The 226,878-nt window shown below is 65.9% G+C and carries 201 protein-coding genes and 2 pseudogenes (2 of these 203 running past the window's edge); 101 read left to right on the top strand and 102 right to left on the bottom strand.

Going from position 1 to position 226,878, the window contains the following annotated elements; genetic code table 11:
- From BVH73_RS05550 to dcd, 10 genes are all read left to right on the top strand, one after another.
- On the top strand, positions 1-671 hold the 3' portion of the coding sequence (locus tag BVH73_RS05550; RefSeq protein ID WP_079416827.1) for a cytochrome C assembly family protein. It extends 169 nt beyond the left edge of the window; only the last 671 of its 840 coding nucleotides appear in the window; its start codon lies beyond the left edge, outside the window; its stop codon occupies positions 669-671.
- Entirely contained in the window at positions 668-892 is a 225-nt protein-coding gene (locus BVH73_RS05545; protein ID WP_079416825.1) for a PP0621 family protein, read from the top strand. The genes BVH73_RS05550 and BVH73_RS05545 overlap by 4 nt, the downstream gene beginning before the upstream one ends.
- A gap of 43 nt (positions 893-935) precedes the next feature.
- Positions 936-2,606, top strand: a complete 1,671-nt coding sequence (locus BVH73_RS05540) for a sensor histidine kinase (protein WP_079416823.1) — start codon at positions 936-938, stop codon at positions 2,604-2,606.
- Positions 2,603-4,096 carry a sigma-54-dependent transcriptional regulator gene (locus BVH73_RS05535; RefSeq protein ID WP_079416821.1) on the top strand — a complete coding sequence of 498 codons (1,494 nt, stop codon included), beginning with the start codon at positions 2,603-2,605 and terminating at the stop codon, positions 4,094-4,096. The genes BVH73_RS05540 and BVH73_RS05535 overlap by 4 nt, the downstream gene beginning before the upstream one ends.
- Before the next feature lie 2 nt (positions 4,097-4,098).
- A complete protein-coding gene (gene ampD / locus BVH73_RS05530) occupies positions 4,099-4,686 on the top strand; it encodes a 1,6-anhydro-N-acetylmuramyl-L-alanine amidase AmpD (RefSeq protein ID WP_079416819.1) in 588 nt (195 codons plus the stop codon).
- A gap of 281 nt (positions 4,687-4,967) precedes the next feature.
- Positions 4,968-7,892 (top strand): ribonucleoside-diphosphate reductase subunit alpha, encoded by a 2,925-nt coding sequence (locus tag BVH73_RS05525; protein WP_154048430.1) that lies wholly within the window; start codon positions 4,968-4,970, stop codon positions 7,890-7,892.
- 165 nt (positions 7,893-8,057) lie between these two features.
- The gene (locus BVH73_RS05520) at positions 8,058-9,287 is read left to right on the top strand and encodes a ribonucleotide-diphosphate reductase subunit beta (RefSeq protein WP_079416817.1); all 1,230 of its coding nucleotides are present in this window, start codon (positions 8,058-8,060) and stop codon (positions 9,285-9,287) included.
- A 543-nt stretch (positions 9,288-9,830) separates the two neighbouring features.
- Positions 9,831-10,373, top strand: a complete 543-nt coding sequence (locus BVH73_RS05515) for a histone (RefSeq protein WP_079416815.1) — start codon at positions 9,831-9,833, stop codon at positions 10,371-10,373.
- 67 nt (positions 10,374-10,440) lie between these two features.
- The gene (locus tag BVH73_RS05510; protein WP_079420372.1) at positions 10,441-10,755 is read left to right on the top strand and encodes a DUF167 domain-containing protein; all 315 of its coding nucleotides are present in this window, start codon (positions 10,441-10,443) and stop codon (positions 10,753-10,755) included.
- A gap of 19 nt (positions 10,756-10,774) precedes the next feature.
- Complete coding sequence (gene dcd, locus BVH73_RS05505) at positions 10,775-11,341, top strand: dCTP deaminase (protein WP_079416813.1); 567 nt, start codon at positions 10,775-10,777, stop codon at positions 11,339-11,341.
- A gap of 48 nt (positions 11,342-11,389) precedes the next feature.
- Here the strand turns inward: dcd and argH are convergent, their stop codons facing one another.
- Complete coding sequence (argH, locus tag BVH73_RS05500; protein WP_079416811.1) at positions 11,390-12,790, bottom strand: argininosuccinate lyase; 1,401 nt, start codon at positions 12,788-12,790, stop codon at positions 11,390-11,392.
- Between the two features lie 88 nt (positions 12,791-12,878).
- On the opposite strand from argH, the gene BVH73_RS05495 reads away from it, so the two are divergent.
- Both BVH73_RS05495 and BVH73_RS05490 read left to right on the top strand, forming a co-directional pair.
- A complete protein-coding gene (locus BVH73_RS05495) occupies positions 12,879-13,913 on the top strand; it encodes a sensor histidine kinase (RefSeq protein ID WP_245800427.1) in 1,035 nt (344 codons plus the stop codon).
- Positions 13,910-14,719: a LytR/AlgR family response regulator transcription factor gene (locus BVH73_RS05490; RefSeq protein ID WP_079416807.1), complete on the top strand. Its 810-nt coding sequence runs from the start codon at positions 13,910-13,912 to the stop codon at positions 14,717-14,719. The genes BVH73_RS05495 and BVH73_RS05490 overlap by 4 nt, the downstream gene beginning before the upstream one ends.
- Here the strand turns inward: BVH73_RS05490 and BVH73_RS05485 are convergent.
- Positions 14,705-15,526 (bottom strand): undecaprenyl-diphosphate phosphatase, encoded by an 822-nt coding sequence (locus BVH73_RS05485; RefSeq protein ID WP_079416805.1) that lies wholly within the window; start codon positions 15,524-15,526, stop codon positions 14,705-14,707. The genes BVH73_RS05490 and BVH73_RS05485 overlap by 15 nt on opposite strands.
- 283 nt (positions 15,527-15,809) lie before the next feature.
- On the opposite strand from BVH73_RS05485, the gene BVH73_RS16050 reads away from it, so the two are divergent.
- A complete protein-coding gene (locus tag BVH73_RS16050; protein ID WP_245800478.1) occupies positions 15,810-16,172 on the top strand; it encodes a c-type cytochrome in 363 nt (120 codons plus the stop codon).
- Positions 16,173-16,190: 18 nt separating this feature from the next.
- Complete coding sequence (locus BVH73_RS16045; RefSeq protein WP_245800426.1) at positions 16,191-16,547, top strand: c-type cytochrome; 357 nt, start codon at positions 16,191-16,193, stop codon at positions 16,545-16,547.
- Positions 16,548-16,650: 103 nt separating this feature from the next.
- Here BVH73_RS16045 and BVH73_RS05475 read toward each other — a convergent pair whose 3' ends face one another.
- The 4 genes from BVH73_RS05475 to tsaB all read right to left on the bottom strand — a co-directional run bounded on the left by BVH73_RS05475 (position 16,651) and on the right by tsaB (position 19,393).
- Complete coding sequence (locus BVH73_RS05475; protein ID WP_079416803.1) at positions 16,651-16,950, bottom strand: hypothetical protein; 300 nt, start codon at positions 16,948-16,950, stop codon at positions 16,651-16,653.
- 177 nt (positions 16,951-17,127) lie between these two features.
- Positions 17,128-18,012, bottom strand: a complete 885-nt coding sequence (locus BVH73_RS05470) for a uracil-DNA glycosylase (protein WP_079416801.1) — start codon at positions 18,010-18,012, stop codon at positions 17,128-17,130.
- Positions 18,013-18,023: 11 nt separating this feature from the next.
- Positions 18,024-18,569: a ribosomal protein S18-alanine N-acetyltransferase gene (gene rimI / locus BVH73_RS05465; RefSeq protein WP_079416798.1), complete on the bottom strand. Its 546-nt coding sequence runs from the start codon at positions 18,567-18,569 to the stop codon at positions 18,024-18,026.
- A complete protein-coding gene (gene tsaB, locus BVH73_RS05460) occupies positions 18,566-19,393 on the bottom strand; it encodes a tRNA (adenosine(37)-N6)-threonylcarbamoyltransferase complex dimerization subunit type 1 TsaB (RefSeq protein ID WP_079416796.1) in 828 nt (275 codons plus the stop codon). Before tsaB ends, rimI begins: the two co-directional genes overlap by 4 nt.
- A 287-nt stretch (positions 19,394-19,680) precedes the next feature.
- Here tsaB and proC point away from each other — a divergent pair, with 287 nt between their 5' ends.
- Positions 19,681-20,538, top strand: coding sequence for a pyrroline-5-carboxylate reductase (gene proC / locus BVH73_RS05455; RefSeq protein ID WP_079416794.1), 858 nt, complete (start codon positions 19,681-19,683; stop codon positions 20,536-20,538).
- A gap of 95 nt (positions 20,539-20,633) precedes the next feature.
- On the opposite strand, the gene BVH73_RS05450 is transcribed toward proC, so the two are convergent.
- The 6 genes from BVH73_RS05450 to argB all read right to left on the bottom strand — a co-directional run bounded on the left by BVH73_RS05450 (position 20,634) and on the right by argB (position 26,626).
- Positions 20,634-21,353: a pyrimidine 5'-nucleotidase gene (locus BVH73_RS05450; protein WP_079416792.1), complete on the bottom strand. Its 720-nt coding sequence runs from the start codon at positions 21,351-21,353 to the stop codon at positions 20,634-20,636.
- A gap of 78 nt (positions 21,354-21,431) precedes the next feature.
- A complete protein-coding gene (locus BVH73_RS05445) occupies positions 21,432-22,292 on the bottom strand; it encodes a glycine betaine ABC transporter substrate-binding protein (protein WP_079416790.1) in 861 nt (286 codons plus the stop codon).
- Positions 22,292-23,152 carry an ABC transporter permease gene (locus BVH73_RS05440; protein ID WP_079416788.1) on the bottom strand — a complete coding sequence of 287 codons (861 nt, stop codon included), beginning with the start codon at positions 23,150-23,152 and terminating at the stop codon, positions 22,292-22,294. The genes BVH73_RS05445 and BVH73_RS05440 overlap by 1 nt, the downstream gene beginning before the upstream one ends.
- 114 nt (positions 23,153-23,266) lie before the next feature.
- Entirely contained in the window at positions 23,267-24,142 is an 876-nt protein-coding gene (locus BVH73_RS05435; protein ID WP_079416785.1) for a glycine betaine ABC transporter substrate-binding protein, read from the bottom strand.
- Positions 24,126-25,445 (bottom strand): quaternary amine ABC transporter ATP-binding protein, encoded by a 1,320-nt coding sequence (locus BVH73_RS05430; RefSeq protein ID WP_079416783.1) that lies wholly within the window; start codon positions 25,443-25,445, stop codon positions 24,126-24,128. The genes BVH73_RS05435 and BVH73_RS05430 overlap by 17 nt, the downstream gene beginning before the upstream one ends.
- Positions 25,446-25,711: 266 nt before the next feature.
- A complete protein-coding gene (argB, locus tag BVH73_RS05425) occupies positions 25,712-26,626 on the bottom strand; it encodes an acetylglutamate kinase (protein WP_079416781.1) in 915 nt (304 codons plus the stop codon).
- A gap of 167 nt (positions 26,627-26,793) precedes the next feature.
- On the opposite strand from argB, the gene BVH73_RS05420 reads away from it, so the two are divergent.
- Together BVH73_RS05420 and purT are read left to right on the top strand one after the other, a co-directional pair.
- A complete protein-coding gene (locus BVH73_RS05420) occupies positions 26,794-27,441 on the top strand; it encodes a DUF1345 domain-containing protein (protein WP_079416779.1) in 648 nt (215 codons plus the stop codon).
- 31 nt (positions 27,442-27,472) lie between these two features.
- Positions 27,473-28,678: a formate-dependent phosphoribosylglycinamide formyltransferase gene (purT, locus tag BVH73_RS05415; protein WP_079416777.1), complete on the top strand. Its 1,206-nt coding sequence runs from the start codon at positions 27,473-27,475 to the stop codon at positions 28,676-28,678.
- A 177-nt stretch (positions 28,679-28,855) separates the two neighbouring features.
- On the opposite strand, the gene BVH73_RS05410 is transcribed toward purT, so the two are convergent.
- Complete coding sequence (locus BVH73_RS05410) at positions 28,856-31,264, bottom strand: putative bifunctional diguanylate cyclase/phosphodiesterase (RefSeq protein ID WP_245800424.1); 2,409 nt, start codon at positions 31,262-31,264, stop codon at positions 28,856-28,858.
- Between the two features lie 54 nt (positions 31,265-31,318).
- Positions 31,319-33,700 carry a putative bifunctional diguanylate cyclase/phosphodiesterase gene (locus BVH73_RS05405; RefSeq protein WP_079416775.1) on the bottom strand — a complete coding sequence of 794 codons (2,382 nt, stop codon included), beginning with the start codon at positions 33,698-33,700 and terminating at the stop codon, positions 31,319-31,321.
- A gap of 212 nt (positions 33,701-33,912) precedes the next feature.
- On the opposite strand from BVH73_RS05405, the gene BVH73_RS05400 reads away from it, so the two are divergent.
- The 5 genes from BVH73_RS05400 to BVH73_RS05380 are packed head-to-tail and all read left to right on the top strand — an operon-like array spanning position 33,913 to position 38,003.
- Positions 33,913-34,356: a MarR family winged helix-turn-helix transcriptional regulator gene (locus BVH73_RS05400; protein WP_079416773.1), complete on the top strand. Its 444-nt coding sequence runs from the start codon at positions 33,913-33,915 to the stop codon at positions 34,354-34,356.
- 47 nt (positions 34,357-34,403) lie between these two features.
- A complete protein-coding gene (locus BVH73_RS05395) occupies positions 34,404-34,973 on the top strand; it encodes an isochorismatase family protein (RefSeq protein WP_079416771.1) in 570 nt (189 codons plus the stop codon).
- A 10-nt stretch (positions 34,974-34,983) separates the two neighbouring features.
- A complete protein-coding gene (locus BVH73_RS05390; protein WP_079416769.1) occupies positions 34,984-36,417 on the top strand; it encodes an MDR family MFS transporter in 1,434 nt (477 codons plus the stop codon).
- A gap of 45 nt (positions 36,418-36,462) precedes the next feature.
- Positions 36,463-37,005 carry a YaeQ family protein gene (locus BVH73_RS05385; RefSeq protein WP_079416767.1) on the top strand — a complete coding sequence of 181 codons (543 nt, stop codon included), beginning with the start codon at positions 36,463-36,465 and terminating at the stop codon, positions 37,003-37,005.
- Between the two features lie 14 nt (positions 37,006-37,019).
- A complete protein-coding gene (locus tag BVH73_RS05380; protein ID WP_169836756.1) occupies positions 37,020-38,003 on the top strand; it encodes a serine/threonine protein kinase in 984 nt (327 codons plus the stop codon).
- A 151-nt stretch (positions 38,004-38,154) separates the two neighbouring features.
- Here BVH73_RS05380 and BVH73_RS05375 read toward each other — a convergent pair whose 3' ends face one another.
- The 6 genes and pseudogenes from BVH73_RS05375 to BVH73_RS05350 form a co-directional block, all read right to left on the bottom strand.
- The gene (locus tag BVH73_RS05375) at positions 38,155-38,532 is read right to left on the bottom strand and encodes a copper-binding protein (RefSeq protein ID WP_079416763.1); all 378 of its coding nucleotides are present in this window, start codon (positions 38,530-38,532) and stop codon (positions 38,155-38,157) included.
- A gap of 64 nt (positions 38,533-38,596) precedes the next feature.
- Complete coding sequence (locus BVH73_RS05370; protein WP_079416760.1) at positions 38,597-40,003, bottom strand: multicopper oxidase family protein; 1,407 nt, start codon at positions 40,001-40,003, stop codon at positions 38,597-38,599.
- 35 nt (positions 40,004-40,038) lie between these two features.
- Positions 40,039-41,481 (bottom strand): TolC family protein, encoded by a 1,443-nt coding sequence (locus BVH73_RS05365; protein WP_245800423.1) that lies wholly within the window; start codon positions 41,479-41,481, stop codon positions 40,039-40,041.
- A gap of 93 nt (positions 41,482-41,574) precedes the next feature.
- Positions 41,575-41,940, bottom strand: coding sequence for a hypothetical protein (locus BVH73_RS05360; protein ID WP_245800422.1), 366 nt, complete (start codon positions 41,938-41,940; stop codon positions 41,575-41,577).
- Positions 41,941-42,042: 102 nt separating this feature from the next.
- Positions 42,043-42,420: pseudogene (locus BVH73_RS05355) on the bottom strand (VOC family protein).
- Entirely contained in the window at positions 42,413-43,357 is a 945-nt protein-coding gene (locus tag BVH73_RS05350; RefSeq protein ID WP_245800421.1) for a LysR family transcriptional regulator, read from the bottom strand. The pseudogene BVH73_RS05355 and the gene BVH73_RS05350 overlap by 8 nt, the downstream one beginning before the upstream one ends.
- Before the next feature lie 103 nt (positions 43,358-43,460).
- On the opposite strand from BVH73_RS05350, the gene BVH73_RS05345 reads away from it, so the two are divergent.
- The 4 genes from BVH73_RS05345 (at position 43,461) to BVH73_RS05335 (ending at position 48,631) form a co-directional block, all read left to right on the top strand.
- Positions 43,461-44,888, top strand: coding sequence for an MFS transporter (locus tag BVH73_RS05345; RefSeq protein WP_079416758.1), 1,428 nt, complete (start codon positions 43,461-43,463; stop codon positions 44,886-44,888).
- Between the two features lie 392 nt (positions 44,889-45,280).
- Positions 45,281-45,934, top strand: a complete 654-nt coding sequence (locus BVH73_RS15710; protein ID WP_154048429.1) for a hypothetical protein — start codon at positions 45,281-45,283, stop codon at positions 45,932-45,934.
- Between the two features lie 215 nt (positions 45,935-46,149).
- Positions 46,150-46,803: a LuxR C-terminal-related transcriptional regulator gene (locus BVH73_RS05340; RefSeq protein WP_245800420.1), complete on the top strand. Its 654-nt coding sequence runs from the start codon at positions 46,150-46,152 to the stop codon at positions 46,801-46,803.
- Complete coding sequence (locus BVH73_RS05335) at positions 46,796-48,631, top strand: ATP-binding response regulator (RefSeq protein ID WP_079416756.1); 1,836 nt, start codon at positions 46,796-46,798, stop codon at positions 48,629-48,631. Before BVH73_RS05340 ends, BVH73_RS05335 begins: the two co-directional genes overlap by 8 nt.
- Before the next feature lie 125 nt (positions 48,632-48,756).
- Here the strand turns inward: BVH73_RS05335 and BVH73_RS05330 are convergent, their stop codons facing one another.
- Positions 48,757-49,101 (bottom strand): hypothetical protein, encoded by a 345-nt coding sequence (locus BVH73_RS05330; RefSeq protein ID WP_154048428.1) that lies wholly within the window; start codon positions 49,099-49,101, stop codon positions 48,757-48,759.
- A 175-nt stretch (positions 49,102-49,276) separates the two neighbouring features.
- Between BVH73_RS05330 and BVH73_RS05325 the strand changes: the two genes are divergently transcribed.
- Positions 49,277-50,494, top strand: coding sequence for a hypothetical protein (locus tag BVH73_RS05325; RefSeq protein ID WP_154048427.1), 1,218 nt, complete (start codon positions 49,277-49,279; stop codon positions 50,492-50,494).
- A gap of 66 nt (positions 50,495-50,560) precedes the next feature.
- A complete protein-coding gene (locus BVH73_RS05320) occupies positions 50,561-51,274 on the top strand; it encodes a hypothetical protein (protein ID WP_154048426.1) in 714 nt (237 codons plus the stop codon).
- 153 nt (positions 51,275-51,427) lie between these two features.
- Here BVH73_RS05320 and BVH73_RS05315 read toward each other — a convergent pair whose 3' ends face one another.
- The 7 genes from BVH73_RS05315 to BVH73_RS05285 form a co-directional block, all read right to left on the bottom strand.
- Complete coding sequence (locus BVH73_RS05315; protein ID WP_079416750.1) at positions 51,428-51,730, bottom strand: MoaD/ThiS family protein; 303 nt, start codon at positions 51,728-51,730, stop codon at positions 51,428-51,430.
- Between the two features lie 16 nt (positions 51,731-51,746).
- Positions 51,747-52,859, bottom strand: a complete 1,113-nt coding sequence (locus BVH73_RS05310; RefSeq protein WP_079416748.1) for a WD40/YVTN/BNR-like repeat-containing protein — start codon at positions 52,857-52,859, stop codon at positions 51,747-51,749.
- Between the two features lie 35 nt (positions 52,860-52,894).
- Positions 52,895-53,524, bottom strand: coding sequence for a dihydrofolate reductase family protein (locus tag BVH73_RS05305; RefSeq protein ID WP_079416746.1), 630 nt, complete (start codon positions 53,522-53,524; stop codon positions 52,895-52,897).
- Between the two features lie 63 nt (positions 53,525-53,587).
- Entirely contained in the window at positions 53,588-53,944 is a 357-nt protein-coding gene (locus BVH73_RS05300; protein WP_079416744.1) for a YciI family protein, read from the bottom strand.
- Between the two features lie 135 nt (positions 53,945-54,079).
- On the bottom strand, positions 54,080-54,553 hold the full coding sequence (locus BVH73_RS05295; RefSeq protein ID WP_079416742.1) for a VOC family protein: 474 nt from the start codon (positions 54,551-54,553) through the stop codon (positions 54,080-54,082).
- Positions 54,554-54,646: 93 nt separating this feature from the next.
- On the bottom strand, positions 54,647-55,051 hold the full coding sequence (locus BVH73_RS05290) for a YciI family protein (RefSeq protein WP_079416740.1): 405 nt from the start codon (positions 55,049-55,051) through the stop codon (positions 54,647-54,649).
- Between the two features lie 116 nt (positions 55,052-55,167).
- Positions 55,168-56,460: an RNA polymerase sigma factor gene (locus tag BVH73_RS05285; RefSeq protein ID WP_079416738.1), complete on the bottom strand. Its 1,293-nt coding sequence runs from the start codon at positions 56,458-56,460 to the stop codon at positions 55,168-55,170.
- A 243-nt stretch (positions 56,461-56,703) separates the two neighbouring features.
- Here BVH73_RS05285 and panD point away from each other — a divergent pair, with 243 nt between their 5' ends.
- The 3 genes from panD (at position 56,704) to BVH73_RS05270 (ending at position 58,472) form a co-directional block, all read left to right on the top strand.
- On the top strand, positions 56,704-57,090 hold the full coding sequence (gene panD / locus BVH73_RS05280) for an aspartate 1-decarboxylase (RefSeq protein ID WP_169836755.1): 387 nt from the start codon (positions 56,704-56,706) through the stop codon (positions 57,088-57,090).
- Between the two features lie 714 nt (positions 57,091-57,804).
- On the top strand, positions 57,805-58,101 hold the full coding sequence (locus BVH73_RS05275; protein ID WP_079416734.1) for a toxin-antitoxin system TumE family protein: 297 nt from the start codon (positions 57,805-57,807) through the stop codon (positions 58,099-58,101).
- Positions 58,098-58,472, top strand: coding sequence for an HVO_A0114 family putative DNA-binding protein (locus tag BVH73_RS05270; RefSeq protein ID WP_079416732.1), 375 nt, complete (start codon positions 58,098-58,100; stop codon positions 58,470-58,472). Before BVH73_RS05275 ends, BVH73_RS05270 begins: the two co-directional genes overlap by 4 nt.
- A 287-nt stretch (positions 58,473-58,759) precedes the next feature.
- Here BVH73_RS05270 and glmS read toward each other — a convergent pair whose 3' ends face one another.
- Entirely contained in the window at positions 58,760-60,595 is a 1,836-nt protein-coding gene (gene glmS, locus BVH73_RS05265) for a glutamine--fructose-6-phosphate transaminase (isomerizing) (protein WP_079416730.1), read from the bottom strand.
- A 147-nt stretch (positions 60,596-60,742) separates the two neighbouring features.
- Between glmS and BVH73_RS05260 the strand changes: the two genes are divergently transcribed.
- Entirely contained in the window at positions 60,743-61,216 is a 474-nt protein-coding gene (locus BVH73_RS05260; RefSeq protein WP_079416728.1) for an Lrp/AsnC family transcriptional regulator, read from the top strand.
- A gap of 389 nt (positions 61,217-61,605) precedes the next feature.
- On the opposite strand, the gene glmU is transcribed toward BVH73_RS05260, so the two are convergent.
- Together glmU and BVH73_RS05250 are read right to left on the bottom strand one after the other, a co-directional pair.
- Positions 61,606-63,006 (bottom strand): bifunctional UDP-N-acetylglucosamine diphosphorylase/glucosamine-1-phosphate N-acetyltransferase GlmU, encoded by a 1,401-nt coding sequence (gene glmU, locus BVH73_RS05255; protein WP_245800419.1) that lies wholly within the window; start codon positions 63,004-63,006, stop codon positions 61,606-61,608.
- A gap of 96 nt (positions 63,007-63,102) precedes the next feature.
- The gene (locus BVH73_RS05250) at positions 63,103-63,894 is read right to left on the bottom strand and encodes a hypothetical protein (protein ID WP_079416724.1); all 792 of its coding nucleotides are present in this window, start codon (positions 63,892-63,894) and stop codon (positions 63,103-63,105) included.
- Between the two features lie 266 nt (positions 63,895-64,160).
- On the opposite strand from BVH73_RS05250, the gene BVH73_RS05245 reads away from it, so the two are divergent.
- Both BVH73_RS05245 and BVH73_RS05240 read left to right on the top strand, forming a co-directional pair.
- Positions 64,161-65,519 (top strand): chloride channel protein, encoded by a 1,359-nt coding sequence (locus BVH73_RS05245; RefSeq protein WP_245800418.1) that lies wholly within the window; start codon positions 64,161-64,163, stop codon positions 65,517-65,519.
- 97 nt (positions 65,520-65,616) lie between these two features.
- Positions 65,617-66,912, top strand: coding sequence for an MFS transporter (locus BVH73_RS05240; protein ID WP_079416722.1), 1,296 nt, complete (start codon positions 65,617-65,619; stop codon positions 66,910-66,912).
- A gap of 64 nt (positions 66,913-66,976) precedes the next feature.
- Here BVH73_RS05240 and BVH73_RS05235 read toward each other — a convergent pair whose 3' ends face one another.
- Complete coding sequence (locus BVH73_RS05235) at positions 66,977-67,456, bottom strand: Lrp/AsnC ligand binding domain-containing protein (protein WP_079416720.1); 480 nt, start codon at positions 67,454-67,456, stop codon at positions 66,977-66,979.
- A gap of 378 nt (positions 67,457-67,834) precedes the next feature.
- Entirely contained in the window at positions 67,835-68,578 is a 744-nt protein-coding gene (locus tag BVH73_RS05230; protein WP_079416718.1) for an acetoacetate decarboxylase, read from the bottom strand.
- Between the two features lie 620 nt (positions 68,579-69,198).
- Between BVH73_RS05230 and BVH73_RS15705 the strand changes: the two genes are divergently transcribed.
- The 3 genes from BVH73_RS15705 (at position 69,199) to tatA (ending at position 71,326) form a co-directional block, all read left to right on the top strand.
- Positions 69,199-69,366 (top strand): DUF6726 family protein, encoded by a 168-nt coding sequence (locus BVH73_RS15705; RefSeq protein WP_179947961.1) that lies wholly within the window; start codon positions 69,199-69,201, stop codon positions 69,364-69,366.
- Positions 69,367-69,376: 10 nt separating this feature from the next.
- Positions 69,377-70,879, top strand: a complete 1,503-nt coding sequence (gene glpK, locus BVH73_RS05220) for a glycerol kinase GlpK (RefSeq protein ID WP_079416714.1) — start codon at positions 69,377-69,379, stop codon at positions 70,877-70,879.
- A gap of 174 nt (positions 70,880-71,053) precedes the next feature.
- Positions 71,054-71,326, top strand: a complete 273-nt coding sequence (gene tatA / locus BVH73_RS05215) for a Sec-independent protein translocase subunit TatA (RefSeq protein ID WP_079416712.1) — start codon at positions 71,054-71,056, stop codon at positions 71,324-71,326.
- Between the two features lie 320 nt (positions 71,327-71,646).
- On the opposite strand, the gene BVH73_RS05210 is transcribed toward tatA, so the two are convergent.
- The 5 genes from BVH73_RS05210 to BVH73_RS05195 all read right to left on the bottom strand — a co-directional run bounded on the left by BVH73_RS05210 (position 71,647) and on the right by BVH73_RS05195 (position 75,654).
- A complete protein-coding gene (locus BVH73_RS05210) occupies positions 71,647-72,942 on the bottom strand; it encodes a THUMP domain-containing class I SAM-dependent RNA methyltransferase (protein ID WP_079416710.1) in 1,296 nt (431 codons plus the stop codon).
- A gap of 330 nt (positions 72,943-73,272) precedes the next feature.
- Complete coding sequence (locus BVH73_RS05205) at positions 73,273-74,157, bottom strand: GIDE domain-containing protein (RefSeq protein ID WP_079416708.1); 885 nt, start codon at positions 74,155-74,157, stop codon at positions 73,273-73,275.
- On the bottom strand, positions 74,157-74,732 hold the full coding sequence (locus BVH73_RS05200) for a LemA family protein (RefSeq protein ID WP_079416705.1): 576 nt from the start codon (positions 74,730-74,732) through the stop codon (positions 74,157-74,159). The genes BVH73_RS05205 and BVH73_RS05200 overlap by 1 nt, the downstream gene beginning before the upstream one ends.
- A 123-nt stretch (positions 74,733-74,855) precedes the next feature.
- Positions 74,856-75,026 carry a hypothetical protein gene (locus BVH73_RS15920; RefSeq protein WP_169836754.1) on the bottom strand — a complete coding sequence of 57 codons (171 nt, stop codon included), beginning with the start codon at positions 75,024-75,026 and terminating at the stop codon, positions 74,856-74,858.
- 46 nt (positions 75,027-75,072) lie between these two features.
- Positions 75,073-75,654, bottom strand: a complete 582-nt coding sequence (locus BVH73_RS05195; RefSeq protein WP_079416703.1) for a Uma2 family endonuclease — start codon at positions 75,652-75,654, stop codon at positions 75,073-75,075.
- Positions 75,655-75,974: 320 nt separating this feature from the next.
- Here BVH73_RS05195 and BVH73_RS05190 point away from each other — a divergent pair, with 320 nt between their 5' ends.
- The 4 genes from BVH73_RS05190 to BVH73_RS05175 all read left to right on the top strand — a co-directional run bounded on the left by BVH73_RS05190 (position 75,975) and on the right by BVH73_RS05175 (position 79,820).
- Positions 75,975-76,544: a Uma2 family endonuclease gene (locus BVH73_RS05190; protein WP_079420356.1), complete on the top strand. Its 570-nt coding sequence runs from the start codon at positions 75,975-75,977 to the stop codon at positions 76,542-76,544.
- Between the two features lie 79 nt (positions 76,545-76,623).
- Positions 76,624-77,880: a lipopolysaccharide biosynthesis protein gene (locus tag BVH73_RS05185; protein ID WP_079416701.1), complete on the top strand. Its 1,257-nt coding sequence runs from the start codon at positions 76,624-76,626 to the stop codon at positions 77,878-77,880.
- Entirely contained in the window at positions 77,870-78,757 is an 888-nt protein-coding gene (locus BVH73_RS05180) for an FkbM family methyltransferase (protein ID WP_079416699.1), read from the top strand. Before BVH73_RS05185 ends, BVH73_RS05180 begins: the two co-directional genes overlap by 11 nt.
- A gap of 136 nt (positions 78,758-78,893) precedes the next feature.
- Positions 78,894-79,820, top strand: a complete 927-nt coding sequence (locus tag BVH73_RS05175; protein WP_218919049.1) for a class I SAM-dependent methyltransferase — start codon at positions 78,894-78,896, stop codon at positions 79,818-79,820.
- Here BVH73_RS05175 and BVH73_RS05170 read toward each other — a convergent pair.
- The 10 genes from BVH73_RS05170 to BVH73_RS05120 all read right to left on the bottom strand — a co-directional run bounded on the left by BVH73_RS05170 (position 79,789) and on the right by BVH73_RS05120 (position 91,462).
- Positions 79,789-80,937, bottom strand: a complete 1,149-nt coding sequence (locus BVH73_RS05170) for a glycosyltransferase (protein WP_079416695.1) — start codon at positions 80,935-80,937, stop codon at positions 79,789-79,791. The genes BVH73_RS05175 and BVH73_RS05170 overlap by 32 nt on opposite strands.
- Positions 80,938-80,957: 20 nt before the next feature.
- Entirely contained in the window at positions 80,958-82,091 is a 1,134-nt protein-coding gene (locus BVH73_RS05165; protein WP_079416693.1) for a glycosyltransferase, read from the bottom strand.
- A complete protein-coding gene (locus BVH73_RS05160) occupies positions 82,091-83,230 on the bottom strand; it encodes a glycosyltransferase family 4 protein (protein ID WP_079416691.1) in 1,140 nt (379 codons plus the stop codon). Before BVH73_RS05160 ends, BVH73_RS05165 begins: the two co-directional genes overlap by 1 nt.
- A 102-nt stretch (positions 83,231-83,332) precedes the next feature.
- Positions 83,333-83,737 (bottom strand): type II toxin-antitoxin system VapC family toxin, encoded by a 405-nt coding sequence (locus tag BVH73_RS05155; protein ID WP_079416689.1) that lies wholly within the window; start codon positions 83,735-83,737, stop codon positions 83,333-83,335.
- Entirely contained in the window at positions 83,737-83,991 is a 255-nt protein-coding gene (locus BVH73_RS05150; RefSeq protein ID WP_079416687.1) for a type II toxin-antitoxin system Phd/YefM family antitoxin, read from the bottom strand. Before BVH73_RS05150 ends, BVH73_RS05155 begins: the two co-directional genes overlap by 1 nt.
- 42 nt (positions 83,992-84,033) lie before the next feature.
- Positions 84,034-84,900 (bottom strand): glycosyltransferase family 2 protein, encoded by an 867-nt coding sequence (locus BVH73_RS05145; RefSeq protein ID WP_079416685.1) that lies wholly within the window; start codon positions 84,898-84,900, stop codon positions 84,034-84,036.
- A gap of 29 nt (positions 84,901-84,929) precedes the next feature.
- Positions 84,930-86,975 carry a hypothetical protein gene (locus BVH73_RS05140; RefSeq protein WP_154048424.1) on the bottom strand — a complete coding sequence of 682 codons (2,046 nt, stop codon included), beginning with the start codon at positions 86,973-86,975 and terminating at the stop codon, positions 84,930-84,932.
- Positions 86,976-86,998: 23 nt separating this feature from the next.
- Complete coding sequence (locus tag BVH73_RS05135) at positions 86,999-89,398, bottom strand: tetratricopeptide repeat protein (RefSeq protein WP_079416681.1); 2,400 nt, start codon at positions 89,396-89,398, stop codon at positions 86,999-87,001.
- A gap of 793 nt (positions 89,399-90,191) precedes the next feature.
- Positions 90,192-90,641: a pilin gene (locus BVH73_RS05125; RefSeq protein WP_154048523.1), complete on the bottom strand. Its 450-nt coding sequence runs from the start codon at positions 90,639-90,641 to the stop codon at positions 90,192-90,194.
- Between the two features lie 380 nt (positions 90,642-91,021).
- Positions 91,022-91,462 (bottom strand): pilin, encoded by a 441-nt coding sequence (locus BVH73_RS05120; protein WP_079416679.1) that lies wholly within the window; start codon positions 91,460-91,462, stop codon positions 91,022-91,024.
- A 375-nt stretch (positions 91,463-91,837) separates the two neighbouring features.
- Between BVH73_RS05120 and BVH73_RS05115 the strand changes: the two genes are divergently transcribed.
- Entirely contained in the window at positions 91,838-93,049 is a 1,212-nt protein-coding gene (locus BVH73_RS05115; RefSeq protein WP_079416677.1) for a M20 aminoacylase family protein, read from the top strand.
- Positions 93,050-93,403: 354 nt separating this feature from the next.
- Here the strand turns inward: BVH73_RS05115 and BVH73_RS05110 are convergent, their stop codons facing one another.
- The 4 genes from BVH73_RS05110 to BVH73_RS05090 all read right to left on the bottom strand — a co-directional run bounded on the left by BVH73_RS05110 (position 93,404) and on the right by BVH73_RS05090 (position 97,125).
- Positions 93,404-94,036, bottom strand: a complete 633-nt coding sequence (locus BVH73_RS05110) for a Uma2 family endonuclease (RefSeq protein ID WP_079416675.1) — start codon at positions 94,034-94,036, stop codon at positions 93,404-93,406.
- A gap of 27 nt (positions 94,037-94,063) precedes the next feature.
- Positions 94,064-94,831 (bottom strand): SPOR domain-containing protein, encoded by a 768-nt coding sequence (locus BVH73_RS05105; protein WP_079416673.1) that lies wholly within the window; start codon positions 94,829-94,831, stop codon positions 94,064-94,066.
- A gap of 82 nt (positions 94,832-94,913) precedes the next feature.
- Positions 94,914-96,476, bottom strand: a complete 1,563-nt coding sequence (locus tag BVH73_RS16040) for a biotin--[acetyl-CoA-carboxylase] ligase (protein ID WP_245800417.1) — start codon at positions 96,474-96,476, stop codon at positions 94,914-94,916.
- Positions 96,477-96,579: 103 nt separating this feature from the next.
- Positions 96,580-97,125: an SET domain-containing protein gene (locus BVH73_RS05090; protein ID WP_245800416.1), complete on the bottom strand. Its 546-nt coding sequence runs from the start codon at positions 97,123-97,125 to the stop codon at positions 96,580-96,582.
- A 146-nt stretch (positions 97,126-97,271) separates the two neighbouring features.
- Here BVH73_RS05090 and BVH73_RS05085 point away from each other — a divergent pair, with 146 nt between their 5' ends.
- The 3 genes from BVH73_RS05085 to BVH73_RS05075 all read left to right on the top strand — a co-directional run bounded on the left by BVH73_RS05085 (position 97,272) and on the right by BVH73_RS05075 (position 101,212).
- Positions 97,272-97,823 carry a TlpA disulfide reductase family protein gene (locus tag BVH73_RS05085; RefSeq protein WP_079416671.1) on the top strand — a complete coding sequence of 184 codons (552 nt, stop codon included), beginning with the start codon at positions 97,272-97,274 and terminating at the stop codon, positions 97,821-97,823.
- Between the two features lie 15 nt (positions 97,824-97,838).
- Positions 97,839-100,388, top strand: a complete 2,550-nt coding sequence (locus tag BVH73_RS05080) for a DNA topoisomerase III (protein WP_079416669.1) — start codon at positions 97,839-97,841, stop codon at positions 100,386-100,388.
- Positions 100,389-100,456: 68 nt separating this feature from the next.
- Positions 100,457-101,212, top strand: coding sequence for a glycerophosphodiester phosphodiesterase family protein (locus tag BVH73_RS05075; RefSeq protein ID WP_079416667.1), 756 nt, complete (start codon positions 100,457-100,459; stop codon positions 101,210-101,212).
- Positions 101,213-101,224: 12 nt separating this feature from the next.
- On the opposite strand, the gene BVH73_RS05070 is transcribed toward BVH73_RS05075, so the two are convergent.
- Entirely contained in the window at positions 101,225-101,989 is a 765-nt protein-coding gene (locus tag BVH73_RS05070; RefSeq protein ID WP_079416665.1) for a 5'-methylthioadenosine/adenosylhomocysteine nucleosidase, read from the bottom strand.
- A 126-nt stretch (positions 101,990-102,115) separates the two neighbouring features.
- Between BVH73_RS05070 and BVH73_RS05065 the strand changes: the two genes are divergently transcribed.
- The 4 genes from BVH73_RS05065 to BVH73_RS05050 all read left to right on the top strand — a co-directional run bounded on the left by BVH73_RS05065 (position 102,116) and on the right by BVH73_RS05050 (position 105,487).
- Entirely contained in the window at positions 102,116-102,310 is a 195-nt protein-coding gene (locus BVH73_RS05065; protein WP_079416663.1) for a DUF3149 domain-containing protein, read from the top strand.
- 174 nt (positions 102,311-102,484) lie between these two features.
- Complete coding sequence (locus tag BVH73_RS05060; RefSeq protein WP_079416661.1) at positions 102,485-103,501, top strand: TRAP transporter substrate-binding protein; 1,017 nt, start codon at positions 102,485-102,487, stop codon at positions 103,499-103,501.
- A gap of 79 nt (positions 103,502-103,580) precedes the next feature.
- Complete coding sequence (locus tag BVH73_RS05055) at positions 103,581-104,204, top strand: TRAP transporter small permease (RefSeq protein ID WP_079416659.1); 624 nt, start codon at positions 103,581-103,583, stop codon at positions 104,202-104,204.
- On the top strand, positions 104,201-105,487 hold the full coding sequence (locus tag BVH73_RS05050) for a TRAP transporter large permease (RefSeq protein ID WP_079416657.1): 1,287 nt from the start codon (positions 104,201-104,203) through the stop codon (positions 105,485-105,487). Before BVH73_RS05055 ends, BVH73_RS05050 begins: the two co-directional genes overlap by 4 nt.
- 340 nt (positions 105,488-105,827) lie before the next feature.
- Here BVH73_RS05050 and BVH73_RS05045 read toward each other — a convergent pair whose 3' ends face one another.
- Complete coding sequence (locus BVH73_RS05045; RefSeq protein ID WP_079416655.1) at positions 105,828-106,106, bottom strand: hypothetical protein; 279 nt, start codon at positions 106,104-106,106, stop codon at positions 105,828-105,830.
- A gap of 110 nt (positions 106,107-106,216) precedes the next feature.
- Complete coding sequence (locus BVH73_RS05040; protein ID WP_079416653.1) at positions 106,217-106,486, bottom strand: acyl-CoA-binding protein; 270 nt, start codon at positions 106,484-106,486, stop codon at positions 106,217-106,219.
- 206 nt (positions 106,487-106,692) lie between these two features.
- Between BVH73_RS05040 and BVH73_RS05035 the strand changes: the two genes are divergently transcribed.
- Positions 106,693-108,552, top strand: a complete 1,860-nt coding sequence (locus BVH73_RS05035; protein ID WP_079416651.1) for an ABC transporter ATP-binding protein/permease — start codon at positions 106,693-106,695, stop codon at positions 108,550-108,552.
- Between the two features lie 84 nt (positions 108,553-108,636).
- Entirely contained in the window at positions 108,637-109,017 is a 381-nt protein-coding gene (locus BVH73_RS05030) for a YXWGXW repeat-containing protein (protein WP_079416649.1), read from the top strand.
- 437 nt (positions 109,018-109,454) lie between these two features.
- On the opposite strand, the gene BVH73_RS05025 is transcribed toward BVH73_RS05030, so the two are convergent.
- The gene (locus tag BVH73_RS05025) at positions 109,455-109,859 is read right to left on the bottom strand and encodes a desulfoferrodoxin family protein (RefSeq protein WP_079416647.1); all 405 of its coding nucleotides are present in this window, start codon (positions 109,857-109,859) and stop codon (positions 109,455-109,457) included.
- Positions 109,860-110,038: 179 nt separating this feature from the next.
- On the opposite strand from BVH73_RS05025, the gene BVH73_RS05020 reads away from it, so the two are divergent.
- Both BVH73_RS05020 and eutC read left to right on the top strand, forming a co-directional pair.
- Positions 110,039-111,421, top strand: a complete 1,383-nt coding sequence (locus BVH73_RS05020) for an ethanolamine ammonia-lyase subunit EutB (protein ID WP_079416645.1) — start codon at positions 110,039-110,041, stop codon at positions 111,419-111,421.
- Positions 111,422-111,429: 8 nt separating this feature from the next.
- Positions 111,430-112,308, top strand: a complete 879-nt coding sequence (gene eutC, locus BVH73_RS05015) for an ethanolamine ammonia-lyase subunit EutC (RefSeq protein WP_079420348.1) — start codon at positions 111,430-111,432, stop codon at positions 112,306-112,308.
- Here eutC and BVH73_RS05010 read toward each other — a convergent pair.
- The 3 genes from BVH73_RS05010 to alr all read right to left on the bottom strand — a co-directional run bounded on the left by BVH73_RS05010 (position 112,302) and on the right by alr (position 116,356).
- The gene (locus BVH73_RS05010) at positions 112,302-113,264 is read right to left on the bottom strand and encodes a cupin-like domain-containing protein (protein WP_079416643.1); all 963 of its coding nucleotides are present in this window, start codon (positions 113,262-113,264) and stop codon (positions 112,302-112,304) included. The genes eutC and BVH73_RS05010 overlap by 7 nt on opposite strands.
- 162 nt (positions 113,265-113,426) lie before the next feature.
- Positions 113,427-115,070 carry a DNA repair protein RadA gene (gene radA / locus BVH73_RS05005; protein ID WP_079416641.1) on the bottom strand — a complete coding sequence of 548 codons (1,644 nt, stop codon included), beginning with the start codon at positions 115,068-115,070 and terminating at the stop codon, positions 113,427-113,429.
- Positions 115,071-115,252: 182 nt separating this feature from the next.
- Entirely contained in the window at positions 115,253-116,356 is a 1,104-nt protein-coding gene (gene alr / locus BVH73_RS05000; RefSeq protein ID WP_079420346.1) for an alanine racemase, read from the bottom strand.
- Positions 116,357-116,598: 242 nt separating this feature from the next.
- Between alr and lplT the strand changes: the two genes are divergently transcribed.
- The 3 genes from lplT to BVH73_RS04985 all read left to right on the top strand — a co-directional run bounded on the left by lplT (position 116,599) and on the right by BVH73_RS04985 (position 119,679).
- Positions 116,599-117,930, top strand: a complete 1,332-nt coding sequence (gene lplT, locus BVH73_RS04995; protein WP_079416639.1) for a lysophospholipid transporter LplT — start codon at positions 116,599-116,601, stop codon at positions 117,928-117,930.
- Between the two features lie 74 nt (positions 117,931-118,004).
- Positions 118,005-118,820, top strand: coding sequence for a mechanosensitive ion channel family protein (locus tag BVH73_RS04990; RefSeq protein WP_079416637.1), 816 nt, complete (start codon positions 118,005-118,007; stop codon positions 118,818-118,820).
- 55 nt (positions 118,821-118,875) lie between these two features.
- Positions 118,876-119,679 (top strand): TlpA family protein disulfide reductase, encoded by an 804-nt coding sequence (locus BVH73_RS04985; protein WP_079416635.1) that lies wholly within the window; start codon positions 118,876-118,878, stop codon positions 119,677-119,679.
- Between the two features lie 332 nt (positions 119,680-120,011).
- Here BVH73_RS04985 and BVH73_RS04980 read toward each other — a convergent pair whose 3' ends face one another.
- Complete coding sequence (locus BVH73_RS04980) at positions 120,012-123,371, bottom strand: EAL domain-containing protein (RefSeq protein ID WP_079416634.1); 3,360 nt, start codon at positions 123,369-123,371, stop codon at positions 120,012-120,014.
- Between the two features lie 351 nt (positions 123,372-123,722).
- On the opposite strand from BVH73_RS04980, the gene BVH73_RS04975 reads away from it, so the two are divergent.
- Positions 123,723-124,619, top strand: coding sequence for a DMT family transporter (locus BVH73_RS04975; RefSeq protein WP_079416632.1), 897 nt, complete (start codon positions 123,723-123,725; stop codon positions 124,617-124,619).
- A gap of 24 nt (positions 124,620-124,643) precedes the next feature.
- Positions 124,644-125,153: a glutathione peroxidase gene (locus tag BVH73_RS04970; protein ID WP_079416630.1), complete on the top strand. Its 510-nt coding sequence runs from the start codon at positions 124,644-124,646 to the stop codon at positions 125,151-125,153.
- A 25-nt stretch (positions 125,154-125,178) separates the two neighbouring features.
- Here BVH73_RS04970 and glcF read toward each other — a convergent pair whose 3' ends face one another.
- Genes glcF through BVH73_RS04955 form a run of 3 tightly spaced genes read right to left on the bottom strand, consistent with a single transcriptional unit; the run spans position 125,179 to position 129,101 of the window.
- Positions 125,179-126,411 carry a glycolate oxidase subunit GlcF gene (gene glcF, locus BVH73_RS04965; RefSeq protein ID WP_079416628.1) on the bottom strand — a complete coding sequence of 411 codons (1,233 nt, stop codon included), beginning with the start codon at positions 126,409-126,411 and terminating at the stop codon, positions 125,179-125,181.
- A 5-nt stretch (positions 126,412-126,416) separates the two neighbouring features.
- Positions 126,417-127,547 (bottom strand): glycolate oxidase subunit GlcE, encoded by a 1,131-nt coding sequence (glcE, locus tag BVH73_RS04960; protein WP_079416626.1) that lies wholly within the window; start codon positions 127,545-127,547, stop codon positions 126,417-126,419.
- Between the two features lie 60 nt (positions 127,548-127,607).
- Entirely contained in the window at positions 127,608-129,101 is a 1,494-nt protein-coding gene (locus tag BVH73_RS04955) for an FAD-linked oxidase C-terminal domain-containing protein (RefSeq protein WP_079416624.1), read from the bottom strand.
- Positions 129,102-129,335: 234 nt separating this feature from the next.
- Between BVH73_RS04955 and BVH73_RS04950 the strand changes: the two genes are divergently transcribed.
- Genes BVH73_RS04950 through BVH73_RS04940 form a run of 3 tightly spaced genes read left to right on the top strand, consistent with a single transcriptional unit; the run spans position 129,336 to position 132,208 of the window.
- On the top strand, positions 129,336-130,790 hold the full coding sequence (locus tag BVH73_RS04950) for an AlkA N-terminal domain-containing protein (RefSeq protein WP_079416622.1): 1,455 nt from the start codon (positions 129,336-129,338) through the stop codon (positions 130,788-130,790).
- Positions 130,787-131,296 (top strand): methylated-DNA--[protein]-cysteine S-methyltransferase, encoded by a 510-nt coding sequence (locus BVH73_RS04945; protein WP_079416620.1) that lies wholly within the window; start codon positions 130,787-130,789, stop codon positions 131,294-131,296. The genes BVH73_RS04950 and BVH73_RS04945 overlap by 4 nt, the downstream gene beginning before the upstream one ends.
- A 39-nt stretch (positions 131,297-131,335) precedes the next feature.
- Positions 131,336-132,208 carry a DMT family transporter gene (locus BVH73_RS04940; RefSeq protein ID WP_079420344.1) on the top strand — a complete coding sequence of 291 codons (873 nt, stop codon included), beginning with the start codon at positions 131,336-131,338 and terminating at the stop codon, positions 132,206-132,208.
- Positions 132,209-132,243: 35 nt separating this feature from the next.
- Here the strand turns inward: BVH73_RS04940 and BVH73_RS04935 are convergent, their stop codons facing one another.
- Positions 132,244-133,899 carry a Na/Pi cotransporter family protein gene (locus BVH73_RS04935; RefSeq protein ID WP_079416618.1) on the bottom strand — a complete coding sequence of 552 codons (1,656 nt, stop codon included), beginning with the start codon at positions 133,897-133,899 and terminating at the stop codon, positions 132,244-132,246.
- Positions 133,900-134,519: 620 nt separating this feature from the next.
- Here BVH73_RS04935 and BVH73_RS04925 point away from each other — a divergent pair.
- Together BVH73_RS04925 and BVH73_RS04920 are read left to right on the top strand one after the other, a co-directional pair.
- The gene (locus BVH73_RS04925) at positions 134,520-135,767 is read left to right on the top strand and encodes a Y-family DNA polymerase (protein WP_079416614.1); all 1,248 of its coding nucleotides are present in this window, start codon (positions 134,520-134,522) and stop codon (positions 135,765-135,767) included.
- An 84-nt stretch (positions 135,768-135,851) separates the two neighbouring features.
- The gene (locus tag BVH73_RS04920) at positions 135,852-136,529 is read left to right on the top strand and encodes a histidine phosphatase family protein (RefSeq protein WP_079416612.1); all 678 of its coding nucleotides are present in this window, start codon (positions 135,852-135,854) and stop codon (positions 136,527-136,529) included.
- A gap of 36 nt (positions 136,530-136,565) precedes the next feature.
- On the opposite strand, the gene BVH73_RS04915 is transcribed toward BVH73_RS04920, so the two are convergent.
- The 15 genes from BVH73_RS04915 to BVH73_RS04845 form a co-directional block, all read right to left on the bottom strand.
- A complete protein-coding gene (locus BVH73_RS04915; RefSeq protein WP_079416611.1) occupies positions 136,566-138,374 on the bottom strand; it encodes a cation:proton antiporter domain-containing protein in 1,809 nt (602 codons plus the stop codon).
- A gap of 337 nt (positions 138,375-138,711) precedes the next feature.
- Positions 138,712-139,191: a DUF2325 domain-containing protein gene (locus tag BVH73_RS04910; protein ID WP_079416609.1), complete on the bottom strand. Its 480-nt coding sequence runs from the start codon at positions 139,189-139,191 to the stop codon at positions 138,712-138,714.
- 84 nt (positions 139,192-139,275) lie between these two features.
- Positions 139,276-139,719: an ExbD/TolR family protein gene (locus BVH73_RS04905; protein WP_079416607.1), complete on the bottom strand. Its 444-nt coding sequence runs from the start codon at positions 139,717-139,719 to the stop codon at positions 139,276-139,278.
- Positions 139,719-140,438, bottom strand: coding sequence for a MotA/TolQ/ExbB proton channel family protein (locus BVH73_RS04900; protein WP_079416605.1), 720 nt, complete (start codon positions 140,436-140,438; stop codon positions 139,719-139,721). Before BVH73_RS04900 ends, BVH73_RS04905 begins: the two co-directional genes overlap by 1 nt.
- A 13-nt stretch (positions 140,439-140,451) precedes the next feature.
- Positions 140,452-141,282: a TonB family protein gene (locus BVH73_RS04895; protein ID WP_169836752.1), complete on the bottom strand. Its 831-nt coding sequence runs from the start codon at positions 141,280-141,282 to the stop codon at positions 140,452-140,454.
- The gene (locus BVH73_RS04890) at positions 141,279-142,115 is read right to left on the bottom strand and encodes an ABC transporter ATP-binding protein (protein WP_079416603.1); all 837 of its coding nucleotides are present in this window, start codon (positions 142,113-142,115) and stop codon (positions 141,279-141,281) included. The genes BVH73_RS04895 and BVH73_RS04890 overlap by 4 nt, the downstream gene beginning before the upstream one ends.
- Before the next feature lie 6 nt (positions 142,116-142,121).
- Positions 142,122-143,189 (bottom strand): FecCD family ABC transporter permease, encoded by a 1,068-nt coding sequence (locus tag BVH73_RS04885; RefSeq protein ID WP_079416601.1) that lies wholly within the window; start codon positions 143,187-143,189, stop codon positions 142,122-142,124.
- 20 nt (positions 143,190-143,209) lie between these two features.
- The gene (locus tag BVH73_RS04880; protein ID WP_245800415.1) at positions 143,210-144,304 is read right to left on the bottom strand and encodes a heme/hemin ABC transporter substrate-binding protein; all 1,095 of its coding nucleotides are present in this window, start codon (positions 144,302-144,304) and stop codon (positions 143,210-143,212) included.
- Positions 144,292-145,392: a hemin-degrading factor gene (locus BVH73_RS04875; RefSeq protein ID WP_079416599.1), complete on the bottom strand. Its 1,101-nt coding sequence runs from the start codon at positions 145,390-145,392 to the stop codon at positions 144,292-144,294. The genes BVH73_RS04880 and BVH73_RS04875 overlap by 13 nt, the downstream gene beginning before the upstream one ends.
- A 19-nt stretch (positions 145,393-145,411) precedes the next feature.
- Positions 145,412-147,643 (bottom strand): TonB-dependent hemoglobin/transferrin/lactoferrin family receptor, encoded by a 2,232-nt coding sequence (locus BVH73_RS04870; protein WP_079416597.1) that lies wholly within the window; start codon positions 147,641-147,643, stop codon positions 145,412-145,414.
- A gap of 518 nt (positions 147,644-148,161) precedes the next feature.
- The gene (locus tag BVH73_RS04865) at positions 148,162-149,613 is read right to left on the bottom strand and encodes an efflux transporter outer membrane subunit (RefSeq protein ID WP_079416595.1); all 1,452 of its coding nucleotides are present in this window, start codon (positions 149,611-149,613) and stop codon (positions 148,162-148,164) included.
- Between the two features lie 5 nt (positions 149,614-149,618).
- On the bottom strand, positions 149,619-152,723 hold the full coding sequence (locus tag BVH73_RS04860) for an efflux RND transporter permease subunit (RefSeq protein WP_079416593.1): 3,105 nt from the start codon (positions 152,721-152,723) through the stop codon (positions 149,619-149,621).
- Complete coding sequence (locus BVH73_RS04855) at positions 152,720-155,932, bottom strand: efflux RND transporter permease subunit (protein WP_245800477.1); 3,213 nt, start codon at positions 155,930-155,932, stop codon at positions 152,720-152,722. The genes BVH73_RS04860 and BVH73_RS04855 overlap by 4 nt, the downstream gene beginning before the upstream one ends.
- A gap of 170 nt (positions 155,933-156,102) precedes the next feature.
- A complete protein-coding gene (locus BVH73_RS04850; RefSeq protein WP_079416589.1) occupies positions 156,103-157,410 on the bottom strand; it encodes an efflux RND transporter periplasmic adaptor subunit in 1,308 nt (435 codons plus the stop codon).
- A 162-nt stretch (positions 157,411-157,572) separates the two neighbouring features.
- Entirely contained in the window at positions 157,573-158,166 is a 594-nt protein-coding gene (locus BVH73_RS04845) for a cob(I)yrinic acid a,c-diamide adenosyltransferase (RefSeq protein ID WP_079416587.1), read from the bottom strand.
- Positions 158,167-158,240: 74 nt separating this feature from the next.
- On the opposite strand from BVH73_RS04845, the gene BVH73_RS04840 reads away from it, so the two are divergent.
- From BVH73_RS04840 to BVH73_RS04825, 3 genes are all read left to right on the top strand, one after another.
- Positions 158,241-159,647, top strand: a complete 1,407-nt coding sequence (locus BVH73_RS04840) for an FAD-binding oxidoreductase (RefSeq protein WP_079416585.1) — start codon at positions 158,241-158,243, stop codon at positions 159,645-159,647.
- Between the two features lie 320 nt (positions 159,648-159,967).
- A complete protein-coding gene (locus tag BVH73_RS04830; protein WP_079416583.1) occupies positions 159,968-160,261 on the top strand; it encodes a hypothetical protein in 294 nt (97 codons plus the stop codon).
- 8 nt (positions 160,262-160,269) lie between these two features.
- Positions 160,270-160,677 (top strand): VOC family protein, encoded by a 408-nt coding sequence (locus BVH73_RS04825; protein ID WP_079420340.1) that lies wholly within the window; start codon positions 160,270-160,272, stop codon positions 160,675-160,677.
- A 12-nt stretch (positions 160,678-160,689) separates the two neighbouring features.
- Here BVH73_RS04825 and BVH73_RS04820 read toward each other — a convergent pair whose 3' ends face one another.
- On the bottom strand, positions 160,690-161,652 hold the full coding sequence (locus BVH73_RS04820) for a DMT family transporter (RefSeq protein ID WP_079416581.1): 963 nt from the start codon (positions 161,650-161,652) through the stop codon (positions 160,690-160,692).
- 109 nt (positions 161,653-161,761) lie between these two features.
- Between BVH73_RS04820 and BVH73_RS04815 the strand changes: the two genes are divergently transcribed.
- The 4 genes from BVH73_RS04815 to BVH73_RS04800 all read left to right on the top strand — a co-directional run bounded on the left by BVH73_RS04815 (position 161,762) and on the right by BVH73_RS04800 (position 164,985).
- Positions 161,762-162,652 (top strand): LysR family transcriptional regulator, encoded by an 891-nt coding sequence (locus BVH73_RS04815; RefSeq protein ID WP_079416579.1) that lies wholly within the window; start codon positions 161,762-161,764, stop codon positions 162,650-162,652.
- A 19-nt stretch (positions 162,653-162,671) separates the two neighbouring features.
- Positions 162,672-163,166: an SRPBCC family protein gene (locus tag BVH73_RS04810; RefSeq protein WP_079416577.1), complete on the top strand. Its 495-nt coding sequence runs from the start codon at positions 162,672-162,674 to the stop codon at positions 163,164-163,166.
- A gap of 17 nt (positions 163,167-163,183) precedes the next feature.
- Positions 163,184-164,080, top strand: a complete 897-nt coding sequence (locus BVH73_RS04805) for a sterol desaturase family protein (RefSeq protein WP_425444131.1) — start codon at positions 163,184-163,186, stop codon at positions 164,078-164,080.
- Positions 164,081-164,142: 62 nt separating this feature from the next.
- Positions 164,143-164,985: a TIGR04325 family methyltransferase gene (locus BVH73_RS04800; RefSeq protein WP_079416575.1), complete on the top strand. Its 843-nt coding sequence runs from the start codon at positions 164,143-164,145 to the stop codon at positions 164,983-164,985.
- Between the two features lie 324 nt (positions 164,986-165,309).
- On the opposite strand, the gene BVH73_RS04795 is transcribed toward BVH73_RS04800, so the two are convergent.
- The 7 genes from BVH73_RS04795 to BVH73_RS04765 form a co-directional block, all read right to left on the bottom strand.
- The gene (locus tag BVH73_RS04795; RefSeq protein WP_079416573.1) at positions 165,310-165,786 is read right to left on the bottom strand and encodes a type IV pilin protein; all 477 of its coding nucleotides are present in this window, start codon (positions 165,784-165,786) and stop codon (positions 165,310-165,312) included.
- A gap of 131 nt (positions 165,787-165,917) precedes the next feature.
- Positions 165,918-169,367, bottom strand: a complete 3,450-nt coding sequence (locus BVH73_RS04790) for a pilus assembly protein (protein ID WP_169836751.1) — start codon at positions 169,365-169,367, stop codon at positions 165,918-165,920.
- A 70-nt stretch (positions 169,368-169,437) separates the two neighbouring features.
- Positions 169,438-170,082, bottom strand: coding sequence for a hypothetical protein (locus tag BVH73_RS04785; protein ID WP_079416569.1), 645 nt, complete (start codon positions 170,080-170,082; stop codon positions 169,438-169,440).
- A complete protein-coding gene (locus BVH73_RS04780) occupies positions 170,079-171,413 on the bottom strand; it encodes a PilW family protein (protein ID WP_079416567.1) in 1,335 nt (444 codons plus the stop codon). Before BVH73_RS04780 ends, BVH73_RS04785 begins: the two co-directional genes overlap by 4 nt.
- A gap of 1 nt (position 171,414) precedes the next feature.
- Positions 171,415-171,912 carry a type IV pilus modification PilV family protein gene (locus BVH73_RS04775; RefSeq protein ID WP_079416565.1) on the bottom strand — a complete coding sequence of 166 codons (498 nt, stop codon included), beginning with the start codon at positions 171,910-171,912 and terminating at the stop codon, positions 171,415-171,417.
- The gene (locus tag BVH73_RS04770; protein ID WP_079416563.1) at positions 171,909-172,418 is read right to left on the bottom strand and encodes a GspH/FimT family pseudopilin; all 510 of its coding nucleotides are present in this window, start codon (positions 172,416-172,418) and stop codon (positions 171,909-171,911) included. The genes BVH73_RS04775 and BVH73_RS04770 overlap by 4 nt, the downstream gene beginning before the upstream one ends.
- Before the next feature lies 1 nt (position 172,419).
- Positions 172,420-172,869, bottom strand: a complete 450-nt coding sequence (locus BVH73_RS04765; protein WP_079416561.1) for a type IV pilin protein — start codon at positions 172,867-172,869, stop codon at positions 172,420-172,422.
- Positions 172,870-173,276: 407 nt separating this feature from the next.
- On the opposite strand from BVH73_RS04765, the gene BVH73_RS04760 reads away from it, so the two are divergent.
- The 5 genes from BVH73_RS04760 (at position 173,277) to BVH73_RS04740 (ending at position 180,175) form a co-directional block, all read left to right on the top strand.
- Entirely contained in the window at positions 173,277-173,567 is a 291-nt protein-coding gene (locus tag BVH73_RS04760) for a co-chaperone GroES (protein WP_013104897.1), read from the top strand.
- 62 nt (positions 173,568-173,629) lie between these two features.
- Positions 173,630-175,270: a chaperonin GroEL gene (gene groL / locus BVH73_RS04755; protein WP_079416559.1), complete on the top strand. Its 1,641-nt coding sequence runs from the start codon at positions 173,630-173,632 to the stop codon at positions 175,268-175,270.
- Positions 175,271-175,449: 179 nt separating this feature from the next.
- On the top strand, positions 175,450-176,673 hold the full coding sequence (locus tag BVH73_RS04750; RefSeq protein ID WP_079416557.1) for a zinc ribbon domain-containing protein: 1,224 nt from the start codon (positions 175,450-175,452) through the stop codon (positions 176,671-176,673).
- A gap of 54 nt (positions 176,674-176,727) precedes the next feature.
- Positions 176,728-177,831: a zinc ribbon domain-containing protein gene (locus tag BVH73_RS04745; RefSeq protein ID WP_079416555.1), complete on the top strand. Its 1,104-nt coding sequence runs from the start codon at positions 176,728-176,730 to the stop codon at positions 177,829-177,831.
- Positions 177,832-177,886: 55 nt separating this feature from the next.
- Positions 177,887-180,175, top strand: coding sequence for a patatin-like phospholipase family protein (locus BVH73_RS04740; protein WP_079416553.1), 2,289 nt, complete (start codon positions 177,887-177,889; stop codon positions 180,173-180,175).
- On the opposite strand, the gene yihA is transcribed toward BVH73_RS04740, so the two are convergent.
- Positions 180,156-180,824, bottom strand: a complete 669-nt coding sequence (gene yihA, locus BVH73_RS04735) for a ribosome biogenesis GTP-binding protein YihA/YsxC (RefSeq protein ID WP_425444137.1) — start codon at positions 180,822-180,824, stop codon at positions 180,156-180,158. The two genes, BVH73_RS04740 and yihA, sit on opposite strands and share 20 nt — an antisense overlap.
- Positions 180,825-181,030: 206 nt before the next feature.
- Between yihA and BVH73_RS04730 the strand changes: the two genes are divergently transcribed.
- From BVH73_RS04730 to BVH73_RS04710, 5 genes are all read left to right on the top strand, one after another.
- Entirely contained in the window at positions 181,031-181,747 is a 717-nt protein-coding gene (locus BVH73_RS04730; RefSeq protein ID WP_079416549.1) for a c-type cytochrome, read from the top strand.
- Positions 181,748-182,119: 372 nt separating this feature from the next.
- Positions 182,120-184,342, top strand: coding sequence for a cytochrome c biogenesis protein ResB (locus tag BVH73_RS04725; protein WP_079416547.1), 2,223 nt, complete (start codon positions 182,120-182,122; stop codon positions 184,340-184,342).
- Between the two features lie 13 nt (positions 184,343-184,355).
- Positions 184,356-185,816, top strand: coding sequence for a c-type cytochrome biogenesis protein CcsB (ccsB, locus tag BVH73_RS04720; protein ID WP_079416545.1), 1,461 nt, complete (start codon positions 184,356-184,358; stop codon positions 185,814-185,816).
- Positions 185,817-186,029: 213 nt separating this feature from the next.
- The gene (msrP, locus tag BVH73_RS04715) at positions 186,030-187,040 is read left to right on the top strand and encodes a protein-methionine-sulfoxide reductase catalytic subunit MsrP (RefSeq protein WP_079416543.1); all 1,011 of its coding nucleotides are present in this window, start codon (positions 186,030-186,032) and stop codon (positions 187,038-187,040) included.
- 2 nt (positions 187,041-187,042) lie between these two features.
- Positions 187,043-187,738, top strand: a complete 696-nt coding sequence (locus tag BVH73_RS04710; RefSeq protein ID WP_079416541.1) for a protein-methionine-sulfoxide reductase heme-binding subunit MsrQ — start codon at positions 187,043-187,045, stop codon at positions 187,736-187,738.
- On the opposite strand, the gene lysA is transcribed toward BVH73_RS04710, so the two are convergent.
- Both lysA and lptM read right to left on the bottom strand, forming a co-directional pair.
- Positions 187,711-189,003, bottom strand: a complete 1,293-nt coding sequence (gene lysA / locus BVH73_RS04705; protein ID WP_079416539.1) for a diaminopimelate decarboxylase — start codon at positions 189,001-189,003, stop codon at positions 187,711-187,713. The two genes, BVH73_RS04710 and lysA, sit on opposite strands and share 28 nt — an antisense overlap.
- A gap of 28 nt (positions 189,004-189,031) precedes the next feature.
- On the bottom strand, positions 189,032-189,139 hold the full coding sequence (gene lptM / locus BVH73_RS04700) for an LPS translocon maturation chaperone LptM (RefSeq protein WP_245800476.1): 108 nt from the start codon (positions 189,137-189,139) through the stop codon (positions 189,032-189,034).
- Positions 189,140-189,215: 76 nt separating this feature from the next.
- On the opposite strand from lptM, the gene cyaY reads away from it, so the two are divergent.
- Positions 189,216-189,542, top strand: a complete 327-nt coding sequence (cyaY, locus tag BVH73_RS04695; protein WP_079416535.1) for an iron donor protein CyaY — start codon at positions 189,216-189,218, stop codon at positions 189,540-189,542.
- 79 nt (positions 189,543-189,621) lie between these two features.
- Here the strand turns inward: cyaY and BVH73_RS04690 are convergent, their stop codons facing one another.
- The gene (locus tag BVH73_RS04690; protein WP_079416533.1) at positions 189,622-191,991 is read right to left on the bottom strand and encodes a penicillin-binding protein 1A; all 2,370 of its coding nucleotides are present in this window, start codon (positions 191,989-191,991) and stop codon (positions 189,622-189,624) included.
- A gap of 386 nt (positions 191,992-192,377) precedes the next feature.
- On the opposite strand from BVH73_RS04690, the pseudogene BVH73_RS04685 reads away from it, so the two are divergent.
- From BVH73_RS04685 to BVH73_RS04640, 11 genes and pseudogenes are all read left to right on the top strand, one after another.
- Positions 192,378-193,457: pseudogene (locus tag BVH73_RS04685) on the top strand (pilus assembly protein PilM).
- A 19-nt stretch (positions 193,458-193,476) separates the two neighbouring features.
- Positions 193,477-194,097 carry a PilN domain-containing protein gene (locus BVH73_RS04680; RefSeq protein WP_079416531.1) on the top strand — a complete coding sequence of 207 codons (621 nt, stop codon included), beginning with the start codon at positions 193,477-193,479 and terminating at the stop codon, positions 194,095-194,097.
- Between the two features lie 8 nt (positions 194,098-194,105).
- Positions 194,106-194,789: a type IV pilus inner membrane component PilO gene (locus BVH73_RS04675; protein WP_079416529.1), complete on the top strand. Its 684-nt coding sequence runs from the start codon at positions 194,106-194,108 to the stop codon at positions 194,787-194,789.
- The gene (locus BVH73_RS04670) at positions 194,786-195,352 is read left to right on the top strand and encodes a pilus assembly protein PilP (RefSeq protein ID WP_079416527.1); all 567 of its coding nucleotides are present in this window, start codon (positions 194,786-194,788) and stop codon (positions 195,350-195,352) included. Before BVH73_RS04675 ends, BVH73_RS04670 begins: the two co-directional genes overlap by 4 nt.
- On the top strand, positions 195,349-197,595 hold the full coding sequence (locus BVH73_RS04665; RefSeq protein WP_079416525.1) for a type IV pilus secretin PilQ: 2,247 nt from the start codon (positions 195,349-195,351) through the stop codon (positions 197,593-197,595). Before BVH73_RS04670 ends, BVH73_RS04665 begins: the two co-directional genes overlap by 4 nt.
- 27 nt (positions 197,596-197,622) lie before the next feature.
- Positions 197,623-198,504: a hypothetical protein gene (locus BVH73_RS15700; protein ID WP_154048423.1), complete on the top strand. Its 882-nt coding sequence runs from the start codon at positions 197,623-197,625 to the stop codon at positions 198,502-198,504.
- A 79-nt stretch (positions 198,505-198,583) separates the two neighbouring features.
- The gene (locus tag BVH73_RS04660; RefSeq protein ID WP_079416523.1) at positions 198,584-199,096 is read left to right on the top strand and encodes a shikimate kinase; all 513 of its coding nucleotides are present in this window, start codon (positions 198,584-198,586) and stop codon (positions 199,094-199,096) included.
- Between the two features lie 297 nt (positions 199,097-199,393).
- Positions 199,394-200,512 (top strand): 3-dehydroquinate synthase, encoded by a 1,119-nt coding sequence (gene aroB / locus BVH73_RS04655; RefSeq protein ID WP_079416521.1) that lies wholly within the window; start codon positions 199,394-199,396, stop codon positions 200,510-200,512.
- Positions 200,509-201,678 carry a deoxyguanosinetriphosphate triphosphohydrolase gene (locus tag BVH73_RS04650; RefSeq protein WP_079416519.1) on the top strand — a complete coding sequence of 390 codons (1,170 nt, stop codon included), beginning with the start codon at positions 200,509-200,511 and terminating at the stop codon, positions 201,676-201,678. The genes aroB and BVH73_RS04650 overlap by 4 nt, the downstream gene beginning before the upstream one ends.
- A 10-nt stretch (positions 201,679-201,688) precedes the next feature.
- A complete protein-coding gene (gene recG, locus BVH73_RS04645; RefSeq protein ID WP_169836750.1) occupies positions 201,689-203,800 on the top strand; it encodes an ATP-dependent DNA helicase RecG in 2,112 nt (703 codons plus the stop codon).
- An 84-nt stretch (positions 203,801-203,884) separates the two neighbouring features.
- On the top strand, positions 203,885-204,832 hold the full coding sequence (locus BVH73_RS04640) for a hydrogen peroxide-inducible genes activator (protein ID WP_079416515.1): 948 nt from the start codon (positions 203,885-203,887) through the stop codon (positions 204,830-204,832).
- Between the two features lie 33 nt (positions 204,833-204,865).
- Here the strand turns inward: BVH73_RS04640 and BVH73_RS04635 are convergent, their stop codons facing one another.
- From BVH73_RS04635 to BVH73_RS04620, 4 genes are all read right to left on the bottom strand, one after another.
- Entirely contained in the window at positions 204,866-206,068 is a 1,203-nt protein-coding gene (locus BVH73_RS04635; RefSeq protein ID WP_079416513.1) for a patatin-like phospholipase family protein, read from the bottom strand.
- Positions 206,069-206,078: 10 nt separating this feature from the next.
- Complete coding sequence (locus BVH73_RS04630; protein WP_079416511.1) at positions 206,079-206,870, bottom strand: 3-hydroxybutyrate dehydrogenase; 792 nt, start codon at positions 206,868-206,870, stop codon at positions 206,079-206,081.
- A 364-nt stretch (positions 206,871-207,234) separates the two neighbouring features.
- A complete protein-coding gene (locus BVH73_RS04625) occupies positions 207,235-208,605 on the bottom strand; it encodes an ATP-binding protein (protein WP_079416509.1) in 1,371 nt (456 codons plus the stop codon).
- Positions 208,602-209,312: a response regulator gene (locus BVH73_RS04620; protein ID WP_079416507.1), complete on the bottom strand. Its 711-nt coding sequence runs from the start codon at positions 209,310-209,312 to the stop codon at positions 208,602-208,604. Before BVH73_RS04620 ends, BVH73_RS04625 begins: the two co-directional genes overlap by 4 nt.
- Before the next feature lie 459 nt (positions 209,313-209,771).
- On the opposite strand from BVH73_RS04620, the gene BVH73_RS04615 reads away from it, so the two are divergent.
- The 4 genes from BVH73_RS04615 to BVH73_RS04600 all read left to right on the top strand — a co-directional run bounded on the left by BVH73_RS04615 (position 209,772) and on the right by BVH73_RS04600 (position 214,161).
- The gene (locus tag BVH73_RS04615) at positions 209,772-210,986 is read left to right on the top strand and encodes an MFS transporter (RefSeq protein ID WP_079416505.1); all 1,215 of its coding nucleotides are present in this window, start codon (positions 209,772-209,774) and stop codon (positions 210,984-210,986) included.
- A 10-nt stretch (positions 210,987-210,996) separates the two neighbouring features.
- The gene (locus tag BVH73_RS04610) at positions 210,997-211,980 is read left to right on the top strand and encodes a quinone oxidoreductase family protein (protein WP_079416503.1); all 984 of its coding nucleotides are present in this window, start codon (positions 210,997-210,999) and stop codon (positions 211,978-211,980) included.
- 322 nt (positions 211,981-212,302) lie between these two features.
- Positions 212,303-213,601: an ATP-binding protein gene (locus tag BVH73_RS04605; RefSeq protein WP_079416501.1), complete on the top strand. Its 1,299-nt coding sequence runs from the start codon at positions 212,303-212,305 to the stop codon at positions 213,599-213,601.
- A gap of 11 nt (positions 213,602-213,612) precedes the next feature.
- Positions 213,613-214,161: a response regulator transcription factor gene (locus BVH73_RS04600; RefSeq protein ID WP_079416499.1), complete on the top strand. Its 549-nt coding sequence runs from the start codon at positions 213,613-213,615 to the stop codon at positions 214,159-214,161.
- Positions 214,162-214,172: 11 nt separating this feature from the next.
- Here BVH73_RS04600 and egtD read toward each other — a convergent pair whose 3' ends face one another.
- The 6 genes from egtD to BVH73_RS04570 form a co-directional block, all read right to left on the bottom strand.
- Complete coding sequence (gene egtD, locus BVH73_RS04595; protein WP_079416497.1) at positions 214,173-215,165, bottom strand: L-histidine N(alpha)-methyltransferase; 993 nt, start codon at positions 215,163-215,165, stop codon at positions 214,173-214,175.
- Positions 215,166-215,224: 59 nt separating this feature from the next.
- Positions 215,225-216,541, bottom strand: a complete 1,317-nt coding sequence (egtB, locus tag BVH73_RS04590) for an ergothioneine biosynthesis protein EgtB (RefSeq protein ID WP_079420338.1) — start codon at positions 216,539-216,541, stop codon at positions 215,225-215,227.
- Between the two features lie 66 nt (positions 216,542-216,607).
- On the bottom strand, positions 216,608-217,465 hold the full coding sequence (locus BVH73_RS04585; RefSeq protein ID WP_079416495.1) for a fumarylacetoacetate hydrolase family protein: 858 nt from the start codon (positions 217,463-217,465) through the stop codon (positions 216,608-216,610).
- A 24-nt stretch (positions 217,466-217,489) separates the two neighbouring features.
- Positions 217,490-218,182 (bottom strand): glutathione S-transferase N-terminal domain-containing protein, encoded by a 693-nt coding sequence (locus tag BVH73_RS04580; RefSeq protein WP_079416493.1) that lies wholly within the window; start codon positions 218,180-218,182, stop codon positions 217,490-217,492.
- Between the two features lie 166 nt (positions 218,183-218,348).
- Entirely contained in the window at positions 218,349-219,566 is a 1,218-nt protein-coding gene (locus BVH73_RS04575; protein WP_079416491.1) for an acyl-CoA dehydrogenase family protein, read from the bottom strand.
- Positions 219,567-219,652: 86 nt separating this feature from the next.
- A complete protein-coding gene (locus BVH73_RS04570; RefSeq protein WP_079416489.1) occupies positions 219,653-220,318 on the bottom strand; it encodes an enoyl-CoA hydratase-related protein in 666 nt (221 codons plus the stop codon).
- Positions 220,319-220,595: 277 nt separating this feature from the next.
- Here BVH73_RS04570 and BVH73_RS04565 point away from each other — a divergent pair, with 277 nt between their 5' ends.
- Positions 220,596-222,590 carry a hypothetical protein gene (locus BVH73_RS04565; protein WP_245800413.1) on the top strand — a complete coding sequence of 665 codons (1,995 nt, stop codon included), beginning with the start codon at positions 220,596-220,598 and terminating at the stop codon, positions 222,588-222,590.
- 42 nt (positions 222,591-222,632) lie between these two features.
- Here BVH73_RS04565 and BVH73_RS04560 read toward each other — a convergent pair whose 3' ends face one another.
- The gene (locus BVH73_RS04560; RefSeq protein ID WP_079416487.1) at positions 222,633-224,105 is read right to left on the bottom strand and encodes a DEAD/DEAH box helicase; all 1,473 of its coding nucleotides are present in this window, start codon (positions 224,103-224,105) and stop codon (positions 222,633-222,635) included.
- A gap of 336 nt (positions 224,106-224,441) precedes the next feature.
- On the opposite strand from BVH73_RS04560, the gene BVH73_RS04555 reads away from it, so the two are divergent.
- From BVH73_RS04555 to BVH73_RS04540, 4 genes are all read left to right on the top strand, one after another.
- Entirely contained in the window at positions 224,442-225,410 is a 969-nt protein-coding gene (locus BVH73_RS04555) for a DnaJ C-terminal domain-containing protein (RefSeq protein ID WP_079420335.1), read from the top strand.
- Entirely contained in the window at positions 225,407-225,721 is a 315-nt protein-coding gene (locus BVH73_RS04550) for a chaperone modulator CbpM (protein WP_079416485.1), read from the top strand. Before BVH73_RS04555 ends, BVH73_RS04550 begins: the two co-directional genes overlap by 4 nt.
- A gap of 170 nt (positions 225,722-225,891) precedes the next feature.
- A complete protein-coding gene (locus tag BVH73_RS04545; RefSeq protein WP_079416483.1) occupies positions 225,892-226,614 on the top strand; it encodes a hypothetical protein in 723 nt (240 codons plus the stop codon).
- Positions 226,615-226,771: 157 nt separating this feature from the next.
- Positions 226,772-226,878, top strand: the 5' portion of a protein-coding gene (locus BVH73_RS04540; protein ID WP_079416481.1) for a glutamate synthase-related protein. The gene runs 4,645 nt beyond the window's last position; only the first 107 of its 4,752 coding nucleotides appear in the window; its start codon is at positions 226,772-226,774; the stop codon falls past the right edge of the window.

The following is a 226,878-nucleotide window of genomic DNA, read 5'->3' as shown; positions in this document are numbered from 1 at the left end:
AGACCATCACGTTCGCCATGGTGCTGCATGGCGAGTTGCAGCCGCATTTCGGCTTCGCTCAGGCGCTCTCGGTCACCTTCTGGTTGGTCGCGGCGGTCTATTGGGTGGAAAGCCTCTATTACCCCTTGCAGATGCTCAGGAGCTGGATCTGCCTGCTGGCGGCCATGTCCATCCTGTTGAGCTGGGTGTTTCCGGGCACCTTTACGCCGCCTTACGGCGCCGGCCCCACCTTCGCCTTGCACTGGGCGATGGGCATCGCGGCCTACGGACTGTTTGGTGCCGCGGTGCTGCATGGCATCTTGCTATGGACTGCCGAACGCTCGCTGCACCGGCGCAAGGGCGCGGTGTCTGGGGTCTCACGCAGCCTTCCTCTGCTCACCCTGGAAAAGCTCACTTACCGGCTCGCGGGTGTGGGCTTCGCCCTGCTGACGGCGTCGCTCGTGTTTGCTGCCACGTTCAGCGAGAAGCTGTTCGGCAAGCCCTTCGAGTTCAATCATCAGGCGGTGTTCGGCATCGCCGCCTGGCTCATTTTCGCCGTGCTGATGATGGGCCGGGTATTTCTGGGTTGGCGCGGCACGCGGGCCCTGGGCTGGCTGTTCGGCGGCACTGTGTTGCTGTTGCTCACCTATGTCGGCTCGCGCTTTGTGCTGCAGGTGATTTTGCAACGATGAAGTACCTCGTTCTGTTCGTGGTGGTGATCGTCGGGCTGATGCTCATCAAGAGGGCCCAGCAACCCCGTACCGTCCGCCCCCCTCAACCGACCCCCAAGCCACAGATTCCGGAAGCGATGCTCCCCTGCGCGCACTGTGGGGTGCACTCTCCCGCCAGCCGCTGTGTCTGGCGCGATGGCAAGCCGTTCTGCTGCGACGAGCATGCCCGTCTGGGGTCGTAAATCGCAGGCGGCGGTCGCCGCTGAAAGTGCCTTCGCGCGGTCCATGTTCGCGCCGACAGCCACGTCGTCCGGCACGGCTTTCGTGCCTTCGTCCCGCCTCGGCCGTGAACGTCTGCGGACCTACCGTGTATTGGCCGCGGCACGGGTGCTCATGGCGTTAATGCTGCTGGGTTGGCTGGTATTGCTGCCCATGCTGCAGGCCAGACCGCACGATGTAGGCGAGCCCACCCACGATCTCGGGTATTGGGTCGCGCTGCTCTACGTGGTGTTGACCGCCTTGAGTCTGTGGTGGAGTTTCTTCCGCGCGGACGGCCTGGCCTGGCAGGTGCTGATTGCGATTGCCGTCGATCTGCTGGCGTTCAGCACCCTTCAATTCACCGCAGGCTATCCAGCGCGCGAGTTTTCTCTGATCTATGCCTTGCCGGTCTTGGCCGCGGGGATCTACGGCACCTTGTCGCTCACCCTGTTCGTCGCGGCTCTGGTCACGCTGATCCTGCTGAGCGGTGCCGCATGGGCCATGATGGGCGGGGTGGCGGCGGCCGAACAGCGCATGCTCAACGCCGCCTTTGTCGGCATAGCCTACTTCGCCGTGGCGGTGTTGACCTGGCAGTTGTCGCAACGTCTCGCACGCCAGGAGGCGAGAGCGGCGGCCAGCGAATCCATCGCGCGGCGCCAGATGGCGCTGAACCAGCGGGTCATCGAGGCGCAGCGCGACGGGGTCATGGTCGTCGATCAGAACATGGTGCTGGAGGCGCTCAATCCGGCGGCGCAGCATCTGCTCGATCTGCCTTGGAGCGATGCGGTCACCGCGCGCTGGCTGGGGGGGCGCAAGGCGCTGCGCGATCTGCCGGCCGCCGAGATCGTGCGCAAAGAGGTGGAGCGCATGGCCATCGACGGCGAGGATGAGCTGGAGGTCCAGGTGCGCACGCCGTCGGAGCGCAAGCTGCTGCTGCGTTTGTCGAAGCTGGAAGATCTGCCGGGCGGCGCGGGCTACCTCATCGTGCTGCAGGATCTGCGCGAGATCGATGCACGCATTCAGCAGGAGAAGCTGGCTGCGATGGGTCGGCTGGTGGCCAGCGTGGCGCATGAGATCCGCAATCCGCTGGGTGCAATCGGTCAGGCCAACCAGCTGGCCCGCGAGTACGCGGCCGACCCGGTGCAGCTCGAGCGACTGCATCATCTCATCGGTCAGAACGTGGAACGCATCAACCGGACCGTGGAGGACGTACTGGAGCTCGGGCGCACCGCACCGCGCGACATCGGCCTGATGCACTGCGCCCCGTTGATGCGCGAACTCCATGCCGAATTCGACCAGCCGGACCAAGGGCGCGTGGGCCTGTTCATTCAGGACGATGCCGCGCAGATCCGCTTCGACGCCCTGCATCTGCGCCGGGTTCTGGTCAATCTGTTGAGCAATGCTCGGCGCTACGCCAGCAACCAGCCGCGATCGATCGAGATCCGGCAACTGGGTGCCGGGCGGGTGCGTGAAATCCAGGTTTCCAATGATGGCCCGCTGATCGACGCGGAACTGCGCGCGCAGTTGTTCGAGCCGTTTCGCACCACCAGCAGCCGGGGCGTGGGGCTGGGCTTGTATATTTCTCACGAACTGTGTCTGCGCAATGGCGCGCGCCTGGTCTATCGCATCGAGCGCGAAGGCACGCCCCAGGCGCGCGGCGCCTTTGTCATTCAGATCGCACCGGGCCCCGAAGCATGAATTCAGCGGATGTGCGCATTCTCATCGTCGACGACGAACCCGACTTGCGCGAGCTCTACACCTTGAGCCTGGTGCACGAGGGCTGGCAGATCGATGTGGCGGCGAGCATTGCTCAGGCGCGAGATCACCTGTCGCGGCGGCAGTACGCGCTCATGCTCACCGATATGCGTCTTCCCGATGGCGAGGGCCTGGAGTTGCTGCGCTGGCTGGAGACCCAGCCCGATCGGCACGAGAAGTCCATCGTCATCACCGCCTACGGCAGTGCCGGAAACGCGGTGGCCGCGCTCAAGGCGGGGGCGTTCGAGTATCTGAGCAAGCCGGTCGATCTGGCCGCGCTGCGCCGCACCGTGCATGCGGCCATCGCCGCGGCTGATGGGGAAGTCCAGGCGCCGACCAGCAGCGCGCTGCAGCGCATGGTGGGCGGTTCCGGCGTGATGCTTGCGCTCAAACAGACACTGCAGCGCGTGGCGCGCAGCATGGCGCCGGTGTTGATTCACGGCGAGTCGGGCACGGGCAAGGAGCTGGCCGCGCGGGCCGTGCACGAGTGCAGTGCCCGTGCCGGCGGCCCCTTCGTTCCGGTGAACTGCAGCGCCATTCCCGAACAGTTGCTGGAGGCCGAGTTTTTTGGCTATCGCAAAGGTGCCTTCACCGGGGCGATGGGCGACCATGCCGGCTTTTTCGCCGCGGCGCAGGGGGGCACGCTGTTTCTCGATGAGATCGGTGAGCTGCCGCTGGCCATGCAGGCCAAGCTGCTTCGTGCCGTGCAGGAGCGGCGAGTGCGCCCAGTGGGCGAGACCGCCGAAGTCGCCGTGGATGTGCGGCTGGTCAGCGCCACCCACCGTCATCTCGAACGGATGGTCGAGCAGGGCCAATTCCGGCAGGATTTGTTTTATCGTCTCAACGTCATTGCCGTGGCGCTGCCCCCGTTGCGCGAGCGTCTGGACGATCTTCCGGTCCTGGTCGAGGCCCTGCTGGCCGACATCCGCCGCGACAACGCCCGGCCTGGCTTGCGACTGAGCCCCGCGGCGCTGCAGCACCTGCGTCAGCATCGCTTCTCGGGCAATGTCCGTGAGCTCGAGAACCTGCTGCATCGCGCTGCGGCCCTGGCGGCGCAGGATCTGCTGGGTCCGGGCGATCTCGAATTGCAGAGCGGCGGCGGCTCCATCGGCATAGCGCCTCTCGCTTCGGCGAGCCTCGATGCGACCTTGTCGACCGTAGCGGCGCCTTCGATCCCGAAGCCCGATGCGACAGCTCACAACAGCGCGCAGGCAACGCAGATTCCGATGGCGCAGTTCGTTGCCCAGACACCACTGCCCCCCGATCTGGGCGACTACCTCGATCAGGTCGAGCGCAGCATTCTTTGCGAGGCACTGCGGCGCACGCGTTTCAATCGCACCGCGGCCGCGCAATTGCTGGGTCTGAATCTTCGCCAGATCCGCTACCGCATGGAACGTCTGGACATTCGCGATCCGGCGGATGGCCTCGTCTGATCATGTCGGTCGCCCCTGATGCCGACGCGGTGAGACAAGGCTGGATGCGCCACGCTCGTCATGTGCCGTCGCCCAACCAGGATGATCGACCTCCCGGCATGCCGATCGATTTGCTGGTGATCCATTGCATCGCGCTCCCACCGCGCCAGTATGGTGGCGATGCGATCGAGCGCCTGTTTTGCAATCGTCTCGATCCTGGGGCGCATCCAGCCTTTGCCGCACTCGAAGGTCTCAAGGTGTCGGCGCATTTCGTGGTTCAGCGCGATGGGGTGCTGACGCAGTATGTGTCTTGCGCCCAGCGGGCCTGGCATGCCGGCGTCTCGCACTTCGCCGGACGCGACCGTTGCAATGACTTCAGCATCGGCATCGAGATCGAAGGCAGCGATGACGAACCGTTCGAGCCCGAGCAGTACGAGACCCTGATGGCCCTGGGCTCCGAACTGTTCGCACGCTATCCCCTGCGCGCCGTCGCGGGCCACAGCGACATTGCGCCCGGGCGCAAGACCGACCCCGGCACAGGCTTCGACTGGCGGCGCCTGAAAGACGGCCTGGCCTTGCCTGTACGAGCCTTTCCTTTCCAGGCGTTTTGAGAGCCTTCCGGGTCTTCCCGGAGACGTCTCTGTGCATGAACCTGTGCATAAGCTGTGGGTGGGCTGTCAATTTCCTCGACACTATAAATAGTGGTTGAATTTCAAACGAGCACTAGATATAGTGTCCTGAGGCTTGGAAATGCGCAGCCGGTCAGTGCCTGAACCTGGCCTTGCCGCGAGCCACTTTCCGACTCAGCCTATCGCTCATCCGTGCCGAGTCCGTGCGCCTTCATGCGTCGCCGGATTTGAAGCGCGGGACCATCTGCCCCGAGGAGTACCCGATGTCCCAGACAGCCACCACGACCGAACCAATCCCTGCCGCGCAACACCTCTCCCATCTCGACGTGGACACGCAGAAGCAGGCCGCATTGGGTGATTTTTCGGATTACAAAATCATTCGGCGCAATGGCGCGGTCGTGGGGTTCGAGCCTGGCAAGATTGCCGTGGCGATGACCAAGGCCTTCCTCGCTGTGCAAGGGGGACAGGGGGCGGCCTCGGCGAGCATGCGCGAGACTGTGAATGCGCTGACCGAAAACGTCGTGCGCGCGCTGTTGCGTAGCCGACCCAGTGGCGGCACTTTTCATATCGAGGACATTCAGGACCAGGTTGAGTTGTCGCTGATGCGCACCGGTCAGCATGAGGTGGCGCGAGCCTATGTGCTGTACCGCGAGCGTCGCGCCCAGGAGCGCGCCAAACAGAAGGCGACAGCCGTCGAGCAAACCGCGGCGCCCGTGTTGCATGTCATCGACGACGGCGTGCGCAAACCCCTCGATCAAGCCGCGCTGGTCGCGCTGATCGAGTCGGCCTGCGCCAACCTGAGTGGGGATGTGAAGGCGGCGCCCATCGTGGCGGAAACCCTGCGCAATCTGTACGACGGCGTGCCGATGATCGAGGTCTACAAGGCCTCCATCCTGGCTTCGCGCACCCTGATCGAGCGCGACCCCGATTACTCCAAGGTCACGGCGCGTCTGCTGCTGCACACCATGCGCCGCGAAACGCTGAAGGAGGATGTCGCGCCTTCACAGATGGCACAGCGCTATGCAGACTATTTTCCGCTGTGCATCAAGGAGGGCGTTGAACTTGAGCTGCTCGACGAGCGGCTCGGGCAGTTCGATCTCGTCCGCCTCGGTGCCGCCATCAAGGCCGAGCGCGATCTGCAGTTCGATTACCTCGGTCTGCAAACCCTGTACGACCGCTACTTCCTTGCCAATCGTGCCGACACCCGGGTTAACAAGGATGGGCGCCGCATCGAGCTGCCGCAGGCTTTTTTCATGCGCGTGGCGATGGGCTTGTCGCTGGGCGAGATCGACCGCGAGGCGCGCGCCATCGAGTTCTACGAGCTGCTATCGAGCTTCGACTTCATGTCGAGCACGCCCACGCTGTTCAACGCAGGTACCCGTCGCTCGCAACTGTCGAGCTGCTACCTCACCACCGTGGCCGACGATCTGGACGGCATCTACGAGGCCATCAAGGAGAACGCGCTGTTGTCCAAGTTCGCCGGCGGTCTGGGCAACGACTGGACGCGCGTGCGCGCCCTGGGCAGCCACATCAAAGGCACCAATGGCAAGAGCCAGGGCGTCGTGCCCTTCCTCAAGGTGGTCAACGATACCGCGGTGGCGGTGAACCAGGGCGGCAAGCGCAAGGGCGCGGTCTGCGCCTATCTGGAGACCTGGCATCTGGATATCGAAGAGTTTCTGGAACTGCGCAAGAACACCGGCGACGATCGCCGCCGCACGCACGACATGAACACCGCGAACTGGGTGCCCGATCTGTTCATGAAGCGGGTGATGGAAGGCGGAGACTGGACGCTGTTCAGTCCCTCCGACACGCCGGATCTGCACGACAAGTTCGGCCAGGATTTCGAACAGGCCTACACCCGCTACGAACAGAAGGCCGCATTGGGCGAACTCAAGCTGTTCAAGACCGTGCCCGCGGTGCAGCTGTGGCGCAAGATGTTGTCGATGCTGTTCGAAACCGGCCATCCCTGGATCACCTTCAAGGACGCGTGCAATGTGCGCAGCCCGCAGCAGCATGTGGGCGTGGTGCACTCGAGCAACCTCTGCACCGAGATCACGCTCAATACCAACGAGAACGAGATCGCGGTGTGCAACCTCGGATCAGTCAACCTGGTCGCGCATCTCAAGGAGGGGGAAAGCGGCACCAAGGTCATCGACCAGGCCAAGCTCAAGCGCACCGTGCAGATCGCGATGCGCATGCTCGACAACGTCATCGACATCAACTACTACGCCGTGGCCAAGGCGCGCAATGCCAACATGAAGCACCGGCCGGTGGGGCTGGGCATCATGGGTTTTCAGGACTGTCTGTATCAACTTCGCATTCCCTACGGTTCGCAAGAGGCCGTGGCGTTTGCCGACCAATCCATGGAGGCCGTCTGCTTCGAGGCCTATTGGGCATCGAGCGAGTTGGCACGCGAACGTGGTCGTTACAGCAGCTATGGCGGCTCGCTGTGGGACCAGGGCATCCTGCCCATGGACAGCCTGAAGCTGCTGGCCGAGCAACGTGGGGGCTATGTCGAAGCCGACACCTCCAGCACCCTCGACTGGAACGCCTTGCGCGCCCAGATCGCACAGCACGGCATGCGCAACTCCAACTGCGTGGCCATTGCGCCGACGGCCACCATTTCGAACATCGTCGGCGTGGACGCGTGCATCGAGCCGACCTTCCAGAACCTGTACGTCAAGTCGAATCTGTCGGGTGAGTTCACCGTCATCAACCAATATCTGGTGCGAGACCTCAAGGCGCGCGGGTTGTGGGATGCGGTGATGGTGGCCGATCTCAAATATTTCGACGGCAGCACGCAGCGCATCGATCGCATCCCGGCAGACCTCAAGGCGCTGTATGCCACCGCCTTCGAGACCGACACCAAGTGGATCATCGAAGCCGCAGCACGCCGCCAGAAGTGGATCGACCAGGCGCAGTCACTCAACATCTACATGGCCAATGCCTCGGGCAAGTTGCTGGACGAGACGTACAAGCTGGCCTGGCTGCGCGGCCTCAAGACCACGTACTACCTGCGCACCATCGGCGCCACGCATGCCGAGAAATCGACGGTCAAGGCCGGCCAGCTCAATGCGGTGCCCCATGCGCCAAGCGAGGCTGCAGCAGCGTCGGCGCAAGCCGTGGTGCAGTCCGGCGACATCCGCTTCTGCGCCATCGACAACCCTGAATGCGAAGCCTGCCAGTAAGGCCGGGCTTGTCATGCATGCCATCGCAGTGTGATCGTTGGAGGTCTTCGAAGGCCTTCAACGATGCGCCTGCACAACACGCGCACGGCAAACCCTGCATCACCACTTCATCTGTGTTGAGCGTTTGTGCTGAACACTTGATAATTCACGGAAGGTAACGACCATATGCTGACCTGGGACGATCCACAACCGACCTCTGCAAACCCCGCGCAAGCTGCGCTGGCGGAGCGCTCATTCTCAGCCGCGCATCCATCGATGGAAGCCTCGGCCGGGGCGCATCAGGCGTCTGCCTCTCCTCCTCCTCACTCCCCCGCTTCGGCGTTGGGACTTGCGGCAGAGGTCTACAGCCAGCGTGCCGCATCCAACGAGCGTGTGCGTGCCGAAGACAAGCGCATCATCAACTGTCGCGCCGACGTCAACCAACTCGTGCCGTTCAAGTACAAGTGGGCCTGGGACAAGTACCTGGCTTCCTGTGCCAATCACTGGATGCCGCAGGAAGTGAACATGTCGCGCGACATCGCGATGTGGAAGGATCCCCATGGCCTGACCGATGACGAGCGGCTCATCATCAAGCGCAATCTCGGCTTCTTCACCACGGCCGATTCGCTGGCCGCCAACAACATCGTGCTGGGCACCTATCGTCACATCACCAACCCCGAGTGCCGCCAGTACCTGTTGCGCCAGGCCTTCGAGGAGGCCATTCACACCCACGCCTATCAGTACATCGTGGAAAGCATCGGCCTCGATGAAAGCGAGATCTTCAACTCGTATCACGAGATCGCCTCCATCCGCGAGAAGGACGAGTTCCTCATTCCCTTTATTGACACGCTGACCAACCCCGAATTCCGTACCTCGGCCTTCGGCGGATCGGAGCGCAACGATCAGGAATTGCTGCGCTCCATCATCGTGTTCGCCTGCCTCATGGAAGGGTTGTTCTTCTATGTCGGCTTCACGCAGATCCTGTCGATGGGGCGGCAGAACAAGATGACCGGCGCGGCCGAGCAGTACCAGTACATCCTGCGCGACGAGTCCATGCACACCAACTTCGGCATCGATCTGGTCAACCAGATCAAGCTGGAGAATCCGCACCTCTGGACGCCCGAGTTCAAGCGCGAGCTCACCGGCCTGTTCCATCAGGCGGTCGAGCTCGAGTACCGCTACGCCGAAGACACCATGCCGCGCGGCGTTCTGGGTCTGAACGCATCGATGTTCAAGGGCTATCTGCGTTTCATCGCCAACCGCCGTGCCGTACAGATTGGCCTCGATGCCATCTTCCCCAACGAAGAGAATCCCTTCCCCTGGATGAGCGAGATGATCGACTTGAAGAAAGAGCGCAACTTCTTCGAGACCCGTGTGATCGAGTACCAATCTGGCGGAGCGTTGTCCTGGGAATGATCCTCGAATGAGGTGACCCCTTCGCGCACAACGCCATGCCCTAACGACCCATAGCCCCACAGAGTGAGCGTTCAACGAGTCCAATCCACCCCGTCAGATCCGGCCGAGCAGGGCCGGCGGGTGGTGTCTCCTTCGCATTTTCTCGAGCGCGCAGGGTCGGGGTTCCCGCAAGGCAGGGGCTCGGCTTTGCGGCCTGCCTTGGTTGGCAAGAACGGGGTGGGCATGGCGTGGTCTCAAGAGGCATCCATGGTGATGTCCAACTCCCTGTTCCCTTCATTTCGGCGTGTCTGCAAACGTCTCGAGTTCGGGATGTCCCGGGCCGGGGCGAAGGCATGCCCTCACGCATTCCTTCCCGTAGAGGCTTTGTCGCCGACGGAAGTGAATCCCCTGCACGGATCAGCGCTGAGCCGATCGCAGGTGGTGCCGGCTGAACGCCGTGCCGATGTCCCGTACAGGAAACCGCCGGGAGGCGGGGCCGTGAGGCGCTCGGACGCGATTTGGCGACCGGCTCAACTTCAAAAGACTTGATCAAGGAGAATCACCATGGCAACTGCGAAAAAAGCTGCACCGGCAAAGAAAGCCGCAGCTCCTGCGAAGAAGGCCGCCCCGGCGAAGAAGGCCGCCCCGGCGAAGAAGGCCGCCCCGGCGAAGAAAGCCGCCCCGGCGAAGAAAGCCGCCCCGGCGAAGAAAGCCGCCCCGGCGAAGAAGGCCGCTCCGGCGAAGAAAGCCGCTCCGGCGAAGAAGGCCGCTCCGGCGAAGAAGGCCGCCCCGGCGAAGAAAGCCGCTCCGGCGAAGAAAGCCGCTCCGGCGGAGAAGGCCGCCCCGGCGAAGAAGGCCGCCCCGGCGAAGAAGGCCGCCCCGGCGAAGAAAGCCGCTCCGGCGAAGAAGGCTGCTCCGGCGAAGAAGGCTGCTCCGGCGAAGAAGGCCGCTCCGGCGAAGAAGGCCGCTCCGGCGAAGAAGGCTGCTCCGGCGAAGAAGGCCGCACCGGCGAAGAAGGCTGCGCCTGCGCCCGCCAAAAAGGCCGCGCCCGCGCAAACCAAGTTGAATCCGCAGGCAGCCTGGCCGTTTCCGACCAGCAAGCCCTGAGTTTTCAAAGCGTTCGAGCCCGGGCCGGTGGCCCGGGTTTTTTATGGCCGCTTCGTACATCACCTTGATGGAACCCTATCCCGACTGGCTTCGACAAGAGGATGGGTTCGCATTGCTCGTGGTGCGTGTCGTGCCCCATGCGCGCCGTACCGAACTCGATGGCGTGCAGGACGGGATGCTCCGCGTGCGGCTGGCCGCGCCGCCGGTGGAGGGCCAGGCCAACCGGGCATTGACCGACTACCTGGCAGCGTGCTGCGATCTGCCGCGTCGCGCCGTGAAGATCAAGCGGGGACAGTCCTCGCGGTGCAAGCAGGTGCAGGCCGATGCGCCTGCCGATGCGGTATGGTTGCGCCTATCTGCCCTATTGCAGCGGCCTGCTTGAGCCAGCCCGCGCCGACATCATGAGTATCAAATCCGATCAATGGATCCGCCGCATGGCCCAAAGCACGGCGATGATCGAACCCTTCGAGCCTGCGCAGGTGCGCGAGGTCGATGGGCACCGCATCATCAGCTATGGCACGTCGAGCTATGGCTACGACATCCGTTGCGCCAACGAATTCAAGATCTTCACCAACATCAACAGCACCATCGTCGATCCGAAGAACTTCGATGAGAAGTCCTTCGTCGATTTTCGCGGCGACGTGTGCATCATTCCGCCCAACAGCTTCGCGCTGGCGCGCACGATGGAATACTTCCGCATCCCGCGCAACGTGCTCACCATCTGCCTGGGCAAGAGCACTTATGCGCGCTGCGGCATCATCGTCAACGTCACGCCGTTCGAGCCCGAGTGGGAGGGCTATGTGACCCTGGAGTTCTCCAACACGACCCCGCTGCCCGCGAAGATCTACGCGGGCGAGGGCTGCGCGCAGGTGCTGTTCTTCGAGAGCGACGAGGTCTGCGAAGTCAGCTACAAGGATCGTGGCGGCAAGTATCAGGGCCAGCACGGCGTCACGCTGCCGCGCGCCTGATCGCGGCGGTCGGCAGGTCGGGGGATGCGGCGCCCCGGACGCGCCGGGTCACGCCGCGTCGAGCGCGGCCTGCCACCGCGCCACCTGGGCGCGCACCTGGTTGGGCGCGGTACCGCCGAGATGATCGCGGGCGGCCAATGAGCCCTGCAGCTTGAGCGCCTCGGGCGCGTCTTCTCCGATGCGCGACGAGAACCGGCGCAGATCGTTCAGGCCGATGTCTTCGAGTCCAACGCCACGCTCCACGGCGAATCGCACCGCCTGGGCAACCGCCTCGTGCGCGTCGCGGAAGGGCAGACCTTTCTTCACCAGATAGTCAGCCAGGTCGGTCGCGGTGGAGTAGCCCTGGAGCGCGGTGCGCTCCATCGCCTCGGCCTTGACGCGGATGCCACCCACCATGTCGGTGAAGATGCGCAGGGTGTCGATCACCGTATCGGCGGTATCGAACAGCGGCTCCTTGTCTTCCTGGTTGTCCTTGTTGTAGGCCAGGGGCTGCCCCTTCATCAACATCAGCAGACTCATCAGATGGCCAGCGACCCGTCCGGTCTTGCCGCGCGCGAGTTCGGGGACATCGGGATTTTTCTTCTGCGGCATGATGCTCGATCCGGTGCAGAAGCGGTCGGCCAGGTCGATGAAGCCGAACGCCGGGCTCATCCACAGCACCAGCTCTTCGCTGAAGCGGCTGATGTGCACCATGATCAGGGCCGCGGCGGCGTTGTATTCGATGGCAAAGTCGCGGTCGCTCACGGCGTCGAGCGAGTTCTGGCACACGTCGTCGAAACCCAGCAGTTGGGCCACGCGCAGACGGTTGATCGGAAAGGTGGTGCCGGCCAGCGCGGCGGCGCCCAAGGGCAGGCGATTCACGCGGGCACGGCAGTCGCGCAGGCGTTCGGCATCGCGGCCGAACATTTCCACATAGGCCAGCAGATGGTGGCCGAAGCTCACTGGCTGAGCCACCTGCAGATGGGTGAAGCCCGGCATGATGGTGTCGGCATGCTGCGAGGCGAGTTGCACCAGGGCCCGTTGCAGCGCGCGCAACTGCGTGAGGGTCTGGTCGATGCTGTCCCGCAGCCACAGGCGGATGTCGGTGGCCACCTGATCGTTGCGGCTGCGCCCCGTGTGCAATCGCTTGCCGGCATCGCCCACGAGTTGGGTCAGACGGGCTTCGATGTTGAGGTGGACGTCTTCCAGTTCGAGTTTCCAGTCGAATGCGCCGGACTCGATCTCGCCACGGATCTGCGCCATGCCGCGCTCGATGGCCGCGAGGTCGTCCGCGCTGAGGATGCCCTGTTCGCTCAGCATGGTGGCATGTGCGATCGATCCGGCGATGTCGAACAGCGCCAGCCGCTGGTCGAAATCGACCGAGGCGGTATAGCGCTGCACCAGAGCACTGACTGGCTCGGAAAAACGCGCGGACCAGGCTTGCTGCTTGTGTTCGAATTGATCGTGCATGGGTTGATCTCGCGGGACGGCGTTGCGGCGCCAAGGTGGAAACCCTCAATTTTAGAGAAGCCTTCAGGAACAAGCGCCGAGCATGCCAATGTCGGGAGAACCGGTCACCGCCAACGAAGCCGCCGTGCGCCTCGATATCTGCGGCGCGGGCAGTCTGGTGCGTGCGCTTGTCGCACTCAACCTGCTGCTGGCCCTGATCGTTTTGTTGCAATGGCCCGAAGGCGAGGGACGCATCGGCGCCTTGTTGCTGCTTTCCTGGGTCGAACCGGCTGCGCTGCTCTGGCTTGCGCTGATGTGCATGACCCAGAGGCTGTGGCGACTGCGTGCTGCGGCTGCCGTGCTTGCCGTGGCGCTGGTGCTGGGTGGCCTCTCGGCCCTGGGGCTGAACCTGCTGGTGCAACCGCTCTTCGACGCCCTCGCGCCCCACAGTGCGCAGCGGCCGTGGCAGGCGATGCTGGCAGGCGCCGCGCTGGCGCTGGTCTTCGTGCACTATCTGCAGCTCCGCGCCCGGGCCTTCACGCCGATCGACATGCAGGCACGGCTCAATGAGCTGCAATCGCGCATCCGTCCTCACTTTTTGTTCAACACCCTCAACGCCGCCAGCGCCCTGGTGCGCGAACAGCCCGAGCGCGCCGAGGCGGTGCTCGACGATCTGGCCGAACTGTTCCGCGCCAGTGTGGGCAAGCCGGGCACGCTGGTCACGCTGGAGCAGGAAATGGATCTGGCCCGGCGCTATCTCGACATCGAGTCGGTGCGTTTCGGCGAGCGCATGCGGGTGCAATGGCATGTCGATGAAACCCTGCTGCAGATCCGCATTCCCGCATTGACCCTGCAGCCGCTGGTGGAGAACGCGGTGCGGCACGGGGTGGAGCGCAGCAGCCGCACGGTGCAGATCGACATCGACGTGGCGCGCAGGCTGGGCCAGATCGAAGTGAGCGTGCGCAACGATCTGCCCGCCCTGAGCGATACGCCGCCGCAACGTCGGCACGGCACGGGCACGGCGCTGCGCAATATCCGCCAGCGTCTGCATCTCTTGTACGACATCGCCGCCGAGGTGGACCAGGGCGAGGTGGTCGAAGAAGGGACGGCCCGCTGGCGGGCGCGGTTACGCTTGCCGCTATGAACGTGCTCATCGTTGACGACGAACCGCTGGCCCGCAGTCGATTGCGGCGTCTGCTCGCCGAACTGCCCGAGACCACGCAGGCCGTGGTGGACGAGGCGGCCGACGCTGCCGAGGCCTGGGCGCTGCTGCGCAGACTGCGTGTCGACGTGCTGCTGCTCGACATCCAGATGCCGGGGCAGACGGGCATGGACCTGGCCAGGCGACTGGCGGGCGATCCCGGCGTTCACCATCCGGCCATCGTGTTCGTGACGGCGCATGAGGAACACGCCCTCGACGCGTTCGGTGTTTCTGCCGTGGACTATCTCACCAAGCCGGTACGCCGTGAGCGCCTGGCACTGGCCATGGGCAAGGCCACCCTGTGGCTGCGCGCCCAGGGCGCCGTGGCGTCAACCCCGACGGGGGTGGAGACCGTCTATCTCACCGTGCAGGATCGCGGCGCCCTCAAGCGCCTGCCCCTTGCCGACATTCTGTATTGCCGCGCCGACACCAAATACACCACGCTGCGCACCCTGCATCAGCACTATCTCGTCGATACCTCGCTGGTCGATCTGGAGCAGCGCTACGCCGAGCACTTCGTTCGCATCCACCGCAGCGCCCTGGTCGCGGCCCAGGCCATCCGCAGCCTGGAGCGGCCGGCATCGGCCGTGGAGGGTCTCGCGCTGGAGCAAGAGTCTGCAAGCGCCGATGCCGACAGCGGCGCCTGGACGCTGCATCTGCACGGTGTGCCTGATACCCTGCCCGTCAGCCGACGGCGGGTGGCTGCCGTTCAGGCCCTGATGCGCACGCCACCCTCACCCCAGAAGTAGCGCCACGGCACCCAGCAGCAGACAATAGATGCCGAAAGGCCGTAGCGCCTTCATCTCGTGGTCGGAAAACCAGCGCATCAGGAACCAGGTGGACAGCCAGGCGAAAACACCCGCCAAAAGCCCGGCCGCCGCGATCGTTCCCAGCAGCGCATGGGGGACGCCCGCATGCAGCAGCTTGGGCACTTCCAGCAAACCCGCTGCGGCGATGATGGGCGTGGCAAGCAGAAAAGAGAAGCGGGCCGAATCGGCATAGCTCAGCCCCAGGCCCAGACCGGCGACCAGCGTGGCTCCCGAGCGGGAGAATCCGGGGATCAAGGCCAGCGCCTGCGCCAGCCCGATCAGAAAGGCGCGCATCCAGCCGAGCCGGGGCAGGGCGATGAGGCCGCGCCGCTGCTTCAACGCATCTCCGCCCAGCAGCAACAGTCCGTTGAGCATCAATGCGATGGCGGCGAAGGCAAAACCGCCGAAGAGTGCCTTGATCTTGTGCGACAGCAGCAGTCCCAGAAGTCCTGCCGGTATCGTGCCGACCACAATCAGCCAGAGCAGCCGGGCATCGGCGTTGGAGGCCTTGCCGCCCGCGCGCAGCCAGCCGCCGATCAGGCGTGCCCAGTCGCGCCAGAAATAGATCAGCAGCGCGGTGGCCGTGCCCAGATGGAGCACCACGATGAAAGGCAGGAACCAGTCCGCCGTGCGGTCGATGGGCCAATGAAACAGCGCGGGAATGAGAATGCTGTGACCCAGGCTGGAGATGGGGAACAGTTCGGTCACGCCTTGAAGGGCGGCGATGGCCAGGAGGTAGAGGTGCATGAGGGTGGTGGTGTCGTTTTGATTTTTGCGGCGAAGATTCTGACAGACCGCGGCTTAGTTTCTGCTGAGTCGCCACGTTTTGTTGCGCTTTTTTACCCTTGCCGCGGCCCTCGGCGGAGCGGGGCGCCAGCCGTCCACATGCGGTGGGCCAACGCAGTAAAGTTACATTTTGATTCAAAAACATGGAGTCTGCGTTTTGTCAATTCAGGAACGCGTTAAGTCTTGACTGCGACAAAATGACGCGATGAAGCGTGGTGTCTCCCTATAATGGGGCGCTTGTTTGATGGCTCTCAAGACTCTCGCGCCTGCAATGAAAAAAGTCCTCTTTCTCGCTTCCCTGATGCTTGCGGCCTCCGCCCACGCGCAGGACGTGGTTGGCAATGCCGCTGTAGGCGCCAAGCTGGTGGCCACCTGCCAAGGTTGCCACAACATGGGAGGTGGCTACCGCTCCTCCTTCCCCGAAATGTTTGCCGTGCCCATGATCAACGGCCAGAGCGCGCAATACATCGTCGATGCGCTGAAGGAATACAAGAACGGCAACCGCCGCTTTCCTACCATGCGCGCCGTCGCCGCGTCGCTGACCGACCAGCAGATGGCCGACATCGCGGCCTATTACGCCGTGCCTAAAGGCCAGCCGATCAAATAACAAGCGCGGAGATCCCCGATGAAAAAATTCGTTCTGCTGGCAGTGGCCAGCCTGACCCTGGCGCAGTTTGCTCACGCAGCCGACATCAAGAAGGGTGAAGATCTGGTCAACAAGGGTGGCTGTATTGCCTGCCACGGTGCCGGGATGGACAAGCCCATCGCCCCCAACTACCCCAAGCTGGCGGGTCAATACCAGAGCTATCTGTTCCACGCCCTGCAGCAATACCAGGCCAAGCACCAGACGCCGCTGTATGGCCGCAACAATGCCATCATGAGCGGTATGGTGGCGCAGTACAACACGCAGGATCTGCAGGACATCGCTGCCTACATCGCCAGCCTCAAGGGCGATCTGTACATCCGCGACGAAATGCATTGATGGCGTGAACCACGGTGCATGGCGGCAAGGTGCCGACCGATGCATGCAGCAAAAAGCCCGGTGCGCACACCGGGCTTTTTTGTGGGCGCCAAGGCCGTGGCGATCAGGCCGAGAGTTCCGCGATGATGCGGTACAGCAGACGAACGGTCAGGATCACGTACACCGCACCGAACAGGAAGATCAGCGACACGATGATGCGGATGGAGTCTTCCGGCAGGCTGCTGAAGAAGGGCGAGACGAGGTAGCCCAGGGTGAACAGCGCGATCAGGATGGTCAGCGCCTTCCAGGCCTTGCCCACCTGCCCGCCAGGAATCTTGCTGCGTAGAAGCAGCACATCGACCAGTCCGTAAATCATGATGGCAATGCCCACGGCATTGATGAAAAAAGCGGTGTCGATCTGCATGTCTCTCTCCTGGTTTGTGGGCTAGGCGTGCCATACCCCCTGTATGGTCGTGCGGTGCAAAACGCTGCTCTGCGCCCTTTGGGACATGTTTTACATTGTTCGGAACTGCGGCGGATTCGGCGCTCAGGGTCAACCCCCATGCTGCGCCACGCAGCCACCCCATTCGTGAAAAAAGTCTCAGTTCGGGTGGGTTGCCGCAGCGGCGGCGGGTATCGCGTCCCTCTCTGCGAAAGTCTCGCGGGCGAAACACAAATCCCGCCAGACCCGTGCCTTGTCGGCCGGGTTGCGCAGCAGGTAGGCCGGGTGATAGCTCACGATGACCGGAATGCCACCGAAAGCATGGACCTGGCCGCGAAGCTGGCTGATGGGGGCCTGACTGCCCAATAGGCTGTGTGCGGCGAATCGCCCCAGGGCCAGAATGAGTGTCGGACGCAGCAGGGCGACCTGGCGCTGCAGCCACGGTACGCACTGGGCCACCTCTTCCGGCTGTGGGTTGCGGTTGCCTGGCGGTCGACACTTGAGCACATTGGCAACGTACACCGCGCGCCGCGGATCGTCGGTCTGGCGGTCGAGTCCGATGGACTGCAGCATGGCGTCGAGCAACTGGCCGGCAGCGCCGACGAAGGGCTGGCCTTGCCGGTCTTCTTCCGCACCTGGGGCTTCGCCGACGATCATCCAGCGGGCTTGGGTGGAGCCGCCGTCGAACACGGCCTGGTGCCGACTGTTGCCGAGTTTGCAGGCCCGGCAGGCCTGGGCGCCAGCTTCCAGCTCCGCCCAGTTCATGTGGGCGATTGCCTGATCCCGAGGGGTGCTCGGCAAAGCGACAGGTGCGTCGACCCGGGTGGCTGCGCGCGGGTGGCGCTCCGTGGCTCCGGGGAGATCAGCCGGTTGTGCTCCTGGCGATGTCGTGGCGGCAGCCAGGGAGGGCGACGGCTCCGGGCTATCGGAGACGGCGGGCGTTTGCAGCGCATCCCGGCGCACATACAGCGGCCCCAGACCGAGCGCCTGCATCCAGCTCAGCATCTGCGGCGTGAGGGGGGTGGTGTCTTTGGAGGCTGTCATGGTGGGGCTGATCAGGCTGGGCGCAGGCCACGGCGCGCCAGGAGATCGCCCACTTGCGCCGACATCACCAGAGCATCTTCGCGGCAGGGGCGGCCCTGGGCATCGGCCGCGGGGTAGTAGTCGCGTCGGCGTGTGATGGGATAGAAGCCGTAGCGTTCGTAGATGCGCACCGCATGGACATTGCTCGGACGCACCTCCAGCCACAGCAGTAGCGCACTGTCGGCCCGGCTGAGCAGGGCCACGGCATCAAGCATCAGCAGGCTCAACCCCTGGCCCTGAACCGGCGGGGCCACCGAGATATTGAGCAGGTGCATCTCCTCGACACCGGGCATCGCCACGAAATAGCCGCAGACCGTATCGGCGGCATCGGTGAGGACTTGCGCGTGGTACTGCGCGGTCAGTGAATCGGCGAAATTGCCCCGGCTCCAGGGGAAGTCGTAGATGGCGTTCTCGATCCGCTCCACGGCGTCGAGATCGGCTGCGGTCATCGGCCGCAGGGCATAGGCAAGTTGACCGGCCGGTGTCGCCATGTCGTCTGGGCGCAGGCGGGCGTTCATGGGGCGGCGCGTGCCAGTTCGCGCTCCGCCGTGGTCAGGGCCACCTTGTCTCGCACATAGATGGGCTGCGCATGCGCTGCAGACACGCTCAGCCCTGCGGCATGCTGCTGCAGGGCCAGCCGGGCCACCGCGGCGGCCGACGGAGTGCACGCCACCGCGCGCAGCATCGCCCGCCGCAGTGCCGCCAGGCGAGGATTGTCACCGGCATGGCTGGCAAAGACTGCTGACAGAGCGTTGGCGTGTTCGCTCCAGGCATTGCCACAGGCCAACAGCCTGGGGAGTGCGCCGGAATCGAGCTGTTCGGGGAGGTCGGCCAGCACTTCGGCCCAGGCCAGCACCGCGTGTTCGGGCCTTTGCACGGCCGGCGGGTGCAGGCTCTGCCAACCCGCTGGCTGCGCGCGGAACAACTCCCAGTACAACTCGCCCATGCGGGCATCGTTCGCCACCAGAACCACAGTGCCGGATTCGGCCTCCATCGGGTCGGCCAGTACCGAGCCCAGGCCATCGTGAAGGGCGAAGGCGGTTTCTGCCTGGGCTTGGAGCGTATCGACCCGGGCCACCGGAATGGCCAGGGCATAGGCCAGACCCTGCGCGGCCGAGGCCGCGGTGCGCAGGCCGGTGAAGGCCCCCGGTCCCGCGCCCATGCCGATCAGGTGAAGATCGGAGAACTGAAGCCCGGCGGCCTGCAGCAGTTCGGCGCACAAGGGCAGCAGGCGCTGCGAGGCGCGGGGGCCACCGGCTTCATCGATGGTGCGGCAGTGGCCGTCCACGCTGAGCGCGACGCTCAGGGCTTCGGTGCTGGTGTCGAGGGCAAGGACGCGCATGGAGCCGGAATTATCGGTGAATTGCGGGCATCGGCTTGTGGGCATCGCTCCAGGCTGTGCATCGGGGGGAGGAAGCATGGCGTGCGGATCGAGCATCCCCCTCCCGGCCTCCCCCACGGGGTGGGGGAGGTGAGATCACTCCCTCTCCACTCGTGGGGAGGGTTGGGGTGGGCATTCCCTCCCGGCCTCCCCCGCGGGGTGGGGGAGGTGAGATCACTCCCTCCCCACTCGTGGGGAGGGTTGGGGTGGGGATGGGGACTTGTCCGACAAGCTGGGACAATGTGCGCATGAACACGACTCAGACTCTCCCGGCCGAACCTTCCGCTTCCCTGCCCGTCGTCGCCTTCATTGGCGGGGGCAATATGAGCAGCGCCCTCTTGGGCGGACTGCTGGCTTCGGGCGCGGCGCCCGCAAACCTGCGTGTGGTCGAGCCCTTTGCCGAGCAGCGTGCGCGTCTGCAGCAGCGCTTCCCCGGCGTCCGCGTGCTGGAGGCGCCCTCCGCCGAGCTGCATGACGCGCAGGCCGTGGTCTGGGCCGTGAAACCGCAGCAATTCGCGCAGGCCGCAGCCGAATGCCGGCCCCATCTCGCCGATGCGCTGCACGTCAGCATCATGGCCGGGGTGCGGTGCAGCGCGCTGGCGCGCCAGACCGCAGCGCAGCGACTGGTGCGCACCATGCCCAACACGCCGGCGTTGATCGGCCAGGGCATCACAGGGCTGTTTGCCAGCGCCCAGGCCACCGAGGCCGACCGCGCTCTGGCCGATGCCTTGCTGGCCCCTGCGGGTCGGCGGGTTTGGGTGGCGCGTGAAGACTTGCTCGACGCCGTCACGGCCGTCTCGGGGTCTGGCCCGGCCTATGCGTTCTACCTGGCTGAAGCCATGACCCGCGCCGGGGCCGAGCTCGGCCTGACTGAAGATCAGGCGCGCGAGCTTGCCCTGGCCACCTTGGCGGGTGCGGCCGCGTTGGCACAGGGCAGCAGCGAGTCCTTGGGGACGCTGCGGGCCAATGTGACCAGCAAGGGCGGCACGACGGCAGCGGCGCTGGCCGTGTTCGATGCGGCCGAGATGCAGACCACGATCGTGCGTGCCCTGCACGCGGCCGACCAGCGCGCCAAGGAGCTGGGCGACGCGCTGGACGCGAGCTGATCGCCCCCAGGCCCGCGCTTTGCCCAGCCCGTCTCCCGATGGGAATGAGAAAATCCGGGGCGGCTCGGCATTTGCCTGAGCGCTTGGGCGCTGTCTCAGACCAGCCGCCCCAGCTCATTCAGGCTGCGGATGCGCGCGGCGACGAAATCGGGCCTGCCGTGCAGGCCGGTGCGCTCCATGGGCAGATCGCGTCGGCGTTGCGCGGCGCGCCTGGCGTAGCGCACCATCCAGGCGCCGCGCAGGCCGATGCGGCGGGCGGCCTTCAGATGCCCGGGCGTGTCTTCGACGAACACGCATTGCGCGGGGCGCAGCCGCTGACGTGAGAGGACATGGCGCAGCATGCGCGCGTCAGGCTTGGGGCGCAGTTTGCGGAACATCCACATATCTTCGACGGCGAGCAGGCCATCGATCAGCGGCCAGAGCTTCAGAGCCTTCAGCACGCGCCGGGCGTAATCGCGCGGGGCGTTGGTGAGCACGATCTTGCGGCCCGGCAGACGGGCCAGGGCCGCGCGCTCGCTGCCGTCGCAGCGCAGCATGCGCGACAGATGGGGAAAGTCATGGGTTTCGCGCAGAAACTGGGCGACGTTCACACCATGCTCCTGCATCAGCCCGAGCAGCGTGGCGCCGTAGCGCTGCCAGAACCGGGCGCGGATGCGGTTGGCCTCTTCGCGGTCCACGCCCAGATGCCGTTCGATGAAGGCCGTCATCTCCGCGTTCATCAGTGGAAACACGCGCCAGGACGCATCGTGCAGGGTGTTGTCGAGATCGAGCAGCCAGACGGTCTGCGGGCGTGACGGAGGCGTGAGAGAGGGCATGGGCGAGCAGCACGAAAAAACCGCCGCGAGGGCGCGGCGGTTTGCATTGGAACCGATCGTGACGGATCGAGGAGAGGATCAGGCCTGGGTCCAGGTGTTGACCTGGGTCTGATGGTCGGCGATCCATTTTGCGGTGACGTCGGGCAGGCTCTTGCCACTGTTGAGCTCGACCATCATGGCCTGAATATCGTCGAGCGGCAGCTTGAAGTCGCGCAGGAACTGCACCACGCGAGGCGCGCTCTTCTCCAGCTTGGGGTTGACGATGGCATCGATATGGCCGCTCACGCCGTAGACGTGCTGGGGATCGTCGAGCGCCTTGAGCGGGAACTGGGCCCAGATGCCCAGGGGCTTCCAGGCCGTGACCACGATCCAGTCCTTGCGGGCCACCGCGCGCTTGAGCTGGGCCTCCATGGCGGCGGTGGAACTGGTCAGCAGCTCCATGTCCTTGAGGTCGTAGGCCTTGATGGCCTTGCGCGTGTTGAGCATGATGCCCGCACCCGCTTCGATGCCGGTGATGCGGTTCTTGAACTGGGCATGGTGGGCTTCGAGTTCGGCGATGGTGTTCACCGGCACATAGGTCGGCACGGCCAGGCCCAGCCAGGTGCCATCGGTCACGGCGCCCAGATCGACCACGTCCTTCTTGTATTTGTCCCAGTACACCTGATGCGTGGTGGGGAGCCAGGCCGTCAGCATGGCGTCGGACCGGCCGGAGGCCACCGAGGCCCACATCGGGCCGGCATCGGTGGAGGTCAGATGCGTGGCATGCCCCAGCTTTTTCTCGATGATGCTCGCGGCAATATGGGTGGTGAGGTTGCTGCTCGGCCAGGCGGCCACATAGGTCATGCGGATCGGGGCCTTGTCGGCCGCGAAAGCGGGCATGCCCGTAACGGCCGTGGCGGCAGCGACTGCGCCGAGGGAGAGGAATTGACGTCGTTGCATTAGTGTTTCTCCTTGTTGAGACGACCCAGGGACTGGGTCAGGCGATCGAGGATGATCGCCAGAATCACCACGCACAGACCGCCGACAAAACCCTTGCCGACGTCGAGTTGCGTGATGCCTTCGAGCACCACATTGCCCAGGCCGCCGGCACCGATCATCGCGGAGATGACCACCATCGAAAGCCCGAGCATGATGCTTTGATTGACCCCGGCCATGATGGAGGGCAGGGCCGAGGGGATCTGAACCTTGGTCAGCAGTTGCCACCATGTGGCGCCGAAAGACTGGGTGGCTTCGACCAACTCGTGCGGAACCTGCCGGATGCCCAGCGTGGTCAGGCGGATGAGGGGCGGCAGCGCGAAGATGGTGGTGGAGATCACCCCGGGCACCAGGCCCAGACCGAAGAAAATGACGGCGGGCACCAGGTACACGAAGGCCGGCATGGTCTGCATGATGTCGAGCACGGGCCGCAGCGTCTTTTCGAGCAGCCGGCTCTTGGCGCTCAGGATGCCGGTGGGCACGCCGATGAGGATGACCAGCACCTCGGCGGCCAGGACCAGCGCCAGGGTCTTGATCAGATCGTCCCAGTAGCCGAGGTTCCACACCAGACCCAGTCCCAGGATGCTGAAGATCGCCAGAGACCAGCCGCCCGGACGTTTCCATCCCATGGCCACCAGGGCGAGTACGGCCACCAGCGCGATGAAGACCGGCACGGGAATCCAGGCCAGTCCAGTCTGCAGTCCGGCGATGAGAAAGTGGACGGCGTGGGTGATGGAGTCGAAGGCGGCCGCGTAACGGTCGGTCAGAGTATTGACCCCGTTGCTGACCCAGTCCCCAATGGGTATCGGTTGTCCAATTGACATGAAAGCGTTCTCCTAGAAAAGGTTGTTCGAGACAAGGCTTCGCCTCGCCGCACGACGGCGCATGGCCGGCTCAGGCGCCGGGCAGCAGGGCCCGAAGACCCGAAGTGGGCCGGCTCAGGCCGTGCGGGTCTCAGGCTGGCGGGCCAGCCACTGCGCCGCGATCTGATCCACCGTCATGCCGTTCGAGAGTTGCAGCAGCATGCTGGCCAGCTCGGCCTGCGATAGGTGAAAGGTGCGCAGCCAGTCCACGACCTGAGGCGCGCGGCGTTGCAGTTGCGGGTTGATCACCGTGTCCATGTGGCCGATGCCGCCGAAGACCGCCGACGGATCTTCCAGGAAGTGCAGCTTGAAACCAGCCCAGATCCACAGCGGCTGCCAGCCCGTGACGACGATCCAGTCCTTGCGCTGGATGGCGCGCTTGAGCTGCACCGTCATCGCCGCCGTCGAGCTGGTGACCAGCGACATCGGCGCAAGGTGGTAGGTCTTGATCGCCTGGTTGGCCATCATGTTGACCACGGACCCAGACTCGACGCCGTAGATCTTGTCTTGAAAGCGGGCGTGATGCGCCTGGAGTTCGGTGATGCTTTTCAGCGGCACATAGTCCGGTACGGTCAGACCCAGTCGCGTGCCTTGGTAATAAGCGCCCAGATGCACGAGCTTGCTTCTCAGCTTGCGGTAATACACCTCGCTGGTGCCGGGTAGCCAGACCGTGAGGGTGAGATCGGTGCGTCCGCTGGCCACGGCTTCCCACATCGGCCCCGGCTCGCTCGACACCAGTTCCACAGGGAGGCCAAAACGCTTGCGCACATAGGCCGCCACCAGGTGCGAGGGAATGTTGCTGCTGGGCCAGGCCTTCACATAACCCAGACGCAGGGGCTCGGGCGCGGCCTGGGCCAGCGTCCATGGCAGCAGCAGACTGCCTGCAGCGAGTTGCGCCGCGCGGCGGCGAGTCACATCGGGCGCAGGACCACGTTCAGGTTTGAGCGGCATCGGCGGCCTCCTTGGTCGGGCTGGCTGGCGTCTCTGCGTCGGTCCGTTCGGCGGGCGTGGTGGGCGCCGACGGTGCCGCGTCGCCCGGTGCGCCGCTTTCCGTGCCCAGATCGCCCTGCGCCAGCGCTGCGATCAGGCTGCTCTTGTCCACCACGCCGATCACGCGGTTGCGCGCATCGACGATGCACAGCGGAGAGCCTTCGGTATTGACGCGCTGAATCAGATCGGCCAGCTTGGCGTCGGGTGTCGCGGTGGGCAGCGGGCGCACCTGCGCCAGGCTGATGCGTTCGGCGTCACGCTGGGCCGTGACCTGGGCCAGTTCGATAAAGCCCTTGAGGTTGCGCGCGCTGTCGATCACGATGAGTCCGCTGAAGCCGCTGCGTTCCATCTTGCGCAGCACGGTGCGGGCCGAGTCACGGGTGTTGGCCGCCACGCGCAGGGGCTGCATGATCTGCTCCGCGGTGAGCACCTTGGTGCGGTCTGCGCCTTCGACGAAGGCCGAGACATAGTCGTCGGCGGGGGCCGACAGGATTTCCTGTGGCGTGCCGATCTGCACGAGGCGGCCGTCCCGCAGAATGGCAATTCGTGTGCCGATCTTGATGGCCTCGTCCAGATCATGCGAGACGAAGACGATGGTCTTGCCCAGCCGCTCCTGAATCTCGAGCAGATCATCCTGAAGCTGGCTGCGGATCAGCGGGTCGAGCGCGCTGAAGGCCTCGTCCATCAGCAGGATCTCCGGGTCGGCCGCCAGCGCGCGGGCCAAACCGACACGCTGTTGCATGCCACCGGACAACTCCGAGGCGTAGCGGTTCTCGTAGCTTTTCAGACCGACGGTCTCGATGACCTGCATGGCGCGCTCCTGCCGCTGCGCCTTGGGCAGGCCCTGGATTTCCAGGCCGAACTCCACATTGCCCAGCACGGTGCGATGGGGCAACAGGGCGAAGCTCTGGAACACCATGCCGAACTTCTGGCGCCGCAGCGCGCGCAGGGCCTGGGTGTTCATGGCCGTGGCGTCTTCGCCGTCCACCAGAATTCGGCCCGTCGTCGGGTCCTGGAGGCGATTGATGAGTCGAAGCAGGGTGGATTTCCCGCTTCCTGACAAGCCCATGATCACGAAGATTTCACCGGGATAGATCTCCAGGCTGACATCATGAACACCCACAACCACCCCGGTTTCCGACTGAACTCTGGATTTTCCAAGGCCACCCTGGAGGAGATCGATGGCCTTATTGGCATGTTTGCCAAAGATTTTGCTGACGGATTGAATGCTTATTTTAGGATGGGTTTGTGGATTATCTGTCATCTTTATAATTTTCCCTGTAAAAGATGTTATATTATATATAAATATGACAGATTAATCAATAAATCATTAACCAAATAATCGATGCACTTTAGAACAATCGACCAAATGACTCGGAAATACAGGTCGATGTGCCTAAATTTGTAAATTCGATCGATTCTAGGCGGCCTGAAACGAAAAAAGCCGCAAAGAATGCGGCCTTTTTGCAGGAAGGAAAGATAGTCTGTGGACGGCTCGGGGACCCTCCCGGTGCCTGCGCCCGCAGGGCTTCAGTGCGACCGGATCATGGTGCCGAAGGCCTGCTCGGTCAACACTTCCAGCAGGATGGCGTGCGGAATGCGTCCATCGACGATGTGCACCGAGTTGACGCCTGACTTCGCGGCGTCGAGCGCCGAGGAAATCTTGGGCAGCATGCCACCTGAAATGGTGCCGTCGGCGAACATCTCGTCGATTTCATGCGCGGTGAGATCGGTGAGCAACTCACCCTTTTTGTTCATCACGCCGGGGATATTGGTGAGAAGCAGCAGCTTTTCGGCGCACAGCACTTCGGCCAGTTTGCCGGCCACCACATCGGCGTTGATGTTGAACGACGCGTTGTCCTCGCCGAAGCCGATGGGAGAAATGACCGGGATGAACTGATCGTCCTGCAGCGCCTTGACCACGGACGGGTCGATCGACGCCACTTCACCCACCTGGCCGACGTCGATTTCGGTGTCGGGATTTTCCCGGTCGCGCATGCGCAGCTTCCGCGCCCGAATGAGGCCGCCGTCGCGCCCGGTGAGGCCCACGGCCTTGCCCCCCGCGTGGTTGATCAGACCGACGATGTCCTGCTGCACCTGGCCGGCCAGTACCCACTCCACCACTTCCATGGTCTCGTCATCGGTGACGCGCATGCCCTGCACAAACGTGCCCTTCTTGCCCACGCGGTTCAACGCCTCGTCGATCTGCGGACCGCCGCCATGTACCACGACTGGGTTCATGCCCACGAGTTTGAGCAGGACCACGTCTTCGGCGAAATCCTGTTGCAGGGCCGGATCGGTCATGGCGTTGCCGCCGTACTTGATGACCAGGGTCTTGCCGTGGAACTTGCGGATATAGGGCAGGGCCTGAGCGAGGATTTCGGCCTGCTCACGGGGGGCGATGTGCGACAGGTCGGGAGGGGCGAGAGGGGTGTCGGCGCTCATGGATGTCGGTTCAAAGGGGTGGCATGGAAGCGGAGGTTGTGCTGCGCCGCGCAATTCTAGGAGTCTGTCGCGCCTGCGGGTGCGCGGGCCACCGGAGCCATGGGTTTGGCCTCATGTGCCGGGCGGGTCCGAAAGCCGGGCACATCATCGCCCTAAAATTCGGGGCCATGGTCAATCCGCTCACCAGCCTCTATCGCACGCTGCGCAACCGACCCCGGTTGAGTGCCGCTCTGGGGCTGGGGGTGGTGTTGTGGTGGGCCGTGCGCCTGAGTCAGCCGTCGGCCGTCGCCCTGCTGTGGGCCTTCAACGCCAGTGTGCTGATGTTTCTAGCCAGTACGGCGTGGATGATGGTGCATGCCACGAACGAAACCCTCAAGCGCCGTACCGAACTGGAAACCGAGGGCCGCTGGACGGTGCTGCTGTTCAGCCTCGCGCTCTCGGGCACCGTGTTCGCGGCCCTGTCGGTCGAGCTGCATTCGGTGCGCGGCCACCCGGGTGAACTGGCGCTGGCCGGGAGCAGCATCGTGCTGGCCTGGCTGTTCTTTTCGGTCATTTTCGCGCTGCAGTATGCCCACAGCGACTACGCCGCCCGCTGCGCGGGCCACCCGGCGCTGCAGTTTCCGGGCGATCAGGTGCCGGATTATTGGGACTATCTCTATTTCTCCGTGGTGCTGAGCATGACCTTTCAGACCTCGGACGTGAACATCACCGGGCGGCATGTGCGCCGCCTGGTTCTGCTGCACAGCGTGGCAGCGTTCTTTTTCAATGTGGTCATTCTGGCGTTGACGGTCAACGCCCTGGCCAGCGCCTTTTAGCCTTCTGGATAGAGATAGGGAGATTTCTGAGATGACGACGATCGGCACCCCGCTTTCCCGCGCGGCCACCCGCGTGCTGCTGCTGGGCGCGGGCGAACTGGGCAAGGAAGTGCTCATCGCGCTGCAGCGCCTGGGCGTGGAAACCATCGCCGTGGATCGCTACGACCACGCGCCGGGGCAGCAGGTAGCCCATCACGCCCGCACCCTCAGCATGACCGACCCCGAGGCCTTGCGCGCGCTCATCCTTCAGGAGAAGCCGCACCTGGTGGTGCCGGAGATCGAGGCCATCGCCACGCCGGTACTCGAAGAGCTGGAGGCCGCGGGCGTGGTGACGGTCATTCCGACCGCGCGCGCGGCGCGATTGACGATGAACCGAGAAGGCATCCGCCGACTGGCCGCCGAAGAACTGGGCCTGGCCACTTCACCCTACGCCTTCGCCGATTCGCTGGAGGAGCTGCAGGCCGCCATCGACGGCGGCATCGGCTATCCCTGCGTGGTCAAGCCGGTGATGAGTTCTTCGGGCAAGGGGCAGAGCAAACTCGACGGACCCGCCGACGTGCGCCCGGCCTGGGAGGCGGCGATGTCGGGCGGCCGCGTGGCGCAGAGCCGCGTGATCGTCGAGGGTTTCATCAACTTCGACTATGAAATCACCCAGCTCACGGTGAGAAGCGTGGGGGGCGACGGCGCTGTGCGCACCGACTTCTGCGAGCCCATCGGGCATGTGCAGGTGGCCGGTGACTATGTGGAGAGCTGGCAGCCGCATCCCATGCATCCGGTGGCGCTGCAGCGCAGCCGCGACATGGCTCGCCGCATCACCGAAGCGCTGGGTGGACGCGGCATTTTCGGCGTGGAACTCTTCGTGAAGGGGGATCAGGTCTGGTTCAGCGAGGTCAGCCCGCGCCCGCACGACACCGGACTGGTCACCCTCATGACCCAGTGGCAGAGCGAGTTCGAGCTGCACGCCAGGGCCATTCTCGGACTGCCGGTGGACCCGTCGCTCAAGACCGCGGGCGCCAGCGCCGTGATCTACGGCGGCGTCGAGGCGCGGGGCGTGCGCTATGAAGGCGTGGAAGCCGCTTTGGCCATTCCGGGCACCGATCTTCGCCTGTTCGGCAAGCCCGAGAGCTTCGTCAAGCGCCGCATGGGCGTGGCGCTGGCCCGTGCCGAATCGACCGACGACGCGCGGCAGAAGGCCAAACGCGCGGCGCAGCTGGTGCGGGTGGTGGCGGCCGATTGATCCGGCATGGAGAAATATGAACGGGTCATGGGCCCCGCCATGCAAGGGCCTCCCCCTCCCAGCCTCCCCCACTCCGTGGGGGAGGAGTGTTTGCTCCCTCTCCACTTGTGGGGAGGGTCGGGGTGGGGAGGTGCCGTTTCAAACTTCAACGTGCCGGATCAATAGGGCAATAGGGCCTCATTCCGGCACGGTGGGCCGCTGCGAGGCCGTGTCGCCATGCTCTGGCGTGGTGGGATCGGCGGATCGCCCATCGCTGGCTGCCACCGATGGAATGCTCACCAACACCAGATTCCAGAACTGATGCCGCACGACCCGGCTATGCGCCTTGAGTTGCGCGGCCTGGGCGGGGTCGATGGGGGACTTGGTCGACAGCTGTTCGCGCAGGCGGGTGTGAAAAATGTGCAGCTCGCGGATCAGTCGCAGGAAGGCGGGACGGTCGCCGTACAAGGATTGGTGCGCCTGGCACCACAATCCGAGTTCGCTATGCAGCGCGGCGTTGGGCTTGAGCAGCAGTTGCCGCTCGCTGTCGCTCAGAGTGTCTTGCTGCGCGCGCAGGGCCACGGCGTTGTGCCAGACCAGGGCCTGAATCGCCTCGGCCGGCAGTGAGGGCTGTTGACCGATCGAGGCAGTCCAGGGTATGAGCTCGGGCCAATGCGCGAGCCAGATCTCGAAATCGGAAAGCGACAGCGGCGGCGAGATGGCATAGCCCTGAAAGCGGCGGCATCCCATGGAGGCCAGCGCCAGCGCGTGCTGCGCCGAGCTCACGCCCTCGCCGATCACCTCCAGCGCCATCAGCTCGGCGATGCGCAGCAGGCCATAGGAAATGCTCAAGCCCGCACCGCTGGTGAACAGGTCGTGGGTGAAGCTGCGGTCGATCTTCACCGAGGTGATTTCGAGCTGCTGCAGGTGGATGAGGCTGGCGCTGCCGGTGCCGAAATCGTCGAGGATGACCTGCACGCCAAGCTGGCGGCATTGCGCGACCATGAAGCGCGCCATCGCGCCGTCGAGCTCCGAGCCATGCTCGGTCAGCTCCAGGGCGAGCAGCTTGGGCGGGCACTGCGGGTGCTGGGCGAGCACGCTGCGCAGGTCGGAGAGGAACTGTGGATCGAGGAAGTGCCGCGGGCTGATGTTCACGCTGATCTGCAGCGGCCGCCCCGCGCCGAACCAGGCATCGGCCTGGCGCATGGCCGTCGCGAGCACGAAGCGCCCGACGGCGACGCTGAGCGTGTCGTCGTCGAGCACGGCCTCGAAGGTGGCCGCACGGTGCAGGCCCGCGCTATCGCGCAGGCGCAGCAGCGCTTCGGCGCCGTCGATCCGCACCGCGCCCGATCCGAAGGAGAGGATGGGCTGGTACTGCAGCTCCAGCCGGTTGTCGCGCAGCGCGGCCTGCACCCACTGCAGTTTGCGGTGCCGCTCCTGCATGGCATCTTCCATCTGCTGGTCGAAGAGGCGGTATTGCTGCCGCCCGTTCTTCTTCGCCGCGTACATGGCCATGTCGGCGCGCCGTACCAGGGTTTCGGCGTCGACGGGAGCGTCGTGCTGTTGCACCACCAGACCGAGCGACAGGCCGATCTGCAGACTGTTGCCCTGGATGTGGAACGGCTCCTCGATGCAGTCGACCAGCCGCTTGGCGATGAAACTGAGCTGCTGCTCGGTGCTGTAGCCGGGCAGCAGCACCACGAACTCGTCGCCACCGAAGCGTGCGAGCAGGTCGCCTTCGCGCAGCACGCCGCGCAGGCGCTGGCCCACGGCGATGAGCAGCTGGTCGCCGATCACGTGGCCGAGACGATCGTTGACCGACTTGAAACGGTCGAGGTCCATCAGGCCGATGCTCAAGGCCTGGCCGGGGTGGCGCCGCATCAGGTCGTTGAGGTGATCGAGAAAGATGCGGCGATTGGCCAGCCCGGTGAGCTCGTCGCGCAGGGCGTAGCGGCGCAGGGCCTTGAAGGCTTTGCTCAGCCGCAGGTTGTCCTGGATCAGCAGGCGGTTGAAGCCCTCGATGGTCATCATCAGCGTGGCGCCGAAGGCCAGCGCCGCCAGCAGGGCCGCCCACGCCAGGGCACGCTGCGCGTCGCCGTCCATGGGCAATTCGATGTGGCCGGGCGTCAGCATGATGGCTGCGCCGGTGAGACCCAACATCAGCAGCAGGCTCGCGGCAATCTGCATGCGCCGCACATGCAGCGCGGCCACCGGCACCAGCGCGATCAAAGGCAGCACGAACAGGCCCCCCACCCGCGGCAGCAAAGCGAAGAACAGCGCTTGAAGCCCCACGTTGAGCAAGAGGTAGAGCGTGGCCGGAAAGGCATCGGCGCCGCTGCGACCCCGGGGGAAGTAGAGCATCCCGTTGAGTAGGGCCAGATTCACCGTCGCGCCGAGCAGGCCGTAGCCGACCGCGGCCAGCCAGGGCAGCAGCCCCATTCCCGCATAGGCGAGCAGCAGCCCTGTGTACAGCACATAGCCTGCAAGGGTGCGCGTGAGCAGGGAGGTTGGCGGTGCGGAAGCAGGATCGGGTGCGGGATCGGGGGCGCGCTGTGTCATGTTCGGCCTGGGCGGCATGGCGCCGCCGCGGGAGCGTCTTGTCGGCACGAAGTGTCCATGTTGCGCCGTTTGTTTGCAAGCGGCCGGGCCTGGGGGCCGGTCTCAGCGCACCAAGGTGAGGGCCGTCGGACCGGAGGCCGTCTCGCCGGATTCGGTCGGCGTGGGGTCGAAGGCGCTGTCGAAGGCCGTCGCGGCGTCGGCTGCGGCATCGACGCCCAGAAGAATGAGGTTCCAGAACTGGTGGCGGATGAGGCGGCTCTGTTCGCCCAGGGTCTTGATCTTGACCGGCTCGGCGTCCGGGCCGGCGTCGGCCAGTTCTTCGCGCAGCCGGGTGTGGAACACGTGATGCTCGCGCACCAGGCGCAGAAAGCCGGGGCGGTTGCTGTACTGGCCGGCGCTGTGATGGCACCAGCGGCCCAGTGCGCACAGGGCCTGGGCGTCGGTCATCATCAGCTGGCGGCGTTCGGCGGTGTTGAGGGTGCCGCGTTCGGCGTGCAGCGCGGTGTTGTTGTGCTGCACCAGGGCGTGGATGGCGTCGGGCGAGAGCTGCGCCTGCTGGCCCAGCAGCTCGGCCCAGGGCAGATGGCGGCGCCAATCGGCAAGCCAGGCTTCCATCGCCTCGGCCGTCATCGGGCGGGCGATGGCATAGCCCTGAAAGCGCCGGCACGACATGGAGGCCAGCGCCAGGGCGTGCTGCGGGGTGCTCACGCCCTCGGCGACGACGCTCAGCCCCATCAGCGCGGCGGTGCGCAGCAGGCCGTAGGTGATGCTCAGGCCCGCGCCGCTGGTGAACAGGTCGCGGGTGAAGCTGCGGTCGATCTTCACGGCCGAGACTTCGAGTTGCTGCAGATGTGTGAGGCTGGCGCTGCCCGTGCCGAAGTCGTCGAGCGCCACCCGCACGCCCAGATGGCGGCAGCGGCTGACGACAAAGCCGGCCATGCGGCTGTCGAGCTCTGAGCCGTGCTCGGTGACTTCGAGAATCAGCCGGTCGGGCGGACACTGCGGGTGCCGCTCCAGCGCCGAGCGCAGGTCCGACAGAAATTGCGGATCGAGAAAATGCCGCGGACTGATGTTGATGCTGATCGGGATGTCGCGGCCCTGCGCATGCCAGCGCTGCGCCTGCTCCAGGGCTGCCGACAGCACGAAGCGCCCGACCGGCACGCCGATCAACTCGTCGTCGAGCACGGATTCGAAGGCGGCGGCGCTGTGCACGCCGTTCTCGTCTCGCAGGCGCAGCAGGGCTTCGGCGCCACGAATGCCGACATCGTCCGGCGCTGAACGGTGCTCGAACGAGAGTATGGGCTGATAGTGCAGCTCCAGGCGCCTGTCGCGCAGCGCCTCGAGCACCCAGTTCAGCTTGCGATCGCGCTCCTGCAGCGCGTCTTCCATGTGCTGATCGAAGAAGCGGAACTGCTGGCGGCCGTTTTCCTTGGCGGCGTACATGGCGAGGTCGGCGCGCCGCATCAAGGTCAGCGCGTCCACCGGCTGCGCCTGCTGCTGAATGACGATGCCCAGCGACAGCCCGATCTGCAGCGCATGGCCCTGCACCACGAACTCCTGCTCCATGCTCTTGACCAGCCGGTCGGCCACGGTGCGGAGCTGGTCGAGCGAGGTGTAGTGCGTGAGCATCACCACGAACTCGTCGCCGCCCAGTCGGGCCAACAAGTCGTGCTGCCGCAACACGCCGCGCAGGCGCTTGCCGACTTCGGCCAGCAGCTGATCGCCCACCGCATGCCCCAGCCGGTCGTTGACGATCTTGAAGCGGTCGAGGTCGATCATGCCCACGGCCAGCGCCTGGCTCGGATGCCTGACCAGCGTGGCGGCGAGTTGCTGCATGAAAGCGCGGCGATTGGCCAGCCCGGTGAGATCGTCTCGAAACGCGATGGTGCGGAAGGTCTTGAACTCGTCGCGAATCTTCTCGGTGTGCTGCACGAGCTTGCGGCTGTAGCGCTCCTTGACGATCTGCGTCGCCAGGCTGAAGGCCAGCGCCTCGGTGAAGGCCACCCAGAGCAGCGCCTTCTGGGGCCAGCCCTCGCTCGGAATGCTCCAGCGCCCGTCGCTGAGCAGCAGGGCGATCAGCGTCATCACCGCGATCAGGCCATACATGAATGCAATCTGGCGGCGACGGAAGCGCAGCACCTCGATGGGCACGATGCCGATCAGGATCAGCATGGCGAAGAAGGCGATCTGCGGCTGCCAGACCGCGAAGCCCAGCTGCACGCCGACATTGAGCAACAGAAAGACGTAGGTGGGAAAGCTCTTGGCGCGAACCGCTTCGTCGCTCAGGCGCTGAATCCAGGCATACAGCCCGATGTTGACCAGCGCCCCGATGCCGAAATACGCCGCGGCGACGATGGGCTGCAACAGGCCGATCCAGGCGTAACCCAGAATCGTGAGCGCGCCCACACCGTAGCCCGCCAGATTCAGCGCCAAGATCGCTTTCTGCGGTCGACGCGATTGATTGGAGGGATGGGCTTGATCCATGGGGGGCGATGCTGGCCTGCGCGCGGGGCGAAGAAAAACGCCAAAGAGTGTAGGGACTCGGCCTGGTGCGCACTGTAAATTCGGCTGAAACATCAGGGTCTTGTGGCTGTTTTTCAGGGTCGGGCCCGGCGCAGGCGTCATGTCCCCGCATCAGTCGGGTGATATTGAAAGTCAAACTGGCAAGTTTTCCATTTTAGATTTACATTTACGCCATGGATTCACCTCCCGTCCCCCCGCCCGATCTCGACGCCACCGTCGACGACCTGACCCTGGCCGTCGGCCAGCTGGTGCGGCGTCTGCGCGCGCAAGGCAATCCCAATGCGCTATCGCTTTCGCAGCTCAGTGCGCTCGCGCGGCTGGAGCAGCAGGGCGCGATGACCACGGCCGATCTGGCGCGGGCCGATTCCATGAAGCCGCAATCCATGGGGGCCGTGCTCGCCAGTCTGGAGCAGGAGGGTCTGGTCGAACGCCGTCCCCATCCAACCGACGGCCGGCAGATTCTGTTTGCGCTCACTCCCCACGGCCTCGACGAACGCCGTCAGCGCGGTCTGGCCAAACGCGCCTGGCTGCTGGCGGCGATGACACGGCTGTCACCTCAGGAGCGCTCGGCGCTGGTGGCCGCCATTCCCCTGATCCGCCAACTGAGCGAAGGCTGACACCGCCTTTGCGCGTCACCCCCCCCATACCTCGAAGGATGCCTCCCATGCCCGCCACCTGTCTCGATCCCCGCACCGCCCTCGTCGTCATCGACCTGCAGCACGGCATCGCCGCGATGCCCGCCGCCCACCCCATGACGGACGTGGTTCGCCAGTCCAGACAGCTTGCCGAGGCCTTTCGGGCCCGGGGGCTGCCGGTCGTGTTCGTCAACGTGAACGGCTTCGCCCCAGGGCGAACCGAGCAGCCCGGACGCTCCGGCGCCTTGCCGGCCGACTGGGCCGCGCTGCTGCCGGAGCTGGGGGTTCAGCCCACCGATCTGCGTGTGACCAAGCGCACCTGGGGCGCTTTCGCCCACACCGATCTCGAAAAGCAGTTGCGCGCGGCCCAGGTGACCCAGGTCGTGCTCGCCGGTGTGGCGACCAGCATCGGCGTCGAATCCACCGCGCGCCAGGCCTATGAGCTGGGCTTCAACGTCACGCTTGCGGTCGACGCCATGACCGACCGCCACGCCCAGGCCCACGACAACAGCATCGCGCACATCTTCCCCCGCCTGGGCGAGACCGACCGCACGCAATCCATCATCGCCCTGCTGCGCGCCGAACCCGAACCCGTCTGAGCCGCCACGCGTGCGCGCCGCGCCCTCTTCTTCCACGCCCGACGAGACGCCTGTGCAGGGGCGGCCCCTGGTGGCGATCATCGTGGCGATCGCCTTCCTGATGGAGCAGCTCGACGCCACCATCGTCACCACCGCGATTCCCGACATGGCGCGCTCGCTGCAGGCGAGCGTGGTGCAGATGAGCCTGGCGGTGAGCGCCTATGTGCTGACCCTGGCGGTCTTCATCCCGCTCAGCGGCTGGTGCGCCGACCGCTTCGGTGGCCGCCGCGTGTTCGTCGCCGCGCTCGGTCTGTTCACCGCCGGTTCGGTGCTGTGCGGCGTGGCCGACAGCTTTCCGATGCTCGTGGCCATGCGGGTGCTGCAGGGTCTGGGCGGGGCGATGATGACGCCGGTCGGCCGCCTCATCCTGCTGCGCAGCTTTCCGCGTTCGCAGCTGGTTCGTGCCATGACCTATGCAACCCTGCCCGCGATCATCGGCCCGGTCATCGGGCCCTTACTTGGCGGCTATCTCACGACCTCGCTGTCGTGGCGCTGGATTTTCTACGTCAACCTGCCCTTCGGGCTGCTGGGCATGGTGCTGGCCGCGCGTTACCTCCAGGAGGATGAAACCGCGCCGCCGCCGACCTTCGATCTGCGCGGCTTCGTGCTGTTCGGCCTGGCCGTCGGTCTGCTGCAATTCACCATGGAGGGCGCCGCCCACCTGCCCGGAGCCTTCCTGGCCGCGCTGGTGCTCGGTGCGGTGGCGCTGCTGGCCCTGTTTTCGCGGCACAGCCGCTCACGGGAGCACCCGGCTGTCGATCTGAGCCTGCTGCGCGAACGCGCCTTCGGCATTGCCACGCTCGGCGGCGGTTTGTGCCGCGTTGCGATGAACGGGCCGGTCTATTTGCTGCCGCTCATGCTGCAGCTCGGACTGGGGATGAGCCCGGTGCAATCCGGTGCGCTCACCTTTCTGTCGGCCGTGGCCTCGCCGGTCGTTCGGGTGTTCGTGGGCGGAGCGTTGCGGCGCCTGGGGTTTCGCAAGCTGCTGCTGATCAGCGCCCTGGCCTGCACCGCCACGCTGTCGAGTTTCGCGCTCATCGGACCCGACACCGCCCACTCCTGGATCGCCGCGGCCATCGTGTTTTACGGACTGGTGCGATCGACCCAGTTCATGACCTCCAACACCCTGGCCTATGCCGACATCTCCGCGCCGCGCCTGAGCCGGGCCACCAGTCTCGGCGGGCTGCTGCAGCAACTCACCGTGAGCTTCGGCGTGTCCATGGGGGCCGCCTGGCTGGGCCTGCTCACGCCCCATCATGCCGTGCCGACGCTGCAGACCTTTCACCTCACTTTCGTGCTGCTGGCAGTCCTGCCCGTGCTCGCCTTGCCGGCTTTCGTTCGCCTGCAGGTCGGCGATGGCGCCATCGTGAGCGGGCATGCGGCGACGCCCCGGCGGAACGAGTGAGGGGCAGCGCACAATGCCGGGTTTACCTCTTGAGTGATTCACGTCATGGCGTTGAAAGCGACGATTTACAAAGCCGACCTGCAGGTGGCCGACATGGACCGGCATTACTACGCCGACCATGCCCTGACCCTGGCCTGCCACCCCTCCGAGACCGAAGAGCGCATGATGGTGCGGGTGCTGCTCTATGCGCTGTACGCGCAGGAGGGCATCGCCCTGACCAAGGGCCTGTTCGACGTGGACGAACCCGACATCTGGGTGAAGGACCTGACCGGCGCGATCAAGCTGTGGATCGACATCGGCCAACCCGATGAAAGCCGTGTGCGCAAAGCCTGCGGGCGCGCGGAGCAGGTCGTCGTGGTCTGCCATGCCAGCAGCTGCCCGGTGTGGTGGAAGCAGAACGCGGGCAAGCTCGCCCGGCTGAAGAACCTGAGCGTGCTGCGGCTGCCGCCCGAGACCAGCCAGGCGATGGCCGGTCTCACCGAGCGCACCATGCAACTGCAGTGTCTGGTGCAGGATGGCGCGGTGTCGCTCAGCAGCGCCGCCGCCAGCGTGGCGATCGAACTCGAACCGCTGCAAACCGCCGCGTGAACGAGGCCGCCAGCGTGAACGCCCCCGCCCCATCCACCTACGCCGACCTCAGCCCCGACGGCGTGCTCGACGCCATCGACAGCCTGGGCCTGCGCTGCGACGGCACGCTGCTGCAGCTCAACAGTTACGAGAACCGGGTTTTTCAGGTGGGGCTGGAAGACGGCAGCCAGCGCATCGCCAAGTTCTACCGCCCGGGCCGCTGGAGCGATGCGGCCATTCTGGAAGAGCACGCCTTCACCCTGGAACTCGCCGAGCGCGAGGTGCCGGTCGTGCCGCCCATGCTCTTGGGCGACCGCACCCTTCATGCCGTCGTCGGGCACCGCCTGGCCCTGTTCGCGCGCCAGGGCGGGCGCACCCCCGAGATCGAGCAGGAGCAGACGCTGGAATGGCTGGGTCGCTATCTCGGCAGGCTCCATGCCGTCGGCGCCGCGCGTGTCTACCAGGCCCGCCCCACGCTGGATGTGCAGACCTTCGGCGTGGCGTCGCGCACCTTCCTGCTCGACGGCGAATGGCTGCCCCCGGATCTGCGAGACGCCTGGATTGCCATCGTCGATCAGGCGCTCGACGCCGTGCGCCAGGCCTATGCGCGGGCCGGGGAGGTGGCGCTGATCCGGCTGCATGGCGATTGCCACCCGGGCAATCTGCTCTGGACCGACGGCGGTCCGCACTTCGTCGACTTCGACGACAGCCGCAGCGGGCCTGCGATTCAGGATCTGTGGATGCTGCTCTCCGGCGACGAGGCCGACATGCGACGCCAGTTCGCCGCGCTGCTACGCGGCTACGAGATGTTCCGCGAGTTCGATGATCGCGAGAAGCACCTTGTCGAAGCCCTGCGCACCCTGCGCCTGCTGCATCACAGCGCCTGGATCGCCAGCCGCTGGACCGACCCCGCGTTTCCCGCAGCGTTTCCCTGGTTCGGCAGCATGCGTTACTGGCAGGACCGCATTCTCGAACTGCGCGAGCAAGTCGCGTTGATGCAGGAACCGCCGCGCATTTGAGCGTCGGCGGTCGTCAGAGTTTGTGAATTTTTCGGGCCTGTCCGAAAGGCGCGTCAATTCACCTATAGCGCGGGCTATGGCGAGCCTTTGCTTGAATTCGCGGGGACGTTTTGGCGTGCAAGGCGGGCATGGCTGAAATGTTCACAGGCTCTCAAGGTTTGCGCGACAGGCTGGTGACGGTGTAGGCACCGTCGATTTTCTCGGCGCTGAACAACACCGTGTCGCCGACCTTGAGCCCGTCGAACAGCGCCGGGTCTTTCACGCGGTAGTTCATGGTCATCGCGCCCATGTCGGCCGTGGCGCCGTGGCGCAGGGTGATCTTGCCGTTGGCCAGATCGATCTTGCGCACCAGACCTTGCGATTGATGAGTGCCGCTTGCCGCCTGATGGCTTTGCATCATTTGCATGTGCTGCGCCATGCCCGACGCGGTGGAGTGATCGTGGTCGGCATGGCTGTCGGCGGCGAAGGCCGGGGCGGCGAGGGCGAGGCTGAGAGCAAGGGCGGCGAGGGGTTGGTGAAGGGTGTTCATCAGAGGCTCCTGTGGGTTGAAAGAGAGTTGAAAAGGAAACGGGGAGTGGCTGGAACGCAGCGGTTCAGTGGCCGTGCTGATGCATCGGCTTCTGCACCTGCAGGGTCTGCGTCGTAGCGGCTGCATCCGGCTTTGGCGCCCGCGGGTCGCACGGGGCGGGCAGGTCGGCGGGCAACTCGACGGCCTGAGTCTGGGTGCCGGCTGGGTGACTGGCCCAGCCGAAGGCATCGAGCCCGGCCCAGGCGAGTTGTTCGGGGCGGGCGTCGGGGAGTCGGTCGCGCACCTTGAGCACACTGAACATGCCGCCCATTTCCACCGAGCCGTAGGGGCCGCGGCCGGTCATCATCGGCAGGGTGTTGTCGGGCAGGGGCATGTCCATTTCGCTCATTTCGGCCATGCCGCTTGAGCCCATGGCCATGTAGTCGGGCAGCAGCTTTTGCAGCGCGGGGGTGAGGTCGTCCTGCTGTACGCCGATCATGGTGGGCACGGCGTGGCCCATGGCGTTCATGGTGTGGTGCGCCTTGTGGCAGTGGAAGGCCCAGTCGCCGGGGTTGTCGGCGATGAACTCGATGGCGCGCATCTGCCCGACGGCCACGTCCACCGTCACTTCGGGCCAGCGCGCGGCCTTGGGCACCCAGCCGCCATCGGTGCCGACCACCTCGAACACATGGCCGTGCAGGTGGATGGGATGGTTGGTCATGGTGAGGTTGCCGAAGCGGATGCGTACGCGCTCGCCGGTCTGGGCCACCAGCGGAGCGATGCCGGGGAAGGCGCGGCTGTTCCAGGTCCAGAGGTTGAAATCGAGCATGGTGTTGACCTTGGGCCTGCTTGCCCCAGGGTCGATGTCGTAGGCGTTGATGAGGAAGGCGTAGTCGCGGTCGGCGGCGTGCTGGCGCGGGTTCTTCGGGTGGACGATGAACAGGCCCATCGCACCCATGGCCATCTGCACCATTTCGTCGGCGTGGGGGTGGTACATGAAGGTACCGCTCTGGTGCAGCACGAACTCGTAGACGTAGGTCTGCCCGGGCTTGATTTGCGGCTGGGTGAGGCCGCCCACGCCGTCCATGCCGTTGGGAAGCACGATGCCGTGCCAGTGCACCGTGGTGTGTTCGGGCAGTTTGTTGGTGACGAAGATGCGCACGCGGTCACCTTCCACCGCTTCGATGGTGGGGCCGGGGCTGGAGCCGTTGTAGCCCCACAGCTTGGCGGTCATGCCGGGCGAGATTTCGCGCAGCACCGGCTCGGCGACGAGGTGGAATTCCTTCACCCCGCCTTTCATGCGGAAAGGCAGGCTCCAGCCGTTCAAGGTGATGACGGGGTTGTAGGGGCGGCCAGCGCCGGGGTGCAGCAGCGGCGCGGTGTCGGCGCTGGTGTGGTGGTGCGGCTCGGGGGCGGTGGCCAGGGCGTTGCGGCTGGCCGTACCGGCGGCGAGTAGACCGGCGGCGGCGAGGAAGTTGCGGCGGGTGTTCATAGGGTGTCCTTGGAATATTCCGTACGGGGCGGCGCTCAATGGCCGGCGGCGGAAGGAGTGGAGGCCGTGGCGCTGCCGTCGGGCGTTGGCGTAGAGCTGCCCGCACCCACACCGAGTTGCGCGGCTTGCCAGGCGGCGTCGGCCAGCCAGTAGTCGCGCTGCGCAGCAATCGCGGCACGCACGACCTGCGCCTGGGTCTGAGCCGTGGCGACCAGCTCGAAGGTGCCGATGAGCATGCCGTTGTAGCGAAGCTGGCTTTCGTCGAGCACGGTCTGCGCCAGCGGCAGCACTTGGGTGCGGCTCAAGTGCTGCTGCTGCCAGGCGCTGCGGCGCAGGGCGTCGGCTTCGCGCAGTTGCGAGGCGGCTTCCTGTGCGGTGGCCAGGGCGCGGGCGCGGGCGGCTAGCACGCGGTCGGCAGCAGCGCTGCGGGTGGCGTCGCCAAAGTTGAACAGCGGCAGCGGCAGGCTGAGGTCGAAGCCGTTTTGCGGCGGTGCGTCGCTATAGGTCTTGCGCACCCCGCCCAGCTCCACATGCTCGATCACGCTGGTGTTGCGCGCCAGCCCGGCGGCCTGCGCCTGCTCGTCGAGGTCGGCGCGGGCGAGCTGCACGTCGAGTCGCTGGGTCAGCGCGGCCTGCAGCGGCGCGGCGCTGGCGGCGGGAGGCTGCGGCGGCGCAGCGGGCAGTTGCGCGGGGAGGGAAAGCGCGATGGCTTGCGCGGCGCTCAGGCCCAGCACGCGCACCAATGCTTCGTGGCTTTGTGCGGCGGCCAGCGCGGCACGCTGCAGGCGCAACTGGCTGTCGGCGGCGAACAGGCCCTGGCGCGCGGCGTCGAGCTTGGTGAAGTTGCCTGCGGCCTGCATGCGCGCGGCCAGCGTGGCGGTGGCTTGCGCGGCGTCCACCACGTCGCGGTCGTAGGCGGCGGCTTGCTGCGCCGCGACGGCGCGCAGCCAGGCCATGCGTGCCTGTGCCGCAGTGCGCAGCACCTCGCGCGCCAGGTTCAGGCGCAGCCGCTGCTGGCGGGCGTCGTCCAGCCGCGAGCGGACGGGCAGGGTGAGCAGATCGAGCAGGCCGATGCTCAGGCTGCGGGTGATTTCCACCCCGCCGCCGCCAATGAGCAGGCGCTCGAAGCTGAATTGCGGATTACTTAGCCGCGCGCTCTGGGTGGACGCAGCTGAGTCGGCCTGCGCCTGCGCGATCAGCGCCTGCAGCGCCGGGCTGCCGAGCAGCGCCACGCGCACGGCGTCATCGGCCGACAGCGGCTGGCGTAGCAGCGCGTCGATCTGCGTTTGCGCTTGCTGCTGCTCGGCGGCGTCGCGCAGCAGTTGCACCGGCTGGCCGGTGTGGGGTTGGACGAGGGCATTGGTGGCCTGCAACGATTGCCGGGTTTGCAGCGGGGCGCAGGCGGCGAGCAGCGCAGCGGCCAGCGGCGCGAGCGGTGCCAGACGCCAGCGCCGCCGGGTCTTGAAAACGATGTTCACGGGACATTCCTCATTCGAGCCGCGCCGAGACGCGGCCATGCACACAACAGCGCCGCCCTTGCGGGAGCGCTGCATCAGGGCTTCAAACGAGGGTCAGGCTCTGGGAGGGCGCTGGAGAAGGTGCGGGTCTGCGTCGTGCCAGGCGAGATGGGTGGCCAGCGGGCAGGCGTGCGGCACGGCTTGGGTCAGCCGCAGCACGAAGGTGGCGGGTTGGCCAACGGCGAGTTGGCAAATGACACAATGGAGGTGGCCGGAGCCGGTACATTCGCCGTCCGTCGGGGTGTGGCAGGCGTCCATCGACATCGAGTCGTCGTGCTGCGGCGCTTGAACCCGCTCCGCTGTGGCCACCGGCTCGTGGCAATCGGCCACCGTCATGTTCGCCTGCGCCCAGCCGCGCAAGGGCAGCAGCACGAGCAGAAGAATCAGAACGGGACGCAGCACGGAGAACATGCGGAGCATTTTAGGGCGCGTCGGCCGAAGCGCAGTGCATGGGCCTATTCGCACGGCGTGCGAGCGAGTCGGGCTGTCTGGCGGGATGCTGCTGCAGGGTAAGAGCCGGGTTCATGCCGCCTCGGCAAGCTTGATGAGATTGAAGTCGGGGTCGCGCGCATAGACCGAGCGGATCGGCTGCGTCGCCCCGGGCCTTCGACGATGGGCCAGCCCGCCTGGTCCAGCCGCTCGATCACCGTCTCCAGCGGAACCGAGGCCAGGAAGCACAGGTCCAGCGCGCCGGGCACGGGCAGGTGCGCCTTCGGCTCGAACTCCGCGCCCTGCACATGCACGTTGATTTTCTGGTGGCCAAAGCGAAAGGCGAGGCGTTCGACGGGCGGCGTGCCGCCGATGAAACGTTCCAGCTGCAGGCCAAGCACCCGGGTGTAGAAGTCGATGCAGGCCTGCGGGCGCGCTGTGGTGAGGGCGGGGGGCGAGGTGATCAATCATGGAGCGGCTCCTGATGGCAGATCTCGCGGGTCAGCGCGCGCAGCCAGCGATGGGCGGGATCGGCGTCCTGGCTTGGATGCCACATCTGCGAGATGGTGATGGCCGGGGTTTCCACGGGGAGGGCGAAGGTCTGCACGCCAGCGATGGCCTGGGCGCCAACCCCCGTCGACCCGCGCAGAAACGACTTCGGCACCAGCGCGACCAGATCCGAATCGCGCGCGATGCCCAGCGCCGCGAGGAAACCGGGCACCATCACCTGGATGTTGCGCTGCAGACCGAGGCTGGCAAGCGCCGCATCGACGGGCCCTTGCGCCCGTCCGCGCCGCGAGGCTACGACATGGCCAAAGGCCACATAGCGCTGCGGCGTGACCGGACCCGCCAACAGCGGATGGCCGGTGCGCACCACGCCGACGAAGCGGTCGCGAAAGAGCGCCTGGACCCGCACCTCGGGCCCGGCGTCGCGGCCCATCACGCCGATCTCCAGATCGGCGACACCTTCGCGCAGATGGTGCGCCTCCTTGTCGGCCTTGAGCATGAAGCGCACCCGCGCCTGCGGCGCCCGCAGCGCCAGGGCCGCGGCGAGCGGGCCGCCGAACACGTCGATGAACCCGTCGTTGGCGCGCAGCGTGAAAGCGCGGTCGAGTCGAGCCAGATCGAGCGTGTGCGGCGCGGGTCTGAGCAGGCCCTCGATCTGGCGGGCCAGCCCGGGTACCTGGGCGCGCAGCCGTTCGCCATGGGGTGTGAGCACCAGACCGCGCCCGGCCCGCACCAGCAGGGGGTCGCCCGTGAGCGTGCGCAGGCGTGTGAGTGCCCGACTCATGGCCGAGGGGCTGAGGTTTAGCCGCCGCGCGGCCGCCGTCACGCTGCATTCACTCAGCAGCGCATCGAGCACGGGGAGCAGGTTGAGGTCCATCGGGGCGGGCGGCAGGTCGCGCATCTATGGCGTTTCATGCAACTATAACTTGCAGGCGTTGCGCCTTCCGCCATGGATTCCCGACTGATAGAGTGCTCTGCATCTCAGCGGCATCCCCAGACCTTTCATGCAACCTTCTTCTTCCCCCAAACCGACGCGGCCTCGCAGCGACGCAGCGCCTCAAGCACAGACTGGCGCCAGCGACTCCCTCGAACCGGGGCAGCTCTGGGCCCTGGTCGGCGTGCTTCTCGCGACGGTGCTGGTCGTGCTCGACGGCACCATCGTCAATGTTGCCCTGCCCACCATCTCCACCGAGTTGCGGGTCAGCGCCTCGCAGGCGATCTGGGTGGTCACGGCGTACCAGATGGCCCTGGTGATGGCCCTGTTTCCCTGCGCGGCCATTGGCGACAAGGTCGGACACCGCGCGCTATATGGAGGCGGTGTGGCGCTGTTCACCCTGGCTTCAGCCTTGTGCGTCATGGCGCCGAGCTTCGACTGGCTGGTGACCGCGCGCTTCATCCAGGGCCTGGGTGGCGCCTGCATCATGGCGCTCAACGCGGCTCTCCTGCGGGCCATAGTGCCTCAGCGCATGCTGGGCCGAGCCATCGGCTGGAGCGCGTTGACCGTGGCCCTGTCCTCGGCGGCCGGGCCCACCCTCGGCGCCGTGATTCTTTCGCTGGCCGACTGGCGCTGGCTGTTTGCCGTCAACCTTCCCGTCGGCCTGGTCACGCTGCTGGCGCTGAGGCGACTGCCGCAGGGCACGCCCACGCAGCGCCCCCTCGATCTGCCCAGCATGGGTTTGAACGCCCTGGGCTTCGCCACGCTCGTGCTCGGGGTCGACCGGCTTGCGGCCGCGCCCGCTCAGGGCGTCGTGCTGATGGCGGTGGCAGCTGCGGCGTTCGTCGCGCTGGTCGTGCGCGAATGGCGGGTCGAGGCACCGCTCATCCCGCTCGATCTCTTGCGTGTGCCCGCGTTCCGGCTGTCGGTGCTTGCCTCGATCTGCTGCTTCGGGGCGCAGATCGCCGGCATCGTCGCCCTGGTTTTCGACTTCCAGAACCGCCTTGGCGAAAGCGCCCTGGTCACCGGACTGGCCTTGACTCCGTGGCCCTTGACGGTCGCGGTGGCCGCACCGCTCGCCGGTCGGCTTGCCGATCGCGTGTCCACTGCGGCCCTGTGCACCTTCGGCGCCGTCTGCCTGGCCGCGGGCCTCCTGCTGGCCGCCTGGATGACGCAGGAGCAGCGCCTGTTGCCCCTCGTGGCCAGTACCGTGCTGTGCGGCCTGGGCTTCGGTTTCTTCCAGGTGCCGAACAACCGCAACATGTTGCTGGCCGCCCCCCGTGCACGCAGCGCGGCGGCCGGCGGCATGCAGGCCACCGCGCGGCTCTCAGGCCAGACCGCCGGCGCGGTGGCCAGCTCGCTGGTGTTTCATCTGGCGGCCGGGGCCCATGCGCCTCAGGCGGGTCTGATCGTGGCCACCAGCATGGCGGCACTGGGCGCGCTGTTCAGCGTGATGCGGGTGGCGAGGAACTCCATTCCGGTGCGTGGCGCTTACTGAACCGTTTCACAATTGACGCGAGACTCCTCTATCTATCCTTGGCGGCAGTCGCTTCAAAGGGCTGCCATGTCCTGTCGCCGCAGACTCGATCCTTGAGAAGCTGCATCGACTTTGCTCACGTATCAGTGGGACAAAACACTCCCCAACCCTGCCAAGGTCGTAACCCGACGAAGGTAGGGTTCCCCGAACTTCAGGCAGGGCCCAGAATTCTGCCAAGTACAGCGGCAATCAACGGAGGAGCCATGCGCGTGTATCGGGTAGTGAAAGGTCTGAGTGGTGGCGTATTCGTCGCAGTTTTGATGTCAGCTTGTGGAGGAGGAGGTGGAGGGGGTGGGACGGGCGCATACGCGATCGGGGGTTCAGTCTCGGGCCTTGGCTCTGGTGCCGCCGTAGTGCTGCAACAAAACGACGGCGATGATGTGTCGATCAGTTCAAACGGATCATTCCGTTTTGCGACTCCTGTGCCCGGTGGCTCGAACTATCGGGTGACCGTGAAGACACAGCCAAACGGACAAACCTGTAGCGTCACCAATGGAAGCGGTACGGTGACAGGCGAAGTGGCCGATGTCAACGTTTCCTGCGCTTCAGGCTCAGGGCAACCGCCAACGACACCATCGACGCCAACGATGGGCGTGGATGGCTTGGTGGGGGAGTGGCTCCAAAGCCTGTGCGTACAGGCATCAAGCGGAACAGGAAATCGCCTGTGGATGCGAGTCACGAAGACAGGAGATGCGAGTATCTCGTTCGATCGCGGGGTCATGACCTATGCAGCCACGGACTGCTCGGGGACCGGAGCGCCTTTGGATACGCCAACGCCCATGGGCGATGTGACCCTTTTTCGAACGGAAGCCACATCAACGCTCGCAGCAAACTGGGGCCTCTGGACTTACCCGAGCGGGCAGGCTTATTCAGTATGGGCGAAGAAGGGCGAAACCATCCTTTGCCTCTTCGCTGATACGAATCCCAGCGCTTTCCCGACAGTCGCCGATGTTGAAGGGCATGCCGATCTGGTCAACCAGGGTCATGGCTGTTACTTCAAGAAATGATGTCCAGAAGTCGGCGCATTGCTGGTCGTGCGCCGACAAACCACCTCAGCCCAGCCGACCGCTGCTCAGGCCAAGCCAGTCTGGGCGATTTTTTGGCGAGGTGGGATGGAAAAATTTCTGCGATGAAAGGGGGGTATGTCGAATGAATCGTTTGATAATCTCGCGACGAAGCGTCTCTAGAAACAAAACATTTCCAAATATGACGATCTGTCGTGATGATCATGATCAACGAGCGCTCAGCCCTGGTTGTCGATGACCATCCACTGGTCGCGCGCGGCATTGCGGATTTTCTGCGCACGCACTGCGAGTTTGCGCGTACCGATGCGATTTGCCGGGTTGCCGACCTTTGGATGCACATCGCCCAATTCGGGGCGCCGACACTGGCTCTGATCGATTTTTGGCTGCCGGAGGGTACGGCGCTGTCGATGCTGGGACGGTTTCGGGACGATTATCCAGCCACTCGACTGCTGGTCATCAGCGGGGACGGCGATCCCATGATCCGTGACAAGGTACGCCGCTTGGCCGCCGATGGTTTTGTGCTGAAACATGCGGATCCGGCTGTTTTTGCCCTGGCCGTCGCTGCGGTACTGCGTGGCGATGCATGGTTCGACGATACGTCGGTTGCCGCCCCGGCAGCCAACGAAGCGCGCGGTCTGCCGTTGAGCCACGCCGAGCTCGGCTTGACGCCGCGCCAAGGAGAGGTTCTCGCCCTGATGCTCAAGGGCTTGCCCAACAAGCGGGTTGCGCAACAGCTTTCGCTGACCGAACAAACCGTCAAGGAACATGTGAGCGGTATCTTGGAACGGCTTGGGGCACGCAGTCGTGTCGAGTTGATTGCCCGGCTACTCGGAAGGCGGAGCGATGTCTGATCAAGACAAAGCGCAGCTGGCCGACGTTGGCAAGGAACTCGGTTACGACGATATAAGCCCGTCTGGCAGGGTGGGGCTGCTCGACGTGGCTTTCGCCCGGATCAACTACGGCTTCGGGGCGATGGTCGTTGTCAGCCTACCCTTCATAGCCTGGTATATCCATCTCGGCCAGAATCCACTCGGGCTCGTGCTGTGGTCGGTTTGGTATTTCATCGGGCTTCTGGTGGTTCGCTGGCAGTATCGGCGCTACCACCTCGAGCGCGCCGAAGGCGAGCCCGAGGCGATCCTGCGCCGCTGGTCGCCGCGAATTCACGGCATGGCACTGGTTTACGGCAGCAGCATGGCCGTTCCTCCGTTACTGACGGCCCATCACGCCACGTTCGAATTCCAACTGCTCTATCTGGTGACTGTTGCAGCCATCGTCGCTGGCAATTCCGTGCATTCATCGCCGGTGTTATCGGTATTCCGCAGCTTTTTCCTGACGGGTTGGGGCGGCGTGACGCTGCTGGTGCCTTACAGCTTTCCGGGTTACTGGTATTACGTGATGCCGCTGACCCTGATCTATATCCGCACGATGCTCAAGCACTCAGCCATATCGCATCGCTTCTTCGTGCAAAACATCGTGCTGCAGGAAAAAGGCGCGCGACTGGCCGAGAACTTCCGCCGGGCCAAGGAAGAGGCGGAAAAGGCCCTGTACGACAAGAACCTGTTTCTGACCACGGCCAGCCACGACCTGCGCCAGCCGGTGCATGCCATGGGCTTCCTGGTCGAGTCGATTTTGCGAAGCAATCGCGACCCGGCGCTCGACGCCGCCCTAGCCGATCTGCGGGAAAGCGTGCGTTCGGCCACGCAGATGTTCAACGCGCTGCTCGACCTGTCCCGGATCGAGAGCGGCCGGGTTCAAATCAAGACCGAAGCCGTCGATCTGACCGAGATGATCGCCAACGTCGCGACCATCTTCCGCGAGGAGGCGCGCAATCGGGGACTGGTCTTGCGCGTCCATCTACCGGCGGACGGGGCGATGGCCGTCGCCGACAGGACGCTACTGCGCCAGTCGCTGAGCAACCTGCTGCACAACGCCCTGCGCTATACGCGCCAAGGAGGCATTCTGCTGGCCGTTCGCCGACGAGGCGAGGGCTGGCAATGCGAAGTCTGGGACACCGGTATCGGAATCGCAACGCGCGACGGCGCCGAGATCTTTTCGCCGTTTTTCCGCAACGAGCATGCCTGGGATATCGACAGTGCCGGCCACGGACTGGGGCTGGCCGTCGTCGCCCGCTGCTGCGCCATGATGGGTGCGACGCACGGATTCCGCTCCCGCGAGGGCAAGGGTTCGTGCTTCTGGCTTCGTCTCGATGCGGCGAAGGAAGTGGGGCATCCCGCCCTCGCTGGACCGGCCGCCTCGACCTTGCCCCAGACGGTGCCGCATTGGTCGGGTGCTTGCCTCGTGGTCGATGACGACCCGTTGGTACGTAGTGCTTGGCAAACCATGATGCAAACCTGGGGTCTGCAGGTCGCCTGCGTCGAATCGGGTGGACAGGCGATGCGCCTTCTTAAATCCGGCTTCAAACCGGATGTCGTATTCTGCGACCAGCGGCTGCGCTCGGGCGAGAGCGGTTTCGAGCTGTTGTGTGAATTGCTTGAACGCCTGCCCGATGCGAGCGGAGCCATGATCAGCGGCGAACTGGATTCCCCGGAACTGGCGGAGGCTGAAGAGCAAGGCTATCTCGTGCTGCGCAAACCGGTGGAGCCAACGGAACTGCAGGCCGTGCTTGGACACTGGTTATTGTCTCAAGATGGGTCGCGCCTATGCCCTTTTCCTTCCTGAGGTCGACCCGAATCGGGTGGTGACCGAGCGCAAGACTTGTCGGGGCGACCGCCTCAAGGGCGGTCTCAACGTTGACCTCTTTATGAGCAATCAATCTTTGCACGATGGCTCGGAAGCGCCCAGCCTCAGCACTTGCCCGCCGCCTTCAGCAGTGCATTGCACGACCCACCCGCTGTAGGCTTGCTGCCCTTGCCGATCTCGGAGCAAATCGCATCGGACACGGCGCGCCCGAACTGTGATACCGAGCCGGTGACGTAGCAGGCGAATTGCTTGCCGGTGTTGGTCTTGACCATGTAGCTCGCTTTTACGCCGTCATCGACGCGATCGGCGATGGTGAATGAGCCTTTGGCCAGGCCGAGGGCCTGGGCAGTGTTTCGCTCGATGGCCTCATTGCTGACAGCAAATGAAGCGCAGCCCGAGCTCAAGGCAACGAATCCGGCTACCGCGGCCAGCACAAGCGTCTTCTTCATGGGTGCGTTCCTTTTTAGGGTTGCTGATGGGTAGTGGGAATGTCCCAAAACTGCCGCGATCTTTCAACCCTACTTCGGTAGGGCTGCGCCGGCTGGTGCTATCGCCAGATAATCCGAAGAGTGAGTCCCTACACGAGGGGTTCGTTATGGAGTTCAAAATTCTTGGGTATACCCAATGTCTACGCTACAGCGGCTTTTAATGGTGTGCGCGGGATCCCTCCTCTTGCCTGTAGAGGCTTTTGCCTTTGGCGCGATCCTGCAATATGAAGGCGATGTCGATGATCGGGTGGCTTACTTTGCCGATGTCAGAACGATTGCCAATCGAACCCCGCCAGACCAGATCATGGGACCGACGGAAATCCGCGAGATCGACGTGACCGCCGTCTACGAAAACGCGAACAAGCCGGAGTTCGTCCGTATGAAACTGCAGTTCCAATGTTCGAATACTTTTTCGATGGACATGACGAACCGCAAGATCACCGAAAACAAGACCAAGGGCCGGGCTGGCGATGCCGTTACTTTTCGCATCGGACCGGGCAGCTACAAGTTAAGGCGTTCCGACCTGAAAACCGAACCCGTGGCGGTCAGCGACTGGAAAACGTCGAATGCGCCGATGCTTTCGAAGGCCGGGACGATCGCCTGCAACGACATCGAATTCGATAAGGCCTTGCACGCTGCCATCAAGGGCAACACCTTCGATTTCGACGGCTTCGGCAAGCGCATCGGCAAGCTGGGCTTGCCCGAGGATATGCCGCTGATCGGCGCAACGCTGCCGTCGGAGTTTCTGGACTTCGCCTGGGAGAACTTCTGGTGGGACAAGGTTCTGGCCGGAAAACGCCCCGACCCCAGCGGGAAATGGGCCCAGCCGCTTTCCGAAGCCGATAGGCAGGCGGCGATAGAAAAGCTGAAGCGGAAGCAGCAGGAACTGGAGTCCGGCACCGCATCGATTCGAGCTGGTCTTCTGGAGCGCATCAAGAAGACCAATGCGGAAATGAAGGCCGATCTGGAAGTGGCCAAGAATGCCGGCAAGCATCCGGATGGATCGAAGATGAACAAGCGCGAGGCCAAGCTCATGGCCGTGTTCGGCGGCCGGCCCGAGCGGGAAGTGATCGCGACCATGGGCAACCCCGATGATTTCAACCAGACCGCCGACGCGCGCTTCCTGCGCTACAGCGCCTGGTGGGAACAGCAGGGCGTCACGGTTTACGGTGCGCAGGGCGTCATCGGCGGGGACCCGGGCGGTTATGCCGAATGCTTCGCCGAATTCAGCGTGCGGCCCGACGCCAGCGGCGAATGGCGGGTGGACGATATCGTCGTCCGTGGCGACTACGAGGGAACGGGGTCGCGCGAAATCCGGCTCGTTTGCGACGACGCCATCAGGCCCAAGCACTGATACAACCCAACACCATGTGGTCCCGGATGCAGTGACCATCCATGCCAGTCACTGCAGTTTCGAAAAATGAAAGGTAACTGGAAAATGATGAAAACAGTGATTCTGGCTACCACGCTCATGGTTGCGACCGTTCCCTGCCACGCCAAGACCGAAGTCCAGGGGGAATCTTTCGATGTGCTCGCCTCCGTGATGGAGACCAATGCGAAGGAGATCGATGCCGGGGACATCCTGACGTCTAACAAGGAGGCGGCGATCCGGTACCGCGAGAAAATCATCGCTGGCTGGTGGGAGTTCATGCAGGCCAATTCGAAAGCCAGGCCGGGCGAGTACTGTGCGGCGACGTTCCTGCGCGCCAAGCGCGTCAAACACGAAAGGGGGGATGGCATTTCCGACGGCATGATGGTCACCCTGTTCGGTCCCGGGGGGAATTATCGAGGCGCGCTCCTCGGGTTCTCGCCACTGGGCAAGGACCACGCCTTCCCGAAATTAAAGAACCGGCAGCCGGTCAAGGTCACCTTGAAACAAGGCGATGTCGCCCCGGTGACGCTGAATGCGATCTACATGGAAGTGAGCCCCAGCGCGCCGCCGCTGATCGTCTTCGCCGTGCCGAGCATCGAGGCGCTGATGGGGGGCATGGAAGATCAATGGAGTTTCGAGGTCAGTTACGAAGGCCAATCGATCGCCAATATCGAATGGCATGATGGTCTTAAAGCCCGAGACGAGCTGAAGAAATGCCTTGCCGGGCGGCCGTTCAACAATGAGCGTCAGTGGAAAGACTGAGATCAGTGGAGGGAGCGACCTGCCCCATTGCCGGGCGGTATCGGCAAGGCGGCGTCTCTTGGTCCAGAAAGGGCCGGTCAAGCAGGGCCGGTCAAGCGAAGGTCTCGATCGGCGCAGATCAGGCCGATGAACGGCGCGGCGTCTCGTTGAGGTTCAGCCGCCCGCAATGGCGCCGACCACGAGCAGCGGCTCGCGTCCGCGGGTGACTTCGTCGGGCAGCGGTGCGTCCAGCGCGGTGTTGGAGAGGTCGGTCTGGCAGGCGTAGAAGCGGATCAGCGGTCGGCGCTGCCGTGTGGCGCGGTCCCGTATGAGGCCGACGAGGTCGGGATGCGCGGCGTCGATGGCATCGAGCACCGCGGCGAGCGTGGCGGGCCCCTGAATGTCGAGCGCGAGTTCTCGCGTGCAGCGCGCGAGGCTGTAGAGGTGGTGGGGCAGCTGGACGCGTATCGCGGGCATGAGCGCTAAGCCTCCGTCACCTCAGGGTCTGCACCGAGATCGAGAGCACGGGCGGCAGGTCGCGCACGATGGCCTGCCAGTGGTTGCCGCTATCCGCCGAGACATAGACCTGGCCGCCAGTGGTGCCGAAATACACGCCGCACTCGGGCAGGCGATCGACCGCCATGGCGCCGCGCAGGATGTTGACGTAGCAGTGCTCCTGCGGCAGGCCGTGGGTCAGCGCCTCCCACGCGCCGCCGCCGTCCTTGCTGCGGTACACGCGCAGTTTGCCTTCGGGCGGGTAGTGCTCGGAGTCGCTCAGGATCGGCACCACATACACCGTGTCCGGGTCGTGCGCATGCACCGCCATGGCAAAGCCGAAATCGCTGGGCAGATTGCCGCTCACTTCGCGCCAGTGGCCGCCGGCGTCGTCGCTGCGCATCACGTCCCAGTGCTTCTGCATGAACAGCGTGTCGGGCCGAGCCGGGTGCATGGCGATGCGGTGCACGCAGTGGCCGATCTCGGCCTCCGGGTCGGGGATGTACGGCGAGTGCAGGCCGCGGTTGATCGGCCGCCACGAGGCGCCGCCGTCGTCGCTGCGGAACGCGCCGGCCGCCGAGATCGCCGCGTACATGCGCTGCGGATTCGTCGGATCGAGCAGGATGGTGTGCAGGCACAGGCCGCCTGCGCCCGGCATCCATTGCGCGCCCTGCTGTTCGCGCAGCGCCGGGAGTTCGCTCCACGTCTGGCCGCCGTCGGTGGAGCGGAACAGCGCGGCATCTTCCACCCCGGCGTAAACCGTATCCGCGTCGGTCGGAGAGGGCTCGAGATGCCACACCCGCTTGAAGGCCCAGGGCTTGGACGTGCCGTCGTAATACAGATGCGTGCCCGCATCGCCGCTGTAGGTGAAGTCGTTGCCGACGGCGTTCCAGCTTGCACCACCGTCGTCGGAGCGCTGGATCACCTGGCCGAACCAGTCCGACGACTGCGAGGCGTAGAGCCGGTCCGGATGGGCCTGCGAACCGGCGATGTGATAGACCTCCCAGCCGCCGAAGAACGGCCCGGCGACCTGCCAGTCGCGCCGCGCGGCTTGAGAGGTGAGGATGAACGCGCCTTTGCGCGTGCCGACGAGAACCCTGACGCCATTCATCTTGTGTCTCCTTGCGCTATTGGCCGAAGCCATGCTCATTGGCGAACGTAGCGCAGATGCGTTGCGCCGGGGCTATCGAGAACCCTGTCGATGCGGAACTGCGGCAAGGGCTCGCTCAGATGGTCGAAGAGCCGCCTGCCGCCGCCGAACAACACCGGGGCCAGGGCGATCTCCAGTTCATCGACGAGGCCGAGGTTCAGGTATTGCTGGATCACATCGGCCCCGCCCGCGATTCGCACGTCGCGGCCTCCCGCGGCCTCCCGCGCCAAGGCCAGGGCGTGTTCGGGGCCGTCATGGATGAAATGGAAGGTCGTGCCGCCCGGGCGCACCCAGGGCTCGCGCTTCTCGTTGGTCAGGACGTAGACGGGGGTGTGAAACGGGGCCTCTTCCGGCCAAGCCTGCTCGCCCTGGTCGAACATGCGTTTGCCCATGATGTTGGCGCCGATGCGCTCGCTTGTGTGGCGTACCAGATCGTTCACCGCGCCGGTCTCGCCGCCGGTGCCGAAATGATGCGCCTCGCGGAAGGACTGCTGATTCAGCAGCCAGCCCATCAGCTTTCCCCATTTGACGCCCCAGTTTCTGTACCCTGGATTGGCCATGGTCATGCCGTCGGGGGCCAGATAGCCGTCGAGACTAAGGCCGATATTGACGAAGACTTTGCTCATGTTTTTCCTTGGAAGGGAGAGAAGGACTAGCCGCACGCGAGCCGACGCGACCGCGCGTCTGCATCACGGCACGTAGCAGGGCGCGCACTCGCGGACTTCAACCGTGGCGAAACGGGCGGCCGGGCAGGTTTCGGCGAGGCGCACCGCCTCGTCTCGGCTCGGACATTCGATGAGGAAAAAGCCGCCGACCATTTCGCGGGTTTCGGCGAACGGGCCGTCGGTCAGCGTGGACTTGTCGCCGCGGCGCTGCACGCGCACGGCATGGCTGTCCGGACGCAGCGATTCAGTCGCCACCAGCTGACCCTGCGCCGCAAGATCCTGGCCGAAGGCGATCATCTCGGCGTACAGCGCGCGGCCTTCGTCCTCCGACCGGGTGGTGCGCTGACCGCGCGGTTCGAGAATCATCAGCATGTAACGCATTCAAGGCTCCTGGTTCGTTCTCTCAAGGAAACGCCCGGCCGCCCCAAGTTCCCTTGACCCCCACGGGGGGCGGGCTGGGCGCAGCCCGGCACTGGGGGCGCTCACTAGGCGTTGACGGCATTCGTGCACGGACGATCAGTTCGAGCTGCCGCAGTCTTGTTTCGAGGCGGCGATGATCTCTTCCGGGCGCATATCGCGGATATGCGTCGCCACCGACCAAAGATGGCCGAACGGGTCGCGCACCTGGCCGTAGCGGTCGCCCCAGAACATGTCGGCCGCCGGCAGCACCATGGTCGCGCCAGCTTGCACCGCCTGCGCCATGGTGGCGTCGACGTCCTCCACATAGAGGTGGACGATGACCGGCGTGCCGTTCAAGCCGAGCGGACTCTGCATGCCCCACTGCGGACTTTCTTCAACAAGCATCAGCGCCGAGTCGCCGATGAACATCATGCCGTGCATGAGCTTGCCGTCCGGGCTGAGCAGGCGGCCGCTGTCGCGCGCACCAAAGGCGTTGATATAGAAGTCCATCGCCGCAGGGGCGTTGCGGCAGACGAGATGGGGCGTGAGGCTGTGCATGCCGGGCGGAATGGCGGGGACGTTGGGGTTCATGAGAATCTCCTCGGTGGGGTGGCCCTTGAAGGGTTGATATCGATACGACGCGCGAAGGCGGCTGGAATCGACATTGGTGTGAGCGTCACAACCTTACGCCGTGCCTGGCCGGGACGGCAACCCGGGGTCGCCGAACGCTCTGAGAAGCCTGACCTCGGCCACAGCGGGCTGACCGTCGGCCGCCAGATTCGGCAGGCGACGCGACCATTCAAGGGCTTCCGCACGCGAGGCAACCTGAATCAGGATGTAGCGCGCAGCGAGCGTGCTGGCATCGGGGAAGGGGCCGCTCACGATGTGGCGCCCGCCATGGGCTCCGAAATGCACGCGCCAGCCGTCGCAACTGGGTCTGAGTGTGCCGGCGTCGAGCAGCACCCCGGCCTGCGCCAGTTCCTGGTGAAAGACCGCCATGGTCGCCGCCCGGTCGAGCCATGGCTCAGTCACCGAGCCGGTTTCTGCTTCGCACGCCGGGCTGGATGGGATGAAGAAAAGGTAACGCATCGAGGTCTCCCGGGGTCGTCAAGACAGCCCAAGCTATCTGCACGACGCGCCAGCGCGTGGGATTTCGACCCAAGGCGCCGGTGCCGAGGCTTATGGGGCCGGACCTTCGCGCCCCATTACGACAACTTCGTCGGTCCGCAGCGTGCGGCGCGCTCGCGCATCAGCCCGCGTTCGGCCTCGTTGCCCGCGAGCTCGGCGGCGCGCGTGAAGGCGGCGTGGGCCTCAGTCCTCTGGCCAAGCCTGTCGAGCAGGTCGCCGCGTGCCGCGTGAAGCAGCGGGTAGTCGAGCAATTCGCGAACGTCGCTCAGGGTTTCGACCAGCGCCAGCCCGGCCGCCGGGCCTTCGGCCATGCCTACGGCAACCGCGCGGTTGAGCGCCACGACGGGCGAAGGCGCAACGCGCAACAACGCGCCGTAGAGCGACGCGATGCGGCTCCAGTCGGTGTCGGCAAAGCGGGGCGCGCGGGCATGGCAGGCGGCGATGGCGGCCTGAAGGGTGTAGAAGCCACGCGCGCCGTCGGCGGCTTCGGCGCGGGCCAATGCGGCGATGCCGCGGTGAATCAGCAACGCATCCCAAAGCCTGCGATCCTGCTCGGCAAGCAGGATCGGTCTGCCTGCGTCGTCCACGCGTGCGTCCAGACGCGAGGTCTGCAATTCCATCAAGGCCGTAAGGCCATGCACCTCGGGCTCGTGCGGCAGCAGACCGGCGAGCACCCGCGCCAAGCGCAGCGCTTCTTCGCACAGCGCCGGGCGCGTCCAGTGCGCACCGGCGCTGGCGGCGTAACCTTCGTTGAACATCAGGTAGAGCACTTCGAGCACCACGGGAAGACGCTCGGCCAGTTCGGTGCCACGTGGCACTGCGAAGGGCAGATGCGCCTCGGCGAGCAGGCGCTTGGCGCGCACGATGCGCTGCGCGATGGTCGGCTCGGACTTGAGGTAGGCGCGCGCAATCTCGGCCACTGACAGACCGCCAACCACCTTGAGGGTGAGCGCGGCGCGGGCCTCGGGAGGCAGGCGGGGATGGACGGCGGTGAAGACCAGGGCCAGCATCTCGTCGCCAATGTCGTCGTCGATCGCGCGGTCCACCGCATCGGCGTGATCGGCCTCGCGAATGGCGTGTTGAAGGTCGGTCTCCGCGCCTAGCCTGGCGTGCAGCGGCGCCGCCGTGGCCGTGTGCCGCAGGCGGTCGAGGGCGTGGCGGCGTGCGGCGGTCAGCAACCAGGCGCCGGGCTTTTCGGGCATGCCGTCGCGGGGCCAGGTCTGCAGCGCCGCAAGCAACGCGTCCTGCGCGCAGTCTTCCGCCAGGGCGAGATCGCGGGTGATGCGCGCCACCTGCGCCACGATCTTCGCCGACTCGATGTGCCATAGGGCATCGAGCGTGGGGGCGAGATCGGAGGCAGGGCGGCTCATGGGGCGACGAGGGGGCTGGGGTGCGGTGGAGCGGGTGATCGCGAGGGCGTCCGTCCGGTCCCCAAGAGTATCGGAATATCCGTGCCTTCGGCGCTCGCAACGGGCGCCGAAGGCACGGGAGCTGCAGATCAGGGGCCGTGCAGCGGGCCGCTCGCCGCGAGCATGGCCGGAAGCGCCGCCATGGTCGCGATAAAGTAAGCGGCTCTACGAATCTTGCATGCCCAGAGAACCTGGGCCGAAACCATGTCAAAGACTTCCGACACGCGGCCTGCAGACCGCATCATGTTGCGCGCCAAACTGCACCGCGCCACGCTGACGGGCGCCGACCTGCATTACGAGGGGTCGTGCGGAATCGATCAAGCCTTGCTGGAGGCCTGCGACATTCTGCCGGGTGAGCAGATCGAGATCTACAACGTGACCAACGGGGCGCGACTGAGCACCTACGCCATCGTCGAGCCGCATGGCAGCGGTCGCATCACACTCAACGGCTCCGCTGCACGTCATGCGGCCCTGGGCGATTTGCTCATCATTTGCACCTATGCACCGATGGACGACGCCACGGCGCGCACCTTTCGTCCTCGCATCGCGCTCCTGGACGCCCACAATCGAATAGCGTCGATGAAGCCGTAGAGCTGGGCTTTTCCTGGCAAATAGAGTCGAAAACGCCGGGCCTTCGTGACGCGGACCGGCGCCACACCGTTGCAGCCGCGGTCCGTTCCGAAGTCGAAGACAGACGCCGCTCAAAGGCAACGTGCCGAGCAAAACGCATCAATAAAGTCGCGAACGGATTCGTCCAACGCCAACGGTTCGCCGGACGCATCGCTGGAAATCCACATGGGGGAGGCAGCCTGACGAAATCTGCTTGCCCCGATCCCCAACGTCGCGCCCGCTCATCAAGGGCTTGGACGCCCGGTCGGCGGTATCAACAGAACGCCTTTATTCGACCGATTTAGCATTATTTACGGTCACATCGGATCTGTTTCTGATGACGGACTTGGCCAGCCAAAGGGCGAGCTTTGCGGCGACGCGCGCAATGCACCTCGTACCTTCAAGTGCGGCAACGCGTAGGCCGCTCCTGATGCTGCTGGTGCGGGTGCTCATCCACAACGAGCGGGTGCAATGCGGGCCCTGCAGGGCCTGCTGTTCGACCGACTTGATGCGTAGAGCATGGGGCCGATCCGATCGATGTCAGTGCCGTAGCGCGCCCGGTTCTCGTCACTGATTGCCTCGCTGTTCAATGCCACCGGTACTCCCTTTTGAGCAGACTTCCGCATGGGTGGAGGCTTGCGCGCAGCGCACTTCCGGGCGTACCCCGTCGTGATCTCAGCAGTGATAAAATATGTCATGGCTGATCAAAAGCGGTACGACGAAACGCACAAGATTTCCGACAAGCGTGGCAATGGATTGCTGCGCCGGGAAATCTGGGTCGATGCCAACGGTCGCATCACACGCTACAACCTGGCCTACATCAACCATACGCTCCACAGAGGAGACAACGGTCGCGTCATCGGCTACGACAATGCGCACGATGGTCACCACAGGCATTCCTTCGGGCGCGTTGAGCCGGTGGCTTTCGTATCGTTCGAGGACATCGAAGCACGTTTCGAACAGGACTGGACAGCATTGAGGAAGGCACCATGACCAAGCTCATCATCACCACGGGCAACGACGCAGACTTTTTCAAGCGGGGGCGGCGCGTTGCCCAGGCGGCCGACCAAGGCGAGACGATGGCGGATGAACACGTCTTGAGCTTTGAGGACCCATCGGACATGATGCGGCTCATCACAGAAGCACGTCTGGCTCTGTTCCGTGCCGTGAAAGACGAACCTGGCTCGATCACCGCCATCGCCGAACGGCTGCACAGGGATCGCAGCGCAGTCAAGCGCGACGTGGACATCCTGCAGGCCGCAGGCATGGTGACCGTGGACGAGAAAGTCCTGCCCGGACATGGCCGCATGCGGGAGGTCCGCGCGACAGCACAACGCCTGAGCCTGCAGGCCGAAGTGGCTTAGGGCAACGCTGAACAGGCTCTCGTGATGGCGCGGGACGGCGTTTAACTGAAATTCCACTGGCACCACTTGCCCTCAGTGCATGGGCGAGCTACGCACGACCCCACCAAGGCAGGCTACCCCCTGTGCGGTGGCCATGCCACCAGGCCGCCACACTGACGAGACCCCAATCTTGGCCAGAAGTTTCTGACCTTCAGATCGTTTTCGACTTTATTGCCGCGTTTTCGACTTTAATAATCTGTTTTCGACTATTTTTATCGGGAACAAAATTCATCGCCTGCCGCCCAGCCTCACTCCACCGTCACACTTTTGGCTAGATTGCGGGGTTTGTCGACATCGGTGCCGCGGGCGGTGGCGGTGTGGTAGGCGAGGAGCTGCAGGGGGGCGACGTGGAGGATGGGGGAGAGCGCACCGTAGTGTTCGGGCAGGCGGATGAGGTGCACGCCGTCGCTGGCTTCGATCTGGCCGTCGGCGTCGGCGAAGACGTAGAGCTCGCCGCCGCGGGCGCGCACTTCCTGCAGATTGCTCTTGAGCTTGTCGAGCAGGGCGTCGTTGGGGGCGACCGCCACCACGGGCATGGCTTCGGTCACCAGGGCCAGCGGGCCGTGTTTGAGCTCGCCCGCGGGGTAAGCCTCGGCGTGGATGTAGGTGATTTCCTTGAGCTTGAGCGCGCCTTCGAGCGCGATGGGGTAGTGCAGGCCGCGGCCGAGGAACAGGGCGTTTTCGCGGCGGGCGAACTGCTCGGCCCAGGCGATGATCTGCGGCTCAAGGGCCAGCACGCTCTGCACGGCGGCGGGCAGGTGGCGCAGGTCGGCCAGCATCGTGGCCTCCGCTTCGTCGCTGAGCCTGCCTTTGGCGCGCGCAAGTGCGCCGGCCAGCAGGTAGAGCGCGACGAGCTGGGTGGTGAAGGCCTTGGTCGAGGCCACGCCGATTTCGGCGCCGGCGCGGGTGAAGAACTGCATGGCGGTTTCGCGCGCCATGGCGCTGGTGGCGACGTTGACGACGGCCAGGGTGTGGGTATGGCCCAGGCGCTTGGCGTGTTTGAGCGCGGCCAGGGTGTCGGCGGTTTCGCCCGACTGCGAGATGACGACGACCAGCGCGCTCGGGTCGGGCACCGAGTCGCGGTAGCGGTATTCGCTGGCGACCTCCACTTCGACGGGCACGCGGGCGATCGATTCGATCCAGTACTTGGCGGTGAGCCCGGCGTAGAAGCTGGTGCCGCAGGCCAGGATGCGCACGCCGCTGATGGCCGGCATGACCTCGGCGGCCTGCGCGCCGAACAGTGCGGGGGTGATGGACTGGATGCCGTCGAGCGTGTCGGCGATGGCGCGCGGCTGCTCGAAGATCTCTTTCTGCATGAAGTGGCGGTAGGGGCCGAGCTCCACGGCGGCGGTGTAGGCGGTGATGGTGCGCACCTCGCGTTCGACCGGCTTGCCGTCGCGGTCGGTCACCCAGACCTTGCCGAGCTGCAGATCGGCCACGTCGCCGTCTTCGAGGTAAATGAACTGGTCGGTGGTGCCGGCCAGCGCCAGGGCGTCCGAGGCGAGGAAGTTCTCGTTCTGCCCCAGGCCGACGACCAGCGGCGAGCCGTCGCGCGCGCCGACGATGCGGTGCGGCTCCTCGCGGCTGAACACGGCGATGGCGTAGGCCCCGTGCAACTGCCGCGTGGCGGCCTGCACCGCCTCGAGCAGATCGCCGGCGTAGAGGTGGTCGATCAGGTGGGCGATGACCTCGGTATCGGTCTGGCTCTCGAACTGGTAGCCGTCCGACTGCAGCATGGCGCGCAGCGCCTCGTAGTTCTCGATGATGCCGTTGTGCACCACGGCGATGTGCGCCGACTGCGCCTTGCTGTTCGGGCCGCCGGAGAAATGCGGGTGCGCGTTGCTCGTGGTGGGCGCGCCGTGCGTGGCCCAGCGGGTGTGGGCGATGCCGGTGAAGGCCTGGAGCGACTGCGTCTGCGCGTCGAGCTCGGCCACGCGCGACACGCTGCGGGCGCGCTGCAACTGGCCGTCGGCATAGACGGCGACGCCGCAAGAGTCATAGCCGCGATATTCGAGACGGCGCAGGCCCTCGATCAGGATGGGAACGATATTGCGTTGAGCCACGGCGCCGACGATGCCACACATGAACAGACTCCTACGGTTGGATTGGGCGCCATGATAGGCAGGCGGGCATGAAATGGGCTGGCAATATTTCACGAAAAATGAAGATGGATTCCATGTCATTGGCATGTCGGAATAAAATTCCAAAACCAAACAATTTATGGAATCAGGATGGATGCCATTGAACTGGACGAGGCTGATCGCCGCCTGCTGGAGGTGCTGCAACAAGATTGCTCTCTGAGCAATCAGGAGCTGGCCCAGCGCGCCCACCTCACGCCGCCCACGTGTTTGCGGCGGGTGCGCCGTCTGGTCGACTCGGGCGTGATCGAGCGGCGCATCGCGGTGCTCAATGCCGAGCGCGTCGGCGCGGGGCTGACCGCGATTGTCGAAATCACGCTGGCCGAACAGGCCGCCGAGCGCATGACGGCGTTCGAGACCCTGGTGGCCGACGTGCCCGAAGTGCAGCAGTGCTACCGCGTTTCACCCGGCCCCGATTTCGTGCTGATGCTGTTGGTGGCCGACATGCCCGCCTACCACGCCCTGGTGCACCGGCTGTTCACCGCGGCCCATCAGGTGCGCAATGTGCGGGCCTTTTTTTCGGTGCATCGCAGCAAGTTCGTGCCGCGGGTGCCTCTGCCCGATTGAGGTTGCCCTGGCGATTCCAGGCCTGATGGGGTCGGAATGCTGGCGGTTGAAACGGCTCCCCACCCCGGCCCTCCCCACAAGTGGAGAGGGAGTGACCACGATTCCCCACAGAGTGGGGAGGCTGGGATGGGATTACGCAGATTGCGCGCCGCGCTGCTTTCTCCTCCCCCACAGCGTGGAGAAGGCTGGGAGGGCTTACGCAGATCGCGCGTAGCGCAGTCTTCTCCTCCCCCACAGCGTGGGGGAGGCTGGGAGGGCTTACGCAGATCGCGCGCAGCGCAGTCTTCTCCTCCCCCACAGCGTGGGGGAGGCTGGGAGGGGGAGTCCGTCGCAGGGCGTGGCCCACGACTCGCCCGTGGGTCTCCAGTCTGGGCCCCTAGTGTCTTTCCTTATTTATTCTTCTCCGGGCGTGTCCAGCCCTGCAGGGTCACGGCGCGGGCGCGGGCCACGGTGAGGGCGCCGGCGGGTACCGCCTTGGTGACAGTGGAGCCCGCCCCTACGGTGGCGCCTGCGCCGACCGTGATGGGGGCGACCAGCACGGAGTTGGAACCGGTGTGCGCGTCGTCCTCGATGACGGTGCGGTGCTTGTTGGCGCCGTCGTAATTGGCCACGATGGTGCCCGCGCCGATGTTGACCCGCGCGCCCACCGTGGCGTCGCCCACATAGCTGAGGTGATTGGCCTTGGAGCCCTGGCCCAACGTGCCGTTCTTCACTTCGACGAAGTTGCCGATGTGCACGCCATCTGCCAGCGCCGTGGTGGGCCGCAGGCGGGCGAAAGGCCCGATCAGGGCACCAGCGCCGATGCTGGCGCCGTCGAGATGGCAGAAGGGGTGCACGACCGTGCCCGCGCCCACGCGCACGTCGCGCAACACGGCGTACGGCCCCACGCGGGCGCCATCGGCCAGATGCACCTCGCCCTCGAACACGCAGCCCACGTCGATGAACACGTCGCGCCCGCAGTGCAGGGCGCCGCGCACGTCCAGCCGTGCCGGGTCGGCCAGGGTGACGCCGGCGTCGAGCAGGCGGCGCGCCGTGCGCCGTTGCACCACGCGCTCCAGGTGCGCGAGCTGGCTGCGGTCGTTCACGCCGAGCACGTCGTCGGCATCGGCCACGGTGGCGGCGCGCACCGGCACGCCGTCGGCCACGGCCAGCGCCACCACATCGGTGAGGTAGTACTCGCCTTGCGCGTTGTCGTTGCGCAACTGGCCCAGCCAGCGGCGCAAATGCGCGACCGGCGCGCACAGAATGCCGGTGTTGCACTCGCGCACCGCGCGCTGCGCAGGCGTGGCGTCTTTATGTTCGACGATGCCCTGCACCGCGCCGTCGGCATCGCGCAGGATGCGGCCATAACCGGTCGGGTCGTCCAGCTCGACGGTGAGCAGCGCCAGCGCCCCGGCCTGCGCCTCGGCTACCAGCGGCAGCAGGCTGGTGGCGGGCGCCAGCGGCACATCGCCATAGAGCACCAGGCAGACGCCGGTATCGGGCAGCTCGGGCAGCGCCTGCTGCACCGCATGGCCGGTGCCGAGCTGCGGTTCCTGCAGCGCAAAACGTAAATGCGGCAGATTAGGCCGATGCGCGAACGCCTCCCGCACCCGCTGCGCGCCGAAGCCGGTGACCACCACCGCGCGCTCGGCCGCCAACTGATGCACGGTGCCCAGCACATGGCCCAGCAGCGGCTGGCCCGCCAGAGGCTGCAGCACCTTGGGTAGGTCGGAGCGCATGCGCGTGCCCTTGCCAGCGGCCAGGACGACGACGGAAAGGGCGGGGGATGGGGTTGGGGCGGTAGTCATGTCGCGCATTCTAAGGAGCGGGAATGGCGGCATGGCCCTGGTGACGGCCTGAAAAAAACCCCGCATCGGCGGGGTCGGCGGCGCTTCAGCGTGTGGTCAGGCTGCTGCAGTGCGCACCACGCTCTTGGGTACCTCGGTGACGAGGCGCTGCAGCAGGAACTTGGGCAGGCCGATCCACATGTCGAGCAGGGCCACGCCCATTTCGAGCATGGCAATCGGGCAGGAGAGCGCCCCACCGATGAGCACGAACCAGGCGAAGTCGGGGTTCTGCTTGGTGAGGAACCAGCCGGAGAAGTCGAGCAGCATGGCGATGAACGGTGTGATGACCGAAATGGCCTTGATCTGGCTGTGCACCCGCGTCTGCAGGAACAGCCAGCCCGCCACCCAGAAGATCAGGCCGAGCATGGTCAGGTGCACCATGCCGGTCATCAGCATCGCGTTGTACGACATGCCGGTGTCGACCTTGGCCACGGCCTTCACGTCGTCATAGCTTGCCAGGGGCGGGTTGTGCAGCTGTTTGCTCATGGCCACGCTGTGGCACATCATGCAGTGCTGGTCGATGATGGGCTTGATCTGGCTGTCGTACTCGGCCTTGGTCTGGCCGCCGACCACCCAGGTGTCGATGGTCTTCTGCAGTTGCGGCCATTGCTCTTTGGGAATGCCCGCGTTGGTGAACATCGTGGGCAGCACGGTCTGCAGCTTGCTGCTGTCGCGGTTGCCGTAGTACGAAATCTGGATGTCCCTGAGGGTCACGCCGGTCTTGCCGTCCAGCCCCGCGTGGGTGACGTAGAGATAGGCTTCGGCGCAGAGCAGGCCGATGCAGACCAGGAAGATGAAGCCGGTATGCAGCAGTTTCTCCGGCACGGTGAGTTGATGAAGGGAACGCATGGTGGTGAGGCTTCCTCGCTAAGTGTCAGCGGTTGTGAACGCGCCTGTGTTTTAACTTTTGTCAAAAATGCCGGGTTATCCTAGTGCGTAAAAACCCTTAAGTGCAATGCCTGAGTTGCAAGCATGGACACGGGCAACGTTTTGTTTCTATTGAGATTTACCCCCTGCAGTATGTTGAGGGGCATGGCGCCGTTACGCTGTGACCCATCCCCCTGCTTCGCTGACGTTCGGACCTCTCCGGTGGCCGTGGACGCCCCTTATCCTCCATGCCCATGCACCCCCGCTATCGTCCCGCCGCGCTTTGGCGCCTGACCCGCAAAGAACTGCGCAAATCCTGGCTGAACTTCGGCGTGCTGTGGGTGGGGGCGGTGCTGGTGGGGCTGGCCGCGGTGCTGTTCGCCAACTGGGCCAACGATGCGCTGAACATCTTTCTGGGCTGGATCGAGGGGCGGCCGTGGCTGGCCCTGATCATCACACCGGCGCTCAGCGGCGGCGCGGTGTGGATGACCCGCCGATGGTTCAACGGCAGCGAAGGCAGCGGCATACCGCAGGTGATCGCCGCGCTGCACGGCAAGCGCGATGACACCCGCATTCCCCGGCTGTTCGGCCTACGCATCCTCATCGGCAAGCTCGGTCTTGGCCTGATGGGCATGCTCGGCGGCCTGACGCTGGGCCGCGAGGGGCCGACGGTGCACATCGGCGCCTCGATCATGTACGAGATGCGGCGTTTCTATCCGCGCGTATCGCTGCGCATGGAGCGCATGCTTTTGCTGGCGGGCTCGGCGGCCGGCCTGTCGGGCGCGTTCAACACGCCGCTGGCGGGCATTCTGTTCGCCATCGAGGAACTCACCCGCAGCTTCGAGGTGCGCACCAACGGCGTGCTGATCACCAGCATCGTGTTCTCCGGCCTGGTGTCGCTGGCCCTGGCGGGCAACTATCTGTATTTCGGCCAGATCACGGCGCCTGACATCTTCCCCATCGCCTTCATCCTGCCGGTGGTGATCGCCGCCGTGCTGTGCGGGCTGGCGGGGGCGGCCTTCAACCTGGCACTTCTCAGGCAGGCCCGCTGGATTCCGCGCGGTGTGCTGGCCTGGCGCGACCGCTCTCCGCTGCTCTGGGGCGCGGGGCTGGGCCTGCTGGTCGCCGTGATCGGCATCGCCACCGGCGGGCAGACCTGGGGCAGCGGCTACGACCAGGCGCGGCACCTGCTGATGAATCACGGTGAGCAGGTGAGCTGGTATTACCCGCTGGTGAAGTGGCTTTCCATGGTGCTGTCCTACATCACGGGACTGCCCGGCGGACTGTTCTCGCCTTCGCTGTCGATCGGCGCGGGGTTCGGCCAGTGGGTCAGCCAGTGGTTCGGGCAGTATCCGCAGTCGGCGCTGGTGGCCATCTGCATGGTCGGCTACCTTGCGGCGGTCACCCAGTCGCCGCTGACCTCGTTCGTCATCGTCATGGAGATGATCAATGGCGGCGGACTGGTCATTCCTCTCATGGCCACCGCGCTGATCAGCAGCCGGGTGGCGAACTTCTTCACGCCACCGCTGTACGAGGCTCTGGCCGTGCAAAAGTACTACGCCTTGCCGCCCGGCGCCGCGCCCGACGCGCCCGACGTGCGGCGTTGAAATCCGGCAACGGCCCCGGGCTCACGGGGGCGTTCCGGCTGGCCGTACCGGGGGTGACACAACCCCCGCATTTTTCATAACGACAAGGAGACGCAACATGGCATCACTCACCTCAGAGGCAACAGCGGCGGCGCCGCCTTCGGAGCAGGTCTATCGCCGCATCGGCTGGCGCATCATTCCCTTCCTCATCCTGTGCTACTTCGTCGCCTATCTCGACCGGGTGAACATCGGCTTCGCCCAGTTGCAGATGAAGGGCGATCTGGGCTTTTCCGATGCGGTGTACGGGCTGGGCGCGGGCATCTTTTTCCTCGGCTACTTCGTGTTCGAGGTGCCCAGCAACCTCATTCTTCACCGCGTCGGCGCGCGGGTGTGGATCGCCCGCATCATGATCACCTGGGGCCTGATCTCCGCGGCGACGCTGTTCGTCACCACGCCGACGCAGTTCTACGTGATGCGCTTTCTGCTCGGCGTGGCCGAGGCCGGCTTCTTCCCGGGCATCATCCTCTATCTCACCTATTGGTATCCGGCGGCGCGGCGCAGCCAGATGACCGCCTGGTTCATGAGCGCGGTGCCGCTTTCGGGGCTGGTCGGCGGGCCAGTGTCGGGCTGGATCCTGCACCACTTCCACGGCCACCACGGCTGGGCCGGCTGGCAATGGCTGTTCGTCCTCGAAGGCCTGCCGGCCGTGATCCTGGGCATCGTCACCCTGTTCTATCTCGACAACGGCATCAAGCACGCCAAGTGGCTGAGCGCGGACGAGAAAAACGCGCTGCAATATGCGCTCGATCAGGAGGCGCAGACCAAGCCTTCGCATTCGGCCCTGGAGGGCCTGGCGCAGCCGCGGGTGTGGCTGATGGCACTGATCTATTTTTCCGTGGTCATCGGCCTGTACGGCCTGAGCTTCTGGCTGCCGCTGCTGATCAAGTCCACCGGCGTGACCGATCCGCTGACCATCGGCTGGCTGGTCGCCCTGCCTTACGGCGTGTCGGTGGTAGCGATGATTCTGGTGGGCCGCAGCTCGGACAAACGCCACGAACGACGCTGGCACGTGGCCATACCGGCGCTCATCGGTGCCATCGGCCTGGTGCTGTCCACGTTCTGGAGTACCGACACGACCCTGGCCATGGTGGCGCTGACGCTGGCCACCGTGGGCATCATGGTGGTGCTGCCGCTGTTCTGGGCGCTGCCCAACGCCTTCCTCGCGGGCACCGCGGCCGCGGCCGGCATTGCGCTCATCAATGCCCTGGGTAATCTGGCCGGGTTCTTCGGCCCATCCATCATCGGCTGGGTCAAGCAGACCACCCAGAGCACCAACGGCGGCATTCTGGTGCTGGCCGGATTCATGGTGCTGTGCGCCGTGCTGGTGCTGCTGACGCCGAAGACCAGCAAGTAAGCCCAAAAAAAAGGCGCGCGCGAATCGGTCAGATTCACGCGCGCCCCGGGCGGCGGCAAGCCGATCAGAGTTCGACTTGCAGGCGGGTCGTGTCTTTCACTTCGTCGATCACGGCGAAAGAGCGGGTTTCGCGCACACCCGGCAGATTGGCGATGACGTTGGCCACGAAGGTGCGATAGGCGGCCATGTCGGCCACGCGCACCTTGAGCAGATAGTCGAAGTTGCCGGCCACCATGTGGCATTCGAGAATTTCGGACCGGACCTTGATGGCCGACTGGAATTTCTCGAACGTATCGGGCACCGTGCGGTCGAGCTGCACTTCGACGAACACCATCAGCCCCGCGCCGAGCAGGTTCGGGTTGAGCCGACCTTCGTAGCCGAGGATGAAGCCGTCGCGCGTGAGGCGTTTGACGCGCTCGAGCACCGCCGTGGGCGAAAGATTGACCAGTTGGGCCAGACGCAGATTGGCGATGCGGCCATCTTCCTGCAGCAGATTGAGCAGACGACGGTCGATGCGGTCGATGCCGCCGATTTTTTCACTCATGGCAGGTCTCCTGGAGGATGGCGGGAGACCGTGCTTGGAACAACAGAGAGTTCTTCATGGGCTTGTGGTGAACGGTTGTATTAGTCGAAGTTTGAATTTAGCGCATCAGTGTCATGCAAGTCGTAGTCTAGTGACAATTGCCTGACAAACACCCGGGTCTATGGGGGATGAATCGCGCAAAAAAGGCATTATTGCCGGTGAATCGATGGAATGCATCGATCGATTCCGGTGCTGATGAAATGCACCGCCCATCCCCGCGCCCAGGCGAACGGAACGGGACGATGGCGTAAAAGTGCCCGCCATCACGAGCACTTATTCAGCGTCGCCTTCACTTCGAGACGGTACCGCCGGGCCATGTAACGGGTGCGCCCCGTCATCTCATGGTTTGGCGAGATAGTCGTGCGCCACCCGTCCCAGCCCCAGGGTGAGATCGGTGAGGATGTGCACGCCGGACACCACCTCCAGCACCGGCAGCGCCGACACCGGGGCCAGCGCGTGCGCATGCAGTTCCAGTGCGGCGGGGCCTTCCCAGGCGCCTTTCACCACGAGGTCTTCGAGGTCGTACTGCACCAGTTCGCAGATGCGCGGCGTGCAGTCCACATGCGGAATGATCTTGAGCAGGAAGTTGGGCTGCCGCAGCGAGGCGAGCACCTGGGCCGTGTCGAGCGCCCGGTGCTTGTAGCCCATGGTGCCTGTGGCGATGCGCACCGGGCCGTAATCCAGCGTGCCCACCAGCGTGTCGGCGGCCACGCTCAGTTGCGGCTTGGCGAGCTTTTTGGGAAAACCCCAAATTTCCCGCCCGCCGGCAATGGGCGCCTCGTCGTCGAGATACATCGCAATCTGGAAGGTGGCGGGCTTGCCCTTGTAGCGCACGGGAACGACCTGGCCCGATTCGGTGTAGGCGCCGAATCCGGTGGAATCGGGCATGCGGATGAACTCGAACTTCACCAGGTCGCCCGCGGGCTCCAGCGGCTCGGGAATCATGGCGCGCAAGGCTTGGGCATCGGTGCGGTACGTCACCACGAAAAACTCGCGGTCGATGAAACGGTAGGGGCCGGGCGGATAGGCCGGGCTGCTCAGGGGCATGGAGAAGGCGGATTGGGCGACATCGGCGGCTTTCATGGGGTGTCCTTTCACGGTGGCAATGATGATGATCCGGCATGGAAAAGGATGAACGGGTCATGGGGCCCGCCATGCAAGCGGCTCCCCCTCCCAACCTCCCCCACCCTGTGGGGGAGGAGAAGACTGCGCTGCGCGTGATCTGCGTACGCCCTCCCAACCTCCCCCACCCTGTGGGGGAGGAGAAGACTGCGCTGCGCGTGATCTGCGTACGCCCTCCCAACCTCCCCCACCCTGTGGGGGAGGAGAAGACTGCGCTGCGCGTGATCTGCGTACGCCCTCCCAACCTCCCCCACCCTGTGGGGGAGGAGAAAACAGCGCTGCGCGCGATCTGCGTATGCCCTCCCAACCTCCCCCACAGCGTGGAGGAGGAGTAGAAGGCGCTGCGCGTGATCTGCGTAAGCACCTCCGAGTCTCTCCCACAAGGTGGGGGAAGCGTGTTCGCACCCTCCCCACGGGTGGGGAGGGCCGGGGTGGGGAGCCGCAGCCGCAGCCTCAAACTTCATCATGCCGGGTCCATTGTCAGTGTCGCGGGTCTGGCAAGGGTTCACTGCCGGGCGGGTTTCTTCAGTCTGGTTTCAGTTCCCCGCATAATGGCCGCTCCCCATTTTGAGATAACCCCCATGTCCCGACGATGGATCGCCTGGCTGCTGGCCTGCTCGGCTCTTTCCGGTTGCGGTGTCGTTGCCGCGCCCTGCCGCGTGGCTTCGGCCGGGCTGAAGATGGTGCCCGTGGTCGGCCATGTCGCCGCGGCGCCGACCGATGTGTGCGCCGACGTGATCGACCCTTGAGGATGCCCCCTTGGCACTGATCGCCGCCCTCGATCAAGGCACCTCCAGCTCGCGCGCCCTGATCATCGACGAACACGGCCGGGTGCGCGCCAGCGCGCAGCGCGAGTTTGCCCAGCACTACCCGCAGCCCGGCTGGGTGGAGCACGACCCGCTCGACATCTGGGCCACCCAGAGCGCCACCCTCACCGAAGCCCTGGCCCGCGCCGGGGCTGGCCTGCGCGATCTGGCCGCCATCGGACTCACCAACCAGCGCGAAACCGTGGTGCTATGGGAGCGCGCCTCGGGCAGGCCGCTGGCGAACGCCATCGTCTGGCAAGACCGCCGCACCGCGCAGGTCTGCGCCCAGCTCGCGGCAGACGGCCACGCCCCCCTGCTGCAGGAGCGCACTGGCCTGCTGCCCGACGCCTATTTCTCCGCCACCAAGCTCGCCTGGCTGCTCGACCACATTCCCGGCGCCCGCGCCCGCGCCGAGAAAGGCGAACTGGCCGCAGGCACCATCGACAGCTGGCTGGTCTGGAAACTGAGCGGCGGCGCGGTGCACCTCACCGATGTCAGCAACGCCAGCCGCACCCTGCTGTGCAATCTCCACACCGGCGATTGGGACGACACCCTGCTTGCCCTGCTGCGCGTGCCCCGCGCCGTGCTGCCCGCCATCGTGCCCAACTGCGGCCCGCTGGCCCTCGCCCGTCTCGGCGGGGTGGAGATTCCCATCACCGGCATGGCGGGCGACCAGCAGGCGGCGCTGTTCGGCCAGGCCTGCCTGCAACCTGGCATGGCCAAAAACACCTATGGCACCGGCTGCTTCGCGCTGCAGCACACCGGCACGCAGGCCGTGCGCTCGCAGCAGCGGCTGCTGAGCACCGTGGCGTGGAAGCTCGGCGCCGACCAGCCGCTGCACTACGCCCTCGAAGGTGGCGTGTTCATCGCAGGGGCCGCCGTGCAATGGCTGCGCGACGGTCTCGGGCTGGTGCGCAGTGCACAAGAAGCCCAGCAACTCGCCGACAGCGTGCCTGACAGCGGCGGCGTGCTGCTGGTGCCGGCCTTCACCGGCCTGGGCGCCCCTCACTGGGATGCCCAGGCCCGCGGTCTGCTCATCGGCATCACCCGGGGCACCACGGCGGCGCAGGTGGCGCGGGCCACCATCGACAGCATGGCCTACCAGAGCGCCGAACTCTTCGCCGCCATGCAGGCCGATGTTGCCGCGCAGGGCGGAGAGCCGCTGTGTGAGTTGCGGGTGGACGGCGGCGCCGCCGTCAACGACGCGCTGATGCAGTTCCAGGCCGACCTGCTCGGCGTGCCCGTGGTGCGTCCGGTCCAGGCCGAGAGCACGGCGCTGGGCGCGGCCTATCTGGCCGGGCTGGGCGTGGGGCTATGGCCCGATGCGCAAACCCTCGCCGCGCTCTGGACCCCCGAGCGCCGTTTCGACCCCGCGATGCGCGCCGACGAGCGCGAGGCGCGAATGGCCCGCTGGCGCCGCGCCGTGGATCGCGCCCGCGATTGGGCCGACGACTAGGCCGACGACCAGGCCGACGACGCCTGACGATCGACCAGCCCGTGCCCCGCCGTTCTGCGGCGTGGCGCAGATGTTGCGTTTGCTTTCACCTGAACGGGCGAACCCGGGTGGACAATTTCGATCTCAGTAGAACAAGACGTGCCCGCTGCGCGGCGGACGCACAGGAGAACCACCATGGGTGAATTCAGTATCTGGCATTGGCTCATCGTGCTGCTGATCGTGATCATGATCTTCGGCACCAAAAAGCTCAAAAACATGGGCAGCGACCTCGGTCAGGCCGTGCGCGGCTTCAAGGACGGCATGAAAGAAGCCGACGCGCCCGCGGAGAAGACGGCCGAGCCGGACGCGGCGCCGCCAGCCGCCCCGCCCCAGGTGACCGCCTCGTCCAAATCGCCCCTGGGTACACGCGCCGAGCAGGCGGAAGACATCGCGTTCAAGGCGAAGTAAGCGCCACGGGCCGGTCTTATTGATCCGGCGCGTTGACGTTTGAAACGGCGCCCCACCCCAACCCTCCCCACAAGTGGAGAGGGAGGGAACACGCCTCCCTCATAGGGGGAGGCAGGGATGGGCTTACGCAGATCACGCACAGCGCCTTCTACTCCTTCCCCACAGGGTGGGGGAGGTTGGGAGGGCGTACGCAGATCGCGCGTAGCGCTGTTTACTCCTCCCCCACAGGGTGGGGGAGGTTGGGAGGGGGAGACGCCTGCATGGCGGGCCCCATGACCCGTTCATCCTTCTCCAGGCCGCGGATCAATAGCCCCGCAGACTCAGCCCCGTGCGCTGCCCGCCACCATGTCGAACAACATCAGTCGGCACTCGATCGTGCCGTTGAACAGCACGATGCGGCGGCGCGGTTTGAGGCGCAGCGCCCGGTCCCAGTGCAGATCGGCCGCGAGCAGTCCTACATGCCAGCCGGCGAAGCGCTGCTTCAGCGTGTGCGCGAGCTGGGGGGCGAAGTCCGTGGCGGCAACGCCTTCGGGCGCGATGCGTTCGTTGTACGGAGGATTGCTGATGAGCCAGGCCTGTTGCCCGGAGGGCAGGGCGGCGGCGTCCACCGGGGGTGCGGCGGCGATCACGTCGCCTGCCTGGGCGGCGATCGCGCCCTCCACCCCGGCGCGGCGGGCGTTGTCCAGGGTCATGCGTACATTCGCCGGATCGATGTCGGCCGCGAAGAACTGACCCGGCGCCACCGGCCGCACCGCCTGGCGGGCCTGCTCGCGCAGGGCGGTCCAGGCGTCGGCGTCGAAGCCCTGAAGAACTTCGAAACCGAAGGTGCGATCCAGTCCCGGCGCCCGGTGGGCCGCCATCTGGGCAGCCTCGATGACCAGGGTGCCCGAGCCGCACAGCGGATCGAACAGCACATCGGCCGGCGTCCAGCCCGAGAGCATGAGCAGCCCGGCGGCCAGATGCTCCTTCAGCGGCGCCGCGCCATGCTCGCTGCGCCAGCCGCGCTTGAACAGCGGCTCGCCGCTGGTGTCCAGATAGAGCAGGGCGTCGGCTTCGCGCAAGTGCAGATGGATGCGCACATCCGGGTGGGCGGTGTCCACATCCGGGCGCTCGCCCGTCAGCGCGCGGAAGCGGTCGCAGATGCCGTCCTTCACCCGCAGCGCGGCGAACTTGATGCTTTCCAGGGGGCTGCGCTCGGCCGTCACGTCCACGCGCAAGGCCTGGGTGACGCCGAACCATTTTTCCCAGGCCAGATCGCGGGCCAAGTGATAGATGTCTTCGGCATCGGCATAGCCGCAACGGCCGCCCAGCAGCAAGACGCGGCTGGTCAGACGGCAATGCAGATTCAGCCGCATCGCGTCCGTCAGCGTGCCCTGCACCGGCAGGCCGCCAGGCGCGGGCGCGCCCATCCGCAAGGTAGGGCTGTGCGCGGCCAGCGCCTTGACCTCATCGGCCAGCGCCGTTTCGAGGCCACGCGGGCAGGGCAGAAAAAAATCAAAGGTGCCGAGATTTTGGGGAGTCAGGTCGGGGTTCGAGGCCTGGGCGGCTGAGCCCGACCGGTTCCCACTCCCGCTTTCCCGGCGCTTTTTGTAGACAGAGGAATAGGGCGATTGCATGTCGCCATCGTATGGCCTGCGGCGGTCAGACTCCCCCTCCCAACCTCCCCCACCCTGTGGGGGAGGAGTAGAAGGCGCTGCGCGCGATCGGCGTAAGCCCTCCCAACCTCCCCCACGCTGTGGGGGAGGAGTAGAAGGCGCTGTGCGTGATCTGCGTAAGCCCCTCCCGGCTTCCCCGCGACGTCGGGGAGGCGTGTTCTCTCCCTCCCCATGGGTGGGGAGGGTTGGGGTGGGCATCGCTCTCTCAGCCTTCCCCACTTTGTGGGGGAGGCGTGTTCTCTCCCTCCCCATGGGTGGGGAGGGTTGGGGTGGGGAGTCGGTGGCCGCCCGTCAACCCAGCATGAGCAAACCCGCGCCACCGTAAGCCAGGCCCAGCACGCCGACGGTCAGCCACGCCCAGGCTTGCCAGCGCAGAGTGCGCGTCAGGTCGTCGTGCGGTTCGGTGGTGAGCAGAAACAGGCGCTTGTCCTTCGGCCTTCTGAGCACATGCGTCTGCGGCTGCACGGCGCGTTCGCGGCGCTCGGCCTCGACGGCTGCTGCGGCCTGCTGGCGCAGCTGCTCAAACTCGGCCATGTCCAGCGCGCCGTCCCCGTTGGAGTCGAAGGCGCGGCGCTGTTGCGGGTCGGCCTTCCACGCGGCGATGCGCTCGCGCACCTCGGCGTGGCTTGAGACCTGCAAGGGCGAGAGGCTGGCAAACCAGCCCAGGGCATACAGCGTCTGCCCGGGCAGGATGAGATGCTCGGTGTAGCGATGGTCGTTGTCGCCAGTCATCATCACCTCGCTGGTGCCGGGAATGACCTGCGCGGTGGAGCCCGTCCAGGTGCGCCGGGTGAGGGCGCGCACCTCGGCGCCTTCGGGGTCGATGATGCAGCGCCCCGTATCGTCGTCGAGCCAGAACTGGGTCGTGCTGACGCCCTGCTGCTCGACCGACCAATTGCGGTTGCTGTCGCGGTCGCGCTTTTCGATCTTGAAGCGATACCAGCAGCAGGGCGTGCGGGAGAGGGGCGAGAACAGCGGCGCATCGGGCGGCAGCGCCTGTCCGATCAATTCCGCATAGCCCTGCGACGCCGAGCGGATGCGCGCCGTAGGCATGTCTTCCATCGCCCGGCGGCGGCGCTGCAGGCGGAAAAACTGCACCACGCCGCCCGCCCCCAGCACGAGGGCAAACGCCAGCACCTGCCCGGGCGCCCCGCCGGGCGACAGACCGCTCAGCATCACGAAGCCGCGAACAGACCCTTCAGATCCACATCGGCCCGCTCGCCCGACGCCACCTTGAACAGCTCCGCCGGGCCGAAGGCCAGCAGCCGCGCCACGATCAGATCGGGGAACTGGTCGATGCGCACATTGTTCGCATTGACCGCCGCGTTGTAGAACTCGCGCCGGTCGGCAATGTTCTCTTCCAGACCGCTGATGCGTGCCTGCAGATGCTGGAAAGCCTCGTTGGTTTTCAGATCGGGGTAGGCCTCCGCCACCGCGAACAAGGCCCCCAGCCCGCTGCGCAGCGCCCCCTCGGCGCGGCCCAGGCTGCGCACATCGCCCGCCTCGCGCGCCTGCTGCACCTGCGACCGCGCGCGCACCACGCGCTCCAGCGTCTCCTGCTCAAAATGCATCGACTGCCGGCACACCTCCACCAGCTTGGGCAGCTCATCGTGGCGCTGCTTGAGCAGCACATCGATATTCGCCCAAGCCTGCGTGATGGCATGCTTGAGATTCACCAGATTGTTGTAAATCATCACGCCGTAAAACAGCAGCGCGACGAGCAGGGCAATGACGACGAGGGAGGTAATCATGGACGGGGCCGGTTGAAACGGGATGTTTCGGAGTTTACGTTTCGCGGCTGAAACAACGCCGTTCCGGCGATGCCGCCGCCAGCCAGTGTTGCGCCGTCATCACACTGGGTAGCCTGGCCCTGTTCACTCCAATGCCGATTTGCGCCCCGAGCGCTGCCCACGCCGCAACGCCTTGTTGCTCTTGCGATGCGCCCCCGCCTTGCGCTGCAGCGCTGCCGCCACCAGCGGGTTGCGTGGCGAAGTAGCGGGCAGCTTGATCGTCTGCGCCCGGGCGCGTTTGCGGGAAAGTTTCATGCGATGTACAAGACGATGTATGCCGTCTGCGTCGCCATGCCCGCATTCAAGCCGCTGCTGCCGCGCCGGGTGGGGGCACGTCCTCGAACACCTGTGCGACTGGCAGCGTCAGGCCCACGCTGGCGAACTCCGCTGCGTCCTGCGGGCCGTAGGGGTAGAGCACCCAGTGGTTGCTCGCATCGCGCCGGTACACCTCGACGCCAGGGCTTTCGGGGTCGATCAGCACATACTCCTGCAAGCTCGGCAGGCTGCGGTAGGCCGCAAACTTCGCGCCTCGGTCATACGCGGCCGTCGTTGGCGACAGCACTTCGGCCACCAGCACCGGCTCGGCCTTGTCCTGCGGCCGCAGCGCATCGGCCGTCGAGCAGGTGACGAACACATCAGGGTAGAAATACGCATCGGCTGCAGCCATGTGCAGTTTCATGTCGGCAATGTAAGTGCGGCAGGGCGTGCCGCGCAGATGGGCGCGCAAGGCGACAAACAGATTTCCAGCGACTGTCACATGCGCATCGCTCGCACCCGCCATGGCGAACGCTTCACCGCCGACGAACTCATGCTTTTCCGTCTGCGTGACCTCCCAGGCCAGGTAGTCTTCTGCGCTGAACTTGGGTTGAGGAACCGCGGTCATGGCCATACTCCTTGCTCGTGTGCGTGCGATTGTAGAAAGCGGCCCCGGCAGGGCCATTGATCCGGTATGGACAAGGATGATCGGCGCATGGGCAAGACAATCCGACGTCCCCTCCCCCTCCCAGCCTCCCCCACGCAGTGGGAGAGGAGTGTTCTCTCCCTCCCCAGACGTGGGGAGGGTTGGGGTGGGGCGAAGTGCTCGCCCGAGCCCGTTTGCGGCAGCATTTCATCAGCGAAGCGTCCGTGCTCTATGCTTGCGGCGTCTGCCTCGGCGCGCACCAAAACGCCGCCCGCCGTGATGAATGCAAAGGACAGTGTGCCATGCCGCCCCAAGCCGCGAAAAGAACCCGCCTCAGCATCGACGACTACCTCGCCGGCGAGCGCGACGCCGAAACCCGCCACGAATACCTCGACGGCGAGGTCTACGCCATGAGCGGAGCCAGCCGCCGCCATGCCCTGATCGTCACCGCAATGACCTTCGCGCTCACCCCGCATGCCCGCCAGCGCCGCTGCCAGCTCTTCACCAACGACATGAAGCTGCGCCTTGAAGTGGCCGGCGCAACCATCTTCTACTACCCCGACCTCATGATCGCCCGCGACTCGGAAGACCGCGCCTCTTACTACCTCACCCGCCCCTGCCTCGTCGCCGAAGTGCTCAGCCCCGGCACCGAGCGCATCGACCGCCGCGAAAAACTGCTGTCCTACATCAGCCTGCCCAGCGTGCAAGAGGTGCTGCTGGTGGCGCAAGACCAGCCCCTGCTCGAACTCCATCGCCGCGCCAACGGCTGGAAAGTCGAACGCGGCGACCAAGGCAGCCTGCACCTGGACTGCCTCGATGCCGAACTGGCGGTCGAGCAGGTGTATGCGGATGTGGATTGGGCGCAGGGCTAGGCCAAGGCGCAATGCTTATGCGAGCTGACAGCGCCTTGGCCCGCCGCGGCCTGATCCAAGGCCGCGTCCACTGAGACCCATGCGCGGCCCCATCGCCCGCGCCACCGTGCGCACCAGCGCCGTATTCGGCCTGCGGCTGCTGGCGCAGGCGGGCACGCTGCTGGTGGTGGCGCGGCTACTCGGGCCGCATGCCTACGGCGCATTCGCCGGTGTGGCCGCGCTGGCGGTGTTGATGGGTTCGCTGTCCACCTTTGGCACGCATCTGGTGTTACTGCGCGAGGTGTCACGCGAGCCGCGGCGTCGCGCCGCAGTCCTGCCATTTGCGCTTGGCACGACGCTGCTGTGTGGCAGCGCGCTGCTGATGTTGTACCTCCTGCTCACCCTTACCCTGTTCGCCCAAGCCGACATCGCTTTCACCGTGCTGCTTGCGCTCGGCATCACCGAACTGCTGCTGCAACCCCTGCTCAACCAGCCCAGCGCCGAACTGCAGGGGCATGGGCGCATCGCCACCGCGCAGATGCTCAGCACGCTGCCGCTGATCCTGCGCCTGGGGGCCGCGCTGGCCGTGGGGGCGCTGCAGCCGACCGACCCGCTGGCGGCCTACGCCTGGGGCTACCTTGCCGCTTCGGCGCTGACGCTGCTCCTGGCCACGCGCACACTTCAGGAAGCCTGGCCCGCATGGCGTACCTGGCGGCTGCCGCGTCGCGCCGACCTGCGTGACGCCGCTGGCTATGCCGCGCTCAACCTTACCGCCAGCGGACCGGCCGAACTCGACAAGACCCTGGCCGCCGCATTGCTGCCGCTGGCCGCGGCTGGCGTGTACGCCGCAGGGGCTCGGGTCATCGGCGCAATCACCCTGCCCGTGATCGCCATGATGCTCGCCACCCTGCCGCGCCTGTTCCGAGAGGCCGAAACCGACCACGCCCGCTCCGGCCGCCTGCTGCGCTGGGTGTTTGCCAGCGCCTTCGGCTACAGCGTGCTGCTGGCCGCCGCGCTGTGGCTGGCCGCGCCGCTGTTCGATGTACTGTTCGGCGCCCGCTACGCGGGACTGGGCGACACCCTGCGGTGGCTGACCCTGGCCGTGCCCGGCATGGCCCTGCGCATCACCGCAGGCAGCGCCCTGATGGCCCTGGGCAAACCGTGGATGCGCGTGGGCTTCGAGTTGGGTGGGCTGGCCGTGTTGACGCTTGCGGCGTTTATCTTCACCACATACGCCCAGCCCCACGCCATGCCGCTGGCGCTTGCTTGCGCGGAATCCATCATGGCCCTGACAGGGCTCATCATGATCATCATGTTTCAACAACGAACGACTGAGAGAATGTCCCGTGCAGCCTGAACACTATCTCCGCATTCGTGCGGCGGCGAACGCGGTTGCCGCCGCTAGCCACTCGAAACTTCCGCACACGCTTTGTCGCCGTCTGTTTGCACGCGTCAAAGCCGAAGTCGAGATCGGCGATTTCAACGGCTCACAGCGGATGCGGCTCGATCTGTCCGAACACATGCAGCGGCGCATTTTCTGGATGGGACATTACAGTCGGGATGTGGTCGCCACATTGCAATGGCTCCTGCAGCCTGGCATGCACTTTGTCGATATCGGCGCAAACATCGGTGAAATCACGCTCACAGCCGGGAAAATCGTGGGGGCCTATGGGTCGGTCACGGCTTTCGAGCCGGTCGATTCCATAGCCGGCAAGCTCGCACAGCATCTTCTCTGGAACGATTTAACCTGGTGCACGCTGGAGCGCCTGGCGTTATCGGACCATCAAGGAAGCGCCGAAATTTTCGCCTCGACGGGTAACAATGGCACCTGGGACCCGCACGACGGGCTGGCCAGCCTGCACAACATCGATCAAAGTCGCGCTCCAGTGCAACAGGTGCGCCTTGACACTCTTGATCACTACTTTCTCGAACATCCGATCAGAGCACTCGATGGCATCAAAATCGATATCGAAGGGGCAGAACTCGAATGTTTGCGCGGCGCGGAAGCTACGCTGCGTAGTTATCAACCCTGGTTGATCGTCGAGGTGCAATCCCAGACCAGCGCTGCCGCAGGCTATGAGCAGCGGCAGATTCTTGATTTCCTCACAGGTCTCGGCTACCAGTTCTATAAGACGGGAAATGCGCGCCCCCATGCTATTGCTGCGAATGATCTGTCAGCGATCCAGAATGTGCTTTGTCTGCACAAAATGCAGATTTCTAAAATTATTGAATAAATGATATTAAAAATTCAGGAGATCTATAATGGGTTGGTCGCGAGGTGCGCTTGAATCAATAAAATCCTGTCCTGCATGCGGGGTAACAATTAGAGATGAAGGACGAACGTATAAGCGCCGCGATGACGACGGCAAGATGCCTGATGTCTGGACAATGCATTATTGCGAAAACTGCCATTCGATTTATTTAAATCCACGCCCTGATGCAACGTCTCTTCCTGCGGCGTACGAAGATTATCTAACGCATGTAGAACAAAATACATATGAGGAAATTTATTCTAGAACTGGTATTTTTTGGACTTTAGTTCGAGGTTACTTGAGGGGGGGCTTTAATATTGATTTTGATAGTTCTTGTAAGTGGGGATATTTAATAATCAGGTCATTCCCGCCAGCGAGACAGAAATTGGATCGCTTTTGCCGGAATTTAAATCTGAATAGATTGCGGGGCTTTGGTAGATTATTGGATGTTGGTTGTGGCAATGGCGCATTTTTAGCGTTCGCGGAAAAAATGGGCTGGAAAGCTGAAGGGGTCGAGCCTGATCCTGTAGCGGCTAACTTATGTGCGGAAAAAGGGCTGGATGTGCGTTGTGGCTTCATCGATGAAATGGATGATCGTCAAGGTGTTTACGATGTTCTGACCATGAATCATGTTATTGAGCATGCTGCCAACCTTGATCACATAATGATCAAATCATTTGCTTTGCTTCGTCCTGGTGGATTGTTGTGGATAGCTTTGCCAAATCCAAATGGTCTTGGATTAAAGATGTTTGGTGCTGCTTTCAGCGCATTGCATCCACCATATCATTTGTGTTTGTATAGTCAGAGATCGCTGCGCGATGCGATGCATCGAGCTGGCTTTGATGGGGTTCGGGTGATCCGGCGCGGCTTTCACGCGAGGGTGCACTGGCGGGATAGTCTTAAGATATCCAAAAAATATAGTCTGGCTATCCCGCATGCTCAGATTCGATATGTGGTTCGTTGGATAAGCGATTTTCTTTCTGTATTTACGCCGCGATGGTCTGAAGAAACTGTTATAATTGCCTACCGCCCAATAAATTCTTAGGACTATGATTGAGTTCATTCAACACATTGGCCCATTGCTCAGTACTTTCCTCGGTCGAAAAGCATGAAGCGCGATTCTGCAATTCGGCCGAGTCAATCCAAAATTTGCGTCTCATTGTTCCTTGTAGCGCTTCTGCAAGAGCGCGGGTGTTCTCCACCGGTACCAATTGACCAATGCGCCCGCTCTGAAGAATTTCGCGCGGCCCTTGCGGGCAATCAGTAGCGATGACCTGCGCGCCATGCAGCATGGCTTCGACAAGCACGAGGCCAAACCCTTCATGACGCGAGGGAAGAACGAACACATCCGCATGGTCAAGAGCGGAGGCCGGATCAGTGGTGTAGCCGTGCAGTGTGATGCGATCCTGCAGACCATGCCGCTGAATGCTTTGCTGCAACACAGCGCGCAGCGGGCCGTCACCGTAAATGTCGATTTGCCAAGGGGGCGAAGCAGGCAACAGGCCTGCGGCCTTGATCAAAACATCGAATCCCTTTTGCTCAGTCAACCGGCCCAGCCCGACGATCCGCCATGGCCCGGCATGGCGCTCGCGCTGCCGTGGGTTCTGCAAGCAGTGGGCAATTTGTACCTTGGTCGCTACTGGGTTGTAGATCGTGCGTGTGTAGCTTGCCGCACTCGGGCAGCATGCTTTCACTTCGGCTTCAATGCCCTTTGAAACGCAAACAATGGCATCCACCCGGGGATACAGCAGGCGGTCGAGCTGCCGGTTCAGCAGGTAGCGCAAAAGGCCGATCATGCCTGGACGGCGATTGGCGAAAGCATGTGTGTTGTGGATGCCATGAATGATCGGCACCTTAGCCTTTCCCCGGCGCCGTGCGATCCAAGTCAGCAGCCCAATGTCGGTGAAGGCGGTGATGATGTGTGTGGGCTGGGCGGTATCGATCAGCGCCGTGAGCCGGGGGATGAATTGCCACAGGCTTACGTCGGTCAAAATATCCACTGAGGCAAAAACCTGTTGTGCCTCGGCCAGCATTTCGCCTTCGGCGCGGCGCAAGGCCAGCCGACACTCGGCACCGCGCTGCCGCAGTGCAGTGGCTAAGTTGAGCGTCACCCGCTCGACACCACCACCTACCATGCGCGGCAGGACAAACAGAATTTTCATGGCATGTCTGATCTGCGCACTCAGAGCCTTGTGCGTGGCAAGGTGTTGAGGGCCTGATTTTCGCAGGCTGCGGCCAGAGACGACAGGGCTTCGCTAGCAATTGCGGCCCACTCCATCCCTGCTGGCGGATCGACCCGCTTTTGATCGCGCAGTTGTCTGACGATGGCGTCTGCAAGCGCTGCCGGATTTTGCGGCGGAGCAAGGTAGGGATCCAGTTCAGCGGCTTGCGCGGGAAAGTTATCGAGCAGATTCGGTGTTCGAGTGGCGACCAGTGGGCGCCTGCAGGCCATGATCTCCCCAAATTTGATAGATGATGCGGCGTCGAGAAAGGGCGAGCGCCGGTAGGGAACGGCGACAACATCAACCGCTGCCAAGGCCCAAGGAATTTGCTCGTGGTCCAGGTTGCCCAGGTAGTGAACACCGGGCGCATCGAATGTGATTTCGGCGTCAGCTTTTCCGGCAAGTATCAGTTCAACGGAGCTGTCGATGCTTCGCACGATTCGCATTGCCTCGATGAGATCGGGCAGCCCACGTTCGCGATTGAGCGCTCCGAAATAGCCTACCAATGGCGTCGCTGTGGGTAGATCGAAGCATTGGCGTGCCGCGCCCATCTTGTGCGCAGTGAAGTGATCTAAGTCGATCCCGTTCATGATGAGTGCATCACCTCGGTTGGGATTGCCGAGTTGTCCCAATAATCGGCGGCTGGCAAACCAGCAACGGTCTGCATGCTGAAGGAGAAAACCGAACAGGTTCCAGCCGAGGGGTTTGCGATAGCCCGTGAATTCGTCGTACTTGTCGTACACATCAAACACGAAATGAGCGCCAATCGATCGGGCAAGTAGCCAGCCGAGCAGGCCAATGTAAGCATCGCCACTGGCGACGATGTGCGTGGGGCGCTCACTGCCGCGCAGACGGCTTGCGAGGGTGCTCAAGGTGGCCGCGAACCAAGCAGGTCCGCGCAGTGGGGTGCTGTCGATAGGCAAAGCGCCTTGCGTCTGCTGGACACGTTGTTTGCTGTGGTAATCGATCAACCAGAGCCGTGTATCGATACCCTGCTGTGCCCAGTGGCGAGGAAGCTGATAGATGCGACCATAGTGGTCCAGCAGCGTATCGCGGTTGGTGTAGAAGCGCTTGCCAATGAATAGCACCCGCATCAGCGTTTTCCCCTGATCAGGGCTGCAACGACTCGCCGCCCAAACACATCCCAAGCAAACGGGGCCGCGAAGTTGCGAATCACGTTTTGGGCCATCGGTCGATCGGTGAGGTGCAAGACCGCAGCCGCCAGCGCGTTCCCGTCATTGGGGCTGACGGTCGTTCCGCTGACGCCCTCGGCCACGGCATCCACCACCCCGCCTGTGGCGTATCCCGCGGTGGGTAAGCCATGCGCAGCCGCCTCGACGGCGACCATCCCGAAGCCTTCGGGGTCGTTGGGGATGTCGCGCACCGGAAACACATGCACATCGGCACCGGCGTAGGCATCGGCCAGATCGCGGCCGAACAATGTGCCCAGAAACCGCACCCTCCCGCCCACGCCGGCCGCATCGGCGGCGGACTGGATGCTTTGCGGGGTTTGCGCTTCGGCGTAGAGAGCATTGGCTGGCACGTCGCCGACGATGAGCAGTTGCACATCGGGCCGTACGGCGGCGATGCGTGGCAGCACGTCGCGCACGAATTCGCGCAGGCCCTTGCGCGCGGTTAGTCGGCCTACGGACAGCAGCACTGGCGCATCGCCGAGCTGGTGCTGGGCGCGAAAGCGCGCCCGCGCCTGCGGATCGGGCGGCGGAATCTCCACGCCGGGGTGGACGACGTGGATGCGCGCCGGGGTGATGCCGATGCCTTCGGCCAGTCGCGCCGTGGGGCGGCTGTTGGCGATGATCACGTCCATGCATCGCAGCGCTGGCCGCCACAGCGCGCGGTACACCGGATGCGGCACGGTGAGGTCCAGCCCGTGCACGTACACGGCCCTACGCGCCTTGCAGGCACGGGCCGCCCACCAGACCAGGGGCGCAGTGAGGCCGCTGCCAGCGAGCACGATGTCGGGCTTCCATTCGCGCGCTTCATGCCGGGCCAAGGTGGCTGTCCTGAGCAGAAAGAGCCATAGCGGCTTGAGGGGCGCCTCTCGAACGGCTACGCCGTGTGGGGCGTGTTGCGCCGCACCGACAGGCGCCACGATCCGCACGTCGAGGCTTTTGGACAACTCTGCCGCCATATGCCAGTTCAACCGCTCCATACCTCCCCAAAGGGGAGGGAAATTGCGGGTCACAAGCAGCAGTTTTTGGCGTGTTTCACTCATCGGGTGCCATTTCTCGCGGGGCATCTGTTCTGATTTGATCGTCTCCACGTGACCGGCAGCGCAGCGATTTTGTCTCCGTCAGCCTGGTCATTCGATGTTTTTTCAGCGCACCACACCCACGCCCGCGGCCATGGCCGCCTGCATCAACGCGTCGTCTTGCGTCGCGATGGGTAGTTGCAGCCGCAAGGCGAGTTCGAGGTAAGCGGCGTCATAGCTGGTGAGATCGAATCGCAGAGCGAGCGCGAGGAGCGCCGAAGATGATGACGGCGCCGTGTCAATCGTGATGGGCAGCGTGTTGATTTCCGCGCTGATTTCCTGCGCCCGTTGTGCCACGATAGCGCCGCGCTTGCATGCCGTGCGCAGCACATTGGCGAGTTCCAAGGGCCACAGCCCTGGCGCAAAAGCCGTGTCGTCGAGCAGGCGCTGCGCCACGACTTCGGTGTAGGGCGTGGCCTGATTGGAGAGAAACCAACCGCAGACGACCGAGTTGTCGATGACGAAAGGCATCAGCGTGCGCCTTCGCGGGATAGCGCCTTGATGTCGCCTTCGAGTCGAACCTCGTCGCGCCAGGTGCGCAAACGCGAAAAGCTGGCGGCGATGCGGCGCCTGGCCTCCGCCTTGCCTTGTTTGACCACCGGCTCGGCGATGAGCCGGGCGACAGCGGTTCCGCGCCGGGTGATGGAGACGACCTCCCCCTGCTCAGCAGCCACCAGCAGTTCAGAGAACCGGTTTTTGGCTTCATAGACTGGGACGATTTTCATGGGGCGCTCGCTGCGTGAGATGGCTAGCTCGATTTTAGCCGCTCAACCATCACGCTTGTACGTCAGATTGGTGATCTGCTCCGAGATCAGCCCGATGAGAAAAACGATCACGCCGGCGCTGAGCAGCAGGGCGCTCATATTGGTGAAACGTCCTTCGGTGGCGTAGGTGTAGCCGTACCAGCCCAGGCCGAGCAGTGTGAACCCCGCCGCCACCGGCGCGAACAGCTTGAGCGGCGAATACAGCGTGGCAATCTTGAAAATGATGAGCAGGAAGCGCACCCCGTCGCGCAAGGGGCGGATGTGGCTGGTCCCCACGCGCCTGGCCGCCACGATGGGCACATAGGCCACCGGATACGCGCTGCGGAAAAACGCCATGGTGCTGGTCGTCGGGTAGGAAAACCCGTTGGGCAGCAGATGAATGAACTCCAGAAACTTGTCGGCGCGCGCGGCGCGGAAGCCGCTGGTCAGATCGCGCACGGGGTGATTGGTCATCCAGCTTGCCAGGCGGTTGTACAGGCCGTTGGCCAGGCCCCGGCCCACGCTGGCCTGAGAGCCATCGCCCCGCGCGCCCACGGCCATGTCGTAGCCTTCGTCCAGCTTGGCGAGAAGGCGGGGGATGTCGGCGGGGTCGTGCTGCCCGTCCGCGTCCATGAACACCAAGACCTCGCCTTGCGCAGCGCGAGCGCCCGTCTTGATGGCGGCGCCATTGCCCATGCCGTAGGGCTTGCTGATGACTTGCGCTCCGGCCTGCGCGGCCACGGCCGCGGTGGCATCGGTCGAGCCGTCGTTCACCACGATGATTTCGGCTTCGGGGTAGAGGCCCCGGATGCGCGCCACCGTCTGCCCCACGGCGCCCGCTTCGTTGCGTGCGGGGAGAACGATGGAAAGCCGGGGCGGGTGGGTCGTCATGGCGGAGCGGGTGGATGCTTGCGTGAGGCTCATTGTGCAGTGCCCTGGGTCGATTTCTCGGCGATTTCACGCATCAGCACCTTGCGCAGATGGGCCTCGCTGTCCTGATAGAAGCCGACATGCCGCAGCCAGCGCTGATGCAGCGCCGGCATGCTCCAGCCGTGAAGGTGCGCAAGGGGCGAGGGCACCGCATTGAGCAGGTCGAGCGCCTCCTGCTGATGCCCCGCGCTGGCAAGCTCCACGGCGAAGCGCAACCGTGCGCCCACCGGCAAATCGGGTAATCGCAGCGCCTGCAGATCGAGTGCATAGGCAGCCTGGGCATGCCCGGCGCTCAGCGCGGCCAGGGCTTTGCGGTGCAGAAGATCGCGCTGTACCGCGGTCTGATCGGCATGGGGGTTGGCCAGCGCCGCGGCGATCAGGTCTTGCCCGAAGTCTGCACCCAGCGCGGAGCAGGTACCCAGGCCATCGAGCAATTTGCCGAACTGATATTGGGTGACGTTGTCCGCCAGATCGGCCGTGCGGGCAGCATGCAGCAGCCTGGCGCGCAAACCCGCTGGCGCCTCGCCCAGGGCGCAAGCCACGCCGGCGCGATTGATCAGCAAAATCAGGCTGCGCGGGTGCTGGCGCAGTGCGGCATCGAGCAGGCGGGCGGCCTCGGGCGTGTTGCCGGTGTTGCTCCAGAAATTGGCCAGATAGCCTTGCGCGCGCGGTGAATCCGGGTGCTCACGCGCCCACACCAGAGCCTGCTGGAATGGTTTGCCCCAGACGTCCGCCCGACGTGCCGTCTGCAGCGCCAACAGGGCCAGCAGCGCAACGGCAAACCACACCGCCCAGCGGCGCCGGGGCGGGGTCTGGTCTAGCCCCGATGCCTGGGCTACAAGACCAGGCCTGACCCCATTCAGGCCATTGACCAGCGCGATCGCCAAGGGCAGAAACATCAGCCCCGCGGGCAGGTAGTTGCGATGTTCGAAGGCGAGTTCGAGCTGCAGCCAGGTGCTCTCCATCACCTGCCCCGCCAGATAGAAACCCACGGCCACGCCGGCCGCGGCCACCACGGGGTGCCGCGCCCAGCGCGACATCGCGGCAAAGACGATGAGCGCCAGGATGCCGAACACCGCAAACAGCGTGGACAGCGGTTGCAGCAGCCCGGTCGAGAGCACGATGTCGTCATGGAACAGGCCGCCGTCGTGCGTGCGCGCCAGCCAGATATCGCCCAGATACGTCCAGACGATGCGGCACTCGGTGAGCAGCCGTTGCAGCGGCGTGAAGTCGCGCCCGGCCATTGCCCCCGTCCACAGCCCCGGCAGAAACGTGGCGAGATAGCCCAACACCACTAGCGCGGGCAGCCGCACGAACACCCAGCGCCAGGCGAGAAAAGCGCGCCCGCCTTGCGCCACGGCGGTGTGCTGCCGGTCGAACACCAAGGCCTCCAGCACCCAGGCCAGCAGCGGCAGCAGCGCGCCGTTCTCCTTGGAGAGCACCGCCAGCAGCGTGCCCAGCGCGAGCGACACGCTCATCCACGCGTAGGCCGAGCGCCTGCGCCCCTGCGCCAGCAAGGCGCGGCCATGCGCGTAGCCCCACAGACCCGCAAACACGAACGTGGCGGCAAGCATGGCCATGCGCTGCACCACATACAGCGTGGTGCTCACCCAGAACGGGTCGAGCAGCCACAGCCCTGCGGCCAGCACGCCGGCCCAGGCGGCAGGCCGCCGCGCCAGGCCCAGCGCCCGCGCCAGCGCCGCGCACAGCCCCGCGAGCAGCGCGCCGTTGAGCAGATGAATCGCCACATTGGTGAGCTTGAAAGCCTCGGGCGCCGCCGGCCAGTTGCGGGCGTCGAGCAGAAAGGTCGCCAGGGCCAGCGGCCGCCCCGTCGGCCCGGCAAAGCCCGAGGTGAGAAAGGCCACCGCCTTCCACCAGGTGTCGATCTGTCCGTAGTCGCCCAAGGGGGCGAGGTTGGAGAAGTCGTCGAACAGAAAGGGTCCGGTGCGGCCAGGCCAGTAAGCCAGCCAACCCACGATCAGCAGGGCACCGAGAGCCAGAAGGGGCCGCATCCGGCGTAGATGGGAAGAAGGCATCGATGTCTCTGGAGTGTGCATGCCTACGGCCTCCCCACCCCAGCCCTCCCCACCTGTGGGGAGGGAGCTTCAGACTCCTCCCCTACGGCGTGGGGGAGGTTGGGGGGGGCGGCTTTTGTATCGCGCAGCGCGGGTTTCTCCTCCCCCACGCCGTGGGGGAGGTTGGGAGGGGGAGTGTTTCTGCCCGCCAAGTCGAGTTTGTGCTGCAACTCATGGCCCAGCTTCTCGATTTCCGCGTCGTGAATGCCAAACCGGTTCAGCTCGCGCATGCGCTCAAGCACCTGGCCCGCATCGGCGTACAGCCCGGCGGCCATCTGCATGAGCAGCAGGTTTTTCCAGTAGTCGTACTTGCCGGGGTCGAGCGCCACGGCGCGCAGCATGAGCTGGTAGGCCAGCGGGTTGTCGTGCGCAAGGTTGGCGGCCCAGTTGGCTTGCAGCGTGACCAGATCGGCCCGGCCCGGGTTGCGCTGCACCGCGAAGGCCACCAGTCGGCCGAGTTGCTGCACGTCCTCCGGGGTGTAGTGGCACACGCCATTGTTGCTGCACTGGATCAGGCTGTAGAGCGCGCCCACGTCTTCGGAGCTCATCGGCTGAGTGGCGATGGTGTGGTGCATCTCGGCCCACCACCGAGGTTGAATCGGCAGGCCGTTTTTCGCCGACATGAATACCAGGGCCTGCAAAGGCTGCAGATCGGCGCCGGGCAGCAGGGCGCCCTGTTCCATCTGCCGCATGCCCATCTGGAACTGCGGGCTGTCCACGCCTTGCGCGGTGATGAGCATCATGCGGCCCAGGTCGTAACTGGCGCGCGGCGACTTCGGATGCGTGGTCGCCTCGAAATACGCCAGCCGGTACGGGTTGCCCCAGGTCTGCGCCCGAAGCGTGGTGAAAAGACCGTAGAGCGTGATCAACGCCAACACGGCGCCCACGGTGAGCAGGCGCAGCGTGCCGCGGCGCCCGGCATCGGGCGGGCTCCCCCTCCCGGCCTCCCCCACGGGGTGGGGGAGGTGAGCACGGCGCTTCGCGGCTTGCGGGCTCCAGGTGAACAACAGCGCGAACAGCGCCAGAAACACCCCCCAGTCCGGCAGATAGTTGCGATGCTCGTACACCAGCTCCAGCGGCACGAAGGTAGACAGCAGCGACTGCCCGGCGAACCACCACAGCACACCGAACGCGAACAACGGCAGGCGGCGGCGCAAGGCCAGCGCCGCACCCAGCAGCGCCGCCAGAAACGCCCAGCTTGCCGCCGTCGTCCACGGCGAGAGCCAGCCGGTGGATAGCGCAATGTCGTCGTGATAGAGCGAAAGCGCATCGGGCGAGGGCAGTACGATCCAGCGCAGATAGTCCACCAGCACCCGGCCTTCGGTGAACAGCCTCTCGCTCAAGGTGAACGGACGGGCGGCGTAGGCCGAGCCGTTGAGCGCCCCGGGTAACAGCCACGCCAGGCCCAGCACGCCGGGAATGAGCAGCAGCACCACGAACACCGGAATCAGCGGGTTGAGGCCGGAGGGCGGCGCGGCCGACTCCCCCTCCCGACCTCCCCCACTGCGTAGGGGAGGAGAAGACGGCGTGTCACGGTTTTGGGTATGCCCCTCCCGACCTCCCCCACTGCGTAGGGGAGGAGAAGACGGCGTGTCACGGTTTTGGGTATGTCCCTCCCGACCTTCACCACTGCTGGAGGACGAGCAAGAGACTCCCTCCCCACCTGTGGGGAGGGCAGGGGTGGGGAGGCTTGTCGCCGCCCGCGCCCCGCGCAGCACCACCCACTCCAGCACGAAGGCATAGGCCGGCAGCATCACCCCGGTCTCCTTCGCCAGCGCGGCCAGGGCCGTGCCCAGCGCCAGACTGCCCCAGATCCACGCCAAGGCGCCGCGCCGGCCGGCGATCAGCCGCATGCGGCCATGCCAATACGCCAGCAGCCCCAGCAGCACGAAGGCCGAGGCCAGCGACTCTTCGCGCTGAATCACGTAAAGCACCGCCGTGAGCTGAATCGGGGCCAGTACCCAGGCCGCCGTGGCGAGCAGCGCCAACGCAGGGGCGCCGACCAGCCAGGGGCTCGGCGCCCGGCGCTCCAGCCAGCCCAGCACCCGCGCCGACAGCAACCACACCAGAGCGCCGTTGAACAGATGCAGCAGCACATTCGCCAGCTTTAGCGGCCAGGGGTTCATGCCGGTGAACACCATCTGCGCGGCAAAGGTGAACATCGACAGCGGCCGGTCCAGCGGCCCGGCATGCGCGCTCCAGATGGCGTGCCAGAAATGAGACTGCAGCGCACTTTGCGCAAACGCCGCGTTGTCCACCAGATTGCCGAAATCGTCGAACACATAACCGCCCGACAGCCCCGGCCAATAAACCAGCAAGCCCAGCGCGAGAATGAACAGCAGAAACAGCTTCGAAAAGAGCTTCGGGGTCAGGTCTGGCTTCATCGCATACGCCTTGCCTCGTGGCGGCGCACCCCACGGCCCGCGATCTCCAGAAGCAGTCGGCGGTCCGTGTCATCGACAGAGAGGGCCTCTCGCCGGTCGCCCCGGGCCGTGACGGGATGGAGCGCATGCGGTAATTCGAGAGGCGGAAAATGGAGCATGGTGCGAGTCTAGCTTTGGATAACGGGCCCTGGACCCGACGCTTGGGTCATTCGGCTCATTTTCCACGCGCAACGACTCGATGCGTGACAACGTCCGCACCTTGGTGGTTGCCAGAGCGAGGTCTTCGCACAAAGCGTGCGCGGCGATGAGCAGGTCGTTCGGGCCGATGGGCGTACCGGCTCTTTCCAGCGCCGAAGCGCAGTTCGGCACCCACCACGATCGACGTGCACACCTGCGAATCCCCGACCCGGGCGATGGCCTGGGCAACGATGCCGTCGCGGATGGCGTAGCAAATCCGACAGCACGTTGGTGTCGGGCAAAGAACGCAAAGTCGGCGTCACCGCTTCACATCAGCCAGAGGCTGCAAGCCGGCCTCCCTCGCGGCGCATGACAGCCTCCCGCCCTTTCAACTCGAATTCGCGCGGGATGCGCACGGCCTGCCTGATGGCGTCCATGGCGGAACCCACGCACAGGACGTTCAGCGCAGTTCACGATCAGGCCACCATATCCAAATCAGGCAGGGCCGATGGCATGGAGGCGTCAGGGTATTTGTGAGGCCATGAAAAAACCCGCCTCGCGGCGGGTTTCCGGGTGAAGAAGGGGGGTATGGAACTAGACCTGACCCCATTCACTTTTAGCTACCGTTGCAAGAACTGGGCAGGTATTGAGTAGGAACGGTAGTGCCAGCGGAAGTAGTACCGCAAGTCCAACGAATGGATCCGCCACCGGCTGTTACCGCCGACAAGGACAGAATTTTGCCATCAATTGCGCTATTGGCCTTCTGAGGAGAGGCCTTGCTGAAGGTAATCAGAATTTTGCCTCCTGCAGCATTAACATTAGAAACATAGCTTCCAGTAATGGCATTGGCCGCTGCAAGTCCAGCAGATGCATTTTGCGATGGGAATGTTCCCTTATTGGTGTAATATTCTGCCAGCGCGGTTTTTGCCCCATCAGCCAACGAAAGACCTTCCGAAACCTGCGCCCGAATCGTGTAATTCTGATAAGCCGGAATCGCGATGGCTGCCAAAATACCAATAATCGCCACCACGATCATCAATTCGATCAGGGTGAAGCCTTGCTGCATTTGTTGCTTGATGCTGAGATTGCGTTTCATCTGAAACTCCCGAGAGTGGAAAGTAAGAAAATTAATGAACAAGAACGGTTGGGTAAAAAACGCCGCAGCCCGGAGCGGAGGTGAACCTGGAGATGCTGCCCCGAGCTGCGGTGGACTGACATCACCCCCCGATGGGCAGGGAACATAGAGCACAAGCCGTGCCAGCCCGAAATCCTGCCTTTTCTGTGAACTGGTTCACGAAATCCAGCCCCGCGACTCTTCAGGCCGCTGACAATCTTTGTCGTCATCGCCCGTTTTTGTCAGCCCGGCCTGCGAATTGGCATCGCCCCAAAGCAAGAGGGCGCAGGCTTGAAGCCTGCGCCCTCTTGCGGTGAGAGGAATGGGCCGTGTCAGCGGCAGGATGTGGGTAGATAGTCTGGCGATACGCCGTTGGCGGCGGCATGGGTGGTGCAGTTCCATATCAAGGTGCCGGCCGAACTGGTGGCCGAGAGGTAAAGCACCTTGTTCTGAAGATTGCTGTTGGCGTTTTTGCCGTAGGTCATTTGAATGAGGCCCGAGGTGACGGTGACGCTGCTCACATAATTGCCGCTGATGGACGCCGGCGAAACCAGCCCGGCGGACTGGTTGGAGTTGGGAAAGGCGCCGTGCTGCGCGTAGTAATCCCAGATGGCATTCTTCGCGCCACCCGCCAGGGTGAGCCCCTCGGCCACCTGGGCGCGCATGGTGTAGTTCTGATAGGCCGGAATGGCAATGGCCGCCAGGATGCCGATGATGGCCACCACGATCATCAGCTCGATGAGGGTGAAGCCGCGTTGGAGGGTGGGGCGCATGGTCGGGTCGTGCTTGGAAGGGTTGAGTCCAGGATTTGTAAACAATCGTCATTCTGGCTCTGCAAACCGCAGGCCAGCGGGTTGGGGGGCACGGCGCGGGACAATGTGTGAACTGCTTCACGGTTTGGCGTGCACGGGGTGGTTTCGGTGCGACGGTTTGTGGCGCCCGTGAACCTCTTTTGTCACTCGGCGCGGTTGAGTTGACGGTTTTTCGCGGCCTGTCGTGGGCGCTTCAAGTTGGGGCCGACTGGGGCACAATCGGGCGGTCGGCGCCGCGCGGCTGTTCCGAAGATCGGGCATCGTCCTGACCCAAGGCGCGCCGCACACCAGGGGCTCGGCGATACCTTGCCCCGCTTTGCTGGGAGACAGACCATCATGCCACTCATCGATTCCATCGTGACCGAAGCCGCCGCGCTCACCGCCTTGCGGCGCGATCTGCACGCGCATCCCGAGCTGTGCTTCGAGGAGCTGCGCACCGCCGAGGTGGTGGCAGCGCAGTTGACGGCCTGGGGCGTGGAGGTGCATCGCGGCCTGGGCAAGACCGGGGTGGTGGGGGTGATTCACGGGCGCGACGGCGGGCAGGCGGGCCCAGGGCAGGGCCGCATGATCGGCCTGCGCGCCGACTTCGACGCCCTGCCGGTGACCGAATTCAACACCTTCGCCCACGCCAGCCAGCACCCCGGCAAGATGCACGCCTGCGGCCACGACGGCCACACCGCCATGCTGCTGGCGGCGGCGCAGCATCTGGCCCGCACGCGCGATTTCGAGGGCACGGTGGTCTGCATCTTCCAGCCGGCCGAAGAGGGCGGCGGCGGCGCGCGCGAAATGATCAGGGACGGCCTGTTCGAGCGCTTTCCGGTGCAGGCGGTGTTTGGCATGCACAACTGGCCGGGCATTCCGGCGGGGCACTTCGCGGTGAAGGCCGGGCCGGTGATGGCGTCGAGCAACGAGTTCCGCATCAAACTCACCGGCAAGGGGGCGCACGCGGCCATGCCGCATCTGGGCCTCGACCCGGTGCCCGCCGCCTGCCAGATGGTGCAGGCGTTTCAGACCATCGTCACCCGCAACCGCGCACCTCTTGACCCGGCGGTGATCTCGGTCACCATGATTCATACCGGCGAGGCGACCAATGTGATTCCCGAAGTGGCCGAGATTCAGGGCACGGCGCGCAGCTTCACCACCGAGACGCTCGACCTGATCGAGGCCCGCATGCGCGACATCGCCACCCACACCGCGGCGGCTTTCGGCGTGGCGTGCGAGTTTGCGTTCAAGCGCAACTATCCGCCCACCATCAACCACGCCGCCGAGGCCGAGTTCGCCCGGCGGGTGATGGTGGAGACGGCGGGGCCTGAAGCGGTGCACACGTTCGTGCCGTCGATGGGCGCGGAAGATTTTTCTTTCATGCTGCAGGAAAAGCCCGGGGCCTATCTCATCATCGGCAACGGCGACGGCGACCACCGCGCTCCCGGCCACGGCCTGGGCCCGTGCACCCTGCACAACCCGAACTACGACTTCAACGACGACCTCATCCCACTGGGCGGCAGCTTCTGGGTCAGGCTGGCGCAGGCGTGGTTGGCGCGGGGGTAAGGCGGTTTGCTCCCTCCCCACTGGTGGGGAGGGTTGGGGAGGGGAGTTTCTGAGCACACAGGGGCTCCAGCCTCCCCCTCCCAGCCTCCCCCACGGGGTGGGGGAGGTGAAAACAGCGCGCCGGGGAAGGCGGTTTGCTCCCTCCCCACTGGTGGGGAGGGCTGGGGAGGGGAGTTTCTGAGTGCACAGGGGCTCCAGCCTCCCCCTCCCAGCCTCCCCCACGGGTGGGGGAGGTGAAAACAGCGCGCCGGGTAAGGCGGTTTGACCTTGCATCCCCTCCCGCGGCTTGGCGCGCGCCATCGCGGGAATTTATTCAGCGTCGCGCCTGGGCGCCGAACTGCCGCTGGCCGCGATTTACGCAGACGTGCCAGCGCTGGCCGCGACGGTTTCGGCAGCGGCTTCGGCGGACGAGGCGGAAAAATCGACTTCCGCGTAAAGCTCAGCCAGCGGGAAGACGAAGCTGCGCTCGGATGTGGCGCAGGTGATCTGGGCGTCGAGCCCGGTGGCCTCATGCAGTGTCCAGACTCCGTCCGCACTACGGATGAAGGCCTCGATGTGCGGTTGGCCCTGCGCGACGAAGACCACGGCCTGCAAGCTGGGCAGCATGCGGTAGGCGGAGAATTTATCGCCCCGGTCGTGGCCCTCGGTCGAAGGCGAGAGCACCTCGACGATGAGAAGGGCATCCTGCTGCTGGTTGCTGCGCGCGGCGTCTGCGGCCGAACAGGTGACGAACACGTCGGGGTAGAAACTGGCGTTGGCGGCTTCCACGCGCAGCTTGACGTCGGCCATGTAGACCCTGCAGGGCGTGCCGCGCGTCTGGGCGCGCAGGGCGATGTACATGTTGCCCGTGAGGGTGTTGTGCGCGGTACTGCCGCCGGCCATGGCGAAGACCTCGCCGCCGAGGTATTCGTGACGCTCGGGCTGGGCTTCTTCCCAGACGAGATAGTCGGCGTAGGTGAAACGGGGCTGGGACAGAACGGCGGACATGGCGTTTCTCCAGAGAGCGTTTGAAGTTTACGGCGCTGCCGCCTCGGTCGCGCAGGTCTTGACGATCTGCCCGCCGAGCTGGCCCGACACGCTGCCGAGCGCCTTGATCTGCTGCGGGGTGAGCGCGGGGAGCCGCAGGGTGACGCGGTTCAGCCCGGTGTTGCGTTGCACCACTTTCGCGCCCTGCACGCCTTGCTTCTTCACGATCTGCAACTGCTCCTGCGCCGCGGCCTCGTTGCTGAAGACGCCCAGAGATATGCCCGGCTCATAGCGCGGCCGATCGGTCACGGGCGCGAACACTTTGACCTTGCCTTGCCGGGTGATCTGATCGAGCACGGTGCGCATCGCGTCCTGGCTGGGGAAGGGGCCGAGCAGCACCATCCATTGATCCGGCGTGGGGGTGTTGTGCGCCTTGGCCTTGAGCCCGGCCCTGGCCAGCGCGGCCTGTGCCTGCGCGAGGGCGGCAGACTCCATGGCACCGAACGGCCCGATCTGGCGGCAGACGGTGGGGGCGCCGTCGGCGGCGGCGTCTTGCGGCGCGGGCGCGGAAGGGGGGGGGTCGGGCTCGGCGGGGGCGCTGGCAGGCGCCGAAGACGCGGGCTGCGGCGCGCTGGCGGGCGTGGCCGAGGCGCTGGCCAGCGGCGTGATGTGCACCTGCTCGGGATGGATCTGCAGGGCCAGGCGCTGAGGCTCGCGCTGTGTGACCGGCCCCAGCCCGGCGCCTGCCATCCAGCCTTGTGACCAGGCGAAGAACACGAGGTTGGCGAGCAGGAGGGCGAGGAGCAGGGTGCGCATGGAAAGCCGGGGAAAGGGGTGAGGGCGAAGGCCGTCGTCAGTGAAGCGCCGTCATTTTGCCGTGTCTGTCGCGGAGGGTGGGTCAGACCTTCTCGGAAAGTCGCAAGGACACATCGGCGCTGAGCACGCGGCGCTCGCCCTCGGGGGTGCCCACCCGCAAGGCGCCATCGGGGGCAATGCCCAGGGCCGTGCCGCTGAACAGGGTCTGGCCGCGGTCCTGCACCGACACGCGCTGGCCGTTCCAGGCGTGCAGCGCGTCCCACTGCGCCAGCGTGGCCGCGAGGGGGGCGGCGCCTTCAGGGCGCTCCCGGGCGGGCCCTGGGGGCAAGGAAACTTGGGGCGGCCCCGCGTTGCCTTGAGAGACGCGGGCCGCTTGCTGCAGACCGTCGAGCAATGCGGGAACGAGGACGGCGAGGACCGCGCTGCGTTGCAGGTCGAGCCCGGCGCTGTCCAGCCCCGCGGCCTGGGACTGTCCTGCCGGCGCGCGCAGGTTGAGCCCGAAGCCGATGACGGCCCAGCGCGCCTGCGGGGTGTCGGCCATTTCCACCAGAATGCCGCCTAGCTTGCGCCAACCCCCGGCACCGTCGGCCGCGGGCAGGAGCAGGTCGTTGGGCCACTTCAGGCGCACCTGGCTGGCCCCGAGCGCATGGAGCGCCCGCGCCAGCCACACGCCCACGGCCAGGCTCAGCGGGCCGGGTTCACGCTTGCGCGGATCGGGCCAGGCCAGCGAGCACAGCACGCTGCTCTGGGCGTCGTCGGCCCAGACGCGGCCCTGGCGTCCGCGGCCCGCGGTCTGCTCGCCCGTGGCCAGGAGGGTGGGGCCATCGAGCCGCCCCGCGCGGGCCTCGGCCAGCAGATCGGCATTGGTCGAGCCGGTACGGGCGATCCAACGCACGTCGCAGGCCGGATAGCGGGCCGCGAGCCGCGTACGCAGCGGGGCAAGGGGGTCGGCGGTGGTCAATCTCCCCACCCCAACCCTCCCCACGGGTGGGGAGGGAGTGACCGCGCATTTCTCCTCCCCCAGCTCCTGGGGGAGGTTGGGAGGGGCATGTTTTGTGTTGCGCAGCGCTGTTCTCTCCTCCCCCAGCTCCTGGGGGAGGTTGGGAGGGGCATGTTTTGTGTTGCGCAGCGCTGTTCTCTCCTCCCCCAGCTCCTGGGGGAGGTTGGGAGGGGCATGTTTTGTGTTGCGCAGCGCTGTTCTCTCCTCCCCCAGCTCCTGGGGGAGGTTGGGAGGGGCATGTTTTGTGTTGCGCAGCGCTGTTCTCTCCTCCCCCAGCTCCTGGGGGAGGTTGGGAGGGGGAGTCTGGTCCTTGGGTTCTTCAAGAGCAGCTTGAATGGACATCAATACGCCCTCGACATGGGCCAAGACATCGTTGTTCCAGAAGCGCAAAACCTTGTAGCCCTCTTGCTGGAGAAACGCATCGCGTAGGGCATCGTGGGGAGATTCGTTGTGTTGTCCTCCGTCCAGTTCCACAACCAGCCGCGCTGAGGCGCAGGTGAAGTCGGCGATGTAAGGGCCGATGGGTACCTGACGGCGAAATTTGCTGCCCAATTGCTCATTGCGCACGCGGCTCCAGAGCAGGCGCTCTGCGTCGGTCATGTCGCGCCGCAATCGGCGGGCGCGGAGGGTGAGCGGATGAGTCACGGCGCTCTCCCCACCCCGACCCTCCCCACAGGTGGGGAGGGAGAGAACACACCTCCCCCACCCGTGGGGGAGGCTGGGAGGGGGAGAGGGCAGGCCTCGTCGCTCATCGGCGCTTGCGCGTTTTGGGCGCGAGCAGGGTGCCGCGGCAGTTGGGGGCGCCGCAGCGGCAGGCATAGTCGCGTTTGAGTTTGGCGGTGTAGCGGGCGTCGAGTTCGAGGGCGTAGTCGAAGAACAGTTCTTCGCCGGGGGCGATGTCGCGCAGGGCGTCGATGAACACGCGGCTGCCCACTTGCTGCGCCTCGCAGTTGGGGGCGCAGGCGTGGTTGATCCAGCGCGCGCTATTGCCTTGCACGCCGCCGTCGATCACGGTGGCGTCGCCCAGCGAGAAGTAGAAGGTGTGGTTGGGCTGTGCCGGATCGCGGGGATGGCGCCGCAGCGCCTCGGGCCAGTCGATGCGCTCGCCCTTGTATTCGAGCAGGCGTTGTCCCGCATGGATGGGGCGGCGGGCGAACACGCCGCGTCCATGGATGGGTGAGTTCTGCACCTGCGTGTAGGGGCCGATCGAGGGGGCATTCGGCGGAGCGCTGGCGGAGGCGCTGCGGGAAGGGGCGGTCGGCGTGGTGGTTTGGGCGGAACGGCTTGGGGGCATGGGCGTCAGCGCAGGGGGCGCGTCGTGCGTGGTGGTGGAGAAACTGGGTAAAGTAAAAAAAGGAGAAGCGGGACGGTGGAGGAGACAAACCTGCCGTAACCCTGTTCGTCGTGCATGAAGTTCAGGCATTCTAGGGAGCCGTCATCATGAATCAGCATCGTCGTTGGCAATTGAAAGGGTGGGCTGCCGCGCTGGCCGCGGTGGCGACGCCGACGTGGGCGCAGACGATGGCCGAGCAGGCCAGCGCGCTGGAGAAGAAAGACAAGAAGGCCGTGCCGCTGCCCAAGGAGGGAAGTCGGTTCTCCTTGCCGCCCGCGGTGGAACTGATCGATGGCAAGACGCTGCACACCCACGACTGGGCGGGCAAGGTGATCGTGCTGGAGTACTGGGCCACCTGGTGTCCGTTCTGTGCGCGGCAGATGCCGCACGTCGAGGCGCTGTACAAGAAAGAGCACGGCCGCGGGCTGGAGGTGCTGGCCCTGTCCATCGACAAGAAACCGACCGACATTCCCCCGTATCTCAAGACCAAGAACTACACCTTTCCGGTGGCGTGGCTTTCGCCCGCGCTGGCCAAGGTGCTGCCCAAGCCTGCGGGTCTGCCGGTCACCATCGTCATCGGCCGCGACGGCCGGGTGAAGATGGCCGATTCGGGCGAGCTGTTCGCCGAAGACATTGCGGGCATCGCCAAATATCTTTGATCACACCATTCTTTTATGAGCAATAGCGAAGCTTTCAGCAAAACCCTGGTCATCGCCGAGAAGCCCAGCGTCGCGCAGGACATTGTGCGGGCGCTGACGCCGCAGTCGGGCAAGTTCGACAAGCACGACGACCATTTCGAGAACGCGCAGTATGTCGTGACCTCGGCGGTCGGCCATCTGGTGGAGATCAAGGCGCCCGAGGACTTCGAGGTCAAGCGCGGCAAATGGAGCTTCGCGCATCTGCCGGTGATTCCGCCGCATTTCGATCTCAATCCGATCGAAAAGACCAAGAGCCGCCTCGGCGCGGTGGTCAAGCAGATCAAGCGCAAGGACGTGACGGCCCTGGTCAACGCCTGCGACGCGGGCCGCGAGGGCGAGCTGATCTTCCGTCTGATCCTGCAATACGCCGAAGGCAAGAAGGCCCTGGACAAACCGGTGCAGCGGCTGTGGCTGCAGTCGATGACGCCGCAGGCCATTCGCGATGGTTTCGAGCGCCTGAGGGGCGACACCGACATGCGCCCGCTGGCCGATGCCGCGCGCAGCCGCAGCGAGGCCGACTGGCTGGTGGGCATCAACGGCACGCGGGCGATGACCGCGTTCAACTCCAGGGACGGCGGCTTTTTCCTCACGCCGGTGGGCCGGGTGCAGACGCCCACGCTGTCCATCGTGGTGATCCGCGAGGAGCAGATCCGCAAGCATGTGGCGCGCGATTACTTCGAGGTGCATGCCCAGTTCGCCGCGTCGGCCGGCGGTTATGCGGGCAAGTGGTTCGATCCTGGGTTCAAAAAAGGGGAAGACGGCGACGCCCGTGCCGACCGGTTGTGGGACAGGGCGCGTGCCGAGGCCATCGTGGCCGCGTGCGCGGGGCGGCCCGCGGTGGTGCGCGACGAATCCAAGCCGTCCACCCAGCTCTCGCCGGCCTTGTTCGACCTCACTTCGCTGCAGCGCGAGGCCAACGGCCGTTTCGGTTTTTCCGCCAAGACCACGCTGTCGCTGGCGCAGGCGCTGTACGAAAAGCACAAGGCGCTGACCTATCCACGGACGGACTCGCGCCATCTGCCGGAAGACTATCTCGCCGTGGCGCAGCAGACGGCGCAGGCCTTGAGCGATGCGGGCGGCGGCATTGCGCCGCATGCCCGTCGCGCGCTTGCGGCCGACTACATCCGCCCGAACAAGCGCGTGTTCGACAACACCAAGGTGTCGGATCACTTTGCCATCATCCCCACGACCCAGATGCCTGGGGCGCTGTCGGAGGCCGAGGCCAAGATCTACGACCTGGTGGTGCGGCGCTTTCTGGCGGTGTTCTTTCCGGCGGCGGAGTATCTGGTGACCAGTCGCATCAGCACCGTGGCGCAGCACACGTTCAAGACCGAGGGCAAGATCCTGGTCAAGCCCGGCTGGCTGGAAATCTATGGCAAGGAGGAGCAGGGCGACGACGCCAATCTGCCGCCCGTGGCCGAGGGCGAAGAGGTGACGGCCGAGACGGTGGATCTCAAGGCCCTGAAGACGCGCCCGCCCGCCCGCTACTCCGAAGCCACGCTGCTGGGGGCGATGGAAAACGCGGGCAAGCTGGTGGAGGACGAGGAACTGGCCGAGGCCATGTCGGGCAAGGGCCTGGGCACCCCGGCCACCCGGGCGGCCATCATCGAAGGCTTGCTCGGCGAGGCCTATATGCTGCGCGAGGGCCGCGAGCTGATTCCCACGGCCAAGGCCTTCCAGCTCATGACCTTGCTGCGCGGGCTGCAGGTCGAAGAACTCACCAAGCCCGAGCTCACCGGCGGTTGGGAGCACAAGCTGGCGCAGATGGAGCGCGGGCAGATCACGCGCGAGCAGTTCATGCGCGACATCGCGGGCATGACCGAAACCATCGTGCGCCGCGCCAAGGAGTTCGACCGCGACACCGTGCCCGGCGACTACGCCACCCTGCAGACGCCCTGCCCGAACTGCGGCGGCGTGGTGAAGGAGAACTATCACCGCTTCGCCTGCACGCAGTGCGATTTTTCCATCGGCAAGCATCCGGGCGGCCGCAGTTTCGAACTGGCCGAAGTAGAGCACCTGCTGCGCGACAAGCAGCTGGGGCCGCTCACCGGATTCCGCAGCAAGATGGGTCGGCCCTTCGCGGCTGAACTCAAGCTGGCGCGCGAAGGTGGCCAGGGCCAGTGGAAGCTGGAGTTCGACTTTGGCGACAGCGCGCCCGGCAGCGACGGCGGCGAGGCGCCCGACTTTAGCGCGCAACAGCCGCTGGGCGCCTGTCCCAAGTGCGGCAGCGCGGTGTTTGAAGCGGGCAACGGCTATGTCTGCGAGAAGAGCGTGGGCCCGGCGCCGAGCTGCGACTTCCGCAGCGGCAAGATCATCCTGCAGCAGCCCATCGAGACGGAGCAGATGCGCAAGCTTCTCGAAACCGGGCGCACCGACCTGCTCGACGGCTTCGTCTCGGCGCGGACCAAGCGCAAGTTCAAGGCGTTTCTGGTGAAGCAGGCCGGCGGCAAGATCGGCTTCGAGTTCGAGCCTCGTCCCGCCAAGGCGCCGGCGAAGAAGGCAGCGGCGAAAAAGACGGCCGCCTGACCGGGCGCTGTCACACGTCGTCTGCATCATGCGCGGGTTTCCGGCAAGGACTGCATCCCCACATCAACATGACTGATGCCCACTTTGATTGGCGCTGGTTTGCGCACCGGGGCGGCGGCGACGCCGCGCCCGAAAACACCCTGGCTGCGTTTGAAACCGGCCTGAAGGCGGGATTCCGCGCCTTTGAATGCGATGTCAAGCTGAGCGCCGACGGTGTGCTCTGGCTGTTGCACGACGACACGCTCGACCGCACCACCGACGCGCGCGGCCTGGCGGCGCCCTGGCGCTGGGCGTCGCTGCAGATGGTCGATGCCGGGGGGTGGCACAGCGCGCGCTTCAAGGGCGAACCGCCGCCCTCGCTCGACGAGGTGCTGGATTTCGCCGCGCGCCATGACGCATGGCTGAATCTCGAGATCAAACCCAACCCCGACCAGGATGCGCGTACCGGCGACGCCGTGGCCCGCCGCGTGGCGCAGTGGGTTGCGGATCATCCGCAGGCGCCCCGGCCTTTGCTGTCGTCGTTTTCGCTCGCCGCGCTGCAGGCGGCGCGCACGACGCTGGACGACCTGAATGTCGAGTTGCCCCTGGCCTATCTGGTCGAGGTTTACGAACCGCAGGCGCTGACGCAGGCGCTGGCCCTGCGCGCCGAGGGCCTGCATACCGATTGGCCGCAGGTGACGCCCGAGGTCATCGCCGCGGTGCATGGCAAGGGGCTGAAGCTGCGGGCCTACACCGTGAATGCCGCCGAGGCGGCGAAGTCGCTGCTGGCCGACGGGCTGGACGGCCTGTTCACCGACCGGCTGGATCTGCCCGCGCGTCTGTAGGGTTCGTTAACGCTATTCATGCACCCGCCACAGCGCGGCCAGCAAGGCCAGGCTGTAGGGGCTGGCGACGGCCTCGATGAACCGGCCGAAGTCGAGATGGGCGGTGTCGTCGGCGCGGTCTGAGATGGTGCGGGCCACGGCAAAGGCCACGTCGTAGTCGTGGCAGACCTGGGCTACGGCGGCGCCTTCCATTTCCACCGCAAGCGCCTCGGGCAGGGCCTGGCGCAGGCGATCGCTTTCGGCTTCGGTGGAGATGAAACGATCGCCGCTGACGATCAGGCCCCGGTGCACGCGGGGAGCGTGCAGGCCGAAGGCTTCCCGCGTGGCCGACTCGATCAGCGAGGGCGCCCCAGTGGCGAACAGCGCCTCTGCTGCCAGGTGCAGCCGAGCCGTCAGTGCAGCATCGCTGTCGAACCGGCTGCGCCCGGTGTCGGGCACTTCGTATTGCGGATAGAGAGGGCGGGCGTCGAGGTCGTGCTGCAACAGCGTCTCGGCAATCACGAGGTCACCCACGCGCACCCGCCCGTCCAAGCCGCCCGCAACGCCCGTGAACAGCAGGGCGTCGCAGCCGAATTCGACGATCAGACTGGTGGTCGTGGCGGCCGCCGCGACCTTGCCGATGCCGCACAACACCAGAACCACCTCGCGGCCCCAGAGCGTGCCCAGGGTGTAGTCGCGTTGGCCGCGGCGCACGCAACGAGCGTCCAGCAGCGCGTCGATCAGACCCTTCTGTTCCTGCGCGATGGCACTGACGATGCCGGTGCGTGGGGCGTTCACGGTGGGGCTCCCACAACGCCCGGCAGCGTCTGGGCGCGTGGTGACGGGAGGGTTTGTTCTGTATCAATCGGTAAAGAGTGAGCAAAAGTATTCTGTCGATTCATCACTCTTGTGGAGGAAAGCATCATGGGGTCAGCTTGGCAAGGCTTGTTCGGCACGGATTATGGATTGTTCAGCCTGATCGGCATTTTGTTCATGCTCGGCATGGGCGTCTTCTTCATCTGGTTCTTCACCCGCAAGATCCAGCAAAGTACCGATGAACACGCGCGCGAACTGCGCGCAGGCGGTGGCAAGCCGCCCTCTCCCAACGGCCACGCCTGATACGGCCCGCGCAGCGTCGCCATCGTCGGTGCGCCTCATCGTTCTTCGTCGCCGTCACACGCCAACACGCATCGGGTCAACCCTCGGTTTTCAGGCAGAGGGTTGGCGTATGCTTTTGTCTGTTACAAAAAAGCACGTTTGATTTCACAACACAACATATTCACGGAGACACGCATGCATCGTCGTCAGGCAGTCATGGGTTTGGGTTTGGCCGCAGCCGGCCTGGGGCTGGGTTCGCTCGCGCGGGCGCAGCAGCCCATCGTCATCAAGTTCAGTCATGTGGTGGCGCCCAATACGCCCAAGGGTCAGGCCGCCGAGTACTTCAAGAAGCTGGCCGAGGAACGCACCAAAGGCCGGGTGAAGGTCGAGATCTATCCCAACAGCCAGCTCTACAAAGACAAGGAAGAGATGGAGGCGCTGCAGCTCGGCTCGGTGCAGATGCTGGCGCCTTCGCTGGCCAAGTTCGGGCCTCTGGGCGTCAAGGAATTCGAGCTGTTCGATCTGCCCTACATCTTCGACAACTACGATGAGCTGCACAAGATCACGCAAGGCCCCATCGGAAACGGCCTGCTGAAAAAGCTCGAATCCAAGGGCATTCTCGGTCTGGCCTATTGGGACAACGGCTTCAAGGACATGAGCGCCAACAAGCCGCTGAAGAACCCGGCCGATGCCAAGGGCCTGAAGATGCGCATCCAGTCGAGCAAGATTCTCGACATGGAAATGCGGGCCATCGGCGCCATTCCGCAGGTCTTGGCTTTTTCGGAGGTCTATCAGGCGCTGCAGACCGGGGTGGTCGACGGCACCGAGAATCCGCCTTCCAACTTCTACACCCAAAAATTCTTCGAGGTGCAGAAGGCCATGACGCAGACCCAGCACGGCTATCTGGGTTACGCGGTCATCGTCAACCAGAAGTTCTGGGATGGCCTGCCGGCCGACATCCGCAAGACGCTCGATCAGGCCATGGTCGAGGCCACCGAGTTTGCCAACAGGGTGGCGAAGAAGGACAACGATGACGCCACCGAGGCGGTGCGCAAATCAGGCAAGTGTGAGGTCATCGCGCTCACGCTGGCTGAACGTCTGGCCTGGAAGAAGGCGATGGTGCCGGTCTACAAACAGGCCGAGTCGCGCGTGCCCAAGGCCTTGATGGATGAGGTGTTCAAGGCGACCGGTTTCGACCCCGCCAAGCTCTGAGCGTCCTTTCCGGCAAAAACCGCCCCGCTCGTTCCGGCTGGGGCGGTTGCTCTCTTCTCGCGCGGCTGCGCACACTGCCATGTCTGTCCTTGCCCTGTTCAATCGCCTGCTCGATCGGCTGGAGGAAATGCTGATCGCGTTGCTCATGGCCGTCGCCACGCTGATCATCTTCGTCGCGGTGGTGCACCGCTACCTTGCCGGTCTGGCCATTCCCGGTCTGCAGGACTGGTTGCTGTCCATCAACCTGAGCTGGGCGCAGGAACTGACCATTTTCATGTTCGTGTGGATGGCCAAGTTTGGCGCGGCCTACGGCGTGCGCACCGGCATCCATGTGGGCGTGGATGTGATGGTCAACCGGCTGAGTCCGTCGCGGCGCAAGCCGGTGATTCTGTTCGGTCTGCTTGCCGGGGCGCTGTTCACCGGAGTGATCGCGGCTTTTGGCGCCAACTTCGTCTGGCATCTGAGCCAGACCGACCAGACCACGCCCGACCTGGAATGGCCCGCCTGGATCGTGTATCTGGCCATTCCGCTTGGTTCGTCGTTGATGTGCTACCGATTCTTGCAGGTGGCCTGGCGTTTTCGCCGCGACGGCGAACTGCCGCATCACGACCCGGGCCAGGTCGAAGGGCTGGATGAGCCGCTGTCCAACGATCCTGCGGGCGACGGCCAGCACCCACGCTTTCCCGGGGAGATCGCGCGATGAATGCCACGATCATTTTTGCGCTACTCGTGGCGTTGATGCTCACCGGCATGCCGGTGTCCATAGCGCTCGGGTTGACGGTGTTGACCTTTCTGTTCGCGTTCAGCGACGTGCCGATCCAGGCGGTGGCGCTCAAGCTGTTCACCGGCATCGAGAAGTTCGAGATCATGGCGATTCCGTTCTTCATCCTAGCCGGCAACTTCCTCACCCATGGCGGTGTGGCGCGGCGCATGATTTTGTTCGCCACCAGCATGATCGGCCACTGGCCCGGTGGATTGGCGCTGGCGGGGGTGATGGCCTGCGCGCTGTTTGCCGCGGTGTCGGGGTCGAGTCCGGCGACGGTGGTGGCCATCGGCTCGATTCTGATCCCGGCGATGGTCAAGGCGGGATTTCCGCCTCGCTTCGGCGCCGGGGCGATCACCTCTTCAGGTGCTCTGGGCATTCTCATTCCGCCGTCCATCGTGATGGTGATGTATGCGGTTTCGACCAATTCGTCGATCGGTGCCCTGTTCATGGCGGGGGTGGTGCCGGGGCTGATCCTTGCGGCCATGCTGGGGGCGACGACATGGTGGCGTGCCTGGCGTGGTCGCTATCCGCGTCAGCCCCGCGCGAGCTGGGCGGCGCGTGGGCGTGCGCTGCGCGAGAGTGTGTGGGGGCTGCTGCTCATCGTCATCGTGCTCGGGGGGATCTACACCGGGCTGTTCACGCCGACCGAGGCGGCAGCCATGAGCGCGGTCTACGCCTTCATCATCGCCGTGTTCGTCTACAAAGACCTCAAGCTCAGTGACGTGCCTCGGGTGCTTCTGGCTTCGGCCAATATGAGTGCGATGCTGCTCTACATCATCACCAACGCGGTGCTGTTCTCGTTTCTGATGACCTCCGAGCAGGTTCCGCAGGGCATTGCCCAGTGGCTGCTCGACGCTGGCTTGGGGCCGGTGGTGTTCTTGCTTCTGGTCAATCTGCTGCTGCTGGTGGCCGGGAATGTCATGGAGCCGTCGAGCATCGTGCTGATTCTCGCGCCCATTCTGTTTCCGGTGGCTGTGCACCTGGGTATCGATCCCATCCACTTCGGCATCATCATGGTGGTGAACATGGAAATCGGCATGCTCACGCCGCCGGTGGGACTCAATCTGTATGTCGCCAGCGGCATTGCCAAGATGGGCATCACCGAGCTGACTCTTGCCGTCTGGCCCTGGCTGCTGACCATGCTGGTATTTCTCGGCCTGGTCACCTACATCCCGGCAATCAGCCTGGTGTTTCCTCGCTGGCTGGGTATGGTGCCGTGAGCCTTTTGATCGGGCACTGAGGCGTTTGAACGGATCATGGGCCGCGCCAGGCAACAGCGTCTCCCCCTCCCAACCTCCCCCACTCTGTGGGGGAGGAGTAAATAGCGCTGCGCGCGATCTGCGTATGCCCTCCCAACCTCCCCCACTCTGTGGGGGAGGAGTCAACAGCGCCGCGCGCAATCTGCGTAATCCCCTTCAAGCCCTACCGCAGGCGGGGGAGGCGCCGATTGGCTCCCTCCCCACTCGTGGGGAGGGCTGGGGAGGGGAGTCGGTTCAAACGTCAACCTGCCGGATCAATCGCATTGCGGAGCCGTTCGCGGTGCCCGCGTGCGGCAGGTTTTCAGGCGGCTTGCTGCGATTCGTCAGGCTGGCTGCAGGTCCATTTCTCGCCCATGTCGGACGAGAGGTAGCCGACGAGCCGAAAGTGATCTTGCGTGGCCACGTCTGGCGAGGTGCGGTAGATGGCCACGCCATAGGCGCCCCGCAGGCGGGCATGCTCGGCTCTTGCAAGAGCCTCGACGATGGCGCGGCTGCCGATCGCGACGACATAGCTGTGCTGCTCGGCTTCTCCGTGATGGAAGGCCTGGGCGAAATGGATGATGGCGTTGGTATCTGTCATGGAAAGCCTCCTTGCGTGGAGCGAATGATGGTCGCGAAAAGCTTAGGCTGTTCTGCGCTAGATCAGGCGGCGAATGCGTGACAAACCATGACCGCGCGGCCATCGGAGACTCAAAGGCCGCGCACCCGTTCGATGTAGTCTTGCATGGCCTGCGCGCGCGAGGCGCCGCGCAGCGCGGCCCAGGCATCCCATTTGGCGCGGGCGACGAAGTCGGTCATGCCGGGACGCTCGCCCGCGACATCGCCGCTGCTGCCTTGCTTGTACAGGGCGTAGAGCTGCAGCAGCGTGAGGTTGTCGGGCCGGGTGGCCAGGGTCTTGGAATGGGCGATGGCGGCGTCGAACGCGGCCTGCAAGTCGTTGGTGGGGGCGGAGTCGGTCATGAAAAAAGCACGGTCGTTCGAAAGCCGGGATCATACGAGCGACTGACGCGTGCCGCCGCGAAAACGCGTTCAGCGTCGCCTTAAGCCGACACTCAGCCAGCGCCCGTAGGCTTCGGCCGTTGTCGGCAAGCCCGCTTGCCGACAACGGCCACAGGCCCACAGGCACAATGCCGCAGCCCTCACTGTTTTCAGGAGCCGTTTGTCCCATGCAGACCCAACCTACTGCGCAGTCGTATCGCTTCGCTTTCAGGCATTTCTACGCGCTCGCCAAGCCTTATCTGGTTTCGGAAGAAAAGAAGAAAGGCTGGGGGCTGTTGCTGCTGGTGCTGGCGATGAATCTGGCGCTGGTCTGGGTCAACGTCAAGCTCACGCAGTGGAACGGCGACTTCTTCAATGCCCTTCAGGCCAAGAACTTTGGCGCCTTCAAGCAACTGCTGCTGATCTTTACCGGCTACGCCTTTCTCTACATCGCGCTGGCGGTGTATTCGCAGTATTTTTTGCAAATGTTGCAGATCAGCTGGCGGCGCTGGATGACCGAAGTGTTCCTGAAGGACTGGCTGGCCGGCGGCACGCACTACCGCATGTCGCTGCGGCAGGGCAACACCGACAACCCGGACCAGCGCATCGCCGACGACATCGGCGGCTTCATCAACGGCAGCCTGAATCTGTTCTTCGGCTTTGTCTCTTCGCTGGTGACGCTGTTTTCCTTTCTGTTCATGCTCTGGGTGCTGTCCGGGGCGATCACGCTGTTCGGCATCACCATTCCGGGCTACATGGTGTGGGTAGCCCTGCTGTACGCCGGCGTGGGCAGTGTGCTGGCGCATTGGGTGGGCAAACCGCTGATCCGGCTGAATTTCTTTCAGCAACGCTACGAGGCCGATTTCCGTTTCGGTCTGGCCCGCACCCGCGAGCATGACGAAGGCATCGCGCTCTACAACGGCGAGGCGCGCGAGCTGGCCGGGCACCGCAGCCGCTTCGCCAATGTGTGGAGCAACTGGTGGGGCATCATGAAGCGGCAGAAGCTGTTCACCTGGTACAGCGCGTTCTATGGGCAACTGGCCATCATCTTCCCCATTCTGGTGGCCGCGCCGCGTTACTTCGCGGGGCAGATTCAGCTCGGCGGTCTGACGCAGACGTCGCAGGCTTTCGGCCAGGTGCAGGGTGCGCTGTCGTGGTTCATCGGCGCCTACACCAGCATTGCCGACTGGCGCGCCACCGTCGAGCGTTTGCAGACCTTTGTCGACGCGATGCACCAATCTCAGCAGAATCCGCACGATCCCGCGCCCGCATCGCCTGCCGGACGGCCATCGGGCACCCCGCCCACCACGGCGGGCGTGGTGCCGCTGCGCAGCGCGCGAGAGTCGGTGGCACTGGGCGACCTGCTGCTGCTGGCACCCGACGGCCGTCCGCTGCTGCAGTGCGCGGGCGAACACATCAGCCGCGGGCAGCACACCCTGTTCACCGGACCCTCGGGCAGCGGCAAGAGCACGCTGGTGCGCTGGCTGGCGGGCATCTGGCCTTACGCGCTCAATGCGGCGCATGCGCATGCACCCTCGGGGCGCACGTTGTTCCTGCCGCAGAAACCCTATCTGCCGCTGGGCACACTCAAGCAGGCGCTGACCTATCCCCAAAGCCCCGATGATTTCAGCGCTGCGCAGATCAGCGAGGCCTTGCAACTCGCCCGCGTGCCCTATCTGGAGGCGGCGCTGGAGCAGACCGACACCTGGATGCAGCGGCTCTCGCCCGGCGAGCAGCAGCGTCTGGCCGTGGCGCGGGCGCTGCTGATCGCGCCCGACTGGCTGTTCATGGACGAGGCGACCAGCGCGCTCGACGCGCCGACCGAGCGTGCGATGTACGCGCTGTTGCAGCAGCGTTTGCCCGAGGCCACCCTGGTCAGCGTGGCGCATCGCGTCGGAGTGATCGAGTTTCACGCGCAGATCTATGCAATCGACGTCGATCCCACCCGCCAAGGCCCGGCACGCATCGAAAGGCGCGATGCCGAACAGGCGCGCAAAGCGGCGCTGGGCGAGGGCGCGATCGCCGATGCGTCGGCAGTCGCGTCCTGACGTTGCAGGAGACGGGCCCTGTCGCGGATTCGCCGCCGGCCGCGTTATGACGCCATACGGGCTACAAACACGAGGATTTTCCCCATGCGCTTTCCTGATACTTTTTTCCGGCGCGCCGTGCTTCGACGAAGTACGGCGCTGATGATCCTGCCGACCCTCGCGGCATTCGGTCTTGGCGGCTGCGTGGTGGCCCCGGTGCCACCGCCCCAGTATGGCTACGGCGCTCCCGCGTACGACGTGGTCAATGTGCCGCCGCCAGCACCGCAATATGAGGTGGTCGGCGTGGCACCGTATCCCGGCGCTGTCTGGATCGGCGGCTACTGGGGCTGGGCGAGTGGCCGCTACGTGTGGAACCGGGGTTATTGGCATGCCCCCCGCGCCGGCTATCGTTGGGTGCCGCATCGCTGGGTGCCGCAAGGAGGCGGCTGGCATGCGCAGGGTGGCCGATGGGAACGCGGTCATTGATCCGGCAGGTTGACGTTTGAACCGACTCCCCTCCCCAGCCCTCCCCACGAGTGGAGAGGGGGCCAACACGCCACCCCACGGCGTAGGGGAGGGTGGGAACGGCATACGCAGATCGCGCGCAGCGCTGCCTACTCCTCCCCCACGGCGTAGAGGAGGTTGGGAGGGCATACGCAGATCGCGCGCAGCGCTATTTACTCCTCCCCCACAGGGTAGGGGAGGTTGGGAGGGCATACGCAGATCGCGCGCAGCGCTATTTACTCCTCCCCCACAGGGTGGGGGAGGTTGGGAGGGGGAGACGCTGTTGCCTGGCGCGCCCATGATCCGTTCAAACGTCTCCATGCCGGATCAATAGGTCGATGCTGCACAAGCCCTTCGCGCGTCCCCGCGGCGGGCGGTCTGCAGCGTTGCCCTAACCTTTTCAGCCGCTGAGTGCGGATTCAGGCGTCGATGGTTTTCAGCCACCAATCGTGCAGATTGCAGGTGCTGGTCACCATCACCTTGCCCTTGTAGCCTTCGGGCAGCATGTGTTCCGAGACGGGCTGGTCTTTCCAGTTGAAGGTCTTGCGGTCAAGGTACTTGCCACCTTCGAGCACTACGGTGTGGCTGACGATGTAATGCGCCTCGCTCATCGGATGCGGGGTGGTGACGGTCATCTTGCGGCCATCGATCTTCACCAGCGGCACATGGAGTTTTTCCACGTCCTTCCAGTGGCCGGGGTCGTTCTCGGTGAACACCACATTCGTCATCGCGCCGCTGCCTTGAGCCGCTTGCGCCGCCTTGGGCAGAGCGACGGCGGCCGTGGCGACAGCCAGGGAACTTGCGACAAATTCACGGCGTTGCATTTGGATCTCCTTCAGGAAGTGAGGCCTGGAAGATAGGAGTGCCGCAGCGGCGCAAGGTAAGCAAAGGTATCGCCCTGCTGAGACTGGGGAATCTGTGATGGCGCGGCGACTGACGCGCGCGCTCGGGTGCTATAGGGCGCTATGGGGCGTTATGCTCGCTGCGACCGCGAGACCGATCCATGCCCTACACCCACACCATCGGCGCCGTGCGCCATGTCTTTTCCGATCTCAAGACCTTGCTGGCGCGGGCCACGCCGCCGCGCTCCGGTGACGAATTGGCGGGGGTGGCCGCACGATCGGCCGAAGAACGCATGGCCGCACGCCTGGCGCTGGCCGAGGTGCCGCTGGCACGATTTCTGAACGAGGCGGTGATCCCCTACGAGGCCGACGAAATCACCCGGCTGATCGTCGATGGCCATGACGCGGCCGCCTTCGCTCCCATCGCACATCTCACCGTGGGCGGTTTTCGCGACTGGCTGCTGTCCGACGGGGTGGATGGCGAGACGCTTGCTGAGCTGGCGCCTGGCCTCACGCCGGAGATGGTCGCTGCGGTGAGCAAGCTCATGCGCAACCAGGATCTCATTCTGGTCGCGCAGAAATGCGCGGTGATCAGCCGCTTCCGTACCACGCTGGGTCTGCCCGGACGCATGGGCGTGCGTCTGCAGCCCAACCACCCGACGGACGACCCCGCGGGCATTGCGGCGTCCATCGTCGACGGGCTGATGTATGGCTGCGGCGATGCGGTCATCGGCATCAATCCCGCGTCGGACAATCTGGCCGCCATCGGCAGCCTGCTGCGGCTGATCGACGACCTGCGTCTGCGCTACGACGTGCCCACCCAGAGCTGCGTGCTGACTCACGTCACCCACACCCTGCGCGCCATCGAGCAGGGGGCGCCGGTCGATCTGGTGTTTCAGTCGGTGGCCGGCACGCAGCAGGCCAATGCCGCCTTCGGCATCGATCTGGCGGTACTGCGCGAAGCCCATGCCGCGGCGCAAGCGCTGCGGCGCGGCACGGTGGGCGACAACGTCATGTATTTCGAGACCGGGCAGGGCAGCGCCCTGTCGGCGGGGGCGCACCACGGCGTGGATCAGCAGACCTGCGAAGCCCGTGCCTACGCCGTGGCCCGCGCCTTCCGGCCGCTGCTGGTCAACACCGTGGTCGGCTTCATCGGCCCGGAGTATCTGTACGACGGCAAACAGATCCTGCGCGCCGGGCTGGAAGACCATTTCTGCGGCAAGCTGCTCGGCCTGCCCATGGGCTGCGACATTTGCTACACCAACCATGCCGAGGCCGATCAGGACGACATGGACAACCTGCTGACCCTGCTGGGCGTGGCCGGGGTGCACTTCATCATGGGCGTGCCTGGGGCGGACGACATCATGCTCGGCTATCAGAGCACCTCCTTCCACGACGCGCTCTATGTGCGGCAGGTGCTCGGCAAGCGCCGCGCCCCCGAGTTCGAGGCCTGGCTGCAGCGCATGGACCTGGCGGATGCGCAGGGACGATTGGCGCCCCCGCGCGCGCGCCAACCCCTGCTGACCTTCGCCGAGCAATGGTGAGCGAGCGCATGAACGATCCGACCTCCGCCTCCGCGCCCGAAGCGGCCGCTTCGCCCCAGCCCGAAAGCGGCGCCGACCCCTGGACGCATCTGCGCCGCTACACCCGCGCCCGCATCGCCCTTGGCCGCCGTGGCGCCAGCCTGCCCACCGCGGCCCTGCTCGACTTTGGTCTCGCGCATGCCCAGGCCCGCGATGCCGTGCATACCGCGCTCGACCTCGAGGCCCTCGACGTTGATGCGCAGGCCGCCGGTCTGCCCCCGTCTTTGCGCGTGCACAGCGCCGCGCCCGACCGCGCCACCTATCTGCGGCGCCCCGATCTTGGCCGCCAGCTCGACGCCGCCAGCCGAGCCCTGCTCGTGGAGGCGAAGGCGCAGGCGTGCGACGTCGTGTTCGTCATCGCCGATGGGCTGTCGGCCCGTGCGGCGCAGACCCACGCCGTGCCCTTGATCGCCCAGACCCTCCAGCGTCTGCCGCCCGGCTGGCGGGTGGGGCCGCTGGTGCTGGCCCGCCAGGCCCGCGTTGCCCTGGGCGACGACATCGGCGCGCTGCTGCGGGCCGCGCAAGTGGTCATGTGCCTGGGCGAGCGGCCCGGCCTGACCGCGCCCGACAGCCTCGGTCTGTACCTCACCCACGGCCCACGCCCCGGCCTGACCGACGCCCAGCGCAACTGCATCTCCAACGTCCGTCCCGACGGCCTGCCCTACGCCCAGGCCGCGCACAAACTCGCCTGGCTGCTCGCGGGGGCGCGGCGGCTGGGGATGTCAGGGGTGGGGTTGAAGGATGACAGCGAGGACCATTCCGAAGGCGGGCTGCCACACGATACGTCGGCGCACCGCGTCCTCAGAGACGAAGGTGCAGCGGGCGAAATGCCGTCAAGCGATCAATAAGAGCCCGGTGGCGCCTCATAGCCACGCCACCGGGCTCGGGCCGCCGCAATGGCGCGCCCCACGGGCGCCTTGGCGGCATCGCGCCAGGGCGATAGGCCAGGATCCATGGGAGACAGACCCAACTGGCGCAGCACGCGGTTGCACTGATGCACCCGGGCATGATGCCGAGTGACGGCTGTGTAGAAGACCACGCCGATGGAGATCGACACACCCTCTCCGGGGCGAACCCAGTCCGTGGTCGTGCGCGTCATGTGGGGCGACGTCGCGGGGAAGTAGACCCCATCTCCCGCAGCGACTTCGAAATCCGTGCCTCGGTCACGCAGGCGCTCGTCCAGCCGGACTTTTGCGAGCGAACCCTCCACGATGAAGTTTTCCACCTCTCGCGCGGCGACCACGTCGCGGTCGCGGTGATCGAACACGGTCATGGTCTTGCGCCCGCGAATTTGTAGCCAGAGATTGTTCTCACGGTCGATGTGAAACGGGGTCACGGAAGGCGGCGCCGAAATGAAGATGAAGCCTGCAACACGGAACAACCCGGGTTGTTCCCGGCCGATCAGGTCGTGGGCTTTGGCAACGACCTCGTCGAGAAAGGCTGCGTAATGCGGGTCGGTCTGAACGTCATAGAGCGCGACCCACGAACCAGGTTCCTCAATCCGTTCAAAAACCGAATCGATATCGCCTCCATCGGGGGTCGTGGCACTGTGCTTGAACGCCGAAGTTTGCGTCGCGCTCGGCTCAATGAATCGGCATTGCTGGGTTGGCATCAGATCACGCGCCAACTGGGCCAACCGCGGCAGTTGCATCAGCGGATGTTGGTGAAAGTCGTGCTTCAGCGCCCCCATCCGGTGACTGGAAAAACGCGCCGCATCGACTGCTTCGATGGCGTGCGCGGGCGCGGGCCGCTCAGCGGCAAAGGGATCGTGCGGCGCTGCATGCGCGCCCGCCAAAAGAGCCATGTTGTACTTTCAAGGAGTCGCTTCGGCAAACCGTGCCTGCGGTCTATTCATTGAAAGTAAAGGCTACGTTTACGTTTTTCCGCCATCACTCGGGATAACCCGCAGTCTTCGTCACGGACGTGGCACTCCGTGAAAAAAATCACGGTTCTGCGCGGGGCGGATTCACCCCAGCCCGCGCACCACGTCCAGCGCTTCTTCGATGCGTGAGACCGGGTGCAGCTCCAGGCCTTCGAACTGGCGGGCGGCGCCTTTCCCGCTGCCCTTCGGCGCATTCGCCGCCGGAATGATGGCCGCTGAGAAGCCGAGCTTGGCGGCTTCGCGCAGGCGCTCCTGCCCGCGCGGCGCGGGGCGGATCTCGCCGGCCAGGCCGACTTCGCCAAAGGCCAGCAGGCCGCGCGGCAGCGGGCGGTTGCGCAAAGAGCTCTGGATGGCCAGCAGCACGGCCAGGTCGGCCGCGGGCTCGGTGATGCGCACGCCGCCCACGGCGTTCACGAAGACGTCCTGATCGCCGCTGGCCACGCCGGCATGGCGGTGCAGCACGGCCAGCAGCATGGCCAGGCGGGCGGCGTCCAGGCCCACGGAGAGGCGTCGCGGACTCGGGGCAGCGGCGCTGTCCACCAGGGCCTGCACCTCCACCAGCAGCGGACGGGTGCCCTCCAGCGTGGCGAGCACGCAGGTGCCGGGCACGGGTTCGGCGTGCGTGGAGAGGAAGATGGCCGAGGGGTTGGACACGCCCTTGAGGCCATGCTCGGTCATGGCGAACACGCCCAGTTCGTTCACGGCGCCGAAGCGGTTTTTGATGGCACGAATGAGGCGAAAGCGCGACTGGGTGTCACCCTCGAAATACAGCACCGTGTCGACCATGTGCTCCAGCACCCGCGGGCCGGCGAGCGCGCCTTCCTTGGTGACGTGGCCGACGAGGACCAGGGTGATGCCGCCGGCCTTGGCGGCGCGGGTGAGCTGCGCCGCGCATTCGCGCACCTGCGACACCGAGCCCGGCGCGGACGACAGGGCCTCGGTGTAGACGGTCTGGATGGAGTCGATCACCGCAATGGAATAAGCCCCCACGCTCGCGTTCGCTCGCTGCCCCCCGAGGGGGCGGACCCCGCCTTGGGGCGGCCCTGCGACGGGGTCGGCCTCCCCGCTCGCGTTCGCTTGCTGCCCGCTGAGGGCGGGCTCCCCACCCCGGCCCTCCCCACCCGTGGGGAGGGAGAGTGCGCTCCTCCCCCGCGTGGCGGGGGAGGTTGGGAGGGGGAGCCCGCCAGGCGAGCCGCCGGCGGGGCCGCGCGCGAGTTCGTCGAGCACGACTTCCAGTTGCGTTTCGGCCATGAGGCGAACCGGCGCGTCTTTCAGGCCCAGGCGTTGCGCGCGCAGGGCGACCTGCGCGGCGGACTCCTCGCCGCTGACATACAGCACCGGCAGTTCGGCCGACAGGTTGGCCAGCACCTGCAGCAACAGGGTGGATTTGCCGATGCCCGGATCGCCGCCTAGCAGCAAAACGCCGCCGGGCACCAGGCCGCCGCCGAGCACCCGGTCGAGCTCGTCGATGCCGCTGGTGCGGTGCGCGTGGCGCTCGGCCTGAACCTCAGTGAGCAGCACCGGGCCGCTCGCTGCGGTGAGGCCGCCGCGCCCGGCGAACTGCGCCGCCGCCGCGCCGTGCCGCGCCCCGGGGCGGGCTGCATCGGCACCGCGCTCCACGGTCTCCACCAAGGTGTTCCAGGCCTGGCAATGCGGGCATTGGCCCTGCCACTTGGCAGATTTGCCGCCGCAATCGGAGCAGATGTAAACGGTTTGGGGTTTGGCCATAGTGTTGGTTGGGTTCAGAAACTCGCCGGGCCGCCCCAAGAGTTTCTCGCCCCTTGAGGGGTGGACCGAGCGTAGCGGAGGTCTTCGGGGTGGACCCAGAAACTCGCCGGGCCGCCCCAAGAGTTTCTCGCCCCTTGAGGGGAGAACCGAGCGCAGCGAAGGTTTTCGGGGTGGGCTATCCCTTACTCCACCCGCACCGGCACGCGCGCGGCCAGGGCGCACATCAGCTCGTAGCCCAGGGTGCCGGCCGAGGCGGCGACGTCGTCGATGCAGAGCTCGGCCTGTGCGTCCTGGCCCCACAGCAGCACGGAGCTGCCGATCATGGGCTGGCCGCCGGCGGCGAACACGGGTTCGAGATCGACGGTGATCATGTCCATCGACACCCGGCCGACCAAGGTCGTGCGCACCCCGTCCACCACCACGGGCGTACCGTTCGGCGCGACGCGCGGGTAGCCGTCGGCATAGCCACAGGCGACCACGCCGATGCGCATGGGGCGAGCCGCGGTGAAGCGGGCGCCGTAACCGACGGATTCGCCCGCGGCGATGGACTGGAGGTCGATCAGCTCGCTGCGCAGGCTCATGGCCGGCTGCAGTTCCCAGTGCGCGGCGCCAGGAGCAAGGCCCGTGGGCGAACTGCCGTAGAGCGCGATGCCGGGCCGCACCCAGTCGGCGGCCACGCGCGGGTTGGCACCGTGCACCAGGACGGCGGCTGAATTGGCCAGGGTGCGTTCGCCGCCCAGATCGGCCACGCCGCGCTCAAAGCGTGCCAGCGCTTCGTCCACGCCGCCGGTTTCGTCGGCACAGGCGAAGTGGGTCATATGGGTGATTTCGCCCACCTGCGGCAGAGCGCTCAGCCGCTCCCACGCGGCGGCGTAGGCCTCGGGCGAGAAGCCCACGCGGTTCATGCCCGTGTTCAGTTTGAGAAACACGCGATGCGCGCGGCTGCCCCGGTGCATGGCGAGCCAGTCGATCTGTTCGCGGCAATGCACCACATGCCAGAGATTGAGCCGCTCGCACAGCGCCAGGTCTTCCGCGGCGAAGCAGCCCTCGAGCAGCAGAATGGGACCGACCCAGCCCAGGGCCCGCAACTGTTCGGCCTCGGCCAGATCGAGCAGGGCGAAACCGTCGGCCGCGCGCAGCGCACCGTAGGCTCGGGCGATGCCGTGGCCGTAGGCATTGGCCTTGACGACGGCCCAGACCTTGCTCCCGGGCGCCGCACGGCGAACCCGGGCCAGGTTGTGGGAGAGTGAGGCCGTGTGGATCACGGCGGAAATCGGGCGGGGCATGGCGGCACGGTCGGATGGAAACAGGGCCATTGTCGCAAGGAAACGCCGGGACGACCCAGGCCTGCGCCACCCCGCCAAGGGCGCCGCTCAGAGGGCTCGGGCCGTCGGGCATGGCCCAGGGTCTGTGCGATAAACTGCGGCAGCCTGTGCGGCCGGGACAAGCCGCATGTGGCGCGTTCAATCCCCTTTTCGTTTTCGCCCCACGACCAGACACAGGGCCCCGCCGCGCGGGCAGCCACTCGATGAAAAAAGGCTTTTACTGGATCATGGCGGCGCAGTTTTTTTCTTCGCTGGCCGACAACGCGCTGCTCATCGCCGCCATCGCCCTGCTGGTGCAGATGCAGTCGCCGGACTGGATGACGCCGCTGCTCAAGTTCTTTTTCACCATTTCCTATGTGGTGCTTGCGCCCTTCGTGGGCGCCTTCGCCGACGCCATTCTGAAGTGGAAGGTGATGTTCATCACCAATCTGGTGAAGGTGGCCGGTCTGGTGCTCATGCTGTTCTCGGTGCACCCGCTGTTGGCTTACGGCGTCGTCGGCCTGGGCGCGGCGGCTTACTCGCCGGCCAAGTACGGCATCCTCACCGAGTTGCTGCCGCCGCAGCAACTGGTCGCGGCCAATGGCTGGATCGAGGGCACTACCGTCAGCTCCATCATTCTGGGCACGGTGCTGGGCGGGTTTCTGGTGAGCCAGTCGGCCTCGACCTTTCTGCTTGGGCTGCCCGGCGTGGCGTCACTGGGCATCGACACCACGCCCGAGTCGGCGATCCTGGTCATCACCCTGGTGTATCTGGTGGCCGCCCTGTGCAATCTGCGCATCCCCGATACCGGCGCCCGCTACGAAAAGCAGAAGGCCAGGCCGGTCGCGCTGTTGATGGATTTTGCCCATTGCACCAAAGTGCTGTGGACCGACAAGCTGGGGCAGATCTCGCTGGCGGTGACCACGCTGTTTTGGGGCGCAGGCGCGACGCTGCAATTCATCGTGCTCAAGTGGGCCGAGTATGCCCTGGGCCTCGATCTCACCATGAGTTCGGTGATGCAGGCGGCCGTGGCCCTGGGGGTGGCGGTCGGTGCCATCAGCGCCGCGGTGCGCGTGCCGCTCAAACGCAGTCTGAGCGTGCTGCCGCTGGGTGTGGGCATGGGACTGACCACGGTGGCGCTGGCCTTCTTCCACCGCGATCTGCTGCCCGATGTGACGTTGCATCTGTGGACGCTGCAGTTGCCCCTCTACATGCTGGTGGCCTACAGCGTCATGGTGTTCATCGGGGCGCTTGCCGGCTACTTTGTCGTGCCGATGAACGCCCTGCTGCAACACCGCGGCTATGTGCTGCTGTCGGCAGGGCATTCGATCGCGGTGCAGAACTTCAACGAGAACCTCAGTGTCTTGCTGATGCTGCTGTTCTACGCCCTGCTCATCCGCCTTGATCTCCCGGTGCCGTGGGTGATCGCGCTGTTCGGCGCCTTTGTCAGCCTGACCATGTTCCTGGTCATTCTCTGGTATCGCCGCAACCAGCGCGAGCGCGACTGGACGCAGCTCATCGGCGAGCCGCGTCATCGCGACGAGCCGCATTCTTAACAGTTCGCCGCTTCGTCCTGCCCGCAAGGCGTTGCAGAATCGGCCTGTCCGATTTGCTTACCAGGAGAGTCTTCATGAACGACGTGCAGCACTACAGCAATCTCCTCCTGCAATACGCCACCGAGGCGGGAATGAAAATTCTCGCGGCGATTGCTCTCTGGATTCTGGGCCGCTGGCTCATCCGCATGGCCGACAAGCTGCTGCGCGGCATGCTGGAGCGGCAGCGGTTCGACCCCATGCTCACGCGCTACATCATCAGCTTCGTGAGCATCGCGCTCAATATCGTGCTGGTGGTGGCCATCCTGGGTTACTTCGGCGTGCAGACCACCACCTTCGCCGCCCTGGTGGCGGGCGCGGGCGTGGCTATCGGCGCGGCGTGGAGCGGGCTGCTGGGCAACTTCGCCGCCGGGGCGTTCCTGCTGGTGCTCAAGCCCTTCAAGGTGGGCGACTTCGTCAAGGCGGGCGAGGTGACGGGCACGGTGAAGGAGGTCGGGCTGTTCGTCACGTCCTTGGTGACACTCGACAACGTGCTCACCTTCGTAGGCAACGGCAAGATTCTGGGCAACACCATCGAGAATTTCTCGACCAACGACTACCGCCGCGTCGATCTCAAATGCCAGTTGTCCAGCGACGCCGATCACGCCGCCGCCATGGACTTGCTGCGCAAACAGGTGCAGGCCATTCCCAATGTGCTGGCCAACCCGGCGCCGGTGATCGAAATTCTCGAATTCAACAGCGTCGGCCCGGTGCTCACGGTCTTTCCGTTCTGCAATAACGCCCACTATTGGCAGGTGTATTTCGACACCAACCGCACGATCCGCGAAGCCCTGTCGCAGGCCGGGTTTGCCTACGCCCTGCCCAAGCAGGTCTGGGTGGGGAAGGCGCAGTAACGATGGCCGTGTTTTCGCGGCTGACCGCCACCAGTGCCTGTCGGCGCGGCTGAGCATGGACGCTTTGCGACTGGGTCCGCTGGTGCTGCCCTGGTCACCGCTGCTGCTGGTGCTGGGCTACGCCGCGGCCGTGTGGGTGGCGGGCCTGGCGCAGAAGACCGGGCGCGGCAATGCCGAACCTCTGCTCCTGCCCCTGCTGGTGCTGGCGCTGGTGGCGGCCCGTGCCGGGTTCGTGGCGAGGCATGGCGCCGACTATGCCAGCGTGCTGGCGATGATCGACATCCGTGACCGCGGCTTCGATGCCTGGACGGGCTGGAGTGTGGCCGTCGTTGCCGTGGCGTTTGTCGCCTGGCGGCGTCCGGCGCTGCGGCGGAGCCTGCCGCTGAGCGCCGGCGCGGGGGCGGCCCTCGTGCTGGCGGGGCTGGCAACGCTGAGCCTGATCCAGCCGCCGCGTCCGCCCCTGCCCGATCTCACCCTGCAGACCTTGCAGGGCCGCCCGGTGGCTCTGGCCAGTCTGCGCGGCCAGCCCGCCGTGGTCAATCTCTGGGCCACCTGGTGTCCGCCTTGTCGCCGTGAGTTGCCCTTGCTGATCCAGGCCGCGCAGCAGCAGACCGGGGCGCGCATCGTGCTGGTCAACGAAGGCGAGACCGCCTCGCGCGTAGCGGGCTATCTGGCGCGCGAGCGGCTGGGCCAGCCCGAGATCCTGCTCGACCCGGATAGCCGCCTGCTGTCGGCCTACCAGTCGCCCGGTCTGCCCACAACCTTGTTCATCGGCGCCGATGGCCAGGTGAAGGCGTTGCACATTGGCGAGCTTTCGGCGGCCACGCTGCAGCAGGGCATTGCCGCGCTGCAGCGATAAGGCCACGCCGAACAAGGCCTTCGCGCGTCGCGGTCGCGGGCGATCTGCACCTCCCCACCCCAGCCCTCCCCACGAGTGGGGAGGGAGCCAATCGGCGTCCCCCCACAACGCTGAGAGAGGTTGGGAGGCGCTTGCGCCGATCGCGCGCAGCGCTGTTTACGCCTCATCCACATCGCGGGGGAGGTTGGGAGGGCGTATGCAGATTGCGCGCAGCGCTGTTTACTCCTCCCCCACGCTGTGGGGGAGGTTGGGAGGGGGAGGTCGTTGCATGGCGCGGCCCATGAACCCTTCATCCTTTTCCACCAAGGATCGAGAGGGCATCGCCGCGCCGCTCAGGCGCGGGTACCCAGGGCTTTGCGCCGGGCGGCGTGCAGCAGGCGGCGGGCCGATTCGTCGGCGAGCTGGCGGCCGTGCTGCGCCATCCAGTCCAGCGCCAGACGGCCCAGTTGTGTCGAGGGGTGGCGCGGATCGATCGGGCAATGGAAGTGGCGCACCCAGTTGGGTACATCGGCCGCGGGCATGGGCCGCGCCAGGGCATAGCCCTGGCCGGCGTCGGCACCCAGCAGGGTCGCGGCCTCGACCAGATCGGGCGTCTCCAGCCCTTCGACCACGACCCAAAGGCCCAGACTCTGGGCCAGCTGAACCAGGGCGCCGATGAAACCGATGGCCTGCTCGGGATCGCGCCCGGCTTCGCGCACCAGACTCTGGTCGATCTTGACGGTGTGGAAGGGCAGGGTGCGCAGGCGCAGCAGGCTGGAGTAGCCGCTGCCCAGATCGTCCATGACCAGCCGCACTCCGGTGGCGGCGAGTTCGCGCACGGCGTCGTCGCGGCGCTTCGGATCGTCGAACTCGGCGTTTTCGAGCATTTCGAGGGACAGACGCTCGGGGGCCACGCCCGCGCTGTGCAGCGCGGCGGCCACGCGGTCGCGGCAGTCGGGCTGCAGCAGCACGTCAAGCGGCAGGTTCAGGCTCAGGTTCAGGCGCACGCCCTCGGTGTCCCAGCGGGCGATGTGGGCCAGGGTTTGCTCAAGCCCGCCGCGGAACAGGCGCGAGAGTTCGGCGTGGCCGAACCAGGGCAGGAACTGGCCCGGCATGGCGAGGCTGCCGTCGTCCATGCGCAGGCGGGCGAGGGCCTCGACGGCGTAGGGCTTGCCGGTCTGCAGGTCGACGACGGGTTGCAGATGCATCTCCAGCCCATGATCGAACAGGCTGGTGCGCCAGCGCTGGCGCAGTGCCACGGGCACGGGTTGCTGGCGGCTGTGGGCATGCAGGCGTTGCCAGGCGCGGCTCAGGGTCTGGCCCAGGTTGTCGAGGAAGCTGCGCGCCGCGCTGCGCTCGAACATGGCGGGGTAGCTGCCGTACAGGCTGAGCACGACGACCACGCGGCCGTTGCGGTCGGTCAGCGGAATGGACGCGGCGCTGCGGATGCTGGCTTCGAGCGCGGCCTCGCGCCAGGGTGTGCCGGCTTCGTCGAGCGCGTAGCTCGCCAGCGTGCAGACCTGCTCGGTCTGCCAGGCCGCGGCCGTGGGGCCGATGCTTTCGGCGTGCGAGCCCTGCAGTTTGGGCACCTTGAGCGCGCCGTAGTGCTTTTGCATGGCGCGGGCGAAGGGCTCGAGACCGGAGGACAGCTCCACCACGAACTCGCCGTTGGCGTCGGGCGCGCCCATGCCCGCAGCCTTCAAACCGGGCAGGGTGATGAGCCGGTCGAGGGCCATCTGCATGAACTCGCTCCAGGGCGCGCCGTCCTGCAGGGCGTGCTCCAGGGCGATGACGCATTGCTGGTAGCGCTCGCGCAGCGCCTGCGCGGCTTCCACCTCGGTCTGCAGTTCGGACTGCATGCGCGCGGTGAGCAACTGGACGATGCGCCGGCGGTCGCGCGAGCGTGCGGGCATCGCGTGACTCATGTCGATCAGGGCCTGCAGATAGAGCCCGGCCGACTGCACCAGAAGCCGCGTGGGCACGCCTACCAGCGCGTGGATCTCGCCGATGCGCGTGGCTTCGCGCACATGCTCGGCCTCCAGCAGTTCCGGGCCGAGCAGACGCCGGAAATGATCGACCTGCCGCGCCTTGAGATGGGTGAATTCCTCCGGGGTGAGGTGGCTGAGCAGCAGGCTGGATTCGGCGTCGCGCCCGACCAGGGCGTAGAACTGGTCGATGAAGGCAGCCGCCACGCCGTGGTAGTGCGGCGCGGCGATGCGCAGCAGGGCCTCGGCCTGCGGGCCGTAGGGCTGCGGCAGCCAGTGGTCGATGCCGTCCTCGATCAGGTCCGACTCGACCTCATGCCCCCAGCGCAGCCACCAGTGCTGGCGGGTGCGTTTGTGCAGCTTGATGCTGTGCAGCGCGGCGTCGGCGCGGCGCAATAGCGTGTCGGGATCGTCGCCGTCATGCGGGAACACGGCCAGGCCCAGGCTGAGGCCGAGATGGCTGACTTTGTCTTCGGGCAGGGGCACCGCAAGCGGGAGCAGCTCGCCCAGGGACGCCAGACGGCGCTCGATATCCGCATCGCCTTCGGGGCCTTCGATCACCAGCACGAACTCGTCGCCGCCGATGCGCGCGAGCAGATCGCGCGCATCGAGGCTGGCGCCGAGTTGCTGCGCCACCTGTTTGAGGACGGCATCGCCCGCGGCGTGACCCCACAGATCGTTGATGGCCTTGAAGTCGTCGAGATCGAGCAGGCCGATGGCCACGACGGCGCCGCGCAACCGGGCTTCAGCGAGCCGGTTCGGCAGCCATTCGTCCAGGGCGTAGCGGTTGGGCAGACGCGTGAGTGCGTCATGACGGGCCTGCCAGCGCATACGCTCGTCGGCGGCATGGCGTTCGCTCACGTCTTGCGCCACCCACACGGAATCGACGCCGGGCTGGCCGGTGACCGCTTGGCCGGTAAGTTCGCACCAGAACAGGCTGCCATCGCTGCGGCGCATGGGGACTTCGCGCGTCACCGATTCGCCCCGCGTCATCGCGGCGTACAACTCGGCGCCGACCGAGGCGAACACGGCATCGTCGGCGTAGAGCGCACGGGCCGGCAGGCCTTGCAGCGACGCGGTGTCGGGATAGCCGAACATGCGGGCCATGCGCGCGTTGCCGCTGCGGATGATGCGGCCGCCCACCAGCGCGATGGCCACCAGCGCGTTGTCGAGCATGGCCTGGCGCAGCCGCTCGGCCGACTCGCGCTCGCGCTGCAACTGGTCCATGTGCAGCAGGGCGCCCACCATGGAGGCGACGAATTCGAGCAGCCTGCGCTCGTCCGCATTGGGGGCGCCGGGTTCCAGCCCGGTGAGGGCGAAACTGCCGATCACCTGGGCGCCATCGCGCACCGGCCAAGACCAGCACGAGCGCAGTTGCCATTGTTCGGCAACGGCGCGCAGATCGTCCCAGCGGTCATCCGAAGGAATGTCTTCGATGAAGGTGGGGGCGTTGTGGAACACCGCATTGCCACAGGACCCGGCATGCGGACCGGGGTTGAGGCCGTCGAGTGCGGCGAGCATGTCGGGCGGGCTGCTGGGCGCCGTCAGCGGATGCAGTGCGCCATCGGACCCTATGCGCAGGACGCTGGCGATGCGCCCCGGCGCAGACGCTTCGGCCATGCGGCACAGCATGGCCGCCAGCTCGGCGACGGGACGGCCCTCGGCCAGGCCCCGCAGCATTTCGCTGGGCAGGTCGAGCAGTCGGAGGGCAATCTCCCGTTCTTGCATGTCTGAGCCTGATGGATGCGCACGCATGATGAGCGCTGGTGGGTGCCAAACCGTCGCCATCACCCTGAATGGACCCAACTTTACGATGTTGTCCGCAAGTTTGGCGTGAATTTTGTCGCAAAAATCTGATGCGAATGACACTGCCGTATTCATACGGCGGGCCGCCGTCCATGCCGGGCCACGCAGGGCGGCGGCGGCTTCGTTATCCTGCAGGGCTGGCGCGTCGCGGGGCCGCGGCTTCACCTGGGCGCCGGTTTGCGGCGTCTGCCCCCGTGGCCGTTTTCTTCCGCCTCGAATCGCCTTCCGCCCGCGAGATGCCGGTCGGCCGGCTGGCGGCAACCTGTTCTTCCCATGCACCCTTCCCGTTTCACCCTGGCCGCGATCAGCGGTCTGATGCTCAATGCCTTCGTCTGGGGCGTGTCCTGGTGGCCGTTCCGCCATCTCAACGGTCTGGGCCTGAACCCGCTGTGGGCCACCGCCCTGATGTATGCGGTGAGCACCGTGATCATCGTGGTGGCGCGGCCGTCGGCCCTGCGGGCCTTGTGGCGGCACCCTCCGCTCTGGGGCATTCTGATCGCGTCTGGCGCAACCAATGCCGCGTTCAACTGGGGGGTGACCGAGGGCGACGTGGTGCGGGTGGTGCTGCTGTTCTATCTCATGCCGGTGTGGGCCACGCTGCTGGCGCGCTGGTTGCTGGACGAGCGCTTGACCCGGCTGGTCGGCCTGCGTCTGGCTCTGGCGCTGGCGGGCGCCATGGTGGTGTTGTGGCCGCGAGGCGGCGGCCTGCCGCTGCCGCAACATCCGGCGGACTGGCTCGGGGTGATCGGCGGCATGTTCTTCGCGCTCAACAACGTGCTGTTGCGCAAGTATGCGCATACCCCGCCGGAAGCCCGCGGGCTGGCCATGTTCGCCGGTGGCGTGATCGTGGCGGGCGGCGTGGCGGCGGTGCTGACGGCGCAGGGCAGCGTCTCCCCGGTGCCCGCGCTGGCCCCGGCGTGGGTCGTGCCCGTGGTGCTGATGGCGCTGGCGTTTCTGGCGGCGAATCTGGGGCTGCAATACGGCGCCGAGCGTCTGCCGTCCACGATGACCGCGGTGGTGATGACGGTGGAAATCGTGTTTGCCAGCGGCAGCGCCATGCTGCTCGGGGCCGAGCATCTGTCCGCACAGGCCTTGTTCGGTGGTAGTCTGATTCTGTTGGCCATTCTGCTGGCGGCCTGGCCCCGCGCGGCAGCGCCGCAGACGGCCTGATCTGCTGTTTTGGGAGATCCTGACATGACCGCTGCGGCTCCTGTTCACACCGCTTTCGATTTTTCCGCGCTCGATATCGAGGGCCGCGAGCAAGCGCTGGCGCAGTGGCGCGGCCGGGTGCTGCTCATCGTGAACACGGCCAGCGCCTGTGGCTTCACGCCGCAATACGCCGGACTCCAGGCCTTGCAGGAACGCTATGGTCTGAAGGGGTTCACGGTGCTGGCGTTTCCCTGCAACCAGTTCGGCGCGCAGGAGCCGGGCAGCGCGGAGGAAATCGCGCAGTTCTGCACCAGCCGCTATGCCACGACGTTTCCCTTGTTCGCCAAGGTCGAGGTCAATGGCGAGCATGCGCATGCGCTGTGGCGCTGGCTGACCCGCGAGGCTTCGGGCCTGCTCGGCTCGCATGCCATCAAGTGGAACTTCACCAAGTTTCTGGTCGGGCGCGACGGCCAGGTGCTCAAGCGCTATGCGCCGCAGGAGCGGCCGGAATCCATCGGTCCCGATATCGAGATGGCGCTGCAGGCGCCCGGCTGAGCCCTGCTCGGGGCGGGGCCGCGGCTCAGGGCTTGCCGTGCAGGGCTTCGTCGAGCAATTCCACCCAATGTTGCACGGGGATGGTGGTGCCCGTCTGAAGGTGCTGGATGCAGCCGATATTGCTGCTGACGATGCGCTGCGGCGCGGTCTCGGCCAGGTGCTGCAGCTTGCGGTTGCGCAGCTCCTTCGACAGCTCGGGCTGCAGCACCGAGTAGGTGCCGGCCGAGCCGCAGCACAGATGGCTTTCCAGCGGCAGCTTGACCTCGAAGCCCAGGTCGCGCAGCAGGGTCTCGGCCTTGCCGCGCACCTGCTGCGCGTGCTGCAGGGTGCACGGCGGGTGGTAGGCGAGGTGGTCGACCGGCTTGTTCTTCAGCAAGGTTTTGAGCGGTGCGGCGAACTGCGGCAGATATTCGCTGATGTCGAGGCACAGCGCGCCGATGCGCTGGGCGCGATCGGCGTAGGCGGGGTCGTGCTGCAGGTGGTGGCCATATTCACTGACCATCGCGCCGCAGCCCGAGGCGTCCATCACGATGGCTTCGACCGTGCCGCTTTCGACCAGCGGCCACCAGGCATCGACATTGCGTTTCATGTCGGCCAGCGCGCCGCCGTGGTCGGCCAGATGCTGGCGGATGGCGCCGCAGCAGCCCGCGCCATCGGCCAGCAGCGGCTGCACCCCCACGGCATCGAGCACGCGGGCGGTGGCCGCGCCGATATTGGGCATCAGTGCAGGCTGCACGCAGCCCCCCAGCATCAGCACCTTGCGGGCGTGGGTGCGCTGCGGGCGCTTGCCCGAGCGCTGCCGGGGCGGCACCTTGTCGCGCAGCGCGGCGGGCACCAGCGGACGCAGCGCCTGGCCGAGTTTGAGCGCCGGGGCGAACAGGCTGGACGTCATGCCTTCGCGCAGGACCCAGCGGGCGAGCTTTTCGCCGGCGGGACGTTCCACCTTGGCATCGACCACGGTACGGCCGATGTCCACCAGGCGGCCGTATTCCACGCCAGAGGGGCAGGTGGTCTCGCAGTTGCGGCAGGTGAGACAGCGGTCGAGGTGGAGCTGGGTGTTGCGGGTGGGCGCCTCGCCTTCGAGCACCTGTTTGATCTGGTAGATGCGGCCGCGCGGACCGTCGAGTTCATCGCCCAGCAGTTGATAGGTGGGACAGGTGGCGGTGCAGAAGCCGCAGTGCACGCAGTTGCGCAGAATGGCCTCGGCCTGCTGGCCCTCGGGCGTGTCGGCGAATTCGGGGCTGAGATGGGTTTCCATCGTGATCAGAAGAGGGTGGGAAACACGCCGTGCGGATCGAAGGCGGTCTTGATTTGGCGCTGAATGCGCAGAAGCGTGGCTTGCGTGGGTTCGAACACGGGGGCCCTGGCATCGCCGCCGCGAAAGCGTGTGGCATGGCCGCCGGCCTGGCGCGCGGCTTCGAGAATGATGGAGGCCGGCGCGGCGCTGATCAGCCAGCGCAGGCCGCCGAACCATTCCACCAGCTGCGTGCCCGACAGATCGAGCGCCGGCGCGGTGGTGGGCAGCGACAGGCGCCACAGGGCAGCCTGCGAATCGCCCGGCCAGGTCGGTGTGAACCACGGCAGCGTCTGCTCGCGCAGCGCCGTCCAGAAAGTCGCGGCGTCTGTATCGGCCATGCGCTCGCCGCCCAGCTTGGCGCCGGCGGCCTGCACCGCGGCCCGCGCCCCGCGCAGCCGCACCGTGAGCACGCCCTTGCCCGAGCTGCCGCTGCGGTCGGGCAGCCAGGCGCTGGCGTTGAGCGGCAGGGGTTGGGCCGCCCAGGCGTTGCAGCGGGCGATGGCTTCGTCTTGCGTCATGGCAAAGCGCAGGCTGGTTTCCGCCGGGGCCACGGGCAGGATCTTGAGCGACACGTCGAGAATGACGCCGAGCGAGCCCAGCGAACCGCACAGCAGCCGCGAGACGTCGAAGCCGGCGACGTTCTTCATCACCTCACCGCCGAAGCGCAGCACCTCGCCGCGGCCGCTCAGCAGGCTGGCGCCCAGCACATAGTCGCGCACCCCGCCCGCGCTGATGCGCGCCGGCCCGCTCATCGCGCTGGCCACCATGCCGCCCAGCGTGGCCTGCCCGCCGCTGGCGCGGGCGAAGTGCGGCGGCTCGAACGGCAGGAACTGATGATGTTCGGCCAGCGCCGCTTCGATCTCGGTGAGCGGCGTGCCCGCTCGCGCGGTGATGACCAGCTCGGTCGGCTCGAAGTGGTTGATGCCCGACAGCAGCGTGGCGTCGAGCGTGTGTTCGGCGGTGTCGGCGCCGCTGTGCTGTGCCGCGGCCCACCATGGCGCCTTGCTGCCGCCGCCATGAATGCGGATGCGCTCGCCGCGCGAAGCGGCTTCGCGCACCAGGTCTTGCCAAAGTGGGATCAGGACGTCTGCTTGCATGGAGAGGGAGGACGCCGCGGCGCGGGGCCGCAGCCAGGATCTGGATGACGATGCGGCGCGTTAAAACCGCGGAAGGTCGGGGAAGGGCAGGAGCCCGCCGCGCACATGCATCTTGCCGTACTCGGCGCAGCGGGCGTGGGTGGGGATCTGCTTGCCGGGGTTGAGCGTCTCGCCCGGATCGAAGGCGCGGCGGAAGGCGAAGAACTGCTCGCGCTCCTCGGGGCTGAACTGCACGCACATGGCGTTGATCTTCTCGTAGCCCACGCCGTGCTCGCCGGTGACGGTGCCGCCCATGGCCACGCTGGTTTCGAGAATCTCGGCGCCGAAGGCTTCGGCGCGGTGCAGCTCGCCGGGCTGGTTGGCATCGAACAGGATGAGCGGGTGCAGGTTGCCGTCGCCCGCATGGAACACGTTCACGCAGCGCAGCCCGTACTTGCCCTCCATGCCCTGGATGGCTTCGAGCATGTCGGCCACGCGCTTGCGCGGAATGGTGCCGTCCATGCAGTAATAGTCGGGCGAGATGCGGCCGGTGGCGGGGAAGGCGTTCTTGCGTCCGCTCCAGAAGCGCAGGCGCTCGGCCTCGCTTTCGCTGCACTTCAGCGCCGTGGCGCCGCAGAGCGACAGCACCTCGGTCATGCGGCCGATCTCTTCTTCCACTTCCTCGGGCGTGCCGTCGCTCTCGCACAGCAGAATGGCGCGGGCATCGAGGTCGTAGCCCGCGTGCACGAAAGACTCGGCCGCCACGGTCATGGGCTGATCCATCATTTCCAGCCCGGCCGGAATGATGCCCGCGGCGATGATGGCTGCCACCGCGTCGCCCGCCTTGCGCAGATCGTCGAAGCTGGCCATGATGCAGCGCGCCAGCACGGGTTTGGGCAGCAGTTTCACCGTCACTTCGGTGACGACCATGAGCATGCCTTCGCTGCCGATCACCGCGGCGAGCAGATCGGGGCCGGGACAGTCGCAGGCCAGACCGCCCACGGTCAGCGGCTCGCCTTCGACGGTGTAGCCGCGCACCTGCAGCACGTTGTGCACCGTGAGACCGTATTTGAGGCAATGCACGCCGCCAGAGTTTTCGGCGATGTTGCCGCCGATGGTGCAGGCGATCTGGCTGCTCGGATCGGGCGCGTAGAACAGCCCGTGCGGCGCCGCGGCCTCGGAGATGGCCAGGTTGCGCACCCCGCATTCCACCGTGGCGGTGCGGGCGACGGGGTCGACGCGCTTGATGCGGTTGAACCGCGCCAGGGCGAGCAGCACGCCGTCTTCGTTGGGCAGGGCGCCGCCCGACAGGCCCGTGCCGGCGCCGCGGGCGACCACCGGCACGTTCAGCCTGTGGCACGCCTTGAGCACGGCCGCGACCTGGGCCTCGGTTTCCGGCAGCACGACGACCAGGGGTTTGCGCCGATAGGCCGAAAGGCCGTCGCACTCGTAGGGCGTGACCTCCTCCGGCTGCCAGAGCAGGATGTGCGGCGGCACCACCGCGCCGAGCGCGGCGACCACTTCGGCCTGCCGCGCCGCGCGCGCGGCCAGGTCGGGTTGGAGGGGGGCATTCATCGCGAGTCGTCCGGAAAAAGTCGTTGTCGTGTGCAGGGGTTTCAAACCCCTTTCTTGGGTGGCAGATTATCCCGTTTGCTGCGCTGCAGCGGGGCAGGAGTAACCCGACTTTTTGCGTTTTGTCGAACGCAAAGCTGTGTTGCGCAAAAAGTAGGGACGCGGCGCGCAACGGCCAGGGGAACTGATGTCCGTTTTCGGCCAGACGGCGACGCGCCGGGCGACTAGAGTGAAGGCATGCGACTCGATCCTGACACCTGTTACAGCGCGCTGCTCACCCGCGACCGCCGCTTCGATGGCTGGTTTTACGTGGGCGTCTCGTCCACCGGGGTGTATTGCCGACCGGTGTGTGCCGTGCGCACGCCGCTGCGGTGCAACTGCAACTTCTATCCCAGCGCGGCGGCGGCGGAGCAGTCGGGCTATCGGCCTTGCCTGCGCTGCCGCCCCGAACTGGCGCCGGGCCATGGCGTGCTCGATCTCTCGGGCCAGCTCGCCCGCGCCGCGGCCGCGCTGATCGACCAGGGGCTGACCGATCACGACGGATTGGGCACCGTCGCGAGCCGCGTGGGCGTGACGCCGCGGCATTTGCGGCGCATCTTCGAGGCGGAGTTCGGCGTTTCGCCGGTGGCTTATGCGCAGACGCAGCGGCTGCTGCTGGCCAAGGGCCTGCTCACCGACACGGCGCTGCCCATGGCCGCGGTGGCTGGCGCGGCAGGCTTTGGCAGCGTGCGGCGGTTCAATCACTTGTTTCGCAGCCGCTATGGACTGACGCCGCTGCGGCTGCGGCGAACGGGCGGTGGCTCCGGGCAGGAAGATCTGCTCACCGTGTCCCTGGGCTACCGGCCGCCTTATGCCTGGGGCCAGATGATCGATTTTCTGGCGCGCCGCGCGGTGGACGGCGTGGAGCGCGTCACCGCCGACCGCTACAGCCGCGCCATCGCTTTCCGCGGCGAGCCGGGCGCGGCGACGGTCACGGGCTGGATCTCGGTGACCCACGAGCCTGAGCGCCACGGCCTGCGCCTGACTCTGCCGCCGCATCTGTCGCCGCACATCGGCCGCATTCTGGCGGGCGTGCGGCGGCTGTTCGACCTCGGCGCGCGTCCCGATCTGATCGATGCCCATCTGCCCGAGTTCGCCGCCGAGGTGCCTGGCCTTCGCGTACCCGGCGCTTTCGACGGGTTCGAGATCGCCTTGCGCGCCGTGGTCGGGCAGCAGATTGGTCTGCCGCAGGCATGCGGCATTCTGGCCCGCCTGGCGCAGCGTCACGGCACTCCCGTGCTCGATGCGCCCGAGGGCTTGTGCCGCACCCTGCCCGACGCGCCCACGCTGGCCGCCTGCACGCCCGAGGCGCTTCGCGCCTGCGGCCTGACGGGCGCCCGCGCCCTCAGCCTGCACGCGCTGGCCGAAGCCGTGGCCAGCGGTCGCGTGGCGCTGCAGCCGCTTGCCCCGGTCGAATCCACCCTTGCGGCGCTGCAGGCCTTGCCCGGCATCGGCGACTGGACGGCGCAGGTGATTGCGCTGCGCGGTCTGGGCTGGCCGAATGCCTTTCCCGCCGGCGATCTGGTGCTGCGCAAACAGCTCGGCCTGACCCGTCCGGCCGACGTGCTGGCCCATGCCGCGCGCTGGGCGCCGTGGCGGGGCTATGCCGCGGTGCATCTGTGGCGCCGCGCGACGGAAGGAGAACGATCGTGAAAAACGTCTTGGTCATGGACAGCCCGCTGGGGGCGCTGCAGCTCACCGCGGATGGCGATGCGCTGGTCGGGGTGCACTTTCTCGACGCGGCATCGCCTGCAGCGGCAATCGCCACCGCCACGCCTGTGCTGCGGCGAGCGCAGGCGCAACTGCAGGCCTATTTCCGCGGCGAGGCCGTCGTCTTCGGTCTGCCCTTGCGACCCGAAGGTACGCCGTTTCAGCAGGAGGTCTGGCGGACGCTGCAGACCGTGCCCGCCGGGCAGACGATCAGCTATGCGACGCTGGCGCAGCGCCTCGGGCTGCCCGGCACCCATGCCCGCGCAGTGGGCGCGGCGGTGGGGCGCAACCCGCTGCTCATCATCGTGCCCTGCCACCGCGTCGTCGGCCATGACGGCGCCTTGACCGGTTACGCTGCCGGCCTGCCGCGCAAGCGGGCGCTGCTCGATCTCGAACACGCCGCCCCATTCACCAAGAGCCCCGCCACCACCCGCCCGCGCGCGGCCTGAGCGCCGCGACCCGCGCTGCACATCCGCCTCATCATGCCCATGCCTTTCATCGAACTGTTTCTGCTTGCCGCCATCTGGGGGGCGTCTTTTCTGTTCCTGCGCATCGCCGTGCCCGAATTCGGCCCGGTGCCGCTCATCGCGCTGCGCGTGGGCATTGCCTCACTGGTGCTGCTGCCGGTGCTGCGCACGGCCGCGGCGCGTGCCCAGTTCCGCCGCAAGTTGTGGCCGCTGCTGGTCGTCGGCGTGACCAACTCGGCGTTGCCGTTCACCTTGTTCGCGGTGGGCGCGCTGCACCTGGGCGCGGGCTTCGAGGCCATTCTGAATGCCACCACGCCGCTGTGGGCGGCCGTGCTGGGGGCGACGCTGTTCGGCGCGCCGATCAGCCGGGCGCAGATCGTGGGCCTGGGGGTCGGTCTGGTGGGCGTGGTCGTTCTGGTCAGCGATCAGCCCGGGCTGTCGCAGGGCGCGGCGCACTGGGCGGTCGCCGCGGTGCTGCTGGCACCGATGTCCTATGGCTATGCCGTGCATTTCGCCCGCCGCCATCTGGCCGGGGTCGATCCGGCGCTCACCGCGTTCGGCAGCCAGCTCACGGCCGTGGCGCTGCTTGCCCTGCCCGCCACGTTCGCCTGGCCCGCGCACGCGGTGCGGGGCGACATCTGGGCCGCCGTGGCGGCGCTGGGCGTGCTGTGCACCGGGCTGGCCTATGTGCTGTATTTCCGCCTGGTGGCGCAGGTGGGCGCGGCCTACGCCGCCTCGGTCACCTTCCTGATCCCGGCCTTCGGCATGCTGTGGGGCGCGCTGTTTCTGCACGAGCCCGTGACCGGCGCCATGCTGGCGGGCTGCGCGATCATTCTGGCGGGCACGGCGCTGGCGAGCGGGCAGTGGAAGCGGCTGGCGGGTCTGCGGGCCTGAACCCGTGCGGCCGTCCTGGCGCTCTGCCGCGCGGGTCAATCGTCCCGGCTTTTCAGTCGCGTGTTGCGCAGCTGGCCGGCGGCTTCCAGGGCGGGGTAGGCGGTCGCGGCGATGTGCGAGTGGATGCGCTTGAGATCGCGCAAGACGTCGAGGTGCAGCGAGCTGGTCTCGAGGGTTTCGCGCACACCGTCGCGCAGTCGCTCCAGATGATTCTCGGACGCGGCGGCTTCCAGCTCGCGGACGCGCGTTTTCTGGGCGACGAGCTGCCTGGCCACTTTCACGTCGCCTGACAGGAAGACGCTGAACGCCAGTTGCAGACTCTCCTGGATGAGGCGGACGAAGGCGGCGATTTCTTCCTGCCCCATGGCGGAAAACTGCAACTGGCGGCGGATTTTCTTCTGGGCCAGTTCCATGAGGTTCTTGTCGATGATGTCGCCGATGTGTTCGAGGTTGACCGACAGCGTCATGATCTCCATGGCGCGGCGGCTTTCGACGTCGTCGAGCGACTCCTGGGTGATGCGCACGAGATGGAGCTTGATGGCCTCGTGCAGCTTGTCCACCGCATCGTCGAGCTGGGCCACGGCGTCGGCCAGCTTGCGGTCGCCCGCCAGCAGCGCCTGGGTGCCCTGGCGCAGCATGGTCTCGACGATATCGCCCATGTGCAGGGTCTCGCGGGCGGCGTTGGCCAGCGCCACGGAGGGCATCTCCACCAGGCTGTCGTCGAGATAGAGGGGAGTGCCCACGTCGTCCTGCGGTTTGGACTCGGGCAGCAGGCGTTCCAGGAGTCTGGCCATCCAGGGCAGGGGCAGGATGAACAGCAGGGCGAGGGCGACATTGAAGCCGGTATGGAAGTCGGCCACCATGCGCACCGGATTGGGCTCCAGTGCGAGCAGTGTCTTGCCGATCAGGTGCACGAAGGGCAGCACCAGCACGCAGCCCACGACCCGGTTGACCAGATTGGCGACGGGCACGCGGCGCTTGGCCAGGTTGCCGCCGTCACCCACTTCCAGCAGCGGATTGAGGGCGCTGCCCAGATTGGCCCCCAGCACCAGGGCCAGTGCGGCCGTGGGGGTGACGAAGCCCGAATACGCCAGCGACATGGTCAGCAGCACCGTGGCCACACTGGAGTGCGCGGCCCAGGTGAGCACGGCGCCGAGCAGCAGCGTGAGCAGGGGCTGATCGGTCAGCGCCTGCAGCATCTGGCCGACCAGGGGGGCATGCTCCGCGGGGGCCAGGTCGGTGAGCAGCAGATGCAGCGACAGCAGCATCAGCCCGAGGCCGATGGCCACGCGGCCCAGATCGCGGGTCACGGTGCGGCCACCGCGCTTGAACGCGACCAGCCCGGTGAAGAGCAGGGCGGGCGCGACCGCCGAGGTGTCGAACGACAGCAACTGCACGATCAGCGTGGTGCCGATGTTCGCGCCCAGCATCACCGCCATCGCCGGAACCAGGTCGATCATGCCCGCCGCGGCGAAGGACGACAGCATCAGCCCGGTTGCCGTGCTGCTCTGCAGGAGTGCGGTCACGCCGACACCGGCGGCGAGCGCGTGCAGCCGGGTCTTCAGCAGGCGGCCCAGCCAGGCCTTCAACCGGGGGCCGAAAGCGCGCAGGATGCCGCTTTGCACCATGTGCAGACCCCAAAGCAGCAGCGAGACGCCGCCGATCAGGTCGAGCAGAATGGAAATCGCCATGGTGTTGTGCGCACTGGCCGTGCGGTATGGACCAAACCGGCGAATATACGCCCATGCCGCCGAGGGTGCGCGGCCGCGCACTTGTTGATCCGGCACGTTGACGTTTGAAACGGCACCCCACCCCAACCCTCCCCACAAGTGGAGAGGGAGCCAACACGCTTCCCTCACAGGGGGAGGAGGTTGGGAGGGCTTACGCAGATCGCGCGTAGCGCCGTTTTCTCCTCCCCCACAGCGTGGGGGAGGTTGGGAGGGCTTACGCAGATCGCGCGCAGCGCTGTCTTCTCCTCCCCCACAGCGTGGGGGAGGTTGGGAGGGCTTACGCAGATTGCGCGCAGCGCAGTCTTCTCCTCCCCCACAGCGTGGGGGAGGTTGGGAGGGGGAGACGCCTGCATGGCGGAGCCCATGCCCGTTCATCCTTCTCCAGACCAGATCAATCGCTTGGGCCAGGGCCGTGGTTTGCGCCTTGCATCCCCTCCCGCGGCCAGGCGCGCGCCTTCACGAAAATTTGTTCAGCGTCGCCATAACAGGCCCTGGTGTGTCCCGCATTGCGCCGTCGGCGCCGTTGTGAAATACTGAACATAAAAACAGTATTAGGGCGTGCCTCATCGGCACGACATGCCATGACGCTGCGCTGCCTGCTGGTCGATTTCAACTCCTACTTCGCCTCGGTCGAGCAGCAGCTCTGCCCTGAGTTGCGAGGGCGTCCCGTGGGCGTGGTGCCCATGATGGCCGACACCACCTGCTGCATCGCCGCCAGCTACGAGGCCAAGGCCTTCGGCGTGAAGACGGGCACGCAGGTGGCCGAAGCGCGCAGGCTTTGCCCGAACATCGTGTTCGTGGTGGCGCGGCATGCCGAGTATGTGCAGATCCACCATCGCGCCGTGGCCGTGGTGGACACCATTGCCCCGGTCGAAAACGTGTTGTCCATCGACGAGATGGCCTGCAGCCTGCCCATGGGCTGGAGCAGCCGCGAGCGGGCCACGCAACTGGCGCTGCGTCTCAAGGCCGCGCTGCGCGAGGCGCTGGGCGAGTGCATGCGGGTGTCGGTGGGCATCGCGCCCAATGTGTTTCTGGCCAAGCAGGCCTCCAATCTGCAAAAGCCCGACGGTCTGGTGGTGATCGACGCGGGCGACCTGCCTGGCCCGCTGTTGCGCATGCAGCTCACCGATCTCACCGGCATCAACGTGCGCATGTTTGCGCGGCTGCAGGCGCAGGGCATCCACAGCGTGGAGCAGCTCTGGCAGGCGCGCCGCGAGCAACTGCGCGTGGTGTGGGGCGGCATGGCGGGCGAGGCCTTCTTCGATCGCCTGCACGGGCTGGCGTCGGGCGTGCAGGCTGCGAATCCGCGGCGCTCGCTCGGCCATTCCCATGTGCTCGCGCCCGAGATGCGCAGCGCGGACGGCGCGCTGGCCGTGCTCGACCGCCTGACGCAGAAAGCCGCCATGCGTCTGCGCCGCGAACACCTGCTGGCGGGTGCCATGACCGTGATGCTCAAGCTCACCCGCCGCCACGGCGAGCGCCTGCGGCCCGAGCACGGCGCCCGCTTCGCCGCCACGGCCGACACCCGCGCCCTGCTGCACACCCTGCGCGGGCTGTGGCCCGGCATGGTGCCTGCGGGCTGGGCGCCCATGAAGGTTGCCATGCTGCTGCACGATCTGCGCCAGCCCGGCCAGACCAGCGCCAGCCTGTTTGCCGACGACGTGCCCGGCACCGGGGCGGAGCAGGCCGCGCTGTGGAGTGCGGTCGATGCCCTCAACGTGCGCTACGGCCGCCACACCGTCTATTGCGGCAGCGGCCACCAGGGCCGAGCGGAAGCCCCCATGCGCATCGCGTTCAACCACATCCCCGATCTGGAGACGGAGGGATGAAAAGGGTGAGTGCAGAGCCCCACGGCTGCGGCGAAAATGATGCGACACCATATCCTCCACCCACAACCTCTCTGGGAGACCCCGATGCCCACACGCATCCTGCTCGTCCGTCATGGCGAGACCCGCCTGACGCTGGAAGATCGCTTTGCCGGATCGAACGATGAGCCCCTGTCCGACGAAGGGCGCGAGCAGGCCGCCAGCCTGGGCATGCGGCTGTCGGGCGTGCCCATCGCCGCGGCCTACGCCAGCCCGATGGCCCGCACCATGGAAACCGCGCAGCTCGTGGCCGCCCCGCATGGTCTGCCGGTTCAGACCGCCGCCGCGCTGCGCGAGATCGACTACGGCAACTGGGAAGGCCTGACCCGCGATGAAGTCATCGACCGCTTCCCGCAGGCCTACGGCCTGTGGGAGGAAGACCCCCTGCTGGTGGCGCCCGAAGGCGGGGAGTCGGGCCTGAGCGTCATCCATCGGGCGCTGCCCTTTCTGCGCGAGATCATCGAGCGGCACCGGCATCAGACCGTGCTGGTCGTCTCGCACAAGGGCACCAATCGCCTGCTCGTCAGCAGCCTCCTGGGCCTGGATGCGCGCGGCTACCGCGAGCGCCTCGATCAAAGCCCCGCGGCGCTGAACATTCTCGATTTCATGAACGAGGTCCGCCCGCGTCTCAAGCTGTTCAACGACATCTCGCATTACCAATCGTTCCCCGACCGCGAGATTTCCGAACGCATCTCGAAATGGTGGCGCCCGACGACGGAGCGTTGAGCGTCTCGCGGGAGCGGGGGTGAACCCCAACGGTGGCTACGGTGCCGCGTCCGGTACAGCCTTGGATGCGGCAGTGCCAACGTCCGGGGCGGTGGCGAGGTGCAGTTGCGCGTCGCCCTGGAGGATGTCTTCCAGCTCGGCGCGGGCGTCTTTCGACAGGGCGATGAGCGCGGCCTGATCGTGCGAGACGGCCTGCTGGCGGTCGAGCAGGCGCAGGTCGTGCGCGGTGAACAGCGCGGCCACCCGGTCGGCATCGACGTCGGGCTGCACGGTCTGCAGCGCCCGCCGTCCCAGCTCCACGCTGGTGCCCCAGGTTTCGCGCAGCACCTCTTTCACGCCGAGCTCGCGCAGGCGCATGAGATGGGTGCGGTTGCGCGCCCGCGCCAGCAGCGGCACGTCGGGGAAGTGGGTGCGCAGCAGCTCGGCGATCTTCAGGCTGGCTTCGACGTCATCGACGGCGAGGACGAACAGCCGGGCGTCCTGCACATGGGCGGCGCGCAGCAGCGACAGGCGGGTGGCGTCGCCGTAGTAGATCTTGTTGCCGAACTGGCGCACGAAGTCCACCTGTTCGGCGCTGGCATCCAGCGCGGTGAAGGCCACGCCCTGAGCGTTGAGCAGCCGTCCGACGACCTGGCCGACGCGCCCGTAACCCGCAATGACGACGGGCTGGCCCGGTTCGTCGATGGTGCTGAACGGCGGCGCCTGCCGGTTGCGCGCCCACGGCTGGATCAGCCGGTCGTTGAGGATGAGCAGGAACGGCGCCAGGGCCATGGAGACCGCCACCGCCACGGTCAGCAGCTCGGCGGTGGGGCCGCTCAGCAGGCCGTTTGCGCGCGCGCTGGCAAACAGCACGAAGGCGAACTCGCCGCCGCAGGCCAGCACGATGGCCAAGGGGCGGCTGACCGCGTCGTCGCCGCCGATGAGCCGCCGCCCCGCGTAGAGCGTGAGCGCCTTGAGCAGCAGAATGCCCGCCCCCAGGCCGAGCACCTGCAGGGGTTGGGCCACCACCAGCGGCAGCGCGATGCCCATGCCCACCGCGATGAAGAACAGGCCGAGCAGCAGACTCTCGAAAGGCTCGATGGCCGCCTCCAACTCATGGCGGAATTCCGAATCGGCCAGCAGCACCCCGGCGAGAAAGGCGCCCAGCGAGGCCGACAGGCCCACGCTGCTCAGCCCCACGCCGATGCCCACGGCACCCAGCAGCGCGGCGGCGGCGAACAGCTCGCGGTTGCCTCCGCCGAACCGCGCCACGTAGCGGAACATGGTGGCCAGCACCGGCCGACCGGCCAGGGCCACGGCCAGCAAGGCGGCCAGGGCGGGCCAGCCCGGCGCATGTCCCCCGGCGCCGGTGAGGGCGAGCAGCGCCAGGATGGGAATGACGCTCACGTCCTGGAACAGGAGGATGGCGAAGGTCTCGCGGCCGAAGCGCGTGGTCAGCTCCCGGCGCTCGGCCAGCAGCGGCAGGATGTAGGCGGTGGACGACATCGCCAGCGCCACGCCGACCAGCGCCGCGCCCGTCCACCCCATGCCCAGCGCCGCCGCCAGGGCCGCCGCCGGCAACGCCACCCCGGCCATCTGCAGTGCACCCAGGCCGAACACCTGCCGCCGCAGCGCCCACAGGCGACTGGGCTGCAGCTCCAGGCCGATGAGGAACATCAGCAGCGTGACGCCCAGTTCGGCAGTGTGCAGCACCGACTCGGGTCGGCTCACCACGCCCAGACCGTAAGGCCCGACCGCGATGCCCGCCACGAGATAGCCGAGCACCGAGCCCAGACCGAAGCGTTTGAACAGGGGAACCAGCAAGACGCTGGCGGCAAGCAGAGTGAGCAGGGCGGTGGCGGACATGGCGCGATGGTAGGGCGGGCCGGGGTTTGGGCGCTGCAGGTGCGCGCCGAGGGTGAACAGGCCCCATGGATCGGGCGCGTCGTCGTTTGAAGCGCCTCCCCACCCCAGCCCTCCCCACGAGTGGGGAGGGAGCCAATCGGCGTCCCCCTACAACGCTAAGAGAGGTTGGGAGGCGCTTGCGCCGATCGCGCGCAGCGCTGCCTACTTCTTCCCCACAGGGTGGGGGAGGTTGGGAGGGCGTATGCAGATCGCGCGCAGCGCTGCCTACTCCTCCCCCACAGGGTGGGGGAGGTTGGGAGGGGGAGGGCTGGCCTGAAGCGGCCCTTCGCCCGTCCGCTCAGGCCGCTGGGTCGTCGCGCTCGGGCGTGAAGCTCGCGGCCATGGATTCGGCGCGCGGTGGCCGGTGCAGCCGCACGATGCGCAGCGCCTCGGGCTGATCGACCAGCACGCAGGGCTTGCCGGTGCGGCGGCAATAGTCCTCTACCCGCCAGTACGCACCGTGGCTGACGCAGCCGGTCTGGCAGATCACGAGATCGGCGGCGCGCAGGCTGGAGGCCAGCGCGGCCGGGTCGGCCTCGGGCGTGGCCGGGGTCTTGCCCGCAGCGAGCACGGCCTGGTCTGCCTGCGCCCAGGCGAGCGCGGTGTCGCGGCGGATGAGCTCGCCCTGCAGCAGCATGAGCTGCGATTCGAGGGCGGCGATGCGGCGCTGCTGGCCACGGATCAGCTCGGTGCAGTGGTGCTGCGCATCGGCGTAGGCGCGACACAGGGCGTGGTACTCGGTCAGCCAAGCGAGGTCGGTACGGGGTGGCGGGGGCATACGGGACTTGCCGGATCGGTCAGAAAAAGGGTTCAGAAAAAAGTCAGAAGAACGCCCAGGGAGAGGGACGGAGGGAGGGCTGGCTCAAGGCGCCCCGCCCGCACCCGTGGGCGCCGCGGTGACGAAGGCCACGCCCGGCACGCCTGCGCGCTGCGCGGCGGCGAGCAGATCGGCCACGAAGGCGTAGGGCGTGGCGCGATCGGCGTAGAGCCGGATCTGCGGCGGCGGATTCTGCTGCGCGGTCTGCCGCAGCCGGGCCTGCAGCGCCTCGGCGGTCACGGCCGCGCCGTTCCAGCGCGGCGTGCCGTCGGCGGCGAGTTGCACATCGACATGCGGCAGGTTGCGCGGCAAGGGCGTGCTGCTCGCCTGGGGCAGGCGCACCTGGGCGGCGTCGACCAGCGCGGGCAGGGTGACCATGAAGACGATGAGCAGCACCAGCATCACATCGACCAGCGGCGTCATGTTGATCTCGCCCATCAGCGGCGCGTCGATGGGGGTGTCGAGCGCGGCGGCGTCGAGCGCGTTCATCAGGCGCTCCGGGCCGCGACGGCCTGCAGGCGCGGCCCGGGCTTGAGCGCGGCGGGGTTGGCGCCGGTGAGCAGCAGGGCGTGCAGGCCGTTGGCAAAACGGGTGAGCTTGGCCACCTGGCTGCGGGCGGCGCGGGTGAGCGCGTTGTAGCCGAGCACGGCGGGAATGGCGACGAACAGGCCCAGTGCCGTCATCACCAGCGCCTCGCCGATGGGGCCGGCCACCTGGTTCAGCCCGGCCTGGCCGCTGGCGCCGATGGCCATGAGGGCGTGATAGATCCCCCACACCGTGCCGAACAGGCCGACGAACGGGGCGGTGCTGCCGATGGAGGCCAGCACGGCCAGCCCGCTCTGCATCCTGGCGGCGGTTTCTTCCAGCGCCATCTTCAGGCCGCGGGCCAGCCAGTCGCCCAGGTCGAGGCGGGTGTGCAGATGCTGGGGGTGGGCGGTGTGATGCGCCATGGCCTGGGTTGCGGCCAGGTACAGGGCATGGAAGGGGCTGCCCGGCTGGCCCAGAATGGGGGCGCCCGATTCGAGATCGTGCGATTCCCAGAAATGGGTGTCCACCCGCGCGGCCTGGCGGGAGAAGCGCAGCAGGTCGAGGCTTTTGATCAGGATGAGGGTCCACGACAGGCAGGACATGCCCAACAGAATCAGCAGCGTGGCGCGGCTCACCGCATCGCCCTGCTGCCATAGAACGCCCAGACCGAATGTCTGCATGGGGAAGTCTCCTTCAAGGGTCAAGCTGGAAGTGGAAGGGCACCGTGGCCTGCCGCAAGCCGACACCGGCGGCGCACTGCCCGGCGCGGGCCGAGGCCAGCGCGGCGGCGTCGAGCGTGGCAGAGCCGCTGCTGCGCTCCACCACGGCGGCGTTGATCTGGCCGCTGGGGGCCAGCGTCAGGTGCATCACGGCGGTTCCGCTCTCGCCATTCAGCCGGGCCAGACGCGGGTAGGGCGGGCGGGGGAAGTCGCATCCGAACTGGCGGGCATCGACAGGGCGCGCGGGCGCGGCGGACGGCGTGGGGTCTGAGGCCGCAGCGCGGTGGGCCGGATGTGGCACATCGCCGTCAGTGCGGGCCGCTGGCGTGTTGGGCGGCGCCGGGCTGACCTTGGCCGTGGTGGGGGCAGCCGTCTGTGGCGAGGCCGGTGCGGCTTGCAGAGTGGGCGCGGGGGCGTCGTTGCGCGGCAGAGGGACGGGCAGCGGTGCCGGGTCGGGCGTGCGTTGAGGGGCGCGTTCGGCGGCCGGCTCGGGGGGCGCGGTCGCGGGGTGCGGAGGGCGTTGGGGCTGCGGGGGGGTCTTCAGCCGGGGTTGCGTGGTCCGTGTGCCATCGACGCGCGGCGCGGCCTGCGGATCGGGTTCGGGTGCGGGCAGCACGGCGGCCTGCATCCAGCGGACCTGCGGGCTCTGCAACGCAGCGGCGGCGGTGACGGGCGTCGGGGCGAGCGACCGCGCCCAGACCAGCAGCCAGAGATGCAGCCCGGCCATGACGAGCAGCACCACGGGCCAGGACGGCCGCGACAGTTGCACCCGGAAGGCGTGTGGCCAGGAGATGGGGCCGTTCATGGTGCGGCACGGTCGCTCATGGAGACCATGTCGGCGCCAGCCTCGGGCCGCACCACCGTGGCCCATTGGCCCTCGCCCAGTTCCACGGCCTGCAGCCGCACGCCGTAAAGCGTTTGCAGCTGGGGCAGGGCCGCGCGGTCGGCGGGCAGGATGGCCATTTGCCGCGCGGCGCGAACCAGCAGCAGCCGATCGAAGCCGGCCAGCGCGTGGTTGATGTCGTGCAGCACGGCGACCAGGGCATGACGACGCGCGCGGGCGAAGCCGATCAGACCGTGCATCAGCTCGAACTGCAGGCCGGGATCGAGTGCGGCGATGGGTTCATCCACCAGCACCAGGCCGCCCTGCACATCCCAGAGCTGCGCGAACACGCGGGCCAGTTGCACCCGCGCCTGCTCGCCGCCCGACAGGGTGTGAAAGCGCCGGTGGCGAACCTGCGGCACGCGGGCGAGTTCGAGCGCGGCCTGCACGATGGCGTCGCGCTGCGGATCGTGTCGGCGCCCGACGCGGCCCAGCGCCACCACCAGATCGGCCGCGAGACCGAAGGCCACGTCGAAGCCCTGCGGCAGCACGGCGCGGCGGTGGCTGAGGTCGAGCGCGTTCCACTGTCGCAGCGGCTTGCCCTCGAAACGCACCGTGCCCGAGTCGGGAGGCAGCTCGCGTGCGAGCAGCCGCAGCAGGGTGGACTTGCCTGCGCCGCTGGGGCCGAGGATGGCCAGGGTCTGTCCGGCCTGCAGGTGCAGGTCGAACGGCCCGACGACATGGCGCCCGAGGCGTGCCGTCGCGCCCTCCACATGCAGCAGGGCGGCGGCTTGGGTTTGCGGCAGGGCAGACATGGGCGGTCAACCTCCCCGGCTCAAGCCGGGCCGCAGCATGAGCAGGAAAAACGGGCCGCCGAGCAGGGCGGTGAAGATGCCCACGGGAATCTCGGCGGGAATGGCCACGGTGCGGGCCAGGGTGTCGGCCAGCGTGAGCACGATGGCGCCGGTCAGCGCGGAGAGCGGGGCCACCTGCCGCTGGTCCGGGCCGATGAGCAGCCGCACCAGATTGGGCGCCATCAGGCCGATGAAGCCGATCACCCCGGTCCACGCCACGGCAAAGCCCGACAGCAGCGCCACCGCCACGATGACCCGGCCGCGCAGCGCGTTGACGTCGATGCCCAGATGCGCCGCCACCGCCTCGCCCAGCGCCAGGGCATTCATGGCCTGCAGCAGGCGGCGCACCCACCACAGCCCGAGCGCCAGCAGGCCGGCGAGCAGGAGCACCAGCGTCCAGTTGGCGCCGGCCAGCGATCCCAGGGTCCAGAACGAGAGGCTGCGCAACTGCTCGTCGCTGGCCGCGTAGGTGGCCAGGCCGATGACCGAGCCGGCCAGGGCGTTGAGCGCCACGCCGGTCAGCAACAGCCCGGCGATGGAGCCCGGCGTGAGCCAGCGCGCGGCGCGGTCGAGCAGAAAGACCACGAGCAAGGCCCCGGTGAAGGCTGCGGCCGGCAGCAGCCAGAGCCGCAGGGGTGGCGGCAGCGCCAGGCCAAGGCCGGCGAAGAACACGATGACCAGCGCCGCGAACAGGGCCGCGCCCGTGGTCACGCCGAGCAGTCCGGGGTCGGCCAGCGGATTGCGGAACAGACCCTGCGTGAGCGCACCCGACAGCCCCAGCACCGCGCCCACCAGCGCGGCAAACAGGGCGCGCGGCAGACGAATCTCCCACAGCACATAACTGCCCGAGGTAGCCGCGAAGGGCTGCAACCAGTCGGCCCGGCGCACCTCCACCGCGCCGGCCTGCACGGCCAGAACCAGGCAGACGGCGAGCGCCACGCCGAGCGCGAGGGCCGGGCGGCGCTGCAGGCCTTGCAGCCAGCGCAGTGGGGCCGGGCGTGCCCTTGGCGGGGCGAGTTCGGTGCAGGGATTCATGGTGCGCGGGGGCCTTGGGCTCAGGCCGACAGGCTGGCCACGAGATCGCGGTGCAGGGTCTGCACGGCCAGGGGCAGGCGCGGACCGAAGCCGAGCAGCAGCATGGTGTCGAGCGCGACCACGCGCCGCGCCTGGCCCGCGGGCGTCTGCGCCATGCCGGGCTGGCGCAGCAGGCCTGCCGCGCCGCCGCCCGCATCGAGCGCCTGGCGGGTCGTCAGCAGCACGTCGGGGCGCGCGGCGATGAGGGCTTCGGGGGTGAGCGGCTTGTAGCCGCCGTAGCCCTGCGCGGCGTTGCGCGCACCGGCATAGTCGAGCATGGCCTGCGCCGCCGTGCCCTGTCCGGCCACCATCATGCGGGCGATGTCGAAGCCCATGAGAAAGAGCACGCGCGGGCGCTGGCTGGCGGCGGCGATGTCGCGCTGCACCTGGCTCCAGTCGCGCGTGGTTTTCGCGGCGAGGGCCTGCGCGGCGTCCGCGTGGCCCGTGGCCTTGCCGACAGCCTGGATGCGGGCGATCAGGCCTTCGAAGCGGTGATCGGCATCGAGGGTCTGCAAGGCGATGCCGCTGCCGCGCAACTGCTGCAGCACGGCGGGCGGCCCCGCCTCGGCCGTGGCCAGCACCAGCGAGGGCGTGAGCGCGAGAATGCCTTCGGCCGACAGTTGCCGGGCGTAGCCGACGCTGGGCAGCCGGGCTGCCGCGGCGGGAAAGGTGGATGTGGTGTCCACGCCGACGAGCAGGCTCTGCGCGCCGAGGGCGTAGACGATCTCGGTGATGCCGCCGCCGATGCTGACCACGCGCGGGCCAGGGCTGGCCTGCGCGAGCGAACCGCCGCACAGCACGCCGAACAAGGACGCCGCGCCGCCCGTCAGCACGTCGCGGCGCGAAAGGCCCGACAGGCGCGCTGAGAAGGTGTGAACAAATCCGCCATGCCCGCTCATCATGCCCAAAGGGCCCCATTCGGCGTTGCAAATGCGCGCCGTGCCGTTGGGCACGGCTGTGCTTTGCGTCTTGATTGGATCCCTTTGGGCACGCCGCTCGGCCACGCCGGGTTCATTCACACCTTCTGAGGTGTCGAACCGGGCCGCAGCGGGATGGGCCGTGGTCAGGCGGCGCATAGCGCTTCTTCCTGGGCGACGTGGTTCATCAGGTTCTGCCAGGCCGCCAGCTCTTGCGTGCCGGGCTTGCGTTCGCCGAACAGCATGGCGATGGTCTCGCCCGCGGCATCGAACAGCTCCAGCGAGGTGACGAGGCCGTCGCTCGTGGGCTTGCGCACCACCCAGGCGCGGGCGACATGGTCTTGCCGCAGATGCAGGTTGAAGCCGGGATCGAGCACGTTGATCCACGGCCCCATCGGCACGATCTTCTGCACCGTGCCCGAGTGGATCTGGATGATGCCGGGGTTGCCAACGAACACCATGATGGGCACGGCATCGCGCGCGGCGTCCTGCAGCATGCGGGGCAGCACGTCGCGCTCGACTTCGATGGCAAAGCGCGGATCGGCCAGCCGCAGCGCCTGGGTGCGGGTGAGGCCGTGGCGTTTGAGTAGGCCGAAGAACTCGTGGGTGTCGCGCAGCCCGGCCCACTCCTCGCGCAGTTGGGCCACGTCGATGTCGCCGTCGTCGCGTTCGGCCTCCAGGGGGGGCGCCGGCTCGGGCTGCATGCCCGCCTGCTGCTGCGGCGCGCGGAACTGCGCGATCAGCTCCTGCCAGGCCTTCAGGTCGGTGGCGGGGCGGGCGTGGATCTTGTGCAGGGCCTGGCCCTGGGCGTCGTAGAACTGCAGGCTCTGGCGCGTTCCGCCGTTGCCGTTCTCGGTCACGGCGAAACCATGCGTCCAGCGGCTGAAGAACAGCCGCAGGTCGATCTGTCGGTCGAGCACCAGCCCGCCGCGGTCGGTGCACGAGACGTTGCGGTAGGTGCCGGTCTTTTCGTGCACGCACGAGGCGTTGCGGGTCAGCGCCATGACGTCGCCGAGCGACTCGAAGGCAGGGAACAGGTCGCGCCAGCGCGGCTGCAGGCGCAGCGCCGACAGCGCGCCGTCTTCGGGCGCGCCCACGTGCGCGGCGACGATCTCGCCTTCGGAGCAGCCGAGCTGCGCGGCGACGTCGCGCTGACGCAGCGGCGGGGTGCCGCGGCGCGCCTGGGCGTAGGCGTCGCGCAAGGCCTGCGTGGGGTCGATGGACTGCTGGGATAGGGCATGGCTCATGGCGATCTCCGGTGAGGGGTCAGAAGTCGTAGCGCAGCGCGATCTGCACATTGCGTCCGGGTTCGGTGTAGGCGTCGAGCACCGGGCTGCTGGCCGACAGGCCGCGCACGTCGTCCCAGACCCAGTACTTTTCATCGAACAGGTTGTTGAGGTTGCCCGACACGGTGATGCGCGGCGTGGGCTTCCACCACAGGCCGACGTTGACCACGGTGTAGGCCTTGGGCGTGAAGGGGCTGCCGGTGTAGTCGGCGGTGTCGATGCGGCCGAGCGCCTTGCCCTGGGTGTGCTGCACGTCGAGCTTGCCGCCCAGCCAGCCTGCGTCGTACTGGGCGCCGACGAGCAGGCGCAGCGGCTGCACCGAGTTCAGCGGCGCGCTCACGCCGTTTTGCTCGTAGTCGCCGCGGCTGTAGGCCGCCCCGGCGTTGAAGGACCATTGCGAGGTGGCCTGCCAGCGCGCCCGGGCTTCGAGGCCGCGGATGGTGGCCTTGCTCAGGTTGACGTACTGGAAGACCAGCGGATTGGTGGGCGTGCCCGTGCCGCCCACCACGGTCTGCTCGATGAAGTTGCGGTAGCGGTTGTGATAGGCGGCCAGCGAGTAGCTCACGTTGCCCTGGCTGCCGCGCAGCCCCAGCTCGATGCTGTTGGCGTGCTCGGCCTGCAGATCGGGATTGCCCACGCTGGTGTAGCCCTGCAGCGGGTTGGCGAAGTTGTTGTTGACCTGATCGGGCGTGGGTGCGCGAAAGCCCAGCGCCCACTGCACATAGGGCTGGGCCTGCGGCGCCAGCCGCCAGATGGCGCCCAGACGCGGCGAGACGGCGTGATCGCTGAGCGAGACGGCCTTGCCGCCGTAGCCGCTGGTGCTCGGGTCGAGCTGGTAGCCGTCGAGCCGCAGGCCGGGGATGAAGGTGAGGCGCTCGGAGTCGATCTCGTCCTGCACGAACAGACCCATCAGGCGGTAGTCGGTGTCCGGGAAGGGCTTGGTGGGAAAGGTCTCGCCTGCCGCGGGCACGGTGCCGTCGCGCACCGCGCTGATGCGCGAGGTGCTGAGATCGGCGCCCCAGCTCAGACGGTGCAGCCAGGTGTCGGTGGCGATGCGGCTCTGCAGTTGGGTGGACAGGCCGAGGATGCGTTGGCGGTAGGTGTTGTCGCGGGTGCGGTCGGCGGCGGTGTTGCGGTCTTCCCAGGTGCGCTGCCGCACTTCGGCGTCCTGCCAGTACACCTCGGTGCGGGCCGCGCGCAGCCAGCCGTCGCCCGACCAGTCGTGCCGCAACGACAGGCGGTTGCGGGCTATGGCGTCGTTCGCGGTGAGGCCGCGGGTGCTGGTGGCGGCGTAGGGCGGCACGGCAAGGGCCGACAGCACGTCGGTGTCCTGCTTGCGCCGCAGGGCTTCCACGGTCAGCCCCAGACTTTGCCTTGGCGTGATGGCGAGGATGGCCTTGCCCAGCACATACTGGCTGCGCCAGTCCATCGGGTTGGGCGTGGTGCGGGTGACGTTGGCGGCGTCGTTGCCGCCCCTGTTGTCCTGGTCGTGGCCGCGCGAGAAGCTGCCCAGCAGCAGCCCCTGCCATGGGCCTTTCTGGCCGGCGCCGGCCACCGCTGTGTTCCACGAGCGGTCTACGCTGGAGTACGACAGTCGGGCGAAGCCATTGGCGTTCGAGCCGGGCTTGAGCAGGTCTTGAGGGTCGAGGGTGAAAAACTGCACCGCGCCGGCCAGGCCGTCGCTGCCGTATTGGGTGGAGGCCGGGCCGCGCAGCACTTCCACGGACTTGTAGGCGTTGACGTCCACATAGTCACCGCGGCCGGTGCTGAAGGGGCCGAAGTCGAAGGCGAAGGGCAGGCGGATGCCGTCGGTCATCATCAACACCTGATTGCCTTCGAGCCCGCGGATGTTGATGCCGGCATTGCCGGCCCGCCCGGTCGAGGAGCTCGCCGCGGTGAAGCGTGCCGGATCGTGGTTGACGGTGACGTCGAGCTCGTCGCGGAACAGCTCTTCGATATTGCGCGCGCCCGACAACTCGATCTGCCGCGCCGTGTGCACGGTGACAGTATCGGGCACGTCGTCCACCGAGCGCGCGGTCCGGGTGGAGGTGATGGTGACGCCGGGAAGCGCCGATGAAGTGACCGAGCCCGCCGCACTCGCGGTGGGTGCCGGGCCGGGCTGCGGCTTGTTGCTGTCGTCAGCCAGGGCCGGGGTGGCCGAACCGCCCCACGCCATGCACATCGAAACCCACAAAATCTTGTGACGCCACACGTTTGCTGCTCCTGTAGGTGAATCTCCAGGACGGGGTCACACCTCGTCCGCCCCCGAAGGGGTCAAGACCTCCGGGAACGGCCCGGCGTGGTCTTGGGAGTTACAGGCACGGCTTGCGATGAGGCTGGCGTATGCCTTGGCGACCGCGCGTGACGCTCAGCGCCACGGCGCGGTCGCCGGTGAAGATGCAACAAATCCTACATGAGAAGTAATCGCATTTGCAAGATAATTGCAAATCGAGCTGTCGACCCAGGTCGTCGTGGATGGGGCGCGTTGAAGTGCGAGGCCGCCCTCCCCACCCCGGCCCTCCCCACGAGTGGGGAGGGAGCAAACACGCCTCCCGCCCTGTGTGGGGGAGGCTGGGAGGGGCATGCGCAGATCGCACGCCGTGCTGTCTTCTCCTCCCCCACCTGTGGGGGAGGCTGGGAGGGGCACACGCAGATCGCACGCGGTGCTGTCTTCTCCTCCCCCACCTGTGGGGGAGGTTGGGAGGGGGATGACCTGAGCGCGACGGCGTGTTATCGGCTCTGCGAGGCGGCCGAAGCGGTGGGCAAGGGGCCGATGGCGGGGGTGTCGGCGGTGCCCCAGCCGCCGCCCAGGGCCTGAATCAACCCGACGCTGGCAGCGTAGCGACGGTTCAGCAGGGTGAGCTGCGCGTTGCGTGCGCTGGTGGCCGTGGTCTGCGCGGTGAGTACGTTGAGGTAGGGCGCGGTGCCGGCCTTGTACTGGTTTTCGGCCAGGCGCAGCGAGACCTCGGCGGCCTGCACCACATCGGCCTGCTGCTGGGCCTCTTGCGACAGGATGCGTTGCGCGGCGAGGTTGTCTTCGACCTGTTGCAGCGCGGTCAATACGCTCTGGCGGTAGTTGGCGACGGTCTCGCGGTAGGCGGCCTGGCTGCTTTGCACCTGCGCGCGGCGCAGCCCGCCGTCGAACAGCGTCGCCGCGAGCTGCGGGCCGATGGACCAGAACAGCGAGGGCGCGGAGAACAGTTGCGCGATGCGCGCCGCCTGGCTGCCACCCTGCGCCGACAAAGTGAGATCGGGGAACCACGCGGTCTGCGCGACGCCGATCTGGGCGTTCGCCGCGGCCACCTGCGCCTGGGCCGCGGCCAGGTCGGGCCGACGCTGGAGCAGCTGGGCGGGGATGCCCGCAGGAATGGCGGGCACCTCGGGCAGGGCGTCTCCCGCGGGCAGGGTGAAGTCGGCCGGAGGCTGGCCCACGAGCACGGCGATGGCGTTCTGCAACTGCACCCGCGTCACCCCGAGATCGGTCAGGCTGGTCTGCGCCTGCAGCAGCTGGGTGCGCGCCTGGGCGACGTCGGCGGCGGTATCCACCCCGGCCTTGTAGCGGTTGTCGGTGAGCTGCAGGGCGCGCTGGTAGGCGGCCACGGTGTCCTGGGCCAGCGCGATCTGCGCGTCCACGGTGCGCAGTTGCAGATAGCTGGTGGCCAGGGTGGACTGCAGGCTGAGCTGGGTGTTCTGCAGCGTGGCCGCGCTGGCCTCGGCCGTGGCCTGTCCGGCCTGTACCTGCAGGCGCACCTTGCCCCACAGATCGGGCTCCCAACTGGCGCCCAGCGAGGCGCTCAGGCTGTTGCCGACCGCGCCGGTGCCGGCGGCTTTCGCCCGCGTGGCGGCGGCGCCAGCGGTCAGGGTGGGGTAGTAGGCGGCCTGGGCCTGCGACACGGCGGCCTGCGCCTGCTCATAGGCGGCGAGCTGGGCGGCCAGGCTTTGGTTGTGCTGCGCCACCTGCGCTTCGAGTCCGGCCAGCACCGGGTCGTTGAACACGCTCCACCACGCGCCACGCGGCGCCGCGGCCAGCGGCTGCGCCGGCGTCCAGCCGCTCTGGGCCTGGGCGTAGCTGGCGGGCAGCGCGATTTTCACGGCGGGCTCGGGCGGGGTGGCGGCGCAGGCGCCGAGCAGGAGCACCAACGGCGCGACGAGCCAAAGACGGGGCGAGGTGGTCGGATTCATGGGGTTCAGGCCAGAGAGTCGAGAGAGGCCGGGCGGTCGCTGCGGCCGAACTTGCGCAGCGTCCAGCGGCGCAGGCGGTCGAGTTCGAGGTAGATCACCGGGGTGGTGTAGAGGGTGAGCGCCTGGCTCACGATCAGCCCCCCGGCGATCGAGATGCCCAGCGGCTGGCGCAGCTCGGCGCCGTTGCCGGTGATGAAGGCCAGCGGCAGGGCCGTGCCCAGCGCGGCCAGGGTGGTCATGAGGATGGGGCGCAGGCGCAGGGTGGCGGCGCGGTAGATCGCGTCGCGCGGGTTCATGCCGTGCTCGCGTTCGGCGCTGAGGGCGAAATCGACCATGAGAATGGCGTTTTTCTTCACGATGCCGATGAGCAGGAACACGCCGATGAGCGCGATGATGGAAAACTCGGTGTGCGTGAGCTGCAGCGCCAGCACCGCGCCCACGCCGGCCGGTGGCAGGGTGGAGAGGATGGTGAGCGGATGCAGCGTGCTCTCGTACAGCATGCCGAGCACGATGTAGATGGCGAAGATGGCGGCCATGATGAACAGCGGCTGGTTTTTCAGCGTGCTGGCGAACAGCTGCGCCGTGCCCTGGAAGCCGCCATGAATCGCCGAGGGCAGGCCGATGGCGGCGGTGGCCTCGTTGATCTTGCCCTGGATGCTGCTCAGCGACACGCCCTTGTCGAGGTTGAAGGAGATGGTGGACGAGACGAACAGCCCCTGATGATTCACCGCCAGCGGCGTATTGGTCAGTTCGTAGTGCGCCAGCGCCGACAGCGGCACGCGCTGCCCGCCGCTGCTCACCACGAACACGTCGTTCAGTGCCTGGGCGTTGTCCTGGTACTGCTGCGCGGCCTGCATGACCACCCGGTACTGATTGAGCGGAGCGTAGATGGTGGAGATGAGCCGCTGGCCGAAGGCGTCGTTCAGGGTCTGGTCGATGGTGGAGACCGGAATGCCGTATCGCGCGGCGGCCGCGCGGTCGATCACCAGCGAGAGCTGCAGACCGTTGGCCTGCTGATCGCTGTTGACGTCGTTCAGACCGGGAATGCGCTTGAACGCTGCGAGCGCCTTGGGCTCCCATTCGCGCAGCGTGTCCAGATCGGACGCCTGCAGGGTGTACTCATACAGCGCCGCCGATGGCCGTCCGCCGGCGCGGATGTCCTGCACCGGGAACATGAAGGTCTGCGTGCCCGGCACCCGTTCCAGCGCGCGGCGCAGCTGCACGATCAGGGTCTGCACGCCGGCGCGTTCGTCGAGCGGCTTGAGCTGGATGAACATGAAGGCGCTGTTGGTCGTGCCCCCGCCGGTGAAGGCGACCACGTTCTGCACGCCCTTGTTCGCGCGCACGATGGCGACGATGCGCTCGAGCTTCTTGCTCATCTCCTGGAACGACACCGACTGATCGGCCTGCACCGAGCCGATCATCAGCCCGGTGTCCTGCGTCGGGAAGAATCCCTTGGGCACGATCTTGTAGAGATAGACGCTCAGGCCGATGGTGGCGAAGAACACGATCAGCATGAGCACCGGGCGCAGCAGCGCCCACTTCAGACTGCGGGCATAGCCGTTGTGGATGTGGTCCCACACGGCTTCGAGCCGGGACGGCCGTCGCGGCGCGGCCTCGTCTTTTTGCGGCAGCAAGCGCAGCCAGCGCGAAGCCAGCATGGGCGTGACCGTGAGCGAGACCAGCAGCGAAATGCCGATGGCCACCGACAGCGTCACGGCGAACTCGTGGAACAGGCGCCCGACGATGCCGCCCATGAACAACACCGGCAGGAACACCGCCACCAGCGACAGGCTCATCGACAGCACGGTGAAGCCCACTTCGCGCGCGCCCTTGAGCGCGGCGGCCAGCGGCGTCAGGCCCTCCTCGACATGGCGCATGATGTTTTCCAGCACCACGATGGCGTCGTCCACGACGAAGCCGGTGGCCACGATCAGCGCCATCAGCGACAGGTTGTCGAGCGAATAGTCGAGCAGCCACATGGCGGCGAAGGTGCCCACCAGCGACAGCGGCACGGCCAGCGCCGGAATGAGCGTGGCGCGCCAGTCGCGCAGGAACAGCCAGACCACGCCGATCACCAGCGCCACGGCGAGGATGAGCGTGTTCTCCACCTCTTCGAGCGAAGCGCGGATGGTGGTGGTGCGGTCGGACATGACGGTCACGTCGATCGCCGCCGGGATGGAGGCTTCGAGCTGCGGCAGGGCCGCCTTCACGGCGTCGACCGCGTCGATGATGTTGGCGCCGGGCTGCCGGTAGATGATGAGCTGGACCGAAGGCTGGCCGTTGGCCAGACCCATGTTCTGCTGGTTCTGCAGCCCTTCGTAAACGTGCGCGATCTGGTCGAGCTCGATGGGCGCACCGTTCTTGTAACCCACGACGATGTGCTGGTATTGCGCGGGGGTGCTGAGCTGGTCGTTGGCGCCGACCTGCCAGCGATGAGCGCCGCTGTCGATGGCGCCCTTGGGCGTGTCGACATTGCTGCTGACGATGGCCTGGCGCACCTGCTCCAGGCTCAGCCCCATGCCGTTGACGCGCGGCAGATCGAGATCGACGCGCACCGCGGGCAGCGCCGCCCCCCCGACCGTGACCGAGCCGATGCCCGCGATCTGCGAGATCTTCTGCGCCAGGATGGTCGAGCCGGCATCGAACATCTGTCCGCGCGTCAGGCTCTTGGAGGTGAGCGACAGAATCATGATCGGCGCGTCGGCCGGGTTCATCTTCTTGTACGTCGGATTGCCCGAAAGCCCGCTGGGCAGCAGCGGAATGGCCGCGTTGATCGCCGCCTGCACCTGTCGCGCGGCGCTGTTGATGTCTTTCGACAGATCGAACTGCAGGATGATGCGCGTGGAGCCCTGCGTGCTGCTCGAGGTCATCTGCGAAATGCCGGCAATGGTGCCCAGGCTGCGCTCCAGCGGCGTGGCCACGGTGGCGGCCATCACGTCGGGACTGGCCCCGGCCAGGCTGGCGTTGACCACGATGGTGGGAAAGTCCACCTGCGGCAGGGGCGAGACCGGCAGCAGCCGGAACGCCATGATGCCCGCCAGCAGAATCGCCAGCGCCAGAAGGCTGGTCGCGATCGGGCGTCGGATGAACAGTGCCGAGGGATTCACCGCCTTCCCTCCTCATCCCTCCCCACGCCTGGGGAGGGAGCGACTTCACCTCCCCCACCCGTGGGGGAGGCCGGGAGGGGGAACCGCCGCTTGCGCCATGCCCCCGCCCGGCGGCTCAGCCGGTCGAAAGCCAGATAGATCACCGGCGTGGTGAACAGCGTGAGCACCTGCGACACCAGCAGGCCGCCCACCAGCGTGATGCCCAGGGGCTGGCGCAGTTCAGCCCCCATGCCGCCGCCGACCACCAGCGGCACGGCGCCGAACAGCGCCGCGAAGGTGGTCATCAGAATCGGGCGCAGCCGCAGGTGCGCGGCCTGCAGCATGGCTTCCTCGGGCGGCAGGCCTTGATGGCGCTCGGCGTCGAGGGCGAAGTCCACCATCAGGATGGCGTTTTTCTGCACGATGCCGATGAGCAGAATGATGCCGATGATGGCGATGACCGTGAGGTTGTGCCCCGTGCCCATGAGCGCCAGCAGCGCGCCAATGCCGGCCGACGGCAGGGTGGACAGAATCGTCACCGGGTGGATGTAGCTCTCATACAGCACGCCCAGCACGATGTACATCGTGGCCACCGCGGCCAGCAGCAGCCAGAGCTGGTTGCTCAGCGCCGACTGAAAGGCGCTGGCCGAGCCCTGATACTGAATGACCACCGAGGCCGGCAGTTGCGCCTTTTGGGCCGCCTGGTTGATCGCGTCCACCGCCTCGCCCAGCGAGACGCCCGAGGCGAGCTGGAACGACACCAGCGCGGCGGGGAACTGGCCGATGTGGTCGATGGCCAGGGGCGTGGCGCGCTGCTCGACCGTGGCAATGCTCGACAGCGGCACCATCTGCCCGCTGCTGCCTGCGAGGTAGACGCTGTCGAAGGCGCTCAGCGGCCCGCCGGAGTTGCTTGCGCCGCCGCCCCCGCCGCCGCCGGGCCGCCCCAAGGCGGCGGGCGCCCCCTCGGGGGGCAGCGCAGGCGAAGCCGAAGCGTGGGGGCTGTTGTTCTCCACGTCGAGCACCACGCGGTATTGCGCCGACTGGGTGAAGATGGTGGACACCAGCCGTTGGCCGAAGGCGTTGTACAGCGCGCTGTCGATGGCGCTCATGCTGATGCCCAGTCGCGAGGCGGCGCTGCGGTCGACATCGACATAGGCCTGCAGACCCTGGTCCTGCAGATCGCTGGTCACGCCGGCGAGCTGCGGCAGGGCCTTGAGTCTGTCCATCAACGCGGCATTGGCGCTGGAGAGCTGCTCGGCGCTGGTGGCCGAGAGGCTGAACTGGTAGGGGTAGCGGCTGGCGATGTCGTCGATGGTGAGGTCTTGCACCGGCTGCAGATAGGCCTGGATGCCGCCGACCTTGGCGGCGCGCTCGTCCAGACGGGTGATGAGCGGCCCCACGCGCAAGCCGCGCTGGTCCAGCGGCTTGAGGTTGATCAGCAGCCGCCCGGTGTTCATCGTGGTGTTCACGCCGTCGATGCCCACCACGGACGAGACCGAATCCACCGCGGGATCTTTGAGCAGTGCATCCACCAGCGCTTGCTGGCGCTCGGTCATGGACTGGAACGAGACGTCCTGCGGCGCCACCGTGGTCGCCTGGATCATGCCCGTGTCCTGGGTGGGGAAGAAGCCCTTGGGGATGAGCACATACAGGAGTACGGTGAGTGCCAGCGTGCCCACGGCCAGCAGCAGGACCAGGGGCTGATGCCGCAGCACCCAGCGCAGCGCCCGGGTGTAGCGCGCGGACAGCCCTTCGAAAAAGGCGCCGGTGGCATGGAACAGACGGCTTTGTTCGGCCTCGGGCGTATGGCGCAACAGGCGCGCCGACAGCATGGGCGTGAAGGTCAGCGAGACGATGGCCGAGATGACGATGGCCACCGCCAGGGTGATGGCGAACTCGCGGAACAGCCGACCCACCACGTCGCCCATGAACAGCAGCGGAATGAGCACCGCGATGAGCGAGAAGGTGAGGGTGATGATGGTGAAGCCGATCTGACCCGCGCCCTTGAGCGCGGCGGTGAGCGGGCGCTCGCCGGCCTCGATGTAGCGCGAGATGTTCTCGATCATCACGATGGCATCGTCCACCACGAAGCCGGTGGCGATGGTGAGCGCCATCAGCGTGAGGGTGTTGATCGAAAAACCGAACAGATACATCGCGCCGAACGTGCCCACCAAGGCCAGCGGCACTGCGGTGGCTGGAATGAAGGTGGCCCTTGCGCTGCGCAGGAAGATGAAGATCACCAGCACCACCAGCACGACCGAGAGCAGCAGCTCGAACGTCACGTCGCTGATGGCCGCGCGGATGGTGACGGTGCGGTCGGACAGCACCGAGAGCTGGGCCGCGGCCGGCAGCTGCGCCTGCAGACTGGGCAGCAGCTTGTGAATGTTGTCCACCACGGCGATGACGTTGGCGCCCGGCTGGCGCTGCACGTTGATGACGATGCCCGGCTTGCCGTTGACCAGGGCGGCCTGCCAGGCGTTCTCGGCACCGGTGCTGAGGGTGGCCACATCGCCCAGCCGGACCGGCGCGCCGCCCGAGTAGGCGATGATCATGTCGCGGTATTGCTGCGGTGACTGCAACTGGTCGTTGGCGTCGATGCTGAACGATTGCTGGCTGCCGTTGATGGTGCCCTTCGGGCTGTTGACGTTGGCGCCGGTGATCGCGGTGCGGATGCTGTCCATGCTCAGGCCCAGCGCCGCCAGCGCGGGGCCGTTCACCGTCACGCGGATGGCGGGCTTGTGGCCGCCCGACAGGCTGACCAGGCCCACGCCCGACACCTGCGAGAGCTTCTGGCTCAGGCGCGTGTCGGCCAGGTCGTACAGCGTGGTGAGCGGCAGGGTGTTGGACGTCAGCCCCAAAGTGATGACCGGCGCGTCGGCGGGGTTGACCTTGGCATAGATGGGGGGCTGCGGCAGGTCGGAAGGCAGCAGATTGCTCGCGGCATTGATCGCGGCCTGCACCTCCTGCTCGGCCACGTCGAGCGAGAGCGAAAGATCAAAGCGCAGGGTGATGACCGAGGCGCCGCCGGAGCTGACCGACCACATCTGCGCCAGGCCGGGCATCTGGCCGAACTGGCGCTCCAGCGGCGCGGTGACCGAGGAGGTCATCACGTCGGGGCTGGCGCCGGGGTAGAGCGTGGTGACCTGGATGGTCGGATAGTCCACCTGCGGCAGCGCGGCCTGCGGCAAAAGCCGGTAGCCGACGAAGCCGGCCACCAGCACCGCAATCATCAGCAGCGTGGTGGCGATGGGCCGCAGGATGAACAGCCGTGACGGGCTGGGCCGGGCGGCCTCTACGTCCCTGCCAGGCTCGCCCGCGGGCGGCGGAGGGTCTTGCTCCCTCCCCACGCGTGGGGAGGGTTGGGGTGGGGAGGTGGGCTCGTCTTGCGGCGCGCTCATGGTCAGCGCGCTCCGCTGGCGGCTGCAGGCTTGGCGCCATGCGGAGCGCCGGGCTTGGCGTGTGAGGCTTTGGCTTCGTTGTTGGCGGACAGCGGTTGCACCACCTTGACTTCACGGCCGTCGCGCAAGCGGTCGAGGCCGTCGGTCACGACGCGTTCGCCGGCCTTCACGCCGCTGACGATCTGCGTGAGGTTGTCGAAGGCGACCCCGGTTTTCACCACCCGCATCTTCACCTTGTTGTCGGCGCCGATCACGTACACATAGGTGCCGGGCGCGCCCACGGCCACGGCCGTGGTTGGCACCACGAGGGCGTTGGCCATCGTGTTGACCAGCAGCCGCACGTTGACGAACTGGTTGGGGAACAGACTCAGTTTCTTGTTGGTGAACTCGGCGCGAAGGTTGAGCGTGCCCGTCGTGCTGTTGATCTGGTTGTCGGCGGCGACCAGTTGACCGGTTTCGAGCAACAGGGTATTGCGCGCATCCCAGGCCTGGGTTTCCAGGTGTTTGCCGGCCATGAGTGGACCGACCACCTCTGCGATGTTCTGCTGCGGCACGGCGAAGGTCACGTCCACCGGCTGGACCTGGGCGATGGTGGCGATCGGCGAGGCCGAATTGGAGCTGGTGCTGGTGTTGCTGCCCACGGCGCCGGAAGTCGTCACCATATTGCCGGCATCCACCGGACGCAGGCCGGCGAGACCGGCTATCGGCGCGGTAATGCGGGTCCAGCTCAGTTGCAGCCGCGCGTTGTCGAGCGCGGCCTTGTTGGCGTCGAGCGTGGCCTTGAGCTGGGCCACGGTGGCGCGTTGGTCGGAGACCTGCTGCGCCGAAATCGAATCCTGTTTGAGCAGGGTTTCATAGCGCTGCAGATCGCTCTGCGCGCCGTTCATCTGCGCCTGCGTCTGCTCCAGCTGCGCCTGCGCCTGTTCGACCGCAATGCGGAACGGACGGGGATCGATCTGTGCGAGCAACTGACCCGCCTTGACCATCTGCCCCTGTTTGTAATCCACGCTCTGCAGCAGCCCGGCCACCCGCGGCATGACGTTCACATAGCTGCGCGGCGTGACCGTGCCCAGCGCGGTCAGCCATACCGGAACCGACTGGGTTTTCACCGTGGACGCGGTGACCGGCTGCGGGGCCATCTGCCCTTTGTCCATGCCGCCGCCCCGCATCTGCGCCTGCGCGGGGTGCTCGCTGCCCATCAGCGCCAGGCCGCCCGCGGCCAGGAGGGCGGCGCCCAGCCCGCCCCATATCCAGCGGTGGGGGGGCGGGGCAGGGCGCTTGGGGTGGTCGGGAGGAGAAGGCAGGTTCATGGGAGGCAGACCAGGAATGAACGAAGCGGGGCGTGGTGGGTGAAACGGGACGCGATCAAAGCAGACAGTCTCCATATCCTGCCTGCGCGACGTGAAATCCGTGTGCAGGCCATGTGAAGAAATATGAAGCCGTCGGTGAAGGGACGGGCGCGGACCCGCGCCTCAGCCCTTGGGCGTGCGCTGGTGATTCCAGTACACCTCGGTGCTGGCGGCGTCGCCCGCGCGGTTGAGCGTGCGGGCGAGCACGAACAGCAGGTCGGACAGGCGGTTGAGGTATTGCAGCAACTCCGCGCGCAGCAGCAGCGGCGCTTCCGCCCCGCCCGACTGCGCCACCTCGTTGGAGACCGCCACCACCGCCCGCTCGGCGCGGCGCGCCACGGTGCGGCAGACGTGAGCCTGCGAGGCCGTCGGTGTGCCGCCCGGCAGAATGAACTCGGCCAGCGGCGGCAGTTGCGCGTTGTAGGTCTTGAGCGCTTCGTCGAGCGCGGCGACCTGCTCCGGCTTGAGCAGCGCCATGCCGGGCACCGAAAGCTCCCCGCCGAGATCGAACAGATCGTGCTGCACCTGCAGCAGCAGCGTGTCGATGGCCTCGGGCAGCCCCTGGCTGCGCAGCAGGCCGAGGTGAGAATTGAGCTCGTCGACATCGCCCAGCGCCTGGATGCGCGCGGCCGATTTCAGACAGCGCGAGCCGTCACCCAGCCCGGTGGTGCCCGCGTCGCCAGTGCGGGTGGAAATGGCGGTGAGGCGGTGGCCCATGGAGATCCTCGGTCGAATGGAACGGCGTATTCTTGCCCAATTCCGCAAACCTGCGCTCCGCGAGGACTGCCGCCATGAACGCCCCCCTCACCCCCACCGTGCTCACCCGCCCCACGCCGCCCGCCTTGCTCGCCGCGCTGGCCGCACGCTTCGGTGCTCAGCTTTCCACCGCGCTGGCCGTGCGCGAGCAGCATGGGCGCGATGAATCGCCCTTCGATGTGCCGCCGCCCGCGGCCGTGGTGTTCTGCGACAGCACGCAGGACGTGGCCGACGCGGTGGCGTTGGCCGCCGGGCACGATGTGCCCGTCATCGCCTATGGCGCCGGGTCGTCGCTCGAAGGCCAGTTGTTGGCGGTGCAGGGTGGCATCAGCCTCGATCTGTCGCGCATGAACCGGGTACTCGATGTTGCCACCGACGACATGCTTGTCACTGTTCAGGCTGGCGTCACACGCATGCAGCTCAACGACGAGCTGCGCCACACTGGGCTGTTCTTCCCCATCGACCCGGGGGCTGACGCCACGCTGGGCGGCATGACCGCCACGCGCGCCTCGGGCACCAACGCCGTGCGCTACGGCACCATGCGCGAGAACGTGCTGGCGCTCACGGTGGTGCTGGCCGATGGCCGCATCATTCGCACCGGCACCCAGGCGCGCAAGAGCAGCGCGGGGTACGACCTCACCCGCCTCATGGTGGGCAGCGAGGGCACGCTGGGCATCGTCACCGAAGTCACCGTGCGCCTTTATCCGCAGCCCGAAGCCGTGGCCGCGGCGGTGTGTTCCTTCCCAGACGTGGCGCACGCGGTGGACTGCACCATCGCCGTGATCCAGGCCGGCATTCCCATCGCCCGCGTGGAATTGATGGATGCCGGCGCGGTGCGCGCCGTCAACGCGCACGACCATCTCGGCCTGCCCGAGCAGCCCCTGCTGCTGATGGAATTCCACGGCTCGCCCGCCGGGGTGCGCGAGCAGGCCGAAGCCGTGCAGGCCCTCGCAGCCGAACACGCGGGCAGCGACTTCGCCTGGGCCGACACCCCGGAAGAGCGCACGAAGCTATGGAAGGCGCGGCACCACGCCTACCTCTCCGCGCTGCAGATGAAACCCGGCTGCCGCTGCGTCACCACCGATACCTGCGTACCCATTTCGCGTCTGGCCGAAAGCATCAACGACACCCTTCTTGAAGCCGATGCCGCCGGTTTGCCCTACTTCGTCGTCGGCCATGTGGGCGACGGCAATTACCACATCGGCTACCTCATCGATCCGGCCCAACCCGAAGAGCGCGAGCTGGCCGAGCGGCTCAACGCCCAGCTCGTGCGCCGCGCGCTCAAACTGGGCGGCACCTGCAGCGGCGAGCACGGCATCGGTCTGCACAAGCAGGGTTTCCTGCGCGAGGAAGCCGGCGACGACGCCCTCGACGTGATGCGCGCCATCAAGCGGGCCCTCGATCCGAAGGGCATCCTCAACCCGGGGAAGATCTTTGCGTGACAGGGGTTTCTGCACCGTTAGGTCATGAGTGCGGTATGGCGAAAAGTATGGCTTTTATCTAAACTTCTGCCATGCAGAGGCCGAGCTTCGAGTGGGATGCAGCCAACCGTGAAAAGCATGGCGTTGGTTTCGACCGGGCCCAGTATGCATTTGCCGATCCCAGCGGGGCATCGCACGCGACATTGAGCACAGCACAAACGAAGCGCGCTATTTCTGCTTCGGCAAGGTGGATGAAGGCGTCCTCACGGTGCGCTTTACTTGCAGGGGCCCCAGCATTCGGATCATCGGTGCAGGCTATTGGCGCAAAGGAAGGACTGTCTATGAGCAAGAAAATCAAATACACCGACGAACCGATCGGTGACGTGGAAATCATCGCGGATTTTCTGCCTCCGCCGGAGGCCTTGGTCTTTCGCGAAGAGGGCGTCAAAGTCACTTTGGCCTTGAGCAAGAAGAGTGTGGATTTCTTCAAACATCAAGCGCAGGCCCATCACTCCCAATATCAGCGCATGATCCGCCACCTGCTCGACGCCTATGTGGATCGCCACAGCGCAGCCGATCCCGTAAAGACATCAAGCAGTAGTGCGGCAAAGCGCGGTGTGGCGAAAACCAACTGAGCATGACCATGTTCACCTACCTCATGCTCGGCACCAACGATCTCGTCCGCGCGGCCGCGTTCTACGACCCCGTGCTGGCCACGCTGGGCCATGCACGATGCGTGACGGAAGATGACGATCCCAGCCATGAAATCGGCTGGGGCCGCTATGCCGACGAGGGGCGGGTGGAACGGGCGCTGTGGCTGTGCAAGCCCTTCGACGGCCAGCCTGCCACTACGGGCAACGGCAGCATGGTGGCGCTGGCGGCCATGAGCCGGGCGCAGGTCGATGCCTTTCACGCTGCCGCGCTGGCGCATGGCGGGTGCAGCGAAGGCGCACCCGCTCTGCGCCCGCACTACGGCCCTGACTTTTACGCCGCCTATGTGCGCGACCCCGACGGCAACAAGCTCGCCGCCGTGTGTCGCGCCGCAGTCTGAACGCTTCGCGGCTCAGACTTCTTGCGTGCAGATGCGCGCGGGCTGCCTGCGCGACAGCAAGGTCTTCAGGCGCGGATGCGCCAGCGCGCTGTTGAGCAGCAGGGCCAGCATCACCAGCCCCGCGCCGAGCACTTCCGCGCCGCCGATGTGCACGCCCTGAAACAAGGCGATGCCGAAGGCCGTTACCGGGACGAAGTTGATGAACAGCACGCCCACCGAGGCGCCCACGCGCTGGATGCCTGCATTCCAGCCCAGCACCGCGATGAAGGCGGCGATCAACACGAGGTAGGCAAGCCCCCAGGCCGACTCCCGCAAGACGGGCAGGGTCGGCAAGTCCGCATGGCCCAGGGCCACCGCCAGAACGGCGATGCCCACGATGCTCAGGGCGCCGAAGGCGCAGGTCCAGGCGGTGTAGCGCAGCGATGACCAGGCCGGATACCGGCGCGCCGCCAGCGTATAGATCACCCAGCACAGCACGCCCAGCAGCACCAGGCCGTCGCCGCCGAGGTGGTTATCCGCCAGAAGGTGCGCGGGGTTGCCGTTGCTGAGCACCAGCGCCACGCCAAGCAAGGACAGGCCGATGCTCGCCCAGGTGCCCGCGCTGGGTCGCACCCCGTTGAGCGCCCAGTTGACAAGGGCGCTGAGCAGCGGCATCAGCGCGATGATGATGGCGGCCTGTTGAGGCTGGGTGTGTCGCAGACCTTCGTAGCCCAGCAGATTGAAGCCGGCGAAGCCCAGGCTGCCCAGGGCGGCCAGTTGCCAGCCGCGGCCGTCGAGCCGAAGCGCAGGCCGACCTTCCTTCCAGGCCAGGGCGAGCAGGAAGAGCGGTGCCGCCAGCCCGTAACGGATGGCGGTCATGACGAACACATCCATGTGCAGCATCAAGGCCTTGGCCAGCGGCAACATGCCGCCCCAGGCCATCGCCGCCACACCCAACGCCCCCAGCGCCTGGGGAAAGCTCAAACTCCGATTCATGGCGTCCTCCTGAATATCGTGGAGAGACGAAGCGTATGAATTTCCGAAATTTTGATAAAGGTGCAAAATTCCAATTATTTATTTCTGAATTGGAAATATTGGAGGCACGATGCTCGACCTGGATGCATGCCGCACCTTCGCCCGCGTGGTGGAGACGCATTCCTTCTCCGAGGCCGCCCGCAGCCTGGGCATGTCGCTGCCCGTGGTGAGCAAACAGGTGGCGCGCCTGGAGCAACAACTGGGCACGCGCCTGCTCAACCGCACCACGCGGCATCTCAGCCTCAGCGAGGCGGGCTCGGCGTTTCACACGCATTGCGCCCAACTGCTCGACATCGCCCAGACGGCCGAAGCCGCGGTGAGCCAGTTTCATCAGTCGCCGCGCGGGCAGTTGCGGGTGAGTGCGCCCGTGGCCTTCGCCAACGGCAGCCTGGCGCCGCTGCTGCCGGCCTTTCTCGAACGCTACCCCGACGTGCAGCTCGAACTCGACGCCAGTGACCGCCAGGTCGATCTGGCCGAAGACGGCTTCGATTTGGCGATCCGCCTGACCGCGCGCCCTCCCGAGGGGCTGGTGGCTCGGCCGCTGCACCGCATCCGCCGCGTGGCCTGTGCGGCCGACGCCTATCTGCAGCGGCGCGGCACGCCCCTGACCCCGCAGGATCTGGCGCAGCACAACTGCCTCATCTACCCCCAGGCTGAAGGCGCCGGCACCTGGGCGTTCGAGCAGGACGGCCGCGCGCTGGTCGTGCCGGTTCGGGGCAGCTTGCGCAGCAACAGCACCGAAGCCCTGCGCCGCGCCGCCTGCGGCGGCGTCGGCGTGGCGTACATGCGCGACTATGCGGTGCGCCAGAACCTGCTCGATGGCTCGCTGCGCGAAGTGCTCGCCGCCTACGCCCCGCCCAGCCGCGCCGAACTCTTCGCCCTCTACCTGCCCAACCGCTACCTGCCGCCCAAGGTGCGGGTGTTCATCGACTATCTTGTGGACTCTTTCGATCAGCCCTGAGCCGTCCGCCAACACCGCCATGCCGCCCACCTGCATTGCCCGCGCAAGTCTGCGCTGCAGCGCCGCGCAGGCGTTCGATCTTTCGGTCGACCCGGAGCGGTTTGCACCGCTGTTTCGCGGGTATGGGCCGATCCCGTCGATTCGCCGCATCACCGCGCTTTCGCCCCTGGCGGTGGGGTGCACCCGGCTGGTGGCCAATAGCGACGGATCGGTGCTGACCGAGCAGGTCACGGCACTCGACCGGCCGGGCCTGCACGCCTACACCCTGAGCGGCTTCCGGCCGCCGTTCTCCTGGCTGGTCTGCCTGGGCCAGGCGCGCTGGACCTTCGTCGACAGCACCGTAGGGTGCGAGGTCGAATGGCAATACACCTTCACGCCGCGTGGAGCCCTGTCGCGCTGGGCAGTCGGCCTGTTGTTGCGCTGTTGCATGCAGCCAGCCATGCAACGCTGTCTCGCGGCCATGCATGCGCAGTGCGCCGCGACTCGGAACCCTGCCGGCACCCCCACGCCCTGACCGCTCTGCGATGGCCGATGGACAGCCTTCTCCTGCTCGCGCTTGCCCCCGTGTTTCTGGGCTTCATCGCCTGGGAGGCCTGGTATCTGCGGCGCGCGGGCCGCAGCCATTACACCTGGGCCGACACGACATCCAACGCCGCGCTCGCCTTGATGCATCAGGGGGCCGATGCGCTGGCCTGGCTGCTGACCTTCGGCCTGTTCGTCGGGCTCTGGCGGCACCGGCTGTTTGACATTCCGGCAAGCTGGTGGAGTGTGGCGCTGCTGGTGGTGGCGCAGGACCTTTTCTATTACGGGTTTCATCGCACCAGCCACCGCGTGCGCTGGCTTTGGGCTTCGCATGTGACGCATCACTCGTCGGAGCGGCTCAACCTCTCGACCGCCTTCCGCCAAAGCCTCACCTATCCGATTTCGGGCATGTGGCTGTTCTGGCTGCCGCTGGCCTTCATCGGTTTTGCGCCTGCCCATATCGTGACCGTGGTGGCGCTCAATCTGGCCTTCCAGTTTTTCGTGCACACCGAGGCCGTCGGCAGGTTGGGTTGGCTCGAAGCGGTGTTCAACACCCCATCGCATCACCGGGTGCACCACGCGCGCAATCCGCAATACATCGATCGCAACTACGCCGGAGTCTTCATCATCTGGGACAAGCTGTTCGGCAGCTTCACCCCGGAAGATCCGGCCGATCCCTGCGTGTATGGCATCACCCATCCGGTGCGCAGCCACAACCCCATCACGCTGACGTTTCACGAGTGGCGGGCCATGCTGGGCGACGCCGTTCGGGCGCGTGGCCTCAGAGCGCGCCTGGTCCAGCTTTTCGGCCCGCCCGACCGGGCATTGAGCGCGCAGGGGCCGCCTGAACAGACCGCGGCACAGCGCTCAGCCCAGATGTCGCAGGGCTTGGATCACCGCGAGTAGGGGTAGCCAAATGTCCATCATTCGAGCCCAATTGGACATTCCGAAATCCCTCGTCCGACGCCATGCACCTGCTCGAACAAGCTCACGCCACCCTCGACCGCCTGGCCGAACTGCCGCCTCTGGGGCAACTCCGGCGCCAGCGGGCCGAGGCCACCTTTGCCAGCAATACCGACGCCAATCTGTTCCGGGGCATCTACGCCACGTTTGATGCCGCACAGGCCAGCGCGCCGAGCACGCGGCCGCTGGGCTACGACAACGCCGACGCCGCCGGCATGTATCTGGAGCGCATCAAGCGCATCTATCCCAGCGACTATCCCGTCATCTTCTGGCTGCAGAAGCTGTTCGCCCAGGGGCAGAGTTCGGTGTTCGATCTGGGCGGGCATATCGGCATCGGCTACTACGGCTATCAGCGTTACCTCGACTATCCCGCCAAGCTGCGCTGGACGGTGAGCGACGTGCCCGCCGTCATGGTGCGCGGCATGGAGATCGCCCGCGAACGCGACCCCGCAGGGCGCCTGGGTTTCAACGGCGACTTCGTCGGCGCGGGCGGTGTGGATGTGCTGCTGGCACTGGGCGTGCTGCAGTACCTGCCCGACACCCTGACGCAGCGGCTGGCCGCACTGGCGCAGGGCGGGGCGCAACTGCCGCGCCACATCATCCTCAACCTCACGCCGCTGCATGTGCTCGACAACGGTGGGCAGGATTACTTCACCCTGCAGAGCATCGGCACCGCCTTCTGCCCCTACCGCATCGCCGCCTACGCGCCCTTTCTCGAAGGCCTCACGCGGCTGGGCTACCAGATCGTCGACCGCTGGCAAAACCCCGACAAGCACTGCCACATCGCCTTCGAACCCGAGCACTCGCTCGACGTGTATCACGGGTTTTATCTGCGGCGGTGTGCCTAAAAATTTTTTAGCGATTCGCTGGTATGTGGGGCAACCCTGGCAGCTGTTCAAATTCTGCGAAGGCCACGGGACGGGAATAGAGATAGATGACACCTGGCGGCTGATCTGTCGTGTCGCACGCTCCTGGTGTTGCAGATAGAGCTGACGCGCCACGTCGTGCACCGCCGTGCTCGACAACCAGTCCGATGCCGCCAGAACGAACACGGCGAACAATTGCCTTGCCAGATGGCTGCCGAATACCCGTGGGGAAACGCGAGGGGCACGCATGGGGCAATCTATGGCGACGCGGCTTTATCGGCAGACGTGTGGCTCAGGACCAAAGCGTCAATAGTTGGAGGCGAGCCCGACGTAGGCGCCATTGTTCGCACGGATGATGTCGTCTAGGCTGACCTTGTTGCTGATCTGCGATTTGGTCTGCCCGTTTTGCCCCATGCGGTAGGGGTCGAAATCGGTGTTGATGGGATTGAGCGCCTTGTCCTTGCGCGCGTGGCCTTTGCCGTTTTCCTCGATGTTGTAGTAGACGTAAGGATTGCCGCAGGGGTAGAGTTTGCCCCCCATGCCAATGTCGGCCAGGGTGTTGGGCAGCGCGCGGTTATAAATCCAATAGCTCTGGATGGCCGCAGAGATGGATACCACGTCTTGCTGTACCTGCGCATTTTCGATCTTGAGGCGATAGCCGCTGTAGATGGGCAAGGCGATGGCCGTGAGTACGCCGATCAAGACCAGCGCCATCAACAACTCGAGAAGGGTGAAGCCCCCCAGACGTTTGCCTTGTATGGGGGGTGGGAGAATGAACATCATGTCACGGTCTGTAACGCGCGCAGACCGTGGACCACAAGACGTATGCGTACCGCGGAGGACGAATTGCGGCATATTTCACAACGCTGCAGCCGCGCTGTGGCTGAAACTCCACAGCGCGTACTGACTACAGATCAATATTGGCGCCAGGCGATGGGTGGATTCCGGACACGGGCATTGAAGTTGACAACCACGGGTGTTTGGTTGGTATTCGTTTGACCATACATGACCAGACCCGAACTGGTGGCAAACCCACTCGGTGACAACGGGACGCCTGCTCCAAGGTTCACAATGCCGTTGGTGATGGCTACGCCATTGATGACCGGCGGTATCTTGGGCAGTCCGCCGGAGCCGAGATCAAAATAATCGTGGTAACCGTTACCCAGGCCGCAAGACGTCGCTGCCGGTGGAACATACACAGGAACGACCAACGTGCCATAACTGATGGCCGGTGCCGCAGAAATCTGCCCATTGGCCTGCAGCGGCATGACCACATTGCTGGAGACGGGTTGCAGCGAACCATTGCTGTACTGCAGGCCGGTTTGATTGCTACTGGCCCAGAGGATGCGTGAATTCGCGCCGGAGAGGGCGAACACGGTAATCTGGCTTTGCGAGGCCGTCCATACATACGGCACACCGCTGACCATGGCGTAGCCAAGGTAATTGATCGCTGCGGCGGGCGAAGTGGTGCCGTAATTTTGCAGAAGCGCCGCGTCCTGCGGAGCGGTTCCCGAGAGATTCAAGGCCCAGATGCCGCCCTGGTTGTCGCCCATCCACAGTGTCTGCGTGCCCGAGTCGTAGCTCAAGGCGCTACTGACGTAGACGTTGCTGCCCATGTTCAGCGCGGCAGACAGCGTGGACCCTGATGCCGCCTGCCCTGTTGCCACGTTCACTTCGTACAGCGTGCTGGTGGTGATGGCCGATGCGCCGCTGCCCGTGGTGGTATTGACGACGAACACTGCGTATTGCATGCCTCCGATGTTCACGATGACTGGTGCCTGCATCTGGGGAGAACTGCCACCCGAGACGGTGATGCCCCAGGTCTGTGCAACGGGGGTCGCGGGAGTGGTGCTCGACGATAACGTATTGCTGCTGAGCTTGAGCGCATAGTGGTAAGCGCCGCCCTGGGCCGTGCCGACGACGTAAGTGGCCCAGTTGGCCGCCTTCGGGGCCGACGTGGTGTTGACGGCATCGACCAGGGTGTAGCCGCCATCGAAGTTTTGCGCCGACTGAAACTGGGTGTAGGACTGCAAGCCGGGCAGGAACACCTTGGGCATCCAACCCCAGACCAGGTTGCCCGTCTTGGCATCGACGGCATACAGAAACCCGTCATTGCTCGTGAAGGTGAGGAGGTTTTCGCGGCCCTTGTTGTTGTTGGCGAAGGTGCCATAGCCGCCGATCGATGCGTTGTTTGCATTCGAGGGCGCACCAAGGTAGTTCACCTGATCGTTGGCGCTGAGACTTCCAAGCATCCAGTTGAGCTGTCGTCCGGCCAGATAGGAGCAACCCGATACCCCGTTGGGAAAACCCAGCGCGGCCGTGTTGGTCGTGTCTCCCGTCGAGTTGAACGACGGGTCGACGGTGTATGCCAATAGAGTCTTCAGATTGGGCACGCAGGTCGTGGCACTCAGGGCGAAAGAAGAAGGGCTGTAGTTGGCGCTGCTGCTGTTGCCGCCGACGTTTTGCAGGGTGTCGATGCCGCCAGAGCCAGGCCCTGTGCCAGACGCGGTTGCCGTAGTGGTCAGGAGGTCCGTCTGGCGGGCCGACGCCGTCATGTGGGGGCCATCTCCCGCGTCCCACTGCGCTGGGCCGGTGGGCGTGCCGATCGGCGCGCTGGCAGCGTTGGTCGGGGCGGCTACAGTCTGGAAGGCCTGAATGTGCCCGCCGATCGATCCAGGGGTGTTGTTGGACGATGCCGTGTAGATCAGAGAGCCAGCCTGAATTTTCGAAGGTGCAACAGGTGCCGATATGGCCGTGCTGCTGAAAATCTGGGCGGCGATGCTGCCCAGTGCCGTGTTGAAAGCCGCGACGTTGTTGGCCGGGTATTCCGTTCCCGTGCCTCCTGCAATCGCCATCGCATTAAGTGCGGCATAGGCGGCCAGATTGGCATTGGCATCCACCCCCGCGCCCAGGCCGACGACATAGGTCTTGATTCCCTTCTTGTTCAGCGCGGCAATGGCGTTGATGGTGTCGATCAACGCCTGGTCGTTGGTCTTGCTGATATCCAGTCCGCCCTGGGTCTGACCGTTGGGCACGTTGCCGCTGTCGTCGTTGATGCCATAGGCGGTGTTGCCGGCAACGCCATAAAAGGCCGCGTTCACCCCGTAACCCTGCCCCGCAGCACTGCCCAGCGGCGGCCAATTGTTCATATTCAGATCCATGGTGGGCAGACCATCTGTCACCAGAATGACGTACTGGCCCGCACATGAGGCGGTGAGATTTTTCAGAATATTGCCCGCACCCTGCACCAGGCCTGCAGTGGGCGACTGATAGGCCAGCGCCTTGATTTCTTTTGACGAGGAACTGTTGGTCTCGGGCTGCAGCGCCGACGTGAAAGGCACCATCGCCGTGTTCACGGTCGTGGTGCTGGGGTTGGTGCCCAGATTGGTCATGGACACCACGGTGGCGCCGGTCGTGGCACTGAGGCCTTGAACGTAGTAGCCAAAGCCGCGCTGGGCATAGACGACCTGCGGCGAATACGGCACATAGCCGGCATTGGTCGGGCTGGTGCCAAAACCGCCATTATTGGGGGAGGTGTTCTTGTAGGAAACGTAGATCGAGCCGTTCTTGTAGTTGCTCAGGCTGAAATTGGGTGGATAGGGCGTAGCCGGATTGGGGCCGTTGTAGGAGACGAACAAGCCCGACAATCCACCTGCATAGAGCACATCGTTGACGTTCGGGTCATCACTAGAGGCTCCAATCTGCATGTATTTGTTGCCCGATAGCGTGCTGGCCGCGCTGCTACTGGAACTCCCGTATAGGCCCGATTGCGACAGACTCGTGCAGTAACTCTTGACCGACGACGACGCGCTGCCGTATTGATAGCAGGGGTTGTTCACCCAGCGTGTTGGTGCGGGACTGGGGCTTGGGTTGGCGGCGACGAAGCTCTGGTAGGTCGAGTAACTGGTGAAGCCGTTGGTGGGCAGGCTATTGGCAAACGTGAAGCCGTTGGGCGGCGACATGTAATACACCCAAGTGGTGTAGAGGCTGGTGCCAGTCGTTGAGTAATCCGCTAGCGCAAAATCCATGCTCGACAGATATTTGGACAGAGTGCTGGTAATGCCGGCCTTGGCCACGTTCAGACGGCTGGCGCCGTTGTCCACCAGGGTTCCGTTATTGTTGTAGGTATAGGGCGCCGAGGCCGTCTGGCTCGGGGTCATCGGCGGAGAGAAGCCCGAGGGCACCGAGTAGTTCACCGGCGAACTGCTGTTGTACAGGCTGGTCAAGCCGCTGGAGAGATTGCCCGAGCCTGTCATGATGGCGCCGCTCAGGTCGCCGTCCATGGATTGCGAGTTGCCGATGGCGATGACCACTTGCGGGCGTGGCTGGCTCGTCGTCACGGTGCCGGCGTCGCTTGGTGCCATGCTCCAAGGCGCAAACGCAAGGCCGAAAGATGTTCCGATGACGACAGCGCTTCTGAGTGTGTTGTTCATGTCAATTTGCCGTAGTGCAAAGTTTGAACACGTTGTCCGTGGTGACGGCGGTTTGGCCGTTGGCTTCGCGGACGTTCAAAAAAATCTCGTAGTAATTCGCCGTGTAGCCATTTGCCGGTGCAGTCGTCCCATTCGCCGCCGTGACGACACACGCCGACGAGTCTGGCGGCAACGCGGCTGGCACGACGACGGCCAGAATATTGGCCGCTCCGGGCAGAACGGCTGGGGGGGGACTCACCGAAGCCAGTACTGTGCTTTTGATATGAGCCAGGCTATCGCAGGTTTGATTTGCCAGGCAGTTGGCCCAGAAGGTTTGCGTTGGGTAGGTGCTGCCTGTCCAGGGCATGGACGAAGCCGCGTCGGTCACAGGAAACCAGGGCTGTCCTTGCGCCACGGTCTGTAGCAGCCCACAAGTGTTGGGGCTGCCGTTGCACGCGGTTTGAATGATGGCGAGTTGCACTTGCCGCAATGCCAGATCGCCGACCTGAACGTCTTTTTGCCGCTGCAGGGTGTTGCCTGTCATCACGGTCTGCAGCAGATTGCCTCGCGTGACGAACAGCACGCCAAACAGCAACACCACCAGGGTGATAAGGGTGAGCAGCAGGATGTAGCCCTGCTCGCGTTGCGCCGGGGTTTGTTTGTTCATGGCGTGCTCATCCAGAGTGCATTTCGCACCGCGACTTCGGTGGAGATCACCGAGTAGTGATAGCCGCCAGCGCCTGCCGGAACCTGATAGTCGAAGGCATGCCCGTAGCCATTGTTCGGCGTGGGTAGGTTGACGGGAATGGTCGCCGGGGATTGGTACTGGGTGTTGACGTCGGGGTGCAGCGAGCGTGTGACAAGGGCGATCCAGACACTGCGGATATTGCCAAGCTGATTCTGGGACTGAACATCCTTGCCGGTGAGGTATTGGGTGACGCCGCTGTTCGGTGTGCCCACACCGAACAGCGCGACCAGGCTTGCCACGCCAGCGGCAACCGGCACGGGCTGGCCGACGATTGCACCTTGCGCATTGATGACTGCCCGCATCAGTGCTGGGAACTGGCCGCCCGCACTATTGGCTTGATTGGCTACCCAGTACGCGACGGTTTGCAGGTTGGTCGTGCTGGGTTGTCCGAGATCGGTGAGCGTGACCGTGCCCTGGCCGTAGAAATCCTTGGTTTGAAGGGTTTGCCCATTGCTGAGCAATCCGGCGCTGATCAGCGCGTTCTGAAAACCGGTGTAGCCCTTGGTTTGAAACGGAGTGTTGATCGGAGGGGTTAGCGAGGAGTTGTTCAGGCTGTCCACCGAATTCGGCTGCGTGGCCGATTGCGCCGGAATGTGGCTGAGGGGAGTCTGGAAACACACGGTCTTGCCGGAGAACCGGAAATTTTTCAGAGCCAAAAGACCCATATCCCCCGCCTTGACGCCTGCGGGGAGCTGATTGAGTACCAGATTCGTGCCGTTGGGCGGAGCGTTGGTCGGGGCGTTGCCCGGAAAAATCACATTCACAGGGCCACCCCCCGTGGGGCTCACCTGCGGGGTGGAGGTGGCCATGGTCATGGTCAGCACGACCGAGGTATTGCCATTGGGGGGCGTGTACAGATTGGGGTCGGTTTGCGCGCTCAGGGTGCTGGAGGTCGGCAGCGGGCTCGGTTCGGACGCGGCAATGGCCGGTGCCAGCACTGCGGCATTGCCACCGTTGGCGCCGTAGGACAGTGTGAGATTGCACTGGTTGCCCAGATTCGGTCCGTTCTGAAAATATCCGGCGTTCGACAAATCTCGTGTGATGAGATCGAGCGCGGCGCGGGTTTGTGAGTCGCGCTGCATCGCATCACTCATGGCGACGTTTTGCTTGGTCAGCGACGATTGCACCAAGAGAACGGCCAGGGAAAAGATCAGCCCGATGACCAGGGCCACCATTAATTCGATCAGGCTCAGGCCGCGCTGCAGTCTCGGTGCGGGCGTAAGTTCGGAGCGGTGTAGAGGTAGCGCCATGTCAGAAGCCCACCTGATAGTTGAAAATCTGGGAACGTTGCCCGCCGCCGTTGTCGCCTGCTGCCCACTGGACGGTCATTTGCACCCCGCAGGTCGGCGCCGTCGGGATGGAGACATCGCATGGGTTGCCATCAGCCCCAGCTTGCGTGGTGATCTTCACCGAGGCTCCTGGCAAAAACATCGGCTGTCCCGGTGTGAAGATGCTGCTGAGCATGGGTTGCAGTGCAGCAGGCGCCGACGACACGGAGGTGTAGGTTTGCGTGGTGTTGGCCCCGATTAGGGAAATGACCTGTGGGCTGGCCTGCAAGGTCGCCCATAACTGGTTGCCAAGCGCGGCGCTGTCGATCGCCTCCTGATTGGCCGTTTGCGCAGGAACCGTAAGGCTGTAGAGCGAGGCGATGCTGAGCATGCCCAGGCCGAAAATGACGATGGCTACCAGCACGCTGATCAACGACAGTCCGGCTTGCTCTGCGCGGCGTTGGAATTTGAAGGGCTTCATGACGCGGTATTGCTGCTGAGAATCACACTGCCGGATGCCAGTACCTGCATCGTCCAGGTCTGGCCTCGTGCTGCCGTCACGGTGATGATGGGCGCGGCGGGGTTGTTGTTGCCGTCACTGACAAAACCCTGGCTGTCGAAAATCAGCTTGCCGGTGGCGGGTGGGTTGGTGATGTTGCATTTCACGTTGGGGTACTGCGCGTTGAACTGCTGGGGGCTCATGGAATGCTCACCGCTGGGTTGCCCCCCGACCTGGGTGTTCCAGGTGCATGAGTTGGCTGCGATCCCGGTGAGGTCGATTTCCACGGCCTGCTGTGTGGTGACGGCCTGATTGCGCGCCCAGGCCACGTCCTGCGGAAATTTGTTGACCAGCACGGCGGTCTTGCCGGAATCGACCATGCTGACCAGGTTGGGCACGACCAGCAGACCGAGGATGGCGGCGATGCCGATGGTCACCATCAGCTCGATGAGGGTGAAGCCGCGGTGCGAACGGCCCGTGCGGGTCATGTCAGCAATCTCCCGATTGATTGCGCACCCAGCATTGCTGTCCGCCATTCGGGGCGCTCCAGCCCGAGGGCACGGGCAAGACGGTGGTCTTGTTGCCGTTCTGGTCGATGGTGTAGGACGGACCGACGAAACCGTTGGCAGGGGTCGCTGTGAAGGTGAAGGTGGTGGCCGCCACGCCCGAGCAAGCAAAGGTGTAGTCCTGCACATTGGTCGGCGCGGCCACCGGGCAGGTGGTGGCGCTGCCGGTGCCGCCATTGGCAAGATAGGTGCGGTTGTCCTGGTAATACTGCTGCGCGGCTACGGCCATGCCCGACAGCCCTGAGAACGCCTCGGTCAGCTTGCTGCGGGCGACATACTGCGTGTAGGCCGGAATGGCGATGGCCGACAGAATGGCGACGATCGCCACGACGATCATCAGTTCGATCAGGGTGAAACCGCGGTTGCGCTGCATGGGTGAACTCTCCTTGCGCACATTGTGGAAATGACCGTCCGCGGCCTTCCGGACAAGGCGACGAACGGCGTGCCGCAGGCGACGAACGGTTGTCTTTTTCCTTCGTTTACCCGAATAACATTTGGTCACATTCGGCCTGCATGGCACAAGCGAACGTCATTTGGCCTCGCGGGCTTGCCAGGGCAGGGGTTTGTCGATCGGCTCTTGAAAGGGCGAAAGCCGTCCCTATAATTAGCACTCGTTGAAGGTGAGTGCTAACAGCGGTGACGGTTCAGGATGTCATCGTCCTGTCATGCGCGGATCTTCAAAATCGCTTTCTGGCTGTCGGCTCCGGGTTTCGGCCCGGTGGGCGGCTCGTCATTGGGCTTCTCGCAAGCCCGGTTTTCAACACACCTCAGGAGATTTGCATGAAATTGCGCCCTCTGCATGACCGTGTCGTGGTCAAGCGTATCGAACAAGAAACCACTACCGCTTCGGGCATCGTGATTCCCGGCAGCGCGGCAGAGAAGCCGGACCAGGGCGAAGTGCTGGCCGTGGGTCCGGGCAAGCACGACGACCAGGGCAAGCTGGTGGCCATGGCGGTGAAAGTGGGTGACCGCGTGCTGTTCGGCAAATACGCCGGTCAGACCGTCAAGGTCGATGGCGACGAGCTGATGGTGATGCGCGAAGACGACCTGATGGCCGTCATCGAGAAGTAATTCGCGATCTGAACTCGATCTGAACTGATACAGCTTCAACTGGAAATTTACGGAGAAATTCAATGGCTGCAAAAGACGTGATTTTTGGCGCGGACGCTCGCGCCCGCATGGTCGAAGGCGTGAACATTCTGGCCAACGCGGTCAAGACGACCCTGGGTCCCAAGGGCCGCAACGTGGTGCTCGAGCGCTCGTTCGGCGCCCCCACCGTGACCAAGGACGGCGTGTCCGTGGCCAAGGAAATCGAGCTGAAGGACAAGCTCCAGAACATGGGCGCGCAGATGGTCAAGGAAGTCGCTTCCAAGACCTCCGACAACGCCGGTGACGGCACCACCACCGCCACCGTGCTGGCCCAGGCCATCGTGCGCGAAGGCATGAAGTACGTGGCCGCCGGCATGAACCCGATGGACCTCAAGCGCGGCATCGACAAGTCGGTCACCGCGCTGGTCGAGGAGCTGAAGAAGGCCTCCAAGCCCTGCTCCAACAGCAAGGAAATCGCCCAGGTCGGCTCCATTTCGGCCAACAGCGACGAGCATGTCGGCCAGATCATCGCCGAGGCGATGGACAAGGTGGGCAAGGAAGGCGTGATCACCGTCGAAGATGGCAAAAGCCTGGAGAACGAACTCGACATCGTCGAAGGCATGCAGTTCGACCGTGGCTATCTGTCGCCCTACTTCATCAACAACCAGGACAAACAGGTTGCCGTGCTCGACAACCCGTTCGTGCTGCTGCACGACAAGAAGATCTCCAACATCCGCGACCTGCTGCCCGCGCTGGAGCAGGTGGCCAAGTCCAGCCGCCCGCTGCTGATCATCGCTGAAGACGTTGACGGCGAAGCGCTGGCCACCCTGGTGGTCAACAGCATCCGCGGCATCCTCAAGACCGTGGCCGTCAAGGCTCCGGGCTTCGGCGACCGTCGCAAGGCCATGCTGGAAGACATCGCCATCCTGACCGGCGGCAAGGTGATTGCCGAGGAAGTCGGTCTGACGCTGGAGAAGGTCACGCTGGCCGATCTGGGCCAGGCCAAGCGCATCGAAGTGGGCAAGGAAAACACCATCGTCATCGACGGCGCCGGTGTGGCCGCCGACATCGAAGCGCGCGTCAAGCAGATCCGCATCCAGATCGAGGAAGCCACTTCCGACTACGACCGCGAAAAGCTGCAAGAGCGCGTGGCCAAGCTGGCTGGCGGCGTGGCCGTCATCAAGGTTGGCGCCGCCACTGAAGTGGAAATGAAGGAGAAGAAGGCCCGCGTCGAAGACGCCCTGCACGCCACCCGCGCCGCAGTGGAAGAGGGCATCGTGGCCGGTGGCGGTGTGGCACTGCTGCGCGCCAAGCAAGCCGTCGCCAACAGCGTCAAGGGTGTCAACGCCGATCAGGACGCTGGTATCAAGCTGGTGATGCGCGCCGTTGAAGAGCCGCTGCGCCAGATCGTCGCCAACAGCGGCGACGAGCCCAGCGTGGTCGTGGCCAAGGTGCTCGAAGGCAAGGGCAACCATGGCTACAACGCCGCCAACGGCGAGTACGGCGACATGATCGCCATGGGCATTCTCGACCCGACCAAGGTCACCCGCACCGCGCTGCAGAATGCCGCCTCCGTGGCTGGCCTGATGCTGACCACCGAGTGCATGGTGGCCGAGGCGCCGAAGGAAGAAGCTGCGCCCGCCATGCCCGGCGGCGGCATGGGCGGCATGGGCATGGACATGTAAGTCCAGACCCGTCGTCTGTTGCATCCCAGGTCCGGTGCGCTCCGCATCGGACCCTTGCAAAGCCTGCCCTCCGAAAGGAAGGCAGGCTTTTTGCATGGGGCATCCGTCATCGCAAATGGGGTGTTAACCAGCCCTAAGTCCTCGCCTAAGATCGGGGGCACGACGATCAGGGGGATGTCATGCCACGCTTTTGTAGCCAATGCGGCGCGCAGAACAAGGAAGAGGCGAAATTTTGTCGGCAATGCGGTTCACCGCTGACCGCGGCCGAGCAGCCGTCGAAGCCGCCGCCAGCTTCTGAAGGGCCTGCCGATTTCGCCCAGGATGCGGCAGCCCAGGATGCCGAAGGGGAGGCCCTGCAGCAGGCACCGCTTGAGGCACAGATGCGACGGGCTGAAGAGGTTCGTCAATCGGAAGCCGAGCAAGCGCACAAGCTGGCCGAGCAGGAGGCTGCGGCCCGAGAGGCTGCAGCGACGGCGCTGCGGTTGCAGGCGCAACAGGCGCGGGAGGCTCACGAAGCCGCGCGTCGCGCGGCGGAGCAGGCGCAACGGGAGCAGGAGCGCGAGAGCGAACGTCTGGCCGCCACGGCGCGGCTGGAGGAGGAGATCCGCGCCCGTGCCCAGAGGGCCCAGTCGCCGTCAGGGCAGCATGCCCCTCGCGCAGAGGGAGGGTTGGTGTCCGCCTACGCGGAACCGGACCCGCGCGGTCAGACGAGCCGGACTCAGCCCGTGAAGGGCAGCAATGCGTTTCTCGTCGGCGGCATTGCCACGGGGGTGATTGCCTTGCTGTTGATCGGTGGGGGTGGTCTGTGGTGGTCCATGCACAAGCCCAAGCCTGAAAGCGTGGCCCTTCCCGCCGTGGCGAGCCGCGCGGGGCAGGCGGCATCGGCGCCTGGCCCGGTTGTGTCGGCCAGCGCGCCGTCGGCACCTGGCGCACCGACGATGCCGCAGACCGTGCCAGCGGCGCCGCAGGTGATCTCGGCCCCGGCGCCCGCGGTGTCCAAGCCCGCGCCGCTGGTGCGCAAGCCTTTGCCGGTTCCCGTTGCCAAGCCGACCCAGCCGGCCGCCTTGGAGCGTCCGTCACAGCCCGAGACCTTTGCGCCAGCGGCGCCGTCTGTGCATGGTGCTGTGCCGCAGCGGCAGGAGCTGCCGTCTGCGCAGGCGCCAGCGTCGGCAAGGGAGGAAACGCCGCCCTCGGCGCCACCTCAGGCGCCGCCCAGACCGATGGGGCGCGTCGAAGCGTTGCGGGCGGGGCTTGCGGCCTGTCAGGAGAAGGGCAATTTCTTTTCGCAGCAACTCTGCATCCAGGAAACGCGCTGGAAGTATTGCGGCGCGCCGCTGTCACCCGATCCGCTCTGGGGGAAGATTCCAGAGTGTCCCAATTCGGGTCAGCAGAACAACCCGTAGCGCCTGAAGCGCAGGGCGTTTCAACCCAGCTTTCCACCGTGTAGGGAGACCCTGATGACCGTGAAGACCACCAACAACCTCGGCGTGCTGCTGCGCAGCTACGAGGCGCTGCACAACTGGCGAGCGCTGGCCATGCTCGCCGGTTGTTTCGTTCTGGGCGGGCTCGCCATCAGCGGTGGGGCGGCCGCGGGCATGAGTTCGGGCAGCTATGCGGTGACCATGCTCATGAGTCTGCTGGGCGCCATCATCATTGTCGTGGGCATGAACGCCAGCGGGCTGATGCTGGTCGATCAGGCTTATGACCACCCGATCCGTGGTTTCGGGCCGGCCTTCCTGGGCGGGGTGCAGTCGGCGCTGTACGTGATCGGTCTGATGATTCTGCTGGGCCTCGGCTTCGCTGTCATCCTGCTGGCGGCCTTCCTGCTGTCGCTGCTCGGTCGCATGCCTGGGCTGGGCGGGATATTCGGGTTCCTGCTCGGCGGGCCGCTGGTCGTGATCGTCGCGCTGGCCTATGCGGTGCTGCTGCTGGCCGGGCCGCTGATGATCGCGGCGGTCTGGCATGGCGAGGGTTTCACGGCCAGTCTGTCGCGCGCGGTGGGCATCGTCACCAGGCGTCCGCTGGAGGTGTTCATGCACTTTCTCGTCCTCGGTCTGCTGGTGTTTCCGGCCGTGGCCTTCATCTTTGCCGTGGTGTTCGTCGGCAGCATGTTCGTCGGCGGGTTCTTTGCAGCCGGCAGCTTTGGCGGCATGGGCTGGGGCGGATTCGGTGGCATGCGGGGGATGGAGGGCGTGGCGCTCGGCGGTTTGGGCATGGGCGGTGCGGGCCTCTCCATCGGCCTGGTGTGGTTTCTCGCCTGGTCGGTGGTGAGCCTGATCTATGTGCTGGGCATGATCTTCGTGTACCGGGCCGTGGGCGAGGGCGTGGAGTCGGAAGCCGCGGATGTCGTGGGTCAGAAGCTGGCCCAGTTCAAGCAGAAACTTGACGAGTACAAGCCGCGTCCGGTCCCGGCTGCGCCGCCCGCGGCAGAGTCCGCGCCGCCTTCACCCGAATCTCCTGTCGCGGCGCCGCAGGCTGCCGCGACGCAATGCCCGGCCTGTCACGCCACGGTGCAGCCTGATGACGTGTTCTGCGGTAGCTGTGGCCATCGTCTGAAATAGGGCGCCAAAGACGCTGGCGGGCAGGGGTGGAGCTGCGGCTGGGCACAATTCGGGGATGAACACACTCCCCTTGCGCCGGATGGCGCGCGTCTTGCCGTTTCTGGCCGGCCTCGGCTTGTCAGCCGCCGTGGATGCGGCCGCGGCGACAGCTCCAGTCCCAGCGGCTCCAGCAGCTCCGCCGATCATTCGCCCGGATTCAAACGAGGGAAAGACCTGCGTCGTCCTTTCTGGCGGGGGCGCGCGCGGGCTGGCGCACATCGGCGCGCTGGAGGCGTTGCAGCAATTGCGCGTGCCCATCGACTGCATCGCGGGGACCAGCATGGGCGCCATCATCGGTGGGCTGTATGCGGAGGGCGTTTCGGTCGATGTGCTGCGCCAACAGGTCTCGGGCATGGACTGGGCCAGCGTGTTGTCGAGCCGTCCGGCGCGCGAGGGGCTGACCTTCAGCCGCAAACGCGCCGACGAACAAATGCCGGGGGGCATCGAATTCGGCTTGAGCGACCGGGGCCAGGTGCTGTTTCCCAACGCGGCCGTGAACACGACTCAGCTGGAGCAGGTGCTGACCAATCTGACGCTGCCCGCCATCGGCGTGCATGACTTCAACGACCTGCCCATTCCTTTCCGCGCCGTGGCGACCAATATGGTGAACGGCAAGAAGGTCATCCTGCAGCAGGGCGTGCTGGCCACGGCGCTGCGTGCGAGCATGTCGGTGCCGGGGGTGTTTCCGCCCACCGAGGTGGGCGACACCTTGCTGGGCGATGGGGGGCTGGTGGACAACCTGCCGGTGGACGTGGCGCGCGACATGGGGGCGCGGCATGTCGTGGCGATCAACATCGGCACGCCCCTGGCATCGCGCGCGTCGCTCGACAACATCGTCGGGCTCACGTCGCAGATGATCAACATCCTGATCGAGCAGAACATCCGGACGCAGATCGGCACGCTCAAGCCCGGCGATGTGTTGATTTCACCGGATCTCGGCGATGTCTCGGCGCTTGATTTCCAGGCCGGCGACCGCGCCATCAAGATTGGCTATGACGCCGTGATGGCGGCGCGCGAGCAGCTTGCTCCGCTGGCGCTGCCGTCCGCGCAATATGCGCAGTGGCGCGACGCCTTCGCGCGCAGGGCGCAGGCGCTGGTGGCACAGCTGCAGTTCAACGCGCCGCTTGCGGGAGTGCAGGTGCGCGGACTGGCGCCGGGTGTGAATCAGACCCTGCAGGCGCAGTTGCAGCAAAGGCCCGGCGAGCCCCTGCAGTTCGACAAGGTGCGTGACGACGTGGACCGCCTGTTCGGCACGGGTGATTTTTCGCGCGTCGATTACCGTCTCGTCTCCGGTCGGCGCGGTCAGGTGCTGGAATACCGCCTGCAGGACAAGCCCTGGGGCCCCAACTTTCTGCGTTTCGGTCTGGGCCTCTACACCGATCTGCGCAACCAGTCGCGCTTCTCGCTGCAGCTCTCGCAGCGCAGGCCCTGGCTCAACAGTCTGGGCGGGGAGTGGCGCAACGATCTGCAGATCGGCTGGCGCAACCGCTGGATGTCCGAGCTGTATCAGCCCGTCAGCCGGGGCGGCTGGCTGTTCGTGGCACCCTACCTCGATCTGGACACGCGGCCCGTCGATGTTTACAGCGGCAACGATCCCGTCCTGCGCTACCGTCTCACCACCGAGCGGGCCGGGCTGGATCTCGGCGTGCCGCTGGGCGACTACGGCGAACTGCGCGCGGGCTGGAGCCGGGCGAACATTTACGGCAGCTATCTGCTCGGAGTGCCGCTGGCCGGCCACAGCGCCGTGCTGCGCGAAGGCGGCATGCGCCTGCTGCTCATCGCCGACCGCCTCGACCATGCCTACTTCCCCCGCAAGGGCTGGCGAGGGCGGGGCGAGGTGTTCTTCGCACGCACGGCGCTGGGCAGCGATGCGAACTATGACCGCATCGATCTCTCCGGCCAGGACGTGGTCAGCTTCGGGCGGCATACCCTGGAAGTCGCGGCCCGCGCGGCGAGTTTCCGCGATCGCGCGGGACTGAATCTCGACTACCTCTCGCTGGGCGGTTTCGATGCGCTGGGCGGGTACCGCGAAGGGCAGCTCATCGGCAACTATCTGGTGTACGGCCGTATCGGCTATCGCTACGAACTCATCACGCCCGGACTGTTCGGCGGGGCAGCCTATCTGGGCCTGGCGTACGAGCGCGGCAATACCTGGGCGCAGCGCAGCCAGGTCAGCCTGGGCGATCTGCGATCGAGCACCAGTGTGTATCTCGGCACCGACACGCCGCTGGGCCCGGTGTACTTCGGCATGGGCAAGGCGCCCGGCCAGAAGGTGAATTTCTATCTCACGCTGGGTCGGCCTTGAGGGCGTGCGGATCGTCGGAGGCGGGGCGCGCCGCCTCCTCCAGCCAGCTTTCGATCAGTTGCGAAGCGGTTTCGATGCCTGATAAGCGCGTGGCCGAGAACAGCTGCAGCGAAATCGGCGCCGTCATGCCCACCGCCTGCGCATGTTGCGCGAGCTGATCGCGTGCGGCCTGCGCCGCCCGCTGGCCTTCCTGCCGGTTGAGTTTGTCGGCCTTGGTCAGCAGCACGTGCAGCGGCACGCTTGCGGGCGCCATGAACGCCAACAGGCTCAGATCGGTTTCGGTCAGGCCCAGCCGCGAGTCGGCCAGCAGTATCAGGCCGACCAGCGGGCCGCGCTCGGCCAGATACTGGGCCAGAAACAATTGCCAGCGTTTCTTGTCGGTTTTGGCCACGGCGGCATAACCGTAGCCCGGCAGGTCGACCAGCAGACCGCCGGGATGCTCTTTAGGCCCGACGGCGAAAAAATTGATGTGCTGAGTACGACCGGGCGTCTTCGAGGCAAACGCCAGTTGTCGCTGCTGGCACAGGGTATTGATCGCGGTGGACTTGCCGGCGTTGGAGCGGCCGACGAAGGCAATTTCGGGCAGGCCGGTGACGGGCAGATTCTCCATCGACGAACTCGTCACCAGGAAACGCGCGCTGTGGAGCAGGGGACTGAAACGCACCTGGGAAGGCGTGGACCTGCTGGAATTCCCTATATTCGCCATGACTTATGTATCGGTAGGATGCGCCATCTTATGAAAATAGACTGGCCTGGCGCAGTGAAAGGCTGCGCTCTCGCCGGAGTTCGAGCCGCGCGGCGCAGTGCATTGTCGCTGTTTGTTCATCGCGGACGCATTTCTGATGGATTGCCTTCATGCCCACCCCTAAGGTCGATGTGCGCGTTGCCTTGATTGCTGCTGGTCTTCTGCTGGCTTCTGTCCCATCCTGGGGTGCAGAAAAACCGGCCGGCGCCGCGTCGAGTGTCGTGGAAAGCTCCTTTCCGGTGCCGACGGCGGCGCAGCTCCAGGCCGGCGCCAAAGTCGCGCAGACCTGCGCCGCTTGCCACGGTGCCGACGGCAATGCGACGTCCACCGCATTCCCCAAGCTGGCCGGGCAGCATGCCGACTACCTGGTCAAGCAGTTGAACGACTATCGCGTTGCCAAGGGCGCCAAACACCCGGCGCGCGTCAACGCCATCATGAATGGCATGGCGGCGACGCTTACCGATGCGCAGATTCGAGATGTGGCGCTGTTCTACAGCCGCCAGACCTTCAAACCCGGCGTGGCGTTTGCCGACAAGAAAGATCTGAAGCTCGGCCAGTCCATCTGGATGGCCGGTATTCCCGATCGCGCCGTGCCGGCCTGCGTGTCCTGCCACGGACCGGGCGGTGCAGGCATGCCTTCGCGCTATCCCCGTATTGGCGGGCAATGGCAAACCTATCTTGAAACCGAACTGCAGATGTTCCGCAACGATCGCCGGACCAACAGCCCGGAAATGCACGATATCGCCTCGCGCATGACGGACAGACAGATCACCGCCGTGGCGGACTATGCGGCCGGTTTGCGGGCGCCCTCCGAACTGCCGCGCTGAACTTCCCTTGCGCGACCGGGCAGCGATACGCACTGTTACTGGAACTTTCCCCGGCCCGGACAGCTCTTTCTAACGGCGAAACCTGCAAGATCGGTGGGGTGAATCGCTCTGCAACGGGCCGGTCCAGCGGGGCGGCGAATGTCGAGTTCACCGTGCCGATTTCGCATGACAGGGCCTGTGATAAGTCAAATTTGAGGTTTTTCTCTTTTGTTATATTGTTTCGTTGATCTTTTCATGTCCCAGCGCACGCCGCCGGCTGTGTTCGCAAGCCGCTACGCGGTGCGCCAAACGCCGGTCTGATTCTTCGCAGTTCGATTCATCGTCTGCACTTTTGTCTGCAAATCGTTCGCGCTGTACCGAATTTCCCACCGTATGTCTGCCAACCCTACTCCCGTTCCCAATACCTCTCTGAGCACTTCCGGCTGGGAACTGAAGCATGGTTCGCGTGCCTGGCGCGCCTTCGTCGAGTTGTTGTCGTCGATGCGTTTTGCCATCGCCCTGCTGGTGATCGTGGCCATCGCCAGCATCATCGGCACCGTGCTGACGCAAGGGCAGCCCTATAACAACTACATTGATCAGTTCGGCCCCTTCTGGGCGGAGGTCTTCCGCAAGTTCGAGCTGTACAACGTCTATTCCTCCTGGTGGTTTCTGCTGATCCTGACCTTTCTGGTCATCTCCACCAGTCTGTGCCTGATTCGCAATACGCCCAAGATCATCACCGACCTGAAGACCTACAAGGAAGGGGTGCGCGAGCAGAGCATGCGCCACTTCCACGAGCGGGGCGAGACGGTGTTCAACAATGGCCGGGCGGAGACCGTGGCTCACCTCACGGGTGTCATGCGCAGCCACGGGTACAAGCTCCGAGTGCAGGATCGCCCCGCGCTGCAGGAAGGCGGTGCAGGGTCCACCATGATCGCCGCCAAGACGGGCGGGCTCAACCGCGTCGGCTATGTGCTGGCGCATGCCGCTTTCGTGCTGATCTGCGTGGGCGCGCTGTTCGACGGCGACATGATGATCAAGGCGCAGATGTGGATGTTCGGCAAGGAGCCGCTGAAGGCCAATATGCTGGTGTCGCAGGTGCCCGAGATCAACAAGCTGTCGGTGCACAACCCGACCTTCCGCGGCAATCTGCAGATTCCCGACGGCGGCGAATCGAATATGGCGGTGCTCAGCCTGGGCGATGGCGTCTTGTTGCAGCCTCTGCCGTTCAACATCCACCTGAAGAAATTCAACATCGACTTTTATTCCACCGGCATGCCGCGGCTGTTTGCCAGCGACGTGGTCATCACCGATCCGCGCACTGGCAAGAGCTTCCCGGCCAAGATCGAGGTCAACCATCCGTTGACCTATGACGGCGTCACCATCTTCCAGTCGGGTTTCGCCGATGGTGGCTCGGAGTTGTTTCTCAAGGCCTGGCCGATGCACGGCCCCAGCGACAAGACCTTCGACCTGACCGGCACCGTGGGTTCCGACCGCCAGCTCAGCAATGGGGCGCAGAGCATGCAGGTCGAGTTCAGCGAGCTGCGCATCTTCAACGTGCAGGACATGAGTCCGGCCCAGACCACCGGCATCAAGCCCAAGGAGCAGACCCTGATGTCCGGGTTCGACCGCCACCTGGGCGCGCCCGTGGCTGCGCCGGGCGAGCGTCACCTTCAGAACGTCGGACCCGCAGTGATCTACAAGATTCGCGATGCTTCGGGCCAGGCGCATGAGTACTTCAACTACATGCTGCCAGTGGAGCTCAATGGCGAGAAGGTCTTCCTCGCCGGCGAGCGCGGTTCGCTGGACGCGGGTTACAAGTACCTGAGAATTCCTGCGGATGGCAACGACTCCATCGACGGTTGGATGCGGTTCCGCTCGGCCCTGTTCAACCCGAAGGCGCGTGAGCAGGCCGCGGCAGATTATGTGTCGGCCACTCTGCCCGCCGACGCGACGCCCGAACTGAAAAATCAACTGATGGTCACCGCGGGCCGGACGCTCGACATATTTGCCGGCGAGATCCCCAACGATCCCAAGACCGGCAAACCGGTGGTGCAGGCGCCCGGCGGCCTGCCCGCTCTGGCGCAGTACCTCGAAGCGGCCGTGCCGCAAGACAAGCAGCAGCAGGCTTCCGATGTGTTCGTGCGCATTCTGAATGGCACGCTGTGGCAACTGTGGCAGATCAGCCGCGAAAATCACGGCGAGAAACCCGTCACGCAGGATGGCGCTCACGAGAAGTTCTTCGATTCGGCCGTGCTGGCCCTGTCCGACAGCTTCTTCTATCCCTCGCCCCTGTATTTGCAGATGACCAACTACAAGCAGGTGCAGGCCAGCATCTTCCAGGTGGCGCGTGCCCCCGGCAAGATTGTGGTCTATACGGGTGCGGTCTTGCTCATTCTGGGCGTGTTTGCCATGCTCTACATCCGTGAGCGTCGGGTCTGGTTCCTGGTGAAGGATCGCACCGATGGCGGCAGCGACACCCTCATGGCCATGAGCACCAATCGCCGTACCCTGGAGTACAAGAAGGAATTTGAAACACTGCGCGCAGCCAGTCTGGGCGTAGCATCAACCGACCCGACGCATCCCTCTCCCGCGCCGGACAATGCCTCGACCTGAATAGGGACCCGCCATGGAACTTGCCAGCAAATCCCATAGCTTGCCGCTGAACTCGAAAAGTTCGGAACCCCCGCGCCAGAACGGCATCGGTGCCTACCTGCGCCGACGCTCCGCCTATGACTGGATCTTTCTGCTGCTCATCGTGGGCGGCGACGCCTATGTGCTGAGCCAGTACGGCCAGAACATGAACTACTACGTCAAGCTCATTTTCCTGGGAGCGACCGCCACGCTGCTATTCCTGGGCTGGGGCTGGACCGCGATCAAGAATCTGGCCATCGTGGTGACGGGCCTTTCACTCTTCGGCATCTGGCTGTATCAGGGGCCGAACGGGCAGGCGGTGCTGGCGCGCAGCGAGCAGGTGTTCTTCCTCAAATACTTCCTGGCCAGCCAGTCGGCGATTCTGTGGATGGCCTTCCTGCTGTTTCTCAGCACGGCCGCCTACTGGTTCGGCATGTTCACCGGACCCGCGCAGAACACCGCAGGCGGCATGGCGCTGGCTGGCGGTGGGACGATGGCAGGTGGCGGCGACGGCATGGTGCGCGACGCCAAGGGCTGGCAATCCAACTTCTCGCAGTATTTTGGCTCCCGCCTGGCCTGGGTGGGCATCGCCATGGCGCTGACCGGCACCATGATGCGCTGGTACGAGAGCTACCAGATCGGCCCCGACATTGGCCACATTCCGCTGTCGAATCTGTACGAAGTGTTCGTGCTGTTCTCCTGGCTGACCACCATTCTGTATCTGTACTTCGAGCAGAAGTACAAGACCCGCAGCATGGGCGCCTTCGCCATGCTGGTGGTCAGCGCGGCGGTGGGCTTCCTGCTGTGGTACAGCATGGTGCAGAACGCCTACGAGATCCAGCCGCTGGTGCCTGCGCTGCAGAGCTGGTGGATGAAGCTGCACGTCCCGGCGAACTTCATCGGCTATGGCACTTTCGCCATCGCGGCGATGGTCGGCTTCGCCTACCTCATCAAGACCCATGCGAACGAGACTTCCTGGTGGAAACTCACGCCACTGTGGCTGATCGGCTTCGTCATGTTCTTCGAACCGCTGGTGTTCCGTCAGGGCGGTATTTCCGAGTATTGGGGCGTGTTCGCCGGAGTTTCCGCGCTGATCGTGGCGGGTATTCTGTATGGCCGCCGCCGCATCGCCTCGCATCTGCCCTCGCTGGAAGTGATGGATGACGTGATGTACAAGTCCATCGCCATCGGCTTCACCTTCTTCACCATCGCCACCATTCTGGGCGCCCTGTGGGCGGCCGAGGCCTGGGGTGGTTACTGGAGCTGGGACCCGAAGGAAACCTGGGCATTGATCGTCTGGCTGAACTACGCCGCCTGGCTGCACATGCGCCTCATCAAGGGTCTGCGAGGACAGGTTGCCGCCTGGTGGGCGCTGACCGGCCTGCTGGTCACGACCTTCGCCTTCCTCGGCGTGAACATGTTCCTCTCGGGCCTGCACTCTTACGGCAAGCTCTGATTTGAACTGATGACGGAAAAGGCCCTTCGGGGCCTTTTTTCATGGATTTCCGCCGTTGATCGTTTCTGCGCGAATCCCCTCAAGGCAGGCGGGGATGGTGTTGCGCTGTAAGGTTTGGCGCGTTGCCGCGACTACAAGCGGTAGCGATGGAATAACGTCGCCAGATAGGCCGTCCATAGACCGGAAGTTCAGCAAACTGCGCAGGAGCAAGCCATGAGCAAGCGACAAGACCAAGGGTTCGAGCATCCGACCTCCTCGGAGATCACGCCCCGAGAAATCTACAGAGACCGCCGTCACTTCCTGGCGGCCGCCGGGGTTGGTGCCGCTGCGGGTGTGGCCGCCTTGACGGCGCACCACGCGCAGGCCACGCCGGCCGGCGGCGGCCAGCCGGCGCCGGGCAAACTGGCGGCCCTGGCCTCGCACAAGAACACCGCGCTGTCTACCACGCAGACGCCCACACCCTACAAGGACGTCACGACCTACAACAATTTCTACGAGTTCGGAACGAGCAAGAGCGATCCGGCCAAGAACGCGGGCAGCCTCAAGACCCGGCCGTGGACGGTGGTGGTGGAGGGCGAGGTCCACAAACCGCGGACCTTCGGTATCGACGATCTGCTCAAACTCGCGCCGATGGAGGAGCGCGTGTATCGCCATCGCTGCGTGGAGGGTTGGGCGATGGTGGTGCCCTGGCTGGGCTATTCGCTCTCCCATCTGCTCAAGGCGGTCGAGCCCACGGGCAACGCCAAGTACGTCGAATACATCACTTTGCTCGATCCGGCGGAGATGCCTGGGCAGAACGATCCGATCCTGCAGTGGCCCTATCTCGAAGGGCTGCGCATGGACGAGGCGATGCATCCGCTCACGCTGCTTACCTTTGGCCTGTACGGCGAGGTGCTGCCCAATCAGGATGGCGCGCCAATGCGCATGGTCATTCCCTGGAAATACGGCTTCAAGGGGGGTAAATCCATCGTCAAGATCCGGCTGGTGGAAAAACAGCCCGTCACGTCGTGGATGCGCGCGGTGCCTCAGTGGTACGGGTTTTATTCCAACGTCAACCCCGACGTGAGCCCACAGAACTGGAGCCAGTCGAACGAGCGCCTGATCGGTCAGGGCGGTGGCTTTGGCGGCTTGTTTTCGCCGCGCGTGCCTACCCAGTTGTTCAACGGTTACGGCGCGCAGGTCGCCAGCCTGTATCAGGGCATGAATCTGACCAAGTTCTTCTGATCATGGGCACGTCCACTGCGTTGTCTTGGCCGCGCCGTCTCCTGCGCGGGCGGGCGGTCAAGCCACTGATCTTCCTGCTGTGTCTGTTGCCGTTCGCGGGCCTGTTCTGGCGCGGCTGGAGCAACAACCTGGGGCCGAACCCCGAGCAGACCGTGATCTGGACCACAGGTCTGTGGGCCTTGCGGCTGCTCTTGATCACGCTGGCCGTCACGCCGCTGCGCAAGCTGACCGGCTGGGCTGAGCTGGCACGGTTGCGGCGGATGTTCGGGCTGTTCGTGTATTTCTACGCCTTGCTGCACTTCACCGCCTGGCTGGGTTTGGTCAACGGCTTCAGTGTCGACATGGCCGTTCGCGACATCGCCAAACATCCCTTCGTGCTGGCTGGCATGAGCGCCCTGTTGTTGATGACCCCGCTGGCGCTGACCTCGACCAACGGCATGATCAAACGACTCGGCGCCCGCCGTTGGCAGACCCTGCATCGCCTGGTGTATGGGGTCGGCGTGGTCGCGGTGTTTCACTTCTGGTGGGGCAAACTGGCCAAGAACAATACCGCCAGTCCGACGGTCTATGCCCTCATCCTCGCGGTGCTTCTGGGGTTGAGGCTGTGGTGGGCCTGGCGGGCGGCGCAGGCTCGCCGTGCCCACTTGAAGGGCGAGCGACCCGCCGACGATCAGGGCAAGAGCCGTTCGCTGGCGTAGAGCTGTTCGGTCGCTTCGCGGGGGCGGATCAGCGTGGTCGCCGCGCCGTCAACCATCACTTCGGCAGGGCGACCGCGGCTGTTGTAGTTCGACGCCATCACCATGCCATAGGCGCCGCTCGACAGGATGGCGAGCAGATCGCCTTCCTCCAGTACGAGAGCCCGGTCGCGGGCCAGCCAGTCGGCCGATTCGCACACCGGGCCGACGATGTCGTACTTCAGCGCGTGACCCTCGCGGCGTTCGGCCGGGGCGACGACCTGTTCCGCTGAATAGAGCGCTGGACGGATGAGGTCGTTCATGCCGGCATCGACCACGGCGAAGTGCTTGGCCGGGGTGGACTTGAGGAACAGGGTGCGTGTCAGCAGTACGCCGGCATTGCCCACGATGGAGCGGCCAGGCTCGATTACGACGGTGCGATGGCCAAAGCCCCTGGCCGTGATGCGCGCCAGCAGCGGCGTCAACCACTGGTGCGGCGTGGGTGGCGTCTCATCGGTGTAACGAATGCCCAGGCCACCGCCCAGATCGATGTGGGCGATTTTCGCGCCCTTGCGCTCGATGTCTTCCACCAGATCCAGCACCTTGTCCAGTGCATCCAGATAGGGCTCGACGGTCGTGATCTGCGAGCCGATATGGCTGGCGATGCCCACCAGTTGCACATGATCGAGCTGCGCGGTCTGCAACGCCAGCTGCGCAGCCTGGTCCTGCGAGATGCCGAACTTGTTGGTCTTCAGCCCGGTGGAGATGTAGGGATGGGTGCCGGCATCGACATCCGGGTTCACACGCAGAGCGACGCGGGCGAGCTTGCCCGCGGCTTGTGCCACGCGGTTGAGCGCCGCAAGCTCGCTGGGCGATTCGACGTTGAAGCATTCGACGCCGACATCCAGCGCCAGGCGCATGTCTTCGGCCGATTTGCCGACGCCGGAAAACACCACCTTGCCCGCATCGCCGCCTGCGGCCAGCACCCGTTTGAGCTCCCCGCCCGAGACGATGTCGAAGCCCCAGCCCAGCCGCGCGAGCAACTGCAACACGGCCAGGGTGGAATTGGCCTTCACCGCGTAGCGCAAGGCCACAGGCACCGGGCTTGCCGCCGCAGCCTGGCTGTAGAGCTGTGCCGCCTCTTCGATCGCGGCGCGCGAATAGACGTAGGTCGGCGTGCCGAAGGCCTCGGCCACCGACGACGCCGTGACCTGTTCGATCTGCAGGGTCGCGCCGTTGTAGACGATATGGGGATGTCCGGGCAGGGTGGAAAGGGTAGAGGTCTTCATCGGGGAGAGGGAAGGGCGCCGCGGCGCTTCAGCGCGATGCGGCCGATGCCGCTTGCGCTGAAGCGGGCGGGGGCAGGTACAAGGGGCCGGTCTGGCCGCAGGCGCTGAGCAAAACAATCACCCCCAGCGCGGCCATCAGTCGAGATGCGGCACGCCAGAATCGCGGTCGATTAAGCTGTCTGTCCATTGAAAATCAGTGTATCAGCCACCCCATGTCCGACTCGCTCGACGATACCCGTTACCTGCAGCTGGCCGAACAGGCCATGGCCGCCATCGAGGCGGCGGCCGACGCGGCCGATCTGGACTCCAAGCGCGATGGTTCGGTGCTCCGCCTGGAGCTCGACAGCGGCGATCAGGTCATTGTCAATCTGCAGCAGCCCACCCACCAGGTCTGGCTTGCGTCGCGCGTGGGGGCCCACCACTATGTATGGAGCGGCCAACATTGGTGCGACACCCGCACCGGCGAAACCCTCGGAGCCGCGCTGCAGCGCGTGATGGCCGCGCTGGGCGCTCCCTTGCTGTCCTTGCCTTCGCTGTAGCGCGCGCGTCCCGCACCGCGGCGTCGCGGTTGTGCAACGCGGGAAGGGTTGATTCGCGGCTGCCACTCGCGGCTGCTTTTCAATTGGCTCCCTTGAACAGATTGAGAATGGAGTCGCGCTCCTGTGGGGTGACTTCAGGAGCGGGCAAGGGATCGTTCAAGCCGAGACTGCGTACGCCCGATCCATCGGCGAAGTTGCTGAAGACCGGCTCGCCGTTCTCCACCACGATGCCCGCGGGCTGTTCATAGCTGGCCACTGGTACATCACGCAGGGCCGTCTGCATGTACTGGATCCAGATGGGCAAGGCGAGCGCGCCGCCGGTTTCCTTGTTGCCCAGCTTCTTCGGGGTGTCATAACCCACCCACGCAATGCCCACCAGATTGGGCTGGAAGCCGCAGAACCAGGCGTCCAGAAAATCGTTGGTCGTCCCCGTTTTGCCATACAGGTCAGGACGTTTGAGCGTGGCCTGAGCCCGGGCGGCCGTGCCCGAGCGCGTGACCTCCTGAAGCAGGCTGTCCATCACGTAGGCGTTGCGCGGCGAGATCACCCGCAGCTGTTCATGGCCGGCCAGCTGCGGTTTGTCCTGGAAAAGCACCTGCCCCTGGGCGTCGGTGATCCTGCTGATGAGATGGGGCTTGATCAGGTAGCCGCCGTTGGCGAACACGCTGTAGGCGCGGGCCATCTGCAGGGGCGTGACCGTGCCTGCGCCCAGGGCCAGCGTGAGGTAAGGGGGCTGGCGGCTGGCGTCGAAACCGAAGCGCGTGCTCCAGGTCTGGGCGAACTTCGGGCCTATGTCCTGCAACACCCGAATGGCCACCATGTTCTTGGACTGCGCCACCGCGCGTCGCAGACTCATCGGCCCCTCGTATTTGCCGTCGTAGTTTTTCGGCTCCCACGATTCGCCGCCCGTCTGGGCCGCGGAAAAGAACAGCGGCGCGTCGTTCACCACGGTCAGTGGGGTGATGCCTTTTTCCAGAGCGGCCGAATAAATGAAGGGTTTGAAGCTCGATCCGGGCTGCCGCCAGGCTTGTGTGGCGTGATTGAATTTGTTCCGCGCGAAATCCAGGCCTCCCACCATGGCCACGATGGCGCCGTTGTTCGGGTTCATGGAAACGAAGGCCGATTGCACCTGCGGCAACTGAGTGATCACCCATTGGCCGGGGCCATCGCCGGCCAGCCAGACGACCGCGCCGGCGCGCAGCTTGGTGGCCGGTTGCGCCTTGTCCGACAGGCCGAGCGCCCGCACCTGTCGCAAGCCGGCGCCTGAGAGGTTCACGATCTGGCCAGCCTCCGTCATCACTTTCACCAGGCTGGGGCTGGCGCTGAGCACCACGCTGCATTGCAGACCATCGGCGGGCGTGCGGTCGGCGCAGGCCTGTTCGATCGCGCCGGGAATGGCCTCCACCGCGGCGGGCAGGTCGATGAAGGCGTCCGGGCCGCGATACGGTTGTCGCAATTCGTAGGAGAGCACCCCGCTCTGCACGGCCCGCCAGGCGGCGAGCTGATCCCTGGCGCGTATGGTGGTGTAGACGTTCAGACCGCGCGTGTAGGCCGCCTCCTGATAGCGGTCGAACACCATCTGACGCACCGCCTCGGAAATATAGCCCGCGTGAATGTCCCGATCCGTCTGGTTGGTGCGCAAAGCAAGCGGCTCGTCGCGGGCCTGCTGCGCCTGGGCCGCCGAGATCCAGCCCAGCTGCTGCATTCTTGCCAGTACATGCAGCTGGCGCTGGCGCGCACGCTGCGGATTGCTGACCGGGTTGTAGGCCGAAGGCGCCTTGGGCAGGCCGGCCAACATCGCCATCTGGGCGAGTGACAACTGATCGAGCGGCTTGGCGAAATAGGCCTGGGAGGCCGCCGCAAAACCGTAGGCCTTGCGCCCCAGGAAAATCTGGTTCATGTAGAGCTGCAGGATCTGGTCCTTGCTCATCTGCTGCTCGATTTTCAGCGCGAGCAGTACCTCGAAAAGCTTGCGGGTGAAAGTCTTCTCGCGCGACAGATAGAAATTGCGGGCGACCTGCATGGTGATGGTCGAAGCCCCCTGGCTGCGTGACCGCTCCAGATTGGCCACCAGGGCCCGCGCCACGCCGGGCCAGTCGATGCCGCCATGTTCGTAGAAGCGATCATCTTCCGTGGCCAGCACCGCCTTCTTCATCAGAACGGGAATCTGTCCAATCGGGGTGAAGACCCGGCGTTCCTCGCCAAACTCCCCCAGCATCACGTTGTCTGCCGAATAGACCCGCAGAGGCAGCTGGGGCTGGTAGTCCTGCAGCTCGGAAATGTCGGGCAGACGGGGCCAGCTGAACACCAGAACCAGCCCCACGACGAGCAGCGCCGCCACGCACAGCCCCGCCAGTGAGACCAACAGCCCGATCAAGGCGCGCAGCCACCAGGGTGAGCGCGGCTTGGACGCCGGAGAGGGAGAGGAGGAGGCGGAGGAGGAGCTCATCGGGTCGGGCGGACGCGAAGTTCCGCAAGAGGTGGGCGCAGGACCGGGCGCACACCGGGGGAAGGCCGCCGCACGCCCGCAGGCCACCGGGCCGAGCGATGCGGTGAGAAATTTCGTTGCAAATTATAAAAATTCGCGCGCTTGTGCCGTAAGAATCCACAAAGCAGGTTCGATCAAACGTCGTGGGAGTTTTGCAACGCTTTTGCGGCAGGGCGGGCTTTTCACGTTATTGCATCAAGGACTTGTTGGTAGGATCGAAGAAAAAATCTCAATTCGTAGGGCAAACAAACCGTAGTGCAAACGGGGCTGGCACGCATTTCGATGCGCCAAAAAAAGCTGGCCTTCGATTCTGCGCACACTGTTGCAAATCAATCGGGGGGTCGTCAGTGGCCACATTTGGCAGTCTGTTTCGCAAGCGCCATGCGCCAATGATCGGGCTGGACATCAGCAGTTCCAGCGTCAAGCTCGTCGAGCTCGATATGGACGAGCGTGGCCAGTACACCTTGCTGCGCGCCGCCATGGAACCGCTCGAAAAGGGCTCGGTGGTCGATGGCAATATCGAGAAGCTCGATGACGTCGTCGAGGCCGTGCGCAAGGTCGTTCGCAAGAGTGGCACCAAGGCCAAGCAGGTTGCCATGGCCCTGCCGCCGTCTGCGGTCATCACCAAGAAGATCGTTCTTCCCGGCGAGCTGCGCGAAGAAGAGATCGAGGTGCAAGTCGAAAGCGAAGCCAATCAGTACATTCCGTTCGCCATTGATGAGGTGGCGCTCGATTTCAGCATCCTGGGTCCCAGCGCCACGTCGCCCGGCGACCAGGAAGTGCTGATCGCCGCCTCGCGCCGCGAGAAGGTGGATGATCGTCGCGGCATTGCCGAGGCCGCCGGCCTCAAGCCGGTGGTGATGGATATCGAGGCCTTTGCATCGCGCCTGGCCGCATAACGCTTGATCGAACGGCTGCCGCGTGCTGGCCTCGATCTGCTTGTCGCCATGTTTGAAGTGGGCGCGACCTCCACGAGTCTGCAGGTGCTGCGCAACGGCGAGACGCTGTACGACCGCGATCAGGCCTTCGGCGGCGCGCAACTCACCCAGATGATTGCCCGCACCTACGGCTTTTCGCTGGAGGAGGCCGAGGCCAAGAAGCGCGCAGCCGACCTGCCCGACGACTACGCCACCCAGGTGCTCGCACCCTATATGGACAGTCTCACCCAGGAGATCGCACGGGCGCTGCAATTCTTTTATCGCGCCACGCCGTTCGGTCGTGTCGATTACATCCTGCTGGCGGGAGGCTCGTCGGCGCTGCCGGGCCTGGCGGAAAAGATCACCGCAACGGCATCGGTGGCCTGCATGGTGATCAATCCGTTCGAGGGCATGGCGGTGGCCGAGTCCGTGCGCGAGAAAAAGCTGCGCAGTCAGGCGCCGTCCTATCTGACGAGCTGCGGTTTGGCGATGCGGCGTTTTCTGCAATGACGCAGCAACGGGATCTGTCATGAATATCGTGTTGATCAACCTGCTGCCCCATAGGGACGCCAAGCGCAAGAAGCGGCGCGAGGCCTTCTATGTGGGTGTGTTTGCTTCGATTCTGGTGGCCGGGCTGGTGCTGGCTCTGGGCTATACGGTGCTGAGTGAAATGATCACCCAGCAGCAAAGCCGAAACGACTTTCTCAAGGCAGAGAATGCCAAGCTCGATGGACAGATCAAGGACATCGCTTCGCTCAAGGCTGAGATCGAAGCGCTGCGGGCGCGCCAGGAAGCCGTCGAAGGCTTGCAGGCTGACCGCAACCTGCCCGTGCATCTGTTCGACGATCTGACCAAAGACGCTCCTGCGGGCGTTCAGCTGTCGCAGATCCGCCAGGATGGGGCGACGGTGCTCATTCAGGGCGTGGCACTCAGCCAGGAGCGGGTAGCCGATTTTCTGCGCAATCTGAGCCGCCCCGACGGCTGGCTCGAGAAGCCCGAACTGATTGAAATCCGGTCGCAGATTTCTCCTGCGTCGGCTGGTAACGCCGCCCGGGTCGTGGCGCAATTCCAGTTGCGGGCCACCCTCAAACGGCCCACGCCGCCGGGCGCAGCCTCGGGCGCGGCTCCCGCCTCTTCTGCACATTCGTGAGGCGACCCATGGCGAGCTCCAAATTCTCAAAAATCGACCTGAACGGAATGTTTCAGGACATCTCGGCGCAGTTTCGGGGTCTCAATCCCAACGACCCCGGCGCCTGGCCGGTCTGGCCGCGCAACACGGTCTACGCGGTGGCCTTTCTGCTGACACTCGGTCTGGGCTGGTACGCCTGGCTATCGGGCACGCGCGATGAACTCACCTCGGCCCAGAAAGAGGAGCAGAGCTTGCGTGAGCAATATCGCAGCAAGCTCGAACAGGCCGTCAGCCTCGATCTGCTCAAGGCGCAGAAAGCCCAGGTGCAGCAGTATGTCGCGCTGCTCGAGAAGCAGTTGCCGAGCAAGGCGGAAATGGACGCCCTGCTCTCCGACATCAACCAGGCCGGTATCGGGCGCGGCCTGCAGTTTGAACTCTTCAAGCCGGGGCAGGTCGATGTCAAGCCTTACTACGCCGAGCTGCCGATCTCCATCAAGCTTCAGGGCGGCTACACCGATCTGGCGGGCTTTGCCACCGACATCGCCAAGCTGTCACGCATCGTGACGCTCAACAACATCAGCCTGACGGCCAATACGGGCAAGACCGGTGCCCCCATGGTGATGGATGCCACCGCCAAGACCTTCCGGTATCTCGACGCCGATGAGATCGCCGCGCAGGCCCAGAAAGCCAAGAAACCGGGAGGGGCGAAATGAGCCTGCATGACCTCAGCCCGCGTCTGTTGAGCCCGCGTATGCGCCTGATGGCCGCGGCTGCGCTTTGCGCAGTCCTGCTGTCCGCTTGTGGCCAGAAGCATGAAGACCTGCGGGCATGGATGGCGCAACAGCGCGCCAGCATGCACCCGCGCATCAAGCCCATCGAGCCCCCCAAGCCGTTCATCCCCGCGGTTTACGACCCGGCGACCGGCACCGATCCCTTTTCCACGGCCAAGCTCGAAGTGGGTGCCAAACAGGAAGTGCAGCAACTCAATCCCATGCTGCAGGCCGAGCTGGCGCGACCCAAACAACCGCTTGAGGCCTACTCGCTCGACCAGATCCAGATGGTCGGCAGCGTCAAGATCAAAGGTCAGCAGTACGCGCTGCTCAAGGCGGGCAATCTGCTGTACCGGGCGCACGTCGGCGAATACGCCGGCCAGCACTTCGGAAAAATCATCAAGATCACCGATAGCGAAGTCGATTTGAGGGAGCTGGTGCAAGACGCCACAGGCGACTGGGTCGAACAGCCGGCAACCCTTCAATTGCAGGAGAGCACACCATGAAGACGCCTTTCAAACGGCATTTGGGGGCCGCACTGTTGGCCATGGCAGCCGTGTTGGGCACTTGGTCCGCGCCCGCGCTGGCGGCGGGCAACGCCATTCAGAGCGTCAGCGCAAGCCGCCAGGGCTCGGAAACGGTGGTGCAGATTCAGCTCGCCCAGCCCCTGGCCGCGGCGCCCAATGGCTTCGTGATCGACCAGCCGGCCCGCATCGTGCTCGACTTCCCTGGGGTCGATTCGGCGCTAGATCGTCAGACCGTCAACTTCGAACAAGGCAATCTGCGCGCGGTCAACGTCGTGCAGGCGCAAGGCCGTACCCGTGTGGTGCTCAATCTGCGCCAGTCGGCAACCTACAAGACGCAGCTGCAAGGCAATCGCCTCCTGGTTCTGCTGAACGCCACCCACGAACAGGCTGCGGTCACATCAGCGGCCACCGGCGCCCCTCAGGCGCAAACAGTGCACTTTGCCGACAACCTCAACACCCAGCAGGTGGCGCTGCGTGCCGTCAACTTCAAGCGCGGCGCCGATGGTGCGGGCCGCGTGATCGTAGGGCTGCCCAACAATCAGGTGGGTGTGGATATTCACCAGCAGGGCCAGAACATCGTCGTCGATTTCCTCAAGACTTCGCTGCCGCCCGATCTGCGCCGCCGCCTCGACGTCACCGACTTTGCCACGCCCGTCACCTCCATCACCACGTTCCAGATGGGCGACAAGGTGCGCATGGTCATCCAGCCCAACGGCGACTTTGAGCAGAGCGCCTATCAGGCGGACGACCAGTTCGTGGTCGAACTGCGCCGTACCCAGCCCAATCCGGATGCGCTGGTGCAGGGCAACGGGCCCGGTTTCCATGGCCAGAAGCTGTCCCTCAACTTCCAGAACATCGACGTCCGCTCGTTGCTGCAGGTGTTCGCCGACTTCACGCACCTGAACGTGGTCGTCAGCGATTCCGTCACGGGCAACCTCACGCTGCGCCTGAAGGATGTGCCGTGGGATCAGGCACTGCAGGTCATTTTGCGCGCCAAGGGTCTGGGCGAACGCAAGGAGGGCAATGTGCTCTGGATTGCCCCTCGCGACGAAATTCTGGCTCGTGAGAAAGCTGATCTCGAAGCGAAGAAATCGCTCCAGGATCTCGAACCCGTCAAATCCGAAACCTTCCAGCTCAACTATCAGAAGGCCGCCACCGTGGTGGGCATGCTGACGGGCGCCGCGGGTGGTGCGCAGTCCGGTGCGGCCGCCGCCCCCGGCCCGGTCGCCCTTCCCGGTCTGGCAGGGGCCGCTGCGCCTACGACACGCATCCTGTCGCCGCGTGGCACGGTGCTGGCCGATCCGCGTACCAATCAAATCTTCGTCACCGACATCCCCTCCAAGCTGGAGGAGGTGGCCCGGTTGATCTCGAAGATCGACAAGCCCGTCCGCCAAGTCATGATTGAAGCCCGCATCGTTGAGGCCAGCGATCAGTTCGGGCGCAGCCTTGGTGTGAAGCTGGGTTTCCTCGACGCTCGCGGTCTTCAAGGTGGTGTGCCCGGGGTCAATTTGGGGGGCGGTACGAATGCGACGGTTTCTGGCGATTACCTCGGCGTAGCCAACCAGACAAACCAACCCGGCTCGTCCGCCGCCACGCTTGCCGACTCGCAGTTCGTCAACCTTCCAGCGTTCGGATTGGCCGGCAGCCTTCTGGCCGGCGCAACCCCAAGTTCACTGGGCATCAGCCTGTTCAATGCGGCAGCAAACCGCTTCATCAACCTTGAACTCTCCGCGATGGAGGCCGATGGCAAAGGCAAGATCATTTCTTCGCCCCGCGTGATCACGGCCGATCTGAGCAAAGCCACCATCGAACAAGGTACGGAAATTCCTTACCAGGAAGCCACGTCCAGCGGCGCAACTTCCGTGACCTTCAAAAAGGCGGTGCTCAGTCTGGATGTCACCCCGCAAATCACGCCCGACGGCAATGTCATCATGAATGTGGAGATCCACAAGGACAGCCCTGGCGCTTCGACGGCTGGCGTGCCTTCCATCAATACCAATACCGTGACCACTCAGGTCCAGGTGGAAAACGGAGGGACTGTGGTTCTCGGAGGTATTTATACATCCACCGAACAGAATCAAACCGACAAGGTGCCGCTGCTGGGTGATATTCCGGTATTGGGTAATCTCTTCAAAAACAATAGCAAGATGTATAATAAAAACGAATTGATGGTTTTCCTGACGCCAAAAATCGTGACGAATGCCGATATGGTAGGAAATTAAGATAAATTAAATTAGAGGGCTGCTTCCATGTTTAAAATTTATAATCTTTTCAAGATCGCTGTAGGGGTGGTCGCCCTTGTTACCCTGGCGGGATGTGGTGGCGGGGGGGGGGCGAGCGGAACGCCGCTGGTCGGAACTGGTGCTAACGGTGGCTCTGCTGGATCGGGAACAATTTCCGGAAGCACAGCGTTAACTATTAACTTGATCGTTGCTGGCGGGGGTAATTCTTCGAGTATTGCTAGTGGTCAAAGCACGGTACTGATTGCGACGGTGAATAACAAGCTTACTGGGGCGGTTGTTGCCAATCAGGTAGTGACGTTTGCATTTTCAGCGAATATATCAAACGCGAATCTTACGGTGGATTCTGCAAATACGAGTGCTGGCGGACAAGCTGCTACTTTGTATACTGCAGGAAATCAGAGTAGTGGAACCGACATCGTGACTGCAACAGTCACGGATGCTGCGGGGAATGTTGCAACTGCCTCAGTAAATCTTGATGTGCAAGCTACCACGAGTAACTTCACAATGACAGTTAGTCCAAACACCCCGCAGAATGTTTCCAGTAATAGTGTTTCTGGAGCCATGCAGACGGTAAATGAGGCCATTCCATTCACAATTACCGTGAAGGATTCCAATGGAAATGTTGTCCCCAATCTGACTGTCACATCAGCACTTGGTAGCTCCAACTCAGCAGCCTATTTGGGCAATCCACCTGTGGCTGTGGTGCCAGGTTTTCTTACGCAAAGTGCAACAGTATCTCCGACGTTGATCAACACAACCGATCAATCAGGACAGGCAGAACCAACATACATTTCTGGTGGGCGGGCGGGGACAGACATTGTTATTTTTACACTGACCCGAAATGGCATTATTATTGCAAGTCAATCTGTGAGTGTGCAAGTTAATTAAAGCCTAATTTGCGCTGCGATATTCAAGGTGTGGCTTTTATTAAGGCAATTCATTGACTTGTATTTTCCTTGTAGGTCTCATGGGCGCTGGGAAAACAACTGTTGGCCGGACGCTCGCACAGCGCGCTGGCCTTCGGTTCATCGACAGCGACCATGAGATCGAGCGCGAGCAGGGCTGCACGATTGCAGCCCTTTTTTCTCGGCTGGGTGAGGCAGGGTTTCGCGACATCGAAGCGCGCGCCATCGACGCGCTGACGCAGCGTGACGGCATCGTGCTCGCCACCGGCGGCGGGGCTGTGCTGAGGCCTGAGAACCGCAAGGCCTTGCGCGAACGGGGTACGGTGGTCTATCTGCGCGCCAGCCCCGACGATCTTGCCCACCGACTGCGGCACGATCGAACCCGGCCCTTGCTCCAGCAGGGTGATGCTCGGACCAAGCTTCAGGAGCTGTTCCGGGTGCGCGATCCCCTGTATCGCGAGACGGCCCATTTCGTGATGGATACGGGACGCCCTTCTCCGGCGCTGCTGACGAATATGGTGCAGATGCAGCTCGAGCTTGCCGGGGTGCTGCCCACGGCGGGGCAGGTGGGCTGAATCGGTTTTTTCGGGGCTGCCGGTGCGGCCGATGGGCCGTTCTCGTAGAGGGGCGGTGCCAGCGGGGAGTGCAGTCTTGGGTGGCGCTCTGCCACGCGCAGAGGCCTTGCCAAAGACCTTCGAACCGCGCTTCGGCCCGGCTTTCTACAATCGTGTCTTGCGTTGGACCAGACGTCGCGCGGTCCCAGGCGCTTGCTCGCCTCGTCGTCGGTTTGAGGCGCGGGCTCGACGAGCAGGAGAAGTCGGGTTATCGCCGACTGTACCCAGACCCGCGGGCACCCTGAACAGGATTTCCACATGACCACCGTTCGTATCGCACTCGACAGTCGGGCCTATGACATCCGGATCGCAACCGGTTTGCTCGATGCGCCCGACACCTTTGCCGCAGTGTCCGCTCCCAAGGGTACGGCACTCGTCGTCACCAATACCACGGTAGCCCCTCTGTATGCGGCGCGGCTGGAGCAGAGTCTGCAGCCGCATTTTGCGCGGGTGCTGCGCTGCACCCTGCCCGATGGCGAGGAGTACAAGACCTGGGACACGCTCAATCAGATCTTCACCGATCTGCTGCGTCACCAGTGCGATCGCAAGACCACGCTGTTCGCCCTGGGCGGCGGGGTGATCGGAGATATGACGGGTTTCGCCGCGGCCAGCTATATGCGCGGCGTGCCCTTCGTGCAGGTGCCCACCACGCTGTTGGCGCAGGTGGACTCCTCGGTGGGCGGAAAGACTGCGATCAACCACCCGCTGGGCAAGAACATGATCGGTGCGTTTTACCAGCCCCGGCTGGTGGTGGCCGATCTGGCCACCCTGCACACCTTGCCGCCGCGGGAACTGTCGGCAGGCCTGGCCGAAGTCATCAAGCACGCCGCGATTGCCGACGTGGATTTTCTCGACTGGCTGGAACTGCATATCGACGCGCTGATGGCGCAGGACGATGCCGCGATGGCCGAGGCCGTGGCGCGTTGCTGCCGGATCAAGGCGCATGTGGTGGCGCAGGATGAAACCGAGGCCGGGCTGCGCGCCATTCTCAATTTCGGACACACCTTCGGTCACGCCATCGAAGCCGGCATGGGCTATGGCAACTGGCTGCATGGCGAGGCGGTGGGCGCCGGGATGGTGCTGGCCGCCGACCTGTCGGTGCGGCTGGGCCTGCTCGCGCCCGCCGACGCCGAACGGCTGGCCCGGCTGATCGCCCGCGCGGGCCTGCCTGTACGGGCTCCCGATCTGGGCGCCGAGCGCTGGGCCGAGTGGATGCAGGTGGACAAGAAGACCGAGGGCGGTGAAGTGCGCTTCGTGCTGCTCGCCGGTCTGGGGCGGCCGGTCTTGCGGGCGGCGCCGATGGAGGAAGCGCAGGCCAGCATTGCTGCGCACCTGCAGACCCCTCTGCAGCCGCACCAGACCGCGGCCTCCGCATGACTGTCGCGGCCCAGACGCTGCAGGCTTCGGTCCTCGCGGCCTATGCCTGCAGCGACGCCACCTCGCGCGGACGCGAGCACGCCGAACCGCCGGCTTCCGACCGCACCGGCTATCAGCGCGATCGTGACCGCATCATCCACTGCACGGCCTTTCGCCGCCTGGAATACAAGACCCAGGTGTTTCTCAATCATGAGGGCGATCTCTTCCGTACCCGCCTGACCCACAGCCTGGAAGTGGCGCAGATCGCGAGGTCGATCGCTCGCGCCCTGCGGTTGAACGAAGACCTCACCGAAGCCCTGGCGCTGGCGCACGATCTGGGACACACGCCCTTCGGCCACGCCGGTCAGGATGCTCTGGGCGCGTGCATGCGGCAATACGCGCCGCAAGGTGGCGGCTTCGAGCACAACCTGCAATCGCTGCGCGTGGTCACCACGCTGGAAGAACGCTACGCCGCATTCAACGGCCTGAACCTGAGCTTTGAAGCGCGCGAAGGCGTGCTCAAGCATTGCTCACGCCGCAACGCGCCGCACCTGGGCGAGATCGGGCTGCGTTTTCTGCACGGCGGGCAACCCAGTCTGGAAGCGCAGATCACCAACCTGGCCGATGCCATCGCCTATAACAATCACGATATCGACGACGGCCTGCGCGCCGGTCTGATCGACCTGGAGGAACTGCAGACGGTGCCCTTTTTCGCCGGGCATCTCGACGCCGTTCAGCGCGCCTACCCCGCCGTGCAGGGGCGCCGCCGCGTGGCCGAAACCATACGCCGCATGATCTCGTCGCTCATCGGCGATCTGGTGGATGAAACGACCCGGCGCGTCGGTCAGGCCGGCGTCGATTCGCCCGACGCCGTGCGCGCGGCGCCGCCGCTGGCCTCGTTCAGCGCGCCCGTGCAGCAGCAGTTGCAGCAACTCCAGCACGTGCTGCTGCACCGCCTCTATCGGCATCCCGACGTGCTGCGCAACACCACCAAAGCCCAGCGCCTGCTCACCGAACTGTTCGAGGCCTATCGTGCCGATGCGCGGCTGCTGCCCCGTGCCTATCAGCGCGACGACGCCGCGCGCCAGCCCCGGGCCATCGCCGACTACCTGGCCGGCATGACCGACCGCTTCGCCATCCGCGAGCACCAGCGGCTGTTTTCCATGCGCGACTGGCCGGTGTATTGACGAGTCCGATGTGAGCGCGTCACCCAGGTCTCCCAAGTCTCCCAGGCCTGCCGGATCCGGCGGCGCCCGTAGCGCAGCGCTGGAGCGTCTCGGTCTGCGCAGCGACTGGGACGTCGCGCTGCACCTGCCCCTGCGCTACGAGGACGAAACCCGGCTCACCGCGCTGGACGCGCTGTGCGACGGTGCGGTCGTCACCGCCGACGCCGTGGTGATCGATGCCCAGGCGCAGGGACGGGCGCCACGGCGGCAACTGCTGGTGCACCTGCGCGATGCGGGTTCGGCGCAGGAAACCCTGACCCTGCGGCTGTTCCACTTCTATCCCCATCAGCTCAAGACCCTGCAGCCCGGGGTCCGGCTAAGGGTGCATGGCCAGGTCAGACAGGGCTTGTTCGGTTGGGAGATGGTGCATCCGGGCTGGAAGACCGTGGACGAGCATGCGCCCTTGCCGACCACGCTCACGCCGGTCTACCCCACCACGGCAGGCTTGCCGCAAAGCTATCTGCGCAAGGCCGTGGCCGGCGCGCTCCAGCGCCTGGATGGCCGCGACACCGTGCCGCAAGACGAGCGGGCGCGGCACCATCTGCCCGATCTGGCGGCAAGTCTGCGCATCCTGCATGCGCCCCCATCGTCCGCGCTCGCGGCGCTGGAGGCCGGGGAGCACCCTGCGCAGCGCCGCCTCAAGTTCGACGAGCTCCTGGCCCAGCAACTCGCGCAACAGCAGGCCCGGACGCAGCGCCTGCGCCGGAAGTCGCCGGCCCTGCCCGTGGCCGATGGCGATGCCCCCCTGCCGCAGCGACTGCGGGCCGCACTCCCGTTCACCCTCACCGCCGCGCAGGAGCGTTGCGTGGCCGAGATTTCGGCCGACCTCACGCAGACGGCGCCCATGCACCGGCTGTTGCAGGGCGATGTGGGCAGCGGCAAGACCGTGGTGGCTGCGCTGGCGGCGGCGCAGGCCATGGCCGCAGGCTGGCAGTGCGCCATCATGGCGCCCACGGAAATTCTCGCGGCCCAGCATGCCCGCAAGCTCGCCGATTGGCTGGAGCCCCTGGGCGTGGGCGTCGCCTGGCTGTCGGGCAGCCAGAGCCGCAAGGAGCGCGAGGCCGAGTTGCTGCGGGTGGCCAGCGGCCAGGCCCAACTTGTGCTCGGCACCCATGCGGTCATTCAGGCTCAGGTGCGCTTTGCGCGGCTGGCGCTGGCCATCGTGGATGAGCAGCATCGCTTCGGCGTGGCGCAGCGCCTGGCCTTGCGCGACAGCCTGCTCGCGGGTACGCAGGGCAGTGGGCTCCAGCCCCATCTGCTGATGATGAGCGCCACGCCCATCCCGCGCACCCTGGCCATGGCGATGTTCGGCGACCTGGACGTCTCCACCATCGACACCCTGCCGCCGGGACGCTCGCCCGTGCGCACCACCGTGGTCAGCGCCGAGCGGCGCGACGATCTCATCGAGCGGGTGGGCGGGCTGATCGCGCAAGGCCGACAGGCCTACTGGGTCTGCCCGCTGGTGGAAGAGAGCGAGACGCTGGATCTGCAGAACGCCGTCGCCACCCATGCCGAACTCAGCGCCGCGCTGGCGGCTCCCGGGCAGGCGGCAGCGCGCGTCGGCCTGCTGCACGGGCGCATGAAGGCGGGCGAGAAGCGCGCGACCATGCAGGCGTTCAGCGCCGGGGAGATCGGCCTGCTGGTGGCCACCACGGTGATCGAAGTCGGGGTGGACGTGCCCAACGCCAGCCTCATGGTCATCGAGCACGCCGAGCGCTTCGGCCTGTCGCAACTGCATCAACTGCGCGGGCGGGTCGGGCGCGGCGCGGCGCAGTCCGATTGTGTGCTGCTGTTCACCTCGCCGTTGTCACCCACGGCGCGCGAGCGCCTGGCGGCGATGCGCGAGCTCGCCGACGGCTTCGCCCTGGCGCAGAAAGACCTGGAACTGCGCGGCCCGGGCGAACTGCTGGGTCTTCGGCAGTCGGGCGTGCCCGGCCTGCGTTATGCCGATCTCGCCCTCGACGCCACCCTGCTTGAGGCCGCGCGCGATACCGCGCAGCGCCTGTTGCAGAGCGCGCCCGAGGCCGCCCGGCAGCATGTCGCGCGCTGGCTGGGCGAGGGCTTCGACTGGTTGAGCGCCTGAGCGTGGTCTGCACGGCCGCCCGTTGGCGGCGGCTGGATACATTGACTAGCACAATCCGCCAGGGTTTCTGTTTTAATTCTTTCTATGACTCTGACAGAATTGCGCTATATCGTTGCCGTCGCTCGCGAGCGACATTTCGGCCGGGCCGCCGAGGCCTGTTTCGTGAGCCAGCCCACCTTGTCCGTCGCCATCAAGAAGCTCGAAGACGAGCTGGATGTGCGCCTGTTCGAGCGTGGCGGCAACGAAGTCAGCGTGACGCCCATTGGCGAATCCATCGTCGAGCAGGCCCAGCGCGTCATCGAGCAGGCCGCCTCGATCAAGGAAATCGCCAAGCGCGGCAAAGACCCCCTGGCCGGACCGCTGCGGCTGGGCGTGATCTACACCGTGGCCCCCTACCTGCTGCCCGAACTGGTGCGCAATGTCATCGCCCGCACCCCGCAGATGCCTTTGCTGCTGCAGGAAAATTTCACCACCCGGCTGCTGGAAATGTTGCGCACCGGCGAACTCGATGCGGCGATTCTGGCCGAGCCGTTTCCCGACCAGGGCCTCGCGGTCTCGCCGCTGTACGACGAGCCCTTTGTCGTAGCTGTGCCGCGCGGCCATGCCATGGCGCAGTGCAAGGCGCTGAGCGCCGAGGCCATCAAGGACGAAACCATGCTGTTGCTGGGCACGGGCCATTGTTTTCGCGACCATGTGCTCGAAGTTTGCCCGGAGTTTGCGCGTTTCTCCCCGAGTTCAGAAGGCATACGCAAGAGCTTCGAGGGCTCGTCGCTCGAAACCATCAAACATATGGTGGCCTCGGGCATGGGCATCACCGTGGTGCCCAAACTGTCAGTGCCGCGACAGGACGTGCCGCATGCGGCCGACCCCAGCACCGATCACGTCTGCTATGTGCCTTTCGACGAACCGCCGCCCACGCGCCGCGTGGTGCTCGTGTGGCGCAAGAGCTTTACCCGGCACCAGGCCATTGTCGCGCTGCGGCAGGCCATCATGGCCTGCGATCTGCGGGGCGTGACCATGCTCACGCCCTGATCGGCGCGGCTTCCGTCTGGGCCGTTCGGCGCTTCAGGCCTGGGTATGGACGTCGTAGGTGACAAAGCCCAGTTCCGCCCCGGGCAGGGCGAACCAGTCCGGGTGGTCAAGCGTGCGGTGCATGTCGTCGAGGCCGCTTTGCCAGTGGGACCGCATTTCGGCGCGGCCGAAGTTGAAATCCTTGCCCTGACCGTCGAAGGCCTTGTCGCGGTAGATCAGGTGGATGACGTTGTAGCGCTTGTCCTGTGCCATCTCGCGGACCTGTCGGCACAGTGCGTCGTTTTTGCGCTGGCTGGCGGGAATGCGGTCGAGCAACTCGCGCAGGATGCGGCGCTGCTGCTGCGCCTTTTGCAGCGTGGTGGTGATGGCGCGCGTGCGGCTGGAGTACTGGATGTCCTTCTGCCGCTCCGCCACGTCGAGCAAGGTCTGCGGCACCTCGCCCTCCGCGCTCCACAGATCGACCTGGAACACCAGGGTGTGATGGCTGGGGTGGCCGCCCAGCACCTGCGACAAGGGCGTGTTCGACACCAGCCCGCCGTCCCAGTAGAACTCGCCGTCGATCTCCACCGCGGCGAAGCCCGGCGGCAGCGCGCCCGAGGCCATGATGTGCTCCGGACCCAGGCGCATCTCGGCGCTGTCAAACACCACCAGATTGCCGGTGCGCACATTCACCGCGCCCACGCTGATGCGGGTTTCGCCGCTGTTGAGCCGGTCGAAATCGATCAGCCGGGTGAGGGTATCGCGCAGCGGCGCGGTGTCGTAGAAGCTGGCCTGCCCGGGCCGCTGCCCGCCCAGGGGCCAGCGCGGCAGAAAGAATCCGCGCTGACCTTCGAGAATGGCGCGCAGACCCTGCCATGCGGCGAGCTGAGGTTGCAGCGACTCCGGAATCCAGCCCAGCGCGGCACCATGCTCCCACGGCAGCGTGGGCAGAATCGGCTGCTGGGTTACCGTCTCCCAGAAGTTTTGCAGGGCGGCCGTGCGTTGGCCCGGCGCGTTGCCCGCCATGAGCGCCGCATTGATCGAGCCGATGGAGATGCCGGCCACCCAGTTCGGATGCACGCCGCAATCTTCCAGCGCCTGCACCACGCCGCATTGATACGCCCCGAGCGCGCCGCCACCTTGCAGCACCAGGGCCACGCGGTCGTAGTTGCGCACCTGGGCCAAGATCGCATCGGCGCGGCACGACGGCGTGGCGATGGGGGCGCGCGGCTTTCTGCGGGTTGCGGTAGCGCTCATGACCGTGTCTTCAGTTCATGCACCAGCCGTGGCTGGCGATGATGGACTGCCCGGTGAGTGCGGCCGTGGGGAAGGCGGCGAGGAAGAGCGCGAGGCTGGCGATGTCTTGCGTCGTGGTGAACTCGCCGTCCACGGTGTCCTTGAGCATCACGTTCTTGATCACTTCGTCTTCGGTGATGCCCAGCTCCTTGGCCTGTTCGGGGATCTGCTTGTCCACCAGCGGGGTGCGCACGAAGCCCGGGCAGATCACATGCGAGCGCACGCCCTTGGGGCCGCCCTCCTTGGCGAGCACGCGCGCCAGCCCGAGCAGGCCGTGCTTGGCGGTGACGTAGGCGCTTTTGAGCTTGCTGGCCTCGTGCGAATGCACCGAACCCATGTAAATGACCACGCCCCCCTTCTTGGCGTACATGCCCGGAAGCACGGCCTTGGTGGTGAGAAAGGCGCCGTCGAGATGGATGGCGAGCATCTTCTTCCAGTCGGCGAAGGCGAAGTTCTCGATCGGATTCACGATCTGGATGCCGGCATTCGACACCAGGATGTCCACCGGCCCGAAGGCCTTGGCCACGGCCTCGCAACCGGCGTTCACCTGCGCTTCGTCGGTCACGTTCATGGCCACGCCCATGGCCCGTCCACCAGCTTTGTTGATGGCCTCGGCCACCGCGTTGGCGGCGTCGAGGTTCAGGTCGGCGATGGCGACTTTGGCGCCGACCTTGGCATAGGTTTCGGCAATTTCCTTGCCAATGCCGCTGGCGGCACCGGTGACGATGGCAGTTTTGTCCTTGAGGCTGAGCGTTGAGGTCATCAGGGGGTCTCCGTGAGAAATGAAAAGGAAGGCAAAGCCCGATTGAAGCCCACTTGCTGCGCTGCGGCAAGTGCGGCGCGGGTCCCTGTTCAAAGCATGGTCGGTGGGCCTTAACCGGGTCTGAAACCGGCAGGGCCACGCTGAACAAGTCTCGCGCGCCTCGCAAGCAGGCGCGCCATCGCGGGAACTTGATTCAGCGTGCCCATTGAGCCGGCACGCTGAAGTTTGAAACAGCGCCCCACCCCGGCCCTCCCCACAAGTGGAGAGGGAGCCAGCACGCCTCTCCCGCGCCGTGGGGGAGGTTGGGAGGCGGAGGTCGTTCCATGGCGTGGCCCATGACCCGTTCCTCCTTCTCCATGCCTGATCAATCGGCGCCGCTGCGCTGCTCTGCGTGCACGGCATGCACCGCTGGAAACACCACCCGCACCTGCAATCCGCCCAGATCGGCGGTGCCGAGTTCCACGCGGGCGCCGCAGCGGTCGGCCACGCTGCGCACGATGGCCAGGCCCAGGCCGCTGCCGCCGGCCGGGCTGCCGTCGCGGCGGTAGAAGCGGTCGAACACGCGCTCGCGCTCTTCCACGGGAATGCCAGGGCCGGCGTCGTTCACTTCGAGCACGGCCACGCGCTGCGGCGCGGCAGACGCAGGATTGACGGCCTGCATCTCGTGGCGCACGCGCACATCGACACGGCCTCCGGCAGGGGTGTAGCGCAAGGCGTTGTCCACAAGGTTGCGCACCAGGATGCGCAGACCGTCCGGCGGGGCCAGCACGGCGCAGTCTTCGGCGTCTTCGAGCCCGGCGTCCACCCCTCGGGTCTGGGCGAGCTCGGCGGTGTCGGACAGCGCCAGGCGGGCGGCGTCGAGCAGGCTCACGGTGCCGAGGGCCTCCTCGGCGCCCGATTCGTTGCGTGCGAGCAGCAGCAGTTGTTCGACCAGATGGCTGGCGCGGTCGATGCCGCTTTCCAGCCGGGCCAGGGCCACGCCGCGCTGGCCGTCGTCGTGCGCGCGCCCGAGCATCTGCACCTGCACCTTGAGCGCGGCCAGGGGCGAACGCAGTTCGTGCGCGGCGTCGGCCACGAACATGCGCTGCGTCTCGAAGGCCTGCCGGGTGCGGGCGAACAGCCCATTCATCGCGCGCACCACGGGGCGCATTTCGCTGACCACGGGGTGCGGGTCGAGCGGGTCGAAGCTGGTGGCGGCGCGGCTCTCCAGTTCAAGCGACAGATCGCTGAGCGGCCGTAGCGAACGGCGCACCACCCAGGCCACGGCCAGCAGCAGCAGCGGGGCGATGACGGCCATGGGCCAGATCGAGCGCAGCGCGAAGCCCAGCGCCAGCGCCTGCCGTGTGGCGGTGCTCTGGCCGACCTGAATGGTGCGGCCCCCGGCCTGCATGGAAAAGACGCGCCACTGATCGTTGCCCACCTGCACATTGGTGTAGCCGAGCACGGCCTGACTGGGCAGATCGCTGCGCGGCCGCGATACATAGATGCGCTTGCCGTCGGGCGCCCAGACCTGCACGACATAGTCGACATTGTTGCCCGCGCTCACATCGGGGCCGAAGCCGGGCAGGCCCATATCGCCGCTGGCCAGCGACAGCGCGAGCTGCTGAAGGTGATAGTCGAACACCGCATCGGCCTCGTTCATGGCGTTGCGAAACACCGCCAGCGCCTGCACCAGCGCCGCCAGGGTGACGGCCACCGAGAGCAGCAGCAGCAGCCGGGCGCGCAGCGATTTCACGCGGCGTCTCCTGTGCCGCCGCCCTCGACCAGGTTGGGGCGCGCAGCGGGTTCCTTGGCGATCATGTAGCCCATGCCGCGAATGTTGCGGATCAGGTCGGGGCCGAGTTTCTTGCGCAGGCTGTGCACATAGACCTCGACCGCATTGCTCGAGATCTCGTCCTTCCAGCTGTAGAGTTTTTCTTCGAGCTGGGTGCGCGACAGAATCATGCCGGGCCGCGCGATCAGCGCTTCGAGCACGGCCCACTCCCGCTGCGACAGCGCCACGGGTTCGCCGTCGAGCAAGGCTTCGTGCGTGGCCGGATTCAGGCTGATGCGACCAAAACTGAACACCGGCTCGGCCCGCCCGGCGGCCCGGCGCAGCAGGGCGCGGATGCGGGCGGAGAGCTCGTCGAGATCGAAGGGCTTGAGCACATAGTCGTCGCCCCCGGCATCGAGCCCGGTAATGCGCGCCGACACGGCATCGCGCGCGGTGGCGATGAGCACCGGGGTGGTTTCGCGCCGCGCGCGCAAGGCCTTGAGCACCGCAATGCCGTCCATCTTCGGCAGCCCGAGATCGAGCAGCACGAGGTCGTACTGCTCGGTGCGCAGCGCCGAGTCGGCGAGCGCGCCGTCACGCACCCAGTCGACGGCATAGCCCTCGCCGCGCAAGGCGTCGAGCACGCTCTCGCCGATCATCATGTCATCTTCAACCAGGAGCAGGCGCATGGGACGCGAACCGCGAATGCAGACAGCTCAAACTGTAGCGGCCCGCGCTTAGACTGCACTTAAGGCCATGCAGCACAAGCTTCTGGCGCGCTTTCGTGCAAGGATCGGGGCATTGCCTTTGGAAGCGGGCATGCTGATGTTTGAGGCGGCTCCCCACCCCGGCCCTCCCCACGGGTGGGGAGTGAGCAAGACGGGGCTTCTCCCCCAAACGCTGCGGGAGGCGGGGAGGACCTATGCGGATCACGCGCAGCGCCTTCTACTCATCCCCCCACCCCGTGGGGGAGGCCGGGAGGGCTTATGCGGATCACGCGCAGCGCCTTCTACTCCTCCCCCACCTCGTGGGGGAGGCCGGGGGGGGAGTCTGTGTCGCAGGCGTTGCCCATGGAACCCTCATCCTCCATCCCGGGTCCATGACGTCGGCAGGTACGCTGCCGTCAGCCAACAGCCACGAGCTTGCCCATGCCCCTTGCCGACCCGTCCCGCGTGAATCGCCTGTCCCGCACGGTCTGGCTCCTGGGCTTCGTCAGCCTGTTCATGGACATGTCGTCCGAACTGGTTCATGCCTTGCTGCCGGTCTACATGACCACGGTGCTGGGCCTGAGCGTGCTCAGCGTGGGCGTGGTGGAGGGCGTCGCCGAGGCCACGGCTTCGATGCTGAAGGTGGCCTCCGGGGCCTGGTCCGACCGCCTCGGTTCGCGCAAGGCGCTGGCCGTGGCCGGCTATGGGCTGTCGGCCCTGACCAAGCCCCTGTTTCCAATGGCTTCCGGGGCGGGCGAGGTGATCGCGGCGCGCTTCATCGACCGTATCGGCAAGGGCCTGCGCGGGGCGCCGCGCGACGCGCTCGTGGCCGATGCCACGCCCCCCGGGCAGCGCAACGCCGCCTACGGCCTGCGGCAGAGTCTCGATACCGTGGGCGCCGTGCTCGGGCCGCTGGCGGCCATCGGCCTGCTGGCCGTCTATGCCGACAAGCTGCGCCTCGTGCTGTGGTTCGCGGTGATCCCGGCGGCGATCGCCGTGGCGATTCTGATTTTCGGCGTGCGCGAGCCTCGGAGGGTGAGGGTGCACGCGGCCGCAGCCCAGGCGGGCCGAAAGGCATGGGACTGGCGTGCGGCGCGCGAACTGCCCCCGGCGTTCTGGCGAGTCGTCGCGCTGGCGGCGCTGTTCACCCTGGCGCGATTGACCGAGGCGTTTCTGGTGCTGCGGGGCGACCAGATCGGCGTCTCGGTGGCGTGGATCGCGCTGGTCACGCTGGTGCTGTCGCTGGCCTATGCCTTGTCGGCCTACCCGGTGGGGCTGCTGGCGGCGCGCTGGGGGCGCAAACGGCTGTTCGGTCTGGGCTTGGCCGTGCTGGCGCTTGCCATGGTGTTGCTCGGCGGTGTGTTGCCTTTGGGAATGCCCGGGTTCTGGCTGGGGGTTGCGCTGTGGGGGCTGCACATGGGGCTCACGCAGGGACTACTCTCCGCAGCCGTGGCCGAATCCGCGCCGCCTGACCTGCGTGGCACGGCGTTCGGTCTGTATCACCTGACCATCGGGCTGATGCAACTGATTGCCGCCATCGGCGCGGGCTGGCTCTGGCAGACCCTGGGCTCCGGCACGCTGTTCAGCCTGGCCGCCTTGCTGGCGCTGCTTTGCCTTGCGGCCCTCTGGCTGGGGCTGCATGAACCTTCACGATAAAGGACGAGACATGACGAAGACCCATGCGATTCGATTCGATCAACACGGCGGCCCGGACGTGCTGCAATGGCGCGAGCTGGAACTCGGCGCGCCCGGTCCCGGCCAGGTGCTGGTGCGCCAGGAGGCGGTGGGACTGAATTTCATCGACGTGTATCACCGCACCGGGCTCTACCCGCAGCCGCTGCCCGGCAGCCTGGGCGGCGAGGCGGCCGGGGTGGTCGAAGCGGTGGGGCCGGGCGTGAGCGAAGTCGCCGTGGGCGACCGGGTGGGCTACTGCACCGGCACGCCGGGAGCCTATGCGCAGCGGCGCATCGTGCCGGTGGCGCCGCTCATCAAGCTGCCGGACGACATCACCTTCGAGGTGGCCGCGGCCAGCATGCTCAAGGGTCTGACGGCGTATTACCTGCTGCATCGCACGCGGGCCCTGCAGGCCGGAGACGTGGCGCTGTTCCACGCCGCGGCCGGCGGGGTCGGGCTGATCGCCGGGCAGATGGCGCGGGCGATGGGCGCGACGCTGATCGGCACCGCAGGGTCGGCGCAGAAATGCGCGCTGGCGCTGGAGAACGGCTATGCCCACGCCATCGACTACGTCCACGACGACTTCGTCGCCCGGGTCAAGGACCTCACCGCAGGGCGCGGCCTACCCGTCGTCTACGACTCCATCGGGCGCGATACCTGGGAGCGTTCGCTCGCCTGCCTTCAGCCCTTCGGTCTGATGGTGAGCTTCGGCAATGCTTCGGGGGCGGTTCCGCCGTTCACGATCACCGACCTGGCCGCTGCCGGCTCGCTCTATGTCACCCGCCCCACGCTCGGCACGCACATGGCCGATCCGGCGGTGAAGCAGCAGATGGCCGATGCGCTGTTCGCCCTGATCCGCAGCGGGCAAGTGCAGATTCACATCAACCAGCGTTACCCGCTGGCCGATGCCGCCCAGGCCCATCGTGATCTCCAAGCCCGCAAGACCATCGGTTCGACGGTGCTGCTGCCTCATTGATCCGGCGGGTCGACGTTTGAAGCGGCTCCCCACCCGTGGGGAGGGGGAACGCTCCTCCCCCACACCGTGGGGGAGGCTGGGAGGGGGAAGATGCGCAATCCCGGCCCTTCCCGCGATTGGCGAAGGAGCAAGACTGTTCCTCCCCCACGCTGCGGGGAGGTTGGGGGCGGCCGTGCATGGCGCGGCCCATGACGCGTTCATTCCTCTTCTTGCCGGAGCCATCCGCCGCAAGCCCGGGCGCAAGGCTCAGGCCTGCGACACATTGCCGCAGGTGGGGGCAACCGCCTGTCGGCGGTGCAGGGACGCTTCCTAGAATGCGGCCATGCCGATGTCCTCCCGCCTGCCGCACCTCCCGCTGATCCGCTCTGGGGCGACGCCTCCGCTGCCCTCCGTCACCCTGACCCGTCTGCTGGCCGCGCGTGTGGTCATGCTGCTGGCCGAACTGGCCGTGCTGCCCTGGGCGCATCACTTCCTCGACATCACCTGGCCGCTCTACAAAGTGCTCGGGCTGATCGGCCTGCAGGCAGGGCTGGGGTTGGTGCTCTGGCGGCAAAGCCGCAGCGCCCGAGGGCTGGGGGCTTTCGGCGGCTTTGTGCATCTGCTGGCCGACGCCCTCATTCTTGCCCTGCTGGTGTATTGGAGCGGGGGCGAGGTCAACCCCATCATCTTCTTGCTGCTCGTGCCGCTCATTCTGAGCGCCGTGGCTCTGCCCTGGCTCTACGTCTGGATCATGACGGCCACGGTGATTCTGCTGTATTCGCTGCTGTCGTTCTTCCCCGCGCCGCAGACCGAGGCCTGCGGCATGATGACCGGGGTGTTGAGCGAGCACCTTTCGGGCATGTGGGGCAACTTTCTCATCACCGCCCTGCTGGTGGCGGCGGTGGTGGCGCGGCTGTCGGCGGCGCTGCGCGAGCGCGAGGTCGAACTGGCGCGCAGCCGCGAGGTCGCGCTGCGCGATCAGCATCTGTTCGCTCTGGGCATGCAGGCCGCGGCTGCAGCGCATGAACTGGCCACGCCTGTGTCCACCCTGGCGATGACGGTTGACGATTTGCAGGCCGACTACGCCGGTGATGACGAACTTGGCCCCGAGCTTCAGCGCATGCAGGCGCAGGTGGCGCAGATCCGCACGGTGCTCGGTCACATCACCGCGGCTGCGGGCGCCGCCCGCAGCCGCAGCGGCCAGACCGAGACGCTGGCGCACTGGCTGGAGCAGACGCTGGAGCACTGGCACCTCATGCGTCCGCAATCGCAGGCGGATCTGGCGTTGCTCACGGCGGGGGCGCCTCCGGAGCTGCGGGTGGACGCGGGGCTGAACGCCGCGCTGGTGAGCCTGCTCAACAACGCCGCTGACGCCAGCCCCGACGCCGTGGCCGTGGAGGCCGAATGGGAGGCCGCCTTTCTGCGGGTCAGCGTGCTCGATCGCGGCCCCGGACTGCCCGACGACCGCCTGGCGCGCGCGGGCTACGATTTCGTCAGCACCAAAGGCGAGGCGCGCGGCCTGGGCCTGGCGCTGGCCCGCGCCGGCATCGAGCGCCTCGGCGGCACGCTTACCGTGTCGCGGCGCGAGGGCGGCGGGCTGAGCGCTACCCTGCAATGGCCGCGTGCGCAAACTCCCACTTGAACGACAAGCCCATGAATCTTTTGTTGGTCGAAGACGACTCCGCCCTGGCCGCGGCCACGCGCAACTCGATGGAGCGCCGCGGCATTGCGGTCTGGCATGCCGATTCGGCGTCGGCCGCCCGAGCGCTCATCGGCGCGGCCGCCTTCGACGCTGCGGTGCTCGACCTTCGCCTGTCCGGCGACAGCGGTCTGACCCTGATCGCGCCGCTGCGCGAGGCCTACCCCGCGCTGCGCATTCTGCTGCTCACCGGCTACGCCAGCATCGCCACCGCGGTCGATGCCATCAAGCTTGGCGCGACCAACTATCTGCCCAAGCCGGCGACGGTCAACGACATCCTCGCCGCCCTGGAGCAGGACGCGCCCGAGGCCGATCGGCCCGTGACGGCCCAGCCGCTGCCGGTCGAGCGGCTGGAGTGGGAGCACATCCAGAAAGTGCTGGCCGAGCATGACGGCAACATCTCCGCCACGGCCCGCGCGCTGCAGATGCACCGCCGCACCCTGCAGCGCAAGCTGCTGAAACATCCGGTACGCGAAACGTCCTCAGACCCGGCTGCACGCTGAAGCGGTGGCTGTCAACATTGCAGCCAATGCAGGGCGACTTCCGCCCCGGGTGCAAGCCAATGTTGGTGCGGTGTCCAGCCCGAGGCGTGCGCCATGCGCTGAAACATCGCGACCGGATATTTGTACGAGTTTTCGGTATGCAGGGTTTCGCCCTCGGCAAAGGTGAAGCGCTGGCCGAGCAGGCGCACGGTCTGCGGCGTGGGGCTGAGCAGATGCATTTCGATGCGGCTGCGCGCGGTGTCGAAGCGCGCCACATGCCGGAAGGCCTGCGGATTGAAATCGGCCCCGAGTTCACGATTGATTCGGATGAGCAGATTGCGGTTGAACGCCGCCGTCACGCCGCGGGCGTCGTCGTAAGCGGGCAGCAGGCGCGCCTTGTCCTGCGTGCCGTCCACGCCGACCAGCAACTGCGCGCCGGGACCGAGAAACTGCGCCGCGCCGTGCAGAAAACGCACCGCCTGCTCCGGCGTGAAGTTGCCGATGGTCGAGCCAGGAAAAAAGCCGATGCGCGGCTGCTGGCGCACCGCGGCTTCCAGCGCGGCCGGCCAGCTCAGCGGGGCGGTGAAATCGGCCTCCAGCGTCTGCACATTCATCTGCGGATAGCGCAGTTGCAGCCCCCGCACCGACTGGCGCAGAAAATCACCGCTGATGTCGATGGCGGTGTAGCTGGCCGGAGTCTGCAGCGCATCGAGCAGCAAAGGCGTCTTGCGGCTGGAGCCGCTGCCGAACTCGATCACCGCCGCGCCCGCGGGCAGCCGGGCCAGATCGGCGCGCAGACCGCGAAGCAGCGCCGTTTCGGTGCGGGTGAGGTAGTACTCGTTCAGCTCGGTGATCTGCTCGAACAGCTCCGAGCCGCGGTGGTCGTAGAACCAGGTCGAGGGAATGCGCTTGGGGTGGCTGGCCAGGCCTTCGAGCACTTGCTCGGCGAAAGCCTTGGGGATGGTTTCGGGGTCGAGGCCGTTCGAATCGGGTGGATGCAGGGCGGTGGCAGTCTGGGGAGTCATGCGCATTCCTTTTCTAGGGGTCTACACGGCGAGGCGGCCAGGCCGCCGACGAGACGACTTCAACCCCGCGCCAGCCGCAACCCGGTGAACTGCCAGCGCTGATGGGGATAGAAGAAGTTGCGATAGGTGGGGCGCAGATGGCCAGGCGGCGTGGCGCAGGAGCCGCCGCGCAACACCATCTGACCACTCATGAACTTGCCGTTGTATTCGCCCACGGCGCCGGGGGCCGGGCGAAAGCCGGGGTAGGGCAGATAGGCGCTGGCGGTCCATTCCCACACGCCGCCCCAGAGGTCCTGGAGGTCGTTCTCGGGGGCGCTGCCCACGGCAAGGGGAAGGCGCCAGGGATGATCGGCGAACTGCGGCGGCGTCGCCGCCGACAGCGCCTGGCGGCCGGCTGCCGCTTCCCATTCGAACTCGGTCGGCAGGCGGGCGCCGGCCCAGCGGGCATAGGCGTCGGCCTCATAGAAACTGAGGTGGCAGACCGGCGCCTGCGGCAGCAGCGGCTGCAGGCCGTGCAGGGTCATGGCCTCGGTGTAGAAACCATCGTCGTGCGCCTGCCAGTAGGCCGGCGCGCGCACGCCCTGTTCCTGCACCCAGCGCCAGCCATCGGCCAGCCAGAGGGTGGGTGTGGCGTAGCCGTCGTCGGCCATGAAGTCGAGCCAGTCGGCGTTGCAGACGGGGCGGTGAGCCAGGGCGTAGTCGTCGAGCCAGACGCGGTGGCGGGGGCCTTCGTTGTCGAATGCGAACCCTTCGTCGGCATGGCCGATCTCGGTCAGTCCGCCGGGAAAGCGTAGCCACCGCAGCGCGTCTGGCGTGCACCCTGCGGGCAGGGTGGCGGGCAAGGGGCGGTAGGCGGGATGCAGCGGGTTCTGCGCAAACAGATGCAGCAGATCGGTGAGCAGCAACTCCTGATGCTGTTGCTCGTGATGCCGCCCCAGGTCGAGCAGGGCCGCGGGCGCGGCGCCCGGGGGCAGCTTTTGCAGTGCCGCATCGACATGGGCGCGGAAGGCGAGGATGTGTTCGAGCGTCGGCCGGGTGAGCAGGCCGCGCTGCGGCCTTGGGTGGCGCGGCCCGACGGTGTCGTAATACGAGTTGAAGAGGTAGCGAAAGGCCGGATCGAACCCGCGGTAGCCCGGCAGGTGCGGCGCGAGGACGAACTCCTCGAAAAACCAGGTGGTGTGCGCCAGATGCCATTTGGCCGGGCTGGCGTCGGGCATGGACTGCACGGTGCAGTCGGCGTCGCTCAGACCCTCCACCAGCGACACGCTGCGCGCGCGGGTGTGCAGCAGACTTTCAAGAAGACGCCCGGCCCTGGAGGTGTTCAGGGGCAGCGCGTCATGCGCGTGCGGCGGCAAAGCCAGATCGAGTGTCGGCATGGCGGTGGGCTCCATGGGTCTCGGGGGTGAATGCCAAGGATAGCCGCATGGCGTGAAACGCGCCGATCAGACCCCGACGCGGCTCGCGGCCCTGATGGCCTGGCGCTGGGCGCCGAGTTGCGGGCTGCCCAGAGTCACCACATCCCCGGGCTGGAGATAGCGCGGCGGTCTGCGGCCCATGCCCACGCCGGGCGGCGTGCCGGTGGCGATGAGATCGCCGGGCAGCAAAGTCATGTAGCGGCTGAGATAGGCGACCAGATAGGCCACGCCGAAAATCATGTCGCGCGTGTTGCCGCTCTGCATGCGTTCGCCGTTGACGTCGAGCCAGAGGTCGATGTCCTGCGGGTCGGCGATTTCGTCACGGCTGACCAGCCAGGGGCCGACCGGGCCGAAGGTGTCGCAGCCTTTGCCCAGCCCCCACTGGCTGCCCTGTTCGAGCTGATACGCGCGCTCGGAGACGTCATTCACCAGGCAGTAACCGGCGACGTGTTTGAGGGCGTCGGCCTCGCGCACGAAGCGCGCCTCCCGTCCGATGACCACGCCCAGCTCGACCTCCCAATCGAGCTTGTGGGCGCCGGGCGGGCGAAGCACCGCATCGTTGGGGCCGCTCAGGCAGGTCGTCCACTTGTTGAACACGATGGGCGAGGCGGGGATGGCCATGTGCGCCTCGTTGGCATGATCGCGGTAGTTCAGACCGATGGCGATGAACTTGCTGATGCCCACGAAGGGCACGCCCAGTCGCGGCCTGCCGGTCACCAGCGGCAGCTGTTCGGCGTCGATGCGGCGCAGGGCCTGGCGGCCCGAGGGTCCGAAGACGCGGGTATCGATGTCATCGACGAGGCCGCCGAGGCTGCGCAGGCGGCTTTGCGCGTCGATCAGGCCGGGTTGTTCCTGGCCGTTGCGGCCGTAGCGGACGAACTTCATCGCGGTCTCCTCGGTAAGGGTGATTCAGCGTCGTTGGTATTGGGTGCGGCCGAACAGGTGCTCGCGTGCGGTGGCGTCCATCTCGGGCGGGCGCGCGTCGGCCAGCACCTGCACGCCGCGCTGCACCGCCGGCCTTGCGGCGATGGCGTCGAACCAGCGTTTGGCGTGTGGAAACTCCGACCAGGCTATGCCCTGATTGGCGGCGCTTCGGCACCAGGGAAAGGTGGCGATGTCGGCGATGGTGTAGTCGGGCCCCGCCAGATAAGGCTGCGATGCCAGCCGCCGGTCGAGCACACCGTAGAGCCTGTGGGCCTCGTGGGTGTAGCGGTCGATGGCGTAATCGATCTTCTGGGGCGCGTACTGGCGGAAGTGGTGCGCCTGCCCGAGCATCGGGCCGATGCTGCCCATCTGCCACATCAGCCATTCCAGCGTGGCGATGCGCGCACGCGGCCCGGTGCCCAGAAAGCGGCCGGTCTTCTCGGCCAGATAGAGCAGGATGGCGCCCGACTCGAACACGCTGAGGGGTTGGCCGTCCGGCCCGTCGGCATCGACCAGCGCGGGGATTTTGTTGTTCGGACTGATGGCGAGAAAGTCGGGCGCGAACTGCTCGCCGCGGCCGATGTTCACGCCATGCACCCGGTAGGGCAGGCCGAGTTCTTCGAGCAGGATGTGGATCTTGTGGCCGTTGGGGGTGGCCCAGGAGTAGAGGTCGATCATGGTGAGTGTGCCGACTGCGCGGCGGTGTGAACGGTGGATCGGGCCCTGTTCTCACGCTGGCCGCACGCGCCGGGAGGCGGGCGCAGACCGTGACAGGCTCCGGCCGCATTGTGCGACGGCTGCCGCGAAGCTGCAGCGGCCCGCGAAGGCCGCATTCAGCGTCACCTCAGCGCAGCAGCTCGCCCTGGGCGATCTGGGCGTGCAGGGTTTCGATCGGTGGGGTGAGTTGCTGCATCAGCCGCAGTTGAGCGGACAGACCGGCCAGGGGCAGACTGTCGTCGAGCGCGTCGGCTTCGTGTGCGACGATGCTCCACTGCACCGCGTCAAGCGCCAGCGGCAGCGCCAGGCTTTGCAGCATGGCGAGTTCCTGCAAGGGCAGGTGGCTGTCGTTCTGGTCCATCTGCCAGGCGCTGCGCCGCGCCAGCATGCGGGTGGTGTCCAGCCCGGTGCGGGTGCGGGCGATGCGTTGCTGCCAGACCGGGTGATGGATCGCGAGCTGCTCGCCGATGCGCCGGGTCTGCAACCGGGCGATCAGCAGGTCGAGCGCGCGTTCGGCAGCGCCCAGACTCCACAAGGCGTCGTGCAGCCCGACGATGCGCTGGCGGGCCTGCAGCATCTCCAGCCCCTGACCCGGCTGGCCGACCAGGTGGGCGGCGGGCACGCGCACGCCGTCGAACGTGACTTCGGCCAGCACCGACGGTGCCATGCCCCAGCCGTGCAACTGCCGTCCGATGTGCACACCATCGGCCTGGATGGGCACGAGCAGCACGCTGAACTGCCGATGCAGGGCGGCCTCGGCATCGGTGCGGCACAAGACCAGCAGGCTCGCGGTGCGCGGGTCCAGCACGCCCTGCACCCAGGTCTTGTGGCCGTTCAGGTGCCAGTGATCGCCTTCGAGCTTGGCATGCGTCTGCAGCGAATCGGGCTGGTGCAGCGCGGCGTCGGGTTCGGCCGCAGCCCAGGCGCTGCGCGTTTCGGCGCGCAGCAGCGGGTCGAGCCAGGCGTCTTTCAGCGCTTCGCTGGCATAGCTGTCGAGCAGCTGCATATTGCCGGCGTCGGGCTGGGCGCTGTTGAAGAGGTCGGTGGCCCAGGCGATGTGGCCCATGGCTTCGACCATCGGGGCGTACTCCCAATGGCTCAAGCCCTGGCTGGCGCGGGGCGAGGTGGGCAGAAACAGATTCCACAGCCCTGCCAGTTGCGCCTTCTGGCGTATGAGGGCCAGCTGTGCGTTGACCGTTTGCTCCGGATGGGACGCGCCCAGTCGCATCGACGTGTTGATGGCGCTCTCCTGGGGGAGCACCACGGTGTGCAGGAAACGGTGCAGTCGGGTCTGGAGCGTGCTGACGCGCGGCGAGGGCGCGGTGTCCATCGTTTGGGGCGGCATGAGGTCAGTTCCGCACGGCCGTTCCGAGGGAACTGACGCCCCCATCGGGGGGAGACGCGCGCAGCAAGTCAGGGGGCTGTTTCATGTCAGTCGCGCGGGTTGGTCAGGAGTTGGGCACTCAGATGCACATGCAGGGCGCTTTCATGGCCTTGCGGATTCGGCAGGTTCTTGCGCGGGCTGCCGGACATGCGGGGAATGCCTTCGATGAGCTGCAGGGCGGTTTGCACGCTCAGACCCGGTGGACACAGACGGTTGGCCACACCGAGCTGATGCAGGCGTACGGCGCCGAGGCCTGGCCCCGGCAGAGCCGCTTCGTTGCAGACGGGACGGGGCAGCAGGCGCGCGGCGAGCCATTGGGCGCCCCCGACGTCACGGTGGGGCAGCAGCGGGTCGATGAGTTGCAATTGCGCGTCGTCGGCCAGCACGAGCAGATCGCAGGCCAGGGCCAGCGCGGCCCCGGCGCCGCGGGCCTGGCCCTCGACCGCGCCGACGACCAGCGGCTCGCAGTCGCGCAGCGCAAGGATGCAGTCGTGCAGGGCTTCGAGCGCGTCGAGGTCGTGCAGCCCGCTGCAGAAATGGGGCGTGCTGCCGGTGAGCACCACGGCGCGGATGTCGGGGTCGCGCTGAGCCGTGGTGAGCGCCTCCAGGGCAGCAGCGCAAAGCGCGGCGCTGAGCGCGTGGCGGGTTTCGGGATGATGCAGGCGCAGCACCAGGCAGTCGCCCTGTCGTTCGGCTCGGAGTTCGGCGCTCATGCGGTGAGTGGACTCTTCAGGAGAGGTGGCTGCATGATAGGGAGTCGGCTGCGGCTTCCCGGTCTGTGTTGGGGGATTCCGACACAAAATCGGGCGTTCGTTAATTTTTTCACACACTTTTGAACCAGGCCTGACTGGCAACAATCTGCGGCAAAGCCGCGTGATACATTGCTTTTCGATCCTCCAATTCGTGGTGATACTCGCCTTCACTTGCGCAGCAATGTTTTCGATCTTTCGCCCATTCACCCTTTTTTCTGCGACGCATCAAGGCTTGGCCTTGCGGCCGCGCGCATGGGCGGTCGGGCTGGGTTTGGCTGCGGGGCTTTGCGCCCCGGCGCAGGCGCTGATGATCGGTGCACCGCAGACGCGTGCCGAACTTGGCCGCGCCTTGCAGATGACGATTCCCATCCGCCTGGATCCGCAGGAGTCCCTGCCTCTGTCCTGCGTGCAGGCACAGGCGCAGGCGGGCGACTACGGCCACGGGCTGGGGACGTTGTCGATCGGATCGAGCCCCACCGCGGAGGGCGTGACGCTGTCGTTGCGCAGCCAGCAGCCGCTGCGAGAGCCCATTCTGATCGTGCGACTGCATCTGGCCTGCCAATATCAGCGCACCCAGGTCTACACCCTGCTGGTCGATCCGCCGGCACCGGAGTTGCCGATGGTGGCGGGCAGTGCGGCGGCGCCCAGCCTGGCGGCATCGCCGTCCTCGCGTGCGCCACAGAGCGTGTCGTTCGACCAAGCGCCTTCCAGGCCCTCCGAATCCCTTGCCGCTGCGCCCCAGGCACGACCACAGCCCAGCACACGGGTTTCCCCGCCGGTTCGGCGCGATCTGGCCTCGCATGAGCGGCGCGCACAGACTGCGGCCAAGACGCAGCGACGCCGACCTGCGCCGGCCAAGACGCCCGTGCCCGCGGCACCGACCCGCGCAGGCAACCGCCTCGAACTCGATGACCTCGGCGCGGCCGACTTCGCCGCCGTGCCTGAATTGCGCCTGGCCACGGCCCTGCCCGCCGTGCTGCCCAACCTCAGCGCGGAGCAGCGCAGCCAGCTCAATCAGCTACGCCAGCTCGTCCTGGACGCGACTGCCGCACCGGGCGAGGCGCAGCCGACCCTGCAGCAAATCAATGCCCTGCAGGAACGGGCGACGGTGCTGCAGCGGCAGTTCGAGCAGGCCTCGGCGCAGGCGCAACGTTCGCAGTCCGAGCTGACCCAGGTTCGGGCGCAGAGCTACTCCGCAGGCGTGGTCTACGCCCTGATCGCAGCTCTGGCAGCAATGGGTTTGCTGAGCTTCTGGCTCTGGCGCCGGGGCGCCGACCCGGGACTGGCGGAGAGCCCCTTCGTGCCCGCTTCACTTGGGGCACGGACCGCCAGCACCGAGGCCGAGGAACCCGCTGCAAGCCCCGCGCTCACCTCGCCGATGACGTCGATGTCGGTGCAGACCAGCACCATCCAGCCGCCCGTGCTGCCTTTCGGCCTGCCCCCGTTGGTGGACGGACGGCCCTTGCAGCCTGAAATCGACGCACTCCCACCCGATCTGGCCCGGCCAAGTCACTGGACCGATTCGGGCATCGACTGGGATTCGCGTTTCATGCAGCCGCTCAGCCAGGACAAGCAGGTCTATGTCGACGAGCTGATGGATGCCGGGCATCTGGCCGAGTATTTCATCGATACGGGCGACGAAGACCGCGCTATGGCCCTGCTCGAGAAATCGCTCGACGACAGCACGAGCGACAGCTTCGCCTTGCCCTATCTGCTGCTGTTCGACCTCTATCGCAAGCATGGGCGCAAGCAGGATTTCGAGACGCTTTACGGCCGTTTCGAGCGCCGCTTCAATGTCGCCGTACCGCCCTGGGGCGCGTCGCCCGAGGTCTTGCATCAGTCGCAGGGACGTGAGCTGATGGACTACGACCGTGCCATGAAGCTCATCACCATGACCTGGGGAGAGCCGCAGATCGTGACCGTGCTCGAACGCATGCTGCTCGATGACCCGCACCAGCACCGCATGGGTTTCGAGCTGGCGGCCTATCGCGATCTGCTGATGTTGTTCGCCGTCGCGCGAGACCTGTTCCCCGACAACATTCCCACCGCGGCGCAGGCTGAGCACGTCGAACTCTCGACGCTCGGCACGCCGGCCCATCTCGATCTGGATTTCGAGCTGCCGCTGGAGCCGCCGGCTGCGCAGACCGAGGCGCCCAGGCCGGAAACGCCCAAGCCGACTTCTTCGGAATTCAAGCTGATGCCGCGTGCGGGCGACGATCCGGCCGACGCCTGAGCGTTCGCCGAAGGTCGGCCTCTGACCGTCTTCGGCGCTCGTTTACTTCGGCTCGTGCCCGCCCAGCAGCGCGGCGATCTTGCGCCTCGGGCGAATGCTCGGTGAGGCCGAGCGCGTCCCACTGGCGGTGGTGGGCATGGGCGATGCGGCGTCCCAGGCGGGCTGGGCATTCGGGTCGGCCTCATAGGGCTTGTCGAACCAGGGGTCATGCCGTGAAGATCGTCCGGCACGGGGCGCGGCTGGCGCTGGCGTCTGCCCTTCGGCGGTCACGGTGCGTGGTGCGCGGGGCATGCGGTGTTCCCGCGTTTCGTCCGCATCGCGGCGCGGGCGGGAGGCCCGCTCGAGCGACACCGTCTGCTTCTCGAACTGGTGCTTGATCAGTTTCTCGATGTCGGCCAGCGCGCGTGCATCGCGCGTCGTGGCCAGGGTGATGGCCAGGCCGGAGGCGCCTGCGCGGCCCGTGCGGCCGATGCGGTGCACATAGTCTTCGGCATTGAAGGGCACGTCGTAATTCACCACGCCGGGCAGCTCGGCGATGTCGAGGCCGCGCGCCGCCACGTCGGTGGCCACCAGCGCCTGGATCTCGCCGCGCTTGAAGGCCTCCAGCGTGGTCAGCCGTTCGGCCTGCGATTTGTCGCCGTGCATGGCCGAGGCCTTGATGCCGTCACGCTCCAGCGCACGCGTCAGGCGGCCCGCGCCGAGCCGGCTGTTGACGAACACGATGACCTGCGGCAGCGGGTTGTCGCGCAGCAGTTGCACCAGGGTCGCACGCTTGTCGTCTTCGTCCACCTGATAGACCCGCTGTTCCACATTGGTCGCGGTGGCGTTGGGGCGGGCGACTTCGACCAGCAGCGGATTCTGCAGATAGCTCTGCGCCAGGCGCTTGATTTCCGAAGAGAAGGTGGCCGAGAACAGCAGGGTGGTGCGCTGCTTGGGCAGATAGCCGAGGATGCGTTGCAGGTCGGGCAGGAAGCCGATGTCGAGCATGCGGTCGGCCTCGTCGAGCACGACGAACTGCACCTGGCTCAGGTTGACGGTCTTGGCTTCGAGGTGATCGAGCAGGCGCCCGGGGGTGGCCACCAGCAGATCGACGCCCGTACGCAATTCGGCCTTCTGCGGATTCATGTCCATGCCGCCGAAGACGCAGGCACAACGCAGGGGCGTGTGCTTGGCATAGGCCTTGAGATTGGTGTAGACCTGATCGGCCAGCTCCCGCGTGGGCGCCAGCATCAGCGCGCGTACGGGATGGCGGGCCGGGGACACGCTGGTCGAGGCCAGCGGCATGAGCTGCTGGAGGATGGGCAGGGAGAACGCAGCGGTCTTGCCCGTGCCCGTCTGCGCGGCGCCCATGATGTCGCGGCCGTCGAGCAGCAGGGGAATGGCCTTGGCCTGGATGGGCGTGAGCTTCTCATAGCCCATGTCGCTGACGGCACGCAGAATGCGCGCGTCCAGTGCCAGGTCAGAGAAGCGCTCGGGCAGCGTGGTGTCGTCGTTCGGGGGTGTGTTGGTATTCATCCGTGCGGTGGTGAGGGCGGCAAAGAGCGGAGGATTGCGCCGGGTTCTGCCGTTTCGAGAGTGCATGAACGCATGCTCTCGCAAGGCAGATCGGGCGCCAGCATCATCATGGGGTGCGGCACGCCTGCAATCCGCGCTGAGTTCCGCCAGGAGGGTCGCAGGTCAAATCGCCTGCCGCAGCGGATTCACAGACCTTATTCTAGGCGACCGCGGCGGCGCGTTGCCCAGAGGCGCCAGCTCGGCAGAGAATGGCGCTTCGATGAGGGCGAACGCGCATTTTGAAAATTCGGCCTCTGCCCTCATTTGACGCATCATTCCTCCGCACAGGATCGCACGATGGATTACAAGGATTACTACAGCATCATGGGCGTGGAGCGCGGCGCAACGCAAGATGAGATCAAGCGCGCCTACCGCAAGCTTGCCCGCAAATATCACCCGGACGTCAGCAAGGAGGCCGGGGCCGAGGCCAAGTTCAAGGAACTGGGCGAGGCCTACGAGGTGTTGAAAGACCCGGAGAAGCGCGCCGCCTACGACCAGCTCGGCAGCAACTGGCGCGCCGGGCAGGACTTCCAGCCGCCGCCGGACTGGGGCGCGGGCTTCGAACAACGAGGCGCCATGCCTGACAGCGAAGGCGATTTCAGCGATTTTTTCGAGTCCCTCTTCGCGCGCAGCGGGGCAGGGGGGCGAAGGGCCGGCGGGCGGCCGCAAGCGCAGGGCGTGCATCTGCGCGGGCAGGACCATCATGCCCAGATCCTCATTGATCTCGAAGACGCCTATCGTGGCGCCAGCCGCACGCTTACCTTGCGCATGCCCGAAGTGGATGCTCAAGGCCATGTGGTGACGCGGGAGCGCACGTTGCAGGTGCAGATTCCCAAGGGTGTGCGTGCCGGGCAGCACATTCGGCTCAGCGGCCAGGGTGCGCCGGGCCTTGGCGAGGGCGGTGCGGGCGATCTCTATCTGGAGATTGGCTTCAATCCTCACGGGCTTTACCGCGTGGAAGGGCGAGACGTGTTTGTCGATCTGCCGCTGGCCCCCTGGGAGGCGGCGCTGGGCGCGGAAGTGCAGGTGCCGACACCGGACGGGCGTGTCGCGCTCAAGATTCCCCCGGCCACCGGCAGCGGCCGTCGCCTGCGCCTGAAAGGGCGCGGCATTCCGGGCGCCACACCGGGTGATCTGTACGTGGTCGCGCAAATTGCGTTGCCCCCGGCAGATGCCGACGCGGCGCGTTCGGCTTACCGGCGTATGCAAGACGATTTCCCGGCGTTCCATCCACGCGCCCATCTGGATCAAGGAGCCGCATCATGAGCGACAACCCGATTGCCGCGCCCCTGGTGGGCGTCGTTTTGGAAGAGCAGATCGACATTACCGTGGATCAGGTCTGTGCACTCTGCCGGGTGGAGCGCACGCAGATCGTGCATCTGGTCGAAGAGGGCGTGATCGACCCGCTCCCTCCGGTGCATGCCTTGGAGCACTGGCGATTCAGCGGTGAGGCGCTGGCGCGTGCGCGCCGTGCCCTGCGGCTGCAGCGCGAACTCGAACTCAATCCCGCGGCGGCGGCGCTGGTGCTCGATCTGCTCGACGAAGTCGCGGCCCTGCGTCAGGCCTTGCGCCACTGAGCGCTTGTGAACCTTTCAGCCATGCCCGCCTTGCACACCCAAACACCCCCGCTCTATGTTGCAAATGCTCGCCATAGCTCGGGCTATGGCTGTGCTTTGCGCCTCGATCGGGTGCGTTTTGACGCGTCTTTCGGGCATGCCCGAAACATTCACAAGCTCTGAGCGGTCCGATGGCGCGGCAGGCCCGTTTTTGCAGCCCGGGGCGCGCCCATCTGGTGCGCCTGCACGCGGCCCAGGGCGCTTCGCCACTGGCGGCACCCGACCAGCGAGCCCGGTTTCTGCAGACGATGGTGCAGGGGCTTGCCCAGGTGTCGGTGCGTCTGCATGCCTATGCGGTGCTGCCCGATGCGGTGCTTTTGCTGCTCACTCCGCAGTCGGCGGAAGACCTCTCCCGCTTCGTTCAAGGCCTGGCGCGGCGCAGCAGCCGCGCGCGCCAGGCGCCCCAGGCCGAGGCGTCAGTGCCGGTTTCGCGCGAACCGGCGTGGGCAGGGCGATTTCAGAGTGCGCTGGTGCAGCCCGGGGATTGGGAACTGACGGCCATGGTCTGGATCGACCGGGCCGCTGACCGCGCCGGGCTGTCGGGCGCCTCGCCCTGGCTCTGGAGCAGCCTCGGCGCGCATGTCGGCGAGGCCCAGGCCATGCCCGTCCGCGGCCCCGCGCTCTCCGCGCCCGAGGCTTACTGGACTCTGGGCAACACCCCTTTTGCGCGCGAAGCCGGCTACCGCGAACGCCTCGACCAAGGATTGACCGCCGTGCAGATGGGGGAGCTGGACGCTGCGTTGCGCCGTGGCCTGGCGGTGGGGGACGATTTCTTTCTCCGCCAGATGGAGATCGAAACCGGGCGTCGTTTGCAGGCCGCGCCGCGGGGGCGGCCGCGCATGAATGTTGCTTGAGTCGGCGCACAGGGTAGATCAAACAATCTGTCCCTATTAAAAATTCCCATTTCGTGGCCCGTCCATTAAATGGGGACGGAGAAGAGATTTTTCCTTGCGCCCTCTGCTGCGATGCAGTAAATTCGCAACCTCTTGTCGACTCAATGCGGAGCCTGCCATGTCCACGCCCCAAACTTCCGCCTCCAGCGCCGAAATCGCTGCACTGTCCCGCGACGGGCTGTATTGCCCGCAAAACGAACACGACGCCTGTGGTGTGGGTTTCGT

This window comes from Thiomonas intermedia, assembly GCF_002028405.1.
Lineage (GTDB): Bacteria > Pseudomonadota > Gammaproteobacteria > Burkholderiales > Burkholderiaceae_C > Thiomonas > Thiomonas intermedia.
Note: the sequence above shows the minus strand (reverse complement) of the source record. Positions and strands in the feature narration are given on the sequence as shown.

Excerpts from the sequence above, each read along its gene's own strand:
- BVH73_RS05545 (WP_079416825.1), top strand. The coding sequence starts at position 668 with ATGAAGTACCTCGTTCTGTTCGTGGTGGTGATCGTCGGGCTGATGCTC.
- BVH73_RS05540 (WP_079416823.1), top strand. The coding sequence starts at position 936 with ATGTTCGCGCCGACAGCCACGTCGTCCGGCACGGCTTTCGTGCCTTCG.
- BVH73_RS05535 (WP_079416821.1), top strand. The coding sequence starts at position 2,603 with ATGAATTCAGCGGATGTGCGCATTCTCATCGTCGACGACGAACCCGAC.
- ampD (WP_079416819.1), top strand. The coding sequence starts at position 4,099 with ATGTCGGTCGCCCCTGATGCCGACGCGGTGAGACAAGGCTGGATGCGC.
- BVH73_RS05525 (WP_154048430.1), top strand. The coding sequence starts at position 4,968 with ATGTCCCAGACAGCCACCACGACCGAACCAATCCCTGCCGCGCAACAC.
- BVH73_RS05520 (WP_079416817.1), top strand. The coding sequence starts at position 8,058 with ATGCTGACCTGGGACGATCCACAACCGACCTCTGCAAACCCCGCGCAA.
- BVH73_RS05515 (WP_079416815.1), top strand. The coding sequence starts at position 9,831 with ATGGCAACTGCGAAAAAAGCTGCACCGGCAAAGAAAGCCGCAGCTCCT.
- BVH73_RS05510 (WP_079420372.1), top strand. The coding sequence starts at position 10,441 with ATGGAACCCTATCCCGACTGGCTTCGACAAGAGGATGGGTTCGCATTG.
- dcd (WP_079416813.1), top strand. The coding sequence starts at position 10,775 with ATGAGTATCAAATCCGATCAATGGATCCGCCGCATGGCCCAAAGCACG.
- argH (WP_079416811.1), bottom strand. The coding sequence starts at position 12,790 with ATGCACGATCAATTCGAACACAAGCAGCAAGCCTGGTCCGCGCGTTTT.
- BVH73_RS05495 (WP_245800427.1), top strand. The coding sequence starts at position 12,879 with ATGTCGGGAGAACCGGTCACCGCCAACGAAGCCGCCGTGCGCCTCGAT.
- BVH73_RS05490 (WP_079416807.1), top strand. The coding sequence starts at position 13,910 with ATGAACGTGCTCATCGTTGACGACGAACCGCTGGCCCGCAGTCGATTG.
- BVH73_RS05485 (WP_079416805.1), bottom strand. The coding sequence starts at position 15,526 with ATGCACCTCTACCTCCTGGCCATCGCCGCCCTTCAAGGCGTGACCGAA.
- BVH73_RS16050 (WP_245800478.1), top strand. The coding sequence starts at position 15,810 with ATGGCTCTCAAGACTCTCGCGCCTGCAATGAAAAAAGTCCTCTTTCTC.
- BVH73_RS16045 (WP_245800426.1), top strand. The coding sequence starts at position 16,191 with ATGAAAAAATTCGTTCTGCTGGCAGTGGCCAGCCTGACCCTGGCGCAG.
- BVH73_RS05475 (WP_079416803.1), bottom strand. The coding sequence starts at position 16,950 with ATGCAGATCGACACCGCTTTTTTCATCAATGCCGTGGGCATTGCCATC.
- BVH73_RS05470 (WP_079416801.1), bottom strand. The coding sequence starts at position 18,012 with ATGACAGCCTCCAAAGACACCACCCCCCTCACGCCGCAGATGCTGAGC.
- rimI (WP_079416798.1), bottom strand. The coding sequence starts at position 18,569 with ATGAACGCCCGCCTGCGCCCAGACGACATGGCGACACCGGCCGGTCAA.
- tsaB (WP_079416796.1), bottom strand. The coding sequence starts at position 19,393 with ATGCGCGTCCTTGCCCTCGACACCAGCACCGAAGCCCTGAGCGTCGCG.
- proC (WP_079416794.1), top strand. The coding sequence starts at position 19,681 with ATGAACACGACTCAGACTCTCCCGGCCGAACCTTCCGCTTCCCTGCCC.
- BVH73_RS05450 (WP_079416792.1), bottom strand. The coding sequence starts at position 21,353 with ATGCCCTCTCTCACGCCTCCGTCACGCCCGCAGACCGTCTGGCTGCTC.
- BVH73_RS05445 (WP_079416790.1), bottom strand. The coding sequence starts at position 22,292 with ATGCAACGACGTCAATTCCTCTCCCTCGGCGCAGTCGCTGCCGCCACG.
- BVH73_RS05440 (WP_079416788.1), bottom strand. The coding sequence starts at position 23,152 with ATGTCAATTGGACAACCGATACCCATTGGGGACTGGGTCAGCAACGGG.
- BVH73_RS05435 (WP_079416785.1), bottom strand. The coding sequence starts at position 24,142 with ATGCCGCTCAAACCTGAACGTGGTCCTGCGCCCGATGTGACTCGCCGC.
- BVH73_RS05430 (WP_079416783.1), bottom strand. The coding sequence starts at position 25,445 with ATGACAGATAATCCACAAACCCATCCTAAAATAAGCATTCAATCCGTC.
- argB (WP_079416781.1), bottom strand. The coding sequence starts at position 26,626 with ATGAGCGCCGACACCCCTCTCGCCCCTCCCGACCTGTCGCACATCGCC.
- BVH73_RS05420 (WP_079416779.1), top strand. The coding sequence starts at position 26,794 with ATGGTCAATCCGCTCACCAGCCTCTATCGCACGCTGCGCAACCGACCC.
- purT (WP_079416777.1), top strand. The coding sequence starts at position 27,473 with ATGACGACGATCGGCACCCCGCTTTCCCGCGCGGCCACCCGCGTGCTG.
- BVH73_RS05405 (WP_079416775.1), bottom strand. The coding sequence starts at position 33,700 with ATGGATCAAGCCCATCCCTCCAATCAATCGCGTCGACCGCAGAAAGCG.
- BVH73_RS05400 (WP_079416773.1), top strand. The coding sequence starts at position 33,913 with ATGGATTCACCTCCCGTCCCCCCGCCCGATCTCGACGCCACCGTCGAC.
- BVH73_RS05395 (WP_079416771.1), top strand. The coding sequence starts at position 34,404 with ATGCCCGCCACCTGTCTCGATCCCCGCACCGCCCTCGTCGTCATCGAC.
- BVH73_RS05385 (WP_079416767.1), top strand. The coding sequence starts at position 36,463 with ATGGCGTTGAAAGCGACGATTTACAAAGCCGACCTGCAGGTGGCCGAC.
- BVH73_RS05375 (WP_079416763.1), bottom strand. The coding sequence starts at position 38,532 with ATGAACACCCTTCACCAACCCCTCGCCGCCCTTGCTCTCAGCCTCGCC.
- BVH73_RS05370 (WP_079416760.1), bottom strand. The coding sequence starts at position 40,003 with ATGAACACCCGCCGCAACTTCCTCGCCGCCGCCGGTCTACTCGCCGCC.
- BVH73_RS05360 (WP_245800422.1), bottom strand. The coding sequence starts at position 41,940 with ATGCTCCGCATGTTCTCCGTGCTGCGTCCCGTTCTGATTCTTCTGCTC.
- BVH73_RS05350 (WP_245800421.1), bottom strand. The coding sequence starts at position 43,357 with ATGCGCGACCTGCCGCCCGCCCCGATGGACCTCAACCTGCTCCCCGTG.
- BVH73_RS05345 (WP_079416758.1), top strand. The coding sequence starts at position 43,461 with ATGCAACCTTCTTCTTCCCCCAAACCGACGCGGCCTCGCAGCGACGCA.
- BVH73_RS05340 (WP_245800420.1), top strand. The coding sequence starts at position 46,150 with ATGATCATGATCAACGAGCGCTCAGCCCTGGTTGTCGATGACCATCCA.
- BVH73_RS05335 (WP_079416756.1), top strand. The coding sequence starts at position 46,796 with ATGTCTGATCAAGACAAAGCGCAGCTGGCCGACGTTGGCAAGGAACTC.
- BVH73_RS05330 (WP_154048428.1), bottom strand. The coding sequence starts at position 49,101 with ATGAAGAAGACGCTTGTGCTGGCCGCGGTAGCCGGATTCGTTGCCTTG.
- BVH73_RS05325 (WP_154048427.1), top strand. The coding sequence starts at position 49,277 with ATGTCTACGCTACAGCGGCTTTTAATGGTGTGCGCGGGATCCCTCCTC.
- BVH73_RS05320 (WP_154048426.1), top strand. The coding sequence starts at position 50,561 with ATGAAAGGTAACTGGAAAATGATGAAAACAGTGATTCTGGCTACCACG.
- BVH73_RS05315 (WP_079416750.1), bottom strand. The coding sequence starts at position 51,730 with ATGCCCGCGATACGCGTCCAGCTGCCCCACCACCTCTACAGCCTCGCG.
- BVH73_RS05310 (WP_079416748.1), bottom strand. The coding sequence starts at position 52,859 with ATGAATGGCGTCAGGGTTCTCGTCGGCACGCGCAAAGGCGCGTTCATC.
- BVH73_RS05305 (WP_079416746.1), bottom strand. The coding sequence starts at position 53,524 with ATGAGCAAAGTCTTCGTCAATATCGGCCTTAGTCTCGACGGCTATCTG.
- BVH73_RS05300 (WP_079416744.1), bottom strand. The coding sequence starts at position 53,944 with ATGCGTTACATGCTGATGATTCTCGAACCGCGCGGTCAGCGCACCACC.
- BVH73_RS05295 (WP_079416742.1), bottom strand. The coding sequence starts at position 54,553 with ATGAACCCCAACGTCCCCGCCATTCCGCCCGGCATGCACAGCCTCACG.
- BVH73_RS05290 (WP_079416740.1), bottom strand. The coding sequence starts at position 55,051 with ATGCGTTACCTTTTCTTCATCCCATCCAGCCCGGCGTGCGAAGCAGAA.
- BVH73_RS05285 (WP_079416738.1), bottom strand. The coding sequence starts at position 56,460 with ATGAGCCGCCCTGCCTCCGATCTCGCCCCCACGCTCGATGCCCTATGG.
- panD (WP_169836755.1), top strand. The coding sequence starts at position 56,704 with ATGTCAAAGACTTCCGACACGCGGCCTGCAGACCGCATCATGTTGCGC.
- BVH73_RS05275 (WP_079416734.1), top strand. The coding sequence starts at position 57,805 with ATGGCTGATCAAAAGCGGTACGACGAAACGCACAAGATTTCCGACAAG.
- BVH73_RS05270 (WP_079416732.1), top strand. The coding sequence starts at position 58,098 with ATGACCAAGCTCATCATCACCACGGGCAACGACGCAGACTTTTTCAAG.
- glmS (WP_079416730.1), bottom strand. The coding sequence starts at position 60,595 with ATGTGTGGCATCGTCGGCGCCGTGGCTCAACGCAATATCGTTCCCATC.
- BVH73_RS05260 (WP_079416728.1), top strand. The coding sequence starts at position 60,743 with ATGGATGCCATTGAACTGGACGAGGCTGATCGCCGCCTGCTGGAGGTG.
- glmU (WP_245800419.1), bottom strand. The coding sequence starts at position 63,006 with ATGACTACCGCCCCAACCCCATCCCCCGCCCTTTCCGTCGTCGTCCTG.
- BVH73_RS05250 (WP_079416724.1), bottom strand. The coding sequence starts at position 63,894 with ATGCGTTCCCTTCATCAACTCACCGTGCCGGAGAAACTGCTGCATACC.
- BVH73_RS05245 (WP_245800418.1), top strand. The coding sequence starts at position 64,161 with ATGCCCATGCACCCCCGCTATCGTCCCGCCGCGCTTTGGCGCCTGACC.
- BVH73_RS05240 (WP_079416722.1), top strand. The coding sequence starts at position 65,617 with ATGGCATCACTCACCTCAGAGGCAACAGCGGCGGCGCCGCCTTCGGAG.
- BVH73_RS05235 (WP_079416720.1), bottom strand. The coding sequence starts at position 67,456 with ATGAGTGAAAAAATCGGCGGCATCGACCGCATCGACCGTCGTCTGCTC.
- BVH73_RS05230 (WP_079416718.1), bottom strand. The coding sequence starts at position 68,578 with ATGAAAGCCGCCGATGTCGCCCAATCCGCCTTCTCCATGCCCCTGAGC.
- BVH73_RS15705 (WP_179947961.1), top strand. The coding sequence starts at position 69,199 with ATGTCCCGACGATGGATCGCCTGGCTGCTGGCCTGCTCGGCTCTTTCC.
- tatA (WP_079416712.1), top strand. The coding sequence starts at position 71,054 with ATGGGTGAATTCAGTATCTGGCATTGGCTCATCGTGCTGCTGATCGTG.
- BVH73_RS05210 (WP_079416710.1), bottom strand. The coding sequence starts at position 72,942 with ATGCAATCGCCCTATTCCTCTGTCTACAAAAAGCGCCGGGAAAGCGGG.
- BVH73_RS05205 (WP_079416708.1), bottom strand. The coding sequence starts at position 74,157 with ATGCTGAGCGGTCTGTCGCCCGGCGGGGCGCCCGGGCAGGTGCTGGCG.
- BVH73_RS05200 (WP_079416705.1), bottom strand. The coding sequence starts at position 74,732 with ATGATTACCTCCCTCGTCGTCATTGCCCTGCTCGTCGCGCTGCTGTTT.
- BVH73_RS15920 (WP_169836754.1), bottom strand. The coding sequence starts at position 75,026 with ATGAAACTTTCCCGCAAACGCGCCCGGGCGCAGACGATCAAGCTGCCC.
- BVH73_RS05195 (WP_079416703.1), bottom strand. The coding sequence starts at position 75,654 with ATGACCGCGGTTCCTCAACCCAAGTTCAGCGCAGAAGACTACCTGGCC.
- BVH73_RS05190 (WP_079420356.1), top strand. The coding sequence starts at position 75,975 with ATGCCGCCCCAAGCCGCGAAAAGAACCCGCCTCAGCATCGACGACTAC.
- BVH73_RS05185 (WP_079416701.1), top strand. The coding sequence starts at position 76,624 with ATGCGCGGCCCCATCGCCCGCGCCACCGTGCGCACCAGCGCCGTATTC.
- BVH73_RS05175 (WP_218919049.1), top strand. The coding sequence starts at position 78,894 with ATGCCTGATGTCTGGACAATGCATTATTGCGAAAACTGCCATTCGATT.
- BVH73_RS05170 (WP_079416695.1), bottom strand. The coding sequence starts at position 80,937 with ATGAAAATTCTGTTTGTCCTGCCGCGCATGGTAGGTGGTGGTGTCGAG.
- BVH73_RS05165 (WP_079416693.1), bottom strand. The coding sequence starts at position 82,091 with ATGCGGGTGCTATTCATTGGCAAGCGCTTCTACACCAACCGCGATACG.
- BVH73_RS05160 (WP_079416691.1), bottom strand. The coding sequence starts at position 83,230 with ATGAGTGAAACACGCCAAAAACTGCTGCTTGTGACCCGCAATTTCCCT.
- BVH73_RS05155 (WP_079416689.1), bottom strand. The coding sequence starts at position 83,737 with ATGCCTTTCGTCATCGACAACTCGGTCGTCTGCGGTTGGTTTCTCTCC.
- BVH73_RS05150 (WP_079416687.1), bottom strand. The coding sequence starts at position 83,991 with ATGAAAATCGTCCCAGTCTATGAAGCCAAAAACCGGTTCTCTGAACTG.
- BVH73_RS05145 (WP_079416685.1), bottom strand. The coding sequence starts at position 84,900 with ATGACGACCCACCCGCCCCGGCTTTCCATCGTTCTCCCCGCACGCAAC.
- BVH73_RS05140 (WP_154048424.1), bottom strand. The coding sequence starts at position 86,975 with ATGCCTTCTTCCCATCTACGCCGGATGCGGCCCCTTCTGGCTCTCGGT.
- BVH73_RS05135 (WP_079416681.1), bottom strand. The coding sequence starts at position 89,398 with ATGAAGCCAGACCTGACCCCGAAGCTCTTTTCGAAGCTGTTTCTGCTG.
- BVH73_RS05125 (WP_154048523.1), bottom strand. The coding sequence starts at position 90,641 with ATGCAGCAAGGCTTCACCCTGATCGAATTGATGATCGTGGTGGCGATT.
- BVH73_RS05120 (WP_079416679.1), bottom strand. The coding sequence starts at position 91,462 with ATGCGCCCCACCCTCCAACGCGGCTTCACCCTCATCGAGCTGATGATC.
- BVH73_RS05115 (WP_079416677.1), top strand. The coding sequence starts at position 91,838 with ATGCCACTCATCGATTCCATCGTGACCGAAGCCGCCGCGCTCACCGCC.
- BVH73_RS05110 (WP_079416675.1), bottom strand. The coding sequence starts at position 94,036 with ATGTCCGCCGTTCTGTCCCAGCCCCGTTTCACCTACGCCGACTATCTC.
- BVH73_RS05105 (WP_079416673.1), bottom strand. The coding sequence starts at position 94,831 with ATGCGCACCCTGCTCCTCGCCCTCCTGCTCGCCAACCTCGTGTTCTTC.
- BVH73_RS05090 (WP_245800416.1), bottom strand. The coding sequence starts at position 97,125 with ATGCCCCCAAGCCGTTCCGCCCAAACCACCACGCCGACCGCCCCTTCC.
- BVH73_RS05085 (WP_079416671.1), top strand. The coding sequence starts at position 97,272 with ATGAATCAGCATCGTCGTTGGCAATTGAAAGGGTGGGCTGCCGCGCTG.
- BVH73_RS05080 (WP_079416669.1), top strand. The coding sequence starts at position 97,839 with ATGAGCAATAGCGAAGCTTTCAGCAAAACCCTGGTCATCGCCGAGAAG.
- BVH73_RS05075 (WP_079416667.1), top strand. The coding sequence starts at position 100,457 with ATGACTGATGCCCACTTTGATTGGCGCTGGTTTGCGCACCGGGGCGGC.
- BVH73_RS05065 (WP_079416663.1), top strand. The coding sequence starts at position 102,116 with ATGGGGTCAGCTTGGCAAGGCTTGTTCGGCACGGATTATGGATTGTTC.
- BVH73_RS05060 (WP_079416661.1), top strand. The coding sequence starts at position 102,485 with ATGCATCGTCGTCAGGCAGTCATGGGTTTGGGTTTGGCCGCAGCCGGC.
- BVH73_RS05055 (WP_079416659.1), top strand. The coding sequence starts at position 103,581 with ATGTCTGTCCTTGCCCTGTTCAATCGCCTGCTCGATCGGCTGGAGGAA.
- BVH73_RS05050 (WP_079416657.1), top strand. The coding sequence starts at position 104,201 with ATGAATGCCACGATCATTTTTGCGCTACTCGTGGCGTTGATGCTCACC.
- BVH73_RS05045 (WP_079416655.1), bottom strand. The coding sequence starts at position 106,106 with ATGACAGATACCAACGCCATCATCCATTTCGCCCAGGCCTTCCATCAC.
- BVH73_RS05040 (WP_079416653.1), bottom strand. The coding sequence starts at position 106,486 with ATGACCGACTCCGCCCCCACCAACGACTTGCAGGCCGCGTTCGACGCC.
- BVH73_RS05035 (WP_079416651.1), top strand. The coding sequence starts at position 106,693 with ATGCAGACCCAACCTACTGCGCAGTCGTATCGCTTCGCTTTCAGGCAT.
- BVH73_RS05030 (WP_079416649.1), top strand. The coding sequence starts at position 108,637 with ATGCGCTTTCCTGATACTTTTTTCCGGCGCGCCGTGCTTCGACGAAGT.
- BVH73_RS05025 (WP_079416647.1), bottom strand. The coding sequence starts at position 109,859 with ATGCAACGCCGTGAATTTGTCGCAAGTTCCCTGGCTGTCGCCACGGCC.
- BVH73_RS05020 (WP_079416645.1), top strand. The coding sequence starts at position 110,039 with ATGCCCTACACCCACACCATCGGCGCCGTGCGCCATGTCTTTTCCGAT.
- eutC (WP_079420348.1), top strand. The coding sequence starts at position 111,430 with ATGAACGATCCGACCTCCGCCTCCGCGCCCGAAGCGGCCGCTTCGCCC.
- BVH73_RS05010 (WP_079416643.1), bottom strand. The coding sequence starts at position 113,264 with ATGGCTCTTTTGGCGGGCGCGCATGCAGCGCCGCACGATCCCTTTGCC.
- radA (WP_079416641.1), bottom strand. The coding sequence starts at position 115,070 with ATGGCCAAACCCCAAACCGTTTACATCTGCTCCGATTGCGGCGGCAAA.
- alr (WP_079420346.1), bottom strand. The coding sequence starts at position 116,356 with ATGCCCCGCCCGATTTCCGCCGTGATCCACACGGCCTCACTCTCCCAC.
- lplT (WP_079416639.1), top strand. The coding sequence starts at position 116,599 with ATGAAAAAAGGCTTTTACTGGATCATGGCGGCGCAGTTTTTTTCTTCG.
- BVH73_RS04990 (WP_079416637.1), top strand. The coding sequence starts at position 118,005 with ATGAACGACGTGCAGCACTACAGCAATCTCCTCCTGCAATACGCCACC.
- BVH73_RS04985 (WP_079416635.1), top strand. The coding sequence starts at position 118,876 with ATGGACGCTTTGCGACTGGGTCCGCTGGTGCTGCCCTGGTCACCGCTG.
- BVH73_RS04980 (WP_079416634.1), bottom strand. The coding sequence starts at position 123,371 with ATGCAAGAACGGGAGATTGCCCTCCGACTGCTCGACCTGCCCAGCGAA.
- BVH73_RS04975 (WP_079416632.1), top strand. The coding sequence starts at position 123,723 with ATGCACCCTTCCCGTTTCACCCTGGCCGCGATCAGCGGTCTGATGCTC.
- BVH73_RS04970 (WP_079416630.1), top strand. The coding sequence starts at position 124,644 with ATGACCGCTGCGGCTCCTGTTCACACCGCTTTCGATTTTTCCGCGCTC.
- glcF (WP_079416628.1), bottom strand. The coding sequence starts at position 126,411 with ATGGAAACCCATCTCAGCCCCGAATTCGCCGACACGCCCGAGGGCCAG.
- glcE (WP_079416626.1), bottom strand. The coding sequence starts at position 127,547 with ATGCAAGCAGACGTCCTGATCCCACTTTGGCAAGACCTGGTGCGCGAA.
- BVH73_RS04955 (WP_079416624.1), bottom strand. The coding sequence starts at position 129,101 with ATGAATGCCCCCCTCCAACCCGACCTGGCCGCGCGCGCGGCGCGGCAG.
- BVH73_RS04950 (WP_079416622.1), top strand. The coding sequence starts at position 129,336 with ATGCGACTCGATCCTGACACCTGTTACAGCGCGCTGCTCACCCGCGAC.
- BVH73_RS04940 (WP_079420344.1), top strand. The coding sequence starts at position 131,336 with ATGCCTTTCATCGAACTGTTTCTGCTTGCCGCCATCTGGGGGGCGTCT.
- BVH73_RS04935 (WP_079416618.1), bottom strand. The coding sequence starts at position 133,899 with ATGGCGATTTCCATTCTGCTCGACCTGATCGGCGGCGTCTCGCTGCTG.
- BVH73_RS04925 (WP_079416614.1), top strand. The coding sequence starts at position 134,520 with ATGACGCTGCGCTGCCTGCTGGTCGATTTCAACTCCTACTTCGCCTCG.
- BVH73_RS04920 (WP_079416612.1), top strand. The coding sequence starts at position 135,852 with ATGCCCACACGCATCCTGCTCGTCCGTCATGGCGAGACCCGCCTGACG.
- BVH73_RS04915 (WP_079416611.1), bottom strand. The coding sequence starts at position 138,374 with ATGTCCGCCACCGCCCTGCTCACTCTGCTTGCCGCCAGCGTCTTGCTG.
- BVH73_RS04910 (WP_079416609.1), bottom strand. The coding sequence starts at position 139,191 with ATGCCCCCGCCACCCCGTACCGACCTCGCTTGGCTGACCGAGTACCAC.
- BVH73_RS04905 (WP_079416607.1), bottom strand. The coding sequence starts at position 139,719 with ATGAACGCGCTCGACGCCGCCGCGCTCGACACCCCCATCGACGCGCCG.
- BVH73_RS04900 (WP_079416605.1), bottom strand. The coding sequence starts at position 140,438 with ATGCAGACATTCGGTCTGGGCGTTCTATGGCAGCAGGGCGATGCGGTG.
- BVH73_RS04895 (WP_169836752.1), bottom strand. The coding sequence starts at position 141,282 with ATGAACGGCCCCATCTCCTGGCCACACGCCTTCCGGGTGCAACTGTCG.
- BVH73_RS04890 (WP_079416603.1), bottom strand. The coding sequence starts at position 142,115 with ATGTCTGCCCTGCCGCAAACCCAAGCCGCCGCCCTGCTGCATGTGGAG.
- BVH73_RS04885 (WP_079416601.1), bottom strand. The coding sequence starts at position 143,189 with ATGAATCCCTGCACCGAACTCGCCCCGCCAAGGGCACGCCCGGCCCCA.
- BVH73_RS04880 (WP_245800415.1), bottom strand. The coding sequence starts at position 144,304 with ATGCGCCGCCTGACCACGGCCCATCCCGCTGCGGCCCGGTTCGACACC.
- BVH73_RS04875 (WP_079416599.1), bottom strand. The coding sequence starts at position 145,392 with ATGAGCCATGCCCTATCCCAGCAGTCCATCGACCCCACGCAGGCCTTG.
- BVH73_RS04865 (WP_079416595.1), bottom strand. The coding sequence starts at position 149,613 with ATGAATCCGACCACCTCGCCCCGTCTTTGGCTCGTCGCGCCGTTGGTG.
- BVH73_RS04855 (WP_245800477.1), bottom strand. The coding sequence starts at position 155,932 with ATGATTGCGGTGCTGGTGGCCGGCTTCGTCGGCTACCGGCTTTTGCCG.
- BVH73_RS04850 (WP_079416589.1), bottom strand. The coding sequence starts at position 157,410 with ATGAACCTGCCTTCTCCTCCCGACCACCCCAAGCGCCCTGCCCCGCCC.
- BVH73_RS04845 (WP_079416587.1), bottom strand. The coding sequence starts at position 158,166 with ATGGGCCACCGCCTCACCGCCATTTCCACCCGCACTGGCGACGCGGGC.
- BVH73_RS04840 (WP_079416585.1), top strand. The coding sequence starts at position 158,241 with ATGAACGCCCCCCTCACCCCCACCGTGCTCACCCGCCCCACGCCGCCC.
- BVH73_RS04830 (WP_079416583.1), top strand. The coding sequence starts at position 159,968 with ATGAGCAAGAAAATCAAATACACCGACGAACCGATCGGTGACGTGGAA.
- BVH73_RS04825 (WP_079420340.1), top strand. The coding sequence starts at position 160,270 with ATGTTCACCTACCTCATGCTCGGCACCAACGATCTCGTCCGCGCGGCC.
- BVH73_RS04820 (WP_079416581.1), bottom strand. The coding sequence starts at position 161,652 with ATGAATCGGAGTTTGAGCTTTCCCCAGGCGCTGGGGGCGTTGGGTGTG.
- BVH73_RS04815 (WP_079416579.1), top strand. The coding sequence starts at position 161,762 with ATGCTCGACCTGGATGCATGCCGCACCTTCGCCCGCGTGGTGGAGACG.
- BVH73_RS04810 (WP_079416577.1), top strand. The coding sequence starts at position 162,672 with ATGCCGCCCACCTGCATTGCCCGCGCAAGTCTGCGCTGCAGCGCCGCG.
- BVH73_RS04805 (WP_425444131.1), top strand. The coding sequence starts at position 163,184 with ATGGACAGCCTTCTCCTGCTCGCGCTTGCCCCCGTGTTTCTGGGCTTC.
- BVH73_RS04800 (WP_079416575.1), top strand. The coding sequence starts at position 164,143 with ATGCACCTGCTCGAACAAGCTCACGCCACCCTCGACCGCCTGGCCGAA.
- BVH73_RS04795 (WP_079416573.1), bottom strand. The coding sequence starts at position 165,786 with ATGATGTTCATTCTCCCACCCCCCATACAAGGCAAACGTCTGGGGGGC.
- BVH73_RS04790 (WP_169836751.1), bottom strand. The coding sequence starts at position 169,367 with ATGGCACCAAGCGACGCCGGCACCGTGACGACGAGCCAGCCACGCCCG.
- BVH73_RS04785 (WP_079416569.1), bottom strand. The coding sequence starts at position 170,082 with ATGAACAAACAAACCCCGGCGCAACGCGAGCAGGGCTACATCCTGCTG.
- BVH73_RS04780 (WP_079416567.1), bottom strand. The coding sequence starts at position 171,413 with ATGGCGCTACCTCTACACCGCTCCGAACTTACGCCCGCACCGAGACTG.
- BVH73_RS04775 (WP_079416565.1), bottom strand. The coding sequence starts at position 171,912 with ATGAAGCCCTTCAAATTCCAACGCCGCGCAGAGCAAGCCGGACTGTCG.
- BVH73_RS04770 (WP_079416563.1), bottom strand. The coding sequence starts at position 172,418 with ATGACCCGCACGGGCCGTTCGCACCGCGGCTTCACCCTCATCGAGCTG.
- BVH73_RS04765 (WP_079416561.1), bottom strand. The coding sequence starts at position 172,869 with ATGCAGCGCAACCGCGGTTTCACCCTGATCGAACTGATGATCGTCGTG.
- BVH73_RS04760 (WP_013104897.1), top strand. The coding sequence starts at position 173,277 with ATGAAATTGCGCCCTCTGCATGACCGTGTCGTGGTCAAGCGTATCGAA.
- groL (WP_079416559.1), top strand. The coding sequence starts at position 173,630 with ATGGCTGCAAAAGACGTGATTTTTGGCGCGGACGCTCGCGCCCGCATG.
- BVH73_RS04750 (WP_079416557.1), top strand. The coding sequence starts at position 175,450 with ATGCCACGCTTTTGTAGCCAATGCGGCGCGCAGAACAAGGAAGAGGCG.
- BVH73_RS04745 (WP_079416555.1), top strand. The coding sequence starts at position 176,728 with ATGACCGTGAAGACCACCAACAACCTCGGCGTGCTGCTGCGCAGCTAC.
- BVH73_RS04740 (WP_079416553.1), top strand. The coding sequence starts at position 177,887 with ATGAACACACTCCCCTTGCGCCGGATGGCGCGCGTCTTGCCGTTTCTG.
- BVH73_RS04730 (WP_079416549.1), top strand. The coding sequence starts at position 181,031 with ATGCCCACCCCTAAGGTCGATGTGCGCGTTGCCTTGATTGCTGCTGGT.
- BVH73_RS04725 (WP_079416547.1), top strand. The coding sequence starts at position 182,120 with ATGTCTGCCAACCCTACTCCCGTTCCCAATACCTCTCTGAGCACTTCC.
- ccsB (WP_079416545.1), top strand. The coding sequence starts at position 184,356 with ATGGAACTTGCCAGCAAATCCCATAGCTTGCCGCTGAACTCGAAAAGT.
- msrP (WP_079416543.1), top strand. The coding sequence starts at position 186,030 with ATGAGCAAGCGACAAGACCAAGGGTTCGAGCATCCGACCTCCTCGGAG.
- BVH73_RS04710 (WP_079416541.1), top strand. The coding sequence starts at position 187,043 with ATGGGCACGTCCACTGCGTTGTCTTGGCCGCGCCGTCTCCTGCGCGGG.
- lysA (WP_079416539.1), bottom strand. The coding sequence starts at position 189,003 with ATGAAGACCTCTACCCTTTCCACCCTGCCCGGACATCCCCATATCGTC.
- lptM (WP_245800476.1), bottom strand. The coding sequence starts at position 189,139 with ATGGCCGCGCTGGGGGTGATTGTTTTGCTCAGCGCCTGCGGCCAGACC.
- cyaY (WP_079416535.1), top strand. The coding sequence starts at position 189,216 with ATGTCCGACTCGCTCGACGATACCCGTTACCTGCAGCTGGCCGAACAG.
- BVH73_RS04690 (WP_079416533.1), bottom strand. The coding sequence starts at position 191,991 with ATGAGCTCCTCCTCCGCCTCCTCCTCTCCCTCTCCGGCGTCCAAGCCG.
- BVH73_RS04680 (WP_079416531.1), top strand. The coding sequence starts at position 193,477 with ATGAATATCGTGTTGATCAACCTGCTGCCCCATAGGGACGCCAAGCGC.
- BVH73_RS04675 (WP_079416529.1), top strand. The coding sequence starts at position 194,106 with ATGGCGAGCTCCAAATTCTCAAAAATCGACCTGAACGGAATGTTTCAG.
- BVH73_RS04670 (WP_079416527.1), top strand. The coding sequence starts at position 194,786 with ATGAGCCTGCATGACCTCAGCCCGCGTCTGTTGAGCCCGCGTATGCGC.
- BVH73_RS04665 (WP_079416525.1), top strand. The coding sequence starts at position 195,349 with ATGAAGACGCCTTTCAAACGGCATTTGGGGGCCGCACTGTTGGCCATG.
- BVH73_RS15700 (WP_154048423.1), top strand. The coding sequence starts at position 197,623 with ATGTTTAAAATTTATAATCTTTTCAAGATCGCTGTAGGGGTGGTCGCC.
- BVH73_RS04660 (WP_079416523.1), top strand. The coding sequence starts at position 198,584 with ATGGGCGCTGGGAAAACAACTGTTGGCCGGACGCTCGCACAGCGCGCT.
- aroB (WP_079416521.1), top strand. The coding sequence starts at position 199,394 with ATGACCACCGTTCGTATCGCACTCGACAGTCGGGCCTATGACATCCGG.
- BVH73_RS04650 (WP_079416519.1), top strand. The coding sequence starts at position 200,509 with ATGACTGTCGCGGCCCAGACGCTGCAGGCTTCGGTCCTCGCGGCCTAT.
- BVH73_RS04640 (WP_079416515.1), top strand. The coding sequence starts at position 203,885 with ATGACTCTGACAGAATTGCGCTATATCGTTGCCGTCGCTCGCGAGCGA.
- BVH73_RS04635 (WP_079416513.1), bottom strand. The coding sequence starts at position 206,068 with ATGAGCGCTACCGCAACCCGCAGAAAGCCGCGCGCCCCCATCGCCACG.
- BVH73_RS04630 (WP_079416511.1), bottom strand. The coding sequence starts at position 206,870 with ATGACCTCAACGCTCAGCCTCAAGGACAAAACTGCCATCGTCACCGGT.
- BVH73_RS04620 (WP_079416507.1), bottom strand. The coding sequence starts at position 209,312 with ATGCGCCTGCTCCTGGTTGAAGATGACATGATGATCGGCGAGAGCGTG.
- BVH73_RS04615 (WP_079416505.1), top strand. The coding sequence starts at position 209,772 with ATGCCCCTTGCCGACCCGTCCCGCGTGAATCGCCTGTCCCGCACGGTC.
- BVH73_RS04610 (WP_079416503.1), top strand. The coding sequence starts at position 210,997 with ATGACGAAGACCCATGCGATTCGATTCGATCAACACGGCGGCCCGGAC.
- BVH73_RS04605 (WP_079416501.1), top strand. The coding sequence starts at position 212,303 with ATGCCGATGTCCTCCCGCCTGCCGCACCTCCCGCTGATCCGCTCTGGG.
- BVH73_RS04600 (WP_079416499.1), top strand. The coding sequence starts at position 213,613 with ATGAATCTTTTGTTGGTCGAAGACGACTCCGCCCTGGCCGCGGCCACG.
- egtD (WP_079416497.1), bottom strand. The coding sequence starts at position 215,165 with ATGACTCCCCAGACTGCCACCGCCCTGCATCCACCCGATTCGAACGGC.
- egtB (WP_079420338.1), bottom strand. The coding sequence starts at position 216,541 with ATGCCGACACTCGATCTGGCTTTGCCGCCGCACGCGCATGACGCGCTG.
- BVH73_RS04585 (WP_079416495.1), bottom strand. The coding sequence starts at position 217,465 with ATGAAGTTCGTCCGCTACGGCCGCAACGGCCAGGAACAACCCGGCCTG.
- BVH73_RS04580 (WP_079416493.1), bottom strand. The coding sequence starts at position 218,182 with ATGATCGACCTCTACTCCTGGGCCACCCCCAACGGCCACAAGATCCAC.
- BVH73_RS04575 (WP_079416491.1), bottom strand. The coding sequence starts at position 219,566 with ATGCCGCCCCAAACGATGGACACCGCGCCCTCGCCGCGCGTCAGCACG.
- BVH73_RS04570 (WP_079416489.1), bottom strand. The coding sequence starts at position 220,318 with ATGAGCGCCGAACTCCGAGCCGAACGACAGGGCGACTGCCTGGTGCTG.
- BVH73_RS04560 (WP_079416487.1), bottom strand. The coding sequence starts at position 224,105 with ATGAATACCAACACACCCCCGAACGACGACACCACGCTGCCCGAGCGC.
- BVH73_RS04555 (WP_079420335.1), top strand. The coding sequence starts at position 224,442 with ATGGATTACAAGGATTACTACAGCATCATGGGCGTGGAGCGCGGCGCA.
- BVH73_RS04550 (WP_079416485.1), top strand. The coding sequence starts at position 225,407 with ATGAGCGACAACCCGATTGCCGCGCCCCTGGTGGGCGTCGTTTTGGAA.
- BVH73_RS04545 (WP_079416483.1), top strand. The coding sequence starts at position 225,892 with ATGGCGCGGCAGGCCCGTTTTTGCAGCCCGGGGCGCGCCCATCTGGTG.